Source organism: Runella salmonicolor (assembly GCF_024158025.1).
GTDB classification, from domain to species: domain Bacteria; phylum Bacteroidota; class Bacteroidia; order Cytophagales; family Spirosomataceae; genus Runella; species Runella salmonicolor.
On record NZ_JAMZEL010000006.1, the window covers coordinates 173,014 to 366,755 of the forward strand.

At 44.0% G+C, this 193,742-nt stretch carries 159 protein-coding genes, 2 tRNA genes and 1 riboswitch (1 of these 162 running past the window's edge); of the genes, 89 read left to right on the forward strand and 72 right to left on the reverse strand.

Features of this window, described 5'->3' with window-relative positions; translation table 11 throughout:
- The 3 genes from NCI00_RS15995 to NCI00_RS16005 all read left to right on the forward strand — a co-directional run.
- A protein-coding gene (locus NCI00_RS15995; RefSeq protein ID WP_253529145.1) for a lactate utilization protein B crosses the window boundary here: on the forward strand, positions 1-1,192 show its 3' portion. Its footprint begins 167 nt before the window's first position; the window shows 1,192 of its 1,359 coding nt (coding positions 168-1,359); the start codon falls outside the window, past its left edge; the stop codon is at positions 1,190-1,192.
- Positions 1,193-1,317: 125 nt separating this feature from the next.
- Positions 1,318-1,896 (forward strand): LutC/YkgG family protein, encoded by a 579-nt coding sequence (locus tag NCI00_RS16000; RefSeq protein ID WP_253529148.1) that lies wholly within the window; start codon positions 1,318-1,320, stop codon positions 1,894-1,896.
- 123 nt (positions 1,897-2,019) lie between these two features.
- Positions 2,020-3,381, forward strand: coding sequence for a neutral/alkaline non-lysosomal ceramidase N-terminal domain-containing protein (locus NCI00_RS16005; protein ID WP_253529150.1), 1,362 nt, complete (start codon positions 2,020-2,022; stop codon positions 3,379-3,381).
- 59 nt (positions 3,382-3,440) lie between these two features.
- On the opposite strand, the gene NCI00_RS16010 is transcribed toward NCI00_RS16005, so the two are convergent.
- Together NCI00_RS16010 and NCI00_RS16015 are read right to left on the reverse strand one after the other, a co-directional pair.
- Positions 3,441-6,755, reverse strand: coding sequence for a S41 family peptidase (locus NCI00_RS16010; RefSeq protein WP_253529153.1), 3,315 nt, complete (start codon positions 6,753-6,755; stop codon positions 3,441-3,443).
- Positions 6,756-6,883: 128 nt separating this feature from the next.
- The gene (locus NCI00_RS16015; RefSeq protein WP_253529155.1) at positions 6,884-7,858 is read right to left on the reverse strand and encodes an ABC transporter ATP-binding protein; all 975 of its coding nucleotides are present in this window, start codon (positions 7,856-7,858) and stop codon (positions 6,884-6,886) included.
- A gap of 202 nt (positions 7,859-8,060) precedes the next feature.
- Here NCI00_RS16015 and NCI00_RS16020 point away from each other — a divergent pair, with 202 nt between their 5' ends.
- The 5 genes from NCI00_RS16020 to NCI00_RS16040 all read left to right on the forward strand — a co-directional run bounded on the left by NCI00_RS16020 (position 8,061) and on the right by NCI00_RS16040 (position 16,432).
- Positions 8,061-9,815 (forward strand): M14 family metallopeptidase, encoded by a 1,755-nt coding sequence (locus NCI00_RS16020; protein ID WP_253529156.1) that lies wholly within the window; start codon positions 8,061-8,063, stop codon positions 9,813-9,815.
- 45 nt (positions 9,816-9,860) lie between these two features.
- Positions 9,861-11,675 (forward strand): M14 family metallopeptidase, encoded by a 1,815-nt coding sequence (locus NCI00_RS16025; protein ID WP_253529157.1) that lies wholly within the window; start codon positions 9,861-9,863, stop codon positions 11,673-11,675.
- Between the two features lie 214 nt (positions 11,676-11,889).
- The gene (locus tag NCI00_RS16030) at positions 11,890-13,461 is read left to right on the forward strand and encodes an N-acyl-D-amino-acid deacylase family protein (protein ID WP_253529158.1); all 1,572 of its coding nucleotides are present in this window, start codon (positions 11,890-11,892) and stop codon (positions 13,459-13,461) included.
- A 228-nt stretch (positions 13,462-13,689) separates the two neighbouring features.
- Complete coding sequence (locus tag NCI00_RS16035; protein ID WP_253529159.1) at positions 13,690-15,555, forward strand: ATP-binding protein; 1,866 nt, start codon at positions 13,690-13,692, stop codon at positions 15,553-15,555.
- Between the two features lie 118 nt (positions 15,556-15,673).
- The gene (locus tag NCI00_RS16040) at positions 15,674-16,432 is read left to right on the forward strand and encodes a glycosyltransferase family 2 protein (protein WP_253529160.1); all 759 of its coding nucleotides are present in this window, start codon (positions 15,674-15,676) and stop codon (positions 16,430-16,432) included.
- A 130-nt stretch (positions 16,433-16,562) separates the two neighbouring features.
- Here NCI00_RS16040 and NCI00_RS16045 read toward each other — a convergent pair whose 3' ends face one another.
- The gene (locus NCI00_RS16045; RefSeq protein WP_253529161.1) at positions 16,563-17,630 is read right to left on the reverse strand and encodes a branched-chain amino acid aminotransferase; all 1,068 of its coding nucleotides are present in this window, start codon (positions 17,628-17,630) and stop codon (positions 16,563-16,565) included.
- A gap of 227 nt (positions 17,631-17,857) precedes the next feature.
- The gene (locus NCI00_RS16050; RefSeq protein WP_253529162.1) at positions 17,858-18,412 is read right to left on the reverse strand and encodes a cob(I)yrinic acid a,c-diamide adenosyltransferase; all 555 of its coding nucleotides are present in this window, start codon (positions 18,410-18,412) and stop codon (positions 17,858-17,860) included.
- A gap of 148 nt (positions 18,413-18,560) precedes the next feature.
- Between NCI00_RS16050 and NCI00_RS16055 the strand changes: the two genes are divergently transcribed.
- Positions 18,561-18,986 (forward strand): ABA4-like family protein, encoded by a 426-nt coding sequence (locus NCI00_RS16055; RefSeq protein WP_253529165.1) that lies wholly within the window; start codon positions 18,561-18,563, stop codon positions 18,984-18,986.
- Here NCI00_RS16055 and NCI00_RS16060 read toward each other — a convergent pair.
- Entirely contained in the window at positions 18,952-19,530 is a 579-nt protein-coding gene (locus NCI00_RS16060) for a Uma2 family endonuclease (protein ID WP_253529168.1), read from the reverse strand. The genes NCI00_RS16055 and NCI00_RS16060 overlap by 35 nt on opposite strands.
- A gap of 118 nt (positions 19,531-19,648) precedes the next feature.
- On the opposite strand from NCI00_RS16060, the gene NCI00_RS16065 reads away from it, so the two are divergent.
- Entirely contained in the window at positions 19,649-21,364 is a 1,716-nt protein-coding gene (locus tag NCI00_RS16065) for an IlvD/Edd family dehydratase (RefSeq protein WP_166560594.1), read from the forward strand.
- A gap of 423 nt (positions 21,365-21,787) precedes the next feature.
- Positions 21,788-22,942, forward strand: coding sequence for an amidohydrolase family protein (locus tag NCI00_RS16070; protein ID WP_253529171.1), 1,155 nt, complete (start codon positions 21,788-21,790; stop codon positions 22,940-22,942).
- Between the two features lie 3 nt (positions 22,943-22,945).
- Here the strand turns inward: NCI00_RS16070 and NCI00_RS16075 are convergent, their stop codons facing one another.
- Positions 22,946-23,875: a Ppx/GppA phosphatase family protein gene (locus NCI00_RS16075; protein WP_253529174.1), complete on the reverse strand. Its 930-nt coding sequence runs from the start codon at positions 23,873-23,875 to the stop codon at positions 22,946-22,948.
- A gap of 128 nt (positions 23,876-24,003) precedes the next feature.
- On the opposite strand from NCI00_RS16075, the gene rpsU reads away from it, so the two are divergent.
- Entirely contained in the window at positions 24,004-24,198 is a 195-nt protein-coding gene (rpsU, locus tag NCI00_RS16080) for a 30S ribosomal protein S21 (protein ID WP_114066818.1), read from the forward strand.
- A 65-nt stretch (positions 24,199-24,263) separates the two neighbouring features.
- Here rpsU and NCI00_RS16085 read toward each other — a convergent pair whose 3' ends face one another.
- The 3 genes from NCI00_RS16085 to rsfS form a co-directional block, all read right to left on the reverse strand.
- Positions 24,264-24,551: a YciI family protein gene (locus tag NCI00_RS16085; RefSeq protein ID WP_114066817.1), complete on the reverse strand. Its 288-nt coding sequence runs from the start codon at positions 24,549-24,551 to the stop codon at positions 24,264-24,266.
- Between the two features lie 117 nt (positions 24,552-24,668).
- Positions 24,669-26,675, reverse strand: coding sequence for an ATP-dependent zinc metalloprotease FtsH (ftsH, locus tag NCI00_RS16090; RefSeq protein WP_166560590.1), 2,007 nt, complete (start codon positions 26,673-26,675; stop codon positions 24,669-24,671).
- A gap of 198 nt (positions 26,676-26,873) precedes the next feature.
- A complete protein-coding gene (gene rsfS, locus NCI00_RS16095) occupies positions 26,874-27,257 on the reverse strand; it encodes a ribosome silencing factor (protein ID WP_114066815.1) in 384 nt (127 codons plus the stop codon).
- A gap of 46 nt (positions 27,258-27,303) precedes the next feature.
- On the opposite strand from rsfS, the gene NCI00_RS16100 reads away from it, so the two are divergent.
- A complete protein-coding gene (locus NCI00_RS16100) occupies positions 27,304-28,062 on the forward strand; it encodes a biotin--[acetyl-CoA-carboxylase] ligase (protein WP_253529177.1) in 759 nt (252 codons plus the stop codon).
- The gene (gldD, locus tag NCI00_RS16105; RefSeq protein WP_253529179.1) at positions 28,052-28,717 is read left to right on the forward strand and encodes a gliding motility lipoprotein GldD; all 666 of its coding nucleotides are present in this window, start codon (positions 28,052-28,054) and stop codon (positions 28,715-28,717) included. Before NCI00_RS16100 ends, gldD begins: the two co-directional genes overlap by 11 nt.
- A gap of 94 nt (positions 28,718-28,811) precedes the next feature.
- On the opposite strand, the gene NCI00_RS16110 is transcribed toward gldD, so the two are convergent.
- Both NCI00_RS16110 and NCI00_RS16115 read right to left on the reverse strand, forming a co-directional pair.
- The gene (locus NCI00_RS16110; protein WP_253529180.1) at positions 28,812-29,513 is read right to left on the reverse strand and encodes a TapB family protein; all 702 of its coding nucleotides are present in this window, start codon (positions 29,511-29,513) and stop codon (positions 28,812-28,814) included.
- Between the two features lie 37 nt (positions 29,514-29,550).
- Positions 29,551-30,426, reverse strand: coding sequence for a geranylgeranylglycerol-phosphate geranylgeranyltransferase (locus tag NCI00_RS16115; RefSeq protein WP_253529181.1), 876 nt, complete (start codon positions 30,424-30,426; stop codon positions 29,551-29,553).
- Positions 30,427-30,596: 170 nt separating this feature from the next.
- On the opposite strand from NCI00_RS16115, the gene bshA reads away from it, so the two are divergent.
- The 6 genes from bshA (at position 30,597) to ctlX (ending at position 36,746) form a co-directional block, all read left to right on the forward strand.
- Positions 30,597-31,757, forward strand: a complete 1,161-nt coding sequence (bshA, locus tag NCI00_RS16120) for an N-acetyl-alpha-D-glucosaminyl L-malate synthase BshA (protein WP_114066811.1) — start codon at positions 30,597-30,599, stop codon at positions 31,755-31,757.
- A gap of 49 nt (positions 31,758-31,806) precedes the next feature.
- Positions 31,807-32,565: a 5'-nucleotidase C-terminal domain-containing protein gene (locus tag NCI00_RS16125; RefSeq protein WP_253529182.1), complete on the forward strand. Its 759-nt coding sequence runs from the start codon at positions 31,807-31,809 to the stop codon at positions 32,563-32,565.
- Positions 32,566-32,574: 9 nt separating this feature from the next.
- A complete protein-coding gene (locus NCI00_RS16130; protein WP_253529183.1) occupies positions 32,575-33,495 on the forward strand; it encodes a bifunctional metallophosphatase/5'-nucleotidase in 921 nt (306 codons plus the stop codon).
- A gap of 215 nt (positions 33,496-33,710) precedes the next feature.
- Entirely contained in the window at positions 33,711-35,156 is a 1,446-nt protein-coding gene (locus NCI00_RS16135) for an arginine deiminase family protein (protein WP_253529184.1), read from the forward strand.
- Positions 35,157-35,217: 61 nt separating this feature from the next.
- Positions 35,218-35,784, forward strand: coding sequence for a Uma2 family endonuclease (locus NCI00_RS16140; RefSeq protein ID WP_253529185.1), 567 nt, complete (start codon positions 35,218-35,220; stop codon positions 35,782-35,784).
- 20 nt (positions 35,785-35,804) lie between these two features.
- Positions 35,805-36,746 (forward strand): citrulline utilization hydrolase CtlX, encoded by a 942-nt coding sequence (gene ctlX, locus NCI00_RS16145; protein WP_253529186.1) that lies wholly within the window; start codon positions 35,805-35,807, stop codon positions 36,744-36,746.
- Positions 36,747-36,821: 75 nt separating this feature from the next.
- Here the strand turns inward: ctlX and NCI00_RS16150 are convergent, their stop codons facing one another.
- From NCI00_RS16150 to NCI00_RS16165, 4 genes are all read right to left on the reverse strand, one after another.
- Entirely contained in the window at positions 36,822-38,495 is a 1,674-nt protein-coding gene (locus tag NCI00_RS16150) for a D-alanine--D-alanine ligase family protein (RefSeq protein ID WP_253529187.1), read from the reverse strand.
- Between the two features lie 93 nt (positions 38,496-38,588).
- Positions 38,589-39,440, reverse strand: a complete 852-nt coding sequence (bla, locus tag NCI00_RS16155) for a class A beta-lactamase, subclass A2 (protein ID WP_253529189.1) — start codon at positions 39,438-39,440, stop codon at positions 38,589-38,591.
- Between the two features lie 81 nt (positions 39,441-39,521).
- Positions 39,522-41,606: a glycoside hydrolase family 97 protein gene (locus NCI00_RS16160; protein WP_253529191.1), complete on the reverse strand. Its 2,085-nt coding sequence runs from the start codon at positions 41,604-41,606 to the stop codon at positions 39,522-39,524.
- Positions 41,607-41,640: 34 nt separating this feature from the next.
- Entirely contained in the window at positions 41,641-42,261 is a 621-nt protein-coding gene (locus tag NCI00_RS16165; protein WP_253529193.1) for a DUF4230 domain-containing protein, read from the reverse strand.
- Positions 42,262-42,468: 207 nt separating this feature from the next.
- On the opposite strand from NCI00_RS16165, the gene pyrG reads away from it, so the two are divergent.
- Positions 42,469-44,154, forward strand: coding sequence for a CTP synthase (gene pyrG / locus NCI00_RS16170; protein ID WP_253529195.1), 1,686 nt, complete (start codon positions 42,469-42,471; stop codon positions 44,152-44,154).
- A gap of 88 nt (positions 44,155-44,242) precedes the next feature.
- Here pyrG and ribD read toward each other — a convergent pair whose 3' ends face one another.
- On the reverse strand, positions 44,243-45,304 hold the full coding sequence (gene ribD / locus NCI00_RS16175) for a bifunctional diaminohydroxyphosphoribosylaminopyrimidine deaminase/5-amino-6-(5-phosphoribosylamino)uracil reductase RibD (RefSeq protein ID WP_253529197.1): 1,062 nt from the start codon (positions 45,302-45,304) through the stop codon (positions 44,243-44,245).
- Between the two features lie 125 nt (positions 45,305-45,429).
- Here ribD and NCI00_RS16180 point away from each other — a divergent pair, with 125 nt between their 5' ends.
- Both NCI00_RS16180 and NCI00_RS16185 read left to right on the forward strand, forming a co-directional pair.
- A complete protein-coding gene (locus NCI00_RS16180) occupies positions 45,430-46,287 on the forward strand; it encodes a prephenate dehydrogenase (protein ID WP_253529198.1) in 858 nt (285 codons plus the stop codon).
- 122 nt (positions 46,288-46,409) lie between these two features.
- The gene (locus NCI00_RS16185; protein WP_166560576.1) at positions 46,410-47,963 is read left to right on the forward strand and encodes an acyl-CoA carboxylase subunit beta; all 1,554 of its coding nucleotides are present in this window, start codon (positions 46,410-46,412) and stop codon (positions 47,961-47,963) included.
- 41 nt (positions 47,964-48,004) lie between these two features.
- Here NCI00_RS16185 and NCI00_RS16190 read toward each other — a convergent pair whose 3' ends face one another.
- The 3 genes from NCI00_RS16190 to NCI00_RS16200 form a co-directional block, all read right to left on the reverse strand.
- Positions 48,005-48,577: a helix-turn-helix transcriptional regulator gene (locus NCI00_RS16190; protein WP_253529199.1), complete on the reverse strand. Its 573-nt coding sequence runs from the start codon at positions 48,575-48,577 to the stop codon at positions 48,005-48,007.
- Between the two features lie 575 nt (positions 48,578-49,152).
- Complete coding sequence (locus NCI00_RS16195) at positions 49,153-49,860, reverse strand: LytR/AlgR family response regulator transcription factor (protein WP_253529200.1); 708 nt, start codon at positions 49,858-49,860, stop codon at positions 49,153-49,155.
- Between the two features lie 18 nt (positions 49,861-49,878).
- Positions 49,879-50,904 (reverse strand): sensor histidine kinase, encoded by a 1,026-nt coding sequence (locus NCI00_RS16200; protein WP_253529202.1) that lies wholly within the window; start codon positions 50,902-50,904, stop codon positions 49,879-49,881.
- Between the two features lie 208 nt (positions 50,905-51,112).
- On the opposite strand from NCI00_RS16200, the gene NCI00_RS16205 reads away from it, so the two are divergent.
- The 7 genes from NCI00_RS16205 to NCI00_RS16235 all read left to right on the forward strand — a co-directional run bounded on the left by NCI00_RS16205 (position 51,113) and on the right by NCI00_RS16235 (position 57,389).
- Positions 51,113-51,607: a hypothetical protein gene (locus NCI00_RS16205; protein WP_253529204.1), complete on the forward strand. Its 495-nt coding sequence runs from the start codon at positions 51,113-51,115 to the stop codon at positions 51,605-51,607.
- Positions 51,604-52,104 carry a copper resistance protein NlpE N-terminal domain-containing protein gene (locus tag NCI00_RS16210; RefSeq protein ID WP_253529206.1) on the forward strand — a complete coding sequence of 167 codons (501 nt, stop codon included), beginning with the start codon at positions 51,604-51,606 and terminating at the stop codon, positions 52,102-52,104. Before NCI00_RS16205 ends, NCI00_RS16210 begins: the two co-directional genes overlap by 4 nt.
- A 22-nt stretch (positions 52,105-52,126) precedes the next feature.
- Positions 52,127-52,480: a hypothetical protein gene (locus tag NCI00_RS16215; protein WP_253529209.1), complete on the forward strand. Its 354-nt coding sequence runs from the start codon at positions 52,127-52,129 to the stop codon at positions 52,478-52,480.
- 149 nt (positions 52,481-52,629) lie between these two features.
- Complete coding sequence (locus NCI00_RS16220) at positions 52,630-55,029, forward strand: TonB-dependent receptor domain-containing protein (protein ID WP_253529212.1); 2,400 nt, start codon at positions 52,630-52,632, stop codon at positions 55,027-55,029.
- A gap of 241 nt (positions 55,030-55,270) precedes the next feature.
- Entirely contained in the window at positions 55,271-55,843 is a 573-nt protein-coding gene (locus NCI00_RS16225; protein WP_253529214.1) for a hypothetical protein, read from the forward strand.
- Between the two features lie 265 nt (positions 55,844-56,108).
- A complete protein-coding gene (locus NCI00_RS16230; RefSeq protein ID WP_253529217.1) occupies positions 56,109-56,717 on the forward strand; it encodes a dioxygenase family protein in 609 nt (202 codons plus the stop codon).
- 42 nt (positions 56,718-56,759) lie between these two features.
- The gene (locus NCI00_RS16235; protein WP_253529219.1) at positions 56,760-57,389 is read left to right on the forward strand and encodes a LysE family translocator; all 630 of its coding nucleotides are present in this window, start codon (positions 56,760-56,762) and stop codon (positions 57,387-57,389) included.
- 93 nt (positions 57,390-57,482) lie between these two features.
- On the opposite strand, the gene NCI00_RS16240 is transcribed toward NCI00_RS16235, so the two are convergent.
- The gene (locus NCI00_RS16240) at positions 57,483-58,037 is read right to left on the reverse strand and encodes a hypothetical protein (protein ID WP_114066786.1); all 555 of its coding nucleotides are present in this window, start codon (positions 58,035-58,037) and stop codon (positions 57,483-57,485) included.
- Between the two features lie 103 nt (positions 58,038-58,140).
- Between NCI00_RS16240 and NCI00_RS16245 the strand changes: the two genes are divergently transcribed.
- Positions 58,141-59,226, forward strand: a complete 1,086-nt coding sequence (locus NCI00_RS16245; RefSeq protein ID WP_253529220.1) for a CaiB/BaiF CoA transferase family protein — start codon at positions 58,141-58,143, stop codon at positions 59,224-59,226.
- A gap of 17 nt (positions 59,227-59,243) precedes the next feature.
- Here the strand turns inward: NCI00_RS16245 and coaE are convergent, their stop codons facing one another.
- From coaE to nusB, 6 genes are all read right to left on the reverse strand, one after another.
- Entirely contained in the window at positions 59,244-59,831 is a 588-nt protein-coding gene (gene coaE, locus NCI00_RS16250) for a dephospho-CoA kinase (protein ID WP_253529221.1), read from the reverse strand.
- A gap of 66 nt (positions 59,832-59,897) precedes the next feature.
- Positions 59,898-60,671, reverse strand: a complete 774-nt coding sequence (locus tag NCI00_RS16255; RefSeq protein WP_253529222.1) for a YbbR-like domain-containing protein — start codon at positions 60,669-60,671, stop codon at positions 59,898-59,900.
- 10 nt (positions 60,672-60,681) lie between these two features.
- The gene (gene yajC, locus NCI00_RS16260) at positions 60,682-60,993 is read right to left on the reverse strand and encodes a preprotein translocase subunit YajC (RefSeq protein WP_166560566.1); all 312 of its coding nucleotides are present in this window, start codon (positions 60,991-60,993) and stop codon (positions 60,682-60,684) included.
- A gap of 39 nt (positions 60,994-61,032) precedes the next feature.
- Entirely contained in the window at positions 61,033-61,473 is a 441-nt protein-coding gene (locus NCI00_RS16265) for a DUF1573 domain-containing protein (protein ID WP_253529223.1), read from the reverse strand.
- A 12-nt stretch (positions 61,474-61,485) separates the two neighbouring features.
- The gene (locus NCI00_RS16270; RefSeq protein WP_114066780.1) at positions 61,486-61,788 is read right to left on the reverse strand and encodes a YtxH domain-containing protein; all 303 of its coding nucleotides are present in this window, start codon (positions 61,786-61,788) and stop codon (positions 61,486-61,488) included.
- Positions 61,789-61,854: 66 nt separating this feature from the next.
- Positions 61,855-63,027 (reverse strand): transcription antitermination factor NusB, encoded by a 1,173-nt coding sequence (nusB, locus tag NCI00_RS16275; RefSeq protein ID WP_253529224.1) that lies wholly within the window; start codon positions 63,025-63,027, stop codon positions 61,855-61,857.
- Positions 63,028-63,356: 329 nt separating this feature from the next.
- Here nusB and recA point away from each other — a divergent pair, with 329 nt between their 5' ends.
- Positions 63,357-64,415 carry a recombinase RecA gene (gene recA / locus NCI00_RS16280; RefSeq protein ID WP_114066778.1) on the forward strand — a complete coding sequence of 353 codons (1,059 nt, stop codon included), beginning with the start codon at positions 63,357-63,359 and terminating at the stop codon, positions 64,413-64,415.
- Between the two features lie 171 nt (positions 64,416-64,586).
- On the opposite strand, the gene NCI00_RS16285 is transcribed toward recA, so the two are convergent.
- The gene (locus tag NCI00_RS16285; protein ID WP_253529225.1) at positions 64,587-65,726 is read right to left on the reverse strand and encodes an acyl-CoA dehydrogenase family protein; all 1,140 of its coding nucleotides are present in this window, start codon (positions 65,724-65,726) and stop codon (positions 64,587-64,589) included.
- A 399-nt stretch (positions 65,727-66,125) separates the two neighbouring features.
- Between NCI00_RS16285 and NCI00_RS16290 the strand changes: the two genes are divergently transcribed.
- From NCI00_RS16290 to NCI00_RS16300, 3 genes are all read left to right on the forward strand, one after another.
- Positions 66,126-67,442, forward strand: a complete 1,317-nt coding sequence (locus NCI00_RS16290; protein ID WP_253529226.1) for a UDP-glucose dehydrogenase family protein — start codon at positions 66,126-66,128, stop codon at positions 67,440-67,442.
- Positions 67,443-67,569: 127 nt separating this feature from the next.
- Positions 67,570-67,857 (forward strand): four helix bundle protein, encoded by a 288-nt coding sequence (locus tag NCI00_RS16295; RefSeq protein WP_310586780.1) that lies wholly within the window; start codon positions 67,570-67,572, stop codon positions 67,855-67,857.
- A 30-nt stretch (positions 67,858-67,887) separates the two neighbouring features.
- On the forward strand, positions 67,888-68,859 hold the full coding sequence (locus NCI00_RS16300) for a UDP-glucuronic acid decarboxylase family protein (RefSeq protein WP_114066775.1): 972 nt from the start codon (positions 67,888-67,890) through the stop codon (positions 68,857-68,859).
- Between the two features lie 90 nt (positions 68,860-68,949).
- Here NCI00_RS16300 and NCI00_RS16305 read toward each other — a convergent pair whose 3' ends face one another.
- On the reverse strand, positions 68,950-69,924 hold the full coding sequence (locus NCI00_RS16305; protein ID WP_253529228.1) for a ComEA family DNA-binding protein: 975 nt from the start codon (positions 69,922-69,924) through the stop codon (positions 68,950-68,952).
- A gap of 120 nt (positions 69,925-70,044) precedes the next feature.
- On the opposite strand from NCI00_RS16305, the gene NCI00_RS16310 reads away from it, so the two are divergent.
- Positions 70,045-71,544, forward strand: a complete 1,500-nt coding sequence (locus tag NCI00_RS16310; protein WP_166560560.1) for a glycine--tRNA ligase — start codon at positions 70,045-70,047, stop codon at positions 71,542-71,544.
- A gap of 117 nt (positions 71,545-71,661) precedes the next feature.
- Here the strand turns inward: NCI00_RS16310 and NCI00_RS16315 are convergent, their stop codons facing one another.
- Entirely contained in the window at positions 71,662-72,396 is a 735-nt protein-coding gene (locus tag NCI00_RS16315; RefSeq protein WP_253529230.1) for a hypothetical protein, read from the reverse strand.
- Positions 72,393-72,731, reverse strand: a complete 339-nt coding sequence (locus NCI00_RS16320) for a PadR family transcriptional regulator (RefSeq protein ID WP_253529232.1) — start codon at positions 72,729-72,731, stop codon at positions 72,393-72,395. The genes NCI00_RS16315 and NCI00_RS16320 overlap by 4 nt, the downstream gene beginning before the upstream one ends.
- Positions 72,732-72,825: 94 nt before the next feature.
- Here NCI00_RS16320 and NCI00_RS16325 point away from each other — a divergent pair, with 94 nt between their 5' ends.
- The 10 genes from NCI00_RS16325 to NCI00_RS16370 all read left to right on the forward strand — a co-directional run bounded on the left by NCI00_RS16325 (position 72,826) and on the right by NCI00_RS16370 (position 80,844).
- The gene (locus NCI00_RS16325; protein WP_253529233.1) at positions 72,826-73,461 is read left to right on the forward strand and encodes a Uma2 family endonuclease; all 636 of its coding nucleotides are present in this window, start codon (positions 72,826-72,828) and stop codon (positions 73,459-73,461) included.
- A 93-nt stretch (positions 73,462-73,554) separates the two neighbouring features.
- Positions 73,555-74,709: an MFS transporter gene (locus NCI00_RS16330; protein ID WP_253529234.1), complete on the forward strand. Its 1,155-nt coding sequence runs from the start codon at positions 73,555-73,557 to the stop codon at positions 74,707-74,709.
- 108 nt (positions 74,710-74,817) lie between these two features.
- Positions 74,818-75,480: a heme exporter protein CcmB gene (locus tag NCI00_RS16335; RefSeq protein ID WP_253529235.1), complete on the forward strand. Its 663-nt coding sequence runs from the start codon at positions 74,818-74,820 to the stop codon at positions 75,478-75,480.
- An 86-nt stretch (positions 75,481-75,566) separates the two neighbouring features.
- A complete protein-coding gene (gene ccsA, locus NCI00_RS16340; RefSeq protein ID WP_166561175.1) occupies positions 75,567-76,220 on the forward strand; it encodes a cytochrome c biogenesis protein in 654 nt (217 codons plus the stop codon).
- A gap of 22 nt (positions 76,221-76,242) precedes the next feature.
- Positions 76,243-76,467, forward strand: a complete 225-nt coding sequence (locus NCI00_RS16345) for a CcmD family protein (protein WP_114070227.1) — start codon at positions 76,243-76,245, stop codon at positions 76,465-76,467.
- Positions 76,464-76,664, forward strand: coding sequence for a type II toxin-antitoxin system VapB family antitoxin (gene vapB, locus NCI00_RS16350; RefSeq protein ID WP_253529236.1), 201 nt, complete (start codon positions 76,464-76,466; stop codon positions 76,662-76,664). The genes NCI00_RS16345 and vapB overlap by 4 nt, the downstream gene beginning before the upstream one ends.
- Before the next feature lie 7 nt (positions 76,665-76,671).
- The gene (locus NCI00_RS16355; RefSeq protein ID WP_253529237.1) at positions 76,672-77,052 is read left to right on the forward strand and encodes a type II toxin-antitoxin system VapC family toxin; all 381 of its coding nucleotides are present in this window, start codon (positions 76,672-76,674) and stop codon (positions 77,050-77,052) included.
- Positions 77,053-77,072: 20 nt separating this feature from the next.
- Positions 77,073-77,507 (forward strand): cytochrome c maturation protein CcmE domain-containing protein, encoded by a 435-nt coding sequence (locus NCI00_RS16360; RefSeq protein ID WP_166561179.1) that lies wholly within the window; start codon positions 77,073-77,075, stop codon positions 77,505-77,507.
- 67 nt (positions 77,508-77,574) lie between these two features.
- Entirely contained in the window at positions 77,575-80,133 is a 2,559-nt protein-coding gene (ccsA, locus tag NCI00_RS16365; protein ID WP_253529239.1) for a cytochrome c biogenesis protein CcsA, read from the forward strand.
- A 159-nt stretch (positions 80,134-80,292) separates the two neighbouring features.
- On the forward strand, positions 80,293-80,844 hold the full coding sequence (locus tag NCI00_RS16370; RefSeq protein ID WP_253529241.1) for a hypothetical protein: 552 nt from the start codon (positions 80,293-80,295) through the stop codon (positions 80,842-80,844).
- A 92-nt stretch (positions 80,845-80,936) separates the two neighbouring features.
- On the opposite strand, the gene NCI00_RS16375 is transcribed toward NCI00_RS16370, so the two are convergent.
- From NCI00_RS16375 to NCI00_RS16385, 3 genes are all read right to left on the reverse strand, one after another.
- Positions 80,937-81,374 carry a YybH family protein gene (locus NCI00_RS16375; protein ID WP_166561182.1) on the reverse strand — a complete coding sequence of 146 codons (438 nt, stop codon included), beginning with the start codon at positions 81,372-81,374 and terminating at the stop codon, positions 80,937-80,939.
- Positions 81,375-81,396: 22 nt separating this feature from the next.
- Positions 81,397-82,332 carry a D-2-hydroxyacid dehydrogenase gene (locus NCI00_RS16380; protein ID WP_253529242.1) on the reverse strand — a complete coding sequence of 312 codons (936 nt, stop codon included), beginning with the start codon at positions 82,330-82,332 and terminating at the stop codon, positions 81,397-81,399.
- Positions 82,333-82,584: 252 nt separating this feature from the next.
- A complete protein-coding gene (locus tag NCI00_RS16385) occupies positions 82,585-85,047 on the reverse strand; it encodes a zinc-dependent metalloprotease (protein WP_253529244.1) in 2,463 nt (820 codons plus the stop codon).
- A gap of 247 nt (positions 85,048-85,294) precedes the next feature.
- On the opposite strand from NCI00_RS16385, the gene NCI00_RS16390 reads away from it, so the two are divergent.
- On the forward strand, positions 85,295-85,672 hold the full coding sequence (locus tag NCI00_RS16390) for a hypothetical protein (protein ID WP_253529246.1): 378 nt from the start codon (positions 85,295-85,297) through the stop codon (positions 85,670-85,672).
- 46 nt (positions 85,673-85,718) lie between these two features.
- On the opposite strand, the gene NCI00_RS16395 is transcribed toward NCI00_RS16390, so the two are convergent.
- The 8 genes from NCI00_RS16395 to NCI00_RS16430 all read right to left on the reverse strand — a co-directional run bounded on the left by NCI00_RS16395 (position 85,719) and on the right by NCI00_RS16430 (position 96,270).
- On the reverse strand, positions 85,719-86,084 hold the full coding sequence (locus NCI00_RS16395) for a DUF2200 domain-containing protein (protein WP_374758843.1): 366 nt from the start codon (positions 86,082-86,084) through the stop codon (positions 85,719-85,721).
- Between the two features lie 39 nt (positions 86,085-86,123).
- Positions 86,124-87,017 (reverse strand): NAD-dependent epimerase/dehydratase family protein, encoded by an 894-nt coding sequence (locus NCI00_RS16400; protein ID WP_253529248.1) that lies wholly within the window; start codon positions 87,015-87,017, stop codon positions 86,124-86,126.
- A gap of 346 nt (positions 87,018-87,363) precedes the next feature.
- Entirely contained in the window at positions 87,364-88,146 is a 783-nt protein-coding gene (locus NCI00_RS16405) for a Fic family protein (protein ID WP_253529249.1), read from the reverse strand.
- A 350-nt stretch (positions 88,147-88,496) separates the two neighbouring features.
- Complete coding sequence (locus tag NCI00_RS16410; RefSeq protein ID WP_253529250.1) at positions 88,497-89,555, reverse strand: hypothetical protein; 1,059 nt, start codon at positions 89,553-89,555, stop codon at positions 88,497-88,499.
- A gap of 142 nt (positions 89,556-89,697) precedes the next feature.
- Entirely contained in the window at positions 89,698-92,268 is a 2,571-nt protein-coding gene (locus NCI00_RS16415) for a GH116 family glycosyl-hydrolase (protein WP_253529252.1), read from the reverse strand.
- Positions 92,269-92,415: 147 nt separating this feature from the next.
- The gene (locus NCI00_RS16420) at positions 92,416-93,975 is read right to left on the reverse strand and encodes a carbon-nitrogen hydrolase family protein (protein WP_253529254.1); all 1,560 of its coding nucleotides are present in this window, start codon (positions 93,973-93,975) and stop codon (positions 92,416-92,418) included.
- 318 nt (positions 93,976-94,293) lie between these two features.
- Complete coding sequence (locus tag NCI00_RS16425; protein ID WP_253529257.1) at positions 94,294-95,541, reverse strand: DUF6786 family protein; 1,248 nt, start codon at positions 95,539-95,541, stop codon at positions 94,294-94,296.
- Between the two features lie 120 nt (positions 95,542-95,661).
- Complete coding sequence (locus NCI00_RS16430) at positions 95,662-96,270, reverse strand: c-type cytochrome (protein WP_253529260.1); 609 nt, start codon at positions 96,268-96,270, stop codon at positions 95,662-95,664.
- A gap of 256 nt (positions 96,271-96,526) precedes the next feature.
- Here NCI00_RS16430 and NCI00_RS16435 point away from each other — a divergent pair, with 256 nt between their 5' ends.
- The 6 genes from NCI00_RS16435 to NCI00_RS16460 all read left to right on the forward strand — a co-directional run bounded on the left by NCI00_RS16435 (position 96,527) and on the right by NCI00_RS16460 (position 107,274).
- Positions 96,527-98,560 carry a M13 family metallopeptidase gene (locus NCI00_RS16435; RefSeq protein WP_253529263.1) on the forward strand — a complete coding sequence of 678 codons (2,034 nt, stop codon included), beginning with the start codon at positions 96,527-96,529 and terminating at the stop codon, positions 98,558-98,560.
- A gap of 72 nt (positions 98,561-98,632) precedes the next feature.
- Positions 98,633-99,682 (forward strand): sialidase family protein, encoded by a 1,050-nt coding sequence (locus NCI00_RS16440; protein WP_253529266.1) that lies wholly within the window; start codon positions 98,633-98,635, stop codon positions 99,680-99,682.
- Between the two features lie 240 nt (positions 99,683-99,922).
- A complete protein-coding gene (locus NCI00_RS16445) occupies positions 99,923-101,254 on the forward strand; it encodes a glycoside hydrolase family 2 TIM barrel-domain containing protein (RefSeq protein WP_253529269.1) in 1,332 nt (443 codons plus the stop codon).
- On the forward strand, positions 101,251-104,985 hold the full coding sequence (locus tag NCI00_RS16450; protein ID WP_253529271.1) for a glycosyltransferase: 3,735 nt from the start codon (positions 101,251-101,253) through the stop codon (positions 104,983-104,985). The genes NCI00_RS16445 and NCI00_RS16450 overlap by 4 nt, the downstream gene beginning before the upstream one ends.
- Before the next feature lie 152 nt (positions 104,986-105,137).
- Entirely contained in the window at positions 105,138-105,533 is a 396-nt protein-coding gene (locus NCI00_RS16455) for a LytTR family transcriptional regulator DNA-binding domain-containing protein (RefSeq protein WP_253529273.1), read from the forward strand.
- 514 nt (positions 105,534-106,047) lie between these two features.
- Positions 106,048-107,274 carry an ice-binding family protein gene (locus NCI00_RS16460; RefSeq protein ID WP_253529274.1) on the forward strand — a complete coding sequence of 409 codons (1,227 nt, stop codon included), beginning with the start codon at positions 106,048-106,050 and terminating at the stop codon, positions 107,272-107,274.
- A gap of 257 nt (positions 107,275-107,531) precedes the next feature.
- On the opposite strand, the gene NCI00_RS16465 is transcribed toward NCI00_RS16460, so the two are convergent.
- Positions 107,532-109,487, reverse strand: a complete 1,956-nt coding sequence (locus NCI00_RS16465) for an asparagine synthase-related protein (protein WP_253529275.1) — start codon at positions 109,485-109,487, stop codon at positions 107,532-107,534.
- A gap of 162 nt (positions 109,488-109,649) precedes the next feature.
- Here NCI00_RS16465 and NCI00_RS16470 point away from each other — a divergent pair, with 162 nt between their 5' ends.
- Positions 109,650-110,363, forward strand: a complete 714-nt coding sequence (locus tag NCI00_RS16470; RefSeq protein WP_253529276.1) for a hypothetical protein — start codon at positions 109,650-109,652, stop codon at positions 110,361-110,363.
- Here NCI00_RS16470 and porU2 read toward each other — a convergent pair.
- From porU2 to NCI00_RS16490, 4 genes are all read right to left on the reverse strand, one after another.
- Positions 110,347-113,619 (reverse strand): putative type IX secretion system sortase PorU2, encoded by a 3,273-nt coding sequence (gene porU2, locus NCI00_RS16475; RefSeq protein WP_253529277.1) that lies wholly within the window; start codon positions 113,617-113,619, stop codon positions 110,347-110,349. The two genes, NCI00_RS16470 and porU2, sit on opposite strands and share 17 nt — an antisense overlap.
- A gap of 92 nt (positions 113,620-113,711) precedes the next feature.
- Positions 113,712-117,434: a chemotaxis protein CheB gene (locus tag NCI00_RS16480; protein ID WP_253529279.1), complete on the reverse strand. Its 3,723-nt coding sequence runs from the start codon at positions 117,432-117,434 to the stop codon at positions 113,712-113,714.
- A gap of 7 nt (positions 117,435-117,441) precedes the next feature.
- On the reverse strand, positions 117,442-117,894 hold the full coding sequence (locus NCI00_RS16485; protein ID WP_253529281.1) for a response regulator: 453 nt from the start codon (positions 117,892-117,894) through the stop codon (positions 117,442-117,444).
- 405 nt (positions 117,895-118,299) lie between these two features.
- On the reverse strand, positions 118,300-118,761 hold the full coding sequence (locus NCI00_RS16490) for a helix-turn-helix domain-containing protein (protein ID WP_253529285.1): 462 nt from the start codon (positions 118,759-118,761) through the stop codon (positions 118,300-118,302).
- Positions 118,762-119,189: 428 nt separating this feature from the next.
- Here NCI00_RS16490 and NCI00_RS16495 point away from each other — a divergent pair, with 428 nt between their 5' ends.
- The 9 genes from NCI00_RS16495 to NCI00_RS16535 all read left to right on the forward strand — a co-directional run bounded on the left by NCI00_RS16495 (position 119,190) and on the right by NCI00_RS16535 (position 126,487).
- The gene (locus tag NCI00_RS16495) at positions 119,190-120,422 is read left to right on the forward strand and encodes a site-specific integrase (RefSeq protein ID WP_253529288.1); all 1,233 of its coding nucleotides are present in this window, start codon (positions 119,190-119,192) and stop codon (positions 120,420-120,422) included.
- Between the two features lie 37 nt (positions 120,423-120,459).
- Positions 120,460-120,663 carry a hypothetical protein gene (locus NCI00_RS16500; RefSeq protein WP_253529291.1) on the forward strand — a complete coding sequence of 68 codons (204 nt, stop codon included), beginning with the start codon at positions 120,460-120,462 and terminating at the stop codon, positions 120,661-120,663.
- Between the two features lie 80 nt (positions 120,664-120,743).
- Positions 120,744-121,946, forward strand: a complete 1,203-nt coding sequence (locus NCI00_RS16505) for a VapE domain-containing protein (RefSeq protein ID WP_253529294.1) — start codon at positions 120,744-120,746, stop codon at positions 121,944-121,946.
- A gap of 337 nt (positions 121,947-122,283) precedes the next feature.
- Entirely contained in the window at positions 122,284-123,156 is an 873-nt protein-coding gene (locus NCI00_RS16510) for a DUF8464 domain-containing protein (RefSeq protein WP_253529295.1), read from the forward strand.
- Between the two features lie 325 nt (positions 123,157-123,481).
- Positions 123,482-123,688, forward strand: a complete 207-nt coding sequence (locus tag NCI00_RS16515) for a hypothetical protein (RefSeq protein WP_253529297.1) — start codon at positions 123,482-123,484, stop codon at positions 123,686-123,688.
- Between the two features lie 107 nt (positions 123,689-123,795).
- Positions 123,796-124,005: a hypothetical protein gene (locus NCI00_RS16520; protein WP_253529298.1), complete on the forward strand. Its 210-nt coding sequence runs from the start codon at positions 123,796-123,798 to the stop codon at positions 124,003-124,005.
- Between the two features lie 5 nt (positions 124,006-124,010).
- The gene (locus NCI00_RS16525) at positions 124,011-124,577 is read left to right on the forward strand and encodes a hypothetical protein (RefSeq protein ID WP_253529300.1); all 567 of its coding nucleotides are present in this window, start codon (positions 124,011-124,013) and stop codon (positions 124,575-124,577) included.
- 28 nt (positions 124,578-124,605) lie between these two features.
- Positions 124,606-125,238: a hypothetical protein gene (locus NCI00_RS16530; protein ID WP_253529303.1), complete on the forward strand. Its 633-nt coding sequence runs from the start codon at positions 124,606-124,608 to the stop codon at positions 125,236-125,238.
- Positions 125,239-125,440: 202 nt separating this feature from the next.
- A complete protein-coding gene (locus tag NCI00_RS16535) occupies positions 125,441-126,487 on the forward strand; it encodes a hypothetical protein (RefSeq protein WP_253529307.1) in 1,047 nt (348 codons plus the stop codon).
- Positions 126,488-126,868: 381 nt separating this feature from the next.
- On the opposite strand, the gene NCI00_RS16540 is transcribed toward NCI00_RS16535, so the two are convergent.
- Positions 126,869-126,942: transfer RNA gene (locus NCI00_RS16540), tRNA-Ile, on the reverse strand.
- 75 nt (positions 126,943-127,017) lie between these two features.
- Here NCI00_RS16540 and NCI00_RS16545 point away from each other — a divergent pair.
- The 15 genes from NCI00_RS16545 to NCI00_RS16615 all read left to right on the forward strand — a co-directional run bounded on the left by NCI00_RS16545 (position 127,018) and on the right by NCI00_RS16615 (position 147,613).
- Positions 127,018-128,322: a tyrosine-type recombinase/integrase gene (locus NCI00_RS16545; protein WP_253529310.1), complete on the forward strand. Its 1,305-nt coding sequence runs from the start codon at positions 127,018-127,020 to the stop codon at positions 128,320-128,322.
- A gap of 1 nt (position 128,323) precedes the next feature.
- Complete coding sequence (locus NCI00_RS16550) at positions 128,324-129,793, forward strand: hypothetical protein (protein WP_253529312.1); 1,470 nt, start codon at positions 128,324-128,326, stop codon at positions 129,791-129,793.
- Between the two features lie 198 nt (positions 129,794-129,991).
- Entirely contained in the window at positions 129,992-131,161 is a 1,170-nt protein-coding gene (locus NCI00_RS16555) for a hypothetical protein (protein ID WP_253529314.1), read from the forward strand.
- 537 nt (positions 131,162-131,698) lie between these two features.
- Positions 131,699-133,414, forward strand: coding sequence for a type I restriction-modification system subunit M (locus NCI00_RS16560; RefSeq protein WP_253529316.1), 1,716 nt, complete (start codon positions 131,699-131,701; stop codon positions 133,412-133,414).
- Positions 133,411-134,580, forward strand: a complete 1,170-nt coding sequence (locus NCI00_RS16565; protein WP_253529318.1) for a PD-(D/E)XK nuclease family protein — start codon at positions 133,411-133,413, stop codon at positions 134,578-134,580. Before NCI00_RS16560 ends, NCI00_RS16565 begins: the two co-directional genes overlap by 4 nt.
- 31 nt (positions 134,581-134,611) lie before the next feature.
- Positions 134,612-135,985 carry a restriction endonuclease subunit S gene (locus NCI00_RS16570; RefSeq protein WP_253529320.1) on the forward strand — a complete coding sequence of 458 codons (1,374 nt, stop codon included), beginning with the start codon at positions 134,612-134,614 and terminating at the stop codon, positions 135,983-135,985.
- Positions 135,986-136,119: 134 nt separating this feature from the next.
- On the forward strand, positions 136,120-139,077 hold the full coding sequence (locus tag NCI00_RS16575; protein WP_253529323.1) for a type I restriction endonuclease subunit R: 2,958 nt from the start codon (positions 136,120-136,122) through the stop codon (positions 139,075-139,077).
- Positions 139,078-139,444: 367 nt separating this feature from the next.
- Positions 139,445-141,472, forward strand: a complete 2,028-nt coding sequence (locus NCI00_RS16580; protein ID WP_253529326.1) for a phospholipase D-like domain-containing protein — start codon at positions 139,445-139,447, stop codon at positions 141,470-141,472.
- A 19-nt stretch (positions 141,473-141,491) separates the two neighbouring features.
- A complete protein-coding gene (locus NCI00_RS16585) occupies positions 141,492-142,484 on the forward strand; it encodes a hypothetical protein (protein ID WP_253529328.1) in 993 nt (330 codons plus the stop codon).
- Between the two features lie 332 nt (positions 142,485-142,816).
- Entirely contained in the window at positions 142,817-142,984 is a 168-nt protein-coding gene (locus NCI00_RS16590; protein WP_253529330.1) for a hypothetical protein, read from the forward strand.
- 63 nt (positions 142,985-143,047) lie between these two features.
- Positions 143,048-143,677, forward strand: a complete 630-nt coding sequence (locus tag NCI00_RS16595; protein ID WP_253529332.1) for a hypothetical protein — start codon at positions 143,048-143,050, stop codon at positions 143,675-143,677.
- A 1,025-nt stretch (positions 143,678-144,702) separates the two neighbouring features.
- Positions 144,703-145,170 (forward strand): hypothetical protein, encoded by a 468-nt coding sequence (locus NCI00_RS16600; protein WP_253529335.1) that lies wholly within the window; start codon positions 144,703-144,705, stop codon positions 145,168-145,170.
- 171 nt (positions 145,171-145,341) lie between these two features.
- Positions 145,342-145,692: a hypothetical protein gene (locus NCI00_RS16605; RefSeq protein WP_253529337.1), complete on the forward strand. Its 351-nt coding sequence runs from the start codon at positions 145,342-145,344 to the stop codon at positions 145,690-145,692.
- Between the two features lie 93 nt (positions 145,693-145,785).
- Positions 145,786-146,649: an AAA family ATPase gene (locus NCI00_RS16610; protein WP_253529339.1), complete on the forward strand. Its 864-nt coding sequence runs from the start codon at positions 145,786-145,788 to the stop codon at positions 146,647-146,649.
- The gene (locus NCI00_RS16615) at positions 146,627-147,613 is read left to right on the forward strand and encodes a DUF3871 family protein (RefSeq protein WP_253529341.1); all 987 of its coding nucleotides are present in this window, start codon (positions 146,627-146,629) and stop codon (positions 147,611-147,613) included. Before NCI00_RS16610 ends, NCI00_RS16615 begins: the two co-directional genes overlap by 23 nt.
- Positions 147,614-148,017: 404 nt before the next feature.
- Here the strand turns inward: NCI00_RS16615 and NCI00_RS16620 are convergent.
- Positions 148,018-148,091, reverse strand: a tRNA-Ile gene (locus tag NCI00_RS16620).
- A gap of 74 nt (positions 148,092-148,165) precedes the next feature.
- Entirely contained in the window at positions 148,166-148,408 is a 243-nt protein-coding gene (locus NCI00_RS16625) for a GIY-YIG nuclease family protein (protein WP_253529343.1), read from the reverse strand.
- Between the two features lie 309 nt (positions 148,409-148,717).
- Here NCI00_RS16625 and glgP point away from each other — a divergent pair, with 309 nt between their 5' ends.
- Positions 148,718-150,370, forward strand: coding sequence for an alpha-glucan family phosphorylase (gene glgP, locus NCI00_RS16630; RefSeq protein WP_253529344.1), 1,653 nt, complete (start codon positions 148,718-148,720; stop codon positions 150,368-150,370).
- 90 nt (positions 150,371-150,460) lie between these two features.
- On the opposite strand, the gene NCI00_RS16635 is transcribed toward glgP, so the two are convergent.
- The 10 genes from NCI00_RS16635 to NCI00_RS16680 all read right to left on the reverse strand — a co-directional run bounded on the left by NCI00_RS16635 (position 150,461) and on the right by NCI00_RS16680 (position 160,590).
- Positions 150,461-150,901 carry a GNAT family N-acetyltransferase gene (locus NCI00_RS16635; protein WP_253529345.1) on the reverse strand — a complete coding sequence of 147 codons (441 nt, stop codon included), beginning with the start codon at positions 150,899-150,901 and terminating at the stop codon, positions 150,461-150,463.
- 36 nt (positions 150,902-150,937) lie between these two features.
- Complete coding sequence (locus NCI00_RS16640) at positions 150,938-152,059, reverse strand: ABC transporter permease (RefSeq protein WP_253529347.1); 1,122 nt, start codon at positions 152,057-152,059, stop codon at positions 150,938-150,940.
- A gap of 106 nt (positions 152,060-152,165) precedes the next feature.
- Positions 152,166-153,272 carry an ABC transporter permease gene (locus tag NCI00_RS16645; protein ID WP_253529348.1) on the reverse strand — a complete coding sequence of 369 codons (1,107 nt, stop codon included), beginning with the start codon at positions 153,270-153,272 and terminating at the stop codon, positions 152,166-152,168.
- 119 nt (positions 153,273-153,391) lie between these two features.
- Positions 153,392-154,132: an ABC transporter ATP-binding protein gene (locus NCI00_RS16650; protein ID WP_253529349.1), complete on the reverse strand. Its 741-nt coding sequence runs from the start codon at positions 154,130-154,132 to the stop codon at positions 153,392-153,394.
- Positions 154,133-154,137: 5 nt separating this feature from the next.
- The gene (locus tag NCI00_RS16655) at positions 154,138-155,058 is read right to left on the reverse strand and encodes an ABC transporter ATP-binding protein (protein ID WP_253529350.1); all 921 of its coding nucleotides are present in this window, start codon (positions 155,056-155,058) and stop codon (positions 154,138-154,140) included.
- Positions 155,059-155,063: 5 nt separating this feature from the next.
- The gene (locus NCI00_RS16660; RefSeq protein WP_253529352.1) at positions 155,064-156,038 is read right to left on the reverse strand and encodes an HlyD family secretion protein; all 975 of its coding nucleotides are present in this window, start codon (positions 156,036-156,038) and stop codon (positions 155,064-155,066) included.
- 15 nt (positions 156,039-156,053) lie between these two features.
- Positions 156,054-157,319, reverse strand: a complete 1,266-nt coding sequence (locus NCI00_RS16665) for a TolC family protein (protein ID WP_253529355.1) — start codon at positions 157,317-157,319, stop codon at positions 156,054-156,056.
- A gap of 43 nt (positions 157,320-157,362) precedes the next feature.
- The gene (locus NCI00_RS16670) at positions 157,363-157,965 is read right to left on the reverse strand and encodes a TetR/AcrR family transcriptional regulator (protein ID WP_253529357.1); all 603 of its coding nucleotides are present in this window, start codon (positions 157,963-157,965) and stop codon (positions 157,363-157,365) included.
- A gap of 139 nt (positions 157,966-158,104) precedes the next feature.
- The gene (locus tag NCI00_RS16675; RefSeq protein WP_253529358.1) at positions 158,105-159,898 is read right to left on the reverse strand and encodes an ArnT family glycosyltransferase; all 1,794 of its coding nucleotides are present in this window, start codon (positions 159,896-159,898) and stop codon (positions 158,105-158,107) included.
- A gap of 62 nt (positions 159,899-159,960) precedes the next feature.
- Positions 159,961-160,590, reverse strand: a complete 630-nt coding sequence (locus NCI00_RS16680) for a phosphatase PAP2 family protein (RefSeq protein WP_253529359.1) — start codon at positions 160,588-160,590, stop codon at positions 159,961-159,963.
- Between the two features lie 74 nt (positions 160,591-160,664).
- Between NCI00_RS16680 and NCI00_RS16685 the strand changes: the two genes are divergently transcribed.
- Positions 160,665-161,495 (forward strand): hypothetical protein, encoded by an 831-nt coding sequence (locus NCI00_RS16685; protein ID WP_253529360.1) that lies wholly within the window; start codon positions 160,665-160,667, stop codon positions 161,493-161,495.
- A gap of 17 nt (positions 161,496-161,512) precedes the next feature.
- On the opposite strand, the gene NCI00_RS16690 is transcribed toward NCI00_RS16685, so the two are convergent.
- The 5 genes from NCI00_RS16690 to NCI00_RS16710 form a co-directional block, all read right to left on the reverse strand.
- The gene (locus tag NCI00_RS16690) at positions 161,513-161,773 is read right to left on the reverse strand and encodes a Trm112 family protein (RefSeq protein ID WP_114460401.1); all 261 of its coding nucleotides are present in this window, start codon (positions 161,771-161,773) and stop codon (positions 161,513-161,515) included.
- The gene (locus tag NCI00_RS16695) at positions 161,751-162,410 is read right to left on the reverse strand and encodes a thiamine phosphate synthase (RefSeq protein ID WP_253529361.1); all 660 of its coding nucleotides are present in this window, start codon (positions 162,408-162,410) and stop codon (positions 161,751-161,753) included. Before NCI00_RS16695 ends, NCI00_RS16690 begins: the two co-directional genes overlap by 23 nt.
- A complete protein-coding gene (locus NCI00_RS16700; protein WP_253529362.1) occupies positions 162,407-163,468 on the reverse strand; it encodes an AIR synthase family protein in 1,062 nt (353 codons plus the stop codon). The genes NCI00_RS16695 and NCI00_RS16700 overlap by 4 nt, the downstream gene beginning before the upstream one ends.
- A gap of 3 nt (positions 163,469-163,471) precedes the next feature.
- On the reverse strand, positions 163,472-164,170 hold the full coding sequence (locus NCI00_RS16705) for a class I SAM-dependent methyltransferase (RefSeq protein WP_253529363.1): 699 nt from the start codon (positions 164,168-164,170) through the stop codon (positions 163,472-163,474).
- A 66-nt stretch (positions 164,171-164,236) separates the two neighbouring features.
- Positions 164,237-164,329: riboswitch (TPP riboswitch) on the reverse strand.
- Positions 164,330-164,355: 26 nt separating this feature from the next.
- Entirely contained in the window at positions 164,356-165,381 is a 1,026-nt protein-coding gene (locus NCI00_RS16710) for a WD40/YVTN/BNR-like repeat-containing protein (protein WP_253529365.1), read from the reverse strand.
- Positions 165,382-165,498: 117 nt separating this feature from the next.
- Here NCI00_RS16710 and NCI00_RS16715 point away from each other — a divergent pair, with 117 nt between their 5' ends.
- Positions 165,499-166,905 (forward strand): S41 family peptidase, encoded by a 1,407-nt coding sequence (locus tag NCI00_RS16715; RefSeq protein ID WP_253529368.1) that lies wholly within the window; start codon positions 165,499-165,501, stop codon positions 166,903-166,905.
- Between the two features lie 100 nt (positions 166,906-167,005).
- Here the strand turns inward: NCI00_RS16715 and NCI00_RS16720 are convergent, their stop codons facing one another.
- From NCI00_RS16720 to NCI00_RS16735, 4 genes are all read right to left on the reverse strand, one after another.
- Positions 167,006-167,731, reverse strand: coding sequence for an ABC transporter ATP-binding protein (locus NCI00_RS16720; RefSeq protein WP_253529371.1), 726 nt, complete (start codon positions 167,729-167,731; stop codon positions 167,006-167,008).
- Positions 167,732-167,790: 59 nt separating this feature from the next.
- A complete protein-coding gene (locus NCI00_RS16725; protein WP_253529374.1) occupies positions 167,791-168,879 on the reverse strand; it encodes a serine hydrolase in 1,089 nt (362 codons plus the stop codon).
- 65 nt (positions 168,880-168,944) lie between these two features.
- A complete protein-coding gene (locus NCI00_RS16730) occupies positions 168,945-171,494 on the reverse strand; it encodes a tetratricopeptide repeat protein (RefSeq protein WP_253529377.1) in 2,550 nt (849 codons plus the stop codon).
- Between the two features lie 250 nt (positions 171,495-171,744).
- A complete protein-coding gene (locus NCI00_RS16735; protein ID WP_253529380.1) occupies positions 171,745-176,337 on the reverse strand; it encodes a translocation/assembly module TamB domain-containing protein in 4,593 nt (1,530 codons plus the stop codon).
- A 95-nt stretch (positions 176,338-176,432) separates the two neighbouring features.
- Here NCI00_RS16735 and tsaD point away from each other — a divergent pair, with 95 nt between their 5' ends.
- The 3 genes from tsaD (at position 176,433) to NCI00_RS16750 (ending at position 183,189) form a co-directional block, all read left to right on the forward strand.
- The gene (gene tsaD, locus NCI00_RS16740; protein WP_253529383.1) at positions 176,433-177,434 is read left to right on the forward strand and encodes a tRNA (adenosine(37)-N6)-threonylcarbamoyltransferase complex transferase subunit TsaD; all 1,002 of its coding nucleotides are present in this window, start codon (positions 176,433-176,435) and stop codon (positions 177,432-177,434) included.
- A 717-nt stretch (positions 177,435-178,151) separates the two neighbouring features.
- Complete coding sequence (locus NCI00_RS16745) at positions 178,152-178,409, forward strand: hypothetical protein (protein ID WP_253529387.1); 258 nt, start codon at positions 178,152-178,154, stop codon at positions 178,407-178,409.
- Between the two features lie 403 nt (positions 178,410-178,812).
- Positions 178,813-183,189, forward strand: coding sequence for a PAS domain S-box protein (locus NCI00_RS16750; protein ID WP_253529390.1), 4,377 nt, complete (start codon positions 178,813-178,815; stop codon positions 183,187-183,189).
- Positions 183,190-183,242: 53 nt separating this feature from the next.
- Here the strand turns inward: NCI00_RS16750 and NCI00_RS16755 are convergent, their stop codons facing one another.
- The 3 genes from NCI00_RS16755 to NCI00_RS16765 all read right to left on the reverse strand — a co-directional run bounded on the left by NCI00_RS16755 (position 183,243) and on the right by NCI00_RS16765 (position 186,275).
- Positions 183,243-184,610 (reverse strand): Gfo/Idh/MocA family protein, encoded by a 1,368-nt coding sequence (locus NCI00_RS16755; protein WP_253529393.1) that lies wholly within the window; start codon positions 184,608-184,610, stop codon positions 183,243-183,245.
- A 164-nt stretch (positions 184,611-184,774) separates the two neighbouring features.
- Complete coding sequence (locus NCI00_RS16760; RefSeq protein ID WP_253529396.1) at positions 184,775-185,638, reverse strand: SMP-30/gluconolactonase/LRE family protein; 864 nt, start codon at positions 185,636-185,638, stop codon at positions 184,775-184,777.
- 136 nt (positions 185,639-185,774) lie between these two features.
- The gene (locus tag NCI00_RS16765; protein WP_253529398.1) at positions 185,775-186,275 is read right to left on the reverse strand and encodes an ATP-binding protein; all 501 of its coding nucleotides are present in this window, start codon (positions 186,273-186,275) and stop codon (positions 185,775-185,777) included.
- Positions 186,276-186,739: 464 nt separating this feature from the next.
- Between NCI00_RS16765 and NCI00_RS16770 the strand changes: the two genes are divergently transcribed.
- Positions 186,740-187,456, forward strand: a complete 717-nt coding sequence (locus NCI00_RS16770) for a LytR/AlgR family response regulator transcription factor (protein WP_253529399.1) — start codon at positions 186,740-186,742, stop codon at positions 187,454-187,456.
- A gap of 59 nt (positions 187,457-187,515) precedes the next feature.
- On the opposite strand, the gene NCI00_RS16775 is transcribed toward NCI00_RS16770, so the two are convergent.
- On the reverse strand, positions 187,516-187,929 hold the full coding sequence (locus NCI00_RS16775) for a transposase family protein (protein ID WP_253529400.1): 414 nt from the start codon (positions 187,927-187,929) through the stop codon (positions 187,516-187,518).
- 346 nt (positions 187,930-188,275) lie between these two features.
- Between NCI00_RS16775 and NCI00_RS16780 the strand changes: the two genes are divergently transcribed.
- The 4 genes from NCI00_RS16780 (at position 188,276) to NCI00_RS16795 (ending at position 192,625) form a co-directional block, all read left to right on the forward strand.
- On the forward strand, positions 188,276-190,123 hold the full coding sequence (locus tag NCI00_RS16780) for a tetratricopeptide repeat-containing sensor histidine kinase (RefSeq protein ID WP_253529401.1): 1,848 nt from the start codon (positions 188,276-188,278) through the stop codon (positions 190,121-190,123).
- Between the two features lie 182 nt (positions 190,124-190,305).
- On the forward strand, positions 190,306-190,791 hold the full coding sequence (locus NCI00_RS16785; RefSeq protein WP_166559959.1) for a hypothetical protein: 486 nt from the start codon (positions 190,306-190,308) through the stop codon (positions 190,789-190,791).
- A gap of 183 nt (positions 190,792-190,974) precedes the next feature.
- Entirely contained in the window at positions 190,975-191,925 is a 951-nt protein-coding gene (locus NCI00_RS16790) for a threonine ammonia-lyase (RefSeq protein ID WP_166559960.1), read from the forward strand.
- Positions 191,926-192,034: 109 nt separating this feature from the next.
- Positions 192,035-192,625 (forward strand): MiaE family protein, encoded by a 591-nt coding sequence (locus NCI00_RS16795; protein ID WP_253529402.1) that lies wholly within the window; start codon positions 192,035-192,037, stop codon positions 192,623-192,625.
- The last annotated feature ends 1,117 nt before the right edge of the window (positions 192,626-193,742 follow it).

A 193,742-nucleotide genomic window follows, 5' to 3' on the forward strand; every position in this document is an offset into this window, starting at 1 on the left:
GTCTAACTTAGATAATTATTTGATTGAATTTGAGAAAAATGCGCAGAAAAACGGTATTACAGTGCATTGGGCGGCCGATGCCCACGAGCATAACCAAATTGTCCTTTCGATTCTGAAAAGCCAAGGCGTGACGGAAATCGTGAAGAGCAAGTCGATGCTGACCGAAGAGTGTCACCTCAATCCATACCTGACCGAAAACGGCGTGGAGGTGATTGATACCGACTTGGGTGAGCGCATCGTGCAGCTGGCCGACGAGCCACCGAGTCACATCGTTTTGCCGTGTATTCACTGGAAAAAAGAAGAGATTGGTGTCTTATTTCATAAACATTTGGGTACACCAGAAGGCTGTGCCGACCCCGTTTTATTGACGCACGCGGCCCGCGCCAACCTCCGCGAGAAGTTTTTGACGCGTCGCGTGGCCATTACGGGCGTGAACTTTGCCGTGGCCGAAACGGGCGAGTTTGTGGTGTGCACCAATGAAGGCAACGCCGACATGGGCGCGCACCTCGCTGATGTACACATTGCGTGCATGGGCATCGAAAAAATCATTCCCAAACGCGAACATTTGGGCGTTTTTCTGCGCCTCCTGACGCGCTCCGCTACTGGGCAGCCTATTACGACTTATTCGAGTCATTTTGGTAAACCACGCGAAGGGCAGCAAATGCACATTGTGTTGGTGGACAATGGCCGTACGGTGCAATTGGGCCGCGAGCAGTTCCGCAATTCGCTCAAATGCATTCGCTGTGGGGCCTGTATGAATACCTGTCCCGTGTATCGTCGCAGCGGTGGGCACAGCTATCACAATGCCGTGGCGGGGCCGATTGGAGCCATTTTGGCGCCCAATTTGGACATGACCAAAAATGCAGATTTGCCCTTTGCCAGTACCCTTTGCGGTAGTTGTTCAAATGTGTGCCCCGTTAAAATCAACATCCACGAGCAGTTGTACGAATGGCGTCAGGTGCTGACGAAAAGCGGACATTCGCCCACCGCCAAAACATTGAGCATGAAGGTGATGTCGGCAGTATTGTCCAATCCGACCGTGTATCATTTGTCGGGGAAAATCGGCCGGTTTGCCATGGCCAATGCCCCGTTTGTGGTCAATAATTCATTCAATCCTTGGTTCAAACAACGCGAAATGCCCGAGCCACCCAAGGAATCGTTTGGCGAATGGTACAAGAAAAACAGGGGTTAGAAGTGAGGAAGTAGGGGCAAGCCTTGCGTTTGCCCAGCGAGTTAGAAAGAGCCAAACATTGACCTAAATTTCTATGCTGCTTCAGTTGCATTTAGATGCTTCAAGCATGACAAAAATATATTAAAATGAGTCGTGAAAAAATACTGGCTGCCGTAGCCAAAAATAAACCAGCTTTGACGCCGTTGCCCGAAATTCAAAATTTTGGCAACCCTTACGCGAATTTGGTAGAACAGTTCAAGACCGTTCTGACCGCAATTGGCGGTGAGGTGGTGTACGTCAAAGATTGGGAAGAAATCAGGGCGTATATCCAAGCGCATTTCGGTGGGCGTCGCATTGTGACCAACATTGACCCGTTGGCCGATGTAGCGCAGGAAAGTTGGCTAAAATCAGACCCACATTCTTTGGAAGATGTGGGCTTGGCCATTTTGAAAGGTCAATTTGGTGTGGCCGAAAATGGCTCTATTTGGGTCACCGAGACCGAAATGGGGCAGCGCGTAACCCCTTTTATTGCCGAAACGCTCGCCTTAGTAATTCAAAAATCAGCACTCGTGCCCAAGATGCACGACGCTTACGTCCGTATTGGAGGAGAGCGTTATGGGTTTGGGGCCTTCATCGCGGGCCCTTCCAAAACCGCTGACATTGAGCAATCTTTGGTCTTGGGAGCGCATGGCCCTAAGTCTATGTTGGCGTTTTTGATGGACTAAACAAAAATCCTATAAAAAGTACTGGGGCGCAAAGAGATTATATTTCTTTGCGCCTTTTTATGTACAGTCGTTATTTCTCTCTTAGTTTGTGCATCATAAATCAAACTTCTGCTCCTTCCTAAAATGCGTTTTCTCAAAATTCTTCTCAAAATTCTCGGCGGTCTGGTCGCGCTGATTGCGGTTGTATTGGTGTGTATGTTGACTACCATCGACGATACGCCCTACCAAGAAATGCCCTATTATCAACAATGGAAGACCCAAATGAAGGAGCTGCCGGTTAGAAAGCAGCCATCGGGTGTTAATCAATTGAAAGCGGGTTGGGCAAAGGTAAATTTTACGCCAAAATCACCCACGCCTACGGCTGGATATGGCGTAAGGCGGGGGGCTTTGTACACATCGGTGCATGATTCTATTTATGTTCGGGCCGTAGTCATCGAAAATGGTGACACCAAAGCCGCCATCGTTGCCGCTGATTTATTGATTATTCCGCCCGCTGTTACCGAACAACTCAAAGAGAAACTCAAAGCAACGGGAATTCCGTTTGAGCAGGTTTATTTTGGCGCAACGCACTCACACAACAGTATGGGTGGTTGGAGTGAAGGAATTGTCGGGAAGTTGTTTGGGGGAGAATTTAACGAAGCAAATGTAACGTGGATTGCCGATGCGATGGTTAAAGCAGTGACTTTGGCGCAAAAAGACCTCCAACCTGCAACAGTGGCGTACAATCAATTGGCTGATACCGCGCGTGTTAGAAATCGGGCGTTTGATGAAGGGACTATTGACCCGTTTGTGCGTACCATGCAGTTTGTAAGAAACGACGGCCAAAAAGCCTTGCTGTGTTCCTACGCAGCCCATTCAACGATTATGAGTTCCGACAACATTGTGCTCTCGCGCGACTACCCAGGGGTGTTGGTAGATTCGTTGGAAAAAGGGGAAGCCAATTTTGCGCTGTTTATGTCGGGGGCGGTGGGGAGCATGGGGCCTAAAATTGGGGTAGAATCCGATTCTGACTTTGTTAAAGTGGGGACCGAAGCCGACAGTTTAGAAAGCGATGTTCAGAAGCAACTTACTCAAATCCAACCTTTCCCAAATCCAGCTTTTCAAATGGTAACGCTCCCATTGCCGCTGCGCCAGCCAGTTCCGAGAGTTACCACGGGTTTGAGCATGAGGCCTTGGGTGTTTCATTGGGCTTTTGGCGATTATCCCAATTATGTCAAGGCGATGCGCATTGGTAACGTTTTGATGGTGGGTTTTCCGTGTGATTTTTCGGGAGAATTGGTGGCCGAAATGAGCGCTTATGCCGAAAAGAAAGGATTGCAGTTGATGGTTACGAGCTTCAATGGAGGGTATATTGGGTACATTACACCCGATAAATACTACGGAAGAGATACCTACGAAACCCTCACCATGAACTGGTTTGGGCCTTACAACGGTGCCTATTTTCAGGAAATTGTGCGCGATTTGGTGGATAAGATGTCTGCATAAATTCAACGTTGGCGAGGACTGGGTCGCACCGGCGGACTGGTCCTCGCCAACGTTATTATTTACTTCTGTGGTCTTTTATAACGAATAGGCGCTTCGGGCTCGGGTTTGAGCGTCACGCTTTGCGTTTTCAACAATTCCAACGCTACCTGCACCGATTTTTCCAGTTGCGGGTCTTCGCCTTTGGCTACTTTGGCGGGGTCTTGGTGAACCTCCACATCGGGCGCAATGCCTTCGCCTTCTACCGACCATTTTCCGTCAATATCATAAAAACCACCGCGTGGCGCTACCATGCGACCACCGTCAATGAACGGCGGGGTATCCCATGTGCCGACCAGTCCTCCCCAGGTGCGAGTGCCTACCAACGGGCCGACTTTGGCTTGGCGGAACAAGAACGGCATCAAATCACCCCCAGAGCCAGCGCGCTCATTGATAATCATCACTTTAGGGCCCCAAAGCCCAGCCATCGGTGTGGTAAAGGGCTTATGGTCGTTGGCGCGGCTGTTGAAATATCCTTGTAATTTTCGGGCCAAAACGTCCACGATATAGTCAGCGGCCGAACCGCCACCGTTGTTGCGCTCGTCAATAACCGCTCCCTTTTTATCCTGTTGGGCAAAATAATAACGGTTAAAATACTCGTAGCCACCATTGCCCGTATTGGGAATCCATACGTAGGCCAACTGGCCCTTGGAAAGTTCGGATACCTTGCGGCGATTGCCTTCTACCCAAGCCCGCGTGCGGAGCTGTGCTTCGTTGGCAATGGGTACGACCGTAATCAGCTTGGCGGTTTTTAAGTCGGTAGTAGCACCTACCCGAATTTTGATTTGACGATTGGCCGTTCCTTCCAATAAACCATAAATATCCATTTCTGCCGTAAGGGGCACGCCGTTAATTTCCAGCAGATAATCACCTTCTTTGACGTCGATGCCCGGGCCAGAGAGCGGAGCACGTAACTCAGGATTCCAGTTTTCGCCCGTAAAAATGGTTTTGAGGCGATATAGCCCGTTTTCAATGCGGAAATCTGCGCCTAAAAGTCCCGCAGGATTGTTATTATCCAAGGTTGGAAAATCACCGCCTGAGGTATAGGAATGCCCTACGGCAATTTCTCCGCCCAAAATATCGACCACGTAATTGAGGTCGGTGCGGTGACGAACGTGGTCAATCCAAGGCGAGTACCATTGATAAACGTCGTTCCAAGGAGCGCCGTGGGTATTGTTTACGTACAGAAAGTCTCGCTGGTAGCGCCAGCCTTCGCGGAAGATTTGCTTATACTCGGCTTTGGGGTCAATCTGAATTTTCATGCCTGCCATGTTCAGCTTTCCGTCGCCTGGTTTAGGGGGATTGGCGGTGGCTACAATACCCCATGAACCTTCGCTGCGGTACAGCAGATTTTTGCGGTCGTGTGCCGTAACGGCATATTGAATTCCCTTCAAAAAATCTTCGTTTTTCTGGTCTTTGAGGGTGTATTTGTGGAGAATAAAACCAGGCTGGTCGGGGATATTTTCGGTAAAAAACAGCGAACCTTCGGGGCCTTCGATGATTTGGTCATAATCTTTTACCGCTACTTTGGGCAACGCCAGAATGCGCTGGTCAAGTCCATCCAAATCTATTTTTACCACAACTCCCTTTTTAGGTTCTGGCTTTTCGTCCTTTTTGGGCGCTTCTTTGCCTTTCTTGTCCGTTTTCTTGGATTTGTCGTCGGTGGTTGGCTCTTCTTTCTTTTCGGGTTTTTCTACGATTTCTTCGTCACTTTTGGGCAGAAAAGGAGATGCCTCGCCTTTGGCCAAAACAATCATGTATACCCCACGGGTAACGGGCATTTGATATGAGCTCATGTCAAGCCAACCCGTGTTTAGCGCAAAATTAGTACTTGCTAAAAAATACAGATACTTACCATTCGCGTCCCAGACGGGCGAAATCGCGTCTGACATGCCGTCGGTCAATTGATGCGTTTGGCCCGTTTCAAGGTTATAGACTTTGATGGCTTTGTGTTGATTGTCCAAAATACGGGCGTAGGCAATCCATTTGCTGTCGGGCGACCAAACGGGGTTCAGACTGCGATTTGGGTGCGCAAAACGCTCTGTATCAATCTTTTTGGGTTGGCCACCCTCAACTTCCATAACCCATAAATTATAATCCGTATCGGTGTATGAAATATATTTGCTGTCGGGCGACCATTGGGGTTTAAAGTAAAATGTGGGATTGGGTAAGGCCACGGCGCGTGGTTTTTCGAGTCCTTCTTGGTCCGAAATCATCAACTGATATTCACCGCTGGCGTCCGAAAACCAAGCAATCTTCTGACCATTGGGCGACCATACAGGCGAGCGGTCGGCCACGCCTGAACTGTGGCTGATGTTGCGCCAATCGCCGTTTTCTTTGGGAACGGTAAAAATATCTCCTCGGTATTCAAACAAAGCCCGTTTGCCTGTGGGAGAAAGCGACGCATTCAACAGGGCCGACGGGCGCACATCTTGCCAGCGGGGCAATGCCCACGTAAAATCTCCCTGAACGTTGATTATCAGTTGTTTGGTTTGCCCAGTTTGCGGGTCGAGCAGGTGGAGGTAGCCTCCTTGTTCATACACGATGCGGTCATTGGAAGCATCCAGACTTTTTACGTCAAAATCTTTGTGAAAGGTGACCTGCTTGAGTTCATTGGTTTTGGGGTTGAACGACCAAATATTGTTGGCATAGTCGCGCTCAGAAAGAAAATAGACCATGTCTTTGTACCAAATGGGGTCGGTATGGCGCTCACGGTCGGTTTGAGGAGTAGTTTTGAGCGTAAGGGTTTTTAAGTCCACAATCCAGATGGGTTGGGCCTGTCCACCGCGATAATTACGCCATTCGGGGTCCCAAAAGCCGATGGTTTGGTAGGCCGCCATTTGGCCATCGGCCGAAATCTCTCCCGCGTGGGCTTGCGGAATGGGCAGTTCTTCCTGAAATCCGCCCTTGATGTTGACTTTGAAAAACTTAGCAATGGCGGTTGGATATCCACTGCGCCCCGAACGAAAAACGACACTCTGCCCGTCGGGCGTCCAGCCCTGCACGGCGTCTTCGCCTGGATGCCAAGTGAGGCGTTTGGGTTCGCCGCCAGTGGCAGGAATAACGTACACGTCGGTGTTGCCAGCGTACTGGGCCGAAAATGCAATCAGGCTGCCGTCGGGCGAAAAATGAGGGAGGGATTCGGTGCCTTCGTGGGTCGTGAGGCGTTGAGCTTTGCCGCCGTCGCGGTCAACGAGCCAGAGGTCGTCGGCATATACAAAGACAATGGCGCGGTCGCTGACGGTGGGTTGACGCAGCAGACGAGTGCCTTGCGCCGAGGCGTGGCTACCGTTGCCCCAAAAACCAACCAGTAAGGCCAGAAAGGGTAGAAATCGCATGATGAAGGGTTATTTAGTTGTGCTGAAAATTACGCATATTTGCAATGCTCCCCAAATCTATTTGCCCGTTGTACGCTAGCGATTTATCTCTGCGGTTTCTCTGTATTCAAGGTTATCGTTATTCGATTTTATAAAGTACGGAAATCAACAAATACTGATTTTTCCAAAGGCACTACTTCATGGTGATTGACTTTGAGCAGTTGCGGCCCCGCTTGAAGGTATATTTTGTAGTGACTTCCTTCAAATACTACCCGTTTTACCACACTTTCTACCCCGTAAATGGTGGGCGAAAGGGAGATTGTGAGTTTTTCGGGCCGAATGGCAATGCGACCATCGGGAAGACGGGAATGTACATGATTTTTGAAAAAATCCGCATCCAATAGATTTATCTCTCCCGTCAGTTCGGCCACGTAGGCATCGGCGGGTGAATGATAAATGGCTTCTGGCGTTCCGAGCTGAATCAAATTTCCGTGGTGTAAAATACCCATGCGCGTGGAGAGGCTGAGGGCGTCATTGGCGTCGTGCGTGACAAAAATGCAGGCAATGCCCGTTTGTTCGGCCAGCTCTCGAATGGTTTCGGTGAGGCGGCGGCGGTTGGGTAAGTCCAAATGGGCAAATGGCTCATCCAATAGCAATACTTTGGCTTCTTCGGCCAAAGCACGGGCAATGGCGGTGCGCTGTTTTTCGCCACCAGAAAGCGATTTGGCGGGATGCTCAGCCACGGATTCCAGTTGACAAAGCTGGAGTAATTCGTCCACCCGTTCGTCGCGGTAGGCTTTTTCGTAGTACCGCAACGCGTAATTTATGTTCTCTCGGACCGTCAACGGTGCCGAAAGATTATAGTCTTGATGAACAATCTTGATGTCGGGATGGCCTGGAATGAGCTGGTCGCTGGCAAGGCGTAATTTTTGTCCCTGAAGCCAAATGTCCCCTTCGTCGGGGTCCAATAATCCCGCCGCAATGCGGAGTAAGGTGCTTTTGCCAGAGCCGCTTTCGCCCAGTAAACCAAAGATTTCACCTTCAAAAAGCGCAAAGCTAACTTCTTTGACGACCCATTGTTTTTGGTATATTTTTGAAACGGAATTGAGTTTAAAAAAAGACATTGTTCGCAAAACTATAAGTTACCTCTCTGAAATTTCGGTTTTTATCGCTCAAAAGTACAACAAACTATTGGGTATAAAATTTCTTAGCTAACTTGCCTTGTCAATGGTATGTAAGGGGAAGGATAAGAAGTACGGACATTACAATCTGTGACTTTAAACTCCTGTTTTCCTGCACCAGACTAAACACTAAAAACCAAACTTTATGATTCGTCAATTACTCTATGGAGGAGTACTGGCATTGGCGTGTGTTGCGCAGACTTTGGAAGCGCAAACGACGTACAATAGCCACGCACAACTCTCCGGCAGACTTAAAAACCTCTCGACAAAGTTCAACGCATTGGCTTCGGTGAGTTCTATCGGTAAAAGCGCCGGTGGTCGCGACCTTTGGCTTCTTACCTTAGGAAAAGGAGATGCCACCAAAAAACCAGCCATTCTCATTGTGGCTGGGCTAGACGGTACCCACTTGGCAGGTAGTGAATTGGCCATCCAGACGGCCGAAAAAATGCTCGGAGCAGCCAATGCTGACAGCGTTGCTAAGCTGTTGGAAACCAAAACCTTCTATTTTCTGCCCAGCATGAACCCTGATGCGCAGGAGCAGTTTTCGGCTAAACTAAAGTACGAACGTACAACCAATGACTCCAAAACCGACGACGACCGCGACGGCCGCGTAGATGAAGACCCGTTTGAGGATCTCAACGGCGATGGTGTCGTATCATGGATTCGCGTAGAGGATGCGGCGGGAACCTACGTAGCGAGCAAAGAAGACCCGCGCATTCTGGTCAAAGCTGACCCTTCAAAGGGCGAAAGCGGTAAATATTTGGTTTATACCGAAGGCATTGATAACGACAAAGATGGAGTATACAACGAAGATGGTGCGGGTGGTGTAAACCCAGAAAAGAACTTCACGTTTGATTATCAGATATTTACAACTGGTTCGGGCGAACACGCCGCTTCGGAGCCAGAAGTACGCGCTTTACTGGATTTCCTGTATCGTGCCCCCAATATTTTTGCGGTTCTTACCTTTGGCCCCAACAACAACCTGAGCGAAGCTCCGCGTTTTGACGCGGCAAAAGTGGCTCGTCGGATTTTGACTGGGCCACTCGCAAAAGATGCCAAAGCAATGGAGCAGGTGTCAAAATTATACAATGGTCGTACGGCTTTGAAAGACGCACCGACCATGCCGCAAACACGCGGAAATTTCTCCCAAACGGCCTATTACCACGCGGGTCGTTATAGCTTTACGACTCCAGGCTGGTGGACTCCCAAAGTAGAAGCCCCCAGAGATACGACCAGAAGAGCCGCCGCAACGGCCCCAACTACCCCTTCTCCAACGGCACCTGCTGCCACAGGCGGCCCCGCTGGTGGTGGACGCATGGGCGGTGGTGGTGCCGCCGCCGCAACAAGCACGGCCAATGCAAGTGAAGACGATGCTCGTTTTCTGAAGTGGGCCGACAAAGAAAAATTGACGGGTGTGTACGTGGATTGGAAAACCATTCAACATCCTGATTTCCCCGGCCAAAAAGTGGAAGTGGGGGGGATTGTTCCTTTCTCTAAATTGAACCCGCCGGTCTCTTATTTGACCGCCGTTGCCGATAAACATGTAAAATTCCTGACGGGATTGGGTGCGCAGATGCCCGAAATTCAATTGGTAAATGTAAAAACGGAATCCTTGGGCAACGGCCTGACGCGCATTACGGCAACCGTTATCAATAAAGGATTGATGCCAACCTACGCCGAAATCGGCGACCGTGTTCGCTTTGTTCAGAAAGTAAAAACCGAACTAAAATTGGGAGCTGGACAGGCCATTGTGTCGGGTAAACGCCTAAACCTACGCGCCGCGCTTGCTTCTGATGAGTCGGAAGAATACACGTGGTTGGTGTCGGGAACTGGTAAATTGACCATTGAAACGGGATGTCCTACGGCAGGCGTAAAATCAGCAGATGTCACGTTGAAGTAGGGCTTTCTGTTAATCGTTATTTGTTATCCGTTAATTGTAAAAACAATGAAAAAACACATTCACTCATTTATATATGCACTCGTTTGCTGCACTTTAGCGGTCAACGCTTTTGCACAAACTGCCCCCCAAACCGACCCAGACCTGAACGGTATGCGGGCGATTGGTACCCCCGCCAATCCTAAAGTTAAATGGGGTTGGAATTATTACATGGACTACGCTGGGTTCAACAAACTGATGCAAGAATTGGCCAAAGCCTATCCCGATTTGGTCAAATACGAATCCATCGGAAAATCGTTTCAGGGACGTGAGATGTACGTCATTACCGTTACGGATTTTAAAAGCGGAAAACCCGAAAATAAGCCTGCTTTTTGGATCGACGGAAACATTCACGCCAATGAGTTGCAGGGAACGCAGTTTGCCATGTACACGGCTTGGTACTTGGCCGAGAGTTTCGGGAAAATGGATTTTGTAACCGATATGTTGAAAGGACGTACATTCTACATATTGCCTTCACTTAACCCCGATGCGCACGAAAATTTTATCTATAAATCAAACACCACCAGCTCGTCGCGCTCAGGCATGATGCCGCTCGACGACGACGGCGATGGTTTGGTGGATGAAGACACTTACGATGATTTGGATGGTGATGGCAACATCGTGACCATGCGTCGCAAATCTCCTACGGGGCGGTATAAAGTAGACCCTGATTTTCCGGGTCGTATGATTTTGGCAAAGCCAGATGAGCAAGGAGAATACGAAATGCTTGGTTTTGAGGGAATTGATAATGACGGTGACGGTCGCGTAAACGAAGATAATCCGGGAGCATACGACCCCAACCGCGACTGGGGCTGGGGCTGGCAGCCTGATTATATTCAGGGTGGGGCGCTTTTTTATCCGGGAACATTGCCCGAAACAAAAAACGTGAAGAAATTCTTCTACTCACATCCAAACATTGCGGGTGCGCAAAGTTACCACAACTTCGGCGGGATGTTTTTGCGTCCTCCTGGCGCGGAAGAAGATGCCATGTACGTGCCGCAATCTGACATTGCCGTGTATGACGTAATCGGAAAAACGGGTGAGAAAATGATTCCAGGGTATAAGTACTACGTGCTTTGGAAAGACCTTTATACGGTGTATGGCGGTGAAATTGACTGGATTGGACTGGGACGTGGCGTGTTTATGTTCTCCAACGAAATCAATACATCTTGGCGGATGTTCAACAAAAACTCTACCGAAAACCGCAACCAAAACAGCGAGTTTGAGGAGTTTGATAAGTTCTTGTTGTTGGGTGACGGCTACGTCAAATGGAAGCCCATCAAACACCCACAATACGGGGATATTGAAATCGGCGGGACCAAACGCAACTACATTCGTAACACGCCGGGCTTTTTGTTGGAAGAAGAAGGGCACCGTAACATGGCCTTTACCATGCTTCATGCCTACCACATGCCTAAGTTGGAAATCATTGATATTAAAACCAAAGCTTTGGCCAACGGCCTGACGGAAGTAACGGCGGTGGTACAAAACCAACGGGCTATTCCGACCCACTCCGCGCATGATTTAAGATTCAAAATCGAGCGACCTGATTACATCACGCTCAAAAACGCGCAAGTATTGGCGGGAATGATTGTAGAAAATGAAGATCTGGGAATCACGAGAGAACAAAAATATAATCCGCAAACGATTGAAGTGGCCAACATTGCTGGTACTGTCGGCGGCGGCGGTGGAGGCGGTGGTTTTGGCGGTTTCGGTGGCGGCGGAAATTCCGTGAAAGTACGCTGGATTGTCAAAGGCAAAGCCGACAAATGGACCGTTGAGGTAGACAGCCGCAAAGGAGGCATTGTTTCCAAAACCCTGTAAAGTACCGTACATTTTACATTTATTATTTTTCTGTTCTTCGGTTTTGCAGTTCTATAAATCGGGCAGACGCTTCTGGGCAGACGCAAGGCCTGCCCCTACTGGTTTTTTAATTTTGCATTCATATGAACGAAAAATTGGCTGCCCGAAAGCGCAGCCAATTTTTTTTGCGCCGTTTTTTTACGTTCTTCGTTTAACCTAATATTAACCCCACTTCATGAAGCTTCTCTTTACACTCATCACGTTTGTTTTCTTCGCCACAACCGCAACTTTTGCCCAAGAATACGATGTACTCATACGCGGCGGTAAAATTGTAGACGGTACCGGAAATGCTTGGTTTTACGGCGATGTAGCCATCAAAAACGGCAAGATTGCGCGCGTCGGCCAATGGCCAAATGCCACCGCCAAGATAATATTGGATGCCAAAGGGCTGATTGTGAGTCCGGGGTTTATTGATGTACACACCCACATTGAAGAAGACGAATTCAGATTGCCTACGGCCGACAATTTCATTTATGATGGTGTTACTACTGTGGTAACGGGTAATTGCGGTTTGTCAAACGTAGATTTAGGGCTGTATTTTAAGCAACTAGACAGTGTCAAAACATCGGTCAACGTGGCGTCGTTGATTGGCCACAATGACGTTCGGAAAGCGGTGATGGGCACGGCCAATCGGTTTGCAACCACCGAAGAGCAACAGCGTATGGAAGTCCTCGTCGAAAAAGCCATGAAAGACGGGGCCTATGGTCTGGCCACGGGGCTGATTTACGTACCCGGTACCTATTCCAACACCGAAGAAGTGGTGGGATTGGCCAAAGTGGCGGCTCGCTACGGCGGCGTGTATGCCTCGCACATTCGTTATGAAGGTGATGAAGTCCTGACCGCCATCGAAGAGGCCGTCAATATCGGGCGGCAAGCCGCTATTCCTGTTCAGATTTCGCACTTTAAAGTAAGCGGACAAAACAACTGGGGACGCTCCAAAGAGACCATTGCGGCTGTCGAAAACGCCCGACGTGAAGGCATCGACGTCACCATTGACCAATACCCCTATACCGCCAGCAGCACTGGGCTAAATACATTACTGCCAAGTTGGGCGCTGGCAGGCGGGCTGGATTCTATCAAAGCACGCGTCAACGACCCTGCTACGCGTCAGCGTATGGTGAAAGAAATGGTGGCAACGCTCAAACGTCGTAAGCAAAATCACTTTACCTACGCTGTAGTGGCCTATTATGACGCTGATACCACGCTCAACGGTAAAAATATTGAAGAGATAAATCTCCTGAAAGGGCGCAAACACAAAGCAACCGTAGAAGCCGAGACCATCATGGAAATGGCCGTCAAAGGTGGGGCTAGTATGGTATTTCATGGCATGGGCGATTGGGACGTCGAAAACATTATGCGGTATCCGCAAAATATGTTTGCCTCTGATGCTTCTATTCGGGTGTATAACTTTGGTGTGCCTCACCCGCGCGGCTACGGCACCAACGCCCGCGTGTTGGGTTACTACGTACGTCAAAAAAAAATCATCCCCTTGGAAGAAGCCATTCGTCGCATGACTTCATTGCCCGCCCAAAAATTCAAGTTGGCCGAGCGAGGATTGCTTCAATCTGGTCGCGTGGCTGACGTACTCGTATTTGACGAAAACACCATCATCGACGTTTCTACCTACGACCGTCCGCATCAATATTCACGCGGGATGAAATACGTCATCGTCAACGGGGAATTGGTTGTAGAAAATGAAAAACATACGGGGCTGCGGGCTGGAAAGGTATTGCGGAAAGGGGAGTAAGTTTCTGCCCGATTTTGTTTGTCAAACCCTGCATTTTTTTCATAATGGTGAGGTTTTAATTGCTTCTCACACAGGCTAGAGGCGCAAATCTGGCACGTATGCGGCATTTTGCTAATAAGTCAGATAACTACTGTATCTTGATACAATTACCATTAACTAAATTGGTGTAGGTAAGATTTAAGAAAATTAGCAAATTCGTTCTTTAATTATGGCTTTCCGTTATTGCTTATGAAAATTAGACTGGCTTTTATTGCTTTGTTTTACGCGGTAAGCATTGGATTGACGGCTCAAAATCGCATGGTCGATAGTCTGCGGCAGTGGCTGGCCACGCATCCTGTCCAAGACAGTGCGCGTGTCGTGACACTCCATCGGTTGGCTTATCGCCTTTCTGAAATTGACCAAACTACCGCGTGGCGCTACGCCAATGAAGCTAACCAGCTCGCCAAAAAACTCAATAACAATACTAATATTGGTCAAAGTTTTATCAATTACGCCATTCTGGAGTCGTTGGAAGGGAATTATGCCAAAGGTCAGGAATATTATCTTACAGCGCTGAAGCTTTTTGAACAGACAGGGTGGGAGCGTGGCAAAGCGATTTGCCTCAACAATATTGCCGAAAACTACAAAAGCATGAATCAACTGGAAAAGGCGTTGGATTATACTTTTCGTGCCTTGGAGTTGAACAAAAAAAAGAATGAAATACGGGGAATGGCGGTCAATCACGAGCAAATCGGCGACTTATATCGTCGCATGGGCCGCTATGAAGAATCGTTAAAATACTTAGATCAAGGCCTGAAATTGGCGGAGCAAGCCGACCAAAATTACCAGATATTGCCCCAGATTTTACTAGGAATTGCCCGAAATTATAACGACCGGCGGGAGTTTTCGACGGCGCTTTGGTACATGGGGAAGGCTACACAGCAAAGTCAACAGCACGGCGAAAAATTACTCCAAATTCAGTGCTATGAAGAATCTGCGAAGACGTTCAGGCTTCAACAGAAACTCGACAGCGCCAAAGTGTATTTTCAAAAAGCACTCGACACGGCTACGCAGTTTGGATCCATTGTGGAAATCGCGCATATCAATCAAGAAATGGCGGAATTGGCAGAAATGAAGGGGGACTATCAAGGGGCATTGGGCTATTTTAAAGCGTACAAAATGCTGAACGATTCGATAGAACGGAAAAAGAATGTGGTTCGTGCCGAGTTGGTTGAATTGAAATATACCGCTTTCGAGAAAGACAAAGAAAACCAACGCCTCAAGCAAATTAAGGCCTCGCAGGAAGCGGAATTGAAGAGCCAAACCTATTGGATTATTTCGCTGGCGTCGGTTATTGTGGTGTTGATGGGGGTTTTGAGCTACGCATTTTACAGAAATCGGTTGAAACAAATTCGCGATGCCCAAAAAACACAGGCCGAAACCATTCGTCAAATGCAGTTGTCGGACCGAATTAGGAGTCAGATTGCGCGCGATTTACACGATGATTTGGGCGCAACGCTGAGCGGAGTAGCGATGCTAAGCCAAGCGGCCAAACGCCAACTGAAGGACAAAGACGAACAGTTAAAAGAACTGTTGGACCTGATAAGCATAAACTCGCAACGAACCGTGAGTACGATTCGGGACATTATCTGGACCACTCGCCCCATGAATGATAGCCTGGAAAGTATCACGACCAAGATGAAAATTTTTGCGTCAGAAATGCTTGAACCAAAGCACATTCACTACGATTTTTGTATTTCAGAAGAATTAAAAGGCTATAAATTGCCGTCCAATCAACAGTATAATTTTTACCTTATTTTTAAAGAAGCCATCAACAATGCCGCCAAATATGCGCAGGCACGGCATGTTTGGATAAAGATTTGCAGAAAAAACCAACAACTTCATCTTGAGATTAAAGATGATGGGATAGGCTTTGACAAAGAAGCCGTGAAAGGCAGCGGCAACGGACTTTTTAACATGGAAAAACGGGTGGAAGAACTTGACGGCAGCATGACTGTGCAATCAGCACCTAATCAGGGTACAATTATCGAACTCACTTTGCCCCTTGCTACGCCTCTGGTATTTACTGAAAGAGCGTTTGTTGAAGTGGGATAGAACTGCAAAAAAGCCTCCCAAAAAGCAATTGAGTGTATATCTTCCCCTAAAGAACCATTGACTTAAGAGGGGTATTATTTGTTGCATTGGGGAGAAAACAGTAGGTTGCGCTTTAGAAATGTATAAAAAATACGCCATGACCTCGCTTTCGGCCGTTATTATTACCGTAAACCAAGAAAAGAAAATCGCTAAAACGATTGAAGCCCTCAAAGCCCTCACCAATGATATTGTAGTTGTGGATTCTGGCAGCACCGACCTTACCCGGAAAGTAGCCCGGGCGGCGGGAGCCAACGTGCTCGAACGACCTTGGACGGGGTATTCTGAGCAGAAAAACTTTGGTAATCAGTGGGCAAAATACGATTGGATTTTATCCGTCGACGATGACGAAGTAGTAAGCCCAGAGTTAGTTGAAAGCATAAAGCAAGCCTTCACTCCCGCCCCAGAGGCTGATGCCTATGATTTGCCTTTCAGAACGGTTTTTGCGGGAAAGTTGATTCGCTTTGGTGGATGGAATCCAGAATCCCACGTCCGAATTTTTAACAGAAAAAAGATTCAGTGGAATACTGACGCGGTCCATGAAGGCTTGACGCTCAAACCAGAGCATACTGTAAAAAAACTAACGGGGTACGTACATCATTATACCGTTGATACACCCGAACAATTTATTGCTAAAACCGACCGATACAGTACACTTTTTGCCGAAAAAGGGCGAAAAATAGGCAAAAAAGCTTCTTTTGTTAAAGTCTACCTTAGTCCAGCGTTTCGGTTTTTGGTAGAATATATCTTCAAATTTGGCTTCTTAGATGGGTATTATGGCTGGTTTATTGCCAAAGAAAATGCCCGTTATACGTATTTGAAGTACAAAAAACTAAGGTAGAGGTGGGGCTCGCTTACACCTAACTTTTAGGTATTTTGAATTATAAGACAGCATAAAAAAAGCGTCAGACGGTTTGAACGGGGACGCCCAGTCCGTCTGACGCTTAGATAAGCTAAGAAATATGATGAATTTATGCCTTCACTACCCATCCAAAAGGGTCTTCGGTTTTACCCGTGCGGAGATCGGTTAAAAAGTTTTTAACCCGCGAAACAAATGAATCTTCGGTTACGGCAGGAAGTTCGTAGTCGGTTCCTTCAAAGCCGATTACGCCAAACGGCGACACCACCACGGCAGTTCCTGCCCCAAAAGCCGCCTCTAAACGGCCTTCTTTAAGCGCATCTATGATTTCTTTCACGGCTACTTTACGTTCTTCTACAGGTACTCCCCAATGACGGGCAATATCTACGATGCTTTTGCGGGTCACACCGTTGAGGATGGTATCGGAAGTAGCAGGCGTTACGAGTTTGCCATCCATGAAAAACATCACGTTCATCGTTCCTGATTCTTCTACATACTCGTGGTCGCGGGCATCTGTCCAGATAATTTGGTCGTAGCCTTGTTGTTGGGCCAATTTGGCAGGATACAACGAGCCGCCATAATTACCCGCACATTTGGCAAAACCTACGCCACCTTCGGCCGCGCGGATGTAGTGCTGCTCCACTTTCACGCGTGGAGGTTTTGAGTAGTATTTTCCTACTGGGCTGGTGAAAATGATGAACTTGTAGGTATCTGAAGGTCTTACACCAATATAGGCATCGGTAGAAAACATATACGGACGAATATAAAGCGAAGTATCTGGGGCAGTAGGAATCCAAGCCGCATCTGTACGGAGCAATTCGGTGAGGCCGCCCATGAAAATTTCTTCGGGGACTTCTGGCATACACATACGCGTGGCCGACTTGTTAAAACGCGCCCAGTTGTCCAACGGACGGAACATCAGCGGCTCACCTGCTTCGTTTTTGTAGGCTTTCATTCCTTCAAAAATTGCTTGTCCGTAGTGGAGAGCGGCAGTGGCGGGGCTGAGGCTGAGGTTGGCATAGGGGACAATTTGAAGGTTGGTCCATTCGCCGTTGATATAGTCGGCGACAAACATGTGGTCTGAATAATGGCGACCAAATACCAAATTGTCGAAATCTACTTCATGGATACGCGAAGCTTCTACGCGTTTGATTTCCATGGCCAATGTGTCCGTTGTCATTGTGTTGGTGGTTTTACTGTATGTAAGCAATTATTGTATCTGATTTCTAAGTATCAACTGTTCTGTATCAGCACTTAGTGTGCCGAAAGACCAAAATTAGTTGTCAATGCAAATATTTTTATTTTTCGGCGAAAAGACAAGAAAATATCAGTTTAGTTATCAAAAAAATGAATTGGGCTCGTAGGGGCAGGCCTTGCGTCTGCCCTTTTGTACCGTTGCGTCTGCCCTTACGAGGATTTACGGCCCGCCCATTTTATTTCTTCTATTCCCAATTCCTGTGCCATTTTTCGCGAAAGCACAAATAAATAATCCGAAAGACGATTTAAGTACCGAATCACCTCGGCTTCAACGGGTTCAGATTCATTGAGTGCAATGACCAAACGCTCGGCCCGCCGGCACACCGTCCGGGCTACGTGCCCAAACGACACCGAAGGATGCCCTCCAGGCAGAATGAACGAACGCATGGGCTCAAGTACGGTGTTCATTTCGTCCATGGCAAGCTCCAATGCGACGATGTCTTCTTGGTGGAGGTCAGGGATAAAGTGTTTTTTGTTGTCTGGCTCGGAGGCCAAAATGGAGCCAATCGTAAAGAGGCGGTCCTGAATGTATTTTAAAAAGTCGCGGCGTACTTCGTTCACAGGTTGGTCGCGGACTAAGCCGATGTAGGAATTGAGCTCATCTACCGTGCCGTAGGTATCGATTCGTAAATCTGCCTTACTGATGCGCGTCCCGCCCACGAGCGAAGTGGTGCCTTTGTCACCCGTTTTTGTATAAATTTTCATGTATTTTTGGTATGGCTGGTCAATCATTCTTTGTTCGACTTGCCTGTTTTTAGTGTTCCAACAAACTAATGGGTAAAACGGTTTAATTCTCCTTAAAACATGTAAATTGAAGATTGAAATAAAGAGACTTACCCCAATCGAAAATACAATGATAGAGACTGCTTTTCAAATCGCTAACGTGCTAGTATTCCCCCAATGGCTTCTGATGATTGTTGCGCCCCGTTGGCGCGTTACGCAGTGGTTGGTGCGCTCGTACCTGATTCCTGTTTTGCTGGCGTGCATGTACGCATATTTTATTTTCAGCGGTGGGCCGTTGAATTTCAATGACTTCAGTACGTTTGAGGGGGTCAAAAGTTTATTTTCTAAAGGCGGAGACGGCGCGGTGTTGGCCGGGTGGATTCACTACTTAGCGTTTGATTTAGTAGCAGGAAGTTTTGTGTTGAAAGACTCTCAAGAGAAAAATATCCCGCACGGGTGGATTATCCTCCCGCTGTTTTTTTGCTTTATGCTGGGGCCGATTGGATTGCTGGCGTATTGGGTTATTCGGACGGGGAAGACGCGGCAGGTAAATTGATTTTTTTGTAAACTACTGACAATGGCAATTTTACGTTTAGTGCTGGCAAATCAATGGTTTCTTTCAAATCGCTGTAGAAATCCACGTACCAACGTTTCCCTTCGCGGTTGAAAACTTCTACCAAACATTCCTCTTGTTCGATGATTAAGTAATATTGTAACGTTGGGATTTGGGTGTATTCAGCCAATTTGGTTACACGATCTGTGTTAATACTACTTTCTGACAATACTTCAACAATAAAAACTGGTTCGGTTGCGTATTTTTTTTGATTACCGCTTTCGTGAAAAATGAAAAAATCAGGAATTCTAAACGCCTTGCCCTCTTTCACTTGCAGTTTTACAGCATTTTGAACAAAAATAAAAGGTTGGTCTTCTAAAAGTCCACGCAGATAAAAATGAATATTACCCGCAATTTGATTGGCAGTTACTGATTCTCCTGACATTTCGATAATTGCTCCGTTTACGTACTCAAAACGCCCTGCATTTTGCTCACAAAAAGCAAAGTATTCTTCGACGCTATATGTTTTTTCGGCTATTGTTTCCATCACAACTTACTTTGTTTCTTCAAAAATACGCGTTCTTCTTTGAACGAGCAACTATTAGATTTTTCCACTTTTAGCCTTATTGTAATAAAATCGAAACAGAAAATTTCAACGAAAGATAATGGAAAATGAACTCCGCAGCCAGGACTGGTTTGGCAAAGAAGGTAAAGACGGTTTTATTTACCGCAGTTGGATGAAAAACCAAGGCCATGCGCCGCACCAATTTAAGGGAAAACCCGTGATTGGTATTTGTAATACGTGGTCGGAAGTAACACCTTGCAACGGCCACTTTCGAGACTTAGCCCAGAGTGTTAAAAACGGTATTTACGAAGCGGGTGGTTTTCCATTGGAATTTCCGGTGATGTCTTTGGGCGAAACCCTCATTCGTCCTACGGCCATGTTGTATCGCAATCTGGCGAGTATGTCGGTCGAAGAAAGCATTCGTGCCAATCCTTTCGATGGGATTGTCTTATTGACGGGGTGCGACAAAACCACTCCTTCGCTCATCATGGGTGCAGCGAGTGTCGATTTACCCACGATTGTATTGCCCGGCGGGCCGATGTTGGCGGGTCGTTTTCAAGGCAAAGCCATCGGCTCGGGCACCGACGTGTGGCGCTTTGCCGATGACCTCAAAACGGGCAAAATGACCCCCGAAGAATTTGAAGAGGCGGAGAGTTGTATGAGCCGTAGTATTGGTCACTGCTCCACAATGGGTACGGCCTCTACCATGGCGACCATGGCCGAAGCTCTGGGCCTTACGCTGCCGGGGCTGTCGGCCATTCCTGCCGCAGATTCTCGCAAGAAAATGAATGCCCACATGACGGGAATGCGTATTGTAGAAATGGTCAAAGAAAACCTGACACTTTCACAGATATTGACCCGAGAAGCCTTCGAAAACGCCATTATGCTCAATGCGGGCGTGGGAGGCTCTACCAATTTTGTGTTGCATTTGCTGGCCATCGCGGGTCGGATAGGAGTAGACTTGACGTTGGACGACTTTGACCGCGTAGGTTCACGAATGCCGTTTTTACTAAATGTGATGCCTTCTGGTAAATACCTCATGGAAGATTATTTCTACGCGGGTGGATTGCAGGTGGTCATCAATGAAATGAAGGAGCATTTACACAAAAATGTAATAACCGTAAATGGTAAATCATTGATTGATAATTCATTAAATGCCAAAAACTGGAATCCTGACGTAATTGCTTCGGGCGAATCGCCGATTTTGGAAGAAGGAGGGATTGCGGTTATTAAAGGCAATTTGTGCGAAAATGGTGCGGTCATTAAACCTTCGGCGGCTTCGGCGCATTTGATGAAGCACAAAGGTCGGGCTGTGGTGTTTGAGTCAATCGAAGATTATCATGCTCGAATCGAAGACCCTGAATTGGATATTGACGAGACCTGCGTAATGGTCCTTAAAAACGTGGGGCCAAAAGGTTATCCAGGAATGCCTGAAGTTGGTAACATGGCGTTGCCTAAAAAACTGTTGGAAAAAGGTGTGACGGACATGGTGCGTATTTCTGATGCCCGTATGAGCGGAACGGCCTACGGAACGGTTTTGCTACACGCTTCGCCCGAGAGTGCCATTGGTGGTAATCTGGGGTTGGTGCAAAACGGCGACATTATCGAAGTTGACATTCACGAACGCTATATTCACTGGCACGTTTCAGACGATGAAATCGCGCGTCGTCGGGCGGCTTGGACGCCGATTGATTTGGGCTACAACCGCGGCCACAACAAACTTTACATTGAGCACGTGACCCAATCGCATGAAGGTTGTGATTTTGACTTTTTGATTGGAAAATCTGGGCACAAAGTGAGTAGAGAGTCGCATTAAACAAAGAGACTTGGATAGTTAGGCGTCTGACAGTTTTAAACTGTCGGACGCTTTTTTTATCCCCTGCTCAAGCCTGTTCCTTATCCAGTGGGTGTAGTTCGGGCCGCAGCGGGTAAAAAAGGTTTGTAAGATATTGGTTTTCAATAGGCTTTGGTGAAAATCGTGTTCGTAGTGCGCTACTATGATATGCCACACCAGTAGAGCTAAGTGAGGGTCTTTTTGTTGGTATATATCTTATAATTCTCTCTGAAAAATTTTGGCATAAGTTGTATCTTTCTGATGGGCCTTACTGTATTCCTCAAATAGGACTAACTCCTGCCGCTATATAGTATCATCAAGGTAGGATGGTGAGTAGATTTGAAGGGTAGAAAGGTTTGATTATAAGCAGTTTAGTAAGTAGCAAACTTAAATCAAAACAGTATTATGTTCAACTACCGCAGTACGCTTTTGTCTGTTATTTTGGGGGCAGTACAGTGTGTCACTGTCACCTTCGGCCAGGAATCACAGTCCGCCAAATTGAAAGATTTTCGTCTGAATTTCCTGCAACGTACCGAACTGACAGAGGATGTCCAACAAGTCAAATTGAAAGATTACCGCCCAGTCTCAATTTACAAAACGCCCCAATCAAAAATTCCGAAAGCCAAATACCCAGCAATAGACCTTCACACCCACGATAATCCCAGAACCGATGCTGATGTGGATAGGTGGGTGCAGCTCATGGATGAAGTGGGGATTGATAAGTCAGTCATTTTATCGTACAGTACGGGAGCGGCTTTTGATGCCATGGTACGTAAATACGCCCGTTATCCCAATCGTTTTGAAGTATGGTGTGGGTTTGACTATACTGGAATGGATCAACCCGATTGGTCGCAGCGGGCGGTGGCAGAATTGGTACGGTGCTACCAATCGGGTGCACGGGGGGTGGGGGAGTTGGGCGACAAAGGTTTGGGGGAATTGTACTCTAAACCAACTCCGGGACGTGGTATGCACATTAACGACCCCCGTATGAAACCCCTCCTGATGAAGTGTGGGGAATTGGGAATGCCCATCAGTATTCACGTAGCGGAGGATGCCTGGATGTACTTGCCTTCTGACTCTACCAATGACGGTTTGATGAACGCTGCCAAATGGCGGGTGGATATGACCAAAGAGGGTATTTTGAACCATGATCAGTTGATTACTACGCTTGAAGAGGCTGTACGCGACAACCCCCGCACGACTTTTATCGCTTGTCACTTGGCTAACTGCAACGCTGACTTGAGTCAATTGGCGAGGCTACTGGATGCGTATCCCAATTTGTACGCGGATATATCAGCTCGATTTGCCGAATTTGCCCCAATTCCACGCTTTGCCAAGGCATTCATGGAAAAATACAGCGATCGGTTGGTCTATGGTACTGACATGGGTTTCTCACGCGAAATGTATCTTACTACGTTCAGAATCCTTGAGTCGGCCGACGAGCACTTTTACGAGCACAATCGGTTTGGGTACCATTGGCCTTTGTATGGGTTGTCGTTAAGTTCGAGAACGCTTAAAAAAATATACCAAACCAACGCCCGAAAAATATTAAGGAGATAGTGATTATGCTGACAAAACCCAAGCCATAATCCCTTCTTTCAACGCATAGGTCGAAGAGCGAATCTGTTGAATATTCAAACTTCGTAAAACATGGTCAATCAGCACCACACCCGGTACAATCATATCGACCCGTAACTCTATCATGCCGGGAATGGTCATGCGCTCATCGTGATTCTGGGTAGTGAGAAGATGGTAAGCGCGGTAGAATTCTTCCGTTGCAATCTCAAAACCTGTTTGTGAGGGGGAGGGCAAATGGCCAAGTCGGTGCATAAAATCCATGTCAACCAACGTATCGAATGAACCTGAAGAGCCGACCAGCGTTTGGGGGGCGTATTGGTGAGCGGCATTGACCAGCGGTAAAAGTTGTTCCTGAAAATAATCATTCATTCGCCGAATTGCCGACGGCGATATGGGGTCAGTAAGTACAAATTGCTCCAGCAACCGCTGCCCGCCTATTTCAAAACTTTGTTTCCAAAAGATGCGCGAAGCATTGCAAATGATAAACTCAACGCTGCCTCCGCCGATGTCCATGATGACAGATATTTTCTGGCCTAACGCAATTCCTTGTCGGACGCCGTGGTAGATTAATTCTGCTTCACGGTCGCCCGAAATGATGTCAATCGTGATTTCTGTTTCTTTTTTGACCGTTGCGCAAAATTCTTTCGCATTTTTTGCGTTTCGAATCGCGCTGGTGCCAATGGCCTTGATGTTGGAAAGCTCAACGCCAAATTCATCTATTCTTTGACGAAACTGACTTAGTACATTCAACGCACGTTGAGTTGCTTCTTCGGTGATAATGCCCTGATTAATACCTGATTTGCCTATCTTGGCGGGGATTTGAGTCTTAAAGAGGGGGATAATCCCGTCAGGATTTTGTTCAATAATTAACAAATGGAAAGTATTGGTTCCAAGGTCAATAATGGCGTACTTCATGGGTTGGGAAGGGATATTTTTGCGGATAATGTAAATAACTGAAACAAAAACACAAATAAAGTTGATTTTTTAGAAGCAGACTTTTATTTTTGCAATCCGTTTCAAAATAGATATAAACATAAACACATATGCTCGTCGTACAAATCAAAGAAAACGAATCAATTGACAAGGCACTCAAACGTTTCAAAAAGAAATTTGAAAAGACCGGAGTTTTGAAAGAATTGCGTTCACGCTCTGCTTTCGAAAAGAAATCAGTGAAACGTCGTCAGCAAGTGATTCATGCCTCTTACGTGCAGAAAATGCGCGAGGGCGATGAACTATAAGCGATTATAAAGTCATTTCATATATATCAAGGCACTGCGATTCGTCGCAGTGCCTTTTTCGGCTTCTATATATCGGCTTTTCTGAAGGGCTTTACATCTATCTTCTCCCATACTTTGCCAGTTACGTAGGGGTCGTTTTGGAGCCACTGGTTGAGCCCTGTTTCATCTTCAAAGTCAACCACCATCATTGACCCAATCATCTTTCCATCAGGGTCTAATAAGGCTCCGCCTAAGACAAAATTTCCAGTAGATTTCAACTGTTTTGCGCCATCAAAGTGATTGGGCCTGACGGCCATGCGGCGTTCGAGGGCTTGTTCATCGGTAAAATCGTAGGCATGAATTACGTAAAGCATACATCAAAAGGGGTTATATGTGAAGGTTTATTTGTGGTCAGAATAGAATTGAAAAAGGGTTAGAAATCAGGGAAAACCCATTTATTTCTAACCCTTTACGGTATGAGACTGAAATGCTTATTTTGCTTCGGTTTCGCTGGTCGCTTCTTCCTCTTTCTCTTCTTTGACCTGATCGTTGCTGTTCTCAGTGTTCATGTAGGCTTGATATACCGTCTCTCTTTCGAAAGGACGCTTGCCAATCAAACGCTCCAAGTCACTCTGGAACAGGATTTCTTTTTCCAACAATTCTTTGGCAATTACTTCCAGCGCTTCGCGGTGCTCAGAGAGCAAGGCATGGCAGCGGTCGTAGGCCTGCGCAATGATTTTCCGCATTTCTTCGTCAATCATGCGAGCAGTTTCTTCCGAATATGGCTTATTGAAAGAGTATTCAGACTGCTTGGAATCGTAGTAAGACATGTTCCCGATTTTGTCGTTCAGACCGTATACGGTTACCATGCTGTGTGCCAATTTGGTTACGCGTTCCAAGTCGCTGAGGGCGCCCGTAGACACTTTGCCAAACACGACATCTTCGGCCGCGCGGCCCCCCAACGTCATACACATTTCGTCCATGAGCTGCTCGGTACGGTATAGATACTGCTCACGCGGTAAGTATTGCGCATATCCTAAAGCCGCTACACCGCGGGGTACAATCGTTACTTTAACCAATGGGTCAGCGTGCTCCAAGAACCATCCTGCTACTGCGTGTCCTGCTTCGTGGTAGGCTACGATTTTCTTTTCGTCGGGCGAGATAAGTTTGTTCTTTTTCTCCAAACCACCAATTACTCGGTCCATTGCGTCCTGAAAATCCTGCATGGTCACTTCTTCACGATCACGACGGGCCGCGATTAGGGCGGCTTCGTTACACACGTTGGCGATTTCAGCTCCTGCAAAACCGGGCGTTTGAGCGGCCAATTTTTTAGGGTCTACATCAGGAGAAAGCTTTATAGGCTTCAAGTGAACTTTAAAAATAGCCTCACGGCCCACGATGTCGGGTTTATCAACCGAAATCTGGCGGTCAAAACGACCGGGACGCAACAACGCTGGGTCAAGTACATCTGGACGGTTGGTGGCCGCCATGATGATGATGCCTGAATCGGTCGCGAAACCGTCCATTTCTACCAACAGGGAGTTCAAGGTATTTTCGCGCTCATCATTGGCTCCGGGCATCGCACCCCGACCGCGTGAACGGCCCACGGCGTCAATCTCATCAATAAAGATGATACAGGGCGCTTTTTCTTTGGCTTGTTTGAATAAATCACGCACACGCGCGGCACCTACTCCTACAAACATTTCCACAAAATCAGAACCTGAAAGGGAAAAGAAAGGGACACCGGCTTCACCCGCTACTGCTTTTGCAATGAGGGTTTTACCCGTACCGGGAGGGCCTACCAATAAAGCACCTTTCGGGATTTTTGCCCCAAGTTTGGTGAATTTGCCGGGGCTTTTTAGGTAATCAACAATCTCTTTGATTTCCTCTTTGGCTTCTTCAAGACCAGCAACATCATTAAAGGTTATTTTAACTTTGTTTTCGGCATCAAAAAGAGTGGCACGTGACCGACCAATGTTGAATATCTGACCACCTGGACCACCACCGCCTGTCATGCGGCCAAGCAAAAAATACATGGCCAAAATCATGATAATCAGGAAGCCCCAAGTGCTGAGGAAGCCTGTCCAGTCGCTGCGGCGATCAAAATCGTAGTCAATTGAATCGCTATCAGGTTTTAGTTTTTGGAAGTCATCCAAAAATTTATCGGCCGAGGTAACTTCAAACTGAAATTGGGGACCTCCGTTGCCAAAATAAGGCTTATCGGCAAACAAAGCGCGGTATTTGGGGTCTTCCATCGCTTTGGGGGTAAGCGTTACTTCTACAAATTCGTTATTGACAATGACGATATTTTGCACTTCGTGTGCTTGAACCATCTTCTCAAATTTCTTTTGGGTAATCGGCCTTACCGCAGTATTTTTACTGAAGAAGGTAATCCCCAAAATTGCTAACACCAATGCCGCAATAATCCACCCCTGATACCCGGAACGGCGCGGATTGCGGTTATTGGAGTTAAGCGGATTTCCATTGTTTTCGGACATAATAATTGAAACGTTAACGGTTAATGGTTAATAATTAATCGTTGAGCCGGTCAAAAACCAATGAAAAAGGGTTGTTGCTGCGGGGACGAAAAACAATTAACAAATGGATTATTGTAAACAGGTATGGTTGATTATACGTGCAAGAGCTGAGTTTTTCACGTACAATGAGAAAACACTATTTTTATCTCTAATGTTCAATCAGGCAAATTCCTCCTCGACGTGGGTAACTTTGGCATCACCCCAGAGTTGTTCCAATCCGTAGAATTCACGACGTTCTTTCTTGAAAACATGGACCACAACATCCACATAATCAATCAATATCCATTCTTTGGCTTCACGCCCTTCACGCTGCCAAGGCAATGAGTTCGTGATTTTTTGTACTTCATCTTCGACAGAATCGGCGATGGCGTCTACTTGGGTATCGGAGTTACCGGTACAAATAACAAAGAAGTCTGTAATGGAGTTTTTTATTTCGCGCAGGTCCATCACTACGATGTCTACTGCTTTCTTTTCCTGCATTCCCTTCACAACCAGCTGGCACAGTTCTTCTGAAGATATAATGTTTGATTTGCGTTGTTTCATGCGTAAGTTTTAAATTGCATCAATTCAATTCTAAAATTAAAAAATTTTGTACAAAAGTAAGCCCAAAACCCTGTTTATTGGAAAAAAAATACTTTATCTGCCATCTTGTCAGTCGACTAACGACGAAGCGGCTGATTTGTTGCGCCAAGGCCAAGGCTTGGAAGGGACCGTTGTCATAACCGATTACCAGACGGCAGGGCGCGGCCAACGCGGCAATCAGTGGCTTGCTAAGCCGGGCGAAAATTTTACGCTATCGGTGATTTTACGCCCCCATTTTTTGATGGCAAATGAGCAGTTTCGGTTAAACATTGCGGTGTCGCTGGGAGTTTTTGATTTTTTACTTCCTTACATGGGGCCTCTCCTAAAAATAAAATGGCCCAACGACATCTACGTAAACAATCAAAAACTAGGCGGAATCTTGATTGAAAATACATTACAGGGAAATCGCCTGGAAAGTTCAGTCGTAGGAATCGGCCTGAATATCAATCAGCTTGATTTTGAAGAAGGCCGTGCTACTTCGCTGCGGTTGATGCTCGGGAGGGAGTTGTCGTTGGAATCGCTTCTCCCTGAATTGTTGGCTTCGATTGAAAAAAACTATCTTTTATTGCGTAATCGAAAGTATGACCTCCTGAAAACACGTTATTTGCAGCATCTTTTTCGTTATCAGGAGCCGCACTTATTTCAACGGGCTGGTGAAGAGATAGAAGGGGTGATTGTGGGAGTAGCCGAAACGGGGCATTTGGCGGTTCAAATCAATAATAAACTCGAATATTTTGATTTTAAGGAAATCAGTTATGTATTTTAATCAAATGCGTTTTGCCGTTGAAAACGAAAAACGGAAAACGGAAAATGGGAACAGGAGAACAGGGCTCATTGGGTTTTTGACTCTTTGCGTTTTGCCGCTATATTTTTTGCTTAGTTCCTGTAATTCTTCCACGCCCGATTATGTTCCTAAGCCCAAAGGCTACCCGCGGATGGATTTGCCCCCCCAAACCTACCAAACCCTGAAGGAAGACCATCCTTACACGTTTGAATACTCCAAAAGTGCGGTGATTTTGCCCGATACCTTCCGCATGGCGGAGCCGCACTGGATTTTTGTGGCGTATCCTTCCTTGAATGCCAGTATTCAGTTGACGTACAAGCCGGTACAAAACAACCCGCAGCGCTTGTCAGGATTTATCAATGATGCATATCGACTAGCAGGAAAACATCAGGTGAGGGCCACCGGAATTAGGGAACAGGTAATCAAAACAAAATCGGGTCAAACGGCAGTGGTGCTTGATTTGGCGGGAGATGTGCCGAGTTATACCCAGTTTTTTACGACAGATTCTTCCAAGCATTACCTACGGGGGGCGCTGTATTTTACCGTTGCCGACAAGCAAGATTCTCTAAAGCCCGCCATTGATTTTCTCAGAAAAGATGTCATGCACCTGCTCAATACCCTGAAATGGAAAAAATAAGGGTTGCCGTTGGGCAACCCGAAGTGGAGTAGAACTGGTAGAACTGATAGTTTTTTTGATAAATTGTATTCAATAAAACACCCTCATCAGATTACTAAAATACTTTGGTCAGTATGCTATAACCCATGAGTTTGTCTTTGCGATACGTTTCGGAGCGTATATCCCACAACACATTGGGGGCGCGGAAACTGACCACTTGAAAATCAAAAGATATATTCATGATGGTTTTGGTACTTACGGTCATGTCGGAAGTTACCTTATAGGCGTTGAAAGTACCCGCTGGAACGGTAATATTTTCCTGAGCCACTACTTTCCGATTCTTCATCGACATCGAGTAGTTAAGCATCATTCCTCCGTCCATTTCGCCTTGTCCTTTCAGTTCGGCATCTTTCAGCGCTGCACCGACGGTGTAATTGTCGGTGTAGGTAAGGTCGGTAGAAGTAAAGGTCATTTTGGCATCTTTTAGCATGGGGTTTTCTTGGCCCGCCATCATTGCCGTCATATCAACCATCAATTCATTGCCTTTGCAAGCACACTTATAATTGTTGGTTGCTTGAAGTTTGTCTTTGGCATCGAAGTTTTGCATTTCCATAGACATAAGCGTGGTGCCATTTTCGGTGCTTATGTTTTTGACGGTATACACTATTTTTCCAGTGGGTTTGTCTTTGGCGTTGTAGGTGACCATTTCGTAGCCCATTCCTGCTTTCATGTTTACGCCCATGCACGTTTGGGCCTGAATGCGCGTACTGATTACCGTTGCGATTAAGATGAGACTGAACAATGCGTATTTTTTCATTGGAGAATTGGGGGGAAAGATGAATAATAACCCAAATTTAAAAAACTATCCATATCATACTAACCATCCCGACTAACGTAATGATTTTACATAAACTGCTCAACGCTCCGAACTCCCGTTTGGTATCGGCATAAACCAAGCGATATACCAACCAACTGATTAACAATGCCAAGCCCACAAACATCCAACCCAGACGCGCATTGTTGAGCCAATGCGCCACCGCAAAAAGACTAGGAATAAACAAACCAATGAGAACGTAAAGAAAAAGTTTGGTGCGCCGAATTCCCCAAATAATGGGCAATGTGCGGCAGCCGTGCGATACATCGCCCCTGACATCTTCCATGTCTTTGATGATTTCGCGAATCATCGTAATTCCGAAAGCAAAAAGGGCGTAAAGAAGGACCAAATTGCGATTTTGAGGATAGTAAACGGCCAGAATTAAAAGTGAAAGGGCGGTCAACAAAGAAACGATAAGATTGCCGATAAAAGGGCGTTTCTTAAAATACGAGGCGTAAAACCAAAGCAGTGTTACGGATAAAACACTGATTAAAAAAATCCATTTACCCGCCCATAACCCCAATAAACAGCCCACAAAACTCAGTACCTGATGGGCCCCCATGGCCACCCGACGCTTGAGGTAGCGGCCGATAATCACCCGGTCGGGTTTATTGATAAGGTCTATTTTTATGTCAAAATAGTCGTTTATGATATAACCCGCCGCTGCAATAAGTACGGTAGAAAGGCTAATAAAAAAAATAGTAGACTCGCCCAGAATCGACCGCCAATCTTGGGTTGGGCCAACCAGAAAAATCCGCGCCATGTACTGAGTTACTGCGATAATCAGGAGATTTGGCCAGCGGATAAGCCGCAGAAAACCAAGCACTACGTCTTTTATGGTTAGTCGTTTTTTCAATGAGAAATGGAGTATGGAGGATGATGAATTTGGGTTTCAACTCTGTACGAAACACCAAAAAAATTTGAAGCGTTTCGCGAGTTCACAAAATCTTTACATGCACTAAGGAGAAAAAGTTGGATTTTTTTTGTTGTAATTATAAATCAGTCCATCTAACGCTCCGTTTACGAATGAAAATAGGAATAGTTTGTTATCCCACCTTTGGGGGTAGTGGTGTAGTAGCCACCGAGTTAGGCAAAGCCCTGGCTGCGGTTGGCCATGAAATCCACTTTATCACATATTCGCAACCTACCCGCCTCGATTTTTTTGGCGAAAATATCTTTTACCACGAAGTTCATATTCCCAATTATCCGCTTTTTCAATACGCACCTTATGAATCTGCGCTTTCGAGCGCCATGGTTAATGTAGTAAACGACGAAAAACTGGATGTGTTGCACGTGCATTACGCCATTCCGCACGCTTCGTCGGCGTATTTAGCAAAACAGATATTGAAATCACAAGGAATTCATATTCCGTTTATCACAACCCTGCACGGAACCGACATTACGTTGGTAGGTCGTGATGCGGCTTTTGGGCCAGTAATTACGTTCAGTATCAATGCCTCCGACGGAGTAACGGCGGTGTCGGAATTTCTCAAAAACGCCACCAACGAGTCTTTCCCGATTACCAAAGAAATTGAAGTTATTCCCAATTTTATTGATTTAGATCGGTTTAAAAAGCAGAAAAAAGACCACTTCAAGCTGGCAATTTGTCCTAACAACGAAAAATTGCTCGTTCACACTTCTAATTTCCGTAAGGTAAAACGCATCGAAGACATTGTGTTGATGTTTGACAAACTGCGTCACATTGTGCCTTCCAAGTTGTTGCTCGTCGGCGATGGCCCCGAGCGCAGCCGAATCGAATACATGTGTAAAGAGATGAAATTGATGCACGATGTTCGTTTTCTGGGCAACCTAGACGCCATCGAAGAGGTGTTGTCGGTGGCTGATTTGTTTGTGATGCCTTCCGAAACCGAAAGTTTTGGTTTGGCCGCGCTCGAAGCCATGGCCTGTGAAGTGCCACTGATTACGTCAAATGCGGGTGGCTTGCCCGAACTTAACATTCAGGGTGTGACTGGGTTTATGAGCAATGTGGGCGATATCGAAGACATGGTCAAAAACGCCGCGTACATTTTACAGGAAGAAAATCTTCCACGTTTCAAAGAAAATGCGCTGGCAAGGGCCAAAGAATTTGATTTAGCCAATATCTTGCCGCAATATGAAGCCTATTACGAACGTATCGTGGCCGAAAGCCGGGAGGCCTTGGAAAAAGAGTTAAAGGTCGTGGGCTAAGAAGAATTTCTTAACTTTCGGCCATCAACATTCTTGACCTAACCAAAAAATGAAAAAAAATATCCTGCTGATTGCGCTGTTTGCAGCTTCGTTGACGGCCTGTACGCGTTATTTTATTGCCAAGCCCGTCCAACTGCGCCCCATCGCCGTCAGTGATACCGCTTCAGCCCCCTCGGGAGCGCTTTCGCAACAGATTGCTGCGTATTTACAGCCTTACCGCGATAGTTTGGAAACAAACATGAATACGGTATTGGTAAAATCGCCGCGTCGGCTTTCCAAAGGAGTGCCCGAATCTGAATTAGGGAATTTAATGGCGGATATTTTGCGCGAAATGGGGCAGGAACGCTTGGGTAAACCCGTAGACGTGGCCATTACCAACAACGGAGGAATCAGAACTGATTTTCCCGCGGGAAATATTACCCTCGGCAATGTGTACGAAGTCATGCCTTTTGACAACGAATTGGTGGCCATTACGCTCACGGGCGAAACCATGCAGAAGGTGATTGAGTATTTGGCGCAACGCAAAGAGCCCCAATCGGGCGTGAAATTGGTTATCGACAAAGCGACCAATAAACCACTGGAGGCTACAATCGGCGGTAAACCGCTGGATTTAAAGCAAACCTACACGCTCATCACGAGCGACTACATGGCCGTGAGCAGCGACATGGCGGCTATCGTTAAAAACAATCAGGGTTTTCAGATTCTTCGTTACCTGATGCGTGATGCCATTGCTGATTATTTGCGACGCAAAGGACAACAAAATCAGGAGCTTAACCCAACAAAAGACGGACGGACCACCGTAAAATAATATCAAGAAATGGAAAGAAGATTATTCCTCAGAAATATAGCAGGTATCGGTGGTGCGGTGGCATTGGGACAATGGCCTTTTGAAACCTGGGCGAGCACCAACGCGGAATCGCTAAAAATCACCATTTTGCACACCAACGACCAGCACAGCCGTTTGGAGCCGTTTCCTAAAACAGACCGCTTGGCCGGACGAGGTGGGGTGGTCAATAGGGCGCGTATTTTAAGTAAAATCAGGTCAGAAGAGGCCAATGTGTTGCTTTTTGACGCGGGAGATATTTTTCAAGGAACGCCTTATTTCAATTTCTACAAAGGCCGTCCCGAGATTGAACTGATGAGCCAAATGGGCTACGACGCGGTTACGATGGGAAACCATGATTTTGACGGCGGTCTGGAGTTGTACGTAAAGCAAATCAAAGAATACGCTAAGTTTCCCGTTTTGGTGGCCAACTACGATTTCAAAGGAACGGCCATGGAAGGCTTGGCGCAACCCTACAAAATTTTTACGGTAAAGGGCGTTAAAATCGGCGTTTTTGGCTTGGGAATTGACCCCAAAGGCCTCATTCCTGAAAAACTGTTTGGCGGCACCAAATACCTCGACCCCATCAAAACGGCCAATGAAACCGCCACGTTTTTGCGCCAAGAGAAAAAATGTAGTTTGGTGGTGTGCCTTTCGCATTTGGGCTATAAAATGAGTGACGGCGAGATGTCGGATTTGGTGATGGCACCGCAAACAAAAGACATTGATTTAATCATTGGTGGGCATACACACACGTTTCTGAATGAGCCTACCGCCTTGAAAAATCTAGCCGGCAAGCCCGTGTTGGTGAATCAGGCAGGCTGGGGTGGTGCGAGTTTGGGGCGGCTTGATTTTACCTTCGATCGGGTGTCAAAGCAAGTCTTTTTTACCAGTCATAGTGTATCAATCCAATAAACTGTGATTGTTAAATTGCCCTCAAAAATCCCATTTTTAATTTAATATATACTCCAAAATAGTTATTTTAAGCTATTTTGATTTGATAGATATTTGTTTTGCGTCAAAATTGTATTTTGCGAAAAAACAACTTTTTAGGTTCGTCTCCGAATTTCTCGGGATTGATTACATCCCCAATAATTCTACCAAAAACGAATCACTACAAACTTATTCTCATGAATTCAACTCATCAACTTAAGGTTTCTTCTGAAGTTGGCACGCTGCGCAAACTCCTCATTCACAGTCCTGACCGTGGGTTAGGAAAAGTGGTTCCTTCCAAAGCCCAAGATTGGCTTTTTGAAGATATTGTACACCTCGATACGATGCGGCGTGAGGAGTACGATTATTACGTCAAGATTCTGCTGTATTTCCTTGACCCTGAAAAAGTAAAAGGGAAGTTGAAAGAAATAGACGCCGATGCCTCGCGGTCGTTTTATAAACCGGGAAATCCTCAATATTTTAATTCGGATAAGGTGGTCGATATTCAGAAACTTTTGACCGAAATTCTGGAAAACGAAACCATCAAGACCAAATTGATTGCGTCGATTTGCGCGGTGGAGCGTTGTTCGTTCAAAATACAACACAAACTTAAAGAATACGACGCGTCGGAATTGGCTAAAATCCTGATTTCAGGGTCATTGCCCGATAAGTCCATGATTTTTGCGCCCGTTCCCAATTTCATTTTCACGCGTGATATTGGAATCGTCATCAACGATTATGTTTTGTTGAACAAACCTGCCAAAACGGCCCGCACCCGGGAGTCGCTTTTGACGCAATACATCTTTTTCTATCATCCGATGTTTGAGGTGTATCGTGACAATATCATCGAAATCCCCGACAACGAGCACCATTTTTTGTTGACCGACGATGAGCTTAAAAGTGATTATCTGCGGTCAACCCTCGAAGGGGGGGATGTGATGATGGTAGCCCCTCGGCATTTATTGATTGGTTGTAGCGAGCGTACCACGCTTTATGCGGCCCAGCAGGTAATGAAAGCGCTGTTTGAACGAAATGTAGTAGATACCATTACTATCGTCAAAATTCCCAAAAAGCGCGATTATATGCACATTGATACGGTATTTACGCAGGTAAAACGCAATATGTGGGTGCTGCTAGGAGCGATTGCGCGGCAAGGTGACGAAGCAAAAAAACGGGATGTGCTGCATTTTTTTGCACCAAAAGAAGACCCAGACCGCCTGCAAATTATGCAGTTTAATAAAGGTTGGGAAAACAAACCCACCGAAATCGAAAATTTGGAAGATTTATTGACCGACATCAGCAAAAATGACTTGGGATGTGCAGAGCCGGTGCAATTTATTTATTCTGGAAACAACGAATTTCCTTTTGGAGCACGTGAACAATGGACCGATTCTTGCAATTTATTGGCGCTAAAAGACGGCGTAGTGATTGGCTACGACCGTAACGATAAAACACTGGAGGCCTTCCGAACGGCAGGGTTCAGGACGGTTCGGGCCAAAGATTTATTGGATGAATTTGAAGCGGGAATTTCTTCTCCCGATACCCTCACCGATACGTTTATCATGTTGCCTTCGGCGGAGCTTTCGCGGGCGCGTGGAGGCTCACATTGCATGAGTTTACCGATTTTACGGGATGATTTTTAGTCAATTTCTTATTTTGATTCATCAGTTTTATGGCTAATTTTAGGATAAAATTAAGGAAGCTATGACAACCACATTAGTTCAAACTGAGGTATTGCCTACTGACCTTCAAACCGTCGAAGAGTTTGAAAATTGGCAGCGCCAACACGTGTCGGAAGGGAGTTTTGAATTTTTAGATGGCAGAATCATTCAAAAGGAATCTATGAAGCAAGACGAAATTTTTATTGCAGCTTTTCTGCAAAGAATTTTTACTACAACCGCAAGTTATCAAAGAGGGGATGTATTAATGCCTGAATCAGACTCTTATGTAAGCGAAACCCGCAAGCGAGTGCCTGATTTGACTTATTTTACTGCCGAAGAAATCCAGCAAATGCGCCAAAAAGTGCGGGTAAAATCTAAGTTTGCCATTGAGATATTGTCTGATTCTGAATCTTTTGAAGATGTGATTGAAAAAGTACAGGATTATTTTGACGCAGGGGGGCTGTTGGTGTGGTACATTGTTCCCAAGCAACAAAAAATATACGTTTATGCGAGCCCCGATGAATCAAAGGCTTATAAAGGTAACGAGGTAATTTCAGCAGCGCCCGTAATCGCTGATTTTCAGTTTGAGGTATCCCAAATGTTTTCCTAAAATCAGAAAAAGAAGTTGATATGTCGCACAAAATGCAACCCCAAGCCACATCGCACATTTTGATGATTCGACCAGTGCGATTCGCTTTTAATGAAGAAACCGCCGAAAGTAATGCATTTCAGAGCGTTGAGATTGCCGCTAAAACCAAAGAAGCTGCGCAACAGGAAGCCTTGGAAGAGTTTGAACACATGGTGTCACAGCTTACGGCGGCGGGCGTAGAAGTAACCGTCTATGAAGATACGCCTGAGCCTTTTACACCCGATTCGATTTTTCCTAACAACTGGATTTCTTTTCACCAAAGCGGCAAGGTAGTACTGTATCCGATGCAAGCCCCTAATCGTCGTTTGGAGCGACGGATGGATATCGTCGAAGACCTCAGGAAGCGTTTTCACGTTGAAGAAATCATTGATTTGTCGTCATTTGAGCAGCAGGGAAAATACCTCGAAGGCACGGGGAGTATGGTGCTAGACCGTCGTTATAAAATTGCGTATGCCTGCCTCTCGCCCCGCACGCACGAGGAAGTGCTGGATGCCTTTGCGCACGAAACGGGCTACAAAATTGTGAAGTTCAATGCGGTAGATGCGGGTGGAAAACCTGTATACCATACCAACGTGGTGATGTGCGTCGGCGATTCGTTTGCAGTAGTGTGTTTGCAGTCGATTCAAGACCCCGACGAGCGGCTCATGGTCCGTGAAGAGCTCGAAAAAACGGGTAAACAAGTGATTGAAATCACTTTGGAGCAAATGAATAGTTTTGCGGGTAATATGCTGTTGGTCAATAACAAACGCGGCGAAAAACTGTTGGTCATGTCGACGCAGGCATTTGAATCTCTTTCTGCTAAGCAACGCGACGAAATCGATGACTATGCCGTGCTTTTGCACTTCGATTTGTCGGTCATTGAAGGAAATGGCGGCGGCTCAGCCCGTTGCATGATGGCCGAAGTACACTTGCCTGAAAAATAGATTTTCCATACTTGCCAAGTCGTCTAGACGGGGTCGCCGAGACGGGGTCCTCCAGACTTGGCAAGTATCGTTTTTTTATCCCACAAAACGACGGGTAATATTCTTCGCCTTTTCGCGGGTTTCTTCGATGAGTGGGTGTAGGGGTTGCGAAACCATTTCCAACACATCTTCAATGGTATCTTTAAAAAGTAAACTTACTGGCAATTCGTATTTTTCTTCATCGCTGATTTTCAACACTGCTGTGGGTTTTACTTTACCAGAGGCCGAAAGTTGGCTGAAAGTACGACGAGCTTCCATATAAGCCTCCGTAGTAGCCTCAAATTCAACCGATTGGAGAGTAAGCTCCGAAAGTTTTTGTTCGATTTTGGCATCTAAAGCCGCCAGCAATTGCCGTAAATGCACCGTGTCTTTGCCTGTACGAATACGCTCGCGCAATGATTGCCGAATCAGGTACGTAATGGCGTGCGTAACGTCCAATCCGATTTCGGCCATTTGTTTGAAAATCAACGAAGTAGGCGACATACCGGGCAGTGTATTGGGGTCGTGAAGCAAGACACGCCCGTCGGGAGTGAGGAAGCCATCAATGCGAGCTACGGCGTTCATACCCAATTTCTCAAATACCAATGCAATGTTGTATTGAATCTTTTGGTTGTTTTCAAGTACCGTTCTCACCGGAATAAACTTACGGGTAACGTTGAGTTTGTATTTGGTCTTGAAATCAAACGTCTGATTTTCATCCATTTTGGCAATTTCGGTAGGAGGTAAGGCAATGACGGTGCCGTCGTCGTCCTGAATGACGCCGCACGAAAACTCCTGCCCCGTCATAAATTCTTCCAGCAATACTTGGTCTTCGGCATTAACAGAGAGCAGCGATACGCGGGAAGAAAAGGGCGACGAATCCAGTTTTTCAATCAAATCGATGGGGTGGTAAATGGTTTCGCCCGTTTGCTGAATCACTACGGGATAACCGATGCTTTCGTCGAGGTTGCCGATGCGCTGCGCAAAAGCGTGTTTTTCGGCTTCTGACCAACTCTTCCAATCGTCAGATTTTATTTCCAACGAGAAAAAACACTGATTCATTGCGGCAGCAAAGGCCGAAGCGCTGTCTTCTTTCACAATCGCTACCCCAATCGAAGAGCCTTGGTGGGGCGCTTTTACCACGATAGGCAATCCTACGGCGGCTTTGGCAGCCTCAAAAATGACGTTGACATCGCCACCGTTCCACTCTTCCCAGCGGACTACTTTCATTTTTTTCTGCTGACCATTGGCGCGGGCGATTTGCTCATTTTGCAAAATTTTATCAATACTTACGGCCGAACCGAGCAGACCCGGACCCATATACGGCATTTTGTGCCACTCCATTAGGCCTTGAATGGCACCGTCTTCGCAGTCGGGGCCGTGGAGGATGATAAAAGCAAAATCGAAATATTTTTTAAAATCCTGCGGTTGAATCGGCGTGCCAATACCGTGCATTAGGGCTTCCAATTCGGCCTGCGAAAGTTGTTGCTGTAACGACTCAATGTATACTTCAAAACCGCCTTCCCTGAATGCAGGCCCCGGATAAAAAGCGCGGATGCCAGCATGGTAAAGGGTGGACTCATCGGTCAGGATAAAATTGCCGAGGCTGTCTACAAATACCAATACGGGCGTAAACAACGCCTTGTCCATGTTTTCATAGGCCGTTTTACCGCCTGCATAAGAAATTTCGCGCTCACGCGCGGGGCCGCCAAAAAAGATTCCGATACGCACGATGTAAACTAATTAGAGTAGTAGTGAATGGAAAATGAGACAATGGGCAAAGGTAGCGACGCTTTTCGGAATTTGAAACGACAAATACCTAGTTCATTTGGCCGAAAAATAATCCCAAGCCGCTTTGGTTACTTCGGCAATGACTTTGTCGCTTTCTTTGTCGCTCAATTTGGTGTTGCCGTAGAAAATGGAGATGATAAAATGCTTGCCGTTGGGCAAGGTCACGATGCCGATGTCGTTGGTGGCCGCCGTAATGCCTTCCTTGTTTGCTCCCGAAAGACCCGATTTGTGCGCCACTAGGGTTCCTGCGGGTAGCAATCCTTTGATTTTTCCGCTTCCGGTGTTGGCTTCGGTCAATACTTTCCACATAAAGGCGTGACTGGTAGGCGAAAGAATTTTCTTTTGGTAAAACTTCTCCAATAATTGCACCGCCGACCAAGGAGTAGTCCAATTGGTGAACTGTGCACCTTCGGTTTTGTGCATTTCTTCTTCGGTAGTTCGGATAGAAACATCCGTCATGCCAATGCTCTTGATGTAGTTGTCAACCACTCTGGGTCCGCCCATAATTCTGAATAAAATGTCACAACCGTTGTTGTCGCTTTGGGCAACCGTAAATTGGAACAGTTCACTGAGAGGAATTTCTATGTTTCCATTGGGATATTTTTCGCGTAATGGACTCCACGTATCTGGCAGTAAATCTTTTTTCTGAATGAGGATTTTCTGGTTCAGTTTGAGATTTCCTTTATCAACCTGATTCAAAATGGCCAATCCTAAATGAAATTTGTACACGCTTTGCATCGCAAAATGAACGTGGTTATTGAGCGTAAGCGTGTCTCGATTTTCCAACCCTAAAATCCCCACGCCCAATGTGCCATCGGTCTTAGAGGCGATTTGCTGGATTTTTTGCTTCAATTGGTCGATTTGGCCCATTAAAGAATGAGACATTAGGGTAACGAAAAGAGCAAAGAGTGTGACTTTTAAAGTAGTGTTTTGCATGGATATTGGACTTGAAAAAAGAATAAAAACTTACATTTTACGAAAGCTGATGGCACACCCGCCACCTTTAGCTAAACGTAAATTCAGCGTTGTTTTGTTTGTAACGGTCATTTTTTCTATTGAATATGCCGCAGGATTGGTTTGCCAATCTGCATTTTCGGCATCTCGATAAATGGTGGCTTGATAAGTGGCGCCTTCTTCCAGAAAATTCAAGGGAAGCGCAGTTGTTCGGCTGTTTTCATCGGAAATAGCGCCCAGAAACCAGTTAGGTTTGCCTTTTTCCCGGCGAGCAATCGTGATATAATCACCCGGTTCGGCCTCTAAAATTTGGGTATCATCCCAATCTACGGGTACATCTTTGATGAATTGAAAAGCATCTAAATGTTTATTGAAGTTTTCGGGAAAATCGCCCGCCATTTGCAGAGGGCTGTACATTGTCACGTACAGCGCTAATTGCTTGGCGAGGGTTGTTTTGACGCGGGTGGTACGGGTGGCGTCGTACTGGTTCAATTGAAAATGAAAAAAGCCGGGTGTATAGTCCATGGGCCCGCCCATCAACCGGGTAAAAGGCAATATGGTTTCGTGCTCGGGCACGAGGCCGAGTTTGGGGGCATTGTTAAACTCATTGCCGCGCGCGGCTTCGTTGGCGAGCCAGTTGGGATAGGTGCGGTGCAGGCCCGTGGGGTGCGCAGGTTCGTGGGCTTCTACCATGATTTTGTACTCAGCGGCTTTTTCGGCGACGCGCTGGTAATGATTGACCATCCATTGACCGTCGTGGTGCTCGCCCCGAGGAATGATTTTGCCGACATAACCCGTTTTGACGGTGTTTATTTGGTGGTCGTTCATGTATTTGTAGGCTTTGTCCATCCAGCGCTCGTAGTTGGTGGCCGAGCCAGAGGTTTCGTGGTGCATGATGATCCGGACGCCCTTTTGCCGCGCGTAGGCCGTCAGTTCTTCCAAATTGTAGTCAGGGTAAGGGGTAATAAAATCAAACACGTTTTCTTTCCAGTTGCCAAACCAATCTTCCCAACCTTCGTTCCAGCCTTCCACCAATACACCATCAAAACCGTGTTTTGCCGCAAAATCAATGTACGTTTTTACGTTGGCCGTGTTGGCGCCGTGTTTTCCGCTTGCTTTTTCCCACGTGGCTTTCCCGACGTGCATTTCCCACCACATCCCGATGAATTTTTGCGGTTTTATCCACGAAACATCCGTGATTTTGGAAGGCTCGTTCAGGTTCAGAATGAGCTTTGATGCCAAAATGTCGGTCGCTTTGTCGCTGACGTTGATGGTGCGCCAAGGGGTTTGAAAGGGTGTTTGCAGGTAAGCTTTGTTGCCCACGGCGTCGGGTACTAAGTGCGATGTAAGCGTAAAAGTTTTTTTGTCCAACATCAAATGCATCACTGGATAGTTGACCAATGCCGCTTCGTGGAGGTTGATATAAAGCCCCTGAGGCGTTTTGAGCATCAGCGGTGTTTGTACGGCATTGGGGCCGATAACGGACTTGAGCGCGATGTCGGTTTCTTTGGCCGCCGCCGCTACGGCGTTTACTTCGCTGAGCTTGGTGGTATTATAAAGATATTCGTTGGTGTCATAGTCTCCTGGAATCCAGAACGCTTTGTAGTCTCCCGCCAAATTAAACTGGGTGAGCTCGTCGGCAACCACAAAATGCGTCAAATTTTCCTGTTTGGGAAATTCGTACCGAAAGCCTACCCCCTCGTTAAACACCCGAAAATGTACCTTGACCAACACGCCTGATTTATCTTTCAGGAGTAGGCTGAGGGCTTTATAATGATTTCGAATGCGGTTTACTTCGCCCCACACAGGCTGCCAAGTTTCGTCGGTCGTGGAGGAATCAACCGATACAATCGTGAATTGGGAAAGGGTAAGTTTGGGCCTGCTCAATGAAAAACCCAACGAAGATGGCTCGATAAAAGTATTGTTTTTGTAGCTGACGCGATACTGTATAGTGCTATTTGTGGCCAAGGTGGTGGTTAGGGCAACGAAGCGATTGGGGGAGGTGACGGAAATTGATTGCTGCGCATGCGGCAAAAAAGGGAGTAAAAGCCCCCCGACCACGCAGAGGACAACTTTAAGGGTAAGCGTATTCTTCATTTTATCATAGGTTTTGTTGGTTCATTCTAGGCCCTTACCTTGGGTTGGGAATGGTCGCTTTTAAGCGATAGCGCAGCACCACCTTTTTGCCCGATATTCTCTCTAATACGGGTTTCAGAATCAGGTTAGCATTCTGTTTTGTTTGCTCCAAGATGCCCAAATCCAGCGCTGATTTTTGGATTTGTTTTTCGGCTTGTTGGTAGGCTTCTTGTACCAGTTTTGCCTCTTCCGTAAAGGCATATTCGGTATTGTAGACCTTTGATTTTGTGTGGTCGATTTTATAGCTACACAACTCCGGCTCAGGCAAATGCACCACTACGGTGTCAGACGCACTCGTGATGTCGGAGGTGGTGATTTTGGTTAAATCAATGCAGCCGATGGCTTCGCCTTGCACAATCAAAATGGCTTTGGGATTGGGAAACCACTGGAGTTTTTGTTCGTGCTCTACAATGTCCTTAAAATTGTACCGCACCAGCTCCAGTTTTCCCATCGCTTGCACCTCTTCTAGCACCATGGCGTGGGTCGTTTCGGTCTCTCCAGCCGCTCCGAGTGAAAACCATTTGCCAGTCTTCATACCTTCCCAAACCGAAATGATTCCAACGGTAAAAATCGCAAAAAGAAACAGACGTAGCAACAGACGAAGAACAGCACTCATAGAGGACGGGGATTTGAAAAGTAAAAGTAAGAAAGTTGAACCAAATTGTGACCGACAAACTATTTTCAACTTTTTAAATTTTTTTTTAATATTGATTGTCAGTGTGTTACATTGAAAATAGAGGTGCTTTGTAAAATCTGATAGTGCCTCAGTGCCAAATTTTAGTACCTTTGTATCCCGTAACCAGTCAAAAACTCACTGCTAATCATGGCTGCTAACGGGCAAAAAACCGCAAAATATATCTTCGTTACGGGCGGCGTAACGTCATCTTTGGGAAAGGGTATCATTGCCTCTTCCCTCGCAAAACTCCTTCAATCACGGGGATTGTCGGTCACTATCCAAAAATTCGATCCGTACATCAATGTTGATCCGGGTACACTCAATCCTTACGAACACGGCGAGTGCTATGTCACCGACGATGGTGCCGAAACTGACCTCGATTTAGGGCACTACGAACGCTATCTGAACGTACGTACTTCTCAGGCCAATAACGTCACCACTGGGCGCATCTATTACGATGTCATCATGCGGGAGCGTCGCGGCGACTTTTTGGGAAAAACGGTTCAAGTAGTACCTCACATTACCGACGAAATCAAAAACCGAATGCTTTTGCTGGGCGAAACTGGCGAGTACGACGTAGTCATTACCGAAATCGGTGGATGTGTGGGCGATATTGAATCGCTTCCGTTTCTGGAGGCGGTGCGTCAGCTGAAGTTTGAATTGGGAGTCAACGACGCTCTTGTGATTCACCTGACGTTGATTCCGTATTTGAGTTCAGCGGGCGAGTTGAAGACCAAACCTACGCAGCACTCCGTTAGGATGTTGCAAGAGTCAGGTATTCAGCCCGACATTCTGGTGTGTCGCACGGAGCATCCGCTTCCGGTCGAAATGCGTAAAAAAATCGCGTTGTTCTGTAATGTTCAGCCCGCTTCGGTGATTGAAGCCATGGATGCTTCCACGATTTACGATGTTCCACTTTTGATGAAAAAAGAGCGACTCGACCAACGTGTACTTTACATGCTAGACATCTACGACGACAAAGACGTAGATTTGGATGCATGGCAGGTATTTGTTGATCGACTCAAAAACCCAAAAAGCACGATTCGCATCGGTTTGGTCGGAAAATACGTGGAATTACATGATGCTTACAAATCCATCACCGAGTCATTCATTCATGCAGGAGCGGTCAATGAATGTAAAGTGGAAATAGAATGGATTCACTCTGAGCATCTTACGCCAGATAACGCAGCCGAAAAAATGGCGGCGTTGGACGGAGTACTCGTGGCGCCGGGTTTTGGCGAGCGAGGTATTGAGGGCAAAATCGCGGCGGTGCAGTACGTACGCGAAAATAAAATTCCGTTCTTCGGAATTTGTTTGGGAATGCAAATGGCGGTCATCGAATACGCCCGCAATGTGTTGGGCTGGGCCGATGCGCATTCTACCGAAATGGACAGCGAAACCGACCATGCCGTTATTGGGATGATGGAAGAGCAAAAAAGCATTACCAACAAAGGAGGAACGATGCGTTTGGGGGCATACGCCTGTAAATTGCAACCGCTCACGTTGGCGCATAAAATTTACGGAAAATCAAACATCAGCGAGCGTCACCGCCACCGCTATGAGTTCAACAACCAGTTCCGCAAAGACTTCGAAAAAGCGGGCATGGTGTTGTCGGGAATCAATCCTGAGAATGACTTGGTGGAGGTGATTGAATTGCCGAAACACCCTTATTTTATCGGTGTGCAATACCACCCTGAGCTTAAAAGCACGGTGATGGCTCCGCATCCTCTGTTTGTTCATTTTGTAAAAGCTGCGTTGAACAATGCGAATCAAAAACGCGAAGTTGCTCAATTGCTCGTACCCGAAACCAACGAGTTGGTGGCCGAGCAATAGACGTTTTGGTTTTAAAATATCTTAGTACTAAAAAAGCCGATGATACCATCGGCTTTTTTAGTTGTATAAAATCGGCGGGGTGTCCATTCTATCCCTCTTTTTCAAAATAGGCCAGCCAGTCCACCCCAATTTTTTCTTGCGTCATGAACCTAACGCCTGGCGGCAAGAGGGGCGACGAGGTGCCTTTGCCGATGGGGTTAGGGCTTTTTACAATACGAATTTCGTCAAAACGGCCATCGTTCAGAAATGCTTGCAGTAATTGAGAACCGCCTTCTACCAGTACAGATTGAATTTTGCGGTGGTGGAGGTCTTCAAAAAAATGATCGAGGAACATATCATCAAAATTGATTTGCACAAATGTGGTTGCGCCTGCTTCTTCGTTGGTGAAGGCGTTGTAACAAATCGTTTTTTGTGAATTATCGAACAAATGAAGTTCACGCGGCAGTCGTAAGGTGCGGTCAAGCACGATTCGGACGGGATTGTGCCCCGCCCACAGCCGGGCGTTGAGTTGAGGATTGTCGTTGAGGGCGGTGTTGGTTCCTACCAAAATGGCATCTTCTTGCGTGCGCCATTGGTGGCTCAACGTGCGCGATTGTCGGCAACTGATGGTGAGCGGTTGTTTGTCTTCGTCGGCGATGAATCCATCGGCGGTTTCGGCCCACTTGAGAATGACGTAAGGACGTTTTTTTTCAAAGAATGTAAAAAAGCGGGCGTTGAGTTTGCGGCCTTCTTCGGTCAATACGCCCGTCGTAACGTCAATTCCTGCGTCTCGTAATTTCTGAATTCCTTTTCCTGCCACGAGCGGATTGGGATCGTCGTTGCAAATAACGACTCGTTTTACTTGCTTTTCAATCAATAAATCGGCGCAAGGGGGCGTTTTGCCAAAATGTGAACAAGGTTCAAGGGTTACGTATACCGTAGATTCTGGTAGGAGAAGAGCCTCGTTTCGCGTTAGTGCGTCATTGACGGCGTTGACCTCAGCGTGCCAGTCGCCATAGCGTTGGTGCCAACCTTCACCGATAATTCGGTCATTGTGTACAATCACGCAGCCCACCATCGGATTGGGACTTACGCTGCCGCGCCCAAGCGCCGCCAACTCCAACGCGCGGCGCATGTATACATTATCCAGCATTGATAGGGAATCGGTCATCAGACATCATTCGTTTTTGAAGGAGACAAATTAACGAAACAAAAAGCCGGATTAAAAACCAGAACTTTCTACTTTTGCATCCCAACAGGAGCGAGATACTTCCTGATTCTCTAATTAATTCAAAAATGGTTACCACAATTATCGGCATCGGTCTCCTTGGCGGCTCGTATGCGCTTTCGTTACGGGATAAATATCCAAAAATGCATTTTGTCGGGGTAGATGCTTCCGATGTTCACGGTCGTTTGGCGGTTGCCAAAGGCATTGTAGATGAGGTTCTTCCGATGGAAATGGCCATTCCAAACTCCGATTTGGTAGTGCTTGCCGTACCCGTCAATTATATCGTTGAGCTGTTGCCGACAGTATTGGATTTGATTTCTGATACCGCCACCGTGGTAGATTTGGGCTCAACCAAGCAACTCATCTGTGAAGTGGCTGATGCGCACCCAAAACGCCATCGCTTTGTGGCCGCTCACCCGATGGCGGGAACCGAAAACTCAGGGCCTTCGGCGGCGTTTCGCGAATTGTTGCCCGAAAAAAACGTCATTTTGTGCGATTGTGAAAAAAGCGATGCCGATAGCGTAGCCCTGGTCGAGGCGCTTTTCAAAGACATCGGCATGAAAATTCATTACATGACGCCCGCAGAGCATGATTTACACTTAGCGTATGTATCGCATTTGAGCCACGTAACGTCGTTTGCCTTGGGATATACGGTGTTGGAAAAAGAACGCGACGAGCAAAATATCTTCGATATGGCGAGTACAGGTTTCAGTTCGACGGTGCGTTTGGCCAAAAGTTCGCCCGCGATGTGGGCACCCATTTTTGACCAAAACCGCGAAAATCTTTCGCGGGCGTTGGGAGATTATATTGAGTTTTTGCAACAATATAAAACATTCATTGACGACCGCGACATTAAGGCCAGTGTTGACTTTATGCAGCGAGCCAACGAAATTCGGCGCATCCTGTCGGGTATTGACCGTAAATAATCGGGTTCTCTATAGTTCTTTAGCAAATGTTCGGCGCATAACTCATTAGATTAAGCTATAAACTCGCTTAAATTTGTGACGGACTTTTATAAACTATTCCTGAATCGAGCTAACCAACCGCTATGACGAATCAACCTGTGAACCGGAACCAAATCCTTGATACCAAAAACGAAGAAGCATTGCTCGGTGGTGGGGCAAAACGCATTGAGCAACAACATAAAAAAGGCAAGCTGCACGCTCGCGAACGGGTTGAGTTGTTGATGGATGCAGGGTCGTTTGAAGAAATCGGCAAGTTTGTCATGCACCGTTGTAAAGACTTCGGTTTAGATAAAGAATATTATTTGGGCGACGGTGTCATCACTGGTTATGGCACCATCGACGGAAGGTTGGTGTACGTATTTGCGCAGGATTTTACGGTTTTTGGGGGCTCATTATCGGAAACCCACGCCGAAAAAATCTGTAAAATCATGGATTTAGCCATGAAAAACGGCGCACCAGTCATTGGTCTCAATGACTCAGGTGGGGCTCGAATTCAGGAAGGGGTGTTGTCGTTGGCGGGCTATGCCGATATTTTTTACCGAAATACGTTAGCATCAGGCGTTATTCCGCAGATTTCGGCCATTATGGGGCCGTGTGCGGGTGGTGCGGTGTATTCGCCAGCCATCACGGATTTTATCATGATGGTCGAAAACACCTCCTATATGTTTGTGACGGGGCCCAACGTGGTCAAGACCGTGACGCACGAAGACGTAACTTCGGAAGAACTGGGCGGAGCCATGACCCACGCCACGAAATCTGGAGTGACGCACTTTGTGAGTGCCAACGAGGTGGAGTGCATTGCTGATATTCGCCGACTCTTGAGTTATATTCCCCAAAATTGTGAGGAAGACGTGCCCATGCTTCCGTACGTGGGTGGGGACGAAAAACGCCTTAAACTGAACACGCTGATTCCAGAAAACCCCAACCAGCCCTACGACATGCGCGAGGTAATTGACGAAATTGTGGACGCGGGCAGTTTTTGGGAAGTGCATAAATATTTTGCCGAAAATATAGTCGTCGGCTTTGCCCGTTTGGGTGGTCGTAGCATCGGAATCGTGGCCAATCAGCCCGCGGTTTTGGCGGGGGTTTTAGACATTGACTCAAGCACCAAAGGGGCGCGGTTTGTGCGTTTTTGTGATAGTTTCAACATTCCTCTGCTGGTATTGGAAGACGTACCCGGCTTTTTGCCTGGCACCGATCAGGAATGGAACGCCATCATCACCAACGGTGCCAAGCTGCTGTACGCTTTCTGCGAAGCAACCGTGCCGCGCGTGACGGTCATTACCCGCAAAGCCTACGGTGGAGCTTACGACGTGATGAACTCAAAACACATCGGTGCGGATATGAACTACGCTTGGCCAACGGCCGAAATCGCAGTGATGGGTGCAAGCGGAGCGGCCGAGATTATCTTCAAAAAAGAAATTGCGGAAGCAGAAGACCCTGCGGCCAAATTGCAGGAAAAAGTGCAGGAATATACCACAAAGTTTGCCAACCCGTACCGTGCGGCGCACCGGGGCTACATTGATGAAGTAATTTATCCCGAACAGACCCGAGAAAAACTGATGCGAGCGTTTAAAATGCTTGAAAATAAAGTGGCAACCCTTCCCAAGAAAAAACACGGAAATATCCCATTATAGCATTATGAGCAAGGGAAATCACTCCAACCGCTGACTGAAAATCAAACTTGCGGTTTCTTGGCCGTATGAAACTCGGTAGGGTATTTGGTTTTCAGTTTTCCGGGAGTGATTTTGTATCTCTTTTTAAACACCATGATGAATTTAATGGGTTCAGAGTACCCCAGCAACTCCGAAACTTCTTTGACCGAATACTCTTCATTTTCGATTAGTACCTTTGCCTGCTTTAGTTTTTGAGTCTTAAAGTATTGGTAATAAGGCTCTTGGTAAATTTTCTTGAAAATTGTCTTAAACTTAGAAGGGCTAAGCCCTAGTCTTTCAGAGGCTTCCTGGACCGAGGGGATTTTGTTGGTAATATGACTCGTGACCTCCTTATGCAGACTTGACAATTGTTCAATGATACTCAAATTTACCTTTTTAACAGGCGTAGGAAGGGATTTCGGAGAAGATGAAAAAATATTGTCGGCGTCTTTTTTGTCTTGGAAACAGCTAAACGAAATTTCCTTTTGTAAAAGAAGATGAAAGACGGTTTCGGCATCTTTTTTTAAAATTCTAATCTCTAACGTTGGAATCTCTCCATCGTTATTTGTTAATTCTTCAGAGGGTAAAGTGCTCATTCTAATTAGCGGCAGTTAGAGGTTAAATGAAAAATTACCATTTTCTTCATCATCGTTGAGTAGTAATTTTTTTTCATTCTGACTCGCTTGCGAATACTGTTTTAGGGTTGTTTTGTATTATACGAGGTATTTTAATGCTCTATTCAGTAAAAAGTTAGATATTTTTTATTGATTCAATCATCTGAATACATACAAAAACATTTAAAATAATCGGGTTATTAATCTTTTGGAATATCTAATGGGATATGATTATCTGTATTGCTGCGACAAATACCGTGAGTAAAAGATTGTTTTACTTATTTTTATGATGAAAATTTAGAACACGCCTAAATTTAAGCAAATTTGCTCAAATTTGTCTCAAAGGTATATTTTTTAATTGCTTTCAAAAAATGAATTTCCCCAAAATTGTAATTTTGTTTAACCCAGTTAAACATTTAGGGGAGAGTTGATTTTGCAAAAGAGAGGCGTTTCTGGGTGCTATTAAATGAATCTGATGATGGGATGAGTAGCATTAATAAGGTCTCCCAAAAAAAAGGAAGTAAATAATGATTGTGTTTGACACCCGGATGAATTGTTCAGCGTTTTACTAATTTTTCATCAATACGTTGCAATACATCAGCTCTGAGGGTGCGGCTAAGCGGAAGTTTTTCGTTGCCAATGTGTACCTCATTTCCTTCGATACGGTCAATCTTGGCAATTGGGACAAGGTATGATTTATGAATCTTGACAAATTGTTCGGTAGGTAAGTATTCCTCCAAGCCTTTCATCGTCAGGTAGGTAATGTATTTTCGTTGGGTAGTTTGAATGACGATATAGTTTTCTAATGCCTTGACATACAGCAAATCACGTAGTTCTATACGCTCAATGTTGCCGTCGCATTTTACAAAAAAGTAGTCAATTTGGGACGACGGAGTTTTGTTTTTTTGCTCAAAGAGCGCCTTGGCTTTCAAGGCAGACTTCAAAAAACGGTCAATAGAAATCGGTTTTAGTAAATAATCTAGTACATTCAATTCAAAGCCTTCAATGGCATAAGTTGGATAAGCCGTGGTGATAATAACCGCAGGTGGATTAGTAAGTTTTTTGAGTAATTCAAACCCGCTCATTTGGGGCATTTCTATGTCTAAAAATAGTAAATCTACGGGATGTTGGGCCATTAGATTAATGGCTTTTAAGGGGCTTTCTGCTTGACCAACCAGCTGTAGCCAGTCTAATTCTTCGACATATTCCCGTAGGATTTTACGGGCTATGGGTTCGTCATCCACAATGAGGCAGTTGATTTTCATAGGGCGATTTTTCGGAATTTATAACACAATGCTTAATTCAACACTAAACATTTCGTTCTCCTCAGAAATTTTCAGTGTGTGGTGCTGAGGATAGAGCAATTCGAGACGACGCCTTACGTTCGCAATCCCGATACCTCCAGGGCCATAAATTGGGTTTGAAGGGTGCTGATTTTTGGAATTCTCACACTTAAAAATCAAGAAATTTTCGTTTCTAAAAAGCTGAATGTCAATATAGTTGGGTTTATTTTCGTGGTTGCTGACGTACTTAAAGGCATTTTCTACAAAAGGTGAAAAAAGCAGAGGAGCTACTGTGATGCCAGAGATATTTTCATTGGGAGTAAAATGTACGTTTAGATTGTCATTTTTTCGTAATCTTTGCAGAATGACGTAATTTTTTAAGTAGTCTATTTCTTTTTCAATGGACACTTTTTCTACGTTACATTCATACAATTGATAGCGCAATAAATCTGAAAATTGCAGGACGAGTTGTCGCGCTTCGGGGTTTGTTTTGTGGATAGAACCGTAAATCAGGTTGAGCGTATTGAAGACAATGTGCGGATTTATCTGCGATTTTAGGTACTGCAATTCAGTGGCTAATTGTTCATTTTTGATTTTTTGGACTATTTCTCGCTGATAAAACCATTCTCGACTCAGCCATATTGCCATGCTGAAAATGGCGTAAAAAACGGCAATGGATACGTTATAAAACGCATTGGTGAGCAGCGACCGTCGCTCTATGTCCCCCAAAACGTATCCGTACAGGTACATATCGTGAAGATTTTTGAGTACTACATATCCCAAAACGACTATTGAAAGGGTTAGAAAATACAATCCGTATCGTTTGTTGTTAAAAAAACGAGGAATCAATACCCATAAATTGCCGTAGATAACCCCCGCCAAAAGAATGTTCCGGACCAATAACTCCCCTACAAAATCACCGAAGCTCAATTTATAGATGATATAACTCCGATTGTATGCATGGAAAGAAATGGTAGCTATCCAGAAAAGAACATGGTCGAGGCGGTATCTGAAGAATTTTTCCATGGTGAAAGTTAGGAAATTCGGGTATTCAGAAACAAAAAAGTTACATCAAACGATAAAAAGACGTGACATCAAGAATTTTCAACCTGTTACCAAACTATTTTCATTGATGTATTCAGTTTTTGTTGATTTGAATTGTCAAACACAGCGGAATATTGGAAACCAATCAATTGAATGTTGTTCATGTGGTAAAGTCTTAAAAATGAGCCCAATGAAGAAAGTATTTTTTTTATTTGTAACATCTTTGTCAATGTTTACTAACGGCTATTCACAAATATCGTCCACGTTTGGCTTTTTTGTGGGAAGTAGCCCGTGCGGCAACATAATCAGGCCGTTGCTCAATATGCCTTTGACGGCGGAATGTGAATTTACCAAATGGAAAATCACGCTCCATCAGGATTCTGTAACGAGGGCCCCCACCACCTTCAATATAAGCTGTGTCTATGGAATAGGGCAACCAAACACTTCTGGTTTTGTGGGAGGTGGAACCAAAGTAGAAATAACAGGAAAATGGGCTATCATAAAAGGTTCGAAGGCCAATCCAGAAGCGGTAGTGTATCAATTAAATCCAGACCAGCCTGAAAAATTGGTGTCGTTTGTGAAACTAGATGACAACGTAATTCACTTGTTATACAGTGACAAAAGTTTGATGATTGGCAATTCAGGTCAAAGCTATACCTTCAATAAAATCAAAAACAGACCATGAAAAAGCTGCTCTTTTTTTTCGTTTTAGGAATGGTGTCGACGAAGATAGATGCCCAAAATGTACCGTCGTCTATCACCTCAACGCGGGTTTTTGCGACGGGAGCGGGCGTGATGGGGATTTTTGAGGGAAGGTGCCCGTGTCAGGAATTGGCAATTCTTCTAAAGGCGTCGGTATCGGTCGAATGTTTTAAGACCAAATGGTCGCTTACGTTGCTTCAAGACCCGCAAACGCGGCAACCTACTACGTATGAATTGGACGGGAGTTTTTACCGGGCAAATCATCGTAGAGGAAGTTGGTCGATTGTAAAAGGCACAAAAAATGACCCCAACGCGGTGGTTTACCAACTGGAATCCGACAATCCCGACGAAACTGTTTATCTGATGGAAGGTGATGAAAATGTTCTTTTTTTTCTGGATAAAAATAAAAACCTGTTGGTTGGAAATGAGCTATTTAGTTATACGCTCAACCGTGTTGAACGAAAAATAAAAACGGACTAATTGCATTTTAAACTTCCTTCCTATGAAAACACAACGATTTGCGCTGTTTATGTGCCTGCTCAATGTAGGTTTGCTGTTTTTTCTTGCCGCTAAGCCGCGCCATGAAGTCTACGAAAAAATCACGGTTCGAGCGTTTGAACTGGTGGATAAAAAAGGCGTAGCCCGCGTCTCTATTCAATCTTACGACGATGGAGAGGTGGTTTTTAGAATGAAGGATGCCAAAGGTACCATCCGTGTAAAAATGGGGGCAAGTGAAGATGGCTCAGGCTTGGTCCTTTTAAACGATGCCACCGAACCGGGAATTCATGCCTTGGCCCAAAAGAAAGGCACTAGCATTACGATGACCGACAAAGACGGGAAGAAGAAAGCGCTGTAAATTTTATTTTGGTCTTCATGCAACACTTTAAAAAAATCCTACTCTTTGCTGTAACTAATTTTAAAAAGGAGAGTATCCACCATAAAGCCATCTCTCAGAACCACTAAATACAGCCATACCAACCCATTCACAGCCAACTACTCTAAACAATGAAACAGCTATTCTTACTAGCCCTTTGCATGGGGCTGATGGGGACTTCTTTTGCCCAAAAATCAAAAATTACGGGTTTTGTCTTGGATTCTACCGCCCGAAAACCCGTCGAATTTGCCACCGTTGCCCTGATGAAAGACACCAAAGTTGTGGAAGGTACAACGTCTGATGTAACAGGGAAATTTACGTTTTCAAAAGTACCAGCAGGGGTCTATCAACTGAAGATTACGTTTGTGGGGTACAAGGACAAAACCCTACTGAATGTGGCCGTTACCACCGACAATGACTTGGATTTAGGCGTTGTGCCGTTTGCGCTGACAGCCCAACAACTCAACGAAGTCAAGGTAGTGGAACAGAAAGCGTTGTTTGAAGACCGACCCGACCGTTTGGTGTATAATGCCGAAAAAGACATCACCATTAAAGGCGGAAATGCGGGCGATGTTTTACGGAAAATCCCGTCCATCGCGGTAGATTTGGATGGGAATGTGGAGCTGCGCGGAAGTTCCAATATCAAGGTCTTGATTAACAACAAACCTTCCAACCTGATGGCCAAAAGCATAGCCGATGTGCTTAAACTTATCCCTGCCGACGACATCAAACAAATCGAAGTAATCACCTCGCCCTCTGCCAAATATGACGCCGAAGGAACGGCGGGGATTATTAATATTATTACCAAACGGAACAATCTACAAGGCATCAACGGAAAGGCGAATACTTCCATTGGCCGTTGGAATGATAACTACAACGGCTCGCTCAATTATCGCAAAAAGAGCTTTGGGCTTTCGGCGCGGGGCGGTTTTAACAAGTGGCGAAATAAAGGAGAAAATAATCTGACGCGCCTGTCGACCGTGGAAAATTACCAAACAAAACTGATTCAGAACACTTATTTCAGGGGTGGTGGGGAAAATCTGAACGGAAATATTTCGGCCGAGTGGGACATTGATACGCTGAATCGCTTGAGTGCTGGGCTGAATTTTTACGACGGAAAAAATGGCATGAACTTCGATTACATCAACAATTTTACGAGCGGCAGCGAAAAGACGCTCTTTACCCGAAAGTTGTATCGCATCTACGACTGGGACGGCGGCACGCTGAATGTAGATTATAACAAGACGTTCAAAAAACCGAAAAAAGAGTTTAACGTGTTGACGATGTTTTCCAAAGAAGCCGAAGATAGTTATTATAACCTCGACCAATTGAATGCCGAAAACGTTGTTTATTACCGCGAAAAAAGCCCCAACGCTAGTCGAAACTACGAAGGAACGGTGCAGGTTGATTTCACCAATCCTCTCGACAGCGTCAGTACGTTGGAGCTGGGCGCGAAGACCATTTTGCGTAACGTAAAGAGTGATTACCGGGTAGCTGCCGCGTTTGATGGTTCTACAAATTTTGTGGATGTCCCCGCCCTTGCCAATGTCTTTGATTACAATCAGCAGGTTGCTTCGAGTTATATTTCGTACTCACGTACTTCCAAAAATAAATGGGGAATCAACGCGGGGGCAAGATATGAGCATACGTTTATTCAGGCGGAATTTTTGGCGGGAAAAGTACCTTTTTCTAACAATTATGGCAACATCATTCCCAACATCAGTCTGTCAAGAAACTTGCCCAAAAATCAAAAATTGAAGCTGAGCTATTCGCAGCGAATCCAGCGACCTATGTTGTGGTTTTTGAATCCATACGTCAATGCCAGCGAGCCAAAATCTACCTATTCGGGGAATCCCTACCTTAAACCAGAGCTGACCCACAGCGCCGAGGCAAGTTACAACGTATACATCAAAGAGTCGTCGATAAATACGACGTTTTTCATGCGGCAAACCAACAATGCTATCGAGCGAATTCGGACGGTTAATAACGAAGGCGTCAGCCATTTGAGCTTCCAAAATATTTCCCAAAATATCTCTTACGGCCTTACACTGAGCGCAACGACCAAAATCAAGAAGAAATTTTCGAGCAACGGCTCCATTAATTTGTACTACAACATCCTCAACAGCCCTGCTTTGCAAGCCCAAAATGCCAATTGGATGTACCGAATCAACATGAATTCAACCTACGATTTCGGGAAAGGATTCAAGGGACAATTTTTTGGTTTTTTCAACTCTCCGAGGGTGATGTTGCAGGGAAAAATGAGTGGCTATGCCTATTACAACATCGCTTTACAGAAAGAAGTACTGAAGAAAAAAGGCTCAATCAGTGCCGGATTGGATAACTTCTTTGCTCCTTTTATTGAACAAAAAATGTCGTTCTCTTCCCCCACCTTTGTGCAGGAAGGCAGCAGCAAATACTTTAACCGCGGTTGGCGGGTTAGTTTTTCGTATGAATTCGGTAAAATGACCAACGCGCCCCAACGCCAGAAAAAGAGCATCAATAACGATGACAAAAAGGGGGGAGAGAATTAAACTTCACGGCGACAGGCATGAGCCAACCTACCCAATGCGCTTAATTATGAATGAAGAGCCCAAATAGAGGCTCTTCATTCATGTCTCAGTAAGTCATTTACAGGGCAGGGGGTACCTAGTGGTAAATTAGTGCCTCAAAATTCGGAAATACACAGACTTATTTTCAATAGGCACAGAAAGTAAGTCATTTTATACTTCAATTTAAAAATTCTTCGTTGTAAACAAACAACTCTTTCTCTCCATGAAATCCATCCTTTACCTTTGTTTTGTTGGTCTACTTGTGAGTATAAAACCACAAGGGGTTTTTGCCCAACAAACAATTTTCAGCCCTTCACAAAACAAGAGTACTGCGAAAACTTGGCAAATTGGTCTCAAGGAAGGATATAGCCGAGGGAATATATTAAAAAGGCGTAATGGGCTTCAATTCCACACAGGGTACTCTATAGCTAATAACTTAATTATTGGATTAGGAGCAGCATGGTCTAAAGAGTGGATGGGATTTGGGCCTCATTATTATTTCAACGAAATTACTTTTGGCCCTTTTGCTCGGTATCAGTTTCTTTCTACTCGGATTTCTCCTTTTATTGAAGCATCCTATCAAGTGGGAAAACGCTTAGGCGGAGAAAACAAACCAATTGGAATCGCATTTGTGAATCCTGGTCTGACTATCCATTTATTCAGGCGTCTTCGTGCTGATGTGGGTTATAGTTTTCAATTTGGAGCTAAGAAATATTTAGTGGGAATACTTTCGATTAAAGGTCAAAATGTAGGTCAAGCTCAAATTGGGCTTAATTATCTGTTCAGTCCAAGGTAATAACTGTGTCAATCTCGCTCAACATAAATCCTATTATAAAGCTGTCTGTATCTCCCTCCAATGCATTTTGGCCAAAAACCTACCCATACTGATTTAAATAGCTGCATTTTGTGTTTTCTATCCCCGGGCAATCCTGCTTCAAAATTCGCTAAAACTAATTACGCATAAAGTAGCATGTCAAGGAGTTTTGACATCTCACCTAATAAATTAGCTCGTCTTCGGTCATTTTTTTTGGTTTGTACCAGAAAACCAACACGATACGGCCATGAAAAACCTGCTTATTTTCTCAATTTTGCTTTTTGTAGGTGTGCTTCCTTGTCAGGCCCAAAAAGTGGGCGACAGCTGTGAAGATTGCGAAATGATGTTTGAAGGAATGCCGAAAACACTATCTTGGCAAACCACCATCGCCGATGCCAAAGAAGCGGGCGAGCGCATGGAAATCAGCGGAACGATTTATCAAAAAGATGGCAAAACCCCCGCGACTGATGTGATTTTGTACGTGTATCATACCGACGTAAAAGGAGAATACACGCCCACCGCCACGCAGGTCCATGCCCGTCGGCACGGGCATCTGCGGGGCTGGATAAAAACCGACGCCCAAGGAAGGTATCAGTTCCGTACCATTCGCCCGGCGGCGTATCCGGGTCAAAAATTTGCGGCGCATGTGCATCCCATCATCAAAGAAACCGCCAAGAATGAATATTGGATTGATGAATATCAATTTGAAGGTGATCCCCTATTGACCCAAAAAGACCGCTCAAATGCCCAGAACCGAGGTGGGTCGGGTATTATCACATTGATCAAAAATGAAAAAGGAGTTTGGATTGGCAAAAGAGACATTATTTTAGGGAAGAATATCCCGAATTATCATTAAACGTTTTGCGTTACCAAAACAGTAAACCAAAACGCTTTTTGTATGAATCCAAACGAGTTTCTGCTTTTCGCTTTTGCGACATTAATGCTTAATCTCACGCCAGGCTCCGACATGATTTACGTGGCCATGCGCAGTACTACTCAAGGAACCCAAGCGGGTATTGTATCGGCTTTGGGTATCGCAGGTGGATGTTTGGTACATACTTTTGCGGCGGTTTTGGGGCTTTCGGTGCTGATTGCTGAGTCGGCGGTGGCGTTCAACATTGTCAAGTTTCTGGGAGTGGGGTATTTGTGTTATTTAGGAATTACGTCTTTATTGAGCAAAAATACCCTGTCAACCCAATCATCTCTGGAATCTACGCCTTTAAAAAAAATATTTTGGCAGGGAGTTTATACCAACGTGCTTAACCCCAAAGTGGCGTTGTTTTTTCTGGCTTTTTTGCCCCAATTTGCCGACGTTCATTCCGAAGATTTTAAGTGGCAGGTGTTGATGTTGGGTATTTGGTTTAATATTTCAGGAACGCTGGTAAACGCGGCCGTGGCGGTATTTTTTGGGAAAGCAGGAAGGTATCTAAACCAACTACCTCATTTTTCGCGCATTCAAAACAAGGTGACGGGAGCTATGATGTTGGGTTTGGGCGTGTATCTGGCCTTTGCCAAACGAAAACTGTAGGGGTAGGCCTCGCGTCTGCCCTTATCGCGTGAGGGTATAAAAAAAGGGCGGAAGTTCATCTCCGCCCCTACAATTTTGTGCTTTTGAAAAAGACTAATCTTCGTCTTCTTCGTCGCTGGTGAAAGAATACAGCGTTGTGTCCAATTTCAGACGACCGTTGTTAAAGTCTTCGATGAATTTCGTAATCACTTCGTCGGTAACGGCCTCGATGTTGAGACATGCGTCTAGGCCTACGCCATATTCAAATTCTGGCTCAATTTCCAAATGTTCTTTGACCTTTACTTCCTCTTCTTCCTCAATGGATTCGATAAGTTCGGTGATGAGTTCTTCGGCTTCTTCTTCTACCGCTGGGCTGATTTTGTAGCCGGGAGCGCGTTCATCCAACGGCAGGTAATCAGGATATACTTTTTGGGCTTGTTCTACCGCTTTTTCGTAGACTAAACTGCTATGATGTAGGCGCAACGTATAAATGATGGCATCATAAATAACTTCCTGACCTTTATAACTACCTACAAACTGGACGTGGGCCAATTCGCCATTTTCGGAGGTACTGACATCTTCATCGTCGCAATGAATGAAGTTGGTGCCTGCTTCTTGGCACTCTTCCTTTAATAATTTGATTTCCTCGGGGTTATATCCTTCATTCATGATCGCAATCTGATTTAATGATGAGTAAGAGTTGGTAAAGTAACCGAATCATTACTGAAAATCAAAGAATAGTTGGCAAATTTGGGACAAATAAGCCGAATGTATGACCGAACAATTTTTCAAAAACCGACTCAAAGTAGTCGAATTGGCCAGCGTTTTGGCGGGGCCTGCCGTGGGGATGTTTTTTGCCGAATTGGGTGCAGAAGTGATAAAAATTGAGAATAAAAAAACGGGTGGCGACATGACGCGTTCTTGGAAATTACCCACCGAAGATTCTTCTTCCCCGTATTCAGCTTATTACGCAAGTGTCAACTGGAACAAAAAGACCTATCTGCTTGATTTAGAAGATACTCGCGACCGTGAGCAGGCTTATGCATTGCTTCAGAATGCCGATATTGTGATCAGTAATTATCGTACAACCGTCGCCGAAAAATTGGGGGTAGATTATCCAACGCTTTCCCAAATCAATCCAACCTTGATTTTTGCGCAGCTCAATGCCTTTGATGATCACAGCGAACGTCCCGCATTTGACGTGGTACTGCAAGCCGAAGCGGGTTTTCTGTACATGAATGGCGAAGCTGGTGGCCCACCCGTCAAAATGCCCGTTGCGCTGATTGATGTGTTGGCGGCCCACCAGTTGAAAGAAGGGATTTTGTTGGCGTTGTTACGCCGTACCCAAACGGGAAAAGGGGCTTATGTAGCAACTTCTTTGTTTGAATCGGCCGTGGCGTCGTTGGTCAATCAGGCCACTAATTGGCTCATGGCCAGCCATATTCCTCAACGGATGGGCACGCAGCATCCCAATATTGCCCCTTACGGCGATATGTACACTTGCAGCGATGGGAAAGCGATTTTATTGGCCGTTGGCACCGAAAAGCAGTTCAGAAATTTGTGTCAAGTGCTGGACTTATCGGAAATTTTAATGCAGCCCTCATTTAGTTCAAATGTGGAACGTGTCAAAAACCGAGCGGTATTGAATGCAATACTGGCCGAGAAAATTTCGGTTTTTGAGGCCACCTCATTGCTTCAGCAATTGGAAGCGGCCAATGTGCCCGCCGCCGCCATTCGTACCATGCAAGAAGTATTTGAATTGGCCGCGGCGCAGTCCATGATTTTGGAAGAAACGCTGCCCGACGGCACGGTCAGCAAGCGGGTAAAAACGGTAGCGTTTGAGATAGATGAACGTTGAAAAACGTAGCCAGAAAATTATTTCTTAAACAGCAAATGCAGTTTCCACACCTGCGGAATCAGCAGTTGGCTTTCATCATTGTAGATGACAAAATCGGCGATTTTGTGGCGCTCTTCGTCGGAGATTTGACGGGCTATAATGTCGCGGACTTCTTTTTCGGAGCGCTGAGGGTCACGTTTCAACACGCGGGCTACTCGCAAGTCGGCGGGGGCATCAACGACAATTACTTTATCCAAGTCATTGTTTTGGCCCGCTTTGGCCATAATGGCCGCTTCTTTGATGAGGTAAGGCGCGTTGGTGTTTTGCTCGACCCATTCCTGCGTGTCTTCACCCACCCGAGGATGGACAATGGCGTTTAGTTTTTGCAACAGCGGAGGATTCTGAAACACTTGGCTCGCCACCCAAGCGCGGTTGTAAATGCCGTTTGGTAAATAGGCTTCGCTACCCAATAATTGTGTAACGGCGCTTTTGAGACTAAGGTCGTGATTAAGCAACCATTTGGCGCGGTCGTCGGCGGAATATACGGGGATGCCCAAAGCCGAAAAAATCCGACAAACAATGCTCTTGCCCGAGCCTATACCGCCTGTGACGCCTATTTGGAGCATTTGCAGTGGAGGGTTGATTTACGATTTTAAAAATCGAAGGTAGTCAGTCTGCCGTTTGAAATAAGCCTATTTCTTCTTAGATTTTTTGCCGTCCGACTTAGGTTTTGGCGTTGGAGTCGTTTTTTCTTCCGTGGGTGGGGGAGGAGTTTGGGGGATGTTGCCGAATAACTCCGCTACTTCAAAACTCACAAAAACACGGTCGGTGCTTGCTTTCAAGAGGGGAGATTGGGGATACCGGATGGGGAGTTCTTCATCGTAATTACCCCTTATTTTTTGGGCGGGCACCCGTACCAAAATAGTGTCTGCAATATCGCTTACCAACGAAGTCGGGCCGTCAAACGTGACCGTTGTTGGGCGGAGATTGATGAAACTTGATACCACAAATCGCGGCGAGAGTTGCAATCCAGCACTGTCTACTCTCAGCACCGTAGTTTTGATCATTCGTTCTTCAAAATCCAAGCGATTTACATCCAGCATCACGTTGCTGATTCGCACATCTTTCACTTGTTCGTGCATGATGGCGGTCAATGCCGCAGGATTGAGGGTTTGGGTGGCAAGCGGGTTGAGAATGGGATACTGAACGGGCGAAACCGTAAAAGAAAGGGATTTTCGCAGCAACATCCAGCCGTTTCCAGTGAGCGTAGCGCTGACGCTTTTGGGAAGGGGAGTAATCGGAATATAAAGCGAATCGTTGTAGGTCAAATTAATGGGGTACTGTACCCGAAGAGTATATCCATCTTTGTTAAGCTCATTGAAAAGCCAAATAATCGTAGCCGCCACCAAACTAAACAGGATGATGCGGCTACGAGAAGGTTGGGATGAAAGGGGAATCTGCGCCACTTGATGTCAATTAGGATGCACTTGTACCTGCCAAACGCGAAATGGACGATTTCTCGAATTTCATTTTTGTGCCTTTGCTGCCGTCTACTTCAAGCGTAACGGTAGTTTCGTATACGGATACTACCGTACCGTGCAAACCGCCGATTGTTATTACTTCGTCTCCTTTTTTTAGTTCTTCCAAAAATTTCTTTTGGTCTTTCTGCTTCTTTTGCTGAGGGCGAATCATGAAAAAGTAAAATACACCAATGATACCCGCCCAAAGAAGGAGTTGGTAAATCATGGAAGATTGGCCGCCGGCCTGTAAAAAAATGCTGTTGAGCATAGGTTTATGATTAGGGTTAAATAAAAGGTTTGTGGTTGTTTAGAGCGAACTAGTGGTCACTGAATCTTTAGCGGCTTCAACGTCGGCTTTAAACTGAATATCCGTCGTTGCGGGATTGGTATTGGCATAAATCGTGACGGTTTTAAATTGTTGCCCTTGCTTGCCTTTACTGTTGAATCGAACCAAAATGGCACCTTCATCGCCTGGGCCGATGGGCTGGCGGGGCCACTCAGGAATGGTACAACCGCAAGAAGCGCTCACGTTGTTGATGATGAGCGGAAAATCTCCTACATTCTTGAATTTGAACGTGTGTTCGACCTGAGCACCTTCTTTAAGAGAACCGAAGTCAACATTTTTGATGTCTTCCGCAAATTCAAACTTTGGAAGTTTATCATCCAGGTTGCTCGTGGCGTTTTTATCCTGATTGCTTCCGCAGGAAAAAAGAACCGTACTTACTAAAACTAATAATAGGTATCGCATGGGGGACTGAAATTAAGCAGTTTGTCCTTTGATTTGGGCCATCAGACGATCTACATCTTCCAAGAGCCGTTCGGCTTTTTCGCGCGCATCGGTGACTACTTTTTGTCCTTCTGCTTTTGCCAGACTTTCGGGTAAATCTTTGCCTTCTAGCAAATCAGAGATAAGGCCCTGTAATTGCTCACGGTATTTTGAAAGACGATACGACAGTTTGTCACGTGTGATTTCGCCTTTTTCGGGGGCGTACAAAACACCCACGGCAGCGCCTGTAGCGACGCCCGCCAGAAATGCGATCAATACTTTTGATGAATTGCTCATGTTGTGTTAAATGTTTATTGTTTTCAGTGACTATGCCCGCGCTAAACGCTTACAGTCAACTCGGATTTATTTATTATCCAACAATCCCCTTCCGCTTTTCCGGATTTTTCCTTCTTTAATCAGCGTTTTTGAAAGGGTATCTAAGATTCCATTGACAAATTTACCACTTTTTGGCGTACTATATTCTTTGGCCATTTCAATTGCTTCGTTTATTGTCACCTTGACGGGGATTCCGGGAAAAGACATCATCTCGGAAACGCTCATTTTCAGGATTAAATAATCCATCGGGGCTAAGCGGTCCAAATCCCAGTTTTTGAGTGGCTCGGCAATGATTTGTTCGATTTCGTCGTTTCTGGTGGTGGTTTGCTCAAACAACTCTTCCATAAAAAAGCGATCTTCGTCCCAATCGTCGGTCAAAGGAGTGAGCTGAAGTCCGCTGTCTTCGATGGTTGATTTGAATGTTTTGTTGGCCATTTTACGGGCAAGGTCGCCGTTTTCGCTCCAGTACAGGTCTTTGAGTTCAAAAAAGCTTACGACATCCTCATTTTTCAGAACCACATCTTTGAGCGCATTCAAAATGAGTTGCAGGTCTTCTTCGGCGGTGTGTTCTTTGGTTTCACAGTAGGCCCGGTAGGCATCGTCGTTCCGAAAAACATCCCTGAACAGCGTACGCACAAGCCCAGTGGTTTCTTGCCCCCAGGTGATTCCGCGACGAATAAACTCGTTTTCCAAGGTTTTGCTTTCACTCAGCGCAACCACCACTCGATTGGTATCAAAACCCGCAATTTTTGAGAGTGGTTTGTTGTCTGGATCGTCATACTGACGTTCGCGTTCAGCTTGAGATAGCGAGCCAAATTCAATGAAAAGCTGTAAAAGGAGCAGGTACGTGTTGTAGATGGCCTCCACTTCGGGAGTTAGTTGCCGAGCAATGCGTTGCTTGTCTTTTTTGAACAAATCTTGGTAATACCGGAGGGCATTTTTGGCCGTGACCAAAGCCGTGGGCGGGGTATCATCATCGTGTGGGATTTCTCCTTTGCGATAATTTTCCTCCAGCAAAAGAGTGGTCATTTTTCTCATTCCTTCCAACTTCAAGGGGTCTTGGGGTGTCATGGAATTGAGGTCTGGCTTGAAAGATTCCGTGATGAAATCTACCGCCAATTGATAGTCTGCCTCGCGGGCAGCTTGCAGAGCGTAAAGGGATTGCAGCACCTTTACGCGCAGGTGTCTTCGACTTAACATTCAGTCTTGAAATTTGTGCAAATAAGCAGCAAGGAAAAGAACTTGCTTGTGTTTCCAGCCGCAAAGGTACGTTAAATAACCCAAATTTTCCAAGAATACTCGTGACGTTGACCGCAATTAACGTCCAACAGTACCGTTGATATACAGAATTTTTGCCCTTATTTTTATTGTTCCAATAAAGACAGAAACGGGTGGGGTTTGTTCAAAAAAAGAGTTTGTAATGTCACAGAAAAACCGTAATTTTACTTCTATAAAGGTGGCTGCTCAAGGCAGCAAAATTTCGATAATTTTAACATTTACAATTAGCTGTAAAGCAACAATTTAATCCAATGGCAGACAACAAAGAGCAGAAATTTAAAGCCTTGCAAACAACACTTGAGAAGCTAGATAAAGCCTACGGAAAAGGCACAGTCATGCGTCTGAGTGACAAAAAAGTAATGGACGTAGAAGTCATTTCAACGGGTTCCGTTGGGTTGGACTTAGCGTTAGGAATTGGCGGATTGCCACGCGGCCGGGTCGTGGAAATCTATGGTCCTGAGTCATCAGGAAAGACCACCCTTGCCATGCACTGCATTGCCGAAGCGCAGAAAGCAGGCGGATTGGCCGCCTTTATTGATGCCGAGCACGCTTTTGACCGCAGTTATGCCCAAAAATTAGGGATTGACACCCAAAATTTATTGATTTCACAGCCCGACAACGGGGAGCAAGCACTCGAAATTGCCGAACATTTGATTTCTTCGGGGGCCATTGACATTATCGTGATTGACTCCGTGGCGGCCCTTGTACCAAAGGCTGAAATCGAAGGTGAAATGGGTGACAGCAAGATGGGTTTACAGGCCCGTTTGATGTCGCAGGCTTTGCGTAAATTGACGGGGGTAATCAACCGTACCAATTGCTGCTGTATCTTTATCAACCAGTTGCGCGATAAAATCGGCGTTATGTTTGGTAGTCCCGAAACCACCACGGGTGGTAACGCCCTCAAATACTACGCTTCGGTTCGTTTGGATATTCGTCGTATCGGTCAAATCAAAGAAAGCGCCGACAACATCACGGGTAACCGTACCAAAGTGAAAGTGGTGAAAAATAAATTGGCACCGCCGTTTAAGGTTATCGAATTTGACATCATGTACGGAGAAGGAATATCCAAAGTGGGTGAAATCATCGACTTGGCGGTGGAGTTGGAGATTGTGAAAAAATCAGGTTCATGGTTCAGCTACGACGGCAACCGCCTATCGCAAGGCCGTGATGCCGTAAAACAATTGCTGAAAGACAATCCTGAATTGACGGAAGAACTGGAAGCTAAAATCCGGGCCAAAGTCAACGAAGATGAAAATGCGCTCATCGATACCCTTGAGCCAAACATCGCCGATGACGGAAAACCTGAATAAGGTTTAAATACAAATCGTAGGGGCGGGGTTTACCTCCGCCCTTTTTTTGTGCCGCCCTTTTTTGTAAAGATTGGAATTTTACTTAGGTCCGTTGCCCTGCAGAGGTGTTTGCACTTTCGGGCAGACATATCGGGCGCTTTTGGGCAGACGCAAGGCCTGCCCCTACGGATGTTATTTCAAAATTTCTCTTGAAATAACCAGTTTTTGAATTTCGCTCGTTCCTTCGCCGATGGTGCACAGTTTGCAGTCGCGGTAAAATTTCTCTACGGGATAGTCTTTCGTAAAACCGTATCCACCGAAAATCTGCACTGCTTCGTTGGCTACGCGTACTGATACTTCAGAAGCGTAATATTTGGCCGTTGCACTTTGCAGCGTAACGGTTTCGCCCCGGTCTTTGCGGTCGGCAGCGTCGTAAACCAGTAATTTAGCGGCTTCAATTTCGGTGAACATATCGGCCAATTTAAACGCAATGGCCTGAAACTGTGAAATCGCTTTTCCAAACTGATGGCGTTCTTTGGAATACGCCAAAGCAGCTTCGTAGGCACCGATGGCGGTTCCTAAACTCAACGCGGCAATGGAAATGCGTCCACCATCCAATATTTTCAGTGATTGAATAAACCCTTCTCCCACTTCCCCCAACACCTGACTTTCGTGAATCCGACAATCCTGAAAAATCAGTTCTGCCGTTTCGGAAGCCCTCATGCCGAGTTTATCTTCTTTTTTGCCAGCCGAAAATCCTGGCGTATTTCGTTCGATAATAAAAGCCGTCGCTCCTCGTTTATCGCCTGGCGCACCTGTCCGCGCAATCACGACGGCTACATTGCCGCTTTTGCCGTGGGTAATGAAGTTTTTTGCGCCATTCAATACCCAATATTCTCCGTCTTTGACGGCAACGGTTCGCATATTTCCAGCATCCGACCCCGTGTTGGGTTCGGTCAAGCCCCATGCGCCAATCCATTCGCCCGAAGCAAGTTTTGGCAGGTAGTTCTGCTTTTGGGTTTCGTTGCCAAACATTAAAATGTGATTGGTGCAGAGCGAGTTATGGGCGGCCATCGAAAGGCCGATGGAAGGATCAACTTTGCTCAATTCAACAATGGCGGTTACGTATTCGCGGTAGCCCAATCCTGCGCCGCCGTAAGACTCAGGAACCAATATGCCCATCACGCCCAATGCCCCAAGCTGATGAAAAATTTCGACGGGGAAATACTGACTTTCGTCCCAAGCTCTAACGTGAGGTTGAATCAGACGCGCTGCAAAATCGCGGACTGACTGTGCAATCAATTCTTGGTTTTCTGCAATTTCTGCCATCATAGTCGTATCAAGTGAAAGGTATAGTTGTTGATTCCGTTTCTCTAATGTATGCTTACTCAATGATTCTGCCAACAACCGGTTAGCATTTCGTTGGTTGGCCCGATTTTGGATTTGGTGTGGATTGAATAACAGTTCAAAGGTATTTGGAAGCTAAGAGTAAAAAGGCAAAGAAAATTTGTCTTAACAACGAATTTTTAGGTAATATTATTTCTTGAAAAAATTGGGTGTTTGCCGTAAAATCAATGATGCATAGACAAATATGAGTTTGATTTAGAGGGATTGCCAAAATTCTTCTAATTTTGAGGCGATTTTATAAGCTAAAAAAAATACAATTTTTAGATTTCTTAAATTTATAGAATTCCAAAGCGGAATAAAATAACAACCAACAAACAGCGATTTATGAAAATAGCAGTAGTAGGAACCGGATACGTAGGACTTGTAACGGGAACTTGTTTTTCGGAAACAGGGATTCAAGTGACTTGTGTTGATATTGATATTAAAAAAGTTGAAAAGCTGAACAACGGAATCATTCCGATTTATGAACCTGGGTTGGACGTGCTTTTCCATCGCAACGTGGCAGAAGGCCGGTTGAAGTTTACAACCAATCTGGCTGATGGAATCAAAGATGCACAGGTGATTTTTCTGGCATTGCCTACGCCTCCCGGTGAAGATGGCTCGGCCGATTTGAAATATATTTTAAAGGTAGCCGATGATTTAGGAAAAATCATGGAAGAATATGCGGTTATCGTTGATAAAAGTACCGTACCCGTCGGGACCGCAGAAAAAGTGAGCGCTGCCATTGCCAAAAATGCAAAAGTAGAGTTTGATGTGGTTTCCAACCCTGAATTCTTGAGAGAAGGAGTTGCGGTGGAGGATTTTATGAAGCCCGACCGGGTGGTGGTAGGAACGCGTTCGGAAAGAGCTAAAAAAGTAATGGAAAAGTTATACGCGCCGCTGGTACGTCAAGGCAACCCCGTTATTTTTATGGATGAGCGCTCGGCTGAAATGACCAAATATGCGGCCAATTCTTTCTTGGCGATGAAGATCACGTTTATGAACGAAATTGCGAACCTTTGTGAATTGGCGGGTGCTGATGTAGACAATGTTCGTAAAGGAATCGGAACGGATAGCCGCATCGGAAAACGCTTCCTGTTTGCGGGTATCGGGTACGGTGGAAGCTGCTTCCCGAAAGATGTTCAGGCCTTGGCCAAAACGTCGGAGGAATATAATTACGAGTTCAAAGTGTTGAAATCAGTAATGGAAGTCAACGAGGCGCAAAAAACCAAAATGATTCCGCTGGTAAAAAAACATTTTGACGGAGACTTGACCGGCAAAACCATTGCGGTGTGGGGATTGTCATTTAAGCCATATACTGACGATATTCGCGAAGCACCAGCCCTAGAAAATATCAGCATATTGCTCGAACAAGGCGCCAAAGTGATTGCGTACGACCCCGAAGGAATGGAAAATGTGCGCAACTACGTATTGGGCAACAAAATCACGTACGCCCATACGCCCTACGCTGCTTTGGACGAGGCCGATGCGTTGATGATATTTACGGAATGGCCGCAGTTCCGTACGCCAGAATTTGAGAAAATGGCGTTGTTGATGAAGAGTAAAGTAATTTTTGACGGTCGTAACGTGTACGAACTCGACCAAATGAAAGAACTTGGATTTACGTATTATTCCATTGGAAGAGCAACGGTTGGCATTTAACATTGACCAATTAATATTGAGCATTTAAATGGCAAAATCAGATAATGTAACATACGAAAAGGGGTATGCTTTTGCTATTAGAGTAGTAAAAGCGTACCAGTTTTTAAGTTAAGATAAAAAAGAGTTCATTTTATCAAAGCAGTTACTAAGAAGTGGTACGTCTATTGGTGCAAATATTGCGGAGGCCAATGGGGCAATATCAAAATCAGATTTTTCTGCTAAAATGTCGATTGCTTACAAGGAATGTCTAGAAACGAAATATTGGCTTTCTTTACTGAAAGATACGGGTTATATTGAGCAAAAGGCTTTTGAAAGTATTTATAACGATGCTGATGAACTAGCTAAAATCCTGTTCTCAATTCTTAAAACCACCCGAATAAACCCTATCAAAATGTTTTTGATGTGGTTCTGGTAAAATTGTTAAATGATAAATGTTTACTGATAAATGAAAAGAGTTTTAATCACCGGCGCAGCAGGATTTCTGGGGTCACACCTTTCCGACCGTTTTATTAAGGAAGGCTATTATGTCATCGGGATGGATAATCTCGTCACGGGCGATTTGCGCAATATCGAGCATTTGCGTTCAAATCCTCATTTTGAATTCATTCATCATGATGTTTCTAAGCACATCGTGATTGATGGCGACTTGGATTACATTCTCAATTTTGCCTCTCCGGCAAGCCCGATTGATTATTTAAAAATCCCGATTCAGACCCTCAAAGTAGGCTCGCTGGGTACGCACAATTGCCTTGGTCTGGCCAAAGCCAAAGGTGCTCGTATCTTGGTTGCCTCTACTTCAGAAGTGTACGGTGACCCGTTGGTTCACCCCCAAAATGAAGAATATTGGGGACACGTAAATCCGGTCGGATTGCGCGGTTGCTACGATGAAGCGAAGCGTTTTCAGGAAGCAATAACGATGGCCTACCACCGCCACCACGGTGTAGAAACGCGTATTGTGCGGATTTTTAACACCTACGGCCCCCGTATGCGCCTAAACGACGGACGGGTATTGCCTGCGTTCATCGGTCAGGCTTTGCGCGGGGAAGATTTAACGGTTTTTGGTGATGGTTCGCAAACGCGCTCTTTCTGCTACGTCGACGACTTGGTGGAAGGGATTTATCGTTTGCTCTTGAGCGACCACCCCATGCCAGTCAACGTGGGCAACCCTGCCGAGATTACCATCGGGCAGTTTGCCGAAGAAATCATCAAATTGACGGGAACTTCGCAGAAAGTGATCTACAAGCCGCTTCCGCAAGATGATCCCAAGCAACGTCAGCCAGATATTACGTTGGCAAGAAAGGTGTTGGGTTGGGAACCGAAAGTGTCCCGCGAAGAAGGTTTAAGAATTACGTATGATTACTTCAGAAACTTGCCCGAAGAACGCCTCTACGAAGAGTCAAATCACCGGCAGTTCTAGGTAGGAATTAACTCCTGAAAATATACTCACGCTGAGATGCGGAGCCACCTAGAAAAACGGTGCTGCTCTGCATCTCAGCGTGGTTTTTTGTTAAAACGCTAGATAAGGCGCTATCTTATTGACCAGCTTTTCGTCCAAAATCTTGATATTCAGCAAATCTTGCGGTGTTTTGTAAGCCCCATGCTGCTCACGGTATCGCACGATGATTTCAGATTGACGTCTGGAAAGGTAGGGGTGCCGGTCCAATTCTTCTGGCGAAGCAGTATTGATGCTGATTTTTTGTACAGAACTACGTACTTGCGCAAAACGATTTAACTCACTCAGAGCCAACGAATCCAGCCCGAAAACTTCGGTGTACTGTGTCGTAGAAGCAAAGCCGCCCAAGCCATCCCGAAATTTCACAATCCTAGCGGCGAGTTTGCTCCCAATTCCTTTCAAACGAATCAACTGACTTGTATCGGCCGTATTTATGTCGAAAGTCGTCAATGCAGGTTTTGTAAACGCAGGTTTAGGAGCCGCAAGGGGAAAAGATGGTTCCGCTGCTGGGGAATTTGAGGTAGCAGCAAATGGTTTTTTTTCGGGAATATTGATATAGGGTTCGAGACGTTCGTACAAAGCAGGAGCCAAGCCGTAAATTTTCTGTAAATCTTCTTTTTTTCGAAATTGCCCGCCTTTGGTGCGGTATTTTATAATCCTTTCGGCAATGAATTTTGGCATCCCTAACTCTTCAAATTGCGTAGCAGAAGCGGTATTAGGGTCAAAATAAAACAACGACAGCGGCTGTTCTGGGTTTTCTTCTATTTCTTTTGTGGAATATTCAGCGCGATTTGACTTTGTATAATAGGGTTTTTCGGGTTGTATCTTTTCTAAAATAGCCAGCAAACTGTCGGCTTTTCGGCTATCAGTTTCGGGAATGACGGTCGATTCTTCGGACGTAAAACGGTCGTAGGTCAACGGCCCAAACCAACACAAAACCATCATAACCGCAACCACCAAAAATCCCCGCGCCTGACTGCGTGAAAGGCCAAATTCATCGCGAATTAAGTAGAGAAGGCGTTTTAGCATAGAGAATTAGAAGCTTGTCTAGCGGCTTTTTGACTTACATTGCATCATTACGTCACAAATTCCCTAATTTTGCGCGCTTATATCATCTTGAACAATAGATAACAAACGAATAACGTACCCATGAGTCAAGCACCGGCTACTTCTTTACAGGACATTGTGGCGCACGCCAAAGAATACGGATTTGTATTTCCTTCTTCTGAGATTTACGACGGTCTACAAGCAGTTTATGACTACGGTCAAAACGGCGTAGAACTGAAAAATAACCTCAAAAATATCTGGTGGAAAGCCATGACCCAGCTCAACGACAACCGCAGCGGCGGACCAATCGTGGGCATCGACGCGGCGATTTTCATGCACCCGCTTACGTGGAAAGCCTCTGGACACGTAGACGGCTTCAACGACCCGATGATCGACAACAAAGATTCCAAAAAACGCTATCGTGCCGACCAATTGCTCGAAGGCAAAGCGGAGCAATATGCGGCCGACGGACAACCCGAAAAAGCGCAGGCGCTGTTGAATGAAATGGGCCGTTTGTTGGGCGATAACGACCTTGAGGCCGTTCGTGAACTCATCATTGCCGAAGGCATCAAGTGCCCGATTTCGGGTACTACCAACTGGACCGAAGTGCGTCAGTTCAACCTGATGTTCAGCACGCAGGTAGGCTCCGTGGCCGAAGATTCAAACTTGATTTATCTGCGTCCTGAAACGGCGCAGGGAATTTTTGTAAACTTCCTGAACGTACAAAAATCAGGTCGGATGAAGATTCCGTTTGGCATTGCCCAAATCGGAAAAGCCTTTCGGAATGAGATTGTTGCGCGGCAGTTTACGTTTCGGATGCGGGAGTTTGAACAAATGGAAATGCAGTTTTTTGTGCGCCCTGGTACTGAAATGGAATGGTATGAAAAATGGCGCGATACCCGTTTGAAATTTCATCAAGCCGTGGGACTTCCTGCCGAAAAATTGAAATTCCACATTCACGAAAAACTCGCCCACTACGCCAACGCCGCCGTGGATATTGAGTATCAGTTCCCGTTTGGTTTCCGCGAGATTGAAGGGATTCACTCACGCACGGATTTTGACCTGAAAAACCACCAAGAACTGTCCAAAAAGAAACAACAGTATTTTGATAACGACCTCGACGAAAATGGTAAGCCTTTCGGAAACTACATCCCGTACGTGGTTGAAACGTCGGTAGGAGCTGACCGTCTGTTTTTGGCGGTATTCTGCAATGCCTTTACCAAAGAAACGGTAGGAGAGGGCGATGCCCAAAAAGAGCGTACAGTGCTGAAACTGCATCCGGCGCTGGCTCCTTTCAAAGCGGCGATTTTTCCGTTGGTGAAAAAAGACGGTCTGCCCGAAAAAGCCGAAGAAATCGTCAAAGCACTCCGGGGCGAGTTCCGCGTGTTTTACGAAGAGCGCGATGCCATCGGTAAGCGCTATACCCGTCAGGACCTCATCGGTACGCCTTTCTGCATTGCGGTCGATTATCAGACCTTGGAAGACGATACTGTCACCATCCGCCACCGCGACAGCATGGAGCAGGAGCGCGTGCACATTAGCGAGTTGAAAGCCAAGATCGGCTATGCCGTGTCGGAGCAGCGGATATTGGAATTGATTTAAAGTATAAAAGTTCTTTAACCACAAAGAACACGAAGAATAACGCAAAGGACACAAAGCATTGTGAACTTAGCGGCCCGCCGCAGCGGTGTCTTCTTTGGGTTCTTTGTGGTTGTTTTTTTACGCCATAGTTACTTTAAACCGCTCGCGGTAGAGTTGGTAAAAGCTGAGGGAATAGGCGATGTAAAAGCACAGTAAAAAGGCTATAATGAAGAGTGGGCCTTCTTTGAAAACGTTGTAATCAAAAAAAGCACGAGGCAAGTTCAGCATAATGTTAACTAAGGCAAACAAGAACCCAAGCCGTGTATAGATGGCATTGCATTTGAGTGAGTTAACGAACTTTTGCTTTCCAAATCCATATCCCCAAATTTGCTTGGCTATTTGAGGCAGTACTATTAAAAGGGGAAAGAAAACACATGCTGAAATGACCCAGATAAAAAATGTACGTGGCACCAAATAGGCAAATTGAAACGTAAGTAATCCTACCAAAAGCGTGGTGACAATCGTAGGCCAGCGAAAATAACTTTTTATTATTTCCCAATGTCTTTTAGTAATTTCTTTGTTAAGCTTTTCTTCGTATTCGGATTGAAGTCTTGCCAATCCAAAATTGGCTTTCTGAACTGTTGTGAATTTTCGGGAATCATAATAGCTCAAAGACCCCAAATGTAATTTGTAGTTTACAAATTCGGAATGCACCTCCCCAAACGCTTCTCCAAACGTCTGCCCTTGTTCTACACGATCTTCGATAGCCAAAATATAATGGTCCAACAGTTCTTCGTACAGGTCTTGGTATTTGATGCCGCCTGCGATGATTTCCTTGCTTATTAGGTCAAGCTGTTCGGTTGTTAGCTTCATCCGATTGAAGGTTTTAGGTGTAAGATTTTTTGAAGGTTAGACACAAAATCGGTCAATTCCGACACGGCACTTTGGGCCTGTTGGTGGCCGTTTTCGGTGAGTTTATAATATTTTCGGTTACGACCGTCTACCAACGCATTTTCGGTGGTCAATACGCCTTCGGCTTCCAGTTTATGCAGGGTAGGGTAAAGGGCCCCCTCGGTGAGTTGGAGTTCTCCCGCTGTGATTTCTCGCACTCGTTGCGTGATTTCGTAGCCGTACATACGCTTGTTGTCCTGCAATAATTGCAGTACGATGGCACTCAGGCAGCCTTTGAGGTAGGTTTGTTGTTGCATGCCGCAAATATACATGAGATTTCTATATACCAAATTTTCTTAGGTATAAAATTTTTAACTTTTTCTGTATTTTTGTACTGTTAACTTCAGGCAAATGACGGCATTACCCAAAAAATACTATACCCCCGAAGAATACCTGGAACTGGAGGAGCAAGCCGCCTACAAAAGCGAGTACTTCAACGGACATATCTACCCGATGGGTGATTTTGAAGGAGATACCCCCGAAGCCATGGCAGGTGGCAAACCGGCACATAATGCCATCCGGGAGAATCTTTCGGGAGAACTGCACGCTCATTTTAAGAAAAGAAAAGGTTGCCGTTCGTTTTCAAGTGATCAACGGGTGTTTATCCCTTCCAATGGATTGTATACGTACCCTGATTTAGTGGTGGTTTGCGGAAAACCAGAGTTTTCAGACGTTCAAACCAACAGTTTGACCAACCCTGTATTGATTGTCGAAGTGCTGGCACAAAGTACCGCTAACTACGACAGGGGCGAAAAATTTGAACTTTTCCGTGATATTCCAACGTTTAGAGAATATCTTTTGATCGATTCCCGCCGAGTTTGGGCGGAGTTGTGGCGAAAAAGCAACGAGGGAATTTGGTCATTGGTATTTGAAGGAAAATCATTGGAATCATTACTCTGTTTAGAAACCATCGGGATGGAACTGCCGCTGTCAGACCTGTACGTCAACACGGAAGATTTGCCCGAAACTGTTTTCGAAATAAGATAAACAATCATTAATAAAACATGAGAAAGGACTGAAAGATACCCCAAAAGCGTCTTTCAGTCCTTTCTTTTTTCATTCTCCACCGTTATTTTCGTTATGTACAACCTTCAGTTTTGGCTTCTTTGCATCAGTAACTTTCTGTTTTCGGCAAGTTTTCAGATGATGATTCCTGAATTGCCCGATTACCTGACTGCCATGGGCGGCAAGGAGCACATTGGTCTTATCATTGCACTTTTTACACTCACTGCTGGCCTGTCGCGGCCTTTCAGTGGCAAACTCACCGACACCGTCGGGCGGGTACCAGTGATGGCCTTTGGGTCGCTGGTGTGTTGCGTGTGTAGTTTGTTTTATCCCTTTGTGCATGTAGTATGGGGTTTTCTGTTGTTGCGGTTTTTACACGGTTTTTCAACGGGAACTAAACCTACGGCGACGGCGGCCTACGTGGCCGACATTATTCCCGAAAATCGCCGGGGCGAAGCAGCTGGAATGCTGGGAATTTTTACGGCTACGGGGATGTCCATCGGCCCCTCCATCGGTAGTTATCTGACGTTGTGGTTTGGCATCAATCCTATGTTTTACGTAGCGTCGGCGTTTGCGCTGATTTCAATTCTGATATTGGTCAACATGAAAGAGACGCTTGTTGACAAACAGCCGTTTAGTTTGAAGCTGTTTAAAATTTCTCGTCGCGATATTTTTGAGCCGAGGGTATTGAGTGTGTTTATCGTGATGTTTTGTGTTTCGTTTTCGTCGGGGGTTATTTTAACCCTCGTGCCCGATATGAGCAAAACCTTGGGCGTAGCCAACAAAGGACTGTTTTTTACCGTCTATACGGTGGCGTCTTTGTTGATTCGGGTGTTTGCGAGCAAGTCGTCCGACATTCACGGGCGAGTGCCCGTCCTGATTATCTCTACTGTAATTTTAGCGATTGGCATGACCATTTTGGGTTTGACCCAATCGCCGTTGGGTTTTTGGGCCGCCGCAATTCTTTTCGGCTTTTCGTGGGGATTGAATACGCCAACGCTGACTGCTTGGGCCATTGATTTGAGCCATCCAGATTATAGAGGTCGTGCCCTTGCTACAATGTACATTGCGTTGGAAGCGGGTATTGGTGTAGGGGCTTGGTGGTCAGGCTGGTGGTACCAAGGAGATGTGCATAATATGCCCTTTGCTTTTTTTATTTCGGCGGTCTTGGCGGTGGTCTCATTGGGATATTTACTTTGGTGGAAACGTACGAAACAGGTACTGGCCTGATAAAAATTAAAAACTAATGACTTCCCTCAGTACAACGCGTTGGTTTGTGTCGTAATTTTGACGCGCCAACGACCTATCACTATGATAGTGACGTTGTAACTAACACCAATGCAAGAACTTCGCACCCTGATTGGAAAGGAAATTACGCTGGAATGGCGGCAACGCTATGCCCTCAACGGCATGTTGCTGTACATTGTAAGCACTGTTTTTGTGTGTTATTTGAGCTTTCGGCTCAAATCCAATCAACTCAATCCGCTCACTTGGAATACGCTTTTCTGGATTATTGTGCTTTTTACGGCGGTGAGTGCTATTTCTAAAAGCTTTACGCAGGAGCGCGCGGGTCGATTGCTCTATTACTACACGCTGGCGAGCCCACGGGGCATTATTCTTTCCAAAATCCTGTACAATTCGGGGCTTATGATTGTTTTATCGTTGGCGGGTTTTGGATTTTATGCGTTTGTAATGGGAAATCCAGTAGGAGATATACCGATGTATCTGCTTACCATTGTATTGGCAGGTATTGGGTTTGCCTCTACGCTTACGATGGTAGCGGGCATTGCGTCGAAGGCAGAAAACAATGCCGCGTTGATGTCCATTCTGAGTTTTCCTGCCATTATCCCAATGTTGTTGATGGTCATGAAATTAGCCAAAAATGCCCTTGAAGGCTTAGACCGGAGTGTCAGCAGCGAAGAAATCGTGGTATTGTTAGCATTGGATGCGATTGTAGTCAGTTTGTCATTAATTTTGTTTCCGTATTTGTGGAGAAGTTAATTATGACGGCTGTTTTAAGAACTTTTAAAATAATAAAAACAGAAGGAATGCTGATGTTAAAACATCGTTCATTCAGCGCATAAACTATGAAAAATAACTGGTGGAAAGTACTGGCCGTTGTTTTGTTGACGTACGGGTTTTATTTTGGCTTGATGGGCGAGGTACCTCGTCGCAATATTTTGAACGAAAGTATTCGAAACGTGTACTTTCACGTCTCTCTGTGGTTTGCAACGACGCTGTTTTTGCTTACCTCGGCTATTTATTCTATTCGTTACCTGCGTTCAAATAACCTGACCGATGATATTAAAGCCGTAGAATTTACCAACGTTGCGTTGCTTTTTGGCGCACTCGGTTGTGCTACGGGTTCGCTTTGGGCACGCGTAACTTGGGGAGACTGGTGGCCCAACGACCCCAAACTAAACAGTGTGGCCATCAGTATGTTGATGTATTTTGCATATACCGTGCTGAGAAGCTCGCTGGAAGATGAGCAAAAAAAAGCCCGAATTTCGGCCGTATACAACATTTTTGCCTTTGCGGTTTTTATTCCGCTGATTTACATCCTACCCCGTATGACCGATTCGCTCCACCCGGGCAACGGCGGTAATCCAGCCTTTGGCGAATACGACATGGACAATCAAATGCGACGGGTATTTTATCCCATCATTATTGGTTGGATGTTGCTCGGAACTTGGATTGCTACGCTGCGCATTCGGGTACGGGCGTTGACTTCAAATGATTAACCATTCACAACTTGATAAACCGATGAGAACTATATTTTATTTTTTTCTTTTTACACTGGTTACGAATGTAAACCTCTTTGCCCAACAATCTGTTGTTGAGGAAGTAGCGATGGCCGACCAAATGCGGGCCGACGGCAAGATTTGGGTCGTTGTAGCGGTAATTTCGGTGATTTTTGCAGGAATTATTGCGTTTCTGGTGAATATAGACAGGAAAGTGTCGAAGCTTGAAAAACAATTGAAGAAATGAGCATCTTAGACTTAGTAGCAAAAATCGAAAAGCTGCCACCAGAAAAGCAGGCTGAAGTAGAGGATTTTGTGGAGTTTTTATTAAAAAAAGAACCCCCGATAACGCGGAAGAAACCGAAATTTGGAAGTGGGAAAGGAATGGTAATTATGAAGCCTAATTTCGACGATCCAATTGATGATTTTAAAGAATATATGTAGTTGATTTATGCCGTTTTTATTGGATACTCATGTTTTAATATGGTTTGTAGAGGGGGATAATAACCTTCCTAAATCGGTTAGAGAAGCTATCGAAACATCGAATCAAAACTTTGTAAGCATGGCAAGTTTTTGGGAAATGGCTATTAAAGTCAGCTTGGGGAACTTAGAACTGACGACATCTTTTGTTAAATATTTTGAAACAGTAATTAGTGAAGGATTTATCATTCTTCCAGTTGATTTCATTCATACTGTAAAACTCTCAGAACTTCCATTTCACCACCGCGACCCATTCGACCGCACTTTAATCGCACAGGCTTTAAGTGAACAATTAACCGTTATTACAAAAGAAAAACTTTTTGAAGAGTATGGCGTAACACGCCTTTGGTAGAATCAAAAATCAGTACAACAATGAAAAAAATACACATTTTCGGATTAATCGTCATTGCCATTGCCATCGGAATCATCGTGTCCACCTATGGCAGTGCAAGTACATACTCAAACTTCACGGAAGCTGAAGAACTGGCTAAGGAAGGAGAAACCTCGGAGGTGCACGTGGTGGGGAAATTGACCAAAGATGCCAACGGGCAAATCGTGGGCATGAAATACGACCCCGTCATGGATGCCAATCGCTTTGAATTTATGCTGGTCGATACCAACAAAATTGTTAAAAAAGTCGTTTATCTGAGTCCTAAACCGCAGGATTTTGATAAATCGGAGCAGGTAGTGGTGATTGGACGGATGCAGAAAGATTATTTTGAATGCAATAAGATTCTGATGAAATGTCCTTCAAAATACACCAACGAAGCGCCTGATTTTAAGGAAGCTACGGCGGAGAAAATATAATTCATAGACAAAAAATGACGGCGGTTGAGATATACCGACTGGCATTTTTTGTCCAACAACCCAACTCATGACTCTCGGAAATTTAGGACACCTTCTCGTAATTTTTTCCTTCGTAACGTCGTTGGTCGCTACGTATGCGTATTTACGAGCCACTCTTTTATCGACTGATAACCTACAGGTAGAAACCTGGAAGCGCTTCGCTAGAGGTGCTTTTTATATTCACGCAGCGGCCGTTATCGGTGTGTGTGCCACGCTGTATGTCATTATTTACGGCCATCATTTTGAATACCACTATGCGTGGAGCCACTCATCTAGGGCGCTTCCGTGGTATTATATGCTGTCTTGCTTTTGGGAAGGACAGGAAGGCAGCTTTATGCTCTGGATGTTTTGGCAAGCAGTTTTGGGCGTGATTCTGATTCGCACCAATAAGCTTTGGGAAGCGCCCATGATGACGGTTTATGCGTTGGTACAGGCTTTTTTAACTTCTATGATTCTGGGTGTTATCATTCCAGGATTGGATTTTAAAATAGGGAGTACGCCCTTCTTGACCATTGCCGAAGCCAACCCTGGCGCTCCGTTTTTACAACTCAATCCTGATTTTGTGCCAAAAGACGGAAACGGCCTCAATCCGTTGCTGCAAAACTATTGGATGGTAATTCACCCACCTACTTTGTTTTTGGGCTTTGCCCTCACCTTGGTGCCTTTTGCGTATCTGATGGCGGGCCTTTGGCGTAAGCAAGTGGTGGAATGGTTGCGGCCTGCCTTGCCTTGGACGTTGCTGACGGGTGTTATTCTTGGGGTCGGTATTTTGATGGGCGGCTATTGGGCCTACGAGACGCTGAGCTTCAATAGCTATTGGAGTTGGGACCCCGTTGAAAATGCCGTTTACGTGCCTTGGCTCATCGTGATTGCGGCCTTACATACGATGATTATTGCTAAGAAAAACGCTACCGCACTCAAGACCTCGGTCATTCTGATTATTGCGCAGTTTATTCTGATTCTTTATTCTACTTTCCTCACGCGTAGCGGGATTTTGGGCAATGCCTCCGTTCACTCGTTTACTGATTTGGGGCTTTCGGGGCAGTTACTACTGTATCTGTTTGCCTTTATTATTGTAGCAACTATATTGACCGTTCGGGTGTGGAAACTCATGCCTTCCGACAAAGACGAAGTATCAACTTACTCGCGTGAATTTTGGCTTTTTATGGGGGCTACGGTGCTGTGTTTGGCGAGTTTTCAGGTCATTATTCCGACTTCTATTCCCGTTTGGAACAGCATTGTGCAGGCTTTTGGCGGAGTTTCTAAATTGGCTCCTCCCACGGATGCTATCTCGTATTATACCAAGTTTCAGCTTTGGTTTTTTGCCGTGATTACCATCCTGTCGGGTATTGGCCAGTATTTTTGGTGGAAGCGGGTGCAGAAAGGAAAAATGCAAGACTTGCTTACTCCTGTATGGATTTCGCTGTTTATCAGTGCTTTGTTGATTACATTTGGAGGTATCAATAAGCTGCCTTATATCGCTTTGTTAACGGCGGCGGTGTTTGCTTTGGTCTCCAACATTACCATCATTATTGGTGTTTTACGCGGTAGTTATCGCGTATCGGGCGGGTCTATCACCCACATTGGAGTGGCGTTGATGCTGATTGGTATTTTGTGGTCATCGGGCTATCAGAAAGTGGTGTCGCTGAATGCGTCGGGCTTATTGATTTCAAAAGATGATTATTTTACGAAGGAGGATAACAAAGAAAATAAAGAAAATGTCCTCTTGTGGCTTGGCCAACCGACGCGTATGGGCGATTATTTGCTGACTTATCGTGGGCCTCGCATCGAAATCCGTGATGTGCCTGAGTTTGTTCCTAATACTTGGGTAGATGTAATTGAAGGTGATTTCCACGCGGTTTGTTTGCGTGACATTACCATCGGCGAAAAAACCTACCACAAAAAAGGCGACACAGTGGCGGTTTACGCCGAAAACGCGCATTACGAAGTTGAATACCGCGAGCCCAACGGCCGTATTGCAACGTTGTATCCACGGGTGCAGTTCAACGAAAAAATGGGATTAGTGACATCGCCCGATATTAAACGCGAGCTTAATAAAGACCTGTATTCGTACGTAACGGTAGGAAGTGACCCCAAGAAAGCAGAAGAGTGGTCGCCCACTGAAAACTTCCGCGTAGCGATGCAGGATACCTTCTTTGTCAACGATTTTGTGGCTGTACTCGAAAGCGTAGGCCGTACCGATAAGGTAGAAGGAATAGCGCTTACGCCCAACGACGTGGCAGTAAAAGCGCAAATTAAGATATTGGATAAAGAGCGTGAATACTATATTACGCCAACTTTTGCCATTAATCAAGAGCGTATGGTGATGCGCAAGCCCGAGGTAAATGAAGATTTGGGTTTACGTGTTCAATTTATGGAGATTGACCCCAAAACGGGCACGTTCAGTTTTGCCGTCAACTCCAAACAACGCGACTATATTGTGATGAAAGCCGTCGAAAAACCGCTTATCAATGTGTTATGGATTGGAACCATTGTCTTGGTCATCGGTTTTATGATGTCGACTATTCGGCGGTTTCGAGAGTTTCGCCTGGTGAGAGATAAGGGCGTGGAATTGGAGAAAGTTTAACCAAAACATAAATAAAATTAAAAAAAGCGGCTTTTTGGCCGCTTTTTTGATAGTAGTTAATTATTAATTAAAAATAGTTAATCTCAAACTTTCGTTAAGCTCTGCAAATCATCGGGTTTAGTGCATAAAAAGTCACAAATAGCCTCAATTTCAGTACTATTGGTTGCGATTTCCGCACTGGTGGGATTTTCACGTTTTAACGAAACCGATATTCCCGCTTTCGACAGTTTTAAGAAAACCATTGCCTTCCAAAAGCATCAATTCGACATCAGTACCACTGAATCTGGGGCCATCAGGGAATTGGTCATTAAAGTAAGCCGCGACGACAAGCAGTTGATTCTTATCCGACAAAAAACGGACGGATGGGTGGTCAATGCCGAAGCGGCTGATTTGAATCGTAACGGTTCTCCTGAGGTATACGTTTATTCCAGTACTTACGGGAGTGGCTCATTTGGAAAGATTTACGCCTTTGAGTTTCTTCCTACGTCGTTTGATGCTATTCGTATTGAGCCCTTTTTGCCGATGTTGGCCGAAGGCTACATGGGGCATGATTCGTTTAAAATTGAAAACGGACAATTGGTGCGCGAATTTCCCATTTACCGCGCTGGCGATACCAACGCCCGCCCCACGGGAGGTACGCGCAAAATTTGGTATGAATTGCGGGAAATTGAGAAAAAACTGGTGCTGAAAGCGGTGGAATATGAAGATTGAAAGGGGAATAATAAACCGAAAACTGGTAAACCGAAAAATGTAAAAGGGTTGAATTTTGCCCAATGCAGTTGATTCAGGAGTCTTTATGCGCCTTAAGACGTATGGTCGCTTACAATCAGCCATTTTCCTGCGATTTTCCTGAAAACGAGTGTATAATGTCCTCCAATATCTCCTTTCTCTGGGCGGGTAAGGTGCCATTTACCGATGACAAAATAGGCGTTTTTATCCAGCGCATTCAACCGTAAGATAGTGAATTTTAGGGTGCCCATGGTGGCGCGATCGGGGTAGCGTACTTTGTAATTTTCTAGGGTGTTTTTCCATCCGTAAGTAGGGCCTTTTGCGCCGATAAACGCCAGGGAGTCTGATTTCCAATAGCCTTCCATGAATGAATTAACATCGCCCGCGTTCCAGTCGGCTTCTTGCTTTTGGAGAATTTTTAAAATCGCTTTTTCGTCGGCGTTTTGTTGGGAAAAACCAGTGATTCCCGTAAATAAACAGACGGTAATTAAAAACAATACGAAGATTTTCATGTCAATGCGGATAAAGGTTGAGTTAGTAGCCACGGGTTAAATCAATCTGATTTTCAAGGGGTTGTGCATTTAAAAAGCGTTGGAAGTTTTTGACGAAAAAAGCAATTTTTCCTTCATCTTCACTTGCCTGTCCGCCGCCTGTGTGCTGGGTAAGAATCACATTAGGCATATCCCAAAGCGGGTTTTCGGTGGGTAAAGGTTCAACTTCGGTCACGTCCAAGACCGCCCCAGCCAGTCGTTTTTGCTGCAAAGCGGCAATGAGTGCTGGCTCGTCTACCGTGGTTCCGCGCCCTACGTTGGCAAAAACCGCCGTAGTTGGCAAAGCATCAATCATTTGGGCCGTAAAAAAGCCCTTAGCGGTGCCGGGAAGACAGTTGATAACCAAATCTGTTTGGGGCAATACGACCAATAATTCTTCGGGCGAATGAATTGACGCACTCGGGTGAGAACGCGCAACCATTTGAACGGAGCAATCAAAGCCCGAAAGCATTTTTTTGACGGCTTGGCCGATGCTGCCCGCGCCCAAAATCACTACACGTTTACCAGTGAGTAAATTGAGCCGAAAACGAATTGGCGCTCCAACCCAACGTTTTTCGGCTTTGAGTGAGGTTAGTTCGTCTACACCGCGATAAAAAGCCAGAATCCCCGCCACTATCGTTTCGGCGCAAGGAATGGAGAAATAGTCGGCCAGATTGCATACGGCTACGTTGGGTAAATTTAGGTTTTTGTAGCCGTCAAAACCTGCCGAATCCAACTGCCAGTATTTGAGCAGTGGCGGGGCGGGTGCCAACCAAGCAGCGGGTGGATTGCCCAAAATCACCTGTGATTGTTGGAAGGCCGCTGCTTGCTCGGCTTCTGACCATTCATTCTTGAAAAATACCGAATGCCCCGCGGGTAATTGCTGTTTCAATGCTTGGCGAAGCGATTCATTGAGGGACGTATTTACGAAAATTTGCATTAGATTTGCTGAAAATTAGTGCGAAAAAGTCAGTAGCGAAAGACCATTTTACGTAGTTCTTTTGCCTGACATTCTACATTGAATAATATTATAATACGTGGTAAAGATATGTTCTCTAAATGGTTAGATAAACTAAATCGTCAAGATTACCCTTTCATTGATTTGTTTTATTATTTAATCGTGATTGTGGTCTTCTTTTTACTGGTCATCATATCCAGCATCTTCTTTGATTAACCTTACCACGCAGTAAGGTTATTTTCCTTTCGAAAACGCCGGCAACTCCCAATCGCAGGCTGGCGCTAACCAATCATAACCTGATTCGATAGGTTGGCCGTCGGGAGGGGTCATGGGCGTGGTTGTGTTGAGGTCAGAAGGGTTTGACTTTGCCGTTTCAATTTGATGCGACGCAAATAAATAATGGGCTTTTTGTTTGATATCGGCTGTCATTCTATTTTGAACCCAATAGCCTAAATCTTTCAATTTTAGCATTACTACGGCTCTCACTTGAGGAGTCACTTCTTTGTTGTTCGACAACTCCAGCAGTTTTTCGAGCGTCATTTTTTCCACTAATCGCGCGATTTCCCCCTCGTATCCTGCCCGTGAAGCGTTTGACTTCCACGTAGCATTAATGAGTTGGTCGAGGGTTTCTTCCAAGCTCAGCAGCGAAGGATGAAAGGACGATTGAATCACTAATCGACTCAAACGCTCAGGATTGAGCAACATGCGCAGCGTAAGGCCTGCCGAAGCCTCAGGTGGCCCCAGTGGGTCGAATACTAGCCCTGTACGGCGTTTAAAGGTCTCGCGGGGGTTGGCATCGTAGCCAAAAGCGCGCGGTGGTGTAAGTTTCAAAACCATTTCGGGTACTTTCAGAAAATCGGCTTGGAGGGTTTGCAACAGCGCCACCAATGCGTCACGTTGCTCTTTACCATTGACAGGCGTGGTAGTGAGTTCTTTTTCGCCTTTGACCGAAAAACGGTAATTCACCCCAGCGATGGCTTTGGCGGTGGCTTCCACCTGAAAGCGATGAAACATGTACATCGGCACAAAAACCTCTTCCAATGAGCTCATTGGTGTGCCCGTGCGGAGTTTTCGTTCGTCAAAGTTAGCCAAGGTCAGCTTACGAATTTCCGAAATTCGTTTTAACTCTGCGGTGGCATTCACGCCGTTGTCCCAGAGGTGTGTTTGCGGGTGGGCGCTGCCTTCGGGGCGTGCGTCCTGGTCGGTGAGAAAGTACAGGCCTTTGCCGTACATTTGGTCCACAATCGCATTCAAAGCCTTTTTCTCATCAGTACCTTTCGGAAAATCTTGGTAGCCCCAAATGATGGACCATTTGTCGTAATCGCCAATTTTTTTGTCATACGCGTTGGACAAATCTACTTTGCCGTTTTTTAATTCAACCTGCATGTGCGGATAGTCCATCACCGACGCGCGGTCGTGCACGCTCGCCACGTAGTTGTGGGGGAGTCCCAATGTGTGCCCGATTTCGTGCGCCGACAGTTGTTTCAAGCGGTCGAGCGACATGCCCATCATTTCTTCGGTGTTGGTAGAATCGGTTTTATAATCGCCCACCAACCCCTGTGCGATGAGGTAATCTTGACGAACACGTAATGAACCCAGCGTGACTTTGCCTTTCAAAATCTCGCCTGTGCGCGGGTCGATGATGCTGCCACCGTACGACCAGCCGCGCGTAGAGCGGTGTACCCACTGCACCAGATTGTACCGTACATCCATCGGGTCGGCATCGGCGGGAAGGAGTTTGACCTGAAACGCATCTTTGTAGCCTGCCGCCTCAAACGCCTGATTCCACCATTTGGCCCCTTCGACCAAGGCCGAGCGGATAGGCTCAGGCGCGCCGGGGTCGATGTAGTAAACAATGGGTTTTACGGGTTCGCTGATGGCGGCGTTGGGGTCTTTTTTGTTCAAACGATGACGTACAATGTACCGTTTCGTAATCGGCTCACTCACGGGAGAGGCATAATCGTAAAAAGAGGTAAAAATATATCCCATGCGTGGGTCAAAACCGCGAGGTTGGTAGTTATTGTCGGGCAATTCAACAAAGGAATGGTGCTGACGCATACTCACCGTCGTGGCTGTTGGGGCTACGGCACGGAGGTAAGCCCCGGGAGCATCTCCAGTAAGCGTAATGGTTACTTCAAATTCGGTGTTTTTGGGGAAATTTTTGGTATTGGGCAAATACAAAGCCGAGCGCGAAGCGTCCAGTTTGAAGGTGCCTTGTCGAGTGCGTGAAATATCCTGAATGGCTCCCACGGCATCTTGCAACAGAAAAGGCGTCAATTCGACGAGCACCGTTCCGGCATTTTCGGCGGTGATTTCAAATCCCCAATGTACCGACTGCGCAAAGGATTCTTCCACGGCACGGCGTTCGAGCGGGTCGTTGCTAAGGGCGCGGTAGCCGTAATTGGGTTCCACCATCAAGACTTTATTGCCAGTACGTTGAAATTTAATGACGTGTTCCTGCCCTAAGCGGCCACGGTCGAGGCCGATGTCGTTGGAGCCGATACCTTGGGCTAAAGTTGGATAATACAACAATTCGGTATCAAATCGGTTGATTTCCAAATAGATTTTTCCCTTTTTAGCGTCCCAATAATAGGGCATGAAACCGTCCTTCTTTTCCATGTCTTTGGTGAAGGTTTCGATGGGGTTTTGGGCAAAAAGTGAATAAGAAAAAAGGGTTAGGAGTAGTAGTTTCTTCATAAAAAGGGAATATGTCGGTTTGTTGGATGAAAATATACCTCGTTATTGAGGTTCTTTACAAAGAAACCAATTTTTTGGGGAAGAGAGAAAAATTTTAATGGCTGCCCGTAAATATCTATTTGTATCGGATGCCCTTGGCTGGAGAGGGGCCAAGACCGTTGATTTTTATTGCTGATTAAAGAAATTCAATTTCATAAAATCAGGAGGATGTCAATATATTTGAGAAAAATAAAGGGGCATAAACTTTATGATAAAACTCAAAAAACTACTTTGGATTGATGCCTTCGCGGGCTTGAGTGTAGGGGTAGCGGTACTTTTGTTGAAAGACCTTGTACAACCTTATCTTCAACTTCCCAGCAGTTTATTGGCCTCTTGTGCCGTCATTGCTTTATGCTATTCCGTATATGCTTTTCATTTGGTCTTGAGAAAAGCCCAATCGGCACGGTGGGTACAGACACTCATCTACGCCAATGGTGCTTATGCAGTTTTCTGTCTGGGGCTGCTTTGGTTTTTTTTTGATAAAGCCTCGTGGCTGGGAAGAGGGTACTTACTGTTGGACTCAGTGGGTGTGGGTGCACTGGCCTTGGTGGAGTGGAAAGTATTTAGCCAATGGTTTAAAAATTGAAAGAGGAGTTGTTGGTGAAAATAACACCAACAACGGCATAAATAGGCTACGAATTTCGCAGGATTTTTTCCAACTTTTTCCCCTTCGCCAACTCATCCACCAACTTATCTAAATACCTGACTTTTTGGGTCAAAGGATTGTCTATTTCCTCTATTCGATAACCGCATATCAGCCCCTTAATGAGATGGGCATTGGGGTTTAGGGAGGCATTTTGAAAGAATATTTCAAAAGACACTTTATCGTCAATTTGGGCTTGTAGTTGTTGGTCATTAAAACCCGTCAGCCATTCAATGACCTGATGTAATTCTTCTTTGGTTCTTCCTTTCTTCTCCACTTTGGCGATATAGTGCGGATACACCGACGCGAAGCTCATTTCCGCGAAACGTTGGTCATGTGTTTTCATTGTTTTTATAATTTTTGCCACTGTCGGTCTTATGACTAGCTCTTCAATTCAGTCCCATTTTACGTATTTTCGCCAGTTATGCTGTTCTTGAAATCCCAGCACTTCACGGATTTTGCGATTTGAAAACAAGGCTTCATGCTCCTCCAATTCGCGCGTAATGGGCACGTTGGGGAAGAATCTTTTCGCTAATTCTTTGCTTGGGATAATAGCCCCGTTGTGGTTGTTCCCGGCATTGAAAACCTGATAGCCAAGGCCGTCTTTTTTCAAACACAAGTCCACAATTTGCCCCAAGTCGCGGGCGTCGATATAGCAGAAAGCATTGCGGCGGCGCACTTCGGGGTGTGTGAAATAATGGGGAAAGAGTTCGGCGTATTCGTGTGGTTCAATCACATTGCCGATGCGGAGGGCGTAAATATCAAATCCCGACCGTCGCTGAAAGCTGCGGGCCGTTTTTTCATTGACCACCTTCGACAATCCGTAGCTATCCATGGGGTCGACGTCATAATCCTCTTCCAGCGGCAGCACACTCGGGTCGGTTTGTCCATCCGAAAAACAGATACCGTAGGTGGTTTCAGACGAGGCAATGATGATTTTTTTAATACCCAATTTCACCGCCGCCTCAATTACATTGTAAGTGCCCACGGTATTTACCCGAAATGTTTCATTGTCGGGTTTGAGTAAGATGCGGGGTACGGCCGCAAAATGAACGACCGCATCAAATTTGGGTACGCCGGTGCCCGGTTCCAATTCGTCAAATCCCGTATAGGACGTCATGGCATTGAACATTTGTCCTGAATCTGTAATATCAGCCGTCAGATTAGCTACCCCCGGATGATGCAAGGGCGTCAGGTCTACATTCAGCACTTTATGGCCTTGGTCGAGCAGGTACGGAATAACGTGCTTTCCGGCTTTTCCCGAGCCGCCCGTAAAAAAGATTCGCATTGTAGTGAGTGGTTAATGATTTTATGGGTAACTGACCAAATCGTATTTGTGTTGCCTGTTCCGGGCAATTTTACCCGTAATCTTTCATTTTGAAAGATTCTCTGCCGCTGTCAGTCGTATGGCCAACATTTCTCAAAAGAAATTTTTGATGGAAAAATACCTGAAATGCGATTGCTCATGGTAGCACGGAGCATATAGTGCTAATTAATTGATGAAGTGACTTTTGGAGCATTTGCCGTGTTGCAAACACGCTGCTTATTTGGCGTTCGCAGTCATCCTGTGGGAGACTGCGAACAACGGGGGGGGCGTTGATAACTTGCTGTTGATATGGTTTTAATCCCAATGCTTATTTTTCAAAAGTTAAAGATTTGGAGAGCATTAAAAGAAACGGAATAGATTTTTCGTAATCCAATGCTTCATAAAACAAGCCCAATCGTGCCAGGTTTTTGTAATAATCGTTTACGTTTTTATAATAATATTTTTCTGATTTAATATACCAAGCCCGTTCGCCTAATTTTTCAGCTAAAAACCATTTCTCTAACAAGCGTGCAATTCTGCCGTTCCCATCGCTAAAAGGATGAATGTTTACAAAGGCCAAGTGTATAAATGCAGCATAATAAAAAATCTGTTCAATGCTTAATTCTTTCTTTAATAACGCTTCTATTTCTTCCCATAGTTGGTGGTATTTTTCGTTTACAATTGCCATCGGTGCCGCTTCGTATTGTATTCTTCCTGTTTTGTGTTCCATTACCAACATTTCTGTTTTGCGAATTGCACCTTGTTGATCTTTAGGCAGTAAGTGAGCGGCAATAAATAAATGAGCTTGCAAAAAATTCTTTGGTGTCAATTTATTTTCTTTTGCAAATAAGTAGGCATTGTATAAGTCGTTGGGTTTTTCAGTTAGTTCAGGAAGGTATTCAACGTTCAGCATCTTGTGCTTTACATAGCTGTCTAATTCGAGTTGTTCGCCCTCAATTTTTGAAGATGACATCACCGAAACCGAAGTATAAAAGGTAAAACTATGTGATTCCAATTCCTGCGTTTCTATTTCAGTAAACTCTTTTTGGATGTCAACATCCAACATTGATTTCCAGATTTTGAAATAGTCAGGTTTTATTAATTTCTCCATTTGATTCTCTATTAATTCATAGCTCAAAACTTAGGATGTCTCTTGGTATTTTCTTGAAAATGATATGGCGCTTGGTCATAAACTCTTTGGTAAGCAAACAACTATCGGCATAAATTACATACTGCTCCGCTTTGGGCTAATTAATTGATGAGAATAGCTTTTGGAGCATTTGCCGTGTTGCAAACAGGCTGTTTATATTATGTTTGCAGTCATCCTGCGGAAGAAAGCGAACAGCTCGGTGAACAGTGGGGTGGGTATAAGTGGCTTTTGGAACATTTGCCATGTTGCAAAGACGCTGCTTATTTGGCGTTCGCAGTCATCCTACGGAAGACAACGAACAACGGTGAGGATTAACTATGATTTATGAAATCACCATTTTGATTAAACAAATAGCCTCGTTTGCCTAATCGAATGCTTTCGAGAACTTCATTTTTACCATCAAATTCACTCATAATGTCCTTAACATAAAGATGTAATAATGTGCCTATTGAGATTACTTCATTTTCACTTTCTATTAATTCGACCTGCTTAGGTATTTTTGCTTTTATTTCGTAAGTACCGTTTTCCGTAAAAGATGAATAAAATGTAGGTCTTTCCTTTAAATGAAGGTTAATATAAATGAGGTGGGATATTATCTCTCTTTTCTGAAATGGTGAAAGAGGTCCTGTGATTCTCATAAACATATTTTTCCACAATGTAAATCCTGCACAAGCATCATTAAGTACAGCAACAATGCAAAAGTCATCAATTTGTACCATAACAACTTTTGCTGCTGAATTATCTATATAATCAAAAGTGTTATTTTCTTCTAAATTTAAGGCAGGGAAAATAAATATTGTTCCAAAGACATTATAGTCAATTTTTGCTTTAGTATAATGGCTTCGAGCTATACAATGAATATGATGGATGTCTTCCCAAATATGTGAGTCTCCTATTTTTTTGCTTCCCGTTCTTGTGCCCCTGTCAGCAAGTAGAAATTTGTCTTTCAAATTAGTTTTTAAATAAATCAGCGATAACCAACGAAATATTAAATAAACTAAATCATTATCTAAATGAATCCGCTCTATTATTTCTTTATAAGATAGGCTAAGGAGTTCACTAATAGGTACTTCTATTTCTTTTCCTAATAATGAATTACAGTCTTCGCAACAAGGAATAACATATTGTCTATAATAAATATAAGAGCCGTTGGGTAGTTTGATTTGCTTATTGTATAAATCAAACCTTCGGAGAATCCAATCGGGTATAATATGCTCATTATTGAACTTTTTTTCAGTTGGTGAAGCGCCACAAATAAAACAGCAGTCACCCTTTGCTATATCATTTATAAATTTTTCTAATGAAAAGAAAATAATCTCTCCCTGTGAATTTATAATTGTTGAATCTTCTAATACATATAGGGCTTTCATGTTGTTTTTTCTTACAATTTGAGGTTTATTGAAGCGGTGGAGTGTTCAAATTTAACATGATTTTGAATTAAACTTTAAGAGAAAATCATGTTGAAAAGAAAATGAAAGACAGATTTTTTTTTGTAGAAAAAACAGAACCCCTCTACCGCAAAAACTCCACCTTCTCCCCAGCCTTCAAAACCGCATTCACCGCCAGTTCATGCACTTTTTTATTGCCAATCTGTATGGTTTGAACGGGTAATTGCCCGTGCAAAACGGTCAGGGTGGTTTTGAGTTGGGTGCCCTGTTTTTGCTTGGTGCAGGTGCCCCACGCGTAGCCGTTGGACCAGAAAAACGTACCGGGTTGGTCGTTGAAATGAAGGGTTTTTTCTACGCCTGAGTATTGAAAACCGCTCAGGGCCAGCGTGGAAGCCCAACTAATCATGGCGCGGGCGTAGTGGTGGCCGCACTCGGCTTCGTCGAAGGGGCTGCGCTTGGCACCGTCGTAGCGGTAGCGGATGTTTTGGATGCATTTTAGGCCGTCGTCGGTCATGTTTTCGTAGAGCATTCCGATGGCGGCGGTGTATTCAAAGCCCGTCATCACTTCGGCAAAGTATGGGAATGGCACGGTGGGGCGGCCTTTGGGCCAGCTTGCCATGAGCAACGCGGGCTCGTCGGCCAGGGCGTAGGAGCGCATGTTGTTGAAATGCTCCGTCAGCGAGGCGCGGTAATTGTATTTCAAAATGGATTTCAGCGAGGTCTGCACGTTTTGCGGTTTCACCAAATAGCCCAAGCCGCACACGTGCGCCATGAATTGCCCCACCAATTGGTCCACCAAACAGCCCTTGGCCAACTGAAACGGCGGAAAATCACCCTGCGTGCTGTTCCAACCCGATACAGTTCCCTTGGCAAATTTGCGTCCTACGGGCGAAATCACCTGTTGTTCGTAATATTCACCGTTAAACAAATGTTGGTCGGCCCAGGTGCTGCCGCTTTGAAACAGGGTCTTGCATTGCTGCGCAAAAGCGGCATCGTGCATGGCTTCGGCCATTTTTTCGGCGGCTTTCAACGCGCCCAAATACCAGATCTGCATCTGCGGATTAGGCCCGAAATATTCCACATCCATCGTATTATGTTGCGCTCCGTCCATGACGCCGTCGAGGTTGCCGTCCCAGCCGTCGGGCACCCACGCGAAGGCCAAGGCGCGCTTAATTTTCGACCAGTTTTTTTGCAAAAAAATGGTGTTGCCCGACAGTTGCCAATCGCGGTAAAACTTCATGATCGTGCCCATTTGCCCGTCGGCGGCGGCCATGCCGTTGCCCGCGCCTTTGTTGAGCGGCAGTCCCACCCGAAACTGCATGATGCCCGAGGTGCTGTCGAGGGCGTAGTTAAACTCCACGTCGCGCATGGTTTGGGCCAAGTCACCGAACAAAAAGGCCGTGGCCTGTTCGTAGTTCCAGACGTGCGTACACGAACCCGCGCACGAGCCTTCGCTGTCCATGACACCCTCCCAGCCAAACATCCGCCCGTCTTCGGTGCGGAACACGGTTTGCGAGCGCAACGTGCTGAGATTGAACAGCGCCGCTTCTTTCACGGCTTCGGGATAATCGCTTTTTAGGAAGCTGTTGACAAAGAGCAACGTCTCGTTTTCGAGTTGGGGCAATTGCGGCACGGCCTTTTCGGCCACGTCCCACGCGTCGGTGTAGCGAGTGGTGTAGTAGTTGCCCACGCGCTCTTTCGACCACGCAAAGCGGTTGGGAAAATGCCACGTGATAAAGAACGTAAACGACTCGGTTTGTTTGGGTTGAATCGTTTTCTTCACGGCCAACGACGCCATCGGGTCTTCATCGGCGACTTTGGTTTTTTCGGTCAATTTTCCGTCGTCCGTAAAATCATCCCAAAAATCCAGCAACGCATTTTCCCAGGCGTTGGGCACGGAAGATGTGCGGTAACTGACGTCGCCAACGGCGTTGGTACTCAGCGCAATCGTTCCCCAAGCGGGGTCGGCTTTGTCCACGCCATCGGAATACATAAAAATGCCTTGGCCTGCTTTTCCCTGCCGAAATTGATTTTTATTCTGCTTCGCGCCCGACGGATTAAACTCTCCTTTCCAGGATTTTGAGCCTTTGGAGCCATCTTTCCCCACAAAATTACGCATCGAACCCGCCACTGAAACCGTCAAAGGTTGGTTGGACGTGTTAGTCACTTCGTAGGTCAACGCCGCCATCGGAATGCCACTGCGCTCGGCATCGCCGGGAATGAGGGGATTGAAGGCTTTGATTTGAACCGTAACGGGCAGTTTTTCGTCCGACAGATTTACCTGACCGAACGGATAAGCGGCGTCGAAACTCGCTTTGGCAAAGCGCGGCAAGCCGTGATGGTCCACGGGTCGTCCTTCCATGTGCTGGTACTCATGCGTTTCGAGCGGGCCGATGAGGGCTTTGGCTTGGGCGTTTTCGGTTGGTTTTTTGACGTAAATGGCGAAAAACGGAGCCATATTGCCCGGCAAGGTTGTACTGAATCCTTTTCCGGGACGGTTCATGATTTCCCAGTCCTGCAACTGCCCGCGTCCTCCCAACGATACCGTGCCCGTACCGATGCCACCGATGGGCATGGCAATACGCGTAAGATGCTGTTGGTCATAATGCTTCAAAATGGGCCACTTTTGCGGTTTCCAAGGGGTTTGGGCAAGGGCTTGGGTAGCGAGGCAGAGGAGAAAAAGGAGTTTTTTCATTTTGGTTTCATTTTTTATTGTACCACGGAGTTTCACAGAGTACCACGGAGTTTTTCTCTGTGAAACTCTGTGTCTCTGTGGTTAGAGAGTTTTAATGCTTCGCAATCTCTTCCAAACTCACGCCGGGCATTTTGCGCAGTAGTTCCGTTACAGAGTGTCTTTAATTTCCTTTTTACGTATGATTGAATAAATATCCGTTCTGCGGTCTTTTAGATTTCGGACACTTCCAAATTGATTTAATTCCCGCAGCATATCAATATCCACGTCGGCAATTAAAATCATTTCAGTATTTGGGGTAGCTTCCGCTTTTATTCCGTTGGTGGGAAATGAAAAATCGCAGGGGGTAAAAACCATGGATTGGGCATATTGAATATCCATGTTGTGCACTTTCGGTAAGTTTCCGACACTGCCAGCAATGGCCACATAACATTCGTTTTCGATGGCTCTTGCCTGAGCGCAGTTTCTCACCCTTGAATAGCCATTTTGGGTGTCGGTCAGAAAGGGCACAAACAGAATGTGCATTCCATCATCGGCTAAAATGCGGCTTAACTCCGGAAACTCAACATCATAGCAAATAAGAATGCCTATTTTTCCGCAATCGGTATCAAACGTTTTGATGGTGTTGCCGCCTTGCATGCCCCATATCTTTGCTTCATCGGGGGTTACGTGCAATTTTTCGAAGCGTTCAATACCTCCGTCTCTTTTGCATAAATAACCCACATTGTACAAACGGTTATCAACAACTTCCGGCATACTGCCAGTGATGATATTGATATTGTAGGAGATGGCAAGTTCAGAAAAGCGATTTACAATGCGCTCCGTATATTCGGCTAACTTTCTGATGGCATCTGGCTCGGAGAGATGATTATAATCAGACATCAACGGCGCATTGAAAAACTCAGGAAACAGGGCAAAATCAGACCTGTAGCCTGATACTGCATCCACGAAGTATTCCACCTGCTGCATAAGTTCCTCAAAATTATTGTATAACCTCATTTGCCATTGTATCAGGCCCAATCGGATAATTGACTTTTTAAAGGCCGCCTGATCGGTGATTTTCTCGTAGTAAACATTGTCCCACTCCAGCAGTACGGCATATTCGTTGGAGTCTTTATCGCCTTCCAAATACCCTTGCAGGATGCGGGCAGGGTGAAAGTCGTTTGACAATTGAAAATTCAAAACAGGGTCGTGGATTTCTTTGTTTCGTACTTTTTCAATGTACTCTTTTGGGGAAATGGTATCGGAATATTGATGGTAATTGGGAATGCGACCCCCAAATACAATTCCTTTAAGATTTAATTTTTCACAAAGCTCTTTTCGGTAATCATACAAACGCCTTCCCAATCGCAGGCCGCGAAACTTGGGTTTTATAAATACGTCGATTCCGTATAAAATATCTCCTGCGTTGGTGTGGGTCTTAAAACTATAATTTCCCGTGATGGCTTTGTACGTATGTTTAGAGTCAACTTTTTCGTAGTCTACAATAATGGATAATGCACACCCAGCCAGCTCATTATCTACTCTGATGCCCACTTGCCCCTCGTGAAAAATGGTGATCAATGTTTTGATGTGGTGTTCTTTCCAATACGCATTCGGCATACTGGAATAGGTCTCTATCATCATTTCTTTGATCTCTTGGTAATCTTCTGGTTTCAGAAAAACCAACTCAATATTCTCAATTGATTTTGTGTCTTTGTTTGTCTCCATAGTGGATTTCTCTCCGTTTTACCTGCCTTTCGCAGGGGTACTACGGTGATTGGTTTTAGTTTTAACTAATTGATTTTAAGGCGATTGATTTGTTAATTGCCGTGGATGAACAAACGACGACTTCAGGCTTTTCTGCGCTGTTATTCGTTAAAATTGCGAACAATATACAGAAGAAACAAAGAAACAGTGGGGAAGTTTTCGTAAAAAAAGGCTGAATCCCAACGTGAATAAACAGTGGCAGCAACTTGGTGAGCTGCTGCCACAATAAATAAGTTGTTGGAAACAAAATAGGAGTGAATTTGAAGAAAATTACCCAATTTAATGCTTCGCGATTTCTTCCAAACTCACGCCCAGCATTCTTCTTGCCACGGCATTCAGCGCCATTTTATCGCCTTCAAAGTGGTAGGTGCGGCTGCGGTGAGTGAGACTTTCGCCCTTTTTGAGGGCTTTGGCGGGAGAGGAAGATTCCAGTTCATAAAACGGCCCCATTTGCGTACCGTCTTCTACGGGGCCGTCGTTGTAAGAGTTAGCAGCGTCGCCTTTGAAGGGTTCTTTCTGGATTTCCCACATGGCGTTGACGTAGTCGCCGGTGGGGTCCAAATCGTAGCTGACAATCGTTAATACGCCTTTTTCAGCATCATAGCTTCCCATGACGGGCTTGGCAATGCTCGGCGGCAGGCCGATTTTACTGCGGTGTTTGCCGTCGGCTTTGAAGTATAACACGCTGTCTTCAACGATGAGGCGCTCGGCGGGGACTTTGCCAAAATAGCTGTCGTTGATTTTGCTTTTGTGGTCAGCGCCTCCCACAAATGGCACCACCACGGTGGTTTTGGGCGTAGGATTAAACATCCCCAAAATCCAAATGGAAAGCAGCCCCGTTTCTTTGTTCCAGTCGGCACCTTGATTGGTGATGGTATTGACAGTTTCGTAGGCTACTGTTTTTACGTCTTTGAGCGGAAAGTTAATGGCGGTTTCGATGGCTATTTTACTGAGCGCTTCCACGCTGCGGTCGATGACAAAGTCGAATTTTGTGCCTGAGTAATTGATCAGCGAGGCAGCTTTGCGAAAAACCGCTTTGGTTTTATCGGAAGAAACCAAATCAAACGGCTCAGAATCAATGACGGGAGGTACTTGCCAATCATCGAATACGAATTTCTTGCCCTCCTGAAAATAAATGGAAAACTGCCCGCCTTCGGGGCCAATCCAAAAGCGGTCTTCACCGCCGAAGGCGCTCATGTGCGGCGTGAATTTGCCCGATTCGAGGAGTTTATAATTAATCCAGCCGTAGCTGTTGCCAGAAGTGCCGTTGGCTGTGGAAGTCATGACGCGGCCTTGTAAAGCCCCAACGACGGCCACTTGGGCAGAATCATCGTCGGGAGCGGTAAGAACGATGGTTTGTTGGTGTTTTTTTAAGAATTCGAGATCGGTGCCGAAAGAGTTTGCAGTAGAAGACATGGTATCATTGTTGGAGGATGAACAGCTTGACATAAACGTCAATACTACCGAGGCTATTCCTAAAGTGACTACGGCGCGGGCCGAACAAATGGTTTTTGAAGCTAAAAACATAGCGTTTCAGAAGTATGGTTGATATGCTCAAAAGTAGTGAACCCCAGCCAACATACTCATAACAAACAATAAGGCCAAAACACCCCTGTTTTGGCCTTATTGGGTTACGCTCATAAAAGACTACAACTTATCAGGCGTAATCGGCTCAGGGACTACATTTTTGACGGGCTTTGTACTTTTTAAATACGCAAAAATGGCGCGTAAATCCTGATCCGTCATTTGGATATAATTGGGCCAAGGCATGGGTGGCAGCAAAGGGCGTGCGGTTTTGAGACCCTTGTATTTCCCTTCACGCATGGCTGTAAAAAATTGCTCCTCGGTCCATTTGCCAATGCCCGATTCGTCTGAACTGATGTTGCCCGAAAAAGACACCCCCCAAGGCCCTACGGCAGCGGTATTGGTCATGTTAAACAAAACCCACGATGACAATTCTCCCTTGTTTACTTTAGGTAGCTTCATGGAGGCAGGATGCCCACCAAGCCAGTGATTTGGGTCGGGTTCGGGGCCTTGCTTACCCATGATTTTGGGCGTGTGGCAATCTCCGCAGCCCGCAATGGTGACAAGATATTCTCCTTTTTTGATGAGCGCTTCGGTATTGTCGAGCGAAATTTGAGCCGTGTTTTTGGAGAGTGGGTTTTCGGTGGTGGTAGTTAGGAATGTTTCTTTCGATGGTACGTTAAAAGCAGTGGCTGCGAACATACACAGCATCCCAGCAAGCGTTGTTTTCATGGTTGTGATGGTTGTTAATGGAAATGATTATGACTGATTTTCGAAGACAAAACAACCTGAAATTAGTCCTGAAATCAATTCTATGGGAGGTGAATTGAGCGATTTTGGACATCAATTGTAAAAAAAAAGCAGTGACCGGTAGGCTATACGCAGCTGATTAAGACCAGGAGGAATAAGTAAATACTCCGTCTATAATCCTCTTGTAAATAGTTTTGTTACAACTATTTTTTCGTTCATAAAAACAACTCAGCCTTTCATGAAATCCATTCCATCACTCGTTTATCTTGCGCTTTTCGGGGCCATTTTGGCCGCCTGCAAAACCGACAAAAAAGAATCGACCCGAACCACATTTTTTGACACAGCAGGCATGGATACCACCGTAAATCCAGCCGATGATTTTTTTAGTTATGCCTCGGGCAACTGGATGAAAAATACCCAAATTCCCGCCGACCAAACGGGTTGGGGCTCTTTTTATACCCTCTACGAAGAAAACCTCAACAAACTCCACGGTATTTTGGAGGAAAGCCTCAAAACAACGCATCCCAAGGGGAGTTTGGAACAAAAAGTGAGTGATTATTACCGGTCTGGGATGGATACCGTCACCATCGAAAAGAAAGGCATTGAGCCAATTAAGGCTTATTTGGCCGAGATTGATCGGCTCAAAACGTCCCAAGAAATCATGGATTATACGGCCAAACTGGAGTCGCCGGGGGGCGTATGGGTGGGGTATTATGTGGCAGCCGACGAAAAAAATCCGGGCTACAATGCCTTGCAGCTTGCTCAAACGGCGCTTTCGCTGCCCGAAAAAGACTATTATTTTCGCACCGATGCCGAAACCAAAAAAATACGAGACGCCTATAAAAAATACATCGCAAAACTGTTTAGCCTTTCGGGCGTAGACTCGACGACTGCGAAGAAAAAAGCCGAAACGATATTGGCCCTCGAAACCCAAATCGCCAAGTCGCACCGTAGTCCGGTAGAGCTGAGAAACCCCGAGCTGAATTATAACAAGTTTGCCATTAAAGACTTCTCCGCCTTGACACCCGGTATCGACTGGGCGCGGTTTGTGAAAACGATGGGTGCCCAAACGGATACCCTCATCGTGGGTCAGCCCGATTATTACAAAGCCCTGAGTGGATTGCTAAAAACACAACCGTTGGAGGTTCTGAAAGACCGAATGAAACTGTCGGTGCTGTCGGGAGCGGCGTCTTCGTTGACCAAAGCGTTTCGCGATACGCAATTTGAGTTTTACGGCAAAACCCTCAACGGACAGCAAGTGCCAAATGCCCGTTGGAAACAAATTACCAATGCCGTCGACGGAGGATTGGGCGATTTGTTGGGGCAATTGTTTACGCAAAAATACTTCACCGCCGACGCCAAAGCGCGCATGAATGAGCTGGTCAACAACTTGCAGGATGTGTACCGCGACCGCATCAAACGCCTCGATTGGATGTCGGACTCGACCAAGACCGAAGCCGTGAAAAAATTGGATGCGTTTATCAAAAAAATCGGTTATCCCGACAAATGGAAAGATTATGCCGAAGTGGAAATCGTCAGCGATAACTATTTTGCTAACAAAAGGGCGATTGCCATTTACGAAGGAAAACGCGATTTGGCGAAAGTCGGCAAACCCGTTGATAAAACCGAATGGGGCATGACGGCCCCCACCGTCAACGCCTATTACAACCCTACGTTCAACGAAATCGTGTTTCCAGCGGGGATTCTTCAGTTTCCGTTTTTTGACAATGCCGCCGACGATGCCATCAACTACGGCGCCATCGGTGCCGTGATTGGCCACGAAATGACGCACGGATTTGACGATCAGGGACGCCAATATAACTACATGGGAATGCTGAAAAACTGGTGGAAACCCGCCGACGGCGATAAATTTAAGCGCAAAGCGATGGTGGTGGTGAAGCAGTACAGCGGCTATAAAGTGCTGGACAACATGAGCGTAAACGGAGAGTTGACTTTGGGCGAAAACCTCGCCGACATCGGTGGGCTTTCGATTGCTTATGAGGCGTTTATGAAAACAAAACAGGCCAAAAGTGGCGAGAAAATTGACGGTTTTACGCCGCAACAGCGCTTTTTCTTGGGGTTTGCGCAGGTATGGCGCATCAAAACCCGCGACGAAACCATGCGGATGCGCATCACCATGGACCCGCACTCGCCTGAGTTGTTTAGGGTAAACGGTCCGTTGGCAAATATGCCCGAATTTTATGAAGCGTTCAACGTAAAACCAACCAATAAACTGTACCGTCCAGATAGCCTGCGCGTGCGTATTTGGTAGTGACTAAAAAAAACGCCCGTTGATGAAAAACGACGTCAGCGGGCGGTTAATGTGTCTTAAATAACAAACTCCATGTTCAAAAAATTAGCCCTTCTTTTTATCATTACGGTGTCGTCGACGCGCGCACAACAGGCGTTATTTTCCACGAAAGGCATTCAGCCTGCGATGTGTGTGGGCGAGAATGAATCCATCGAAATGGTGTTTGGAAAAGGGAACGCTTTTTATTATTCTTTTTCAAAAGACAAAGGCGTTTCTTTTTCAACGCCTGAGCTAGTAGACAGCCTTCAGGGGCTGCATTTGGGCGTATCGAGGGGGCCACAGATTGCGTCTTCGCCCCAATCGACGGTGATTACGACCGTTGACAAAGCGGGAAATGTCTACGCTTATGTGCGCAATCGTACTACTGGTAAGTGGCAGAATCGCCTCATGGTCAATGATGTACCCGAAATTGCCAAAGAGGGTTTTAATGCGCTGGCAAGTGATGGGAAAGGGGCTTTTTGGGTGATTTGGCTTGATCTGGGAGACGACAAACAAAACAAGATTTTTGGGGCTTCCTCCAACGATGGCGGCTTGACTTGGGGTAAAAATAAGCTCATTTATCGCTCCCCCGATGCCACGGTTTGTGAGTGTTGTCAGCCGTCCATTCTCATGCGCGACCGGCGCGTGTATGTTATGTTCCGAAACTGGATCAGTGGCGCTAGAGATATGTACGTCGCTACGTCGGAGGATGCTGGAAAAACCTTCTTACCTGCCCTAAAAATGGGAGAAGGAACTTGGAAACTCAACGCTTGCCCGATGGATGGTGGCGGTATGAGTGTGGATGAGAAAGGGGGCTTTACTTCGGTTTGGCGACGTGAAAATCAGCTTTTTACCTCAAAAATGGGAGGCCCAGAACAACTCTTAGGCCAAGGCCGCAATGCTTCTATTGCCACGAGTACGCAACATACTTTTATCGTTTGGCACGACAAAGGGCAAGTTTGGCTCAGTTCGTCTACGCAAGCACAACCCCTGAATTTGGGAGCGGGGCGGTATCCGCGCGTGGTGATGCTCAATCCGCGCTTGGCTTTCTGCGCCTGGGAAGACAAAGAGACCATCAAAGGAATGATATTGAAGGGGGAATAGAATTAGAATGTCTTTTTGGTATATCTTTATTGTGGTTTGTCGCTATATGAGGTAACTGGTATGCTTGTAATGAGGTATTTGGTGATGGACCGCTTGATAACTTTTTTTGGCATTAATCTTCAAAATGGTATATCTTGTGCCTATAAATAATTTTATAGGATATTTTTCTTTTAGCACATTGTTTGTCCTTGTGCTTTTTGAAGTTCGTATGTACTTACTCAACGTTATGATATATTTCCAATGGTTTTCCCGAAAAGAAACTACTTTTTTATTTTCAAACTTGGTTTTTTTGCGCTGATTATTTCTGTACTAAATGGGTGTAATGAAGCCGAAAATGGTAAGAGTCGACGAAAGGTGTATGTTGAAAAGAAAAACGGTAAGTATGCGTTAATCAAAGACGGAAAGCCTTTTTTTATCAATGGTGCTTCGGGGTATTCGTACTGCTCGGTTCTGAAAGAATCGGGCGGTAATACCCTGCGGACTTGGGATACGACCAACCTAGCCGTGATTCTGGACAGTGCGCTGGCCAATGACCTCAGCGTGATTGTGGGGCTATACCTGCCCAACTACCATGAAACTTCGTTTTTCAATAATCCAGTGCAAGCGGCCAAAATGCACAAAGATTATCAAGCCGTGGTGAAGCGATTTAAGTATCACCCAGCTCTGCTGATGTGGTCAATCGGGAATGAAGTCATTTTTCCGTACAATCCCTCTTACAACAATTTTTACAAGGTATTTAATGGCTTGGTCGATATGATTCATCAGGATGACCCCGACCATCCGATTACGACTGTTCTCCTCAATTTTGATAAAAAATCGATTCTAAATCTGGTGGTTCGTTGCGACATCGATATCATCTCATTCAATATTTATAACCGAATAAACACCCTCCGCGATGATTTGGATTGGTTCAGATGGTTTTGGAGTGGCCCCTATCTACTGTCGGAGTGGGGTATCGACGGCCCTTGGGAAGGGACCAAGCAAACCGCTTGGGGGGCGTATCTGGAACCTACTTCTGGGGAGAAAGCAGAGTTGTGTCTGACTCGCTACCAGCAATATATGCCCGTTGAAGATTCACGTTTTTTGGGTTCGTGTTTGTTTTATTGGGGGCACAAACAGGAAGGTACGCATACGTGGTTCAGCCTTTTTGATGAGGCGGGTGCTCACTCCGAAACCGTGGGTAAGATGAAATCCCTTTGGAGTGGGAAAGCTTACAAGCACGAATTTCCCACGGTCAAAACCATGTTACTTAATTCGAAGAAGGCCAAAGATAATATTTTGCTTACGGCCAATGCCCCAGCTACGGCGGAGGTGTTGTTGGATTCTTTGGGAGGGGGCATTAAAACAATAAAGTGGCAATTGTTCAAAGAAGATTGGCTGCGAATAAACAATCAGGCCAATACCAAAAAGCTCACGCCGCTGTCGCAACTCAACAAAAACTCGACGGAGCTCAAAGTCAATTTTACGGCGCCAGAAGAGGAAGGCCCCTACCGAATTTTTGCTACCATTTATAATACTCAGGGAAATTTTGCGACTTGTAACATTCCCTTTTACGTAGTGAGCCAGCCATGAAAAACCAGCCATTGATAAAACCACCCACCAAGCGGGAATTGCTCACCCTGAGGCTCATGATTCTTTTGGGGGTGGGGTCGATGGTGTTTTTTATGGCTAATCTGTTGGCGGAGTCTGTTCGGGGAAACGGGGCGCTATACGCGATGTTGATAACGGCTTTCTTCTTTACCTGTCTCACAACCCTTTATGAATGGTACCACTATTTTAGCATCACAATTCCAAAGGTCCCACCTGTCAATAAGACCTATACCGTCGATATTTTCACCACCTTTTGCGCGGGGGAGCCTTATGAAATGATAGAGGAAACCCTGCGGGCGATTGTTGCCATAACCTATCCGCACACTACCTACCTGTGCGACGAAGCCGACGACCCTTACCTCAAGCGTCTTTGTGCGCAGTTGGGGGTACACCACGTTACCCGCCTTGACAAAAAGAATGCCAAAGCGGGTAACATCAACAATGCCTTGCGCCAATCATCGGGGGAGCTTTGCGTTGTTTTGGACCCCGACCATGTCCCTGCGCCCGATTTTCTTGACCCGATTGTGTCGCATTTTAATGATCCTTCCATCGGGTTTGTCCAGATTGTTCAGGCTTATAAAAACAGCGAAGAGAGCTTAATCGCCAAAGGTGCCGCCCAGCAGACCTACCAGTTTTATGGCCCGATGATGATGACCATGAACCACTACGGAACGGTGCTGGCCATTGGGGCCAATTGCACCTTCCGGCGCGCGGCGCTCGAATCCATCGGAGGCCACGCCGCGGGCCTTGCCGAGGATATGCACACCGCCATGCAGCTCCACGCAAAGGGCTGGAAATCAGTCTATGTGCCTGCTGTGCTGGCCCGTGGGTTGGTGCCTTCTACCTTGTCGGCGTATTATAAACAACAACTGAAATGGTCTAGGGGGGTGTTTGATTTGTTGGTCACTGTCTACCCCAAGTTGTTTACGCAATTCACCCTGCGCCAGAAGATTCATTATGCGCTGATTCCGCTTCATTATCTTTCGGGCATTATATTCTTTCTCAATTTTTTGATTCCTATCCTTTCGCTCTGCTTTCATACCAGTCCGATGAAGATGGATATTACAGAGTTTGGTCTAATCGCCTTGCCTTTTCTGACCGTGGTCGTTCTTATCAGGCAATTCGTGCAATGGTGGGTAATGGAAGATACCGAGCGAGGGTTTCATGTGATAGGCGGGCTTTTGATGATTGGCACTTGGTGGGTGTTTATTCTGGGTTTTTTGTACACCCTGTTTGGGGTAAATGTACCCTACGTACCCACACCCAAAGATGGTAAAGAGGCAAACAACTGGCCTTTAAATATCCCTAATCTTGTCATTTTGTTGCTGTCCTTATTTTCCATCAGTTATGGATTGTACACCGATTGGAATCCCTACAACCTAACCATGTCGGTATTTGCGGGGCTGAACGCCGTGTTTATGGGTTTTACGGTTCTGATAAGCAGACAGCCCCAATTTCGAATCTTGGCCGTTCGGCATAAACGACTAAACTCTGGGTTGCTGTTTCTTCGGGAAGCCAAGGGACATTTCTGGATTATCAGGCGTCGTATCTACACCGTTGTCAGACGTACTCCGCTGTTGTTATCAATCCTCTTGACCTGCCCCATTATTTACATGGTTCAGTTTCGACAGAAAGGACTGCCGCCGACGATTTACAAAGACCATCGGGAAAACTTTTTTATGACCGGAATAGACGCGCGGTCGGTCAACACCATGGGTACGGCTTTCCCCTTGAGCGGGGAGAATAAAACCCATTTTGACATCCTCTCATTTCATGTTCGCTGGGCGAGTGGCTTTTTGTCCACCCGTACGTTAGATTCTGTTTATCGCAATGGCTCCTTGCCCATGATTACGTGGGTACTTCCTTCGCGGCTTTCTGACAATGCCAACGTTTTTGAACGAATCACAAACGGAAGTGAGGATGCGTATCTTTTGCAGTTTTGCCGTCAGTTTAAAGCGCTGAATCGCCCTGTTTTTATCCGTTTTGCTCCCGAAGCCGACAATCTGCCGAATCCCGCGCCAAACACCGCTGAGGCGTTTAGGACTGCGTGGAAATACATGCACGATTTTTTTCGCAATCAGGGATTATACCGGGTAATTTGGGTGTGGAATCCAGGGACGCCCGACTCAATCGACGAATATTTTCCGGGCCGTCAGTACGTTGATTGGATGGCGGTCAGTAGCCTAAACGAAGCCCATGATTCTTTACCCATCAAAAAGCAGTATTGGGCTTTTCATAAACATCCCGTTTTTCAATCAGAACTTCCCGTAATGCTGATAGAAAACGAAAATCAGTCGTTGTCCGACAAAGAGGCTAAATCCATCCGTGCTTCTTTTTCTGAAATCAAAGCCGTGGTCATTTCGGGCAGGACGGCGGGGCCATTTGGTAGGCTCCGACGAATCAATGACCTAACCGATGAGTCGGGCAGGTTGGTAAGAAAACAAAATCGATTTAATAAGGAAAAGATTGAGCCTATTCCCAAGCTCCTGACATCGTACGGGACGGCACCCCAAAATGTAGCGTCAACAACAATCCAAAGGGCCTTTTTTGTAGGAACTAGAGGTATCAATTACACCAAAGCCCAAGATTGGGTCAAGAGTCCCAATCCATTCAGAATGAGTGAATTGCTGGAGGATTTCTACGAAATGAAAACCTTGGGCATCAACACCGTCAAACACAGCGGCCCGGGCATCTACGACCGAAATATCATCAGGGCCGCCGAAGAAACCGGCATGAAGGTGCATTTTAGTTTTTGGATTGACGACCACCTCGATTTTGTGGAAGAAAAAAATAAATTGGAGCAAGTCAGGGCGGATATTCTTGCGGTCGTCAGTTCGTACAAAGACAATAAAAATATCATTGGCTGGAACATCGGTAACGCTGTTTTTCAAGAGCTTCAGTTTCGATATTTCAAACCTGATTTGATTATTCAGCGAGATGCGTACCTGTTTTTTGTTAAAAACTTGGTGCGCAGTATCAAGCAGATTGACCCCTCGCGTCCCGTTACGATTGATGTCACGTTGGCGGACGATTTGCCCAAAACGGTTCACCAAATGCACCGACTGATGCCCGAGGTAGATGCATTCGGAATCAAAGTGAAGGCATCTCGGGCGGCTGATTTTAGTTTGCTTAAAGAACTAAGCGTTCCGTATTTTTTTAGGAATATAACAGTGTCCCAATATGCCACTTTGGAACCCCAAAAAATGGGGGTATTTATTACCAATTGGCAGGACATAGTTAATAGTGGATTGGTCAATTTTGACGGAATAAAAGATTTTCGACGACGCCAAAAAACGCCCTTTATGCAGCTGCGTCACCTCTGGAAAGGCACCAAGGCTCCCGCACCGCCGCCGATGGTGAAAATCTTAAAGCCTGCATTGGCCACCATTCCGGCTACTACGCTTACGTATTACGCCTTGGTACACAAAGAATCTCAATGGTACTTGGCCGATTCACTCCCAGCAAACGTAAAGTTTGAGTGGAAATTGGTTCAAATCGGTCGGTTTGAGCAGGCTGTGTCCTTGAAAGAACTCGGCAGTGGTCCCAAAATACAGGTCAAAATTCCAGAAAACCCTTCAATGTATCGACTTTATCTTTACGTCGTTGAGGGAACGACGGTTGTTGATATTATCCAAACAACTTTGAATACCCCCTTGATTGTTAACAAAAAAACGCCCGATGAACAGAAGTCTTTAAGCGTATACAATAAATAAAATACAACATTGGTCGATTTCTTTGATGGACTCATTTAGGGCTATTGGTTTGATACATAGCGATTTCCTTCTTTACGAACAGATTTAAAAACCATTTGCAGTGATGAATACAATATTTTGGTAAGGGGGCTGGCATGAGTTTAGTGATAATAATGGTACACAAAACTCTGCTTGACATGATTGTAGATAATATACTTATTTCGGCCCCAGAAGTCGAGTATCTCACCTCTGTCTCCAACTACACTTACATCTATCTGAAGGATGGCACGCGGCTTCTTAGCTCACACAACTTAGGAAAGATAACTACCCATTTGGCGCTTACCAGAGTACACAACAGAGTTTCGGTCAACAAGACATATATTTCCAAGGTGAAAGAAGGGGAAATTGTGATGAAATCGGGATTTGTTATTGCCCCGTCGCGCCGAATGAGAAGGGTTCTTTTGACGCTTGAAACTAAAAAAACGCCCCGCCGTCGTAAATTGCTCAGAGATGGAGATGAGGCAGCTAAACCAAAAAAGCGAAGCCTGGCCATTGAAGATTCAAACTAATAGGCGGAAATGCACCGCACCGACAGGGGCGTGTTTTTGTATGCTTGGCGCTACGTATATCCTGAAACTAGTCGAGATAGACGCTTAAAAAAAGTGTGATTTATGTAACTATTTCCTGAAAATATGTAACATGAATCGGATATTAAAGCCTGACTTTTACGCTGTGCTTATTTGCCTCTAGCTAATGGTATGAACTTACTCAAAATTAATGTTATGAATTTACTCACAATAGTATAAATACGAAACTCTTGTCATACAAATTTTCGACTCTAACGTAGGTTGGCGATCATCTGGAGCTTGCCCAAATGCATCAGTATTAATCAAATACAATTGAGGTATAACTACCCAATCCTTTAGACATATATTCTATAAGGATGGGAAATTAGATGTATTTGATTTTTAAGGGATATGCCATGGCCCATTTTTTATCATGGTACTTTTTTGAGGGAGTATTTTAGGGTATTTGATTTTTTGTCAACCAGTTTTATTGAATCACCATTTAAATTAGAAACAAATGAAAAAAAATGTATTACTAATTCTGAGCATAGCCACCTTGGTTTGTTTGAAAAGTATAGTTTTTGGACAGGCCCCAAATCTGGGAACAGCCTTTGATTTTGCGTTATTTACGGCAAACGGGGCTTTTACGAATACGGGGGCATCAATGGTCGTCGGCGATATTGGTACCAATGTGGGGGCTTTTAGTGGCTTTCCTCCTGGTATGGTTACCGGAAACATTCGTTTGCCAGGTTCACCCGAGGCTGCGCAAGCTGCCATAGATGTGGTGTCGGCCTATAACTCGTTGAACTCACGTCCGTGTGGTACAATTATAGCGCCTGAATTAGCGGGGCAAACATTGGTGTCAGGGGTGGTTTACTGTCAGAATACGGCATCTCCTACTACATTAAACGGAACCTTAACTTTAAGTGGGTCGGGGATTTTTATCATTAAATTAAGCAGTGCTTTAACGACCGCAACTTCTTCATCGATTGTTCTGATCAACGGTGCTACCGCCAACAATGTGTTTTTTCAGGTAGATGGAGCTGTCACTTTGGGGATTGGTTCAGTTTTTAAGGGTACTATACTTGCACAGGGGGCTATTTTTCTGAGTACTGGGGCTTCCCTTGAGGGTAGAGGCCTTTCAGTTGCTGGGGCTATAACATTAAATAATAATTCAGTGACCAATGTAGCGCGGCCATTACCAGTTACTTTGGTGTCTTTTACTGCCAAACCCCTTTCAAATCAAACGGTTGACTTGGCATGGACCACGTCGCTGGAAACGAATAACAAAGGGTTTCTCGTGGAGCGTAGTAAGGAAATGAGAAATTTTGAAAAGGTAGAAGAAATAAGTGAAATTGCCGCAAACAGCAATTCCCTGAAAACCTATCGTCTTATAGATCGAAAAGCGTATGCTGGCACCAGCTATTATCGATTAACGCAAACCGATCTTAGCGGTAAAGTAACGGTCTATCCGGCTATCTCGGTTGTTTTACGGGAAGACGCCTACGGGGTATTTCCCAATCCGGTTGTTAGTGAAGGAAGGTTTACCCTGCGTTTAGACGAGCCAGAAACCGCTTTGGTCAATCTTTACAGTATGGAAGGACGTTTGCTTCCCCTTCAGAAAATTGGAGTCCAGTCTGGTAATCTTATGTTAAAAGCTACTGGTAAGATGGCCACTGGGGTGTATATTCTCTCAGTAGTGGAGCGAGGACAAACGCGGAATCATCGCGTGGTCGTCGAGTAGATGTTATAAATGCTCAGTTCAATTTTTTATCCACTATCCACTACTAATAAATCTCAACTATGAATACTAAAGGTCAGTATATATCAGCTCCTGCCTCTAAAAAGGCGTATAAAACCCCAAAACTAAAAGTTTTGGGTAAAGTAAATAAAATGACTCAAAAACTTGGGTCGGCAACCGATGGTTTTGGCGGTTCTTTTGAAGGTTAACAAGATGTTTAACTGAAGAAGTTTTACACTTGATATATTATAATCCACTAACTACCTAGCACTCTTGGCTGAATCCAGCCAGAGTGCTAGGTAAATAATACGACTCAACAGCCAATTGTACCGGGTTTTTCTTTGCATCGGCACGTGCTGCTCAAATACAACGTTCACAATTTTTAAAAATAGAGCGCGGTCAATCACCTCCCAAATGGCATGGCTTGGCGATATAAATTGCTGATGCGCTGCCAAATAGAGTTGCTGGGCCGAAATCGTACCGTATTCCACAAAGTTGGCTTTGGTAAGTCGAGAAACAATTTGAGAAGGCAGAATCGTTTGTAAGCCATTCCGTATCAAACCCCGTCCACGCCCATCATCAAAGCTGATTTTGGCGGGGGTTGACAGTCCTAACTCTACGACATTTTTGTCGAAGAAAGGAAACGTATATTGATGGCCGTAATAAGCGCCAATGTGATTTAATTGCTCATTACAGATTACATTGGTTGTATTAAGAATTTGATTGGCCGAAACATGAAACTCCGACGAAATAGAAGCGCTTAATGCTTCGGTAGATTGCTGGAGTCTTGGGGGTGTTTGCTGTTTAAACTCAACACTAAATGCGTTGTCAAGAAGGTTTAGATGAACAATTTTAGCTTTGATACGCTGAATGCAATACGCAATAATGGCCGATGTAGAGAGCCCAAGCGCCTGTTTTGGGATGGACAATGCCTTTAAAAAAGTACTAAATGGATGGGAGCGGAACCGCTTCGTTATATCGCCTCCAATGATGCGCAAGGCGTATTTTTCGTATTTTGAATGAGTGCTTAAGTCTTCGTTGTTAGCCCCTAAAAAAGCCAAATTTCGCTCAGAGTATGAGGTATATTGCAGGCAGGCCAACCGCAATTCTTGCCAATCACTGGTGTCTATTAAGTAATCCAAATACTCAAAACCAGTGGTGATAACACTGTCGCCGTCGTGCCCCGTGAGCATACAATCACAGCCCAGTTGTTGGGCTTTTATCGAAACACTCAGATGAAAGCTGGACGGAATGATAAAGTGGTCGGGGCGGTCAAATAGCTGATTGATGTTCAGTACTGCATCGAGCACGTCGACGGTGGGATGTACGGTGTGGTGTTGAGTATGGTATTGCTTCACGACGGCTTCCACATACATAGATTCATCTGTCGAAGCCAGTTTTGTATCAATGTTGAAGGTATGGAGGGAAGGGCGTTTTTGCGCTTTAAGCAAGGATTGGGCGAGGCAACTGACCGATGAAGAATCCAAACCACCGCTCAAATGAGCGCCAACACTCATTTTGCCTATCATTCGGGTGTCTATGGCAGCGGTAAAATGTTCTTTAAACAACCTTGAATATTCTTCGGGGTGGCTCAATTGACAAAATTTTCCAAGGTTTGGGTTCCAGTAAGGGGCTAAACGCGCTTTTTCATTGTTTACCTCAAGATAATGCCCGGGCAGAAGGCTGTAAATATTTTCGTAGAACGTTTCTGAACTATAAGGGATATACGTGGTGCTCCACGTTAGATATTCTCTGAATTTATACCTATTGGGAACAACTACTATCTCCTCAAGCCCAATCAAGGCTTTAATTTCGGTGGCAAAGGCAAAAAAACGACCCGGCTGATGTACATAGTAAAAGGGCATGACGCCCAAAATATCTCTGGCACAAACCAGCGCCTGTTGGCGAGTATTCCACAAGGTTACGGCGAAATCAGCATTTAACTCATTGAACGCAGCAGGGCCATTCTGAATAAAACCGGAAATAAAAGGTTGATTGATAGACGGGTTGGGAATGTCAGTATGCGCCACGGCGTAAAAACCAGCGGCAGTGTTTGCTTCAATCGTATTCCCAAACGCTAGCAGTGCTCCTTGGTCAAAGATTTGAGTCGACACCTCTCCCCGGTGCCTGAGCCTTTGTTTAATATGTGTGAGGTCGTGGGCAGAAACCGCCTTACCATCAAACCGAATCATTCCCGCAATCCCACCCATATTCATTAACGAAAAAATAAAGCCAACTCGTGCGCTTTTAGCTCTTCAAGGTACTGATTATCGCCACGGCAAACAATCTTCTGCTGGATTATGTCCTTGTAATATCAGCATTACTTTGTTATCTTTACCCAAGGTCGCTTTTAGTGGCTGTTTATCAATTGTTTAACGATGTTTAAGAAACACAATCTTTGGTTTTTTTTCTTGCTGTTTTTCCTTGGCTTGTGCCAAGGATGTCGGCAAAAGAACCATGAACCCACCCCTGATGACGCGGCTTTTTTTCCCCTACAAGTTGGTGATTATTGGGTGTATCAAGTAACGCAGGAAAAGCATTTGGCCGTTAACTCATCCCTAAAAAGCAGTTATCAATTTCAGAAAAAAATTAGGAGTTCATTGGTTCAAAATGGTCAATTGTATTATCTGGTTGAAGAGTCTACCCGGCAAACGGAGCAGTCTGCTTGGAAACTTACGGGTATTCACACGGTTTATGGAAGCCTTTCGGAGGTTGTCAGTCAGGAAAACAACGTGTCAGTCATTGAATTGGTCTTTCCTATCTTACTCACTACTTCTTGGAACCCTAACTTATACAATACCAACCCTGAAGCAGCACTGCAATATCAAAATCAAGGTCAACCGTATGCAGTGGGGCCGCGGGCGTTTGATCATACTATTTCGGTGGTGGGGGCCAATGATTCTACCTTGGTCAATCAATCAAAATATTTGCGGGTTTATGCCCCAAACATTGGTTTGGTGTACCGTGAAGATGTGGCCGTTGCCTTTTGCCAATCGTCGTCTGACTGCATCGGTAAGGGCATCATTGCGTCGGGTACCACATTCAAATGGGCATTAATTGCGAGCAATCGACTGCTTAATACAGCCAAATAAGTTTTCCCGTATGTGTTTCAGCTTGCCCGTTTTTTCGGATTAATCGTAATTTGTAGATGTAGTGCCCGGGGGCTTTTGCCTGCCACAGAAAAGTGTTTTTACCCGCTTCGATGGGGTAATTGCCATCGAAAACCAGTAAGCCCAATAGGTTATAAATGGTCAGTCGCGACTCGGTCGGCAGTTCCTCTCCGTTCAGGTTCAACTCAAACTTGACGTATGAAATGGCTGGGTTGGGATAAGCCAAAAAAGTAATGGGGGCATTGGAAACTAAAGAGTTGAGCCATAGGGTATAGGGGTTTTTTGTTCGATTGCCAGAGGCGTCTTTCCCAAAAATGATGAGCTGGTAAGTGTTGCCTTCTTCAAGGTCTAAATGGGTAGTGGCCCGCAGCTGATTGCCAGCAATAGCGGTAATTTGCAGTAATTTGGGAGGGATTTTTTGGGGGCTACAAGTACTGCACGCCACTAAATAAACCTCAAAAGCACTTAAATCATTGACTGATAATGGGTTCTCATCTATGAGGTAAATAGCTATTTTGGGTTTTGTGTCAACAATGGCGTAGTTTTCTTTCATGGCCCCGTTAATAAAAACACTCAGTACTGGACTGACCACATCTGGCAATAGATTGGGCGGAAAACTGCTACCAGTTGCTTGCGTCCAATCAATCAGGAGGGTTGCGTTATTATTGGCTTTGCTCAGTTCAATAACTTGGTTGTTGGGGTCAATGCTTACTTCAATTTTTTGTAATGCTGTATCTGTCGGTATGGTATGATACACCGTATCGCGGTAACGAAAAGCGTTTACGGACAGAACTTTTTCGGTGGAGACTTTTCCCGTCGTTTTCAGTAACAATGAAACAGGTTGCTCAGGTACAAATCTGCCTAAATTACTAATTGGAATGACCACTCGAATCGAATCACTGTTTTTGAGCATACTACCCCTGACCGAAGATTGAATATAGACATCCTTTTGTTCCACGGCAAAATCGGGGCTTGACAATGGATAGGGGGTATATGCGGGGTCTCCCTGAAGCACCATTTGCAACAAAACAGATACGTCAAAAGCAGTAATGCTCTCTTTTTCAATGGTTTGGTTGAGTAGTTGTTGGGTTTTGCCCAGCGACAACCCAAAGGTGTTTGCGTTGGTAAATAAATGGCCGTACAGTTTAGTTAAGTAGCGGGTGGTGGGTGCTTCGTAGCTGTAATAGGAGTGGGCGAGTACTGCGCCTGCGCCTTTTTCGGGGGCCAACAGCCAGTCGGTGGAGAGGGTATTAAAACGAGAAAAAATCTCCCCAACCCCACAACCGTTAAAAATCATGAGGGGATAAAATCGGTTGCGAAGCCCGTTTTCGGGCGGGGAAGCAAACCCAAAATTCATGTCGGTAATAGCGGGGCCCGCGTGGCCAATAAAGGTGATTAGGCTGGTGCCTTCGTTAACAACTGGTACAATATCAATGGATTCTACCTTTTCGTAGGGGTTGCTTTTGTGAAAGGATGTTACCTTTCCCCCCACGAATCCATTTCTAAATATATCTCCCAAACGTTGGATTGTGGCTTGCAAACTCTGCGCTTCGTCGTGGGTTTTTCCTCCGCTGATGTGTACGATGTGTTTACGCCTCAAATCCTCAAATTTTGTCCCCTCAAACTGTTTGAGTTTGGCCAGATAGGACAAAACCTGCTCGTTGGTGGTTACGTTGAGTCTACCCGTGGGTATAGCGGGGGTGTTGGCCGAAAAACCTTTTAAGCCTGCCGTCAACAAAATATCGGAGCCTGGATAACCGATGGTGGGCACTAAATCATCGGTGGCTGTTTTGACAAAATAGGGGTAACTACAGGCTTTACCGATTAGCAGTAAATTTTTTGCCGCCGTATTTGCCAGCATAAAGTCCGCAAAACGTCGTAGGGCCAACGGACTCCGCTCGCCGTAGTTAAAGGCATCATAGAGAGAATCAGCTTCTACAATCAGTAGCTTGTACCCTCCCCCTGGCGCGGAGGCCCGGTAGTCGGCATAGGCTTTGGCTGATTGTTTGAGCGAAGCGTGGGTGATAATTACGTAATCCGTTGATGCAGAGAAGGTCAAATGAAATTTGACTGGCGCAATCGCCATTGGTTTCAACGACTGAGTCGTCAACAGAATGTCGCGGTTGCGGGTTGTTTCATCAACCACTATCTGCGCTTGGCCGTCACGAATGTCCGAAATTAAGAGACGGCAATCGGTTTTGTCAGTAATATCATAGGCCGTGGCGGTCGTGGGCACATTTTGTACCAAGAGTAAAGCAGACCGACGGGCGTTGGCCAGCAGGTGAAATACCTTGGAGGAGGCCCCCGCCATGTCGAACGCCTGCGGATAGGATAACTTAACGTAGGTAATTGAAAATTGATTTTTAATGTTGGTTTTTTGGGGCTCAAAACGTACGCTAAGGCGTTGGTTGCGCACCGAACTTGCCGCAATGGTGGTTTGGAATGTTTGGCTCATATATCCCCAAAAATCCAAAGAGGCTAGGGTGGTTTGGGGATTGGTGTCTACTTGAATCTCAATCTGATGAAACAGATTATCCCGACCGTTGATCATGCCTTCTAGTTTGATGGGCCAATTGGTCACGATTGGATTCATCAATTTGAAATGAACCACCCCCACGGAGTCGGTTGTCAGGAGGTTTCCGGACCATCCTTCTCCGGGCTCAAAATAACTTTGTTGGAGCGTAGGTTCGATGCCTTTCAGACTGTTAAAAGTATATTCTTTTGTAAAAGCTTGGACGGTCTCTTCAAGGTGGAATTTTTCGGGAATAAGGCCTTGTGCTGAGGTATTTAACTCCAAAATTCGTTTGCCAGCAGAGGACGGATGGATGGTTAGGAAATAGGCGGCAACGTCCGAAAATAGCGTTTGATAGGGGTGTAGCCTTTTTTGGGGCCGATAAAGCAGCGAATCTTGGCTCCCGTCGTTGCCTTCGCCGTAAAATTCAAGGTAATCAGGGTCGTCAAAAATCCCGTTTTGTTGGCCTACAATGCGGATGGCTATTTCCTTTCCTCGCCAGAATAATTGCCAATGCGTAGGGTCTGTCTGGAGAAAAGCAGGGTCGGCGTTTTTAATATCCTGATAACTGATACGATAAATTCCCGATTGCGTAATTGAAAATTTTAAATATTTCTGATTGGGCTTAATCCATTCGTTAACCAACTGACTTTGAGCATTCAATGTCAGGGTATTGAAACACAACCACGCCAGAAGTATTGTTTTTACAATTACTAAACGCAACACAGTTTTAGGCATAACACAGATTTGTACGGTAACGTGAGAGAAATTATAGCTGGTTGAATTTGAGCATCTTTAATTTGTTATTATGGAATGCTTTATTGGGCCGGAATATAAATATCGAACTGAGCACCTTTATCTGGTTTGCCCGTGGCGGTGATGGTTCCGTTGTGATTCTCAACGATTTTTTTGACAATGGCCAGCCCAATACCTGTTCCATTGTATTGTTCATGTTCATGCAGGCGTTGAAAAACTTCAAAGATTCGTTCGCTATATTGGGGGTCAAAGCCGATACCGTTGTCGGTGACCGTGATGTGGCAATATTTTTTTTCGGGCAAAAGTTTTTCGTTCTTCAATTTATCCCCACTTACAACCCTACTTTTTATCACTACGTGGGGGGGGCGATTAGGATTTGAAAATTTAAGGGCGTTGCCAATGAGGTTTTGCAGGAGTTGACGAAACTGAAACGCGATGACGGGGGCGGAACCGAGATGGACTAGGTCGAAGGTGGCGTGTTTTTCTTGGATAGTTTCGCTTAGTTCGGTCAGTACTTCCTCCACAATGGGGCGGAGATTTGTACTTTCAAATTTTCGGGCTTCGGTATTAAAACGGGTAAACAACAGTAAATCATTGATTAGTTGTTGCATTCTTTCGGCCGAATTCAGGATGCGTCTAAAATAATCTTTGCCGCCAGCGGTTAAGTTTTGGCTTTCGTGGTCGTCGAGGTACCGGGCCAGCAGTTGTATTTTGCGCAGCGGTTCTTGTAGGTCATGGCTTGCTACATAAGAAAAAGATTCAAGCTCCTTGATGAGTTTCTGAAGGCTGTTGTTTTTTTCTACGAGCTTTTCATTGGCCTCTTTCAACTCGGACGTTCGTTCGATGACGGCCTTTTTTAGTTCGTCTTTTAGTTTTTTATGCTGTTGAATTTCCGTGTGGGTACCTACCCACAGCATCGATGGTTTCCCGTCTTCGGCTTTATACGCTAATCCCCGGCTCAAGTGCCAGCGGTATTCGCCTTCCTTATTCAATAATCGGTGTTCGAGTTCAAATTCAGTACCAGTAGCCAGCGAGTGCTGCCACTTGCTTTTGTATTCTTCCCACTCGTCGGGGTGGATTATTTTTTTCCATCCCCACTCTTTGAGTTCATCCACCGAAAGTCCCGTGTAGTCGAGCCAAACGTCATTAAAAAAGTTGAGGTTGCCTTCTTCGTCGGTGGCCCATACTTTTTGCGGAATCGAATTGGTAATGAATTGGTAGCGTTTTTGGATTTCTATCCGAGCTTCTTCGGCGCGGGCTTGTTCTGTTATATCTTCAATTGCGAGCAGGATTAATTTCTCCGAATTTCCCTCTTTTATTTCACGGGCATTGAGCCGCATTCTTCGTTCGCCAATGTTATAAAATGTATGCGTCAGCTCTAAATTGTCGAAAGTTGATTTTTCGGGAAGGATATTTTCAAGCAGTTCTTTCAAGACTGGGATGTTCCAGTCCTTGTGGCCTATTTCGTAGATTAACTTCCCTTCGGTATCGGCGGCGTTTACCTTGAAGGCATGGTAATAAGAAAGGTTGGCGGTTTTTACCCGCAGGTGTTTATCCAGCACCAGCAGGGGCTCGCGTATGGTGGCAATGATACCTTCGGCATAATCCCGGGCCGTCGTTATTTGCTCATTCAAGCTGCTTAGTTCGCGGTTGACCACCGTCAGTTCTTCGTTGGTGCTTTGGAGTTCTTCCTTACCCGTTTCCAATTCTTCGTTGAGGCTTTGCAACTCTTCGTTGCCACTCAATAATTCTTCGTTGGCGCTTTGAAGTTCTTCGCTCAAGGCCTCTTGGTCTTGCGTTATGGCGCGCATATCTTCGCGGGTTTGGATGAGTTCCTGCTCAAATTGCCGAATGCGAAGGTCTTTATCGTCTAAGACTGTTTTGGTTGCTTTTTTGGGGCGGCCTGTTGGAGGGAGGGAGTCAACGGCGTTTGTTTCATGAAAAAGAATCAAATAGTGTTGTTCAGGCGTGCCCGGCAGGGGTAAAATTTCGATAGAAATGGTACGTAGGCTGCCATCGGTCCGGAACGGAATAATCTCTTTGATTACGCGCGCTTTGTCTTTTTTTGCTTTGTAGAGAAGATTGCGCAGCTCAAAGGCCAGTCCGTGTTTGGCCAGAAGCAACAAATTATGGGTAGGTTTGCCCGATGTCTGTTCTAAATAGGGACCCGTAATGCCGCGAAAATGCACAATGTCCATGTCTTCATTGATGACCACTCCCGCGGGAGTATACCGGCTGAGAATAAGGTCGTCGGCAATTTTTTGAAAATCGGTGCGCATGTTTTCGTTTTTGGAATGAGCAAAGCTCAGATTCAACTCGCTTCGTTGGCCAGCCATTGGCATAAACCGACCAGGGCCTTCTTTGCGGGTGAACACTTTATCATCTTTGGCAGCCATTGAAAAAAGGTCAGGGACACTGCTGACCGTTTCTAATTTACCGAGCAATAAATATCCTTTGGGGTTTAATGAATAGTGAAATGTGGTAAATGCTTTTTTTTGGAGGTAGGGTTCGAGGTAAATCATCACATTGCGGCAACTGATCAAATCCATTTTGCTAAAAGGGGGATCTTTTAAAAAATTGTGCGTGGCAAACACGCACATATCCCGCACGGATTTATTGATTTGGTAATTGCCGTTTTTTTTGACGAAGAATTTTTGCAGGCGTTCGGGGGTCAGGCTTTCTATTTCACTTTTTGAATAGGTTCCGATGCGTGCCTTTGCAATGGCAGGTTCGCTCAAATCGCTGGCAAAAAGTTGCACTCGTTCGGTGGTATTGCCCAAAAACTCAGTCAAACACATGGCCATGGAATAGGCTTCCTGTCCGGTGCTGCAACCTGCTATCCAGATATGAATGGCCTCTCCTGCGCTTTTGTTTTTCAAAATAAGCGGAAAAACCGTTTCGCATAAATTATCAAATACCTGCGGGTCCCGGAAAAAAGAGGTGACGGGAATCAGTAAATCTTGGTATAAAGCATCCTGCTCCTGTTTGTTGTCCTTTAAAAAAACCAGATAGGCCGCGGTATCTTCATTTTTGTTAATGGCCATTCGGCGCAGGATTCGGCGGCGGACGGTCGTTTGTTTATAATACGTAAAGTCAGTTCCTTTCCGGATGCGCAGCACTGCAAGGATTTGTTTGACCAGCTCCTTTTCAGTTTCTTCGGCGTTGGGGTCTTTGGTGCTGTCTGAGCGAAGAATCCGAATGATGTCCGACAGTTTTTGCGGGATTTCGTCGGGTGGGAGAATAAAGTCGACCACCCCGGCCTGGACGGCGCTTTTGGGCATACCTTCGTAGGCGGCCGAGGCCTCATCCTGCGCAAACGTAATACCTCCGTGGTCTTTAATGGCCTTCAGGCCCCCTGTGCCGTCGCTGCCCGTGCCCGACAACACAACGCCGATGGCGTGGCTTTGGTGAACTTCGGCCAGAGAGGTAAAAAAAATGTCGATGGGGAGATTGAGCTCGTTTTTTTGGGTAACGCGCGGACTCAGTTGCAATATTCCGTCGTTGGCCACCAGCATCTTATTGCTGGGTAAAATATAAATATGGTCAGGCTCCACCTTAATGTCGTCGGAGATTTCTACGACGGGAATGGTCGTTACTTTTTGTAGCAAATCAGGCAGTAGGCTTTCGTGGTTGGGGGCTAAATGCTGCACCAGTACGAAGGCAATTCCTGATTTTTCGGGAATGGCTTTGAGCAATTTCCGGAAGGCCTCCAATCCGCCTGCTGATGCACCGATGCCCACTACTGGAAACAAATTGGTGGACAATACTTTTTCGTCAGCTTTCATACGCTCATTATCTTGCTCTGCATAAAATAAAATCTTTTTTGGCGGGTTGCACCTGCCTTTGTTCCTCGGGCATGAGAAGCAACTGCTCAATCACCTGAGTTAGCTTCTTAAAATCGGTTGGTTTTTGGATATAATACTGCGCCCCTTTATGGTACAGTTCGTCTACCTGTACAGGATAAATCGAAGTAGAGAAGATAATAACGGGTACGGATTGCCACTGAGGCGTTAGTTTCATTTCCGTTAAACATTCATGCCCGTTTTTTCGGGGCATATTTAGGTCTAAAAAAATCAGGTGGGGGAGGTTGCTTTGATGTTCTTGTAGCCACTCGATGAGCTGTTGCCCATTTGTGACCGTAGTAAGCTCAACGGAAACAGGGATTTGGTCCAGCGCTTCCCGAAAGAACAAACGATCGTCGGCATCGTCATCAGCCAGTAAAAGACGTAACGGTAGAGTAGTCATAAATTGAGAAAAGGTAAGTTGAAGCGGGGCAATGCAGGAGTTACAAATGGCTTCATCAATTTACGTTGGTGTGGTATTAATCCCAGAACCTTAATTCCCGTTATTGTATAAATGTAACCTTTTTATTTGATTTTCAAAGATTAATCCGATAATAGTTTTGAGTGATTGGTCTCAATCTAGCTTTTAAAATACAAAAGCACTTAACATTGCTGCTAAGTGCTTTTGTGATGTGGGCCCAGTAGGCAAGTAAAACTTGCTGATAATCAATTAGTTATGTCTTGTGATATTTCATATTGATGATAAAAGCATTTTAAAATTCACCCCTAATAAATTCAACTTCCTTATAATCAGATAATTACCTGTTGGTATTAAACCAAATGTGTTACTATAATTGTATGAAAAGGCTCAGGGAAGTTTAAGACCTAAAAGGGATTCGTCTTTAAGTTCAAAACCTTTTTCTTTGAGATTAGCTAGTAAAGAATCCCTATCGGGGTTTTCTATAAAGGTTTTTGGGTCAATATTTTTAAAAACACTTAAAATAGTTTTTGCAAATGGCCACACTGCATCAAACATCTCCTTAGTTCTATCAAGGTCTGCTTGTAAGTCTCTGTTTTTTTTCTCTATCTCCTCATTGATTTTTTCCAATTCAGCTATTTTTTGGGCGTTACCTACATTTTCTTCAAGCAGGGTTGTTACACTAACTCCCAGAATATCAGCAATTTGATATAGTCTATTTACGGTTAGTTCCACTTGGCCGTTTTCGACTTTGCCATAGTTGTTTTTGGTAAGTCCTAAACGTTCTGACATATCTATCTGTGTCAGCCCTGCTGTTTTGCGGATACGCTTTATATTCTCTAAATAGTTCATACTACAAATATATTACTCCTAAAATGATGTTAAAACCCTGTTTTGAAAATATAAATACTCCCAAAGGTTAATTTATATTCATTTTAAGAGTTTATTTGTGAAAAATATTCTTAATATGAGTCATTTAATAACTAATGTGCAAAACCGATTACAAGATGTAATACGGCAAAGGGAAAACGAGGGATTCCCGTTTAAGCCCTCAAATCAGTTTTATCGTGGGTTAGGTATCCACAAACGGCGTTTTGGGCAATTTCTACGCAATGAGAAACAACCCAATTTAGAAGAATTGGCACGTTTAGCCAACTGCTTTAATGTTAATCCCAAAGACCTTTTTTAAACTAAAAGCCCTACTCGTTTGGCATGGTGTCGGAGCCGGTTGCCAATGAGATAGGGCTAGTTAGTTTCACCTCAAAACACAAAGTAAAACAATGGTAAAAGTAACAAAAAAAGCCGTTAACCATCATCAAGTTAGGGCTAATTCGTTTAGTGTCACCTGTTCCCAAAGGGGGATAATGGTTTATTTCACTATTAGGGATTCCAAAGAAGAATTATTCTTTAGTACGGGTATTCGTGTTACTGGCAAACTGGATAAAGCCAACTTCTCTATCCATAATAATGTGGAAGCTACGAACCTTTTACAAGACCTCAAAAACCGCTTTTATTCAGAGTATTATAAGCTAGAATTAGCAGGTTTGAAAGTGAATTTGCAAAGGCTTAAAGCACTGGTTTTTAACGAGTCAGGTGTATTAAATGTCCCTACTCTTTTTGAGTGTTTAGAGAATTTTTACACCGAAAACTATCTAAAATTAGAGGGGAAAGGATATAAGAAAGGCACTGTTGTAAAGTTTAGAACCATGACTGATAGCATAAAAAAGTACTTTGTTTCTGCCTATCAAACGGAAAAACTACAATTGTCAGAAGTCCGCAAAATTGACGGTCAAAACCTTATAAATTTCTGTAAATCAAAGCTTAATCATCAGCATAACCACGCAATACGGCACGTAGAAATGTTTAAGCGTATTTTGAATTATGCCGTTGATAATCAATGGATTGACAAGAATCCTTTGGGGTCTTTAAAAACCAAACGGGGAAGAAAACCAGTAGAAGCCATGACGGAAGAAGAATTAGAAACGCTTATCAATGCTAAATTGGAAGTGCCCCAATATGAGTACGTTAAAGATGCTTACCTTCTGGCTTGCTTTACTGGACTCTCGTATATGGATGTCCGAGACTTCGCCATTGAAAGAATTAAGACAAGAAAAGATGGTCAAAAAGTGTACGATCCAAACAGGGGGAAAAATGAGAACCGTTCGTTTATACCATTAATTCCGCAAGCCTTAGAATTGATTGAACGCTATAAAAACCATCCCTTTTGTGTAAAAAGAGGGAGGGCATTGCCTGTGTTCTCAAATGCTTACATGAACCGTATTTTGAAGGAAATTATGGTCATTACAGGCATTCAAACACTTCTTAAAACGCATACAGCACGAAAGACTTGTTCAAGCTACTTTCTGAACAATGGCGTACCCATTCAATCTGTATCGGCCATGTTGGGACATAAGAGTATTACCACTACTGAACGTTTTTATTTTCAACGTAGTGACGATTCAGTAGTAAAGGATTTTCAAAACTTTATTGAGCGAAAAAAAGGCACAAAATAGCCGTTTAACCCATTCAAACCCATAAATAAGTAAAACCATGCAAAATTCAACCATAAACCTAAATATACCCCAAATAAAAGCCTTAGATGAACTATACGAAGACCTTAGAGGGTTTCTACCCGAATCGGTCATGGAAAAGGTTTTAGACGTTCATTTTGAAGTTACTGAACGGTTTAGGCTGCAACTTGAAATCACTGAATTCCTATCCGCCAAATTGATAGCAGTATCAGACGGCCTTTAGGTTACAGAGAAAAAGCGATGCCATTGGTATCGCTTTTTCTGATTTAAAACAAATTTTCAAAAAATACTCCCTTAATAAGTATGGACAAAGGTACACAAAAGTTTGATAATCAGAAAGTTAATACAAGAAAAGCCTTAAAAATAGATGAAATTGAAGGGCATCTTTTGGGTAATTATGATATTCGTATTAATGTCATTACTAATACCATTGAAAAGAGGGCAAAGGATACAAAAGATTCCTTTGAACCAATCAATGAGAATGATTTAAAATACGAACTTCTAAAGAATGGTTATACCCGTTTTGACGGTGAATTAAAAGCTATTTTAGGTTCATCAATTATACAAAAATATGACCCTTTTAAAGAATACTTTGAAGGGTTAGATAAATGGGACTCCTCACAACCTGACTATATCAAACAATTAAGCACTTTTATAAAAACCGATGACCAATATTGGTTTGAAATAATGTTTAAAAAAATGTTGGTTAGGGTCGTTTCTCAAGCATTAGGCAACAACCAATTTAATAAGCATTGCTTCACGTTTGTAGGTAAACAGCACGACGGGAAAACATCTTTTTTTGATTTTTTAGTACCTCCTGCCTTAAAGACTTATTATAAAAAGGGGTACGACTTTCACGGGGGCCGGCAAAGTAAATTTTCTTTGGTTCAAAACTTCTTAGTAAATCTTGACGAATTGGCGCAATTTGACAAAAGAGATTTGAACAATGAATTTAAAGCCACTTTATCAGAAAGTACCGTAAAGTACGCCCCTTTATTTTCAAGTACTGAGGTACTTTTTTTTCGTCGAGCTTCATTTGTAGCAAGTACAAACCACTTTGATTTTTTGACCGACGAAACGGGTTCAGTTCGTTGGATAATATTTAACGTACTAAAAATCAACCACGATAACGGGGGTAAAGACGGGTATAGTCAAATTGATATTAATAGAGTATGGGCGCAAGCCTATGCACTATTAAAAGACGGATTTAAGGGTGAACTAAGCTATGATGAAATTAATCAAATGGAGTTGTTAAACCGTCGATTTATGCGTGTTACTGCCGAAATGGAATTAATTGCTAAGCATTTTAAGAGTGCCGAAAGTACAAGTATAGATGCTTCCTTTTATACTGCTACTACCTTAGAAAAAAACCTAAGAGAGAGGGGTTATAAAGTTACTCATATACAAATAGGTCGTGCTTTAAAAATGTTAGGATTCCAACAAACACAAAAGTATAACTCACAACTTAAATACCAAGATAAAGGGTATTGGTTACAGGAAAGTTGATTTTAACATACTTAGTTGCTTAGTTATTTATAAGTATCTAATAATTAAATATTTATAAATAAAAAAACCAAGTAACATCAATCTTACTTAGTTCTACTTAGTTACTTAGTTTTTTGGTGTTTCTGATAGTCTACTAAGTAAGATGGTTATTGTCCTACTTAGTACTATTTTACTTACATTTCTTTATATAATCACTTGATAGTCAGGTATTTTTTTGTAAGTAAGTAACTAAGTAGGTAAAAATCAAAAATTCTTATAGCCGATTGCACAGAACCAATAACGGTTAAACGCACAAAATTGTATTTATCTAATATTTAGGCCGATAAAGAAAAAAGAAATGATACCACAGCAAACCATCGAATCAATCAAACAGGTAAGCATTGTAAACTACCTGTATAGCTTAGGCGTTATGCCTGTCAAACTTTCAGGCGTTCGTGTCGTTTATTTCTCTCCCAAAAACGATGAACGTAACGCGTCGTTTTTTGTGCATCCCAAAGAAAACACCTTCCACGATTTCACCAGTGGCGAACGTGGTGACATTATCCGCTTAGTCCGTTACCTAACCAACTGCACTTTTATCGAAGCCGTTGATATACTACAAAAATTCGCCTCTATCGAACAAACCGCAACCTTTTCTTTTATCGGCCAAAATCCCGTATCAACTCCCAAAGAATCAAAATTTATCATAACAAGCGTGACACCCCTAAAGAGCAAAGGACTTTTTAAGTACGTTCACGACCGTTGCATTTCTACTACCCTAGCAACGAAGTATTTGAAGGAAATACATTACCGACGTGGCAACAAAAGGGCTTTTGCCGTAGGGTTTGAAAACGACAAAGGAGGTTTTGAAATTCGTAACCCTTATTGGAAAAGTTCGACCTCTCCCAAATGGATAACAACCTTTCCAGTTTCAAACTCGAATACGCTCAATTTATTTGAGGGCTTTTTTGATTTCCTTTCTTCATGTTGCTTTTTTGGTATCACAGAGCCACGAAACACTACTGTTGTGTTAAACTCATTGTCAAACCTCAATCATGTCTTAGAGGGCATTAAAAGCTACAAACAGGTAAACATCTATTTTGATAATGACAACGCGGGTTTAAGCGCGAAAAGCGTCATTACAGAAACAGGAGTCAAAGTATTTGATGGTAGCAAATACTACCCAAACCATAAAGACTTTAACAACCTCATTACAGGGGGGGAATATTAGAGGGTATTTACAAGGGTTTTTACAGGGTTATTTACAGTTTTTGCCATTGTTCGCCCCCTTTAACCCGTCGTTTACTAATCAATAATTGATTCACAATTCGTACCGATATGAACCCAAAACGAACAACAAACCCCGTATTTAAAAAGGTGAGAACTATCAAGTATTTGGATGATGGTTCTTATATAAGAGGTTTATTTTATACAAAACCATGCCTTTTTTGTGAAAGTGAATTTGAAGCCCAAAGGCAAGAAACGGCCTTTTGTTCGCAACGTTGCCAAAAAGCCTACCGTAGAAAAATGATTTTACAATCAAACAATCTCGAACCATGAAACGGCTGTTTATAAAACGAGATGAAATCATGCAAATAACGGGTTGGGGAAAGACCAAAACGGGGGAAGTGTGTCAAAATATCCGATTTAACTACGATTATCCCCCAAATCGAAAAGATATTTTGGTCAAAGATTTCGCTAACTACTTAGATTTAAACGAATTAGATATTCAAGAATCCCTTCAAAGTAGTACAAAACGATAAACAAAAACCCTGATTTTTCCGAATCAGCCCGAAAACACCGCCAACTAAAAGCGGTGTTTTCGTCTTTTGTAGGGTTAAATCAACTATCAAACAAAACATCTAAGACAATGGAATCAAGAAATTTTTCGGAATCATTTAGAGTAAAATCAACGGGATACGTAGAACAGTTTTCCAGTTACAACGCGGCTCGTCAATCGTTTGACCGTCTCAAAAAAAAGAAGGAAAAAGAAGGATTAAGCAGTTTTAAAATTGTCCTTCAACACAAATCAAAAGATGGTGTTTGGGAAACAATGGATAGTATTTCGATAAAAGACTAACTACCATGCAATATTTTCCTACAAATCTTGTCAGTGTCCAATATGTCTTTAACACCCTAGAAAACTTCAAAGGTCAACCCGACGAAGTTTTATTGGTTGTTCGTCAAGAGGCTATTCAAAAGTTAGGGGAATTGGCTATTGACATTAGTAATGACATACAAAAAGTAGCAGACCGCTATCAATTGCAAATCAATCGCGCTAAAATCCTTACCAGTGTTGCGGCTATTACAGGGGCTTTAACAAGCATTGTTTCCAACGCTATACCAAGTACACCGAAGGCACAGGACACCGAGAATGCCGACTCTGAAAATGCCAACAAAGCACAAGCCAAAATTCAGCTTGTTAATTCTGTGGGAACAATTTTAACCTTGATTAGTGGAACACTTGCCGTAGTAAGTAGTCAAAATTCAATAAAAGCACAAACCGAATTGCAAACCTTACAATTGAAATTACAAAATGTCTTAAATGGAATTAAATCTATTCAGGACATTCAAGATAAAGCCAATTCGTCTACTTTGTCTCCTTCTACGGTTGGCATTGGTTTAGTTGTCTTGGTTTTACTTTTCAAATGAAGTTAATCAACCTATCAATTATCAAACTATGGCTAATCAACTCGTTTATATCGAAAGACTACCGTTAAGGTATTCACACAAGCAGCAGTTTGAAGCGGCGGTTATAGGCATTGCTCTAAAATATGACTTCAACCCCAATTGGTTAATGGCCTTAATGTACCTTGTCACAAAAGGCCAACTTAGAACGGGGTATTATTCGACTTCTGGAAATGTTGGCTTAATCCAGTTTAGCCAATCTACCGCGCAACTATTGGGAACAACACAGGGGGTTTTAGCAAGCTCAACCCATTTTGAGCAGCTTAATTACGTTGACAAATACCTAAAATACCGAAGGGCTAAAGGTCAAATTAGAACCATTACCGATTTGTACATGGTGTTATTTCACCCATCATTATTACACAAACGGCAAGATGGTATTATTGTCTACAAAAAGCCCTCCAAAGAATACGAAGACTTAAAAGAGTTTGATTATTTGGGCAAAGGATATTTTACACTTGAAGACGTTTCAAAGCTGATAGAGAGTTATCTTCCTGCTACAACTCATCAAGGCTACCCTATTCCAGTCGAAAACCCGCGCAAAGGTTATCCGAGTCCTAAAAATGAGAACCGTCTTTTAAATTGGCTCTCTCGAATGGTAGCGGCCTATTTAATACACAAATAGAAGCCATTCCAGATTAAACCATGCCCCAATCGTCATAAACTGAGACGGTTGGGGCATGGTTTAATCTGGCATAGTCACAGTTTGTGATTGACATGACACTAATAGAGGTCGAGTAATCATAACTCATAAGCTAAACATAGAGAAAAAATAAATAGAAATTAAGTACCTTCGTACAACTGCTTTATTGTAAAAAACAAATACTATGCCTATACGAAAAGGAAGAAATAATCCAGTATTTAAAGACTTATTATCAAACTTTGATAAAGGGGAAATAATTAAATTTTTAGGGTATTTAACTCCACTTATTCTCTCAGTTGTAATCGCATATTATACTCATTTAGATGTAGCAGACCAAATAGACCTTGCATCTAATCAATTCAAATATGGTAAAGATAAAGACAGTTTGGATAACGTCGACCAACAAAGGAAAGACAAAATAAGCTTTACTAAAGATAGTTTATCGCTTGAATATGCTCGCCGAAGTTTAGACTCTATTAGTTTAGATACAAAGGAAATACTAAGGGCTTCTGAAAAAAATAATCAATCTTATTTGCGGGAAATAAGTAGATTGTTAGCTATTCAGGCAAAACAAGCCGAAGCGTTAATATCAAATTACGATCTCCAAAAGGATTTGAATTCACCTGTACTTGAAATTGAGTCTTTCCAATTAGATAGTAGCCAAATGAGGCAAGACGGAAATTCTACGGATATTACCTTGAAAGGGAAATTTAAACTTTCAAATATTGGTAATATAAATATAAAAGATTGCTTAGGGAGTTTGTATGCTTCTTACGAATGTTCGACTAATCAAGCTGAGAAATACTACTCTTTTACTCTTGGCGGGCCTTCTCAGATTTCTGGTATGTTTACGAATAAAAATCAAGAATATATTGATATAATGTTGAAAACTTTAAAAATCGCTAATCAGATTGAAGTAGGATTTGAGATTTCAGCTCACAACATTCCCACAGCTTTTGTGTATAAAGTTGATATTCTATTTGCTTTTTCATATTCAAGTGATGTATTCAATGATGCCAATAAAAGCTTGTATAAGCCGTATAGCGTGTTCTTAATGCCAATTAATGGTAGTTACCATCGTACAATATATAATATTCCTTTAACTAAAGAAACCTTAGGTATAATGTTTAAGTATGACCCAAATAAAATAAAATCTATTGATGAAATTTTTCAGAATCAGAGTTATACTCGTGACTCTAACAGCCCTTTTCTACCTAAAATTTTCAATTAGTTTAACTTTTACAAGCTGTTAAATAATAAGTCATTCTATAACTTATTTCCATTATATGTTTTATACACAACAAAAACCCGCAAAACAGCTTGTTTTGCGGGTTTTGTACTTTCTGTGGACTCCACTTAGGTATTTATGAGTCATTTGATATTTTAGTATATCCGCACTTATAAAGGTAAAAATGCTATTTCAATAGGAGATTTGTGATTAGTCGCTCGTCATTGTATGCAGCTCAATCACAGTATAGAATAATCTGATTTTTAGCAATCAGATAAAAGACTATTTATCAGCACGTTAGGAGTAAATAAAAATACAGTTTTAGAAGTGTAGTGAAATAAAAAACCGTAACTAATTAAAAATCAATTAGTTACGGTTAAATTGTGGGCCCAGTAGGGCACGATCCTACGACCCCCTGATTATGAGTCAGATGCTCTAACCAACTGAGCTATGGGCCTAAGTTAAATTTATATACACAACTCCCTCTCTATAAGCTACTTACAAAAATTACTAATTCTCTCTTCTTAACAGGTATGAGAGCTTTAGATGATTTCTGTGTATCAAATTGTGTATCAAATTTTAGCTATGTTTTTAACACTATGAAAGCACACACTCCTACGGCAGAAGTTGTATTGGATAACAGAAAAGCCAAGCAAGATGGCACATACCCCCTAAAATTGAGAGTTACCTTCAATAGAATAAGGAAGTATTATAATGTAGCAATGCCCTCATTAAGTGAAGTAGATTTTAACAAACTAGACTCCTCAAAGCTGCGTGATCCATTTCTAAAAGATGTCAAAGTCAATATCACTGCCACAGTATCTAAAGCCCACAGTATCTTTACCCAACTAAGCCCCTTTTCCTTTAATGACTTTGAAAAGCTATTTTTTCCAAAAGAGGAAGGTGCAAATCCTGCCAATGTTTATTCTACCATTGAGTTATATGTCAAAAAATTAAGGGAAGAAGGCAGACTCGGTACAGCCAGTTCCTATGAGTGCACCCTAAATTCACTTCACAATTTCAAAAAGAAGCTTAGGTTTGAGGATATAACTCCTGACTTTCTCAATAGTTATGAAAGATGGATGCTGACCAATGGTAAGTCTTCTACTACAGTGGGTATCTACTTACGCAGTTTAAGAACCATTTTTAATCAAGCAATTGAAAAGGGGCTGATTGAAAGAGAGAAATATCCCTTCAAAAAATCAAAATATCAGATACCAGCTGGGCAAAATATCAAAAAAGCACTCACCATGAATGAGTTAAAGAAGATTTTTGAATATGAAGCCCTTACTGACAGTATGGAGGCCAAGGCAAAAGACCTTTGGATGTTCTCCTACTTATGTAATGGTATCAACATTAAGGATATTTGCAGGCTAAAATTCTCAAACTTGGATGGTGATAGATTGGTGTTTTACAGGGCTAAAACTGAAAATACCAAAAAGAGCAACCAAAAGCCCATTGTTGTTTATTTGGGTGCAGATGCCAAAGTGATTATTGCCAAATGGGGTATTCCTGACCAATTGCCCAATAATTACATTTTCCCTATTTTGCATCCCAACATTACCCCTGAGAGGGAAAGAGCATTGGTCAAAGATCTGACAAAGCAGATCAATAAATACATGAAGCGTATAGTGGAGAAATTAGGTATAAATAAACCTGTAACTACTTATGCTGCAAGGCATAGCTTTTCAACAGTGCTCAAAAGGAGTGGTGCTCCCATTGAGTTCATTTCTGAAAGCTTGGGGCACAACAGCCTCAAAACCACAGAACACTACCTTGATAGCTTTGAGGATGATGTAAAAAAGCAATATGCAAAACTTTTGACCAATTTTAAATGACATGGATTTTAGCACTCTAAATGAACTATTTGACGGTACATTCCAAAAGAATTTTTTGAAGCACCTCCAGAAATTACCCAAGGAGTCCTTAAGCCAAGAAGTAATTGATATTATAAACAAACATACTAAGGGAGGGGGCTTACCAAAAGAATTTGAGGAGGATTTTTCTCTTACTATATATGTCAATATGTCTTTGGAAGATGATAGTTTGCCTGATTTCAACACTTTTCAGGCACTAAAACATAAATACTACACAGGAATCATAAATCAAAAAAGGGCAGTATTATTAGATGAATTTAATAAATGGCAATTCCAAGTTGCCTCCACCCCAAGTAATCAACCCTTGGCAGAAAGAATAGAGTTATTATTGGGTCAGCTGAAACTCATTGAGCATCAGCTGCTCAATAATCTTTCACTTGCTTTCTATAGAGATGGTATAATAGATGCCTTGAATGACATTAAACAGGGGCTGGGAGAATTTCAGCATATTGCAATTAGATACGAAAAGCCAACTAAAAAGGAAGATTTTCTAAAATTTTACACTGATATTTTAGAAACAGAGCAAGGATTTGAGGAAAACATACTGGATGGCTTCTTCAAAAAAAGGGTCAAAATCAATTCTTTAACATTTGCCGAAGACCAAGATGTCTTGACTAATGACCCTTTTGAGCATTCGTATTATGTAATACCCTTCAAAACTTATTTTCAGCAAAAAACCTCAGCCATTTACTTTAAAATGAGTATGTGGCTTAACACTCAACCGGCAGAGAGTCAAATAATGGAAGCTGCTGCTTTCATTAACCAGATCAACTCCTACATTAAAAAAGCCCAGCAATATACAATTAGGCAGCGGTATGCAGAGATTGAAAATGTGTTGCTGAAAGGGGATGATGGAATACCTTACTCACTTGAAGTTCCTGCTTTTTTCACCCAAGAAACTTCTTTAGAGACAAGGTTTCCATCAGTCAGGCAATCACTTGAAGAAATTTCAAAAAGCATATCAGAAAAGCACCTGCCTGAATCAGAGTTCATGCATGAAAATAGGGGTAGAGGAGATAAAAAGACATCAAATTCAAGGAATTCAGTAACAAAATATGGGTTTTATATTGATAATAATAGTAAATCCATATCTATAATAGATTCTATATGGAATGCACTTAAAAGTGAAAATCTGATTCATAATCGTACAAAATTTTCAATTTTTAGAAAGGTTTTTAACCAAGGAATAATAAAAGAGAAAATAGATTGGCTTGGTGATATAAACCAACTGTATTATTTTGTCAAGCTACTGACTGAAAATACAGAATATAATAACACGTCCAACAAGAATAAATGGCAGATAACTGTAGACTGTTTTAAAGTTAGGGGTAAAACCATTGAAATAAACCAACTACAAAGAACTAAAAACCCATCAAGTAAAAATAGACGGCCAATTCTTGAAATCATCAATAAATTTAAGAAAATGAAGTAATTCTATACGTAGTCATTTCTACATAATATTATACCTTTATCAGCTATTTTAAAAATTTTTCATTTGTAACTCACTAAAAAATAGATAGTTACACACGTACTGTTCTACCATTATTCTACCTTTACTACAAAAAATACACCTATCTGGTACATGATATATGAGGAATAGTCCTCAATATATTTTAACTTTTTTTTAGTAATGAGTACATACCCAAACAATTCTTCATCACCTGTTGGTAGCATCATGAATGAAGAGCAGGCAGTAGTTAAACCCCTACCAACCACTGCCCCAAATGAACTGCTAAAATCGCTTTTAGCCAAAGAGAGTGATTTAATGGAAAGGGCTGCCAAAGAGGTTGTGTTTTCAAAGCCATTGGTAAGTATGGATGAAACTCCCATTTTTCGTAGAGGCACAATCAATCTCATTCAAGGAAAACAGGGTAGCCATAAATCAAGACTTGCCGAACTTATTTGCAGTTTTTTACTGAGTAAATCAGAGGAGCATCAGGCTAACTTCCTCAACTTAAAAAAGACAGATGAACCAGTTACCGTAGTCTGCATAGATACTGAAAGGAATACAAAAGAGGAATTACCAGTAGCTATTCAATCTATTAAAAAGAAAGCAGGATTTAAGATAACCGACCATCCTGCAAACTTTAGATATACATCATTTAAGACAGTTCCAAGGAAGCAAAGATTGCTGGCATTACGAGCTTACATTACAGAAGTGCAATCAAAAAACAGTGATCCATTGTTTGTCCTGCTGGATGTAGGAACTGACTTTGTTTCAAATTTTAACAATGAGGAAGAAACATTGGAGTTTTTTGATTACCTCAATATGCTGTGTGAGGAGTATGAATGTACTTTTCTTATAACTATTCATCAGAATCCAGGTACAGATAAAGCCAGAGGACATTTTGGAACTGAGGGGACTAATAAAGCTTCAGGAATTATGCAAATCGGATTTGTAGATGGGAATGAGGAGCTAATCAGGTTAAAATTCCTTAAACTCAGAACAGCAAAACGACACAAGCCTATGTATTTGTTTTTTGATGAAGATTTACATGGACTGGCACTTGCTACAGATGACCATATCAAAAAGAACACAGCAGAAAGAAAAAAAGTGGCCGATGTAGAGCTTGTGGCTGAAAAGTTAGGAGAATTATTAACGACTTCCATGCTCCAAAGGGACTTGTTGAAAGTGTTGACATCATCCTTTGATTGCTCAGAAAATACCCTTAAAACCAGATTGCAGGAAATAGTTGACCAGCAAGTTGAAATTATCAATGAGCAAGGCCAACCCTGTACTTTACAAATAAAAACAGCTAATGGTAAACCTACTGTCTATGAACTCCAAGAGATAGAATAAAATATTAGCAATAATATAAGCCCAACCAAAACAGTATGTAATATAGTCAGTTGTCTTGGTTGGGTTTACTTTAATGCTTTAAGGGTTAGTATAAAGTCAGAAAAGCTATTCTAATTTTTTACCTTATACACCAAAAGCAGGGGGGGCTATCGCCATAGCTTGTCAGGTAAAATAGGGCCTTTTACATATTACAAAATTCAGAAGCCAGCCAACCTAACCAAACGCTTTTATATACAATTGTTTTGGCTGGGTTGCTCCTGCATAAAGTCAAATCCATTCTGTACAAGGCAACAAAGTTTTTATGACCTACTTACATAGTCAGAATTACTTAATAATCAGGCCAACTATACAATTATGCTTTTTGCCTTTTACAAGAAAGAATCTGTTTCTTGCCATAAAATCAGCAATACATCACAGCAAAACCCAGCCAACTAATATAACTTCCTATAAAGGGATTGTTTTGGTTGGGTATAAATTGATGTGTATATCCTTCTCAAATTGATTCTTATATTGCCGACTGAACCAATCAACCCAACAATGGCCAACCACCAAGAAATCTCTTCTTTTATCTGGAATGTGTGTGATGATGTACTTAGAGGGCTGTTTAAACAGCACGAATATGGTGATGTTATCTTACCTTTTGTAGTGCTTCGCAGGCTGGATTGTGTGCTTGAACCACAGAAAGACAAAGCCCATGAACTTTATAATCAGTACATAGGTCAGATTGAAGACCCTAGCCCAATCATTCAAAACCATATAGGGCTGGACTTTTTTAATCATTCTCAGTATGACCTGTCAAGACTTACTCCTAATAGCCTAAAACTCAATTTTCAGAACTACCTGAATGGCTATTCTAAGAATGTCCATGAAATCATTGAGAATTTCCAAATGGATAAGCTGGTAGATAAGCTTCTGAAAAACAACCGATTATATCTACTTATTTCTAAGTTTAAAGAAATAGACCTGCACCCCAATGTTGTTAATAATCACACAATGGGGCAAATTTTTGAAGAGCTGCTTCGCAAGTTCTCAGAAATGAGCAATGAAACCAGTGGAGAGCACTACACTCCAAGGGACGTGGTAAAACTACTGGTAGCTTTGGTGTTTTCAGAAAACAAGGAGGACCTTGAAGGAGAAGGCAAAATCAGGTCTATTTTTGACCCTTGCTGTGGTACAGGGGGGATGCTCACCATTGGCAAAGATTGGATTCTGGAAAACATCAACCCTGATATTGACATTAGACTGTTCGGGCAGGAACTAAACCCCCAAACCTATTCCATCTGTAAGTCTGATATGCTCATTACAGGTCAAAATCCAAGTAATATCCATCTAGGCTCTTCTCTTTCAGAAGACCAACTACAAGGAAAGACCTTTGATTATATGATTACCAACCCTCCTTTTGGGGTGTCATGGAAGTCTGAGCAGGAGTTTGTAGAATCAGAGGCTCAAAATCCACAGGGTAGATTTGCCGTAGGAACCCCCAGAAGTTCTGATGGCTCTCTTCTCTTCTTACAGCATATGATTTCTAAGATGGAGAGCAAAGGCAGCAGAATTGGTGTTGTCTTTAATGGCTCTCCCCTTTTTACTGGTGATGCAGGTTCGGGGGAGTCAGAGATCAGAAAATGGATCATTGAGAATGATTGGTTGGAAGCCATTATTGCCCTGCCTGACCAACTGTTTTTCAATACTGGTATCAGTACCTACATCTGGATTGTAACCAACAAAAAGAAGAAAGACAGAAAAGGTAAAGTGCAGCTCATCAATGCCACAGATTTCAGCCATACCATGAAGAAATCCTTGGGCAGTAAGCGCAAGTATATCACCGACAGCCAAAGGGATGAGCTCATTCAAACCTATCTGGCTTTTAAAGAAAGTGATGTTTCAAAAATTTACCCCAATGAGTTTTTTGGCTTTACCAAGGTAACCATTGAACAACCATTGGTAGATGAAGCAGGCAATCCTGTATTAGATAAGAAAACCAAACTCCCTAAAGTGGATGGCAGTTTGAGGGACTTTGAAAGAGTGCCATTGTCTACTGATGTGGATACTTACTTTGAATCAGAAGTTAAGCCTCACTTGCCCACCGCATGGATGGACAGGAGCAAAGACAAAATAGGGTATGAAATCAACTTCACTAAGTATTTCTACAAATACAAGCCCCTACGAAGCCTGAAAGAAATCACCACAGACCTCATCAAGTTGGAGGAAGAAAGTGATGGCCTGTTTCAACTGATAATGGAAAAGCAACAATGACACAGGAAGATTGGCAAAAGTTTGAAAAACTGGTACAATGGGATGAGCTCAACAAACCCATCAAGAAGGAAGAGCCTACTCTGTTTAAGATTGCAGGCTTTCCTAATTATGAAAATGTAATCAGTAATTTTTACAGTTACTATTTTGATGTTTCTCAGCCTCATGGCTTTGATAATCTGTTTATTACCTCCCTGTTAAACCTCATTGCCAAAGAATCAGGCAAGGAATTCAGCTTCAACATAAAAGCATTTAATGCTTACCGAGAGGTTAGGACAATGAAAGGTGGATTTATTGATATTCTTTTGACAGAGGGAGACATAGGAGAAGATTACAGGCCACTAGAGGATTATGGAGCTGCCATAATCATTGAAAACAAAGTAAAGGCTGAGGTTTACAATGACTTAGCAGATTACTACGATTCAATAAAGAGTTCCAATAAGATAGGGGTTATACTGACCATAGCACCCTATAAAAGCCCTAATAAAAACTATGTATCCATCACTCACAATATGCTCATCAGTGAAGTGACAGGGCAAGCTATCAATCATCTGTTGAATGCTTCCGAAAAGCAGATCATCATTTTTAAAGACTTCATCAAAAACCTCCAATCCTATTACCAAAACCAACAAATGAAACTTGAAATGGATAAGCATGTTGAGTTCTTTTTCAACAATGGGCATGAAGTGACACAGCTTTTCAAGGAGTACAACAATTTTCTGTTGCACCTGAATGAAACCATTGACCTAGTTGCTCAAAATATGCAGTTTGAGTTAATGAACAAAAAAAGCTCAGCCAGAAAGACTTCTGTATTTGGCCTTTCCTCGGCTTCTTTAAGTTGGTGGGTTTATTTGGATGAAATTGTTGATACTAAATCATTCTTGATTGAATTTTGGATTCAGCAGGATAATGAGGTAGTTAACCGGTGGAAAGCCCTTACGGATGCTGATTTGGCACTATTCAAAAGCCATACTAATGATGCAGCTATCATTACAACTACAACAAATTCTGATACAGGGAAGAATGTTTGGAGAAAAATTGGTGCAAAAAAATACACTAACCTAAAATTAGAAAACCTCACCAACTTTCAGGAATACTTTGATGGCATCATGAAGAAAGATTGGCTACCTGTCAAAGAGGAAGTAGTTCGACTGCTTGGAAGTAAATAATAATCAGTATCTTAATTTTAGCCAAATAACCATGTTAGCGATACAGGAAGAAATAGATAAAGCCTCCGCATATCCTGCTTACAAACCTTCTAATATTGAATGGATTGGTGAGATTCCTAAGCATTGGGTAAAAAGTAAGTTAAAACTTCAAAGTAAAATAGTTAATGGGTCTACACCTAGTAGCACAAATGAAGAATTTTGGGATGGTGACATTATTTGGGTTACACCTTCTGATATTAGTAAGTTAAGTTCATGTGAAATACATGATTCAATCAGAAAAATAACTATCGAAGGTTTAAATAGTTGCGGAACAAGTTTAGTTCCTATCAAGTCAATTATTCTAACAACTCGTGCACCTATTGGAAATATAGCAATTGCGGAAACAGAACTGTGTACTAATCAAGGTTGTAAATCAATCATTACAAAAGGGGAGTCTAAGTTTTTATACTACTATTTAAAGTCATTTACTGAAATTTTAGAATCATTAGGGGCTGGAACAACATTTAAGGAATTATCAACAGAGACCTTAAAAAATCTTGAATTTGCTCTTCCACCCCTGCCAGAACAACAAGCCATAGTCACCTACTTAGACCAAAAGACAGCTTTAATTGATGAACTGATTGGCAAAAAACAAAGGAAAATTGACCTGCTGAAAGAACAAAAAACTGCCCTCATCAATCATGCAGTTACAAAAGGGCTTAATCCTGATTTTAGCTTTAAGGATTCAGGAATTGAATGGATTGGGGAGATTGCTGAGCATTGGAACAAGTCAAAGTTGAAGTATAAAGGGAGTTTTTTTAGTGGGTACTCATTTGATAGTAATGATTTTCAAAGTGAAGGGGATATTCGGGTTATCAAAATTTCAAATGTTCAGAACAATGGAATTTCATGGGAAGATTTAAGTTATGTCCCTGCAGATTTTTTTGAAAAGTTTAAAGATTTTAGAGTCTTAGAAGGAGATTTAATATTTGTTTTAACCCGTCCCATAATTTCAACTGGAATAAAAGTATGTTTTTATAATGAAGATTATTTGGCATTACTAAATCAAAGAAATAGTGTTTTTAGACCCCATGAAAGCTCTATTATCAAAAAATTTCTTTTCTATTTAGTTAGAACATTTTATTTTATTGAAGAATTTAAACAGCAATTAAAAGAAACGAATCAGCCTAATATATCAACAGAACAAATTTCAAATATTAATATTTTTTTACCATCACTTTCAGAACAACAAGCTATAGTTAGCTACTTAGATGAGCAAACAGCATTGATAGATACAGCCATAGCCTTAGAAATTCAAAAGATAGACAAGCTAAAAGAGTATCGCCAAAGCCTCATTTCAGCAGCAGTGACAGGCAAAATATGTGTGTTGCCTTTTACTGAAAAGAGGGAGCCAAAGGCAGTTTAACCAAGTTTTATTAAAGCCTCTTACATCACATCTACCGTTTGATAACTTTTAATCATTTTTCATTAAAAGAGCATAGGATTATTAGTATTTTTCTATTAAAATGCCACTCTGACTGATTAATAGTAATACTCAACATGACTGAAAAGCGGTTTGAAGAGCACATTGAAAGTTATCTCACTACCCATTTACATGATGGCCTGAAATATGACTCTGTACATCACAGTCACTATGACCGAACCCTCTGCTTGGTCAACCATGAAGTAATTGAATTTATAAAACACTCACAGCCTGAAAGTTACCAACGCTGGCAAATACAGTTTGGGGAGCAGGCAGATGAGAAGTTATTAAAAAGGCTATCCTCCGAAATACAAAAAGAAGGGGTAATCAAAGTGCTCCGCAATGGCATCAGGGAAAGAGGAGTGTATCTGGACATGGTTTATTTTGAGCCAAAAAGTAGCCTAAACCCAGAACATCAAACCAAATACCTCTGCAACAGATTGAGTGTGGTCAGACAACTGCACTACTCCACCCAAAATGAGAAGTCAATTGACATGGTGTTGTGCATCAATGGCATACCCATCGTCACCATTGAGCTCAAAAACCAGCTTTCAGGCCAAAGTATCATTCAAGGCATCAATCAGTACAAGTTTGACAGAGACCCCAAGAATGAGCCCTTGCTTCATTTTAAAAGGATGCTGGTACATTTTACAGTAGACAATGATACCGTAGGCATGACCTCAAAGCTAAGTGGTGCTGAAACCAAGTTCCTGCCATATAATCGTGATATAGTCAATCCCACAGTGGATGATGGCTACAAAGTATCCTACCTCTGGAAAGAAGTACTTACTCCCAACTCAATACTGGACATCATTGAAAACTTTGTGCTAGAAACCACTGAGTCTGAAAAAGAATGGGATGATAAATCAGGTAGAGTCATTGAAAAAAAGAAAGACCTACTGATATTTCCCCGGTACCATCAGTTGGATGTTATCCGCAATCTTAGAAAGCAAATCAAGGCAGAAGGCATTGGGAAATATTACCTTATACAGCATACCACAGGGTCAGGCAAGAGCTACAGTATAGGTTGGCTGGCTCACACCCTTACTTCTCTTTATCAGAATGCTTCTGACAAAAACAGGATTTTTGACACAGTAATTGTAGTAACTGACAGGAAGGTACTGGACAAGCAGCTTCAAAAAACACTGAGGGATTTGGAGCAGACAGCAGGGGTGGTAAAAGCCATTGACAAGAACTCCGAACAGCTCAAAAATGCCCTTGCCAACGGAAATGACATCATTGTTACCACCATTCAGAAATTTGGGGTGATAGCAGATGCCATGTCTAAGCTAAAAGGCAGAACCTTTGGGGTAATCATTGATGAAGTACACTCTTCCCAAACAGGTGAAACCTCCAAAAAGCTAAAGAAATCACTGTCTGTCAATGAGTTTGAAGAAGAAGAGGAAGAAGATTTTGAAGACATTCTTGCCAGAGAGATTTTGAGCCGAGGCAAGCAAAAACACATTTCCTTTTTTGGCTTTACTGGCACCCCAAAAAACAAAACCCTTGAGCTTTTTGGTAGGAAAAATGAAGCAGGGCAGTTTGTTCCCTTCCATTCTTACACCATGAAGCAATCTATTGCAGAAGGCTATACATTGGATGTGCTCGAACACTTCATGTCCTACAAAAGGTGGTTCAAACTCAAGCAGGAAGAAGGTAAGGAAGATTTGGAGCTGCCAGAGGGTAAGGTAAAGAAAGAGTTGATGAAATTTGTTGACTCCCACCATGAGACTATCAGGCAAAAAGTAGCCATTATGCTCAATCAGTTTGTGCATCATACCCAAAAGCAAATCAGGGGAAGGGCAAGAGCAATGGTAGTAGTAAGGTCAAGAAAGCACTGTGTATTGTTTCAGCAGGAAATGGTGAAGCAAATGAAGGCTTTGAGACTTCCCTATTCCTGTCTGGTAGCATTTAGTGGCAGTATTTCCCATGAAGGCACTGACCATACTGAAACTACCCTAAACACCGAGAATGGCTCACAGAACAATGTTTCTATCCCTGATGCTCTCAAAGACCCAAGATTTAGGATTCTAATTGTGTCTAATAAATTCCAGACTGGATTTGATGAACCCCTTATTCATACCATGTTTGTAGATAAAAAATTGGGAGGAGTTCAGTGTGTACAAACCCTATCAAGACTCAACAGAAAGACCAATGGCAAAATAGACACCTTTGTACTGGACTTTGTGAATGAACCAGAAGAGATAGTTGAGGCTTTCCAACCCTTCTATACCTCAACCTTGCTGACTGGAGAAACAGACTCATATAAGCTGTATGAACTAGAAACCCAGATAAAATCCTTCCATTTATTCACCAAATACGAAGTTGATGAGTTCTGCAAGCTATTTTATTCCGAAAGGCAAAGTGATGAAGTACTACAACCCTTTCTGAATCGAGCTGTGGATAAATGGGCAGAAATTGAGGATGATGATAAAAAGGAAGAATACAGGTCAATTATCAATTCCTATTGCAGGTTATACAGCTACATCTCCCAAATCATGGACTTCCAAGATGCTGAGCTGGAAAAGCTGTTTATCTTCTTGAAATACCTTAAAAAGAAGCTACCCAAGCGAAAAGGAAGTAACATTGATGTCTCTGACTCCATTGATTTAGACTCTCTCAGGATTCAAAAGATTGGGGAAATGAAACTTGCCCTTGAAGATAAGCAAGGTGAACTTGACCCTATTGCAGAAAGTGGCTCCAATGGCAAACCCCAAGAAGAGATTGATTTGTTGTCATCAATCATTCAAAAAGTTAATAATGTACATGGTATACACTTGAAGGATGAAGATAAAATCCACCTCAACAATGTATACGTAAGGATGAGCCAAAGCCCGGAAGTGCAGAAAGTGATGGCAGGCGATAATTCAGAAGCCAACAAAAAGCAGTTTTGGACAGAAATGATGAGCAAGTTCTTTTTGGAATACATCAATGACAACTTTGATTTTTACAAAACAGTTGAGGCTGCTTCCAATAAGCCTATAATTTCAGACATGATGTACCAGCACTTTAAAAAAAGCTGCCAAGCCCAATAGTTACGTATATAGGATATTGTTTTGGTTGGCTGGGTATTCAATTGGTTATTCAAACTCAAGCCGTAAAAAGGACTCCTCAGAAAGACAACTACCGTTTGATAACTTTTTTATAGTTATTTTGAATTGTTTTTGTATAATGCAACAAAATTAATTTCATAGCTTAAATATATGTATTACTAAACCTTTAGCTTGACAAATATTTTTATATTTCTTCAGTATAAGTATCATTTTCAATTTTGTAATTCATAATTTTAATTAATCCTATTGTTCTTTATACATTGGGATTGTACTAAATTATTTAATATCAAAAGTACATTTAAATGCCTCTAAACAACAAATCAAGTTTCAAAATTTCAAAAATAACAAAATGGAATTACCAACAGCTACTGAAACCTTTCAACAAAAAGTTATCAATAATAATGTCGAAATTTTTGAAACAATTAAATATGAATTATCTAATGCACAAAGTGAAATTTTAATTGCCTCTTCATGGTTTACTGACAATGAGTTATTAGATATACTTATTTTACAATTAAAAAAAGGGGTCAAAGTTAATCTTATAATATCAGATAATTCAGATAATGAAAAGCTGCCATTTGATAATATTACTACGTTAGGAGGAGTATATATAAAAATAAAAAATGTAGGGTATGGAATAATGCATCAAAAGTTCTGCGTAATAGATAGGCACTTGGCAATTCATGGCTCTTATAATTATACCAATAATGCAAAAAAGAACAATCATGAAAGTGTGATTTACACAACACATAGTGAAACTGTAAAATCATTAATAGATACCTTTAATAGTATTATGGACAAGGCTAATGAAATTGTATTTGGTTTGAATGGATTAGAGAAAGAGCCCAGCAAAAAGGAAAATTTGCTGGACAACAGTCTAACACCCCCCAATATTGTACAAGAAAAATTGGATTATAAACAAGAGTTTGAAAGAGTTTTAAGTACTTTAATTGAAGCAGAAATAAATCATTTTAATCGTATTGAATTATATGACAATGGCTATAAACGTTCAGAGTCCTGTGGAGGTGACCACAATATCCTCCCTAATGCATTAGATACCATATATTACAACTTTATAAATGATATAAATATTTCTGAAGAACAGAAAAAAATGTTGTTAGTGAAAATAAATGAGCATAAATCCAAAAGCATACAGCTTTTAGATACAGAGTTAGCAAATCGTTTAAATAATATAAAAATTGAATTTCAAAACAATAAGGATATTTATAGTCGTACAATTAAAGAAAAAATTGTTGATATTGAAAAAGCAGAAAAAAAAATAGAAGGAATTAGAAATATTGAAATTGAATCAATTAAAAAGAGTATCACTGAAATAAAGGAAAAAATAAACAATTTAAAAAGAGAGTTTATAAAGCCCCAAATTAAGAAGTTTGAATTCTACCCATTAGTAATATTGTCAGGTTTCTTACTTATTTATCTTTTTCTTTTCTATTCGTCAGCTGCTTACATTTTAGTTTTTAGTAAAGTTGACATCATGCAAAAGATAAAACAGGGGCTAGAAGTACCTGCACATACTGTTTTTGAACCTCATGCACTTTCCTTGGCTTTCAATCATGGTGCTGTATCATTAATAATGATACTAGTATTTGTATCTCTCCCAATTGGCTTTGCCTTAGCGCATAGATATGTTGATAATAAGTTAGTAGCAAATATCTTATCTTATTTCATAGGAATATTTGTAGTGGATACACTAGTTGCAATATTTATTTCTAAGGCTATCCAAGAAGCCAAGAATCTCACAAATGAATCACCTGATAAATGGTCATTCACAGGAATGGCTATAACGGATGTGAATTTTTACTTAGTTTTTGTAATGGGAGCCGCAGCTTTATTAGTATTTAAGTTTGTTTTTGACAAATTAATGAAACAATTTGAAGAGAGAAGTTCAACTATTCATATTCAAAAAGCTAATCTTGAAATTGAGCAAAAAACTGAAGAAATTTCTATTTTAGAAAAAGAAATTGTAGAGAGAGAAAAGAATATTGAGAGTTTACAGATTGAAACTATGGAATACAAAAAAATCATAAATGACCATCAATACAATCTTGATTATCTTCCTACAACTGAAAATAGAGAATTAGAAAAATCTCAAACAGAATATCTTTCTAAAAAACAACACTACGAACATATCAGCGCTATTTATATTAATAAGGTTGAAACTAACAACCCTAAAATTTCAATTGATGCACTAAGAGATAGAATTAATACATTTTTAGAAGGGTGGAATGACTATTTGCATAAGTATTTTTCATATACAATTGCTGCTGATAAATCTAAAAATGCAACATCAACAACCTCTGACTGGCTAACACAAAAACTTTCAAGTAATAAAATTGACCCTCGAATTAATAATTAAATGTAAAATTTATTATAAAATGGGAATTAAGCTTCTTATTTCACTATTCTTTGCTTTTATTGTACTAGGATGTGACACAAATAGCAAGAGTAAAAAGTTTGAAATTATAAGAAAACATTATAATATTAAAATTGCTGTTGACTTATCAAATCGAATAACAAACCCATCCTATAAGTGTTCTATATCTGATATTGATATAGTAAATTCAATTTTAAACTTGATATACCCAACAATTACAAATTATCAGCGCAAAATCAACCAATATGACAAGTATGAACTTGACTTTATCAACAAAAAGCATATCAATGACTATAGTGTAAATACCCAAAATTGTGTAATTGATTTAGCAAAATTTAAAAATAACCAGCTTTTACGAAATGAATATTTAGGTGTATTCAAAAGCACATCTCAATTTAAAACAGAAAAATTAAATTTTTTAAACGAATTTACTAAATTAATACAAGCTGTTAATGCTAACAATGACCATGGTTCTGATTTATTTACTTATTTACAAAATTTGACTGAGCAAGATATTATAACAAAAGAATTAGTAGTAGAAGATGAAAATGAAAAGCTAATAAATAAAACTGAGAATATTATTATAATACTTACAGATGGGTATATCGAAACATCTAATATAAATGATAATAATAAGATGTCGAAAGATCTTTCATTTGACAAAATTAACTCATTTCGCAATGATTTTATTGCTAATGGGCATGGAGAAAATATTGATGTTTTTTTCAAAAATAATAAATATGGCATAATCCCAACCAAAAATGCTTTATTAGCCAACACTAAAATATTAGTAATGCAATTATTTGACAGAAATGCTACGAGTGGGAAAAATAAGTATGAACCATCAGATATGGAAATAATAAAATTATTTTGGACTGATTGGCTATTAAGGTCTGGGGTTAAACAAGAAAATTTTAAACTTATACAGAACACAGAGACTACTTCTCCAATAAAAGCAGAACAAATTATTTGTTCATTTTTAGGTATTATTTAATTTATTGAAAAAATTATTTTTTTTCTACTATTTTTTAGGCTTTGTTGCATGGATAGTCAGTAAAGGTAAAATATAATATTAAACTCGATATGTACAATAAAGAATTGAGCTAAACCACCCAAAGTAAGCTATTGAGGCAGGTAAAAGCCTCGTTTTTGACACTGTAAGCCCATTAAATCTCTATTTCATGCGAACCATGCAACAAAGCCATTTTTTAGAATAAAAAGTCTAAGTATTAAATAAATAGATTAGTATATCAATACTTTATTTTTCTGAACTAAAACACCAGAGAGAATTAAATTAAGTTACTAACAATAACGTAATAGTTTCATATGACAGAAGACAAACTAATTTTAATTATTATTTCCATTTGCTGTGGCATAGGAGTATATGCAATTCTAAGTTTTCTTGTAACAGCTTGGGGATATGAAGAAGGAGCGCATCCTGTCTGGGTAATATTTGGTGCTATAATTGCTTACAATTTTATTAAAAAAAAGTAATTGCTTAAACAAAACCCTAAAGATCATTTTTGATTTTATTGTTTTATCCTAAATAAAATGAAAATGTTGAGCCTAGAAGAATATAATCCAATAAACACAGTTGAAAAAGTCGATAACCTTCTGGAGTTGTTAGATAAACACTTTTCCAACAATTTGAATAGAAAAGAATTAAATGAAATAGAAGTAAAAATTTTAATAAATATCAGGAAAATTAAAATTCAAATATATTTTAAAGAACAATTTTTTAAAAAAATACTTGTAAAATACAATACTAATATACTTGAAAATCCCAAATCAAAAAGCGATGATTCACTGGATTATAAAAGCACAAATACTGATATTAATCCACAAGCTTTAAAATTTATTATTGAATTAGATGCTTTTAATAGCAATCCTGTCTTAGACCACAATGTAATTAAAAGGTATGAAAAGACTCAATTAGAATACTTTAAAGTAGTACGTGATAAAAGGCTAAGTGCAGAAGATTGGGGGAAAATTAGGAGTAAGTTTGAAATCTATACAAATATTATTCGTGACTACATAAAAAATGACAATAGAGAGCCAACTTTAAAGCAAAGGGTTGAAGAACTAAAAGCTCAAAAAAATACAATTATAGATTCTAGTTTTTTGAGTAAAAAAGCTATAGATGTTTTGCCTACAGATACTTCAGAAGATCCAATCCATAGAAAATAAGATCTTTCACTTTGCCATTGTTTAGATTTGTAAAGTTCTGACATCGCTATATTCATATATATTCTATTTAGCCTAGTTATTATACCACCTTTTACCTTTTACAGAAAGAGGGGTATATCAGCTATTTATTTTGAAAGCCAGACTCGTTCAGAAACTACCTCATAGCTTGCCTTGAAAGTAAAGCCCACACACAGCCAGTATAAATAGGGTATTTTAAGCTACGGAATGGATTGTATGGGCTTAGTTCAAAACCAAGCCAACCAAAACAAAAGCCCTATATACATATTTGTATTGGTTGGGTTATAAAACAATAGCTTCAAATAGAGAAAGATATTCTTTTCTGTATAAGGTAAAAGAGTAGTTGTATAACAAGTCGAAGCCAACCAAAATAATTGTATTTATAAGTATTTTGTCTTGGTTGGCTGGGTTTGAAATTGCTAAAATAGTTCTAATGAGAGCCAAGATTTACAGATGTAATTGCTTTTTCCTTATACAGAAGATGGTGATCCCATCACTAGCAGCAAGCTATTCTAAACCTAGCCAACCAAAGTAATGTGTATATAGAGATATTGGTTTGGTGGTATGCTGTTAGCAAAACTATTGACTTACTTGTTTTGTATAAGGCAGAAAGTAGTCTGAGCAGTGCGAGTCTTTTATCTTGACTGGTTGGAACGGTATAAGTGATTAGCCAGCCATTTGGGAACACTTGTTAGGCACTCACTGGTATCTAATCTATCTTGTTTAAGAAAAAAACTACCAAAGCAACCTTTGTGCCTTATACAGGAAAGGGGCATGCAGTATTGCCAATCTTTTTTATTCTATTACCCAACTAAACCCTCAGCATTTTGATTTGGGCTTGGTATTTTCAAACACCCAACTGAAACACTACCCTATGTCAATATTGGTATGCCTTTAATAGAAAATTACCAATCCTGTATCACTGGTCACAATATCCTGTTGAGGTTTGTATTTTTTCATAAAAATCCTTCAAAAAACCATCTTTTTTGATTAAAAAATAGCTGATAATGAGAGTTCTACTGCTTGCCCTGCTTCTGCATCCCATCCAAAAAGTATGTACTGAGGTAAAACTGCCCCCTTATCACCTCTCAAATTGTGTGCAATCAATGGTGGTAGTATTGCAGCAATCCACTACCATCAAATTTAGCCAAAAAGACCTCAAAGAAGTGCATATCAACTATCCTGATGCTTGGCAAATGAGGCAACAAAATGACCCCCGTATCAAAGGAGTAGTGTATAATTTAGTCAAAAGAGGAATTGCTAAGGAAGTAAATATCAATGAATTACAGGCAGGTGACATTGTTCAGTTCTGGAATGAGAGCTGGGGTCATTGTGGGATTGCCAAGGGGGCTAACTACCCAAAACGTTTGCTCTGGCTGTATTCTTCCATGCCTTCTACCAATTTTTCACTTAGGTCTTTTCCCTTCCCTGACAAGTTTTATGCCTGCCGTATCAAAAAACAGTTTCTAAAATAGCCCCCCCCTGCCTTTAAAATGGGTATCTGAGTGTGAATCAATACCCAAACCCTCCCCCCTAGCTTACTGTTGAAGCTCTTACTCCCCTTATTGCTTAAGATAAGAATATTACATTTCTGAGGAGTGTGCTTCAAGGCAAATCAAAACAATCACACTAAAACATTTACAATCATGCTTACAGTAACAGGTTATGTATCACGTACAAGTCAGGAAGGGAAAATGTTCTGTGCTCTGGAACTCACCAGTGATGATCCAGAGATGGTTCTGTCTAGGGCCACAGGTAAATATTACATAACTGCCCGAAAATGCTTCATGAACAGCACTTTTAGTGAAGTTATCTGCAAAAACTTTATTGGTAAGCAATTCCCGGGCTCCATTGCCAAGGTAGAATGTGAACCTTATGAATTTACTGTTCCTGAAACAGGTGAGGTAGTCACTCGTCAGCATCGCTATGAATACAGTCCTGTAGACAGTGGCACTGTGGAAGAGGCTGTATTTGGCAAGCAATTAGAAACTGCCTGACAGTCATTCAAACAGCATTATCAAAGGGGTAGGGTCTTTCTAAAGGCTCTACCCTTTCTTATGTTCTTTTTTTCACTAAAATCTACACTTGTCATGCAATTACAACCAGCACAGCGTAAAAATGTCAAAATCAAATTAGGTCTACAGGGGAGCTCAGGAAGTGGCAAAACTTATTCCGCTTTACTTTTAGCCTATGGGTTTGTCAATGACTGGAAGCAAATAGCTATCATTGATACTGAAAACCAAAGTGCTTCGCTCTACGCTCATTTGGGCAATTTTTATATTCTACCCCTAAAGCCCCCCTTCTCTCCTGAACGCTACATTCAGGCCATTAAGGTTTGCACTGAGGCCCAAATACGGGTGGTTATCATTGATAGTTTGAGTTTAGAGTGGGAGTATATCTTGGATGCTCATTCACAGCTGACTGGCAACAGCTACACTAACTGGGCTAAATTCACTCCCAGACATCAACAACTGATTCAGGCTATTCTACAAGCAGATTGCCATATCATCTGTACCCTCAGAGCCAAACAGGATTATGTATTGAATGAGAAAAATGGCAAGCAAGTGCCTGAGAAGGTTGGAATGAAACCCATCCAAAGAGAAGGTACTGATTATGAACTCACTTTGGTCTTTGAACTGGATAGTAAACATCATGCCATTGCTACCAAAGACCGTACAGGCTTATTTGCAGCACAACCTGAATTCACCATCACTTCTCAAACTGGACAACTCATATATGATTGGTGCCAATTAGGACAGTCTGACAAACCTTTCCATGAGTATGTCAATGAATGTCAAACAGTGGATGAATTGAGGGAGCTGTATATGTCCCATCCTGAGTATCAGCAATCCCACCTGAGCTACTTCAATCAGCGTAAAGCCCAACTACAGCCCCCTGTTTCTACTATTCCATCTCAAATTCTCTCTTCCAATGGAACTGCAACTCGTCAATAACCACTCTTTAGTACCTGTTTCTAAGCAGGAAATCATCACCTCTTCAACAGAAGTAGCTTTTATACAGGCCAATACGATTCCCATGTCTTTAGCAGAATTGGAGCACCAACACCTGATTCCTGTCTTTGTCAAGGACAATGAGCCCGTGATTTCTCATCAGGATTTTATCAATTGTGCTTTAGAAATTGTCCATCAGGTTTTCCCCAATGAGACTATCCTATCTCCTGCCATCAGGGTATCCCACCCAATAAAAGGCAGGATTCCTGAGGCCAAAGATAAAAGGGCCAAAGACCTGCTACCTCATGAAGAAACCATCTACTTTGAAAGAATGATGTTTGTGATTGAAGTGGCCAGCATTAGGGATAGAATCAATGGAAATGAGTTATGTCTGACCATTGGTGGTGTGAAGGCTTACAATCTTGATAACCTCTACAACAGAAAAGGAGCTGATGAGCACTTTAAAATCTTCATTGGTTTTCAGAACAAAGTGTGCTGTAACCTATGTGTTTGGTCCGATGGATTGGTTCTTAACCTGAAAGCAAAACACCTATCACAGCTGATGAAGGGGATTTATGAACTGGTATTGGGCTACAAAATGAACAATCATCTCAAAGCCATGCAATCTATGACGGAAGCCTATCTTACAGAGCATCAATTTGCAACTATGATTGGTAGGGCAAGATTATACCAATTTCTGCCTGCTGAGGAAAAGAAGTTGGTGCCAAGACTCCATTTTGGTGATTCTCAAATCAGCTCAATAGCCAGAGACTATTATCAGGATGTATCATTCTGTAAAAGGGACAATGGTGACATCAGCCTCTGGAAAGTATACAATCTCTTCACAGGAGCCAATAAGCAGAGTTACATTGATTCTTTTTTGGGCAGGTCTGTCAATGCTTTTGAACTTGTGGGTAGTATTAGCCATGCCATTCAACAGCAGGAGTACCATTGGTTTTTATCTTAACTTTAAACATAGGGGCTGGCTTTTTCCAGCCTCTTACCATGAATCACTATGGAAACACCTCAAATTTATAGTCATGACAGACCTAATTATTTAGACCCCTTCTCAGTGATGATAGTAAATCAAAAGGGAGTGCTGTGTAGATTACACTGTCCATTTATTGTAATATGCAGTTACAATAGTGAGGGATTCTTGGCGGGAAAATACTATAGAGTTGATATGGTAAAATTAGAACCAGCTGAGCTTTTGTACTATGTAATTTCAGGAAAAAACTACCCTCATTCTTGGTTCAGTATTTGCCTGAAAGAATAGAATAAACTAGAGAATAAAAGAGAGTTGTGTATCAAAGTGTGTATCAAATAAAAAAGCACTTACAAGTTTTATCTCATAAGTGCCTGATTATCAAGTGGGCCCAGTAGGGCACGATCCTACGACCCCCTGATTATGAGTCAGATGCTCTAACCAACTGAGCTATGGGCCCGATTTTTATTGAAATCGTACTATTTTCAAACTAATTTTTGATGCAAAAAACGGCTTTTCTCAAAGAGTAGATGCTTATTTGCTTATCAAAAACTCAATATACTTTCTACTTTTTTTCTTTTTGATTTCTATTTCTCTTTTTCTAGCCTCTGAAAGCGAATTCAGTTGCTCGAAATATACCCTGACCCAAGGTGTCCATTTACTTGTAAAACTAGATAGCCCCGCATTGTGTTCTTCTAATCTTTTTTCAAGATTTTCTGTACAACCTATATAGTATTTATCAATTCTTTGAGAATACAAAATATAGATAAAATACATAAAAGAGCTGATCTTGATGAGTCATCCCGAACTTGCTTCGGGATAACCAACTGAGCTATGGGCCCGAAATACCTCTCGATATTTTGTGGGTGCAAAAGTAGGATAATGTGACTGTATTTGCAAAATTGGTCGGTGATTTTTATGTGACCAACCCCCAAAAACGACTTCTTCGCAGACTATTACGTCGATATGTGCGTTGAAAATTGAACAAATGTTGAGGCTTACCGCAAGAAAATTGCCTTATTGCCCGATGTAAATGGAAATTTCCTTAGTTTAGCACCTTCTTCAACCTGTGATTGCAACGTAATTATGGCTAAAAAACTTCCTTCAGCGTATGCCCATCCGTACGTGATAGACCCCCGTTTCAAAAAATCGGTTGCTTATTTTTCGATGGAATTTGCCATTGACCAAGCCCTTAAAACGTACTCAGGAGGACTGGGGTTTCTGGCGGGCTCGCACATGAAAAGCGCCCACGATTTGCGGCAGAATCTCATCGGTATCGGTATCTTGTGGAAACACGGATATTATGACCAAGTGCGGGCCACCGACAACAGCATGGTGCCGCAGTTTCGGGAAAAAATGTATAGTTTCCTGAAAGACACTGGCATTCGATTTCAAATCACCATCGCTTATCAACCCGTTTGGGTGGCGGCTTATTTTTTGGACCCGAAGCTGTTTGGAACGGTCCCGATGTTTTTTTTAACGACCGACACCGACGGAAACGAGCCGTGGGCCCGCCAAATATCCTACCATCTTTATGATTCGGATGCCGCCGTAAAAGTGATGCAATGTATGCTTTTGGGCATCGGCGGAGCCAAGTTTTTGGATGAAATCGGTTACGAACCCGATGTGTATCACCTCAACGAAGCCCACGCGGTATCGTCGGTATATTATTTATATAAGAAGCTAGGGAAGAAAGAGTCGGTCAAAAGAAGATTGGTCTTTACGACACACACGCCCGAAGAAGCAGGCAACGAAAAACACGATATTCACTTTTTGGAGAGTTTAAGTTTTTTTGCGGGCGTTCCGCTGCACAGTGTTCGAAAAATAACGGGTATTGGCCCGCACGACACCGTTTTTAGTCATTCGTTGGCGGCGCTGCGGTTGAGTCATCAGGCCAATGCCGTTTCCAAATTGCACGGTGAAGTATCGCGAAGAATGTGGAGCGCGGCGGGGGATATTTGTGAGATTACACACGTTACCAATTCGCAGCATAAAACCTCTTGGGTCGACGCTGAACTCGAAAAAGCGCGCGTTAAAAGCGATTTGGACGGATTGGAAAACCGCAAAAAGGAACTCAAACGGGAGCTTTTCAAAACCGTTGCCGACCAGGTCGGTAAGTTGTTTGATCCCAATATTTTGACCATAGTTTGGGCCCGTCGCTTTGCCGCCTACAAGCGCCCCGAGCTCCTTACCCGCGACCGCGAGCGCTTTGACCGACTTATGCGAAATAAAGATTTCCCGATTCAGTTTATCTGGGCAGGAAAGCCGTACCCAAAAGACGAAGGTGCCATTTATACTTTCAATCAACTGTTTTATCTGAGTCATTTATACCCAAACATGGCGGTGTTGACGGGCTACGAATTGGCGTTGTCGAAAGAGCTAAAACAAGGCTCTGATGTGTGGCTCAATACCCCGATTGTCCCGCGCGAGGCGTCGGGAACGAGCGGTATGACGGCGGCTATGAACGCCAGTCTGAATTTTTCAACTTACGACGGCTGGGTGTGTGAGTTTTCGCGGCACGGCGAAAATTCTTTCATTGTGCCCGTGGCGTCGGAATCGGCCCGCGACTGGGAAGATATGTCGAATATGTTGGATGTGCTGGAAAATGAGATACTGCCGCTTTATTACGAGCGTCCCAACGATTGGCAAGAGATGGTTTTGCGAAGTATGAATGAAGTCGGGGGCTTTTTCAACTCCGACCGTATGGCGGCGGAGTATTATGAGAAAGTGTATAAGTAAAACGGTGAATCACGCAAAGGCTCAGAGATGCAAAGAAAAGGAGTGTATTAGTTCCTCTGCGCCTTCGCGTCTTTGCGTGATTTATTTATTTTATAGATACAGATCACAATTGATTTCGGTGTCATCTACTTTTGCGCCCATTTTTTTGTAAAATTCGATGGCTTCTTTGTTCCAGTTGGAGACTTGCCAGCGGACTTTTTTGCACTGTTCCGCGTTGGCGTAATCAATCAGTCGGTCAAGCAATTGAGTGCCGATTTGGTGGCCTCTAAATTCCTTTTTTACGTACAAATCATCCAGATACAGCGCCTTGCCCGACCATGAATAATAGGCCATGAAAAAAGAGGCAAAACCAATGAGTTGGGCATCTTCTTTCTCAACCACAAGACACTGAAAAAGGTCTTTGTTTTCCAGCATTTGGTCGAGGGTAATGGTTACTTTTTCGGGCGTTTTTTGAAACACCGCGAATTCCTGAATCAGTTGGAAAATAGCAGGAAAATCCTCGGGCGTTCCTTTGCGAATCACAATGTTCATGCGAGTTGTTAAATTGATTGTACAAAATAAAGACTTTTACGCACTTCTTTTGCGATAATTCAAGACCGCCAATCCATTAAACAAAATGGCAAAACCGACCATGGCAAAAAAGTCAGGTAGCAGGTCGGTGAAGGTACTTCCCTTGATGTAAACAGCCCGAATGACTTTGATAAAGTACGCGGGCGGGTTGGCTTTGGTCAACCACTGCGCCCAGTCGGGCATACTTTCGATGGGTGTGTACAGGCCCCCCAACAAAATGAACACCATCATGCAGAAAAAAGCGAAAAGGGTGGCCTGTTGTTGGGTATCGGCAAAGGTGCTGATGAGCAGGCCAATTCCCAAAACTCCCAATAAATACACCGCCGAAAAAACATAGACGGTCAGGTACGAGCCTACGGGCAGAATTCTGAATACGACAAATGCTATCAACATTCCGAGCGTGATGGAAACCATGCCCAATACCCAAAATGGAATCAGTTTTCCCAAAATAAACTCGTGTTTTTTGAGAGGCGTTACGTTGATTTGCTCAATGGTGCCTACTTCTTTTTCGGCAACGATGTTGAGTGCCGTCAGAAAAGCCCCCACCATTGTGACCAGAATTGCCATGATGCCCGGAACCATAAACAGGTGATAATCAAAGTGCTGATTGAACCAATTGGCCGAAGTGATTTCAATTTGCGGGATTTCGTTAAACTTTGGCAATAGCATCCATTCCTCCCGAATTTCACGGTTAAAATCCCCAATCATTTGGGAGGCGTAGGCCGTACCCAAGCCCGCCCGAACGCCATTGACGGCGTCGGCGGCCAAATACAATTGACCTTTGTTTAACTTAATCAGGTCGCGCTCGAAATGGGGAGGGATGGTTAAAATCAAATCGGTTTTGCCATCGCCTACGGTTTGGGTAGCCTGCGCGTAAGATTGGGTGTATTCGACCAACTGAAAATAGCCCGAAGCCGTCAGCTTTTGGACCAACTTCCGAGCGTAAGGAGAATGGTCTTGGTCGACGACGCTGATGGAAATCTGTTTGATTTCGTAGTCGGCGGCCAACGGAATGACGATGAGCTGAATAATGGGCATCAACAAAATCATCCGCAGGATGGTCGGATTTCGGAAAATTTGCCGAAACTCTTTTTGCAGCAAAAAGAAAAGATTGTTCATGATTGTAGTGGTTAAGCCTCACCCTGTCATTTCGTCCTTTAAGTTCAGAAATGACACCCCTCTCCAATTTGGAGAGGGGACGAGCGAAGCGAGGGGGTGAGGCATTTTATGCCAGCCGAATTTTAAATTTACGAATGGCAATACCCAGAAAAAAGACGGTCATACCGACCAAAATCAAGGTTTGTTTGATGACGTACGAGAAGCCCAAGCCTTTGACCATGATGGCCCGTACGATACTGTAATACCATTTGGTTGGCACGATATTGCTCATGATTCGCAACGGTAAGGGCATGTTTTCGATGGGAAACATAAAACCGCTGAACACCAACGCGGGCATCAGAAAACCCACCAACGACAAAAACATGGCCGTTTGTTGCGAATCAACCACCGATGACACCAGCAGCCCCAACGAGAGTGTAGTGAGAATAAACAGGAGACTTTCGGCCAAAAGCAAAAACAAACTGCCGCGAATGGGCATCTCCAACAGAAAAACCGCCAAGAGCAGAATGATGACAACATCAATAAAACACAGCACCATGTACGGAATGGCCTTGCTCAACACCACCAACAGCGGTCGCATGGGCGATACCAGCAGAATTTCCATGGTACCCATTTCTTTTTCTTTGACAATCGAAACCGAGGTCATCATGGCACCCAACAGCATCAAAATCAGGGTCATTACGCCCGGAACGAAGTTGTACGAACTTTTTAGTTGTGGGTTGTACAGCATTCGGGTTTCGGTCTTGATGCTGTACGGCAGTTTTTTGTTATTGCTTAGTTCGTTCTGGTAATCCCGAAAAATACTTGACGCGTAGTTGATGACGATGTTGGACGTGTTGGGGTCGGAGGCATCGCCGACGAGGCGTACCTGCACGTGATTGCTGTGGAGTAAGTCCTGCTGAAAATGTTGAGGAAAAATAACCACTAAGCGCACTTGCCCTTTACGAAAAACTTGTTCAATCTCGGCCTCCGAATGCAGTTTTTGGTGCACGCTGAAGTACTGGCTTTGGTCGATTCGGTCAATCAGCAGGCGCGACGCATCGTCTTGGGCGTAATCAAGGATGGCCACGTTGGAGTTTTTGACTTCGCTCGACAACGCAAACCCAAACAGAATCATCATCACGACGGGTAATCCAAACAAAATCACCAAGCTGCGTTTATCGCGCAGTACGTGCCGAAATTCTTTTTGGATAAAAGCGAAAAAGGTTTTCATGTTGTTACTTCAGGTTTATTTTTTGTCATGCATTTCTTTGTCATGCTGGCATACCGTGCTTTATTTTTATTGCATTTCAACGCGGTTTTAGGTTTTTTCAGAACGACAAAGGGCTTTCCCTAATCTCCTCTCTTCGCGCCGCGCGCCAATTGCAGAAATACCTCGTCCATATTGGTGGCATTGAACTGTTTTTTGAGTCCTGCAGGGGTATCCAATGCCGCAATGGCCCCGTCTACCATGATAGAAACGCGGTCGCAGTATTCGGCTTCGTCCATGTAGTGTGTTGTGACAAACACCGTGATACCATCGTGGGCGGCCTCGTAAATCATGTCCCAAAACTGCCGACGAGTAATCGGGTCTACGCCGCCCGTGGGTTCGTCGAGAAAGACAATTTTGGGGCGGTGAAGGATAGCGACCGAAAAAGAGATTTTTTGTTTCCAGCCCAACGGCAAGGCACCTACCAGTTTATCGGCTTCGTTGTGCAGGCCGAGGCGGTCGATGAGCACGTTGGTTTTGTCTTTCAATTCCTGGCGCGAAAGGCCGTAAATGCCGCCGAAAAACTGAATGTTTTCGCGCACGGTCAGGTTTTCGTACAAGGAAAACTTTTGGCTCATGTAGCCGATTTGCTTTTTGATTTCTTCGTTTTGGCGATACACATCAAAACCCGCAACAGTGGCCTGCCCTGAGGTAGGTGTGAGCAGGCCGCACAAAATACGCATAGCGGTGGTTTTTCCGGCACCGTTGGCTCCCAGAAAGCCAAAAATTTCGCCCGGCTGTACATCAAACGTAATGGCATCAACGGCCACAAAATCGCCGAATTTGCGGGTAAGTTGGTGGGTATAAATGACCGGTTGCGGCATAGGTTTTATTGGTTTTCGAGCATGAGTTTGATGAAAACATCCTCAATAGTGGGGTCGATTTTTCTCACCGTAATGTCCGAATGTCCCGTTTGGGTAAGGTAGTCGATGAGGTAATTTTCACCGTTTTCTGGGGTACGGAGCGTTACGTGTTGCTCTTCGCCGAAGGCAAAAGAACTTTCGATTTCGGCGGGTTTTCGTAGGTCGTGCATTAGCTGGTAACGGTTGTCAGCATTGACGGCGTACAGGTTTTGGGCGTGGCGTCCGATGATTTTAGGCAGCGTGTCCAATTCCAAAATCTTTCCTTTCTGAATCAGGGCGATGCGGTCACAGCGACTGGCTTCATCCATGTAAGGGGTGGATACCACAATCGTGATGCCCCGGGTTTTGAGGCGGTCGAGCATATCCCAAAATTCTTTGCGGGATACGGGATCAACGCCCGTGGTGGGTTCGTCCAAAAACAGCACTTTGGGCTCGTGAATGAGAGCGCAACAAAGCGCCAATTTCTGCTTCATTCCGCCCGAAAGTTTGCCCGCCAAGCGTTTTTTGAACGGCTCAATCTGTACGTAAATGTCTTCAATCAAGTGGTAGTTTTTCTCGACCGTTGTGTTGAAAACGGTAGCGAAAAACTGGAGATTTTCTTCAATACTCAAATCTTGGTATAACGAAAACTTTCCGGGCATGTAGCCCACGATGCGCCTGATTTTCCATAAATCGTTGACCACGTCTAGCCCTGCAACTTGGGCGTGGCCGCCGTCGGGGAGGAGGAGGGTGGTCAAAATCCGAAAAAGGGAGGTTTTACCCGCGCCGTCGGGGCCGATGAGGCCAAACAACTCGCCCGATTTTACGTCAAAACTGACGTTGTCGAGGGCCAAGACGCTGCCTTTATCGTACGTTTTTTTGATATTTTCTACGTGGACTGTTGCCATTTTAGTTATAATTTAACTTCCCCGTACATGCCGATTTTGAGGTAGCCGTCGTTTTTGACCTTGATTTTGGTCGCATAAACCAAGTTGGCACGCTCGTCTTTGGTCTGGATGGTCTTGGGCGTAAATTCGGCTTTGCTCGCAATCCACGTCACGGTTCCGCTCATTTCTTTGTAGGTCTCTTTACCGTTGTCCACAAATACCTTCACTGGTTGGTTAAGTTTGATTTTGGCGAGTTGGTCGCCCGTGATATAGGCCCGTAGCGTGAGCGTCGAAAGATTGGCGATTTTATACAAAGCTTTTCCCGTAGCGGTCATTTCGTCGGCGGTGGCGTATTTGACCAACACCGTGCCATCAATCGGATTGGTGATGCTGCAACGTTGGAGTTGGTCGTCCATCTGAGCAATGCGCTCTTCCAGCGGTTTGCGTTCGCTCAACACGCCACGATTTTGAATCGAAACCTGTTGTTGCTGTGATTTAATCTGTTGATTCAGCACGCTTACCTGACTTTCGGTGGCTTCAATTTGCTTTTTCAAGACGTCAATTTGCCCCTCGACATCGTCTAACTGTTTGGCTGGAACGGCTTCGGCTTTGACGAGATTTTCAATGCGTTTGCGCTCGCGTTCAAGAATCCTTAATTGCTCACGTTGGGTGGCAATTTGGCGTTGTTGCAAAACAAGTTGCTCACGGATAATCTGCGTTTGGGGTGCGGCGTCGTTGGTTTTTTGGCCTAACGCATCAATGCTGGCTTCAATTTGGGATTTTTGGAGCGAGAGATTTTTACAATCAACGCTCCCGATGACTTGACCTGCTTTCAGCTCGGTGCCTTCTTCCACCTCAAAGCGGAGGATTTTTCCGACTGATTCGGACGAAATAATCACTTCGTCGGCTTCAAAAACGCCGCTGGCGTCAAATTCTTGGTTGTCGCCATTGCAAGCGGCCAAGCCAATGAGAAGAAAAAGAGAGAGGTAAGTGCGATTCATAATGATAAGATTGTTTTAGTTTCCTGCCGTCAGGCGCAGGTTATTTTGGGCTTGTAGTAGTTGCACTTCGTGCAATATTTGATTTTGGCGGGCGGTATCTTCGTTGTTTACTTCGGTCAGATAGTCGCTGGCGGTGATGATGCCGTTGTCGAGTTGTGATTCGGAGGCTTTGCGAATGGTACTTCGAATGTCGATGAGCTTACGGTCGCTTTCGACCAGTGCCTGTATGCGCTCCACTTCCCGGCGCTGATTGGCTAATCTAACCTGCGTAGCGAGCAAAAAACTTTCGCGTTGCCGTTCTATGCGTTGTTGGTTGGCCCTCAACTGCCTAATTTCCATCCCCTGACTTTTGGTGTACCAATGCGTGAGCGGAATTTGCAGTTGTACGCCCCCGATGAAATAGGTTTGGAAGCTCGTTGCCAAAAAATTGAGCCCCGGTCGGCCGTACCCACCCGTGGCAAATGCCGAAAGTTTGGGGGCATTTTTGGCTTTGATTACTTGCTCGTTGACGGCCAAGGTTTGTTTTTGGGCGTCAAATAAGCGCAATTCAGGACGAACAATTTCTGAATTTTGCGTTTCTACGGGGGGGGGCACAAGTGGCGTGTTCGTATCAATTGCCGTACCCGTCAACAGCGAAAGACCTTCCAGAGCGGCAGTGCGTCGTTTTTGGGTTTCCAACAATTGCTGTTCAATTTCCAGCAATCGGGCTTCTAAAGACAAAACATTGGAACGAATCGCGATGCCGTTTTGCACTGAGGCTTGGGTTTTGGTGAGTTTGGCCCGCAATTCTTTTTGGAGAATCTCGAAATTATGGAGCTGCCGTTCGGCAAAAAGCGCCCCAAAAAACAGATTGCTGACTTGTTCGCGAATCTGATAGAGGTCCACCGCTACTTTTTGTTGTTCGGCTTGTTGATTGGCCAAAGCCACTGATTTTTGTTTTTGGATTACGCCGCCGTCCCAGATGGTTTGGGTCACGTCAAGTGTCAATTTGTACTGGTCTTTGGGCGGGGGCGAAATTTCGAAATTGGGTAATTTGATGGGTAAACTCGTAACATCCGACTGCCAAGTGGCTTGTCCGTTGAGACGGGATTGGGGTACGTAGCTGCTGCTTAAAATCTTGATTTGTAGTTCGGTGGCCTCTTGAATCAAGCGCGTTTGAGCCGCCAGCGGGCTGTGCATTTCGGCTTGTCGGTAGCAATCTTCCAACGACAGGGGCGTTTGCGCATGGCCGATGTGATTTAAAACCAACAAAAGGCCCATGTATAAAATAAAACTTCGCATAACCTGAAAGTTTAACTATTTGGTTAAAAATGGGGTAAAAAAATTAAGGGGTTAAAATCAATGTTACATAGTGTTTCAATTCCTGAATGCGCTCTTCCATCAACTTGTCAAAAGTGTCATTATCGGCCTTGAACATGTCGAGCAAAATGGGTTTTGCCAAAAATGGAAAAATACACATCCCCATCAATGACATGATAAACTGAGCAGGATTTAACTCTCTCACATTCCCCTTTTTGAATTCAACATAATAGCTTTGGGCTACTTGCCGGCTCAGTTCAATCGGCAATTTTTTTATGAATGCCGATTTGTCTTTGTTATTCACGGTATTGAGTACAAACAAAGGCAGGTACGGATTTTTAAGCAACAGATCCATGTACCCTTCAATAAAAATGTGAATTTTATCAACAAAAGGAATGTCTTGACTAAATTTTTCGCCCATTTTTGGAAAAAAACTCTGGATTTTTGCGTCAAACACTTTCTCAAACAACTTGTCTTTGGAACGAAAATAATAATGCAAAAGCGCTTTATTGATGCCGGCTACATCGGCGATGTCCTGCATACGTGAGCCGTCGTAGCCGTCACGCATGAAGACTTCTTCAGCGGCTTTTAAGATTTTTTCTTCGGTGGATAGTTCTATTTCTGTCATGTTTAACTTATAAGTTTAACCAAATGGTTAAATATGTTACAAAGGAATTAATTACATTTTTGTTTTCCAAATAAAAAGGAAAAATAAATTCTTGAAAACAAAAAAGGAAGACCTCTTAAAGCCTTCCTTTTGAATGTGTTTATTTCTTCAGCGATTCCGAAATCTTCTCATAATCAGGCTTTCGGCGGAAGAAGACAAAGCCGTTTTCTTCTTTAAGCAGTTCCAGATTTGGGTGGTTACGGAATTGTTCGGCACGGTCGAGGCGCGAAATCAAAAACGTAGGTTTATCTACGGGGCCATTTAGCAGCCAGTCTTCGTTGCTTGCTTCGAGGCGCACACCAATGGGCTTTTTGAAGTAAAAAAACTGCGCATAACTCTTAAATCCAATGGGCCAAACGTACACATCCTGACCTCGTTTGGACTGGTAAAAATCAATGACGGTCCGCTGGGTATAGCCTTCAATTTTGGGTACAACTACGGCACCGTAAACAAACAATAAAAGCGCAGTAGCGAAAAATAATATTCTGATTGCCAGTAACTTGCGGTTTTTCCATAGAATGGTTGAAAACACAATTGTTCCGAAATACAGTACGCCAAACAACCATTCATGCCCTGCCCACTCCACGGGAGCTTGCAAATTGGCCACCACAAATACATCATCTATGTAGGGCGTAACCGCCGCCGAATACATCCCAATGAGCGGTACGGCAGTGAGCACCAGCGACAGGATAAACCCAATGATGAGCAATAAAACGGTCATCCAACGCGGCCACGTAATTTCATTTTTTAGCCAACGGTACAACCACAAAGCCGCCAAAAACGACAGCGGGAAATAGGTCAGGGAACTATAATGCACAATTTTGGTCGTGACAATAGAAAACACAATCATCACCACCCAAAACAAGCAAAGCATCATCAATGTAAAGGAAGAAAGCTTTTCAGAAGTTGTCACCTCCTCCTGGGGAGCCTTGCCTAATTTTTGGAGCAGAGGAGTAAGAATTCGACTCACATACGGCAAGCCAAGCACCGAAATAGGGAAGCAACCAATCAAAACCACCACAAAATGATAATAAAACGGTTGGCCGTGGTCGGCTTCGGAGGTAGCACCGAGGCGATATAAATACTCCAAAAAAGCCACAAATGTAGCCCAGCCGCTTTCCCAAATAATGGCCAACATCCAACCTGCCGTAAGTACGCCCGCAGTAATGCCATAGATGAGGATGTTTTTGAGGGAGAAGAACCCGTCCGACGGTTTCGGACTGTTAGCATATCCGTCCGACGGTTTCAAACCGTCAGACGGATGTAGGTCAGACGGGCGATGCTGAAAATAACGGATGAGCCAAAATGCGCCCAAGGTTAACGTGGGCACGCCCACCCCCACGGGACCCTTGGTCCATACCGCCAACCCCGCAAAAATACCCGCAAGAAAAAAGCGCAGGCTACTCGACTGGGTTTCTTTTTTCAAAGGAGCGATGAGGTATAGCACGCTCAAAAACATGAAATAGTTGAATAATGGGTCGATAATTCCTGACTTAAAATACAAATGCGGCGTGACCGAACCCAGATAAGCCAAGGCCCATAAAAAGCCGAATCGGGCGTCAATTAGACGTTTGCCCACAAAATAAAAGGTCAATAAGGTAATGATTCCGACGACGGCATTGGGAAAACGGGCGGCAAATTCGTTGACCCCAAACACTTTCATCGACAATGCCTGTATCCAGATAAACAAAGGTGGTTTTTCCCAAAAAGGTTGATAATCAATCTGTACGCGCAGATAATTGCCCGTGGCCAACATTTCGCGCGCCGATTCGGCAAAGTTGATTTCGTCCCAGTCAAATAAATGGACGTTGCCTAAATAAGGAACAAAAAAAACAAAAGCCAGCAGGGCCACGACCCAGGGTTTTTCGATTGAGATGGAAGATTGGTTTTTCAATGGTTAGTGAGTTTATCAGCCAATAAAATGGATTTTATGCGTATTGTGTTGATATTCAGTATCTAAAGCCTAGATGTTAGTCTGAATCGGTGACTGTTTAAAACCAAGGTATAGGCCGTCAGTGTCCCCAATAATGACCCAACGTACACATCAATCAGAAAGTGTTGCATCAAATACATTCTGGAAAAGCCGATGGTTGCGGCGGTTATCAAACATAAAAATTTCAAAAGCGGAGATTTAATCCAAATCGCAATTAAGGCAAATAATGCAAACGCCGAGGTTGTATGACCCGATGGAAAGCTATTCCAATGACTCAATTCAACCCCCTCAACGGTGTGTAGATGCTGCATCATCCCCGAAAAATATTCTGCGGGACGTGGTTCTTTTGGAAATCCGAAATTCTTAATCAATTGCGCAATAATGCCCGAAATGGCGTAGGAAGCCAAAACCAGAATCCCTTTAGGGCGCGACCGATACAGCATGAGCAATCCTAGGCCAATCACAAAAGCTCCGTCGCCCAAATGGGTAACGTATTTGAAAAACACGTCGGCCCAAGGATGATAAAAATGATTGACTTCTAAACTAATAATGCCCTGACGATAAAGGAGTTGGTAGCTGCCAAGTCCCAGCAGAAAGAGACCGTATGGAAGGATAAAAGCCCAATTGATGCGCAGTAATTTAAGCAGGTTCATGGGGCAAAGATAGCCTGTCTGAAAATAAAATCCCCATTTTTACGTTGTGTATCCGCTTACAACTTTTAGTTACTATGAAAAAAATATTCCTCTTTAGTCTATTGAGCGCGTTTTTGATGACCATCAACGCTACCGCCCAGAAAATGCTTCAAGAAGTCATTGTGGACTACGTGGTTTTTCGCCCTAATAATATGGTAAACAAGGTTTTGGCCAAAAATAAGCCGATTAAAGTATCGCTCCCCAAAGGCACAAAAACGGCATTTTACCGGGTTACGGTTTATCAGAACGATAAAGTAAATACTTCCGATACTTTCTATAAAAGCCTGCGCGTCATTAATCCCGACTCATTGTCAAAAGAAAGATTTGATTTTACACCTTACCTCGCCGAACCCAACGGTGAAGTGGGGGTAGAGGTGTATTTCTTTGCCGACAAAAACGCTGCTGGCCGATTTGATTCTGGAAAAGATGCGGAAGCTTGTCAGAAAATCGACAGCACCAAAAGCACCGTGGGAGTGCTGAGTACAACCTGCGCGGGAGAAGAATTATACGTGGGAATTAAGAAAAAAGGCAAAGGGCCTTTGGTGACGGTAAAAGTAGAAATCGTGGCCTTGGCCGACGTGGCCGAAGACCCCATCAACGACCGCTATCCGTTTTCTATTCAAAACGAATTGAGCGGTGAAGTTTCTTATGAAGTAAGCGGCGACCGTAGCAATTGGCAGGCCTTTTTTCTTCCATCCAAAAAGAAAGCGGAGTTTAAATTGGCTGATAACCAAGTGTATATGCGTGTGAGCACCCTCGACAAAGCCAGCGAAGAATACAAAATAGATTCTGGCAAAAACTACCGTCTCTACTGGAACAAAGACACCAACAAGGTTGATTTGGGAGAGATTCCTGCTAAAAAGTAGGAATCTCCCGTTGAATTTTACTTCAATAATTTCTCTTTAAAACCCGCCCCCAGCTGCTTCGACCAACGTTGCAGAATGGGTTCTTCGAGCTGTTTTTCGCGGTATTCGTCGGGGTTCATGATGGGGATTCCGTACACGATGGGATAATACCGCCGGCAGGTTTCGCAGGTAAGCAGCCCTTCAATGATGTTTTGGTCGGTATCTTGCTTTATAATCGTGAGTTGGAGGTCTTGCTTGTCAAACGGACAGCAGAGTTTATGGACGAGGGTTGGTTTCATGGGATGATGTTGAAAAATGATTGTTGAATTGTTGGGTGGTTTCAAACGGATTGGCTGACTTCATGATGGCCGAGATAAGGGCCACGCCATTGATGCCGCAGTCTTGCAGCGTAGCAATATTTTCTAAGGAGATTCCTCCCGCGACGAAAATGGGCATTTTAGTCAGCTTTCGGGCTTTCTGTACGGTGGCTTTGGTCACAATTTCGCAGGAATCAGCCGAGGACGACGGGAATAAGGAGCAAAAAGAAACGTAATCAAATTGGTGGTCATTGGCCCAATGTACCGTGGTCAAATCATTACCGCAGGTGATTCCCTTCAAAAATGAGCGACCGATGAGGGTTTCAATCTCCTCAATTTCGGCGCGTGGGTGGTCAAAATGAACCCCGTCCAAAGCGGTTTCTTTTACTAATTCCCAGTGATTATTGATCAAAACGGGCACTTCTGCCGCGTGGGCCAACGCCGTAATTTCTTGGATAAAAGCGATTTTGTTGGTTTTCTCGGACCAATGGTCCCAGATTTGCACCGTGCTGATGCCCGCGTGGAGGGCCTGCGCCAATCGAGGTAAGGTAAATGCACTGTCCCAACTTGGGTCAATGACCAAATACACCCCGCCCGTTATTTCGTTACGTTTTTTCATGTAAGTCCTTGGGTTAAAGCATTGAAAAAAGCCGCCCAGTACGGGTCGGTTGCGGGTGGAATGATGCGAGAATACCCTGCTTGGGTACGTTGTCGAATCCCTTTTTCGGAGGTCGTAAATTTGCCGACGCGGGTTGCGGGAATCCCTTCTTCTGTTAGTTTTTGAATCAATTGGGCCGTTTTTTCGGGTTTTACGGCCATAATCATTGCACCAGCTCCTACCGAATAGGCGGGGTCAATGGCAAAAAAGTCGCACACAGTTTTAACAACGGGGCCGATGGGTAATGAATCGGTTACTACTTCTGCACCGCACTCAGAAGCCACGGCCATTTCGTAGATAGCACCTAAGATGCCGCCTTCGGTTACGTCGTGCATAGCCATCACGCTCGGCCCTTCCTTTTCGTTGAAAGCCGACGCAATCAGCCCTTCTTTCAGGCTGGTTGTTTGGTAAAACAGTTCCGAGGCTTCCTGAAAAACAGCCACACCGCATTCATTTTTGACCGTATTGGGAAAGCTACGCGCCAAAATAGAGGTGGCAATCAACGCGGCTTGTTTGGTCACGATGATGTCGTGGCTAGGTTGCGCCCATTGGCTGCACAGCATTTTGCCTTTTTCGGCCACGGCAATCATGGTGCCACCGCCCGCAATGGTTGAGTTGATGCCTTCAAACCGCCCCGTATGTCCGCCCGTGATGGCGACGCCGATTTGCTGACAAAAGCGGTGGATATATTGCCAATACGCCTGAAAATCAGTCTCTGACACCTCCGTAGGAAGGTTCAGTACAAACTGCGCATATTGCGGCGCTACGCCCGTAGTAGCCATGTCGTTGGCCATCAAATGCACCGACAACCACGCCGATTCTTCCAGCCCGAGGCTCGGAATATAAGAAAGTGGGTCGCTGGTGAGGGCCATTTCGTACCCGTTGGGTAATGTAATGAGGGAAATATCGGTGCCGAAATACGGGCCAATTTTCACCTCTTTGCGGGCGGCACCGCAGTAAGGGAAAATATGATTTTTAAACGCCTCGTCCGTTATTTTCCCCGTTTCGTTTGTTTTCATGGTTTACAGAAGTTTGACGTACAACCCAAAAAAATCGCCGTACGGCACGCTCCATTGCTGCACTGGAAACCACTTAGGCAGGCCAGTACAAGTCCATTCAATGCTGTATTCGCGGCCTTTTAGGGCTTCATCAATGACCGAAATGAGGTGATTGGGGGTGTAGAAAGTAGCCGTGACGTAAAAAGGGTTTTTGCCGAATGCCTGCTGAATACGCCGACGTGCTACCTTTGGCGAATTGCGGTTCATCATTCCAAATACAATGCCGTGTTTGCCTACCCGCGCCGCTTCGCGAATCACCCGAACGGGGTCGCGGTAGTACTCAAAAGTGGTAATAAACGCCACGGCATCGAAGGTGTGGTCTTTGAAGGGCATGAAGTGAGAGTCGGCCATGACCAAATCGCCTTTGAACAAATGCACAGCTTGGGACAACATAAAAGGCGAAATATCGCCGCCTGAAGCCTCAATGCCGATTTGATGCCACCACCGGGTAAATCGTGTAGTACCGCAGCCAAATTCCAAGAGGGTGTTGATGCGAGAGTCCTTTTTGACGAGTTGTTCGATGACTTTCTTCTGCCACACTTCGGCCCGTTTGTAAGGGCCTTCGTACCATTGTTCGTAGGTATCGGTAAATTCCCGATTAAAGAACCACTCCTTGCGGTTTTGCCAGTTGGTCAGGTCTTTTTTGACGATTTCAAAGCTCATAGTTGTAACAAAAAAAAGCCACACCTCCCCCAAAAAGGGGAAATGTGGCTATGGATGATATGAATGTTTTCAGTGTGACGCATTTCCTACGCCGGTCCTAACCGGTTCAGGTTCACGGGTGTAATCTCAGCCTCAAATGAAGCACCCCGATGCAACTATTTATTTTATGCCGTAAATCTAAAGGATTAATTTGACAATCGCACGATTTGTCCTTTTGAACCGATGGCCCAACAGGTATTGCCCACGCAGGTCAGGGCGTGGAGGCCGTTGGAGGCTCCCGTGAGCGCTTGCCAGGTTTTTCCGTTGTCTTTGGACCAGCCGCTTCCCGCAGGGCCGACGGCGACCAACGTGCCATTTTTTAATTTATAAACCGCTTCTTTGAGCCCATCGGGGGTTGTTGGGGTGCTTTTTTGCCAAGTTTTGCCACCATCGTTGGTTATGATTACATTCTCAAAAGCTTGTTTCTCGGCTTTATAGTCGCCGCCCACGGCGATGCCGTTTTTTGCGTCCCAAAAATGCAACCCAAATATTCCTGAGGATGCATTGGCTTTCATGGGCGTATCGGTTACTTGCCAAGTAGCGCCCTGGTCGGTAGAGCGAAAAACGCGGGCGCGGTCAGCGCCGCCGGTGCCAACCCAAACATTTTTGGTGCCTTGCATTACCATCGTCGAATTGCTGGCGGCAAAAGAAGCCTCGTTGGGTAAATTGGCGGGTAGCGTAGCAGGTGAGAGGCGCTCCCAGGTTTTGCCGCCGTCGGTGGTTTTGAGAAGGTATAAATGGCCGTCGATGGGGTCGCCGAAGATGAGTCCGTTCTTTTTGTCCCAAAAGGCAATTCCGTCCAGAAAAACGCCTTTTTGGTCAGTTTGCCAAACTTGTGTCCACGTTTTGCCCGCGTCGTCGGTGCGATAAATACGCGCTTGTCCTTCCTCTGCCAAGCCTGCACTGACGGCCACGGCGGTTTTTTCATCAAGGCCCTTAATGCCCCTAAAATCCAGTTTTTCTGCGCCGGGCACCTGTAAAACAGTCCAATTTTCGCCGCCAGTGGTGGTGCGCAGCACCGTTCCTTTGCTACCGCCTGCCCAAATGGCTTTTTCGTTAATGGCCGAAATGGCCCTGAAATGCGCTTCTGTATGGCTGATTTGCGGAACCCATTGGGCCACGAGGAGCGTGGGCAGAAAAAATGTTAAAAAAATAATGGTTCGTAAAAACATTTGAGTGTACAATTTGTCGTAAATAATAAATGAAAGATGGTAAAGTTGGGCTTGTCAGGGATTTAAAATAAATTTGAGTTTATCACGTTTTTCTACGTCAAAACCTTCTCAACAAATATGCAGAAATTAATTTCAAAAACACTTCTTTTTGCCATCGTTGCGTCATTGGCGGGGATGAGTGCGTGTAAGCAAACCGACGTAAAAGCAGGGGATGAGTTGGTGAACGAATTTATCTCGGTCAACATGGATTATTGGTACTACTGGAAGGACAAAATTCCAGCGGGTGCTTTAGAAAATAAATCATTGGCGCCCGAAACATTTTTTAATTCGTTGCTTTATACGTTTGATAGAACCGCTCGTCCAGACGGCGACCGCTTTTCTCGTTTTTTAGAAAATGCGGAAGAAACGGAATCTTCGTTGTCGGGTGAAAGCAAAACGACGGGCGCGCGATTGGCGTTGTACAACAGCAACAATACCATTGCGGCTTTTGTGATGTACGTATTTCCGGGCTCGCCAGCGGCGAAGGCGGGTATCAAGCGCGGGGATGTTTTCAGTAAGATTACGGTAGATGGACAGCTCGCAACGGTGGATAATTACGGGCCACTCTTGGCAGAAGGGACGAATTATGTGTACACGATGGGGCGTTATGAAAACAAAGCCTTTGTATCTGGCGACCAGACCAAAACGGTAGTAGCGCAACCGTTGCAGGAAGACCCGATGCTGTTGGATACGGTTTATACAAAAGGAACAAAAAAGATTGGGTATTTGGTGTATAATCGCTTTTATTCCAAACCCAATAACAGTGAACAGCCCTTGTACGACCAAAAGATGGCGGCCATTTTCGGTAAATTCAAGGCGGCAGGCATCAACGAATTCATCCTTGATTTGCGCTACAATGGAGGCGGATACACGTCTACGGCTCGTACGTTGGGCAGTTTTATCGCCAAAGGCGTAACCGACAAAACGGTTTTTTCGCGTGATGAGTACAACGCAACCGTGACTCCCGAACTGGAAAAGAAGCAAGGGAAAGACTTTAATGTGAACTATTTCCAACCTAAAACCGAGAACATCGGTGGAAACGTACAGCGGGTGTATGTATTGGTGAGTAGCCGTACCGCTTCGGCGAGTGAGTTGGTTATCAATGCCTTGAAACCTTTTATGGATGTGTTTATTATTGGCGATGTTACGGTCGGCAAAAACGTGGGCTCTATTCTTATCAAAGACCCCAAAAATCGGTTTCCGCAGGGAATGATGCCGATTGTGATTAAGGTTTTCAATTCGGCGGGGCAATCTGATTATACGGCAGGCTTTACCCCGAATGTGGTGATTAAAGAAGATTTTTCTCAGCCGTTATATGCGTTCGGAGATTTGCGCGAGCCACTTTTATCGGAGGCCTATTATCAAATTACGGGCAATCGTAATGCCCGCCGAGGAGTTTCAGAAACTCCCGATAGCGACCGCCTCAGAATTGCGCCTTCGTTGATTGAAACAGAAATGGTTGTCGATAAACCTTTTTTGAAGTGAGTTGAAGGCTTAAGAAATAAGAAAAAGCAAAGGGGGTAAGAAGTTGAGTCTAAATCTCATCACTTCTTACCCCCTTCATTATTAATATCTAAATGCCTTCTTAGCTTTCTAACCCCTGCGGTGTTAAAACGACTTTGGTGGGATTGGGATTGACCATGTCGGACTCTACCAAACCATCACGGAGACGGATGATACGGTGGGCGTATTTGGCGATGTCGTCTTCGTGCGTTACCACTACGATGGTGTTTCCCTTAGAATGCAGTTGGTCAAACAAATCCATGATTTCGTAGGAGGTTCGGCTGTCTAAGTTTCCTGTGGGCTCATCGGCCAGCAAAATACTGGGGTCGTTGACCAATGCCCGGGCAACGGCTACACGTTGGCGCTGCCCACCAGAGAGTTCGTTGGGGCGGTGACCCGCGCGGTTTTCTAGTCCCACGTTTTTGAGGGCAAGCATTGCTTTTTCGGTGCGTTGCGCTTTGGTGTATCCTGCATAAATCAGGGGCAGGGCCACGTTTTCGAGCGAGGTCATGCGGGGCAGGAGATTAAAGGTCTGAAACACAAACCCAATTTCTTTGTTACGCACTTCGGCCAATTCATTTTCGCTCATGTCACTGACGTCCTTGCGGTTCAGGACGTATTTGCCCGAAGTAGGTGTGTCCAAGCAGCCGATGATATTCATCAGGGTAGATTTTCCAGAGCCTGAGGGCCCCATAAAGGCCACATATTCACCTTTGTTGACCGAAATCGTTACGTCTTTGAGGGCATCTATCACTTCGCTACCCATGATGTAGCGTTTGGCAATGTGGGAGGTTTCGATGATTTTCATGACTGAATGATTTTCGCTAAAATAAACGTCCGTGCGTATAAATGGATGATAAAGGCGTGTTAGTTAAGTTTTTTTAGAATAGACAGTATGTCTTTGTTTTTGGCGTCGTTGGTCAATATTCTTTGGATAAAAACCTGAAACTCAGCTTGCAAAAGGGTTTGCTCAAAAACGCCTAGGTTGTTGGTAAAAATAACCATCTCGGTTTTATTCCCTTGTTTGTCAGTGGCATATAAGGCATAATTTAGCACAAATGCCGTAGAGCCGCCCTTGGCTCCAAAATGGACAAACTTCTTTTTGTTGTCAGGATGCAATCGCATAGGCCATTCCATCAATGTATCCAAAACCGTTTGGGCGCTTTTGCTAAAATAAGTCCGACTGTTTATTTTTTTCATCAATCCCGCGTATTCCCGAACGGTTGAGCCAGGAAGGCGGTCTGACCAAATGCGCTGCACTGGAAGCGGAACATTGGCCATATTGAACTTGGCTTTGACCGTAGTATCCACTTTAAGCAATTCAAAGTACTTATTGGTGCGTTGGAGGTACAGCGACAGGGGCATTTTTTTTAGCCCCGTGGCGGAGTGCTCATCCGAACACACGTACAGCGCCGACACAAATGGATACAGTGGTTGGTGCTTACCGAGGCCTAGTTTTGGGAGGTTGGCATTGATATTGTTCAACCCCAATTTCCACATTAAAAACTCAGTATTGGCATTGCTACTAAATTGCATCATGCCTTTGGCCACCTCCATCAACGACGCGGTATTGTTGTCAGTTGATTTTGACGTTTTCAAACTTTCTAACCAGGCACGGTGCGCACCGCCGTCAGTGTCAGGAATATAGAACCGTGCCACCTCGCTCAACGGAACTCGTTCGGTAAGGCTAACTTTTCCTTCGGCCGACTGTTGAGCAAACTCAACAGCAACGATGGTCTTGGCCGTGCTCGCTAACGGCATCAGGGTGTCTGACCGATGCCCAACTAATAATGAGTCATTGCGTACCCAAAAGACTGCGCACTTTTTAGGGTTTTTAAGCAAAAATTCAGCTACAAAATCCTCTTCATAACGCAAGTATTTAAAATAAAAGTAAGCAAAAACGCAACTGAATAATACAGCTAAGACACCTAAGCCAGTGGCCAGTACTTTCCACATAAAGAGTGGGTTATTTAAATTTGAAAGCGTTTATAGGGCAAAATGAATGGGTAAAAGTACAATTTTCATTGAAAACTTCCACGTTCTTTTTCGATGAGTGCGCGTTGGGACTGATAGATTTTCAGAAATGATTGATAGTCGGTAAATGAGGTGAGCGCAAACAGGTCGCGAAGACCCTCTTCGGCGAAATCTGTTAGGCGTAAATGAAGGCATTGAAGAATGTACGTTTTTACCAATTCTGGAGAATCCCGCCGAAACCTGAGGGCGTTTAAAATGAATTGGTATGCGGTTTTGGGTTGTTTTTGTTGATTGAAAAAAACGGTGGCTTTTTGCAAAATCGGTAGGCTAAACGGGTGCTTTCGGAGGGCCGTCAGAAAGTCGGCTTCGGTGGTTAAACTTTTGGCCATATTAGCGGCGGCGTCCTCTTCGGTTCGTTCTCTCAACAACCAGAATTGAAGTGTTTGGCGGGCTAGGGCTACTTTTTTGGAGGTGTCTGCCACGGTTTGGGCGGCTAGGATGTCGAAAGCCGCAATTTTATCGCGATTGTATTCTGAGTAAGCGTAGGCTACCTGCAACTCATTGTAAAAATTTCCGTTGTTGCCCGTATTGATTAATTTTCTGAATAGATTAGCAAGGCTAGTGTCTTGCGCGTATTGATTGGTGTTGTACAGGTACGCAAAATTATTGACGCTCAAGGCCGAATCGCTGGCTAGGGCGAGTTGCGTTTTTTCAACCTTTGTTTTTTCGCCCACCAATTGGGCCAACGCAATGCGGTTGGCTTCGTGAGAAAGTGACGTTTTGACGCTTTGCAAAAGGTTGGTTTCCCGAAAATCAGCTTTTGTAAGTCCAAGGGCTGCTAAAGCATTGGCAGAATCGACGGCGGCCAAGGCTTTTCCCCAAAATGCCAAGAGGTTTGTTTCGGCCACGGCGGTATTGACCGCGTGCTGTCGGGCCAGTTCAAAATAATAATAGGCCGAATCTGCGATGGCCGTACGGGTGTAGAGATAGCCCAAATTATTGTGCAACTCGCCGCTGTGGGTGAAGGTTTGCAGGCCTTTTCGTAGGTTAAAAACAGCATCAAAAAACAGATTTTCGTTCAACAGCGCCTGACTCAGACCAGCATATGCTTGTGGTGTGGGGTCTTTGTGTAATGCTTGTTGAAAGTACGCCCCCGCGCTGAGGCGGTCGCCCTGACGCAACGCCAGCGAAGCCAGCGAAAACCCAGACTTATGATTTTGAAAATCCAAATCAAGCGCCAATTGATAATATTGCTCCGCAAGCAGGTATTCTTGGGTAGCCGTGTGCAAATCTCCCAAGGCGTTGTAATGCCCCGCACGGGCTTGGTCAATGCTGTGGAAACGATTGAGCGATATGAGTAGTACAACGCCCATCACGCCAATCAGCCAAACTTGCGACTGCATAATACGCATAGGCTTGTACATGACTTTATAGACGGCCTTGCTTTGTTTGAACAAAGGCCAAAAATTGAGCCCGATATAGCCCACAAACACCGTCCCCATCGCCAGTTGGGAATAAATAACGGCATCTTCAAACACTTCAATTAGCGGATTATTGTCGGTAAACAACACAAATGCCATGACGCCCGTGGTGACTAATCCTAGCCCAGCATACAGCCAAACGGCCACTTCCCGGAAAGGTATGGCGGTTTCGGTTCGTTTGGCAAGACTCCAAATGCCCAGCACCAAACTGACGCAATACAGCACAAAAGGACTAAGATAGAGGAAGTTGGTTTCGGTCTGCCGCGTGATTTTGAGGTACAGTAGCAAAACACTAAAAAGATATAAGCCCGTGATAAACAAAAAGTTGGGCAAGCTGCTCTTTCCGAATCCCGTGCGTGGATGCGTAACGATGTACACAAAACCAGCGATGATTTCGATAGACAACCATCCGATAAAAATAACGGCGATTATCAATAACGGTACTAAAGAATAAGAGGTAATCGTGAGGGCGGTAAACGGTGTTTTGGAAAAAAAAGAAAAGAATACCGCCAGCGAAATTGTCAGCGCCGTAAAGATAAATATCCGGCGCTCAATCGTAATATCGTCGCGGAAAGCGTGTAGATAGTAGCTGACGCCGCCGAGCAAAACCGCCGCAATGCCGAAGCCCAGGGCTTTTTCAGAACCAAAAAGTTGTAGTACCTCTAAATGCAAACCCGCCAACAGGCCGATAAAAATCATCATTGCACCAATGTACCACCGACCAGTAAGCACCGTAACGGCACTCAAAAGCAACACCACGCCCGCCAGCACGATGCCCCAATAGCCCCAAACCAACCAAGCGGGTAGGTCGGTCTGAAAGGGTACAAATTGTTCTTTCAATAAATAGGCTTTGCCAGGGAGGAGGATTTGTGATTTGGCTGCTTGCCCCTTTGTTGCCGAACTATCTTGTGTTGCATTTTCAGAAAGCGTCAGGCTGTCTAGCGGTACGGGCACCTCGTCCAATTCGCTCAAAACCTCCCAGCGGACGGTGTTTTCAAGGCCTCTATAATGAAAAAATAACAATGCCATTAGGCCCAGAGCGAGCAGGCCCAGCGAGGTGGTGTATAAAAAACGTTGAACGGGATTCCAGTTTTTCCAAAAAATAAGTGACGACATCAAAAGTATATAAACAGAAAAATGATGAACAGAAAAATGTAAAATACATAAGCTTGAAGAAGATATCCTTCTACTTAAAAGTTGCTTATGAATAGAATGCTAACGCGGCGTACCACTATTTTATTCAAATTTATTTCTACTAACCATTCAAAAACAGGTTTTAGACTAAGTTATTTTTTGGATATTGGAAATCAAAATACCGCCTAATAGCGATTTTGAGGGTGCCAATAAGGCTACAGAATAAGCGCACCTAATTCTTCAATTCCTCCAAATTACGGTAGGTGGTCAAGCGCCCAGAATTGGTTTTTGGGGTAGGTGTTGGGGGCGGGGTAGGTTCGGGGCGGGATGCTTTGGGACCGAAGAATCTGAAATTGTTGAAACTGCGCGTAAACAAATAACTCGCTCCGTACGAAATGGCATTAGGCCCGCTGGCAGTGATTTGGTTCTGGATGTTGCGGTTATACATTCGGAGGCGTTGGCTGCCGTCGTCGGTGAGCCAATATTCGAGGGTCCAGTCTAATAGTAAACTGGTGGCATCGTATTGGTTTTGGCCGTACGACAGTCGCCCATCGCGGGTGATGCGGAAACGGTCGTTGAGGAATCGGTACGAAAAACGTAATTGAAGGTTATTGATGGCGTTGGGGTTTGCTTCGTTAAAGTTAAGGTTCAGTCCCGAAACGCCGAGTTCTAAGTTTTCATTGATGGATGAGCCCCATTTGCTCAATTGGCTCGTGACCATCTCGCTGAGGCTGTTGGTCAGTCCCGAAGCCGATTGTAACAAAATGTTGTTTTGGTCGGAAATCAACTGCCCAAAGAGCAGCATACTACTTACCTGCTGCGACAGATACTGCTCATCGCGCTTGAGGCGCTCTTCTACGGCCGTGATTTGGTACGACAAAGTAGAAGGGTATTCTTTGAACTTCAAGCCATACGAAATCTGCGGAGAAAGCATTTTTTCATTTAACGAAATCATCACTTCTACGGGATAGCGCCGGGTATTGAGTTCGTTGGTGGTGGAGGTGCCGCTTGTTTGAAACAGCGGTGAAAGTAAAGCACTAGAGGTATAGTTTGCTTTTACGTCGAGGGTGGCACCGTAGGGGTCGCCCGTCCACGAAATACGACTTCCTTTCTGAATCTGAAATTTCTTATTGATAACGTTTTGGAGGGTAAAGAGGTAGTCTCCGTTTTGAATTTCGTAGGCACCGCTCATGTTGAAATCGCCGCGCGTATCTATTTTAAGGTTAATCAACCCGCGTCCGTAGGCCTTGATGGCATCGCCCGTTTGGCGGTCAAACTGGATTTCGCAATACGCATCGGGCGTCATGTTTAACCGAAAATCCATTTTAATAATGCTTTCTTCGGCAGGTACAATCTTGTCTTTATTTGCGGTCTGTTTGTTGGCGGTATCGGGTAGCGAAGAGACAAATTGCACAAAATCCTCCGATGCTACTTCGGCGGCACCGTCGAGTGGAATGTAGATTTTTGTGCCCCGGTTGCTGGTCAAATCCGCGCTGATTTTGAAGTTGTTTATAGGGCCAAAAATCTCCATTTTTCCCGTGGCGTAGGCACTCCCATAAAACAGTTCATTGTCTCGAATGGTGGTATTTAGGATTTTGAAATTACGCATATCAGCATCAAAACCCAGCGAGAATTTATTAAAACTATCGTGGTATACACCGCCTCGCAACGTAGCGGTATTGCCTTCGGGGTCGGTCAGGCGTAAATTCCGGACGCGAATATCGCTTTCGCCGAAGTACACTTTGTCTTCAAAGGAAAACACCGCTTTGAGGTAATCAAACGTAAGGCGGCCCTGCTTTACATCAACCGTTCCATCCAGTACCGGCGCAGTGACAGGGCCTGTGATAGAAACGGCCCCCACGGCGCGTCCGCTCAAATCCGAGACCAAACCGCGCGCAAAAGGTTCAAGCAGTTGCAGGTTGGTTTCGCTGAAATTGGCCCTTAAATCTAATTCGTTGTTGGCTTGGTTTGGGGTGTAAGTGCCAGTAATAGAAAGTTCACGTTTGGCTTTTGAATCCAGATGAATATCCACGTGGAGGTGCTTGTCGATGGGGTCCCATTCGCCGTCGCCGGTGAGGTTGCCCATCAAAAAGTTATTGTAGGTCAGCTTCTGTACGTCGGCCTTGGTGTCAAAAATTAGCGTCCTGTACAAATCCCGCATCGTAACAGTTCCGTTGACGGTACCTGCCAGATTGACGTTGATAAGGGGCGTTAGGTTAGTGAGTTCAAAGTTACGGGTTTCAAACGAAAGTGTTTTGGTTGAGTCGGTCGAGATTTCACCGTTCAGCGCTAGAAGTTGGTCCTTTCCGTTGGGTTTTAGATTAACGTTGCTCAACGTGACGTTTGGCCCCATGATGGTGATGAGATTGTTGGGGTCTACGTTCCAGTCTTCTTCGAGCAAACGGAGTTTCGATTTTCTGAATTGTAAATAAAGATAATCGCCCACAAACCGAAGTTCGCCGTTGAGTGTAGCGCGGTTAGACATGTTTTGCTGGCGCAGACTACTTCTGAAATTGATGTGGTCGGTTTCCCACGCGGCCTCAAGGGCCAGTTTTTCGGTGGGGGCAATGCCCACCAATTGTTGTTTCTCCGAATTTATAATGGCCGACGCCAGCACCTCGGGGCTATTGGTGAATTTAGACGTGTTGAGGTCAAGCTCTGAATTATAAAAGGAGTTATTGCCGATTTTGAGGGTATCAAACTGCCCCGTCATTGAAAAAATGGACGTATTGTCAACGGTGAACACCCCCTCGGCCGTAGAGCCGTTGGATACGTAGCCGTCGGGGTAGAGAAAGGCCAGCAATTGATCCATTTTTTTTGCGCGGATGCGGTAGTCAATGCTGTACCGTTGCCAAAAAGGCTGCTTGCGCTTTTTGTCCTCGTAGTATTGGAGCCGCGCGCCTTCGTCGCCGAAGAAATACATTTGGTATTCATCAAACAACTGTGCCAAATCGGCCACGGCTTTGGTCGGTTGGAAAACGCCCTGCGCCTGAAAATTAAAAAACTCGGAAGAGATAAACAGACGGCGGAGGCCATCGGTCAGGCGAGAATCAACCAATAGGGTATCTACTACAATGTTACGCTTTTTGAAAGTGGCGTAGCTATTCAGAAATTTAGCCCGTCCCACGATTTCATCCATCGTGTTTCCTTCCAAATCCACGTTTAGTTCGGTATGAATCATGAGCGAGTCGTTCATGAATTTGAGCGCCCGAAGGTCAGCCCGCTGAATAAACCCCTCGGCGTGGTAGACGTATTTGGGTTTTGAGAAATCAAATGCTCCGTCTACATCCGCAATAAGGTTGGAGTCTTTGACGATGACCGAGCCCTTGAAAAACTTATTTTGAAGCGTTCCGTTGAGAAACACATTGCGGTAGTCATAATTATTGTAGCGGAAGCGTGGCAAGCGTCCGTTGAGGTTGAGAGAGGCGGTTTTGAGCGAGAAGCCTTTGCCGCTGATTTTGCCGTTGAGGTCTATCTCCGAAAAATCGTCGTCGTCAACTAGCTTGCCTAGGTCAAAATTATGCGTGTTGATGTCGGCCGTGTAGGTCGGGATTTTGGCGGCTAGGTTCATTTCCAGTTCTTTCACCGTCACTTGTCCTAAGGCCGTTTTAAAATCGCCGTTGAGCTTAAACTTGTCGTAGGTACCGTTGTATTTTCCCGAAAAATCAACTACCCCAAATTTCTGAACCAAGTCATTGAACGATTTTTCGGGGTAATATTGGCGTAAATCGGCGGCGTCAACGCGGGTATTTTTGAGGTCAAAGGCCATCACCGATGTTTCAAACTCTGTCACGCCCTTAAAGCCAATGTCGCCGCGCAACACGCTATTTTTTCCAAACCGTAAGTTTGTTTCGGACAAACGGAAATTGTTGACCGTGCCCACAAAATTGCCGTTGGCGTGCCAAGTTTCGTCGAGGGTAAAAAGATAATCGGCAAACCAGCCCAAATCTTCGGAGCGCACGCGGGTACTGTCTAAGTGTGCCCGCATCAGGATTTTTTCGTTAAAATCGCCAAAAGCGGCGGGCGAATCGTAGTTGAAAGAAATATAGTTGCCAATCACCGAATTGCCGATGCGTGCGTACAATTGGGCCAATTCCAACTTGGTACGACAATACAACACTTTGCTGTCCAGCTCTTTGATGGTGAGGTTGGTGCGTTTATCGAAGGTGCGTAAGTTCTGAACTTTCAAGGCGATGGTGTCCCCCAAAACTAGAAAATTCTTGGCTTCTCCGTTGATACTTTTGAGGGTAAAGTGGTTATAGTCAAAGGTTTTGCCCTGCATTGGTTTTTCGCGCGGGTCGTCCCACCGAAAAGAGCCGTCGATGAGGTGAACCTGTTTGATGACAAAAGGTACGTTTTGATCTTTTACGCCAGGGGCATTGGGGTTGGCTGTTAGCTCTTCAATACGGGCAATGAATGCATCAAGGTTTAATTCTCCCGTTTTAGGGTTCTTTACGAGCCATACCGAAGGTTTGTAAAGTGTGGCTTCGTCGAGGGTGGTGCCAAAAGTCTTCTTACCTTTGCTGAAAATAAGGGACCAAAAATCGTGATTAATATCAATGCGGGCTACATCAATCATCGGGCGACCGTTACGGTCCAAGATGGTGACATCTTCCAACGAAACGGCATCAAACCACTGGACGTTTACGCGGCCTACGGACGTGGGGTGTTGGAGCTCTTTGGAAAGCCATTTGGCTACGCGGTTGACCACCTCGGTTTGTATCGCTGGAAACTGGATGCCCAATATCACTACTTCTGTCAGCAGCATAACCGCGACAAGCAGGATAAAAATGGCATTGCCTATGTACCAGAGGAAACGTTTCATGGCCGCGCTGCGGATAGTCAGTTAAAAGCTTTTTTATGAATAACCCATTCACACTTAACCCTTAACGGATAACAATTAACAAATATTCAAGCGAAATGACAACTATATTAGCCATAGAATCTTCGTGTGATGAAACCTCGGCGGCCGTAATTTCTAACGGACAACTACGCTCCAACATTGTAGCCACGCAGGTGATTCATCAAAAATACGGCGGAGTCGTGCCCGAACTCGCCTCCCGCGCGCACCAGCAGCACATCCTGCCAGTGGTCGAAAAAGCACTTGAAGATGCAAAAGTAAGCAAAAAAGACCTTAATGCCATCGCCTTTACGCGCGGCCCAGGGCTTTTGGGGGCATTATTGGTCGGTGCTTCCTTTGCCAAAGCTCTGGCTTTGGGGCTAAAAGTGCCCTTGATTGAAGTACACCACATGCAGGCGCATGTGCTGGCGCATTTCATTGAAGCGCCTTGTCCTGCCTTTCCGTTTTTGTGTTTGACCGTGAGCGGAGGACACACCCAAATTGTGTTAGTACGTGACGCACTCGACATGGAAATCATCGGCGAAACGCAAGACGATGCCGTGGGGGAGGCTTTTGATAAAACCGCAAAGCTGCTCAATCTTCCATATCCGGGCGGGCCATTGGTGGATAAATACGCCCAACAGGGGAACCCGCTCGCGTTTCCGTTTCCTCTCTCTGAAATGCCCGGGCTCAATTTTTCCTTCAGCGGAATCAAGACCTCCATTTTGTATTTCTTGCAACATAAAATGAAAAACAATCCGCAATTTGTGGAAGAAAACATGGCCGATATTTGTGCGAGTGTGCAGCATACCTTAATCAAAATGCTGTTGCAAAAACTGCGCAAAGCCGCTAAACAAACGGGGATTTCGGAAATTGCCATTGCGGGCGGAGTTTCGGCCAATTCTGGCCTGCGGAAGGCGTTGCTCGAAACAGGGGAGAAAGAGCATTGGAAGGTATACATCCCGCGTTTTGAGTACTGCACCGACAATGCTGCCATGATTGCCATGGCGGCCCACTTTAAATATTTAAAAGGAGAATTTTCTGAACAAACCATTAGTCCGATGCCAAGAATGGCATTTTAGTCCATTTTTAGCAATTTTTTTTCGGGGAGAGAAATCAATTTTAATGGGCCTTGGGCAAGAAAGCGAATGGTACAGCGTTACTACGGCAAGACTTGAGTTTACTTCTTGTCTATGTACAATTAGTTGAAAACCCCGCAGTTTATAATCACTGCGGGGTTTTTTGTGCAAAATACTTTATGTAAGTAGAGGGATAAAATAAGGGCATAGAAAAAGATTGACGTTTGGGTATATTATACCTTTTACACTGCCATTTTTGGCCGTGGCACACTAGGTTTGCTTTTTGATGGCTTGACGATTTAATATCCAAATAAGTCAACGTATATAGTATAGAGTTAGGTTGTTGTTGTTTTCAAAAAAAACTATTTCAGTGTGGTATACATTGAGTACAAACAAAAAGCTTAAGAGGGGGGAAGACGTAAGAAGCATGGTATAGTGACTATTTGCCAGTTTGGGTAAATATTTTAAATACAATGTTTTAAAGCAATGGCTTGACAGTATTGTGGATAGGTAGTTACGATAGAATAATAGAATGTTTGAAGTGTAATTTTAGGGTAAGCTTTTGATGGTCAGGATATTTTCCTGACATAACTTCAAACTTAAATTTTGATAACTTGATAAATTATTGCGTTTAATGTACTAATTTTAGTTCATTAGTTATGTCCTATTATAGGCGCGTTCGGGTTAAAGAAAGATTATACGTATAATACTCAACTTGTTATGAAAAATGAATTTGTTTGTTTGCCAATTACCGATTTATTAAAATACGGGAGTCATGCTGTAAATCGTGGTAATTTGTCTGGAAAAGACGTTTGGGTGTTGAAAGATAATCAACAAAACCCCGTTGCGCATCAATACATTGAAGAAGGAAAACTTCCTTTTCAGGATGTATATTGTGTACTGGAAAAAGATGCCTTAACGAGCCATAAAAGTCATAAATTATTGATAAAAGCTTTTCTGGCAGGCTGCTTGTTTTAGACTAATAAGGTAAAACCTAAGCGGGAACCTAAAAGACCTCATCCATAAACTACATCTTTTTACCTACTCAGGTGAATCATTCTTTGGGTATTGGTGGTATGGTCGTTACCGAGTTGATGATAGCTAATGTAGGGTTCAAGATTGTTTGTTAAACAAAAGTGGGTCAGTAACCCGACATAAATTTTTCAGGAAACTTATTAGAAATATATCTTCTTGTCATTACTTTTGTCTAGCCACCCAATATCATGAATTGTAATCAGTATATTTGAAAATGCGGCTTCCCATCATTTTTAGATTGGCTCTTTTTTAATTCAAATTGTTTTTTGGAATAATGTCAATCAGTCTGGTTGTGCCCCCAACTCTTGATGACGAAATCTAACTTGCGAGAACTCAAAAACCATAAATGGAGAACTTACCAGTACCCTTAAACGAGAGTGAACGATTAAAAGCACTTAAGAATTATCGAATCTTAGATACACTACCCGAAGCTGAATTTGACCGGCTCACCGAGTTGGCCTCTATGATATGCGGTACTTCGATATCGCTTGTTTCGTTAATTGACGAAGACCGACAGTGGTTTAAGGCTAGGACTGGCCTTGGCGTAACCGAAACGGATAGAAGTCTAGCTTTTTGTCAGTATGCTATTATGGGTACTGAGATTTTTGAAGTCGAGGATGCAACACTCGATGAGCGTTTTAAAGATAATTCGCTGGTAACCTCCGATCCCAACATTCGTTTTTATGCTGGATATCCACTGACAGACCCCAATGGTTATGCTTTGGGGTCGCTTTGTGTAATTGATGATCACCCTGGGAAACTTACAGAGAAACAACAACGTTCTCTGCAATTGTTGGCTGAGGTTGCGATTTCATTGATTGTGGAGCGACGAAACAGGGAAGAACAGGCGCATTTTGAAAAACTTTTTAACTCTTCCAACGACCTGATTTGCGTAGCGGGCACAAATGGCTATTTCAAACGGGTTAATCCCGCTTTTCAACAAGTGCTTGGCTGGGAAGATCGCTACCTCTTAGAAACTCCTTTTTTTGAATTTGTTCACCCAGACGATGTAGAAACCGCGCAAGCACAATTAGCTAAATTGGCGCAAGGAGAAATGACGGGGAGTTTTAGCTATAGATTCAGGACCAAAGAGGGGAACTACAAACACTTGGAATGGGCTGCTACGCCCGAACTTTCTACCGAAAGTATTTTTGCCATCGCGAGGGATGTTTCGGCGGAAAAAGAAAAGGAATTAAAACTCAAACTTAGTGAAGACCGATTCAGAGCATTTTTTGAGAATTCGCAAGGGTTGATGTGCACCCATGACCTAAAAGGTAATTTTATCTCGGTCAATGAAGCGGGGGCGGGTATTTTGGGCTACACTGTAGCCGAAATCCAAAGCATGAGCCTGTATGATATTGTGCCAAAAAATGCCCAAGAAGCCCTGACAAAATACCTCCAAACCATTGCCAAGGACGGAAAATCCAATGGATTGATGCATACGCTGGATAAAAACGGCTCGCTGAGAATATGGATATTTAATAACATCCGGGAGAAAGGCGCAGACGGTGAGTATTATGTGATTGGCAATGCGCTTGACATCACCAAAAGGCATCAATTGGAAGTAGATTTAAAACAAACCAAAGAAATGCTCGAACAAACCAACCAAATAGCCCGAGTGGGTGGTTGGGAGCTTGATTTGGTCAAAAATAAAATATTCTGGTCGGATGTTACCAAAGAAATCCATGAAGTAAGCCCCGACTTTGAGCCTGATGTAACCACGGCAATCAATTTTTATAAGGAGGGGATTAATCGAACTAAAATCATCGAGGCATTTACGAAAGCAGTTGAAACGGGAACTTCCTACGACCTCGAATTGCAAATTATTACTGCAAAGGGCAACGAGCGTTGGGTCAGGACATTAGGGAATGCTGATTTTGAAAATGGGAAATGCCGACGAATATTCGGAACGTTTCAGGACATTGATGTTCAGAAAAAAGCCCTTATTGAAACCAAACGTTCCCAAAAACTCCTCAATGATGTACTCCAGTCGGCGTTGGAGGTGGGTATTATTGCAACGGATGCCAATGGAATGATTACGCTTTTCAACCGAGGGGCCGAACAGATGTTGGGGTATAAAGCTGAAGAGTTGATTGGTAAAGTGACTCCGTCTGTACTGCATGATTTTGAAGAGGTTCAGCGCCGTTGCGACGAACTTAGCGTGGAGTATGGGCAGCCAGTTGGAATGTCGAGGGTATTTATCCATAAGGCAGAACTTGAAGGCTCCGAACAACGAGAGTGGACGTATATCAAAAAAGATGGTACACGAATCCAGGTTTCTTTGGTCGTTCATCCTATCCGCGACAATGAGGGAATCGTCATTGGTTTTCTGGGCGTCGCTATTGACATCACCGACCGTAAAAAAACCGAGCAAGCCCTATTTATCGAAAAAGCCCGGCTGCTTGCGTTTGTGGAGCACGCTCCAGCAGCGGTAGCCATGTTTGATAGAGATATTCGTTACATTGCCGTGAGCAACCGTTGGATGGAAGAGTATCAACTAAACGGTCGGAATGTGCTGGGATTGAGTCACTACGAAGTTTTTTCAAATATATCGCAAGAGTGGAAAGACATCCACAGCCGCTGTCTTTTGGGAGCGGTAGAAAAGAATGATGAAGACCGATGGCGGCCCGAAGGATGGGACCACGACCAGTTTTTGCGTTGGGAGGTGCGGCCTTGGTATCAGTTTGATGGCTCGGTGGGCGGAATCATGATGTTTACCCAAGATATTACCGAGATATGCCTACAACGGGAAGAATTGAAAAAGGCCAAATGGCAAGCAGAGCAGGGAAGCGTGGCAAAGTCGGAATTTTTGGCCAATATGAGCCATGAAATCCGGACGCCGCTTAATGGAGTCATTGGTTTTACCGATTTATTACTCAAAACAACACTCAACGAAACCCAGCAACAGTACCTTTCGATTGTCAATCAATCAGCCAACTCGTTGTTGTCGATTATCAATGATATTCTTGATTTCTCAAAAATAGAGGCTGGAAAGTTGGAGCTTGACATTGACAAATGTGACCTCTTCGAAATTGGTAGCCAAACGGCCGACATCATTACCTATCAGGCCCAAAGTAAAGGATTGGAGATGTTGCTGAACATTTCGTTAGACCTTCCCCGCTTTATTTGGGTTGACGAAGTACGACTAAAACAGGTACTGGTGAATCTGCTGAGCAACGCCGTTAAATTTACCAAAGATGGAGAAGTTGAGCTAAAAATTGAACCCCTAACCGACGTAAACCAAGAGGAGGTAACGCTTCGGTTTGAAGTGCGCGATACGGGCATCGGGATAAAGCCAGAAAAACAGGAGAAAATATTCGAGGCCTTTTCGCAGGAAGATGCCTCCACCACCAAAAAATACGGCGGTACTGGATTGGGATTAGCCATTTCCAATAAATTGTTGGGATTGATGGGCAGCCAACTTCAGTTGATAAGCACACCCGGCCAAGGTTGTACATTCTATTTTGATTTGACCCTAAAAACGGAGCCCGGTGAGTCTATCAACTGGGAAAATCTTGACTTGGTCAAAAATGTCCTCATTGTGGATGATAACGACAATAACCGGGTGATTTTGAGGCAAATGCTTTTGTTGAAACAAATCAATTCTGAAGAAGCCCAAAACGGTTTTGAGGCACTTCAGCTGCTGGCTCAAGGCAAGAGGTTTGATGTAATCATGATGGATTATCACATGCCTTACATGGATGGGCTGGAAACAATACGAAAAATAAGAAATAGTTTCAATAAACTTCCTGAGGAGCAGCCCGTTATTCTTCTACATAGCTCTTCCGATGATGGTACCATCATCAAAGGCTGTGAAGAACTGATGGTGAATCAGCGTTTGGTGAAACCCATCAAGATGCAGGATATGTACGATACCCTTTCGCGTTTACATCGAAAAACCGAAACGGTTCCCGTGGTGTTGGAGACTGCTCCCGCGGCCGAGCCTGCACACGAAAAGGAGGTCATTCGCGTCTTGATTGCCGAAGATAATCCTGTCAATATGCTGCTGGCAAAGACCATCATTCGACGAGCCGCGCCCAATGCGGTGATTATTGAAGCCATAAATGGAAATGAAGCGTTGAATTTCTGTCGGACAGAATTGCCCGATATTGTATTTATGGATGTTCAGATGCCCGAAATGAACGGCTACGAAGCCACGCAGAAAATCAGAGAGTTGCAGCAAGAAGCCCACATTCCCATTATTGCGGTGACGGCAGGAAACCTGAAAGGCGAGAAAGAGAAGTGTCTGGAGGCAGGGATGGATGATTTTATAGCCAAACCCTTTGTTGAAGAAGCTATCATTGTTTTGTTTGAAAAGTGGACGGGCGGAGTCCGCAAAAAAGGCGAAAAGGTAGGTGGAGGTTCTGTTCAGGATGCCCGTATTCATTTTAATGTTGAAACCATAAAGTCATACGTGGGTGATGACAATGAAATATTGGAAGAGTTTTTGGGTTTGACAATCAGCGAATTAGAGAAATCATGCAATGCGCTTCTTGAAGAAGCCGATAAGAAAGACCTTGTTGGACTCAAAAAAATTGGACATAAATTGTACGGAACTGCGGTAACGGCGGGTACGTTGGCATTGGCCGAGCTGGCTAGAGAAATAGAACTGCTGACTGAATTTAATCCTGAGGTGGTGGCGAGGTTGTTGCTCCAAACCCAAGACGAGGTTCTGGTGGTCAAACAACTGATCACTGACATTATGATTACGAATGAAGGGTGAGGCATGGCCCCACCCTTCATCTGTAACTCCAAAACTATGACTCTTTTGTCGGGTTAGACTTTGGCTGGGTCGGGGTGTTTGTACGGCTGGCGATAAGGCCGAATCAGGAGGCTGTTGGCTTCCCGGTCACCCACGATTTCGCGTTTCTTGGGGTCATACACCACGGGGCGCCCTACCTTCATGGAAATGTTGGCCAAAATACAGCTTGCGGTAGAAATATGCCCTTCTTCAATGTCGGCTACTGGTCGGCCGCCGTTTTCGATGGCCGCTATAAAGTCAAGCATGTGTAGGCGTGTAGCGGGGGCGGCGTTTAGTTCAATACGCTCTTCGGTATTGTCTTCTGGGTATTTTTCTTTTTCATATACCACATCTTTGTGGATTTTCTCGCCTTTTCCCTGCGGGATAAAATCGTACGCCATGGTGCTTGCCCAGAGGGTGCCTTTGTCACCATAAAGCGTAAACGACCACGGATAGGCTGGGTTGTTGGGCGTGCCCCAAGTACGGTGTTGCCACACACAGTTTAGCTCGGGATATTCAAAGACCGCCGATTGTGTATCTGAGATATTGGATTTGCCTTCTTTTTGTACATAAATACCTCCCTGTGAAGATATTCTGGTAGGCCATCCTAATTTTAGCATCCAACGAACGGTGTCAAACATGTGGACGCACATATCGCCCGTGATGCCGTTGCCGTATTCAGTGAAGGTACGCCACCAACGGATGTGTGGCAGGCCGTCGTAAGGCCGCATGGGGGCGGGGCCAGTCCATGATTCATAATCCAAAAACGCGGGTACGGGTTCGGTCGGCGGATTACCGTTGTTGCGCATGTGAAAATAGCAACACATTTCAACGTGCGATATTTTGCCCAGCAGGCCAGCATCAACGATGTTCTTTTTGGCGTCGATGAGGTGAGGGGTGCTTTTGCGTTGTGTTCCTACTTGTACTACTTTACCGTATTTGCGGGCCGCGGCCACCATGGCTTCTCCTTCCATTACGTCAACGCTGATGGGTTTTTGCACGTATACGTGCGCGCCTGCTTTTAGGGCGTCGATGGTTTGGAGGGCGTGCCAGTGGTCAGGAGTGCCGATGAGCACAATGTCCAACTGATTTTCGGCTAGCATTTTTTTATAATCGCCGTACAGCTTGGGTACTTTTCCTGATTTCTGACGTTGGCTCACGAGTTTTCCAGCGGCTTCTAGCATATTTTTATCCACGTCGCAGAGCGCAACGACATCGACGGAGGCAACCTGAATGAGCCGAAACAAATCGCTTTTGCCGTACCAGCCCGTACCAATCAACGCTACGCGGTAGGTTTTTGCCAATTTTAGGTTCGTCACTCCTTTGGCATTGACTGCCGTAAGGGCCAAAGAAGCAGAGGTTCCGAGTAAGAAACGTCGACGGTTGATGTGAAAATTATCCATTAGAAATTAAAGGTTTTCGTGCGACAGCCGTCGCGGTTTAGTAGTATTACTCTTCTAAAAGTGGCTTCCATGCGGCAAATACTTTTTTATCCGCCATGATTTTCACAGGTACTATTTTTTAGTGGTTTCGTCAGGTTTTTTGGGACGAAAAACCTGACGAAAAGTTATTCAACCCCTTTCACCTGCATTTGGAGGGTGAAAACGGCCTTAGAGGCGGTAATAAACAATACATCACGGTTTTTGCCGCCAAAACAAACATTGGCCGTCCAGCCCGCTGGTACGGCAATGCTTTCTATTTTCTTTCCGGTGGGGTCATACACGGTCACCCCTTTGCCGGTGATATAGAGGTTGCCACGATTGTCGAGGGTCATTCCGTCGGAGCCTTGCGAAAGGTGCAATTGGCGATTGGAGAGCGTACCATCGTCGTTGATTTGGTATTTGTAGGTTTTGCTGGCCCGTATATCGGCTACGTAGAGGTACTTGCCGTCGGGGGTTCCCACAATTCCGTTGGGTTGTACCAATGCATCGTCCACAATCACGGCTTCTTTTTTTTCTTTTGGCAAATAGTATACTTTTTGACCTTCAATTTCGGGCTTTTTACGGGTCCAGTAGTCGCGCTGATAGTACGGGTCGGTGAAATATATGCCGCCCTTCGCGTCGAGCCATAAATCATTAGGGCCGTTGAATTTTAGCCCCTGATGGCCATCCAATAGCACGGTTGTTTTTCCTTTCGGGCTAATGGACCACAGCTGGTTGTTTGCGTCGGCACACGAAATAATGTTCCCTTTTTTGTCAATAAAAAGTCCATTGGAACGACCTGCTTTCTCCATAAACAGGGATAATTTTCCGTCGGTGTCGTATTTCCAGATTTTATCGTTGGGTTGGTCAGTAAAAAAGATGTTTCCTTTTTTATCGACCGCTGGCCCTTCGGTAAAAGCGAACTGCTCCGAAACCAATTGAATTGTGGCGCCTTCCGCCACCAATTTAGGGGAGTCGGTTGATTGGCTATGGGCGGATGAAAGAGGCATCAGTAAGACAGAAAATAGAAAGAAAGTTTTGGGACAACGAGTCATAGCATTGGGAGTTATACAACGCAAGTATAAATGCGGTTTGTGGCCATTTCTACTTCTTTCCCAATACACTCTTCAGTAAGAAAAAAAGAAATTAATCAATGAAATCGGGTGGGAGTTGGTCGCAGAGCAGAGCGGCGAGTTGGGCCGCAGGCAGTTTATCGGCCTCTAAACTCATCGAAACTGATAGCTCAGACAGGGGTTTCCAACGCTGACCCGTAGGTTCGGAAAGTAGGGGAAAAGATTGATGTCCTTCGCGCAGGCGTTGGGTGTCGCGTTGGCGGCAGGTGCGGGGAGATGCCAGCAGCGCCACCGTCAAAATATTGGTACCTGGCGCCCGCCAAAGGCGGTCGAGCATCATGCTCAGTTGGGGCGATGTGCCGGTGCTTTCGAGGATGCAGTAGTCGGCTTTTAGGGCAGCCATCCAAAGTTGATTCCACGCGGTATTTTCTTCTTGGGGCGTGGTGACCTTCAATCGTTGGCGAAAATCATCAATCGCCAGTACCTCATAAAATGGAAGGAGTCGTTTAAATTCCTGAATGACGGTGGTTTTTCCTGCCGCAGGTGGCCCGATGAAGTTGATGATGTGTCGCATAGCCAAAGGTACTTCCGATTTAACACACCAGCGAGTGCTTTTTTCAGAGGGGCCTTCTTATGAAATCAATATTGTTCCAAAAGTAAAGTTGTCCAAATCAAAAATACCTTTTTTGATTTGGACAATAGAACATTCCCAGAAAATCTTTATTAAATGAACAGTGCCCTGAAATGACGCTCGGACAATGCTGAAATAGTGTGTATGCTTAAAAAAGTAGGGTAAAATGGTATAAAAAGAAGTAAGGTAAAGTTTGTTTTTTACAGACGTTTGCTAGTTTTGTATATCCTTATCTGGTATTTATACCATTAAGTTTGATTATTAAAGGATATGCAAAGATATAACCCGAGGTGCGTTTGACAAAGCCCAAAAATAGAAAATGGATGAATGACTCCTTTTGGTATGTGAATCCTTAATTATGGTAAATGAAAAACAAACGAGCCTGTATTTATTCGCTCTATTAAGCTATGAAAATAAACACGTTAATTATTGATGATGACATCAATTGGCAAAAAATCTTGGGCAAATTTGTGCAGATGAACCCCCTTCTCGAACTGGTAGGGGTGTGTGGTTCGGTGATGGAAGGCTACGCCAAAATGGCCGAAAAAGAGGTGGATTTATTGATTTGCGATATAGAAATGCCCGAAATGTCGGGGCTTGATTTTATAAAAAGTATCCGCTATGCACCCTGTGTTATTTTTGTGACTGCCCACCGCGATTATGCCTTGGATTGCTACGATGTATCACCTGTTGATTTTCTGTTGAAGCCCCTTGACTTGGATCGTTTTTTGCAAAGCATCGAAAAAGTACGGCAGCGCTTGGCCGTTTTGCCCGAAGCTGCCTTTGTCTCCCCCTATTTTTTCGTGCGTGAAAACCTAAACTATGAGCAGATTGCGTACGATGATGTGCTCTACATGAAAGCGCAAGACAATTTTCTGCAAATCGTGACCAAACAAAAAAATTACCTGCCGATTATTTCGATTACCAAAATGGAAGAACAACTCAAAGGTGACGCATTTTTGAGGGTTCATCGTTCATATTTGGTCTATCGAGGTGCCATTAAGAGCATTACTAAAAATGATATTGTGCTTAACTCGGGTGAATTCATACCCATCGGAGACCAATACCGCGCGCAAATCAACCGCAAGCACATTGAAGGATATTTGATCAGTAGGAGCAGTTAGAGCAGGCTTTCAGGGTTGGATAAACGCTGTTCTTTCTTCCAGAAATAATGCTGCATTTGTTATTTGTGTATTTTATTAAACAGAAGCTCTTTTTTGTATTTTGAGAGAGAATCTGGGTTGGCTTTGATGGCTTGAGATAAGATAGGGCGCAGAATTTTTATGTACTTACTGACTTTGGGTTGGTCGATGCCGAAAAAATCGGCCAATTGAGCCTGCCGCACATTGCCATTTACATACGCCAAAATAAAAAGAAGTGAGTCGCGGGTGTCGGTAAAGATGGCGTTGCCATGAACAAACGGGCGACGATTTCGGGGAGTGCCTTCTAGCGTAAATTCATTAAAATAGTCATTCAGGCTGTTTTCAAAAAATGGATGGAGTGATTCAAATTGGCGGCGGTTTAATCCTGTAAGACGACGCAGCATCGACTCATTGTTTTGTAAGTTGCAATAGCGCCAAGGAGAAAAGTCGGGCATGTGGGTGAATCTTTTAATTTAAAATGAAGTGTTGAGTAAAAACGGTCTTGGAAGTAAAGACCTAAAGACAACCAAGCATGTTACTTGATTGGTTAAGTATGGGCATTAGCTCAGTGCTAAAAAACCATATTTTTTGTTTAAAATTATGTATACCAAACCCCATTTTAAAATTAAAAACCTTGAAGTTGGCGAATGGGCTTGTTTTGTATTTAAAGAGGCGTAAATTTTACGTAAAATGGAAGGTGTTGGGAGGTCTAAGTTTAATAATTATCAACTCATTGTCACATGTTTTTTTGGGACAATTCAAGGTTGGTATTATAAGGGTGCTTAATTTTTAAAAACGTTGATGAAAAACAATTGTGTTTTTGTTTTAGTGTGTAGTTTGTTTTACGGAGTTATCCAAGCGCAGGTTTCGATTCCAGCGCTCCGACAACAAGCCGCCACCGCCCATACCGACAGCAGCCGTAGTCGATTATTTTACGAATTGGGGCGGCACTATGGGGAGCAAAATCTCGACTCTGCTTTTTATTTTTTGAACCAATCACTTACGTTGGCCCAACAGGGTAAAGATTTATATGCCACCGCGCGAGCAATGTACGGGTTGGGGTTTAGTTATTTGTATTATCAACAGGATGAGAATTTGGCCATGCAATGGCTAAAAAAAGCAGTGGGTGTTGCCCAAAATAACAAAGATTACGTGTATTTGGCCAAAGGCTACCAATTGTTAGGGGTAATTGCCATGCACCAAGGTATCGGAAACCCTCATGATTTTTTTGAAGAAGCAGTGACCTACGCCCAAAAGTCGAAAGATTGGCGGACTATCATGGACACCTACGAAGTGATTTCTAATGTATACCAGAATCGAGAAAAATACGGAGAGGCGGCCCAGTTTATATTAAAAGCCATGGACGTGTGCAAGGAGCACGACATCGACAGCTGGCTTTCGAGTGGTTTGGATTATTGTGATATGCTCGAAAAACAAAACAAACGGGCCGAAGCCCGGTCGTTTGCTAAAATGCTCTACGCTTATAAAGATAAGCTGAAACAAACCAAAGGGTATTTTGTGTACATGAACGACCTTGGAAGGCTCGAAACCAAGCTCGAAAAATACACCCAAGCCGAGGCTGTTTTTGAGAAAGTATTGGCGTATGAAAAACAAAAATCAAAGGTAGATACCTTTCATCTGTATTTCATCTTTCGGAATTTAAAAGATTTGTACGCTGAGCAAAAGGCTTTTGAGAAGGCATTTCGGGTGGGCAATGAACTCACGGAAATTCGGCTGTGGTTGGCGCAGAAAAGACAGACCCGCGACAGCCAGCTCCAAATGACTCAACTGAAATCGGCCTATGATTTAGAAAAAAAAGAAAGGGAAATAACCCTTCTGGCCCAACAAAAACGCGAACAGCAGATGGGGCTCATTGCGGCGGTGGTGGTGGCGGTGCTGCTGATTAGTTTTGTGGTGGTTTTGCAACGAAACAACCAGCGTATCGAACGTCAAAAAACGGAGCTAACGGCACTCAATACCACAAAAGATAAACTTTTTGCCATTTTGTCGCATGATTTACGGTCGCCCGTGGCAGGACTCAAAAATTATCTGATGCTTACCGATTGGGGGGTGTTGACGCAGACTGAATTTGCGGATTCGACCAAAAACCTGACCGTTCAGCTCAATAATGTTCATACCATGCTCGATAATGTATTGAATTGGTCTCTCTCTCAAATGCGGGGGATTCGCCCCAAGCGGGAGAATGTGGAGGTTGCGTCCATTATTGAAGATGAAATTGAGTTGCTGCTGCCTATGGCCCAAACCAAAAATATTCAAATCGTCAATGAGATTTCTGCCAACGTCCAAATAATGGTTGACCGAAACCACGCCGCCGTTATTTTCAGGAATTTGCTGCAAAATGCGCTCAAGTTTACCCATTCGGGCGGTAAAATCAGGCTCAGTTATTCTAAAGAAAAGGACATGCACCAGTTTGTGATAGAAGACACGGGCGTGGGAATGTCGGAAGAGCGGCTTCAAAATTTGTTTCAACTCAACAAAACAACATCCCAAATGGGTACGGCCCGCGAACAGGGTACGGGCGTAGGGCTGGTTTTGGTGAAAGAGCTCGTGGGGGCCAACCAAGGTACATTATCGGTAGTAAGTGAGTTGAACCAAGGCACAATTTTTACGCTTGAGTTTAGACACTGAACTAACGTTTATCGGTACTTCTTTTGCCAGTTCAGTCGCCCAAAATGACACTTCAGTCGGTTTTAAATTGGTTGTGCGCCCTCTTAGGGGCAATATTTACGGCGTCAACGGGCCGTGTTTAGGCTTTGCTGATATACAGTTACAACCATTTTAAAAATAAAAAACAAAACGCTGTGAAACGAATGAACTCTTTTGTGGTGGCCGCAATGGCCATCCTACTCATGACTGTGTCTGGGTGCAAAAAAAATGACATCGAAGTGGAGCCTGGAGCCAATGGATTGCCTTTTGTTGGCAAACGTCTTATGCTTTCTTCTTTCATCATGGATCCCGCCGTGGACTTTGACGGTGATGGTAAACTCGACCCTGATTTGATGTTTTTATTGCGTGATTGTGATAAAGACAACATCATTATTTTTGAAAAAGGAGGCCGACTTGGAGGAGAAAACGGCGCCAAGCGCTGCGACGACGATGACCCTGCAGGAGGAAATCCAAGTGCATGGACTTACAATGAACAAACCAAAATGCTCCGTATCGTAGACGGTGACGATAAAAATGACATCTCGGAGTGGAAAGTAGTAGAGGCTTCCTCAAAACTGCTGAAAGTGGAGATTGAAGAAGAAGAGGATGGAGAGCCCGTAAAAATAGTGATGACCTGGAAAGCGGTCTAGCGCCCGTTTGTAATTGGAGTGTAGGAAGCCGTGCCCTGCGAGGTGCCCAAACTGGATTTCAGTTCAGGCGCTTCTGGGGGCGCGGCTTATGTATGTTTGCTCAGGGGCAAGGATGGAAAAAAAATGAGTTGTTTTGTCGAAATTCGACATTTTGTACCATATTCGCTTCCAAAACTCAGCAAAATGATTCCAACTCTATCTATTATCACGGCGGCTCATGACCGCATTCGGCCCTACATTCATCATACGCCCACGCTGACCTGCCAAACTTTGAACCGTGTCAGTGGGGCTGATTTATATTTTAAGTGCGAAAATTTTCAAAAAATTGGGGCATTTAAGGCCCGGGGCGGGGTCAATGCCGTTTTGTCGCTGACGCCCGAAGAACTTAAAAACGGAGTCACCACCCACTCTTCCGGCAACCACGCCCAGGCCATTGCCTACGCGGCGGGGTTGGTCGGAACCAAAGCCTACATTGTGATGCCTCGCACGGCACCTCAGGTGAAAAAAGATGCCGTACGCGGCTATGGGGCCGAAGTGATTGAGTGTGAGCCTACGCTTGAAGCCCGCGAAAGCACCGTAGAGCGGGTCATTGCCGAGCACGGGGCTACCATGATTCACCCGTTCAATGATTATCGGGTTATCGCTGGCCAAGCCACTGCCACCAAAGAACTTATCGAAGACCACGGCCCTTTTGATGTGATTATGGCACCCGTAGGCGGGGGAGGACTGCTGAGCGGAACCGCGCTGGCGGCGCATTATCTGGCACCCAAAACCGAAATCATCGCGGGCGAGCCAGAAGGGGCGGCCGATGCCGTACTTTCTTTTAAAACTGGAAACATAGAGAAAGCGCCTTACATTGACACCATTGCCGACGGCCTGCTGACGAATTTGGGCGATAAAACCCTCGAAATCATCCGGCTGCATGTAAGGGATATTCTACTCGTAAGCGACCCCGAAATCATCGCTGCCATGCGCCTGATTTGGGAACGTATGAAAATCATTATTGAACCTTCTTGCGCGGTGCCATTTGCGGCCTTGCTCCGCCACAAAGAGCGCTTTGAAGGTAAAAAAGTAGGCATCATCCTCACGGGTGGCAATGTCGACTTAGGTAAATTGCCCTTTGGTAGCAACTAACCTCTGGGTCTCTCGTTCTCTCCGTGGTTAATAAAATAAACCACAGAGAAACAGAGAGCCACAGAGACTGAATACTGATAAATGTTGAATGATAACTGTTAACTGTTAAATGATAACCACGCTCGGACTCGAACTTCCCACCGACCCGCGTTGGGTCAATATTGCGGAAATGCAGCTGGAACAAATCCTAGTAGACCATGCGTATTGTGAGCAAAAAGCCGCGTCGGCCTGCATTTCGATGATTGTGCATTTTCCAGAAAAAGAAAAACTTGTTGAAGTGATGACGCCCGTGGTGGCCGAAGAATGGGGGCATTTTCGAATGGTGCTCAAAGAACTTCATAAACGCGGGTATAAACTCGGACGCGCCCGCAAAGACGAATACGTAAACCGATTGCAAGAAATCGTAAAGAAAAAAGGTGACCGTGACGAAGTGTTTCTCGACCGCCTGCTGGTGTGTGCGCTGATTGAAGCCCGTAGCTGCGAGCGTTTTAAACTTCTTTCTCTGCACATTGCCGACGAAAGCTTGCGGACATTTTACCACGAGCTGATGGTTTCGGAAGCGGGGCACTATCGCAATTTTATCGAACTCGCCGAAGAATACCTGCCCGCCGAAAAAGTACGCGCTCGTTGGAAAGAACTCCTCGCCGCCGAAGCCCACATCATGAAAACCCTCGACCTACGCGGCGACCGAATGCACTGAGCAGGGATTTTAGAAAATGGTACCCCATAAAAAAGCACCCAAGTAGGACTCGGGTGCTTTCTGTTTTCTTAACCTAAACTACTATTTCATTTCTCTATGGCTGTATATAGGAGATAAATAAATAGCTTCAAACTTAGTGCCAATGCGTTAAGTTGTTGATTATCAATAAAGTGAAAGTGTATTTTTGTCCGTTTACGGACAGTGGAAGATTGGTAGCGGACACGCGACGAAATATGCACACGTGGGGGTATTGTTTTTCTTCGTTGAGGGTTTTTGTATCCTCAACCAATTGTTGTATTTCTAGCGTTAAAGTACCGTTGTAGATATCGCGTATTTTAAGTATCCCTGTAATGCAGATAGTTTAAAATTAGATATTATATAATTTTCATTAATGCTGAACTGCTATGAAAAAAACGAAGTTTACCGAAATACAGATAGTCTCTAGCCTTAAACAATAGGAGAACGGTATCCCCTCCAAGGAGATTTATCGTCAAAATGAGATTTCTGAGGCTATATTCTATAATTTGAAAAGCTTCCTGCAAAAATGATACAAGTAATTCAGTGTCTTTTCTAACCTCCTCAATTTTTTCTTTCAACACTTGAGCCATACTCTGCTAGCGGGCTTTCTTGACCAGTTTCTGAAGGCTCTATCCCAGCTTCCTGAGGATGTGGCCTACCTGAGTCGGATCATGGCTTACACCAAATAGCCTCTCACTCCATGCATTCACTCGCTGACGGGTCCATACCTCTCCGCTGAACCCATGATGTTGTGCACCCTGTTCTAATTCCTCCCCCAGCTTCGCCAGTTGGTGCGACCAGTTACTTTCCGAGCCAAAAGCCCCTGCATACCTGCCTCCTTGTTCTTCTTTAAAGCCTGGCTGACCTAGTTTTCGCCAAGTCCAAGGGCCATACAAATATCTTTTTGACGCCAGCTGACTTCTTTCATCTCTACATCGCGTTTTCGGAACACTTCATGGTCGCTTGGTTTGTAAAGGGATCAAAACCAAAAGTTGTGGAGTAACTTAGATTAAGCATATATCTGAGTTAGCCGATACAGGAAGAATTCTACGTTTCTTACCCCTCTGAACTGACTTCTGAACGCTTTGATTTTGGCGTT

Bases quoted from the DNA above. Each gene is read 5' to 3' on its own strand.
- NCI00_RS16000 (WP_253529148.1), top strand. From the start codon at position 1,318: ATGAGTCGTGAAAAAATACTGGCTGCCGTAGCCAAAAATAAACCAGCT.
- NCI00_RS16005 (WP_253529150.1), top strand. From the start codon at position 2,020: ATGCGTTTTCTCAAAATTCTTCTCAAAATTCTCGGCGGTCTGGTCGCG.
- NCI00_RS16010 (WP_253529153.1), bottom strand. From the start codon at position 6,755: ATGCGATTTCTACCCTTTCTGGCCTTACTGGTTGGTTTTTGGGGCAAC.
- NCI00_RS16015 (WP_253529155.1), bottom strand. From the start codon at position 7,858: ATGTCTTTTTTTAAACTCAATTCCGTTTCAAAAATATACCAAAAACAA.
- NCI00_RS16020 (WP_253529156.1), top strand. From the start codon at position 8,061: ATGATTCGTCAATTACTCTATGGAGGAGTACTGGCATTGGCGTGTGTT.
- NCI00_RS16025 (WP_253529157.1), top strand. From the start codon at position 9,861: ATGAAAAAACACATTCACTCATTTATATATGCACTCGTTTGCTGCACT.
- NCI00_RS16030 (WP_253529158.1), top strand. From the start codon at position 11,890: ATGAAGCTTCTCTTTACACTCATCACGTTTGTTTTCTTCGCCACAACC.
- NCI00_RS16035 (WP_253529159.1), top strand. From the start codon at position 13,690: ATGAAAATTAGACTGGCTTTTATTGCTTTGTTTTACGCGGTAAGCATT.
- NCI00_RS16040 (WP_253529160.1), top strand. From the start codon at position 15,674: ATGTATAAAAAATACGCCATGACCTCGCTTTCGGCCGTTATTATTACC.
- NCI00_RS16045 (WP_253529161.1), bottom strand. From the start codon at position 17,630: ATGACAACGGACACATTGGCCATGGAAATCAAACGCGTAGAAGCTTCG.
- NCI00_RS16050 (WP_253529162.1), bottom strand. From the start codon at position 18,412: ATGAAAATTTATACAAAAACGGGTGACAAAGGCACCACTTCGCTCGTG.
- NCI00_RS16055 (WP_253529165.1), top strand. From the start codon at position 18,561: ATGATAGAGACTGCTTTTCAAATCGCTAACGTGCTAGTATTCCCCCAA.
- NCI00_RS16060 (WP_253529168.1), bottom strand. From the start codon at position 19,530: ATGGAAACAATAGCCGAAAAAACATATAGCGTCGAAGAATACTTTGCT.
- NCI00_RS16065 (WP_166560594.1), top strand. From the start codon at position 19,649: ATGGAAAATGAACTCCGCAGCCAGGACTGGTTTGGCAAAGAAGGTAAA.
- NCI00_RS16070 (WP_253529171.1), top strand. From the start codon at position 21,788: ATGTTCAACTACCGCAGTACGCTTTTGTCTGTTATTTTGGGGGCAGTA.
- NCI00_RS16075 (WP_253529174.1), bottom strand. From the start codon at position 23,875: ATGAAGTACGCCATTATTGACCTTGGAACCAATACTTTCCATTTGTTA.
- rpsU (WP_114066818.1), top strand. From the start codon at position 24,004: ATGCTCGTCGTACAAATCAAAGAAAACGAATCAATTGACAAGGCACTC.
- NCI00_RS16085 (WP_114066817.1), bottom strand. From the start codon at position 24,551: ATGCTTTACGTAATTCATGCCTACGATTTTACCGATGAACAAGCCCTC.
- ftsH (WP_166560590.1), bottom strand. From the start codon at position 26,675: ATGTCCGAAAACAATGGAAATCCGCTTAACTCCAATAACCGCAATCCG.
- rsfS (WP_114066815.1), bottom strand. From the start codon at position 27,257: ATGAAACAACGCAAATCAAACATTATATCTTCAGAAGAACTGTGCCAG.
- gldD (WP_253529179.1), top strand. From the start codon at position 28,052: ATGTATTTTAATCAAATGCGTTTTGCCGTTGAAAACGAAAAACGGAAA.
- NCI00_RS16110 (WP_253529180.1), bottom strand. From the start codon at position 29,513: ATGAAAAAATACGCATTGTTCAGTCTCATCTTAATCGCAACGGTAATC.
- bshA (WP_114066811.1), top strand. From the start codon at position 30,597: ATGAAAATAGGAATAGTTTGTTATCCCACCTTTGGGGGTAGTGGTGTA.
- NCI00_RS16125 (WP_253529182.1), top strand. From the start codon at position 31,807: ATGAAAAAAAATATCCTGCTGATTGCGCTGTTTGCAGCTTCGTTGACG.
- NCI00_RS16130 (WP_253529183.1), top strand. From the start codon at position 32,575: ATGGAAAGAAGATTATTCCTCAGAAATATAGCAGGTATCGGTGGTGCG.
- NCI00_RS16135 (WP_253529184.1), top strand. From the start codon at position 33,711: ATGAATTCAACTCATCAACTTAAGGTTTCTTCTGAAGTTGGCACGCTG.
- NCI00_RS16140 (WP_253529185.1), top strand. From the start codon at position 35,218: ATGACAACCACATTAGTTCAAACTGAGGTATTGCCTACTGACCTTCAA.
- ctlX (WP_253529186.1), top strand. From the start codon at position 35,805: ATGTCGCACAAAATGCAACCCCAAGCCACATCGCACATTTTGATGATT.
- bla (WP_253529189.1), bottom strand. From the start codon at position 39,440: ATGTCTCATTCTTTAATGGGCCAAATCGACCAATTGAAGCAAAAAATC.
- NCI00_RS16160 (WP_253529191.1), bottom strand. From the start codon at position 41,606: ATGAAGAATACGCTTACCCTTAAAGTTGTCCTCTGCGTGGTCGGGGGG.
- NCI00_RS16165 (WP_253529193.1), bottom strand. From the start codon at position 42,261: ATGAGTGCTGTTCTTCGTCTGTTGCTACGTCTGTTTCTTTTTGCGATT.
- pyrG (WP_253529195.1), top strand. From the start codon at position 42,469: ATGGCTGCTAACGGGCAAAAAACCGCAAAATATATCTTCGTTACGGGC.
- ribD (WP_253529197.1), bottom strand. From the start codon at position 45,304: ATGACCGATTCCCTATCAATGCTGGATAATGTATACATGCGCCGCGCG.
- NCI00_RS16180 (WP_253529198.1), top strand. From the start codon at position 45,430: ATGGTTACCACAATTATCGGCATCGGTCTCCTTGGCGGCTCGTATGCG.
- NCI00_RS16185 (WP_166560576.1), top strand. From the start codon at position 46,410: ATGACGAATCAACCTGTGAACCGGAACCAAATCCTTGATACCAAAAAC.
- NCI00_RS16190 (WP_253529199.1), bottom strand. From the start codon at position 48,577: ATGAGCACTTTACCCTCTGAAGAATTAACAAATAACGATGGAGAGATT.
- NCI00_RS16195 (WP_253529200.1), bottom strand. From the start codon at position 49,860: ATGAAAATCAACTGCCTCATTGTGGATGACGAACCCATAGCCCGTAAA.
- NCI00_RS16200 (WP_253529202.1), bottom strand. From the start codon at position 50,904: ATGGAAAAATTCTTCAGATACCGCCTCGACCATGTTCTTTTCTGGATA.
- NCI00_RS16205 (WP_253529204.1), top strand. From the start codon at position 51,113: ATGAAGAAAGTATTTTTTTTATTTGTAACATCTTTGTCAATGTTTACT.
- NCI00_RS16210 (WP_253529206.1), top strand. From the start codon at position 51,604: ATGAAAAAGCTGCTCTTTTTTTTCGTTTTAGGAATGGTGTCGACGAAG.
- NCI00_RS16215 (WP_253529209.1), top strand. From the start codon at position 52,127: ATGAAAACACAACGATTTGCGCTGTTTATGTGCCTGCTCAATGTAGGT.
- NCI00_RS16220 (WP_253529212.1), top strand. From the start codon at position 52,630: ATGAAACAGCTATTCTTACTAGCCCTTTGCATGGGGCTGATGGGGACT.
- NCI00_RS16225 (WP_253529214.1), top strand. From the start codon at position 55,271: ATGAAATCCATCCTTTACCTTTGTTTTGTTGGTCTACTTGTGAGTATA.
- NCI00_RS16230 (WP_253529217.1), top strand. From the start codon at position 56,109: ATGAAAAACCTGCTTATTTTCTCAATTTTGCTTTTTGTAGGTGTGCTT.
- NCI00_RS16235 (WP_253529219.1), top strand. From the start codon at position 56,760: ATGAATCCAAACGAGTTTCTGCTTTTCGCTTTTGCGACATTAATGCTT.
- NCI00_RS16240 (WP_114066786.1), bottom strand. From the start codon at position 58,037: ATGAATGAAGGATATAACCCCGAGGAAATCAAATTATTAAAGGAAGAG.
- NCI00_RS16245 (WP_253529220.1), top strand. From the start codon at position 58,141: ATGACCGAACAATTTTTCAAAAACCGACTCAAAGTAGTCGAATTGGCC.
- coaE (WP_253529221.1), bottom strand. From the start codon at position 59,831: ATGCTCCAAATAGGCGTCACAGGCGGTATAGGCTCGGGCAAGAGCATT.
- yajC (WP_166560566.1), bottom strand. From the start codon at position 60,993: ATGCTCAACAGCATTTTTTTACAGGCCGGCGGCCAATCTTCCATGATT.
- NCI00_RS16265 (WP_253529223.1), bottom strand. From the start codon at position 61,473: ATGCGATACCTATTATTAGTTTTAGTAAGTACGGTTCTTTTTTCCTGC.
- NCI00_RS16270 (WP_114066780.1), bottom strand. From the start codon at position 61,788: ATGAGCAATTCATCAAAAGTATTGATCGCATTTCTGGCGGGCGTCGCT.
- nusB (WP_253529224.1), bottom strand. From the start codon at position 63,027: ATGTTAAGTCGAAGACACCTGCGCGTAAAGGTGCTGCAATCCCTTTAC.
- recA (WP_114066778.1), top strand. From the start codon at position 63,357: ATGGCAGACAACAAAGAGCAGAAATTTAAAGCCTTGCAAACAACACTT.
- NCI00_RS16285 (WP_253529225.1), bottom strand. From the start codon at position 65,726: ATGATGGCAGAAATTGCAGAAAACCAAGAATTGATTGCACAGTCAGTC.
- NCI00_RS16290 (WP_253529226.1), top strand. From the start codon at position 66,126: ATGAAAATAGCAGTAGTAGGAACCGGATACGTAGGACTTGTAACGGGA.
- NCI00_RS16300 (WP_114066775.1), top strand. From the start codon at position 67,888: ATGAAAAGAGTTTTAATCACCGGCGCAGCAGGATTTCTGGGGTCACAC.
- NCI00_RS16305 (WP_253529228.1), bottom strand. From the start codon at position 69,924: ATGCTAAAACGCCTTCTCTACTTAATTCGCGATGAATTTGGCCTTTCA.
- NCI00_RS16310 (WP_166560560.1), top strand. From the start codon at position 70,045: ATGAGTCAAGCACCGGCTACTTCTTTACAGGACATTGTGGCGCACGCC.
- NCI00_RS16315 (WP_253529230.1), bottom strand. From the start codon at position 72,396: ATGAAGCTAACAACCGAACAGCTTGACCTAATAAGCAAGGAAATCATC.
- NCI00_RS16320 (WP_253529232.1), bottom strand. From the start codon at position 72,731: ATGCAACAACAAACCTACCTCAAAGGCTGCCTGAGTGCCATCGTACTG.
- NCI00_RS16325 (WP_253529233.1), top strand. From the start codon at position 72,826: ATGACGGCATTACCCAAAAAATACTATACCCCCGAAGAATACCTGGAA.
- NCI00_RS16330 (WP_253529234.1), top strand. From the start codon at position 73,555: ATGTACAACCTTCAGTTTTGGCTTCTTTGCATCAGTAACTTTCTGTTT.
- NCI00_RS16335 (WP_253529235.1), top strand. From the start codon at position 74,818: ATGCAAGAACTTCGCACCCTGATTGGAAAGGAAATTACGCTGGAATGG.
- ccsA (WP_166561175.1), top strand. From the start codon at position 75,567: ATGAAAAATAACTGGTGGAAAGTACTGGCCGTTGTTTTGTTGACGTAC.
- NCI00_RS16345 (WP_114070227.1), top strand. From the start codon at position 76,243: ATGAGAACTATATTTTATTTTTTTCTTTTTACACTGGTTACGAATGTA.
- vapB (WP_253529236.1), top strand. From the start codon at position 76,464: ATGAGCATCTTAGACTTAGTAGCAAAAATCGAAAAGCTGCCACCAGAA.
- NCI00_RS16355 (WP_253529237.1), top strand. From the start codon at position 76,672: ATGCCGTTTTTATTGGATACTCATGTTTTAATATGGTTTGTAGAGGGG.
- NCI00_RS16360 (WP_166561179.1), top strand. From the start codon at position 77,073: ATGAAAAAAATACACATTTTCGGATTAATCGTCATTGCCATTGCCATC.
- ccsA (WP_253529239.1), top strand. From the start codon at position 77,575: ATGACTCTCGGAAATTTAGGACACCTTCTCGTAATTTTTTCCTTCGTA.
- NCI00_RS16375 (WP_166561182.1), bottom strand. From the start codon at position 81,374: ATGAAAATCTTCGTATTGTTTTTAATTACCGTCTGTTTATTTACGGGA.
- NCI00_RS16380 (WP_253529242.1), bottom strand. From the start codon at position 82,332: ATGCAAATTTTCGTAAATACGTCCCTCAATGAATCGCTTCGCCAAGCA.
- NCI00_RS16385 (WP_253529244.1), bottom strand. From the start codon at position 85,047: ATGAAGAAACTACTACTCCTAACCCTTTTTTCTTATTCACTTTTTGCC.
- NCI00_RS16390 (WP_253529246.1), top strand. From the start codon at position 85,295: ATGATAAAACTCAAAAAACTACTTTGGATTGATGCCTTCGCGGGCTTG.
- NCI00_RS16400 (WP_253529248.1), bottom strand. From the start codon at position 87,017: ATGCGAATCTTTTTTACGGGCGGCTCGGGAAAAGCCGGAAAGCACGTT.
- NCI00_RS16405 (WP_253529249.1), bottom strand. From the start codon at position 88,146: ATGGAGAAATTAATAAAACCTGACTATTTCAAAATCTGGAAATCAATG.
- NCI00_RS16410 (WP_253529250.1), bottom strand. From the start codon at position 89,555: ATGAAAGCCCTATATGTATTAGAAGATTCAACAATTATAAATTCACAG.
- NCI00_RS16415 (WP_253529252.1), bottom strand. From the start codon at position 92,268: ATGAAAAAACTCCTTTTTCTCCTCTGCCTCGCTACCCAAGCCCTTGCC.
- NCI00_RS16420 (WP_253529254.1), bottom strand. From the start codon at position 93,975: ATGGAGACAAACAAAGACACAAAATCAATTGAGAATATTGAGTTGGTT.
- NCI00_RS16425 (WP_253529257.1), bottom strand. From the start codon at position 95,541: ATGTTTTTAGCTTCAAAAACCATTTGTTCGGCCCGCGCCGTAGTCACT.
- NCI00_RS16430 (WP_253529260.1), bottom strand. From the start codon at position 96,270: ATGAAAACAACGCTTGCTGGGATGCTGTGTATGTTCGCAGCCACTGCT.
- NCI00_RS16435 (WP_253529263.1), top strand. From the start codon at position 96,527: ATGAAATCCATTCCATCACTCGTTTATCTTGCGCTTTTCGGGGCCATT.
- NCI00_RS16440 (WP_253529266.1), top strand. From the start codon at position 98,633: ATGTTCAAAAAATTAGCCCTTCTTTTTATCATTACGGTGTCGTCGACG.
- NCI00_RS16445 (WP_253529269.1), top strand. From the start codon at position 99,923: ATGGTTTTCCCGAAAAGAAACTACTTTTTTATTTTCAAACTTGGTTTT.
- NCI00_RS16450 (WP_253529271.1), top strand. From the start codon at position 101,251: ATGAAAAACCAGCCATTGATAAAACCACCCACCAAGCGGGAATTGCTC.
- NCI00_RS16455 (WP_253529273.1), top strand. From the start codon at position 105,138: ATGGTACACAAAACTCTGCTTGACATGATTGTAGATAATATACTTATT.
- NCI00_RS16460 (WP_253529274.1), top strand. From the start codon at position 106,048: ATGAAAAAAAATGTATTACTAATTCTGAGCATAGCCACCTTGGTTTGT.
- NCI00_RS16465 (WP_253529275.1), bottom strand. From the start codon at position 109,487: ATGAATATGGGTGGGATTGCGGGAATGATTCGGTTTGATGGTAAGGCG.
- NCI00_RS16470 (WP_253529276.1), top strand. From the start codon at position 109,650: ATGTTTAAGAAACACAATCTTTGGTTTTTTTTCTTGCTGTTTTTCCTT.
- NCI00_RS16480 (WP_253529279.1), bottom strand. From the start codon at position 117,434: ATGAAAGCTGACGAAAAAGTATTGTCCACCAATTTGTTTCCAGTAGTG.
- NCI00_RS16485 (WP_253529281.1), bottom strand. From the start codon at position 117,894: ATGACTACTCTACCGTTACGTCTTTTACTGGCTGATGACGATGCCGAC.
- NCI00_RS16490 (WP_253529285.1), bottom strand. From the start codon at position 118,761: ATGAACTATTTAGAGAATATAAAGCGTATCCGCAAAACAGCAGGGCTG.
- NCI00_RS16495 (WP_253529288.1), top strand. From the start codon at position 119,190: ATGGTAAAAGTAACAAAAAAAGCCGTTAACCATCATCAAGTTAGGGCT.
- NCI00_RS16500 (WP_253529291.1), top strand. From the start codon at position 120,460: ATGCAAAATTCAACCATAAACCTAAATATACCCCAAATAAAAGCCTTA.
- NCI00_RS16505 (WP_253529294.1), top strand. From the start codon at position 120,744: ATGGACAAAGGTACACAAAAGTTTGATAATCAGAAAGTTAATACAAGA.
- NCI00_RS16510 (WP_253529295.1), top strand. From the start codon at position 122,284: ATGATACCACAGCAAACCATCGAATCAATCAAACAGGTAAGCATTGTA.
- NCI00_RS16515 (WP_253529297.1), top strand. From the start codon at position 123,482: ATGAAACGGCTGTTTATAAAACGAGATGAAATCATGCAAATAACGGGT.
- NCI00_RS16520 (WP_253529298.1), top strand. From the start codon at position 123,796: ATGGAATCAAGAAATTTTTCGGAATCATTTAGAGTAAAATCAACGGGA.
- NCI00_RS16525 (WP_253529300.1), top strand. From the start codon at position 124,011: ATGCAATATTTTCCTACAAATCTTGTCAGTGTCCAATATGTCTTTAAC.
- NCI00_RS16530 (WP_253529303.1), top strand. From the start codon at position 124,606: ATGGCTAATCAACTCGTTTATATCGAAAGACTACCGTTAAGGTATTCA.
- NCI00_RS16535 (WP_253529307.1), top strand. From the start codon at position 125,441: ATGCCTATACGAAAAGGAAGAAATAATCCAGTATTTAAAGACTTATTA.
- NCI00_RS16545 (WP_253529310.1), top strand. From the start codon at position 127,018: ATGAGAGCTTTAGATGATTTCTGTGTATCAAATTGTGTATCAAATTTT.
- NCI00_RS16550 (WP_253529312.1), top strand. From the start codon at position 128,324: ATGGATTTTAGCACTCTAAATGAACTATTTGACGGTACATTCCAAAAG.
- NCI00_RS16555 (WP_253529314.1), top strand. From the start codon at position 129,992: ATGAGTACATACCCAAACAATTCTTCATCACCTGTTGGTAGCATCATG.
- NCI00_RS16560 (WP_253529316.1), top strand. From the start codon at position 131,699: ATGGCCAACCACCAAGAAATCTCTTCTTTTATCTGGAATGTGTGTGAT.
- NCI00_RS16565 (WP_253529318.1), top strand. From the start codon at position 133,411: ATGACACAGGAAGATTGGCAAAAGTTTGAAAAACTGGTACAATGGGAT.
- NCI00_RS16570 (WP_253529320.1), top strand. From the start codon at position 134,612: ATGTTAGCGATACAGGAAGAAATAGATAAAGCCTCCGCATATCCTGCT.
- NCI00_RS16575 (WP_253529323.1), top strand. From the start codon at position 136,120: ATGACTGAAAAGCGGTTTGAAGAGCACATTGAAAGTTATCTCACTACC.
- NCI00_RS16580 (WP_253529326.1), top strand. From the start codon at position 139,445: ATGGAATTACCAACAGCTACTGAAACCTTTCAACAAAAAGTTATCAAT.
- NCI00_RS16585 (WP_253529328.1), top strand. From the start codon at position 141,492: ATGGGAATTAAGCTTCTTATTTCACTATTCTTTGCTTTTATTGTACTA.
- NCI00_RS16590 (WP_253529330.1), top strand. From the start codon at position 142,817: ATGACAGAAGACAAACTAATTTTAATTATTATTTCCATTTGCTGTGGC.
- NCI00_RS16595 (WP_253529332.1), top strand. From the start codon at position 143,048: ATGTTGAGCCTAGAAGAATATAATCCAATAAACACAGTTGAAAAAGTC.
- NCI00_RS16600 (WP_253529335.1), top strand. From the start codon at position 144,703: ATGAGAGTTCTACTGCTTGCCCTGCTTCTGCATCCCATCCAAAAAGTA.
- NCI00_RS16605 (WP_253529337.1), top strand. From the start codon at position 145,342: ATGCTTACAGTAACAGGTTATGTATCACGTACAAGTCAGGAAGGGAAA.
- NCI00_RS16610 (WP_253529339.1), top strand. From the start codon at position 145,786: ATGCAATTACAACCAGCACAGCGTAAAAATGTCAAAATCAAATTAGGT.
- NCI00_RS16615 (WP_253529341.1), top strand. From the start codon at position 146,627: ATGGAACTGCAACTCGTCAATAACCACTCTTTAGTACCTGTTTCTAAG.
- NCI00_RS16625 (WP_253529343.1), bottom strand. From the start codon at position 148,408: ATGTATTTTATCTATATTTTGTATTCTCAAAGAATTGATAAATACTAT.
- glgP (WP_253529344.1), top strand. From the start codon at position 148,718: ATGGCTAAAAAACTTCCTTCAGCGTATGCCCATCCGTACGTGATAGAC.
- NCI00_RS16635 (WP_253529345.1), bottom strand. From the start codon at position 150,901: ATGAACATTGTGATTCGCAAAGGAACGCCCGAGGATTTTCCTGCTATT.
- NCI00_RS16640 (WP_253529347.1), bottom strand. From the start codon at position 152,059: ATGAACAATCTTTTCTTTTTGCTGCAAAAAGAGTTTCGGCAAATTTTC.
- NCI00_RS16645 (WP_253529348.1), bottom strand. From the start codon at position 153,272: ATGAAAACCTTTTTCGCTTTTATCCAAAAAGAATTTCGGCACGTACTG.
- NCI00_RS16650 (WP_253529349.1), bottom strand. From the start codon at position 154,132: ATGCCGCAACCGGTCATTTATACCCACCAACTTACCCGCAAATTCGGC.
- NCI00_RS16655 (WP_253529350.1), bottom strand. From the start codon at position 155,058: ATGGCAACAGTCCACGTAGAAAATATCAAAAAAACGTACGATAAAGGC.
- NCI00_RS16660 (WP_253529352.1), bottom strand. From the start codon at position 156,038: ATGAATCGCACTTACCTCTCTCTTTTTCTTCTCATTGGCTTGGCCGCT.
- NCI00_RS16665 (WP_253529355.1), bottom strand. From the start codon at position 157,319: ATGCGAAGTTTTATTTTATACATGGGCCTTTTGTTGGTTTTAAATCAC.
- NCI00_RS16670 (WP_253529357.1), bottom strand. From the start codon at position 157,965: ATGACAGAAATAGAACTATCCACCGAAGAAAAAATCTTAAAAGCCGCT.
- NCI00_RS16680 (WP_253529359.1), bottom strand. From the start codon at position 160,590: ATGAACCTGCTTAAATTACTGCGCATCAATTGGGCTTTTATCCTTCCA.
- NCI00_RS16685 (WP_253529360.1), top strand. From the start codon at position 160,665: ATGAAAAAAATATTCCTCTTTAGTCTATTGAGCGCGTTTTTGATGACC.
- NCI00_RS16690 (WP_114460401.1), bottom strand. From the start codon at position 161,773: ATGAAACCAACCCTCGTCCATAAACTCTGCTGTCCGTTTGACAAGCAA.
- NCI00_RS16695 (WP_253529361.1), bottom strand. From the start codon at position 162,410: ATGAAAAAACGTAACGAAATAACGGGCGGGGTGTATTTGGTCATTGAC.
- NCI00_RS16700 (WP_253529362.1), bottom strand. From the start codon at position 163,468: ATGAAAACAAACGAAACGGGGAAAATAACGGACGAGGCGTTTAAAAAT.
- NCI00_RS16705 (WP_253529363.1), bottom strand. From the start codon at position 164,170: ATGAGCTTTGAAATCGTCAAAAAAGACCTGACCAACTGGCAAAACCGC.
- NCI00_RS16710 (WP_253529365.1), bottom strand. From the start codon at position 165,381: ATGTTTTTACGAACCATTATTTTTTTAACATTTTTTCTGCCCACGCTC.
- NCI00_RS16715 (WP_253529368.1), top strand. From the start codon at position 165,499: ATGCAGAAATTAATTTCAAAAACACTTCTTTTTGCCATCGTTGCGTCA.
- NCI00_RS16720 (WP_253529371.1), bottom strand. From the start codon at position 167,731: ATGAAAATCATCGAAACCTCCCACATTGCCAAACGCTACATCATGGGT.
- NCI00_RS16725 (WP_253529374.1), bottom strand. From the start codon at position 168,879: ATGTGGAAAGTACTGGCCACTGGCTTAGGTGTCTTAGCTGTATTATTC.
- NCI00_RS16730 (WP_253529377.1), bottom strand. From the start codon at position 171,494: ATGTCGTCACTTATTTTTTGGAAAAACTGGAATCCCGTTCAACGTTTT.
- NCI00_RS16735 (WP_253529380.1), bottom strand. From the start codon at position 176,337: ATGAAACGTTTCCTCTGGTACATAGGCAATGCCATTTTTATCCTGCTT.
- tsaD (WP_253529383.1), top strand. From the start codon at position 176,433: ATGACAACTATATTAGCCATAGAATCTTCGTGTGATGAAACCTCGGCG.
- NCI00_RS16745 (WP_253529387.1), top strand. From the start codon at position 178,152: ATGAAAAATGAATTTGTTTGTTTGCCAATTACCGATTTATTAAAATAC.
- NCI00_RS16750 (WP_253529390.1), top strand. From the start codon at position 178,813: ATGGAGAACTTACCAGTACCCTTAAACGAGAGTGAACGATTAAAAGCA.
- NCI00_RS16755 (WP_253529393.1), bottom strand. From the start codon at position 184,610: ATGGATAATTTTCACATCAACCGTCGACGTTTCTTACTCGGAACCTCT.
- NCI00_RS16760 (WP_253529396.1), bottom strand. From the start codon at position 185,638: ATGCCTCTTTCATCCGCCCATAGCCAATCAACCGACTCCCCTAAATTG.
- NCI00_RS16765 (WP_253529398.1), bottom strand. From the start codon at position 186,275: ATGCGACACATCATCAACTTCATCGGGCCACCTGCGGCAGGAAAAACC.
- NCI00_RS16770 (WP_253529399.1), top strand. From the start codon at position 186,740: ATGAAAATAAACACGTTAATTATTGATGATGACATCAATTGGCAAAAA.
- NCI00_RS16775 (WP_253529400.1), bottom strand. From the start codon at position 187,929: ATGCCCGACTTTTCTCCTTGGCGCTATTGCAACTTACAAAACAATGAG.
- NCI00_RS16780 (WP_253529401.1), top strand. From the start codon at position 188,276: ATGAAAAACAATTGTGTTTTTGTTTTAGTGTGTAGTTTGTTTTACGGA.
- NCI00_RS16785 (WP_166559959.1), top strand. From the start codon at position 190,306: ATGAACTCTTTTGTGGTGGCCGCAATGGCCATCCTACTCATGACTGTG.
- NCI00_RS16790 (WP_166559960.1), top strand. From the start codon at position 190,975: ATGATTCCAACTCTATCTATTATCACGGCGGCTCATGACCGCATTCGG.
- NCI00_RS16795 (WP_253529402.1), top strand. From the start codon at position 192,035: ATGATAACCACGCTCGGACTCGAACTTCCCACCGACCCGCGTTGGGTC.